At 68.0% G+C, this 226,566-nt stretch carries 205 protein-coding genes, 3 tRNA genes, 1 pseudogene and 2 riboswitches (1 of these 211 only partly in view); of the genes and pseudogenes, 62 read left to right on the top strand and 147 right to left on the bottom strand.

Translation table 11 applies throughout. The annotated features are described in order from the left end of the window. The 5 genes from argF to argC form a co-directional block, all read right to left on the bottom strand. A protein-coding gene (gene argF, locus AC1D1A_RS12325; protein WP_476947821.1) for an ornithine carbamoyltransferase crosses the window boundary here: on the bottom strand, positions 1-385 show its 5' portion. Its footprint begins 641 nt before the window's first position; the window shows 385 of its 1,026 coding nt (coding positions 1-385); its start codon is at positions 383-385; its stop codon lies off the left edge, out of view. Then, entirely contained in the window at positions 382-1,677 is a 1,296-nt protein-coding gene (locus AC1D1A_RS12320) for an acetylornithine transaminase (RefSeq protein WP_476947831.1), read from the bottom strand. Before AC1D1A_RS12320 ends, argF begins: the two co-directional genes overlap by 4 nt. A 92-nt stretch (positions 1,678-1,769) precedes the next feature. Beyond that, a complete protein-coding gene (gene argB, locus AC1D1A_RS12315; RefSeq protein WP_223917243.1) occupies positions 1,770-2,702 on the bottom strand; it encodes an acetylglutamate kinase in 933 nt (310 codons plus the stop codon). A 62-nt stretch (positions 2,703-2,764) separates the two neighbouring features. Continuing rightward, complete coding sequence (gene argJ / locus AC1D1A_RS12310; RefSeq protein ID WP_476849476.1) at positions 2,765-3,931, bottom strand: bifunctional glutamate N-acetyltransferase/amino-acid acetyltransferase ArgJ; 1,167 nt, start codon at positions 3,929-3,931, stop codon at positions 2,765-2,767. Further along, positions 3,928-4,971: an N-acetyl-gamma-glutamyl-phosphate reductase gene (argC, locus tag AC1D1A_RS12305; protein WP_476947820.1), complete on the bottom strand. Its 1,044-nt coding sequence runs from the start codon at positions 4,969-4,971 to the stop codon at positions 3,928-3,930. Before argC ends, argJ begins: the two co-directional genes overlap by 4 nt. Before the next feature lie 186 nt (positions 4,972-5,157). Between argC and AC1D1A_RS12300 the strand changes: the two genes are divergently transcribed. The 4 genes from AC1D1A_RS12300 to AC1D1A_RS12285 all read left to right on the top strand — a co-directional run bounded on the left by AC1D1A_RS12300 (position 5,158) and on the right by AC1D1A_RS12285 (position 12,911). After that, positions 5,158-6,261 (top strand): fatty acid desaturase family protein, encoded by a 1,104-nt coding sequence (locus tag AC1D1A_RS12300; protein WP_028277262.1) that lies wholly within the window; start codon positions 5,158-5,160, stop codon positions 6,259-6,261. Positions 6,262-6,425: 164 nt separating this feature from the next. Next, on the top strand, positions 6,426-7,391 hold the full coding sequence (locus tag AC1D1A_RS12295) for a quinone oxidoreductase family protein (protein ID WP_476859020.1): 966 nt from the start codon (positions 6,426-6,428) through the stop codon (positions 7,389-7,391). 113 nt (positions 7,392-7,504) lie between these two features. After that, positions 7,505-11,437, top strand: a complete 3,933-nt coding sequence (locus AC1D1A_RS12290) for a Pls/PosA family non-ribosomal peptide synthetase (protein ID WP_476947830.1) — start codon at positions 7,505-7,507, stop codon at positions 11,435-11,437. A 49-nt stretch (positions 11,438-11,486) separates the two neighbouring features. Further along, positions 11,487-12,911 carry a M1 family metallopeptidase gene (locus AC1D1A_RS12285; RefSeq protein ID WP_476947819.1) on the top strand — a complete coding sequence of 475 codons (1,425 nt, stop codon included), beginning with the start codon at positions 11,487-11,489 and terminating at the stop codon, positions 12,909-12,911. A 19-nt stretch (positions 12,912-12,930) separates the two neighbouring features. Here AC1D1A_RS12285 and AC1D1A_RS12280 read toward each other — a convergent pair whose 3' ends face one another. The 3 genes from AC1D1A_RS12280 to pheS are packed head-to-tail and all read right to left on the bottom strand — an operon-like array spanning position 12,931 to position 17,330. Next, on the bottom strand, positions 12,931-13,677 hold the full coding sequence (locus AC1D1A_RS12280) for a 4'-phosphopantetheinyl transferase family protein (protein WP_476947818.1): 747 nt from the start codon (positions 13,675-13,677) through the stop codon (positions 12,931-12,933). 45 nt (positions 13,678-13,722) lie between these two features. After that, on the bottom strand, positions 13,723-16,266 hold the full coding sequence (gene pheT, locus AC1D1A_RS12275) for a phenylalanine--tRNA ligase subunit beta (protein WP_476932167.1): 2,544 nt from the start codon (positions 16,264-16,266) through the stop codon (positions 13,723-13,725). Between the two features lie 2 nt (positions 16,267-16,268). Continuing rightward, positions 16,269-17,330: a phenylalanine--tRNA ligase subunit alpha gene (gene pheS, locus AC1D1A_RS12270; RefSeq protein WP_028277258.1), complete on the bottom strand. Its 1,062-nt coding sequence runs from the start codon at positions 17,328-17,330 to the stop codon at positions 16,269-16,271. Positions 17,331-17,583: 253 nt separating this feature from the next. Between pheS and AC1D1A_RS12265 the strand changes: the two genes are divergently transcribed. Then, positions 17,584-18,051 (top strand): hypothetical protein, encoded by a 468-nt coding sequence (locus AC1D1A_RS12265; RefSeq protein WP_476947817.1) that lies wholly within the window; start codon positions 17,584-17,586, stop codon positions 18,049-18,051. Between the two features lies 1 nt (position 18,052). After that, entirely contained in the window at positions 18,053-18,691 is a 639-nt protein-coding gene (locus AC1D1A_RS12260) for an SIMPL domain-containing protein (RefSeq protein ID WP_476947816.1), read from the top strand. Positions 18,692-18,772: 81 nt separating this feature from the next. On the opposite strand, the gene pcp is transcribed toward AC1D1A_RS12260, so the two are convergent. Both pcp and map read right to left on the bottom strand, forming a co-directional pair. After that, the gene (gene pcp / locus AC1D1A_RS12255) at positions 18,773-19,414 is read right to left on the bottom strand and encodes a pyroglutamyl-peptidase I (RefSeq protein ID WP_476859027.1); all 642 of its coding nucleotides are present in this window, start codon (positions 19,412-19,414) and stop codon (positions 18,773-18,775) included. 109 nt (positions 19,415-19,523) lie between these two features. Next, positions 19,524-20,306, bottom strand: coding sequence for a type I methionyl aminopeptidase (gene map / locus AC1D1A_RS12250; RefSeq protein WP_476872008.1), 783 nt, complete (start codon positions 20,304-20,306; stop codon positions 19,524-19,526). A 63-nt stretch (positions 20,307-20,369) separates the two neighbouring features. On the opposite strand from map, the gene AC1D1A_RS12245 reads away from it, so the two are divergent. Then, positions 20,370-20,672: a helix-turn-helix domain-containing protein gene (locus AC1D1A_RS12245; RefSeq protein WP_476872009.1), complete on the top strand. Its 303-nt coding sequence runs from the start codon at positions 20,370-20,372 to the stop codon at positions 20,670-20,672. 103 nt (positions 20,673-20,775) lie between these two features. Beyond that, positions 20,776-21,918 (top strand): annotated as a pseudogene (locus tag AC1D1A_RS12240) (Rv2578c family radical SAM protein). Positions 21,919-22,009: 91 nt separating this feature from the next. Here the strand turns inward: AC1D1A_RS12240 and AC1D1A_RS12235 are convergent. The 4 genes from AC1D1A_RS12235 to AC1D1A_RS12220 form a co-directional block, all read right to left on the bottom strand. Beyond that, on the bottom strand, positions 22,010-23,383 hold the full coding sequence (locus tag AC1D1A_RS12235) for an NAD(P)(+) transhydrogenase (Re/Si-specific) subunit beta (RefSeq protein WP_223917215.1): 1,374 nt from the start codon (positions 23,381-23,383) through the stop codon (positions 22,010-22,012). After that, positions 23,380-23,763, bottom strand: coding sequence for an NAD(P) transhydrogenase subunit alpha part 2 (locus AC1D1A_RS12230; protein ID WP_476856516.1), 384 nt, complete (start codon positions 23,761-23,763; stop codon positions 23,380-23,382). The genes AC1D1A_RS12235 and AC1D1A_RS12230 overlap by 4 nt, the downstream gene beginning before the upstream one ends. Continuing rightward, positions 23,763-24,905 carry a Re/Si-specific NAD(P)(+) transhydrogenase subunit alpha gene (locus AC1D1A_RS12225; RefSeq protein ID WP_476872011.1) on the bottom strand — a complete coding sequence of 381 codons (1,143 nt, stop codon included), beginning with the start codon at positions 24,903-24,905 and terminating at the stop codon, positions 23,763-23,765. Before AC1D1A_RS12225 ends, AC1D1A_RS12230 begins: the two co-directional genes overlap by 1 nt. Positions 24,906-24,993: 88 nt before the next feature. Further along, positions 24,994-25,458 (bottom strand): (deoxy)nucleoside triphosphate pyrophosphohydrolase, encoded by a 465-nt coding sequence (locus tag AC1D1A_RS12220; protein WP_476872012.1) that lies wholly within the window; start codon positions 25,456-25,458, stop codon positions 24,994-24,996. Between the two features lie 193 nt (positions 25,459-25,651). Between AC1D1A_RS12220 and AC1D1A_RS12215 the strand changes: the two genes are divergently transcribed. Beyond that, positions 25,652-26,860: an MFS transporter gene (locus AC1D1A_RS12215; RefSeq protein ID WP_223917209.1), complete on the top strand. Its 1,209-nt coding sequence runs from the start codon at positions 25,652-25,654 to the stop codon at positions 26,858-26,860. 228 nt (positions 26,861-27,088) lie between these two features. On the opposite strand, the gene AC1D1A_RS12210 is transcribed toward AC1D1A_RS12215, so the two are convergent. Further along, a complete protein-coding gene (locus tag AC1D1A_RS12210) occupies positions 27,089-28,009 on the bottom strand; it encodes a cation diffusion facilitator family transporter (protein WP_079551287.1) in 921 nt (306 codons plus the stop codon). A 230-nt stretch (positions 28,010-28,239) separates the two neighbouring features. Between AC1D1A_RS12210 and AC1D1A_RS12205 the strand changes: the two genes are divergently transcribed. Then, the gene (locus AC1D1A_RS12205; RefSeq protein ID WP_230010760.1) at positions 28,240-28,509 is read left to right on the top strand and encodes a GlsB/YeaQ/YmgE family stress response membrane protein; all 270 of its coding nucleotides are present in this window, start codon (positions 28,240-28,242) and stop codon (positions 28,507-28,509) included. 149 nt (positions 28,510-28,658) lie between these two features. On the opposite strand, the gene AC1D1A_RS12200 is transcribed toward AC1D1A_RS12205, so the two are convergent. The 4 genes from AC1D1A_RS12200 to infC form a co-directional block, all read right to left on the bottom strand. Next, the gene (locus tag AC1D1A_RS12200; protein WP_223917207.1) at positions 28,659-29,555 is read right to left on the bottom strand and encodes a TrmH family RNA methyltransferase; all 897 of its coding nucleotides are present in this window, start codon (positions 29,553-29,555) and stop codon (positions 28,659-28,661) included. 65 nt (positions 29,556-29,620) lie between these two features. After that, complete coding sequence (rplT, locus tag AC1D1A_RS12195; RefSeq protein ID WP_028277244.1) at positions 29,621-30,091, bottom strand: 50S ribosomal protein L20; 471 nt, start codon at positions 30,089-30,091, stop codon at positions 29,621-29,623. Positions 30,092-30,213: 122 nt separating this feature from the next. Beyond that, positions 30,214-30,408, bottom strand: coding sequence for a 50S ribosomal protein L35 (gene rpmI / locus AC1D1A_RS12190; protein ID WP_003798720.1), 195 nt, complete (start codon positions 30,406-30,408; stop codon positions 30,214-30,216). A gap of 115 nt (positions 30,409-30,523) precedes the next feature. After that, positions 30,524-31,639 carry a translation initiation factor IF-3 gene (infC, locus tag AC1D1A_RS12185; protein WP_476947815.1) on the bottom strand — a complete coding sequence of 372 codons (1,116 nt, stop codon included), beginning with the start codon at positions 31,637-31,639 and terminating at the stop codon, positions 30,524-30,526. A gap of 437 nt (positions 31,640-32,076) precedes the next feature. Here infC and AC1D1A_RS12180 point away from each other — a divergent pair, with 437 nt between their 5' ends. Continuing rightward, on the top strand, positions 32,077-32,463 hold the full coding sequence (locus AC1D1A_RS12180) for a DUF1844 domain-containing protein (protein WP_230010214.1): 387 nt from the start codon (positions 32,077-32,079) through the stop codon (positions 32,461-32,463). Between the two features lie 139 nt (positions 32,464-32,602). On the opposite strand, the gene AC1D1A_RS12175 is transcribed toward AC1D1A_RS12180, so the two are convergent. From AC1D1A_RS12175 to AC1D1A_RS12140, 8 genes are all read right to left on the bottom strand, one after another. Further along, on the bottom strand, positions 32,603-33,916 hold the full coding sequence (locus AC1D1A_RS12175; RefSeq protein WP_028277241.1) for an MFS transporter: 1,314 nt from the start codon (positions 33,914-33,916) through the stop codon (positions 32,603-32,605). 62 nt (positions 33,917-33,978) lie between these two features. Next, positions 33,979-34,920, bottom strand: a complete 942-nt coding sequence (locus AC1D1A_RS12170; protein WP_476859033.1) for an SseB family protein — start codon at positions 34,918-34,920, stop codon at positions 33,979-33,981. Positions 34,921-34,934: 14 nt separating this feature from the next. Beyond that, positions 34,935-35,681 (bottom strand): bifunctional 1-(5-phosphoribosyl)-5-((5-phosphoribosylamino)methylideneamino)imidazole-4-carboxamide isomerase/phosphoribosylanthranilate isomerase PriA, encoded by a 747-nt coding sequence (priA, locus tag AC1D1A_RS12165; RefSeq protein ID WP_079551296.1) that lies wholly within the window; start codon positions 35,679-35,681, stop codon positions 34,935-34,937. A gap of 41 nt (positions 35,682-35,722) precedes the next feature. Continuing rightward, positions 35,723-35,881 carry a hypothetical protein gene (locus tag AC1D1A_RS12160; protein ID WP_164468561.1) on the bottom strand — a complete coding sequence of 53 codons (159 nt, stop codon included), beginning with the start codon at positions 35,879-35,881 and terminating at the stop codon, positions 35,723-35,725. Then, entirely contained in the window at positions 35,882-36,631 is a 750-nt protein-coding gene (gene hisH, locus AC1D1A_RS12155) for an imidazole glycerol phosphate synthase subunit HisH (protein WP_476849458.1), read from the bottom strand. Then, a complete protein-coding gene (gene hisB / locus AC1D1A_RS12150) occupies positions 36,628-37,254 on the bottom strand; it encodes an imidazoleglycerol-phosphate dehydratase HisB (protein WP_476849457.1) in 627 nt (208 codons plus the stop codon). Before hisB ends, hisH begins: the two co-directional genes overlap by 4 nt. Before the next feature lie 71 nt (positions 37,255-37,325). Continuing rightward, the gene (locus tag AC1D1A_RS12145) at positions 37,326-38,444 is read right to left on the bottom strand and encodes a histidinol-phosphate transaminase (protein ID WP_476872015.1); all 1,119 of its coding nucleotides are present in this window, start codon (positions 38,442-38,444) and stop codon (positions 37,326-37,328) included. 68 nt (positions 38,445-38,512) lie between these two features. After that, positions 38,513-38,917: a LysM peptidoglycan-binding domain-containing protein gene (locus AC1D1A_RS12140; protein WP_374208258.1), complete on the bottom strand. Its 405-nt coding sequence runs from the start codon at positions 38,915-38,917 to the stop codon at positions 38,513-38,515. Between the two features lie 532 nt (positions 38,918-39,449). On the opposite strand from AC1D1A_RS12140, the gene lexA reads away from it, so the two are divergent. Further along, positions 39,450-40,199: a transcriptional repressor LexA gene (gene lexA / locus AC1D1A_RS12135; RefSeq protein ID WP_230008558.1), complete on the top strand. Its 750-nt coding sequence runs from the start codon at positions 39,450-39,452 to the stop codon at positions 40,197-40,199. A gap of 112 nt (positions 40,200-40,311) precedes the next feature. On the opposite strand, the gene AC1D1A_RS12130 is transcribed toward lexA, so the two are convergent. Next, entirely contained in the window at positions 40,312-42,447 is a 2,136-nt protein-coding gene (locus AC1D1A_RS12130) for an ATP-dependent DNA helicase (protein ID WP_476947814.1), read from the bottom strand. Next, the gene (gene hflX / locus AC1D1A_RS12125; RefSeq protein ID WP_223913986.1) at positions 42,440-44,038 is read right to left on the bottom strand and encodes a GTPase HflX; all 1,599 of its coding nucleotides are present in this window, start codon (positions 44,036-44,038) and stop codon (positions 42,440-42,442) included. The genes AC1D1A_RS12130 and hflX overlap by 8 nt, the downstream gene beginning before the upstream one ends. A gap of 572 nt (positions 44,039-44,610) precedes the next feature. Between hflX and AC1D1A_RS12120 the strand changes: the two genes are divergently transcribed. Beyond that, complete coding sequence (locus AC1D1A_RS12120) at positions 44,611-45,225, top strand: class I SAM-dependent methyltransferase (RefSeq protein ID WP_230008613.1); 615 nt, start codon at positions 44,611-44,613, stop codon at positions 45,223-45,225. Here the strand turns inward: AC1D1A_RS12120 and dapF are convergent. The 6 genes from dapF to AC1D1A_RS12090 form a co-directional block, all read right to left on the bottom strand. After that, entirely contained in the window at positions 45,206-46,159 is a 954-nt protein-coding gene (gene dapF / locus AC1D1A_RS12115) for a diaminopimelate epimerase (protein ID WP_028277231.1), read from the bottom strand. The genes AC1D1A_RS12120 and dapF overlap by 20 nt on opposite strands. Before the next feature lie 51 nt (positions 46,160-46,210). Beyond that, positions 46,211-47,116, bottom strand: coding sequence for a tRNA (adenosine(37)-N6)-dimethylallyltransferase MiaA (gene miaA / locus AC1D1A_RS12110; protein ID WP_230008615.1), 906 nt, complete (start codon positions 47,114-47,116; stop codon positions 46,211-46,213). Positions 47,117-47,285: 169 nt separating this feature from the next. Further along, entirely contained in the window at positions 47,286-48,920 is a 1,635-nt protein-coding gene (miaB, locus tag AC1D1A_RS12105) for a tRNA (N6-isopentenyl adenosine(37)-C2)-methylthiotransferase MiaB (RefSeq protein WP_476947813.1), read from the bottom strand. A gap of 67 nt (positions 48,921-48,987) precedes the next feature. After that, positions 48,988-49,623: a regulatory protein RecX gene (locus tag AC1D1A_RS12100; protein WP_476856425.1), complete on the bottom strand. Its 636-nt coding sequence runs from the start codon at positions 49,621-49,623 to the stop codon at positions 48,988-48,990. Continuing rightward, positions 49,610-50,662 carry a recombinase RecA gene (gene recA / locus AC1D1A_RS12095; protein ID WP_018774457.1) on the bottom strand — a complete coding sequence of 351 codons (1,053 nt, stop codon included), beginning with the start codon at positions 50,660-50,662 and terminating at the stop codon, positions 49,610-49,612. The genes AC1D1A_RS12100 and recA overlap by 14 nt, the downstream gene beginning before the upstream one ends. Before the next feature lie 222 nt (positions 50,663-50,884). Further along, complete coding sequence (locus AC1D1A_RS12090; RefSeq protein WP_223913990.1) at positions 50,885-51,121, bottom strand: DUF3046 domain-containing protein; 237 nt, start codon at positions 51,119-51,121, stop codon at positions 50,885-50,887. Between the two features lie 41 nt (positions 51,122-51,162). Here AC1D1A_RS12090 and AC1D1A_RS12085 point away from each other — a divergent pair, with 41 nt between their 5' ends. Next, positions 51,163-51,672, top strand: coding sequence for a MarR family winged helix-turn-helix transcriptional regulator (locus tag AC1D1A_RS12085; RefSeq protein WP_223913991.1), 510 nt, complete (start codon positions 51,163-51,165; stop codon positions 51,670-51,672). A 99-nt stretch (positions 51,673-51,771) separates the two neighbouring features. Here the strand turns inward: AC1D1A_RS12085 and AC1D1A_RS12080 are convergent, their stop codons facing one another. The 8 genes from AC1D1A_RS12080 to AC1D1A_RS12045 form a co-directional block, all read right to left on the bottom strand. Further along, a complete protein-coding gene (locus AC1D1A_RS12080) occupies positions 51,772-52,224 on the bottom strand; it encodes a helix-turn-helix domain-containing protein (protein ID WP_026538316.1) in 453 nt (150 codons plus the stop codon). Positions 52,225-52,363: 139 nt separating this feature from the next. Continuing rightward, the gene (locus AC1D1A_RS12075) at positions 52,364-52,906 is read right to left on the bottom strand and encodes a CinA family protein (protein ID WP_476856427.1); all 543 of its coding nucleotides are present in this window, start codon (positions 52,904-52,906) and stop codon (positions 52,364-52,366) included. After that, positions 52,903-53,541: a CDP-diacylglycerol--glycerol-3-phosphate 3-phosphatidyltransferase gene (gene pgsA, locus AC1D1A_RS12070; protein ID WP_079551323.1), complete on the bottom strand. Its 639-nt coding sequence runs from the start codon at positions 53,539-53,541 to the stop codon at positions 52,903-52,905. The genes AC1D1A_RS12075 and pgsA overlap by 4 nt, the downstream gene beginning before the upstream one ends. A gap of 21 nt (positions 53,542-53,562) precedes the next feature. Continuing rightward, positions 53,563-56,550, bottom strand: coding sequence for an FtsK/SpoIIIE family DNA translocase (locus AC1D1A_RS12065; protein ID WP_476947812.1), 2,988 nt, complete (start codon positions 56,548-56,550; stop codon positions 53,563-53,565). A 245-nt stretch (positions 56,551-56,795) separates the two neighbouring features. Continuing rightward, the gene (locus tag AC1D1A_RS12060) at positions 56,796-58,487 is read right to left on the bottom strand and encodes a ribonuclease J (RefSeq protein ID WP_028277222.1); all 1,692 of its coding nucleotides are present in this window, start codon (positions 58,485-58,487) and stop codon (positions 56,796-56,798) included. Between the two features lie 60 nt (positions 58,488-58,547). Then, a complete protein-coding gene (gene dapA / locus AC1D1A_RS12055) occupies positions 58,548-59,456 on the bottom strand; it encodes a 4-hydroxy-tetrahydrodipicolinate synthase (RefSeq protein ID WP_223913994.1) in 909 nt (302 codons plus the stop codon). A 103-nt stretch (positions 59,457-59,559) separates the two neighbouring features. Further along, positions 59,560-60,324 carry a carbon-nitrogen hydrolase family protein gene (locus tag AC1D1A_RS12050; RefSeq protein WP_476932179.1) on the bottom strand — a complete coding sequence of 255 codons (765 nt, stop codon included), beginning with the start codon at positions 60,322-60,324 and terminating at the stop codon, positions 59,560-59,562. 9 nt (positions 60,325-60,333) lie between these two features. Beyond that, positions 60,334-60,789, bottom strand: coding sequence for a hypothetical protein (locus AC1D1A_RS12045; RefSeq protein WP_230010794.1), 456 nt, complete (start codon positions 60,787-60,789; stop codon positions 60,334-60,336). Positions 60,790-60,904: 115 nt separating this feature from the next. On the opposite strand from AC1D1A_RS12045, the gene AC1D1A_RS12040 reads away from it, so the two are divergent. Next, positions 60,905-62,158, top strand: coding sequence for a heparan-alpha-glucosaminide N-acetyltransferase domain-containing protein (locus AC1D1A_RS12040; RefSeq protein ID WP_476947811.1), 1,254 nt, complete (start codon positions 60,905-60,907; stop codon positions 62,156-62,158). Positions 62,159-62,276: 118 nt separating this feature from the next. On the opposite strand, the gene AC1D1A_RS12035 is transcribed toward AC1D1A_RS12040, so the two are convergent. Both AC1D1A_RS12035 and dapB read right to left on the bottom strand, forming a co-directional pair. Then, entirely contained in the window at positions 62,277-62,759 is a 483-nt protein-coding gene (locus tag AC1D1A_RS12035) for a hypothetical protein (RefSeq protein ID WP_230012204.1), read from the bottom strand. A 5-nt stretch (positions 62,760-62,764) separates the two neighbouring features. After that, on the bottom strand, positions 62,765-63,523 hold the full coding sequence (gene dapB, locus AC1D1A_RS12030) for a 4-hydroxy-tetrahydrodipicolinate reductase (protein WP_476849447.1): 759 nt from the start codon (positions 63,521-63,523) through the stop codon (positions 62,765-62,767). Between the two features lie 205 nt (positions 63,524-63,728). Between dapB and AC1D1A_RS12025 the strand changes: the two genes are divergently transcribed. Next, positions 63,729-63,932 (top strand): helix-turn-helix domain-containing protein, encoded by a 204-nt coding sequence (locus tag AC1D1A_RS12025; protein WP_223914000.1) that lies wholly within the window; start codon positions 63,729-63,731, stop codon positions 63,930-63,932. Between the two features lie 9 nt (positions 63,933-63,941). Next, on the top strand, positions 63,942-64,400 hold the full coding sequence (locus tag AC1D1A_RS12020) for a Clp protease N-terminal domain-containing protein (protein ID WP_476947810.1): 459 nt from the start codon (positions 63,942-63,944) through the stop codon (positions 64,398-64,400). Positions 64,401-64,434: 34 nt separating this feature from the next. Here AC1D1A_RS12020 and AC1D1A_RS12015 read toward each other — a convergent pair whose 3' ends face one another. The 7 genes from AC1D1A_RS12015 to AC1D1A_RS11985 are packed head-to-tail and all read right to left on the bottom strand — an operon-like array spanning position 64,435 to position 71,089. Next, positions 64,435-64,956, bottom strand: a complete 522-nt coding sequence (locus tag AC1D1A_RS12015) for a molybdenum cofactor biosynthesis protein MoaE (RefSeq protein WP_476947809.1) — start codon at positions 64,954-64,956, stop codon at positions 64,435-64,437. Further along, positions 64,946-65,458, bottom strand: a complete 513-nt coding sequence (locus AC1D1A_RS12010; protein WP_476849444.1) for a MogA/MoaB family molybdenum cofactor biosynthesis protein — start codon at positions 65,456-65,458, stop codon at positions 64,946-64,948. The genes AC1D1A_RS12015 and AC1D1A_RS12010 overlap by 11 nt, the downstream gene beginning before the upstream one ends. Then, the gene (moaC, locus tag AC1D1A_RS12005; protein ID WP_476872026.1) at positions 65,455-66,012 is read right to left on the bottom strand and encodes a cyclic pyranopterin monophosphate synthase MoaC; all 558 of its coding nucleotides are present in this window, start codon (positions 66,010-66,012) and stop codon (positions 65,455-65,457) included. The genes AC1D1A_RS12010 and moaC overlap by 4 nt, the downstream gene beginning before the upstream one ends. Continuing rightward, positions 66,009-67,232, bottom strand: a complete 1,224-nt coding sequence (locus AC1D1A_RS12000) for a molybdopterin molybdotransferase MoeA (RefSeq protein WP_476872793.1) — start codon at positions 67,230-67,232, stop codon at positions 66,009-66,011. Before AC1D1A_RS12000 ends, moaC begins: the two co-directional genes overlap by 4 nt. Positions 67,233-67,258: 26 nt before the next feature. Next, a complete protein-coding gene (locus AC1D1A_RS11995) occupies positions 67,259-68,989 on the bottom strand; it encodes a molybdopterin-dependent oxidoreductase (protein ID WP_230008370.1) in 1,731 nt (576 codons plus the stop codon). After that, on the bottom strand, positions 68,977-70,359 hold the full coding sequence (locus AC1D1A_RS11990; RefSeq protein WP_476872029.1) for a sensor histidine kinase: 1,383 nt from the start codon (positions 70,357-70,359) through the stop codon (positions 68,977-68,979). Before AC1D1A_RS11990 ends, AC1D1A_RS11995 begins: the two co-directional genes overlap by 13 nt. Then, positions 70,346-71,089 carry a response regulator transcription factor gene (locus AC1D1A_RS11985; protein ID WP_476947808.1) on the bottom strand — a complete coding sequence of 248 codons (744 nt, stop codon included), beginning with the start codon at positions 71,087-71,089 and terminating at the stop codon, positions 70,346-70,348. Before AC1D1A_RS11985 ends, AC1D1A_RS11990 begins: the two co-directional genes overlap by 14 nt. A gap of 132 nt (positions 71,090-71,221) precedes the next feature. Between AC1D1A_RS11985 and moaA the strand changes: the two genes are divergently transcribed. The 3 genes from moaA (at position 71,222) to AC1D1A_RS11970 (ending at position 73,048) form a co-directional block, all read left to right on the top strand. Further along, a complete protein-coding gene (gene moaA, locus AC1D1A_RS11980; RefSeq protein ID WP_476947807.1) occupies positions 71,222-72,361 on the top strand; it encodes a GTP 3',8-cyclase MoaA in 1,140 nt (379 codons plus the stop codon). Positions 72,362-72,368: 7 nt separating this feature from the next. Further along, positions 72,369-72,635, top strand: a complete 267-nt coding sequence (locus tag AC1D1A_RS11975) for a MoaD/ThiS family protein (protein WP_476947806.1) — start codon at positions 72,369-72,371, stop codon at positions 72,633-72,635. Between the two features lie 131 nt (positions 72,636-72,766). After that, on the top strand, positions 72,767-73,048 hold the full coding sequence (locus AC1D1A_RS11970; protein WP_476947805.1) for a hypothetical protein: 282 nt from the start codon (positions 72,767-72,769) through the stop codon (positions 73,046-73,048). A 4-nt stretch (positions 73,049-73,052) separates the two neighbouring features. On the opposite strand, the gene AC1D1A_RS11965 is transcribed toward AC1D1A_RS11970, so the two are convergent. From AC1D1A_RS11965 to AC1D1A_RS11925, 9 genes are all read right to left on the bottom strand, one after another. Then, entirely contained in the window at positions 73,053-73,550 is a 498-nt protein-coding gene (locus AC1D1A_RS11965) for a DUF1579 domain-containing protein (RefSeq protein ID WP_476888296.1), read from the bottom strand. Between the two features lie 57 nt (positions 73,551-73,607). Further along, a complete protein-coding gene (locus AC1D1A_RS11960) occupies positions 73,608-74,957 on the bottom strand; it encodes a M16 family metallopeptidase (protein WP_476947804.1) in 1,350 nt (449 codons plus the stop codon). Between the two features lie 105 nt (positions 74,958-75,062). Then, complete coding sequence (locus AC1D1A_RS11955) at positions 75,063-77,330, bottom strand: polyribonucleotide nucleotidyltransferase (RefSeq protein WP_223914011.1); 2,268 nt, start codon at positions 77,328-77,330, stop codon at positions 75,063-75,065. 247 nt (positions 77,331-77,577) lie between these two features. Next, the gene (gene rpsO / locus AC1D1A_RS11950; protein ID WP_018774485.1) at positions 77,578-77,847 is read right to left on the bottom strand and encodes a 30S ribosomal protein S15; all 270 of its coding nucleotides are present in this window, start codon (positions 77,845-77,847) and stop codon (positions 77,578-77,580) included. A gap of 138 nt (positions 77,848-77,985) precedes the next feature. Next, positions 77,986-79,329 carry a kynureninase gene (gene kynU / locus AC1D1A_RS11945; RefSeq protein WP_476947829.1) on the bottom strand — a complete coding sequence of 448 codons (1,344 nt, stop codon included), beginning with the start codon at positions 79,327-79,329 and terminating at the stop codon, positions 77,986-77,988. A gap of 2 nt (positions 79,330-79,331) precedes the next feature. Continuing rightward, positions 79,332-80,186 (bottom strand): tryptophan 2,3-dioxygenase, encoded by an 855-nt coding sequence (kynA, locus tag AC1D1A_RS11940; RefSeq protein WP_476947803.1) that lies wholly within the window; start codon positions 80,184-80,186, stop codon positions 79,332-79,334. 96 nt (positions 80,187-80,282) lie between these two features. Then, positions 80,283-81,266 carry a bifunctional riboflavin kinase/FAD synthetase gene (locus AC1D1A_RS11935; protein ID WP_476947802.1) on the bottom strand — a complete coding sequence of 328 codons (984 nt, stop codon included), beginning with the start codon at positions 81,264-81,266 and terminating at the stop codon, positions 80,283-80,285. Positions 81,267-81,456: 190 nt separating this feature from the next. Beyond that, positions 81,457-81,840 (bottom strand): hypothetical protein, encoded by a 384-nt coding sequence (locus AC1D1A_RS11930; protein WP_476849435.1) that lies wholly within the window; start codon positions 81,838-81,840, stop codon positions 81,457-81,459. A gap of 132 nt (positions 81,841-81,972) precedes the next feature. Beyond that, positions 81,973-83,775 (bottom strand): DUF222 domain-containing protein, encoded by a 1,803-nt coding sequence (locus AC1D1A_RS11925; protein ID WP_476947801.1) that lies wholly within the window; start codon positions 83,773-83,775, stop codon positions 81,973-81,975. 185 nt (positions 83,776-83,960) lie between these two features. On the opposite strand from AC1D1A_RS11925, the gene AC1D1A_RS11920 reads away from it, so the two are divergent. Continuing rightward, on the top strand, positions 83,961-84,515 hold the full coding sequence (locus tag AC1D1A_RS11920) for an NUDIX domain-containing protein (protein ID WP_476947800.1): 555 nt from the start codon (positions 83,961-83,963) through the stop codon (positions 84,513-84,515). A 10-nt stretch (positions 84,516-84,525) separates the two neighbouring features. On the opposite strand, the gene AC1D1A_RS11915 is transcribed toward AC1D1A_RS11920, so the two are convergent. The 3 genes from AC1D1A_RS11915 to truB are packed head-to-tail and all read right to left on the bottom strand — an operon-like array spanning position 84,526 to position 86,403. Then, positions 84,526-85,050, bottom strand: a complete 525-nt coding sequence (locus AC1D1A_RS11915; RefSeq protein ID WP_476849432.1) for a hypothetical protein — start codon at positions 85,048-85,050, stop codon at positions 84,526-84,528. Position 85,051: 1 nt separating this feature from the next. Beyond that, positions 85,052-85,405: a hypothetical protein gene (locus AC1D1A_RS11910; protein WP_230012044.1), complete on the bottom strand. Its 354-nt coding sequence runs from the start codon at positions 85,403-85,405 to the stop codon at positions 85,052-85,054. Beyond that, positions 85,405-86,403, bottom strand: coding sequence for a tRNA pseudouridine(55) synthase TruB (gene truB, locus AC1D1A_RS11905; protein ID WP_476859049.1), 999 nt, complete (start codon positions 86,401-86,403; stop codon positions 85,405-85,407). Before truB ends, AC1D1A_RS11910 begins: the two co-directional genes overlap by 1 nt. Positions 86,404-86,487: 84 nt before the next feature. On the opposite strand from truB, the gene AC1D1A_RS11900 reads away from it, so the two are divergent. Both AC1D1A_RS11900 and AC1D1A_RS11895 read left to right on the top strand, forming a co-directional pair. Continuing rightward, positions 86,488-87,702 carry a pyridoxal phosphate-dependent aminotransferase gene (locus tag AC1D1A_RS11900; protein WP_476947799.1) on the top strand — a complete coding sequence of 405 codons (1,215 nt, stop codon included), beginning with the start codon at positions 86,488-86,490 and terminating at the stop codon, positions 87,700-87,702. Between the two features lie 88 nt (positions 87,703-87,790). After that, on the top strand, positions 87,791-88,000 hold the full coding sequence (locus AC1D1A_RS11895) for a hypothetical protein (protein ID WP_028278246.1): 210 nt from the start codon (positions 87,791-87,793) through the stop codon (positions 87,998-88,000). On the opposite strand, the gene trxA is transcribed toward AC1D1A_RS11895, so the two are convergent. The 6 genes from trxA to AC1D1A_RS11865 all read right to left on the bottom strand — a co-directional run bounded on the left by trxA (position 87,997) and on the right by AC1D1A_RS11865 (position 94,708). Next, positions 87,997-88,425 carry a thioredoxin gene (trxA, locus tag AC1D1A_RS11890; RefSeq protein ID WP_476947828.1) on the bottom strand — a complete coding sequence of 143 codons (429 nt, stop codon included), beginning with the start codon at positions 88,423-88,425 and terminating at the stop codon, positions 87,997-87,999. The genes AC1D1A_RS11895 and trxA overlap by 4 nt on opposite strands. Positions 88,426-88,643: 218 nt before the next feature. Then, complete coding sequence (gene rbfA / locus AC1D1A_RS11885; RefSeq protein WP_018774499.1) at positions 88,644-89,153, bottom strand: 30S ribosome-binding factor RbfA; 510 nt, start codon at positions 89,151-89,153, stop codon at positions 88,644-88,646. A 291-nt stretch (positions 89,154-89,444) separates the two neighbouring features. Continuing rightward, on the bottom strand, positions 89,445-92,357 hold the full coding sequence (gene infB, locus AC1D1A_RS11880) for a translation initiation factor IF-2 (RefSeq protein ID WP_223914021.1): 2,913 nt from the start codon (positions 92,355-92,357) through the stop codon (positions 89,445-89,447). A gap of 152 nt (positions 92,358-92,509) precedes the next feature. Next, entirely contained in the window at positions 92,510-92,965 is a 456-nt protein-coding gene (locus AC1D1A_RS11875) for a YlxR family protein (protein ID WP_476859050.1), read from the bottom strand. Between the two features lie 145 nt (positions 92,966-93,110). Further along, a complete protein-coding gene (nusA, locus tag AC1D1A_RS11870; protein ID WP_018774503.1) occupies positions 93,111-94,091 on the bottom strand; it encodes a transcription termination factor NusA in 981 nt (326 codons plus the stop codon). After that, the gene (locus tag AC1D1A_RS11865; RefSeq protein ID WP_028277119.1) at positions 94,091-94,708 is read right to left on the bottom strand and encodes a ribosome maturation factor RimP; all 618 of its coding nucleotides are present in this window, start codon (positions 94,706-94,708) and stop codon (positions 94,091-94,093) included. Before AC1D1A_RS11865 ends, nusA begins: the two co-directional genes overlap by 1 nt. 105 nt (positions 94,709-94,813) lie before the next feature. Here AC1D1A_RS11865 and AC1D1A_RS11860 point away from each other — a divergent pair, with 105 nt between their 5' ends. From AC1D1A_RS11860 to fdhF, 5 genes are all read left to right on the top strand, one after another. After that, positions 94,814-96,058 carry a DUF4439 domain-containing protein gene (locus AC1D1A_RS11860; protein ID WP_476947798.1) on the top strand — a complete coding sequence of 415 codons (1,245 nt, stop codon included), beginning with the start codon at positions 94,814-94,816 and terminating at the stop codon, positions 96,056-96,058. Between the two features lie 79 nt (positions 96,059-96,137). Then, entirely contained in the window at positions 96,138-96,866 is a 729-nt protein-coding gene (locus AC1D1A_RS11855; protein WP_223914023.1) for a VIT1/CCC1 transporter family protein, read from the top strand. Positions 96,867-96,944: 78 nt separating this feature from the next. Further along, the gene (locus AC1D1A_RS11850; protein ID WP_476947797.1) at positions 96,945-98,030 is read left to right on the top strand and encodes an aminoglycoside phosphotransferase family protein; all 1,086 of its coding nucleotides are present in this window, start codon (positions 96,945-96,947) and stop codon (positions 98,028-98,030) included. A gap of 84 nt (positions 98,031-98,114) precedes the next feature. Then, positions 98,115-99,815 carry an NAD(P)H-dependent oxidoreductase subunit E gene (locus AC1D1A_RS11845; protein WP_476947796.1) on the top strand — a complete coding sequence of 567 codons (1,701 nt, stop codon included), beginning with the start codon at positions 98,115-98,117 and terminating at the stop codon, positions 99,813-99,815. Then, positions 99,803-102,478, top strand: a complete 2,676-nt coding sequence (gene fdhF / locus AC1D1A_RS11840; protein WP_476947795.1) for a formate dehydrogenase subunit alpha — start codon at positions 99,803-99,805, stop codon at positions 102,476-102,478. Before AC1D1A_RS11845 ends, fdhF begins: the two co-directional genes overlap by 13 nt. Positions 102,479-102,495: 17 nt before the next feature. Here fdhF and AC1D1A_RS11835 read toward each other — a convergent pair whose 3' ends face one another. The 11 genes from AC1D1A_RS11835 to dxr form a co-directional block, all read right to left on the bottom strand. Then, positions 102,496-103,908 (bottom strand): pyridoxal phosphate-dependent decarboxylase family protein, encoded by a 1,413-nt coding sequence (locus tag AC1D1A_RS11835; protein ID WP_476856451.1) that lies wholly within the window; start codon positions 103,906-103,908, stop codon positions 102,496-102,498. A gap of 67 nt (positions 103,909-103,975) precedes the next feature. Next, a complete protein-coding gene (locus AC1D1A_RS11830; RefSeq protein WP_476947794.1) occupies positions 103,976-104,770 on the bottom strand; it encodes a sulfite exporter TauE/SafE family protein in 795 nt (264 codons plus the stop codon). 29 nt (positions 104,771-104,799) lie between these two features. Continuing rightward, on the bottom strand, positions 104,800-106,611 hold the full coding sequence (locus AC1D1A_RS11825; protein WP_476947793.1) for a proline--tRNA ligase: 1,812 nt from the start codon (positions 106,609-106,611) through the stop codon (positions 104,800-104,802). 456 nt (positions 106,612-107,067) lie between these two features. Continuing rightward, a complete protein-coding gene (locus AC1D1A_RS11820; protein WP_476947792.1) occupies positions 107,068-107,838 on the bottom strand; it encodes a hypothetical protein in 771 nt (256 codons plus the stop codon). 42 nt (positions 107,839-107,880) lie between these two features. Next, positions 107,881-108,768: a GNAT family N-acetyltransferase gene (locus AC1D1A_RS11815; RefSeq protein ID WP_476947827.1), complete on the bottom strand. Its 888-nt coding sequence runs from the start codon at positions 108,766-108,768 to the stop codon at positions 107,881-107,883. Continuing rightward, positions 108,731-109,897: a flavodoxin-dependent (E)-4-hydroxy-3-methylbut-2-enyl-diphosphate synthase gene (ispG, locus tag AC1D1A_RS11810; protein WP_028277109.1), complete on the bottom strand. Its 1,167-nt coding sequence runs from the start codon at positions 109,895-109,897 to the stop codon at positions 108,731-108,733. Before ispG ends, AC1D1A_RS11815 begins: the two co-directional genes overlap by 38 nt. Before the next feature lie 49 nt (positions 109,898-109,946). After that, positions 109,947-110,237: a YciI family protein gene (locus tag AC1D1A_RS11805; RefSeq protein WP_079551403.1), complete on the bottom strand. Its 291-nt coding sequence runs from the start codon at positions 110,235-110,237 to the stop codon at positions 109,947-109,949. Between the two features lie 58 nt (positions 110,238-110,295). Further along, the gene (locus tag AC1D1A_RS11800) at positions 110,296-110,802 is read right to left on the bottom strand and encodes a hypothetical protein (protein WP_476932456.1); all 507 of its coding nucleotides are present in this window, start codon (positions 110,800-110,802) and stop codon (positions 110,296-110,298) included. After that, positions 110,799-111,494 (bottom strand): MarR family transcriptional regulator, encoded by a 696-nt coding sequence (locus AC1D1A_RS11795; protein ID WP_476872777.1) that lies wholly within the window; start codon positions 111,492-111,494, stop codon positions 110,799-110,801. The genes AC1D1A_RS11800 and AC1D1A_RS11795 overlap by 4 nt, the downstream gene beginning before the upstream one ends. Before the next feature lie 119 nt (positions 111,495-111,613). After that, complete coding sequence (locus AC1D1A_RS11790) at positions 111,614-112,945, bottom strand: M50 family metallopeptidase (RefSeq protein ID WP_476887221.1); 1,332 nt, start codon at positions 112,943-112,945, stop codon at positions 111,614-111,616. Positions 112,946-112,963: 18 nt separating this feature from the next. After that, the gene (gene dxr, locus AC1D1A_RS11785; protein ID WP_476947791.1) at positions 112,964-114,148 is read right to left on the bottom strand and encodes a 1-deoxy-D-xylulose-5-phosphate reductoisomerase; all 1,185 of its coding nucleotides are present in this window, start codon (positions 114,146-114,148) and stop codon (positions 112,964-112,966) included. Positions 114,149-114,312: 164 nt separating this feature from the next. On the opposite strand from dxr, the gene AC1D1A_RS11780 reads away from it, so the two are divergent. Next, positions 114,313-115,827: a lipase maturation factor family protein gene (locus AC1D1A_RS11780; RefSeq protein WP_476856461.1), complete on the top strand. Its 1,515-nt coding sequence runs from the start codon at positions 114,313-114,315 to the stop codon at positions 115,825-115,827. Positions 115,828-115,957: 130 nt separating this feature from the next. Here AC1D1A_RS11780 and AC1D1A_RS11775 read toward each other — a convergent pair whose 3' ends face one another. From AC1D1A_RS11775 to AC1D1A_RS11765, 3 genes are read right to left on the bottom strand one after another with little or no spacing between them, the layout of a single operon-like run. Continuing rightward, positions 115,958-117,490, bottom strand: a complete 1,533-nt coding sequence (locus AC1D1A_RS11775) for a tripartite tricarboxylate transporter permease (RefSeq protein ID WP_476947790.1) — start codon at positions 117,488-117,490, stop codon at positions 115,958-115,960. Beyond that, positions 117,483-118,034 (bottom strand): tripartite tricarboxylate transporter TctB family protein, encoded by a 552-nt coding sequence (locus AC1D1A_RS11770; RefSeq protein ID WP_230009576.1) that lies wholly within the window; start codon positions 118,032-118,034, stop codon positions 117,483-117,485. Before AC1D1A_RS11770 ends, AC1D1A_RS11775 begins: the two co-directional genes overlap by 8 nt. Before the next feature lie 2 nt (positions 118,035-118,036). Beyond that, the gene (locus AC1D1A_RS11765; protein ID WP_476849412.1) at positions 118,037-119,083 is read right to left on the bottom strand and encodes a Bug family tripartite tricarboxylate transporter substrate binding protein; all 1,047 of its coding nucleotides are present in this window, start codon (positions 119,081-119,083) and stop codon (positions 118,037-118,039) included. A gap of 172 nt (positions 119,084-119,255) precedes the next feature. Here AC1D1A_RS11765 and AC1D1A_RS11760 point away from each other — a divergent pair, with 172 nt between their 5' ends. Then, positions 119,256-120,836 (top strand): ATP-binding protein, encoded by a 1,581-nt coding sequence (locus AC1D1A_RS11760; protein ID WP_476856463.1) that lies wholly within the window; start codon positions 119,256-119,258, stop codon positions 120,834-120,836. Further along, complete coding sequence (locus AC1D1A_RS11755) at positions 120,833-121,561, top strand: response regulator (RefSeq protein WP_476849410.1); 729 nt, start codon at positions 120,833-120,835, stop codon at positions 121,559-121,561. The genes AC1D1A_RS11760 and AC1D1A_RS11755 overlap by 4 nt, the downstream gene beginning before the upstream one ends. Before the next feature lie 776 nt (positions 121,562-122,337). Here AC1D1A_RS11755 and AC1D1A_RS11750 read toward each other — a convergent pair. The 7 genes from AC1D1A_RS11750 to AC1D1A_RS11720 form a co-directional block, all read right to left on the bottom strand. Further along, positions 122,338-123,180: an HpcH/HpaI aldolase/citrate lyase family protein gene (locus AC1D1A_RS11750; protein ID WP_079551424.1), complete on the bottom strand. Its 843-nt coding sequence runs from the start codon at positions 123,178-123,180 to the stop codon at positions 122,338-122,340. Further along, positions 123,177-123,749: a MaoC family dehydratase gene (locus AC1D1A_RS11745; protein WP_230007337.1), complete on the bottom strand. Its 573-nt coding sequence runs from the start codon at positions 123,747-123,749 to the stop codon at positions 123,177-123,179. Before AC1D1A_RS11745 ends, AC1D1A_RS11750 begins: the two co-directional genes overlap by 4 nt. Beyond that, a complete protein-coding gene (locus AC1D1A_RS11740; protein WP_223914040.1) occupies positions 123,746-124,507 on the bottom strand; it encodes a CoA transferase subunit B in 762 nt (253 codons plus the stop codon). Before AC1D1A_RS11740 ends, AC1D1A_RS11745 begins: the two co-directional genes overlap by 4 nt. 2 nt (positions 124,508-124,509) lie before the next feature. Next, positions 124,510-125,310, bottom strand: a complete 801-nt coding sequence (locus AC1D1A_RS11735) for a CoA transferase subunit A (RefSeq protein WP_476947789.1) — start codon at positions 125,308-125,310, stop codon at positions 124,510-124,512. Between the two features lie 19 nt (positions 125,311-125,329). Beyond that, positions 125,330-126,493, bottom strand: coding sequence for an acyl-CoA dehydrogenase family protein (locus AC1D1A_RS11730; RefSeq protein WP_223914042.1), 1,164 nt, complete (start codon positions 126,491-126,493; stop codon positions 125,330-125,332). A 104-nt stretch (positions 126,494-126,597) separates the two neighbouring features. Beyond that, positions 126,598-128,823, bottom strand: a complete 2,226-nt coding sequence (locus AC1D1A_RS11725) for an acetyl/propionyl/methylcrotonyl-CoA carboxylase subunit alpha (protein ID WP_476947788.1) — start codon at positions 128,821-128,823, stop codon at positions 126,598-126,600. Positions 128,824-128,830: 7 nt separating this feature from the next. Continuing rightward, positions 128,831-130,438, bottom strand: a complete 1,608-nt coding sequence (locus AC1D1A_RS11720; protein WP_476849404.1) for a carboxyl transferase domain-containing protein — start codon at positions 130,436-130,438, stop codon at positions 128,831-128,833. Between the two features lie 160 nt (positions 130,439-130,598). Here AC1D1A_RS11720 and AC1D1A_RS11715 point away from each other — a divergent pair, with 160 nt between their 5' ends. Further along, positions 130,599-131,270: an SACE_7040 family transcriptional regulator gene (locus AC1D1A_RS11715; RefSeq protein ID WP_476856469.1), complete on the top strand. Its 672-nt coding sequence runs from the start codon at positions 130,599-130,601 to the stop codon at positions 131,268-131,270. 236 nt (positions 131,271-131,506) lie between these two features. On the opposite strand, the gene AC1D1A_RS11710 is transcribed toward AC1D1A_RS11715, so the two are convergent. The 3 genes from AC1D1A_RS11710 to pdhA are packed head-to-tail and all read right to left on the bottom strand — an operon-like array spanning position 131,507 to position 135,110. Further along, positions 131,507-132,925: a dihydrolipoamide acetyltransferase family protein gene (locus tag AC1D1A_RS11710; protein WP_476947787.1), complete on the bottom strand. Its 1,419-nt coding sequence runs from the start codon at positions 132,923-132,925 to the stop codon at positions 131,507-131,509. Then, positions 132,922-133,932 carry an alpha-ketoacid dehydrogenase subunit beta gene (locus AC1D1A_RS11705; protein ID WP_476849401.1) on the bottom strand — a complete coding sequence of 337 codons (1,011 nt, stop codon included), beginning with the start codon at positions 133,930-133,932 and terminating at the stop codon, positions 132,922-132,924. Before AC1D1A_RS11705 ends, AC1D1A_RS11710 begins: the two co-directional genes overlap by 4 nt. After that, a complete protein-coding gene (gene pdhA / locus AC1D1A_RS11700; RefSeq protein ID WP_374706662.1) occupies positions 133,932-135,110 on the bottom strand; it encodes a pyruvate dehydrogenase (acetyl-transferring) E1 component subunit alpha in 1,179 nt (392 codons plus the stop codon). Before pdhA ends, AC1D1A_RS11705 begins: the two co-directional genes overlap by 1 nt. 195 nt (positions 135,111-135,305) lie before the next feature. Here pdhA and AC1D1A_RS11695 point away from each other — a divergent pair, with 195 nt between their 5' ends. Continuing rightward, positions 135,306-135,779 (top strand): Lrp/AsnC family transcriptional regulator, encoded by a 474-nt coding sequence (locus AC1D1A_RS11695; protein ID WP_026266622.1) that lies wholly within the window; start codon positions 135,306-135,308, stop codon positions 135,777-135,779. A 135-nt stretch (positions 135,780-135,914) separates the two neighbouring features. After that, positions 135,915-136,628: a hypothetical protein gene (locus AC1D1A_RS11690; RefSeq protein WP_476947786.1), complete on the top strand. Its 714-nt coding sequence runs from the start codon at positions 135,915-135,917 to the stop codon at positions 136,626-136,628. An 83-nt stretch (positions 136,629-136,711) separates the two neighbouring features. Here the strand turns inward: AC1D1A_RS11690 and AC1D1A_RS11685 are convergent, their stop codons facing one another. Together AC1D1A_RS11685 and AC1D1A_RS11680 are read right to left on the bottom strand one after the other, a co-directional pair. Continuing rightward, entirely contained in the window at positions 136,712-138,328 is a 1,617-nt protein-coding gene (locus tag AC1D1A_RS11685) for a solute symporter family protein (protein ID WP_026266623.1), read from the bottom strand. Then, positions 138,325-138,705: a DUF485 domain-containing protein gene (locus tag AC1D1A_RS11680; RefSeq protein WP_079551449.1), complete on the bottom strand. Its 381-nt coding sequence runs from the start codon at positions 138,703-138,705 to the stop codon at positions 138,325-138,327. The genes AC1D1A_RS11685 and AC1D1A_RS11680 overlap by 4 nt, the downstream gene beginning before the upstream one ends. Before the next feature lie 260 nt (positions 138,706-138,965). Between AC1D1A_RS11680 and AC1D1A_RS11675 the strand changes: the two genes are divergently transcribed. The 4 genes from AC1D1A_RS11675 to AC1D1A_RS11660 all read left to right on the top strand — a co-directional run bounded on the left by AC1D1A_RS11675 (position 138,966) and on the right by AC1D1A_RS11660 (position 142,921). After that, positions 138,966-140,183 (top strand): sensor histidine kinase, encoded by a 1,218-nt coding sequence (locus AC1D1A_RS11675; protein ID WP_476947785.1) that lies wholly within the window; start codon positions 138,966-138,968, stop codon positions 140,181-140,183. Between the two features lie 41 nt (positions 140,184-140,224). Continuing rightward, complete coding sequence (locus AC1D1A_RS11670; protein WP_476947784.1) at positions 140,225-140,944, top strand: LytR/AlgR family response regulator transcription factor; 720 nt, start codon at positions 140,225-140,227, stop codon at positions 140,942-140,944. Beyond that, positions 140,941-141,363, top strand: a complete 423-nt coding sequence (locus AC1D1A_RS11665; RefSeq protein WP_476947783.1) for a DUF485 domain-containing protein — start codon at positions 140,941-140,943, stop codon at positions 141,361-141,363. Before AC1D1A_RS11670 ends, AC1D1A_RS11665 begins: the two co-directional genes overlap by 4 nt. 91 nt (positions 141,364-141,454) lie before the next feature. Beyond that, entirely contained in the window at positions 141,455-142,921 is a 1,467-nt protein-coding gene (locus tag AC1D1A_RS11660; RefSeq protein WP_476887213.1) for a sodium/solute symporter, read from the top strand. A gap of 28 nt (positions 142,922-142,949) precedes the next feature. Here the strand turns inward: AC1D1A_RS11660 and AC1D1A_RS11655 are convergent, their stop codons facing one another. The 6 genes from AC1D1A_RS11655 to rpsB form a co-directional block, all read right to left on the bottom strand. Beyond that, entirely contained in the window at positions 142,950-143,576 is a 627-nt protein-coding gene (locus tag AC1D1A_RS11655) for a DivIVA domain-containing protein (RefSeq protein WP_476849395.1), read from the bottom strand. A 31-nt stretch (positions 143,577-143,607) separates the two neighbouring features. Beyond that, on the bottom strand, positions 143,608-144,528 hold the full coding sequence (locus AC1D1A_RS11650) for a phosphatidate cytidylyltransferase (protein WP_079551459.1): 921 nt from the start codon (positions 144,526-144,528) through the stop codon (positions 143,608-143,610). Further along, the gene (gene frr, locus AC1D1A_RS11645; protein WP_476947782.1) at positions 144,528-145,085 is read right to left on the bottom strand and encodes a ribosome recycling factor; all 558 of its coding nucleotides are present in this window, start codon (positions 145,083-145,085) and stop codon (positions 144,528-144,530) included. Before frr ends, AC1D1A_RS11650 begins: the two co-directional genes overlap by 1 nt. A 134-nt stretch (positions 145,086-145,219) precedes the next feature. Then, entirely contained in the window at positions 145,220-145,957 is a 738-nt protein-coding gene (gene pyrH / locus AC1D1A_RS11640) for a UMP kinase (RefSeq protein WP_018774549.1), read from the bottom strand. A gap of 174 nt (positions 145,958-146,131) precedes the next feature. After that, a complete protein-coding gene (tsf, locus tag AC1D1A_RS11635) occupies positions 146,132-146,968 on the bottom strand; it encodes a translation elongation factor Ts (RefSeq protein ID WP_026538253.1) in 837 nt (278 codons plus the stop codon). Between the two features lie 133 nt (positions 146,969-147,101). After that, positions 147,102-148,001, bottom strand: a complete 900-nt coding sequence (rpsB, locus tag AC1D1A_RS11630) for a 30S ribosomal protein S2 (RefSeq protein ID WP_476849393.1) — start codon at positions 147,999-148,001, stop codon at positions 147,102-147,104. 475 nt (positions 148,002-148,476) lie between these two features. On the opposite strand from rpsB, the gene AC1D1A_RS11625 reads away from it, so the two are divergent. Continuing rightward, positions 148,477-149,130, top strand: coding sequence for a M23 family metallopeptidase (locus AC1D1A_RS11625; RefSeq protein WP_476871566.1), 654 nt, complete (start codon positions 148,477-148,479; stop codon positions 149,128-149,130). A gap of 79 nt (positions 149,131-149,209) precedes the next feature. Here the strand turns inward: AC1D1A_RS11625 and AC1D1A_RS11620 are convergent, their stop codons facing one another. The 6 genes from AC1D1A_RS11620 to AC1D1A_RS11595 all read right to left on the bottom strand — a co-directional run bounded on the left by AC1D1A_RS11620 (position 149,210) and on the right by AC1D1A_RS11595 (position 154,642). Further along, positions 149,210-150,400, bottom strand: coding sequence for an acyl-CoA dehydrogenase family protein (locus AC1D1A_RS11620; RefSeq protein ID WP_476947781.1), 1,191 nt, complete (start codon positions 150,398-150,400; stop codon positions 149,210-149,212). Between the two features lie 212 nt (positions 150,401-150,612). Further along, positions 150,613-150,686 (bottom strand) — tRNA-Ile (locus tag AC1D1A_RS11615). Positions 150,687-150,880: 194 nt separating this feature from the next. Then, complete coding sequence (locus AC1D1A_RS11610; RefSeq protein WP_476887209.1) at positions 150,881-152,077, bottom strand: glycosyltransferase; 1,197 nt, start codon at positions 152,075-152,077, stop codon at positions 150,881-150,883. Positions 152,078-152,182: 105 nt separating this feature from the next. Then, positions 152,183-153,085, bottom strand: a complete 903-nt coding sequence (locus AC1D1A_RS11605; RefSeq protein ID WP_223914060.1) for a DMT family transporter — start codon at positions 153,083-153,085, stop codon at positions 152,183-152,185. Continuing rightward, the gene (locus AC1D1A_RS11600) at positions 153,085-153,708 is read right to left on the bottom strand and encodes a CDP-alcohol phosphatidyltransferase family protein (protein ID WP_476849388.1); all 624 of its coding nucleotides are present in this window, start codon (positions 153,706-153,708) and stop codon (positions 153,085-153,087) included. Before AC1D1A_RS11600 ends, AC1D1A_RS11605 begins: the two co-directional genes overlap by 1 nt. 55 nt (positions 153,709-153,763) lie before the next feature. Then, the gene (locus tag AC1D1A_RS11595) at positions 153,764-154,642 is read right to left on the bottom strand and encodes a phage holin family protein (protein ID WP_476849387.1); all 879 of its coding nucleotides are present in this window, start codon (positions 154,640-154,642) and stop codon (positions 153,764-153,766) included. Between the two features lie 184 nt (positions 154,643-154,826). Between AC1D1A_RS11595 and AC1D1A_RS11590 the strand changes: the two genes are divergently transcribed. After that, positions 154,827-156,050 (top strand): multidrug effflux MFS transporter, encoded by a 1,224-nt coding sequence (locus AC1D1A_RS11590; protein WP_028278281.1) that lies wholly within the window; start codon positions 154,827-154,829, stop codon positions 156,048-156,050. A gap of 665 nt (positions 156,051-156,715) precedes the next feature. After that, positions 156,716-157,123: a hypothetical protein gene (locus AC1D1A_RS11585; protein WP_223914063.1), complete on the top strand. Its 408-nt coding sequence runs from the start codon at positions 156,716-156,718 to the stop codon at positions 157,121-157,123. Between the two features lie 120 nt (positions 157,124-157,243). Here AC1D1A_RS11585 and AC1D1A_RS11580 read toward each other — a convergent pair. The 7 genes from AC1D1A_RS11580 to AC1D1A_RS11550 all read right to left on the bottom strand — a co-directional run bounded on the left by AC1D1A_RS11580 (position 157,244) and on the right by AC1D1A_RS11550 (position 165,051). Beyond that, positions 157,244-157,316, bottom strand: a tRNA-Asn gene (locus tag AC1D1A_RS11580). Between the two features lie 135 nt (positions 157,317-157,451). Further along, positions 157,452-157,524, bottom strand: a tRNA-Asn gene (locus AC1D1A_RS11575). 53 nt (positions 157,525-157,577) lie between these two features. Next, complete coding sequence (gene dnaG, locus AC1D1A_RS11570; protein ID WP_476871570.1) at positions 157,578-159,533, bottom strand: DNA primase; 1,956 nt, start codon at positions 159,531-159,533, stop codon at positions 157,578-157,580. A 52-nt stretch (positions 159,534-159,585) separates the two neighbouring features. Then, positions 159,586-160,884, bottom strand: a complete 1,299-nt coding sequence (locus tag AC1D1A_RS11565) for a deoxyguanosinetriphosphate triphosphohydrolase (RefSeq protein ID WP_230009400.1) — start codon at positions 160,882-160,884, stop codon at positions 159,586-159,588. Continuing rightward, on the bottom strand, positions 160,868-162,046 hold the full coding sequence (gene dusB / locus AC1D1A_RS11560; protein WP_018774562.1) for a tRNA dihydrouridine synthase DusB: 1,179 nt from the start codon (positions 162,044-162,046) through the stop codon (positions 160,868-160,870). The genes AC1D1A_RS11565 and dusB overlap by 17 nt, the downstream gene beginning before the upstream one ends. A gap of 101 nt (positions 162,047-162,147) precedes the next feature. Continuing rightward, positions 162,148-163,608, bottom strand: coding sequence for a YibE/F family protein (locus tag AC1D1A_RS11555; RefSeq protein ID WP_476872759.1), 1,461 nt, complete (start codon positions 163,606-163,608; stop codon positions 162,148-162,150). A gap of 69 nt (positions 163,609-163,677) precedes the next feature. Beyond that, positions 163,678-165,051, bottom strand: coding sequence for an FAD-binding oxidoreductase (locus AC1D1A_RS11550; protein WP_476947780.1), 1,374 nt, complete (start codon positions 165,049-165,051; stop codon positions 163,678-163,680). A 269-nt stretch (positions 165,052-165,320) separates the two neighbouring features. Here AC1D1A_RS11550 and AC1D1A_RS11545 point away from each other — a divergent pair, with 269 nt between their 5' ends. The 4 genes from AC1D1A_RS11545 to AC1D1A_RS11530 all read left to right on the top strand — a co-directional run bounded on the left by AC1D1A_RS11545 (position 165,321) and on the right by AC1D1A_RS11530 (position 169,312). Then, positions 165,321-166,085: an alpha/beta hydrolase gene (locus AC1D1A_RS11545; protein ID WP_476887235.1), complete on the top strand. Its 765-nt coding sequence runs from the start codon at positions 165,321-165,323 to the stop codon at positions 166,083-166,085. After that, the gene (locus AC1D1A_RS11540) at positions 166,085-166,897 is read left to right on the top strand and encodes a DUF1295 domain-containing protein (RefSeq protein WP_476947779.1); all 813 of its coding nucleotides are present in this window, start codon (positions 166,085-166,087) and stop codon (positions 166,895-166,897) included. Before AC1D1A_RS11545 ends, AC1D1A_RS11540 begins: the two co-directional genes overlap by 1 nt. Positions 166,898-166,943: 46 nt before the next feature. Beyond that, positions 166,944-167,801: a lysophospholipid acyltransferase family protein gene (locus tag AC1D1A_RS11535; protein WP_476947826.1), complete on the top strand. Its 858-nt coding sequence runs from the start codon at positions 166,944-166,946 to the stop codon at positions 167,799-167,801. A 71-nt stretch (positions 167,802-167,872) separates the two neighbouring features. Continuing rightward, positions 167,873-169,312: a short-chain fatty acid transporter gene (locus AC1D1A_RS11530; RefSeq protein ID WP_476932212.1), complete on the top strand. Its 1,440-nt coding sequence runs from the start codon at positions 167,873-167,875 to the stop codon at positions 169,310-169,312. 82 nt (positions 169,313-169,394) lie between these two features. On the opposite strand, the gene AC1D1A_RS11525 is transcribed toward AC1D1A_RS11530, so the two are convergent. From AC1D1A_RS11525 to AC1D1A_RS11515, 3 genes are all read right to left on the bottom strand, one after another. Continuing rightward, positions 169,395-170,402, bottom strand: coding sequence for a GNAT family N-acetyltransferase (locus AC1D1A_RS11525; RefSeq protein ID WP_476849380.1), 1,008 nt, complete (start codon positions 170,400-170,402; stop codon positions 169,395-169,397). Positions 170,403-170,404: 2 nt separating this feature from the next. Continuing rightward, positions 170,405-171,790: a glycine--tRNA ligase gene (locus tag AC1D1A_RS11520; RefSeq protein WP_028278290.1), complete on the bottom strand. Its 1,386-nt coding sequence runs from the start codon at positions 171,788-171,790 to the stop codon at positions 170,405-170,407. 122 nt (positions 171,791-171,912) lie between these two features. Next, the gene (locus AC1D1A_RS11515; protein WP_476947778.1) at positions 171,913-172,878 is read right to left on the bottom strand and encodes a DMT family transporter; all 966 of its coding nucleotides are present in this window, start codon (positions 172,876-172,878) and stop codon (positions 171,913-171,915) included. Between the two features lie 33 nt (positions 172,879-172,911). Between AC1D1A_RS11515 and AC1D1A_RS11510 the strand changes: the two genes are divergently transcribed. After that, on the top strand, positions 172,912-173,148 hold the full coding sequence (locus AC1D1A_RS11510; protein ID WP_018774572.1) for an RNA-binding S4 domain-containing protein: 237 nt from the start codon (positions 172,912-172,914) through the stop codon (positions 173,146-173,148). Positions 173,149-173,195: 47 nt separating this feature from the next. On the opposite strand, the gene AC1D1A_RS11505 is transcribed toward AC1D1A_RS11510, so the two are convergent. Next, positions 173,196-173,852, bottom strand: a complete 657-nt coding sequence (locus AC1D1A_RS11505; protein WP_476871577.1) for an alpha/beta hydrolase — start codon at positions 173,850-173,852, stop codon at positions 173,196-173,198. A 94-nt stretch (positions 173,853-173,946) separates the two neighbouring features. Here AC1D1A_RS11505 and AC1D1A_RS11500 point away from each other — a divergent pair, with 94 nt between their 5' ends. Together AC1D1A_RS11500 and AC1D1A_RS11495 are read left to right on the top strand one after the other, a co-directional pair. Then, the gene (locus AC1D1A_RS11500; RefSeq protein ID WP_476871597.1) at positions 173,947-174,819 is read left to right on the top strand and encodes an SGNH/GDSL hydrolase family protein; all 873 of its coding nucleotides are present in this window, start codon (positions 173,947-173,949) and stop codon (positions 174,817-174,819) included. 113 nt (positions 174,820-174,932) lie between these two features. Then, positions 174,933-175,547, top strand: a complete 615-nt coding sequence (locus tag AC1D1A_RS11495; RefSeq protein WP_476947825.1) for a hypothetical protein — start codon at positions 174,933-174,935, stop codon at positions 175,545-175,547. Here AC1D1A_RS11495 and AC1D1A_RS11490 read toward each other — a convergent pair. The 3 genes from AC1D1A_RS11490 to mmsB all read right to left on the bottom strand — a co-directional run bounded on the left by AC1D1A_RS11490 (position 175,544) and on the right by mmsB (position 178,686). Beyond that, positions 175,544-176,110 carry an isochorismatase family protein gene (locus AC1D1A_RS11490; RefSeq protein WP_476947777.1) on the bottom strand — a complete coding sequence of 189 codons (567 nt, stop codon included), beginning with the start codon at positions 176,108-176,110 and terminating at the stop codon, positions 175,544-175,546. The genes AC1D1A_RS11495 and AC1D1A_RS11490 overlap by 4 nt on opposite strands. A 135-nt stretch (positions 176,111-176,245) precedes the next feature. Beyond that, entirely contained in the window at positions 176,246-177,730 is a 1,485-nt protein-coding gene (locus AC1D1A_RS11485) for a CoA-acylating methylmalonate-semialdehyde dehydrogenase (RefSeq protein WP_476947776.1), read from the bottom strand. A 53-nt stretch (positions 177,731-177,783) separates the two neighbouring features. Then, positions 177,784-178,686: a 3-hydroxyisobutyrate dehydrogenase gene (mmsB, locus tag AC1D1A_RS11480; RefSeq protein WP_243179644.1), complete on the bottom strand. Its 903-nt coding sequence runs from the start codon at positions 178,684-178,686 to the stop codon at positions 177,784-177,786. A gap of 201 nt (positions 178,687-178,887) precedes the next feature. Between mmsB and AC1D1A_RS11475 the strand changes: the two genes are divergently transcribed. Continuing rightward, on the top strand, positions 178,888-179,787 hold the full coding sequence (locus AC1D1A_RS11475) for a LysR family transcriptional regulator (RefSeq protein WP_223914225.1): 900 nt from the start codon (positions 178,888-178,890) through the stop codon (positions 179,785-179,787). A 152-nt stretch (positions 179,788-179,939) separates the two neighbouring features. On the opposite strand, the gene AC1D1A_RS11470 is transcribed toward AC1D1A_RS11475, so the two are convergent. The 3 genes from AC1D1A_RS11470 to AC1D1A_RS11460 all read right to left on the bottom strand — a co-directional run bounded on the left by AC1D1A_RS11470 (position 179,940) and on the right by AC1D1A_RS11460 (position 184,254). Continuing rightward, positions 179,940-181,322 (bottom strand): MFS transporter, encoded by a 1,383-nt coding sequence (locus AC1D1A_RS11470; RefSeq protein ID WP_476856488.1) that lies wholly within the window; start codon positions 181,320-181,322, stop codon positions 179,940-179,942. A 166-nt stretch (positions 181,323-181,488) separates the two neighbouring features. Continuing rightward, positions 181,489-182,628 carry a homoserine O-acetyltransferase MetX gene (gene metX, locus AC1D1A_RS11465; RefSeq protein ID WP_476872751.1) on the bottom strand — a complete coding sequence of 380 codons (1,140 nt, stop codon included), beginning with the start codon at positions 182,626-182,628 and terminating at the stop codon, positions 181,489-181,491. A gap of 11 nt (positions 182,629-182,639) precedes the next feature. Beyond that, a riboswitch (SAM riboswitch) is annotated at positions 182,640-182,755 on the bottom strand. A gap of 182 nt (positions 182,756-182,937) precedes the next feature. Then, positions 182,938-184,254 carry a bifunctional o-acetylhomoserine/o-acetylserine sulfhydrylase gene (locus AC1D1A_RS11460; RefSeq protein WP_476947775.1) on the bottom strand — a complete coding sequence of 439 codons (1,317 nt, stop codon included), beginning with the start codon at positions 184,252-184,254 and terminating at the stop codon, positions 182,938-182,940. 61 nt (positions 184,255-184,315) lie between these two features. Further along, positions 184,316-184,431: riboswitch (SAM riboswitch) on the bottom strand. A 169-nt stretch (positions 184,432-184,600) separates the two neighbouring features. Here AC1D1A_RS11460 and AC1D1A_RS11455 point away from each other — a divergent pair. After that, positions 184,601-185,239 (top strand): VOC family protein, encoded by a 639-nt coding sequence (locus AC1D1A_RS11455; RefSeq protein WP_223914077.1) that lies wholly within the window; start codon positions 184,601-184,603, stop codon positions 185,237-185,239. 174 nt (positions 185,240-185,413) lie between these two features. Here AC1D1A_RS11455 and AC1D1A_RS11450 read toward each other — a convergent pair whose 3' ends face one another. Further along, positions 185,414-186,181 carry a CPBP family intramembrane glutamic endopeptidase gene (locus AC1D1A_RS11450; RefSeq protein ID WP_476872749.1) on the bottom strand — a complete coding sequence of 256 codons (768 nt, stop codon included), beginning with the start codon at positions 186,179-186,181 and terminating at the stop codon, positions 185,414-185,416. A 100-nt stretch (positions 186,182-186,281) separates the two neighbouring features. Here AC1D1A_RS11450 and AC1D1A_RS11445 point away from each other — a divergent pair, with 100 nt between their 5' ends. Further along, positions 186,282-186,962 (top strand): histidine phosphatase family protein, encoded by a 681-nt coding sequence (locus tag AC1D1A_RS11445; protein ID WP_028278302.1) that lies wholly within the window; start codon positions 186,282-186,284, stop codon positions 186,960-186,962. Positions 186,963-187,009: 47 nt separating this feature from the next. On the opposite strand, the gene AC1D1A_RS11440 is transcribed toward AC1D1A_RS11445, so the two are convergent. The 4 genes from AC1D1A_RS11440 to tdh form a co-directional block, all read right to left on the bottom strand. Beyond that, entirely contained in the window at positions 187,010-188,242 is a 1,233-nt protein-coding gene (locus AC1D1A_RS11440; protein ID WP_476872748.1) for an amidohydrolase family protein, read from the bottom strand. An 11-nt stretch (positions 188,243-188,253) separates the two neighbouring features. After that, the gene (locus tag AC1D1A_RS11435; RefSeq protein WP_476947774.1) at positions 188,254-189,426 is read right to left on the bottom strand and encodes an NAD(P)/FAD-dependent oxidoreductase; all 1,173 of its coding nucleotides are present in this window, start codon (positions 189,424-189,426) and stop codon (positions 188,254-188,256) included. A gap of 823 nt (positions 189,427-190,249) precedes the next feature. Then, on the bottom strand, positions 190,250-191,461 hold the full coding sequence (locus AC1D1A_RS11430) for a glycine C-acetyltransferase (RefSeq protein WP_243179652.1): 1,212 nt from the start codon (positions 191,459-191,461) through the stop codon (positions 190,250-190,252). Between the two features lie 97 nt (positions 191,462-191,558). Continuing rightward, positions 191,559-192,605, bottom strand: a complete 1,047-nt coding sequence (gene tdh / locus AC1D1A_RS11425; protein WP_223914081.1) for an L-threonine 3-dehydrogenase — start codon at positions 192,603-192,605, stop codon at positions 191,559-191,561. Positions 192,606-192,784: 179 nt separating this feature from the next. Here tdh and AC1D1A_RS11420 point away from each other — a divergent pair, with 179 nt between their 5' ends. Then, positions 192,785-193,693, top strand: coding sequence for a LysR family transcriptional regulator (locus AC1D1A_RS11420; protein ID WP_018774590.1), 909 nt, complete (start codon positions 192,785-192,787; stop codon positions 193,691-193,693). Positions 193,694-193,696: 3 nt separating this feature from the next. On the opposite strand, the gene gatB is transcribed toward AC1D1A_RS11420, so the two are convergent. The 4 genes from gatB to AC1D1A_RS11400 all read right to left on the bottom strand — a co-directional run bounded on the left by gatB (position 193,697) and on the right by AC1D1A_RS11400 (position 198,714). Beyond that, entirely contained in the window at positions 193,697-195,202 is a 1,506-nt protein-coding gene (gatB, locus tag AC1D1A_RS11415) for an Asp-tRNA(Asn)/Glu-tRNA(Gln) amidotransferase subunit GatB (RefSeq protein ID WP_476947773.1), read from the bottom strand. Then, positions 195,202-196,755 (bottom strand): Asp-tRNA(Asn)/Glu-tRNA(Gln) amidotransferase subunit GatA, encoded by a 1,554-nt coding sequence (gene gatA, locus AC1D1A_RS11410; RefSeq protein ID WP_476947772.1) that lies wholly within the window; start codon positions 196,753-196,755, stop codon positions 195,202-195,204. Before gatA ends, gatB begins: the two co-directional genes overlap by 1 nt. 4 nt (positions 196,756-196,759) lie before the next feature. Beyond that, complete coding sequence (gene gatC, locus AC1D1A_RS11405; protein ID WP_026537696.1) at positions 196,760-197,056, bottom strand: Asp-tRNA(Asn)/Glu-tRNA(Gln) amidotransferase subunit GatC; 297 nt, start codon at positions 197,054-197,056, stop codon at positions 196,760-196,762. Between the two features lie 176 nt (positions 197,057-197,232). After that, entirely contained in the window at positions 197,233-198,714 is a 1,482-nt protein-coding gene (locus tag AC1D1A_RS11400; protein WP_476871585.1) for a CitMHS family transporter, read from the bottom strand. Between the two features lie 169 nt (positions 198,715-198,883). On the opposite strand from AC1D1A_RS11400, the gene AC1D1A_RS11395 reads away from it, so the two are divergent. Both AC1D1A_RS11395 and AC1D1A_RS11390 read left to right on the top strand, forming a co-directional pair. Then, positions 198,884-200,638: a sensor histidine kinase gene (locus AC1D1A_RS11395; RefSeq protein WP_476947771.1), complete on the top strand. Its 1,755-nt coding sequence runs from the start codon at positions 198,884-198,886 to the stop codon at positions 200,636-200,638. After that, on the top strand, positions 200,631-201,302 hold the full coding sequence (locus AC1D1A_RS11390) for a response regulator (protein ID WP_476849361.1): 672 nt from the start codon (positions 200,631-200,633) through the stop codon (positions 201,300-201,302). The genes AC1D1A_RS11395 and AC1D1A_RS11390 overlap by 8 nt, the downstream gene beginning before the upstream one ends. A 28-nt stretch (positions 201,303-201,330) precedes the next feature. Here AC1D1A_RS11390 and AC1D1A_RS11385 read toward each other — a convergent pair whose 3' ends face one another. The 11 genes from AC1D1A_RS11385 to AC1D1A_RS11335 all read right to left on the bottom strand — a co-directional run bounded on the left by AC1D1A_RS11385 (position 201,331) and on the right by AC1D1A_RS11335 (position 213,542). Beyond that, positions 201,331-203,046, bottom strand: a complete 1,716-nt coding sequence (locus tag AC1D1A_RS11385) for a SulP family inorganic anion transporter (protein WP_476849360.1) — start codon at positions 203,044-203,046, stop codon at positions 201,331-201,333. Between the two features lie 82 nt (positions 203,047-203,128). Beyond that, positions 203,129-203,512 carry a RidA family protein gene (locus AC1D1A_RS11380; RefSeq protein ID WP_476849359.1) on the bottom strand — a complete coding sequence of 128 codons (384 nt, stop codon included), beginning with the start codon at positions 203,510-203,512 and terminating at the stop codon, positions 203,129-203,131. Between the two features lie 114 nt (positions 203,513-203,626). After that, on the bottom strand, positions 203,627-204,130 hold the full coding sequence (locus tag AC1D1A_RS11375; protein ID WP_028278313.1) for a GNAT family N-acetyltransferase: 504 nt from the start codon (positions 204,128-204,130) through the stop codon (positions 203,627-203,629). A 112-nt stretch (positions 204,131-204,242) separates the two neighbouring features. After that, complete coding sequence (locus AC1D1A_RS11370; protein WP_476849357.1) at positions 204,243-205,079, bottom strand: inositol monophosphatase family protein; 837 nt, start codon at positions 205,077-205,079, stop codon at positions 204,243-204,245. Continuing rightward, entirely contained in the window at positions 205,076-207,331 is a 2,256-nt protein-coding gene (ligA, locus tag AC1D1A_RS11365) for an NAD-dependent DNA ligase LigA (protein WP_476947770.1), read from the bottom strand. The genes AC1D1A_RS11370 and ligA overlap by 4 nt, the downstream gene beginning before the upstream one ends. Before the next feature lie 132 nt (positions 207,332-207,463). Next, positions 207,464-208,645, bottom strand: coding sequence for an MFS transporter (locus AC1D1A_RS11360; RefSeq protein ID WP_476947769.1), 1,182 nt, complete (start codon positions 208,643-208,645; stop codon positions 207,464-207,466). 53 nt (positions 208,646-208,698) lie between these two features. Continuing rightward, on the bottom strand, positions 208,699-209,487 hold the full coding sequence (locus AC1D1A_RS11355; RefSeq protein WP_476947768.1) for a PP2C family protein-serine/threonine phosphatase: 789 nt from the start codon (positions 209,485-209,487) through the stop codon (positions 208,699-208,701). A 154-nt stretch (positions 209,488-209,641) separates the two neighbouring features. Next, complete coding sequence (locus AC1D1A_RS11350) at positions 209,642-210,946, bottom strand: adenylate/guanylate cyclase domain-containing protein (protein ID WP_476947767.1); 1,305 nt, start codon at positions 210,944-210,946, stop codon at positions 209,642-209,644. Continuing rightward, positions 210,936-211,535, bottom strand: coding sequence for a PH domain-containing protein (locus AC1D1A_RS11345; RefSeq protein ID WP_476947766.1), 600 nt, complete (start codon positions 211,533-211,535; stop codon positions 210,936-210,938). Before AC1D1A_RS11345 ends, AC1D1A_RS11350 begins: the two co-directional genes overlap by 11 nt. Continuing rightward, entirely contained in the window at positions 211,528-212,466 is a 939-nt protein-coding gene (locus tag AC1D1A_RS11340; RefSeq protein ID WP_476887187.1) for a biotin--[acetyl-CoA-carboxylase] ligase, read from the bottom strand. The genes AC1D1A_RS11345 and AC1D1A_RS11340 overlap by 8 nt, the downstream gene beginning before the upstream one ends. Before the next feature lie 185 nt (positions 212,467-212,651). Further along, complete coding sequence (locus AC1D1A_RS11335) at positions 212,652-213,542, bottom strand: SDR family oxidoreductase (RefSeq protein WP_476947765.1); 891 nt, start codon at positions 213,540-213,542, stop codon at positions 212,652-212,654. A gap of 204 nt (positions 213,543-213,746) precedes the next feature. On the opposite strand from AC1D1A_RS11335, the gene AC1D1A_RS11330 reads away from it, so the two are divergent. The 5 genes from AC1D1A_RS11330 (at position 213,747) to AC1D1A_RS11310 (ending at position 221,265) form a co-directional block, all read left to right on the top strand. Next, the gene (locus tag AC1D1A_RS11330) at positions 213,747-215,330 is read left to right on the top strand and encodes an acyl-CoA carboxylase subunit beta (RefSeq protein WP_476947764.1); all 1,584 of its coding nucleotides are present in this window, start codon (positions 213,747-213,749) and stop codon (positions 215,328-215,330) included. 77 nt (positions 215,331-215,407) lie between these two features. Next, positions 215,408-215,641 (top strand): acyl-CoA carboxylase subunit epsilon, encoded by a 234-nt coding sequence (locus tag AC1D1A_RS11325; protein ID WP_459385969.1) that lies wholly within the window; start codon positions 215,408-215,410, stop codon positions 215,639-215,641. A 120-nt stretch (positions 215,642-215,761) separates the two neighbouring features. Then, positions 215,762-217,462, top strand: coding sequence for a DUF885 domain-containing protein (locus AC1D1A_RS11320; protein ID WP_476856506.1), 1,701 nt, complete (start codon positions 215,762-215,764; stop codon positions 217,460-217,462). Positions 217,463-218,005: 543 nt separating this feature from the next. Further along, positions 218,006-219,562, top strand: coding sequence for a glycoside hydrolase family 71 protein (locus tag AC1D1A_RS11315; protein ID WP_476856507.1), 1,557 nt, complete (start codon positions 218,006-218,008; stop codon positions 219,560-219,562). A gap of 257 nt (positions 219,563-219,819) precedes the next feature. Continuing rightward, positions 219,820-221,265: a dicarboxylate/amino acid:cation symporter gene (locus AC1D1A_RS11310; protein ID WP_223914098.1), complete on the top strand. Its 1,446-nt coding sequence runs from the start codon at positions 219,820-219,822 to the stop codon at positions 221,263-221,265. 115 nt (positions 221,266-221,380) lie between these two features. Here AC1D1A_RS11310 and AC1D1A_RS11305 read toward each other — a convergent pair whose 3' ends face one another. After that, on the bottom strand, positions 221,381-221,935 hold the full coding sequence (locus AC1D1A_RS11305; protein ID WP_230008431.1) for a Clp protease N-terminal domain-containing protein: 555 nt from the start codon (positions 221,933-221,935) through the stop codon (positions 221,381-221,383). A gap of 205 nt (positions 221,936-222,140) precedes the next feature. Here AC1D1A_RS11305 and AC1D1A_RS11300 point away from each other — a divergent pair, with 205 nt between their 5' ends. The 3 genes from AC1D1A_RS11300 to AC1D1A_RS11290 all read left to right on the top strand — a co-directional run bounded on the left by AC1D1A_RS11300 (position 222,141) and on the right by AC1D1A_RS11290 (position 225,863). Next, positions 222,141-222,539, top strand: coding sequence for a YbjQ family protein (locus tag AC1D1A_RS11300; protein WP_476947763.1), 399 nt, complete (start codon positions 222,141-222,143; stop codon positions 222,537-222,539). Between the two features lie 74 nt (positions 222,540-222,613). Next, entirely contained in the window at positions 222,614-223,315 is a 702-nt protein-coding gene (locus AC1D1A_RS11295; protein WP_476947762.1) for a TetR/AcrR family transcriptional regulator, read from the top strand. Position 223,316: 1 nt separating this feature from the next. Next, positions 223,317-225,863: an MMPL family transporter gene (locus tag AC1D1A_RS11290; protein ID WP_476947761.1), complete on the top strand. Its 2,547-nt coding sequence runs from the start codon at positions 223,317-223,319 to the stop codon at positions 225,861-225,863. A 99-nt stretch (positions 225,864-225,962) separates the two neighbouring features. Here the strand turns inward: AC1D1A_RS11290 and AC1D1A_RS11285 are convergent. After that, a partial coding sequence (locus tag AC1D1A_RS11285; RefSeq protein ID WP_476947760.1) for an HNH endonuclease occupies positions 225,963-226,566 on the bottom strand: 604 nt, incomplete at its 5' end.

Raw genomic sequence — 226,566 nt, 5'->3', positions numbered from 1 at the left:
GGGAGTTCTCGGCCATGGCGACGAGCCCGGCATGCGCGCCGGTGCGCCACACAATGGTGGAGACCATGCGTTCGAGCACCTTGGCAGTGTCCTCGACCGATTCTTTGTGCCCGATCTGCGCCTCGCCGGGGTTGATGATGAGCGCGTTACCGCCCATGTCCGCGATGCCGGTGGCGAAGGAGACCCTGGTCCGGGTGGAGGTCTTGTCGAAGATGACGGCCACCGTCCGGCGGCCGTTGCCGTCTGCGGCGAAGGGCTGCACGCTGTAGGGCGCGGCCTTCATCCGGACGGCGAGCTCGAGGACCTCGGCCTGCTCGGCCGGGCTGAGGTCCGTGTCCTTGAGGAAGTGGCGGGTGGGCACTGAGGCGGTCACGGCGGCGGTCACTTGGCGTCCTTTGCAGCGTTGGTCTTGGCGGTCTCGAGCAGTGCCGGCAGGGCGGCCAGGAAAAGGTCTGCCTGCTCGGTGGTCAGGATCAGCGGGGGCGCCAGCCGGATGGTGCGCGGGCCCGGGCTGTTGACGATGAACCCGGCGTCGAGGCCGGCGGCCACGACGCCCGGGGCGACGTCGGCGTCGAGGTCGAAGCCGATCAGCAGCCCCTCGCCGCGGACCTCGGTCACGCCGGCGATTCCGGCGAGGCCGGCGCGCAGATGCTCCCCCAGGTTCCGGACGTGGGCCAGGATGTCCTGGTTTTCCAGGACGTGCAGGGTGGCGAGGGCGGCGGCGGTGGCCACCGGGTTGCCGCCGAATGTCGTCCCGTGCTGGCCGGCGGTCAGCAGAGCAGACGTTTCCGGGCCGAACGTGACGAGCGCGCCGACCGGGAAGCCGCCGCCCAGGCCCTTGGCGAGGGTCACGGCGTCGGGCACGATCCCGGCGTCCTCGCTGGCCAGCCACTTGCCGGTGCGGCCGATACCGGTCTGGACCTCGTCGAGGATCAGCAGGGCGCCGGCCGCGCTCGTGGCCTCGCGGGCCGCTTTGAGGTAGCCGGCAGGCAGCGGCCGGACGCCGGCCTCGCCCTGGATCGGTTCGAGGAAGACGGCGGCCGTGGTCTCATCAATGGCGGCGCGGAGCGCCTCGATGTCACCGAACGGGACATGCACGACGCCGCCGGGCAGCGGCGCGAACGGCGCCCGGTACGCCTCTTTGGCGGTGAGCGCGAGGGCGCCCATGGTGCGCCCGTGGAAGGCGCCTTCGAGCGCGATGATCTTGGTGCGCGGCTGCGCTGTTTTATCCGCGACAGTATTCTCCGCGGCCGCGGACTGGCTGGCGCCACTGTTCCGGCGCGCCAGCTTGAAGGCCGCCTCGACGGCTTCGGTGCCGGAGTTGGCGAAGAACACCTTGGAGCCGGCCGGGGCCTTGGACAGTTCCAGCAGCTTCTCGGCCAGGGCGATCTGGGTGGGGCTCGTAAAGAAGTTCGAGACATGGCCCAGGGTGGCCAGCTGGCTGGAGATCACCGAGGTCACGAACGGGTGGGCGTGGCCGAGGGCGTTCACCGCGATGCCGCCGAGCAGGTCCAGGTATTCCTTGCCGTCGGCGTCCCACACGAGGCAGCCGGCGCCGCGGACCAGGACCCGCTGCGGGGTGCCGAAGACGCCCAGCAGCGAGGACGAGTAGCGGGACAGCCACTCGGCTCCGCTGCGGCTGGAAACGATTGTGGTTGCGGCGGTCTCCGCAGCGATGGGGGCCCCGCCCGCTCCGCGGTGCCCGACCACACCCGGCCCCCCATCGCTGCTGCGGCCTTCAGCGGAATGGCTCAGTTCAGTGCTGCTCACTATGCGTTCACTTCCTCGTCGGGGACGACCTGGGTGCCGATACCGGCGGTCGTAAAGGTTTCCAGCAGCATCGAGTGCGGCAGGCGGCCGTCCACGATGTGGGCGCGCTCGACGCCGTCGTCAATGGCTTTCAGGCACGCCGCCATCTTCGGGATCATGCCGGACTCAAGGCGCGGCAGCATCTCGCGCAGCTCCGACGCCGTCAGCGACGAAATGAGCGATGACCTGTCCGGCCAGTTGGCGTAGAGGCCTTCGACATCGGTCAGGATGACCAGCTTGGAGGCACCCAGGGCCGACGCCACCGCGGCCGCCGCCGTGTCCGCGTTCACATTAAGTACCTGACCGGTGGTGGATCCGTCGTCGTGGATTTCCGGGGCGACGGTGGAGATCACAGGAATCCGGCCGGCCGCGAGGATGTCCACAATCCCTTCCGGGTTCACCCCGACCACCTCGCCCACCAGGCCCAGGTCCACCTCTTCGCCGTCCACCACGGTGCCGGTGCGGACGGCGCGGAGCAGGCCGCCGTCTTCGCCGGACATCCCGACGGCGTACGGGCCGTGGGAGTTGATCAGGCCCACGAGTTCGCGTCCCACCTGGCCGGTGAGGACCATCCGGACCACGTCCATGGCCTCGGGCGTGGTGACACGCAGCCCGCCCTTGAATTCGGATTCGATCCCGAGCCGGCTGAGCATGGCGTTGATCTGCGGGCCGCCGCCATGCACCACCACGGGGTGGATGCCGACGTGGTGCAGGAACACGACGTCCTCGGCGAAGGCGCGGCGGAGCTCGTCGTTGACCATGGCATTGCCGCCGTACTTGATCACCATGGTGCTGCCGGCAAAGCGCTGGATCCAGGGCAGCGCCTCGATCAGCGTGGCGGCTTTGTCCCGGGCGTCGGACTGGGAGGTGGTCTCGCGGGTCTGGGTGTTCATGCTGTTCGTCCTCTGTTCGTCATCCCTACTGTTCATCCCTGCTGTTCATCCCTCCGGGGAGGTCAGCTGGAGTAGGCGCTGTTTTCGTGGACGTAGTCGTGGGTGAGGTCGTTGGTGAGGATCGTGGCCTCGGCTGCACCGGCCTGCAGGTCGATTTCGACCAGGACCTCGCGCGGTTCGAGGTCCACGAGGTTCCGGTCATCGCCGATGCTGCCGTTGCGGCAGATCTGCACACCGTTCATGGACACGTTCAGCTGGTCCGGTTCGAAGGCCGCGTCGGTGGTGCCGACGGCGGACAGCACGCGGCCCCAGTTGGGGTCCTTGCCGAAGATCGCGGTCTTGAACAGGTTGGAGCGGGCGACGGCGCGGCTGACGATTTCGGCGTCCCGCTCGCTCGCGGCGTTGAACGTCCGGATCGCGATGTCGTGGCTGGCGCCCTCGGCGTCGCCGATCAGTTTCCGGGCCAGCTCGGCGCAGACCTGGGTCAGGCCGGCGCCGAAGTCGGCGGCGGACGGCGCGGCACCGGAGGCGCCGGAGGCGAGCAGCACCACGGTGTCGTTGGTGGACATGCAGCCGTCCGAGTCCGCCCGGTCGAAGGTGAGCCGCGTGGCGTTGCGGAGTTCGGCGTCGAGCACGTCCGGCGGGACGTCGGCGTCCGTGGTGAGGACCACCAGCATGGTGGCCAGGCCCGGGGCCAGCATGCCGGCGCCCTTGGCCATGCCGCCGATGGTGAACTGCGTGCCGTCCGCGGCCGTGCCGGTGAAGACGGACTGCTTGGACACCGAATCCGTGGTCATGATCGCGGTGGCCGCCGCGGGGCCGCCGTCCGCGGCCAGAGCTGCGGTGGCGGAACCGATCCCGGCCAGGATTTTCTCCATGGGGAGCTGCTCGCCGATCAGTCCGGTGGAGCAGACCACGACGTCGGTGGCGGAGACGCCGAGGGCTTCGGCGGTCTTCTCCGCGGTGGTGTGCGTGTTCTGGAACCCCTGGGGCCCGGTGCAGGCGTTGGCCCCGCCGGAGTTGAGGATCACGGCATCCACGCGGCCGTCCTTGACCACTTCGCGTGACCAGTGCACGGGGGCCGCGGCGACGCGGTTGGACGTGAAGACCGCCGCGGCGGCTTTGGACGGGCCGTCGTTGACCACGAGGGCCACATCCGGCTTGCCGGAAGCCTTGAGCCCGGCCGTCACGCCGGCGGCGCGGAATCCCTGCGGTGCGGTGATGCTCACGGTGCGACTCCCTGGAGGTTGAGGCCGGCGGTTTCCGCCAGGCCGAGGGCTAGGTTCATGGACTGCACGGCCCCGCCGGCGGTCCCCTTGGTGAGGTTGTCGATGGCGCAGCACACGATCACGCGGCCGGTGTGCTCATCGAAGGCGAGCTGCATGACCGTGTGGTTAGATCCCTGGACCGATTTCGTGGAGGGCCACTGCCCCTCGGGGAGCAGGTGCACGAACGGTTCGTCGTCGTAGGCTTCGGCCCAGGCGGCACGCAGGTCTGCGGCAGTGACTCTGCGGCCTGGCTGCTGCCGCACCCTGGCGGTCGCCGTGGTGAGGATGCCGCGGCTCATCGGCGCCAGCGTGGGCGTGAAGGAGACGGTGACCGGGGCCCCCAGCGCTTTCGAGAGTCCCTGTTCGATCTCGGGGGTGTGCCGGTGTCCCCCGCCGACCCCGTAGGGGCTCATGGAGCCCATGACTTCGGCGCCGATCAGGTTGACCTTGGCAGCTTTGCCGGCCCCTGAGGTGCCGGAGGCGGAGACGATCACGACGTCGTCGCCCTCCAGCAGCTGGTTGCTGAAGCCGGGAGTGAGGGCCAGCAGGGCCGAGGTCGGGTAGCAGCCGGGGACGGCGATCCGGGTGGCGCCGCGGAGGGCATCGCGCTGGCCGGGCAGTTCCGGGAGGCCGTAGGGCCAGGTTCCGGCGTGGGCCGACCCGTAGAACTTCTCCCAGGCCGCCGGGTCCTCGAGGCGGTGGTCCGCGCCGGCGTCGATGACCAGGGTCCCGGCGGGCAGCTGCGCCGCGATCTCCGCGGATGCCCCGTGCGGAAGCGCCAGGAAAACGACGTCGTGCCCGGCCAGGTTATCCACGGTGGTGTCTTCGAGGATCCGGTCCGCGAGGCCATGGAGATGCGGCTGTAATTCCCCTAGTCTGGAACCGGCGTTGCTGTGGGCCGTGATGGCGCCGATGGTGACGTCGGGATGACCGGCGAGGAGCCGCAGGACCTCGCCGCCGGCATAGCCGCTAGCCCCGGAAACGGCAACAGAAATAGTCATAAGCACGACTATACAGCAAGAGTATGCATAGATGCCGATATTTATGCATCGATGGGCGCGTGTCCAAAGCTCCCGAACGGCGCCGCGGAAACCCGGGGGCGTATGCTTGGTAAAGGGTGATCCAGACCGTGCAGCTGCGAATGTCAGCTGCAGCGTTGCCCGTAACCGTGACGAGGCAAGCGCCCTATGACCGCCACTTCCACCCTTCCCGCCGAAACGCCGGCGCGGCCGCCATCGCGGGTCCGGCAGCCCAACGCCGTGGTCCTGAGCTATTCGGAACTCCTCAAGAGCGTGAAGACGGCCGGCCTCCTCGAACGGCGCGTCGGGTTCTACATCACGGTGTTCGCCAGCCTGGTGCTCCTGATGGCCGCCACCTGGTTCGGGTTCGCGCTGATCGGTGACAGCTGGTTCCAGCTCCTGATCGCCGCCGCCCTGGGCATCATCTGCACGCAGTTGAGTTTCCTGGCCCACGAGGCCGGGCACCGGCAGATCTTCGCGTCCCGCCGCGCCAACGACTGGGCAGCACGCCTGCTCGCCACCTCCGTGGCCGGGATCAGCTACTCCTGGTGGGAGCAGAAGCACGGCGCGCACCACAACCACCCGAACGTCATCTCCAAGGACCCGGACATCGCGCCCGGCCCCATCGCCTTCCACCCCGAAGCCGTAGCCGACCGCCAGGGACGCCTCGCGTTCCTGACCCGCAAGCAGGGCTGGTTCTTCTTCCCGCTCCTGTTCCTGGTGGGCCTGGGACTGCAGATCGATTCCGTGAAATTCATCGTCCGCCGGGCCAAGGTCACGCACCGCTGGGTCGAAATCCCGATCCTCGCGGTCCGGCTCAGCCTCCTGCCGGTCCTCGCGTTCACCTTCCTGCCGCTGGGCATGGCGTTCGCCTTCATCGGCGTCCAACTGGCCGTGTTCGGCTTCTACATGGGCGCGTCCTTCGCGCCGAACCACAAGGGCATGCCGGTGCTGCCGGCGGACAGCCGGGTGGACTTCTTCAGCCGCCAGGTCCTGACGTCCCGGAACATCTCGGGCGGCCGCTTCATGGACATCCTGCTCGGCGGCCTCAACCGCCAGGCCGAACACCACCTCTTCCCGGACATGGCCCGCCCGCAGCTGCACCAGGCCGCCAAGATCGTCCGCGAGTACTGCGCCAAGCACCAGGTCCCGTACACGGAAACCACGCTGATGCAGTCGTACGCCATCATTGTCCGCTACCTCAACGACGTCGGACTCGCCGCCGGCCGCCACTTCGAATGCCCGATGGCAACGGTAACCCGCCGCTACTAAAGGACGGACCGCGGGCGGCCGCGCAGGACCTGCCGCCTCCTGGCAACGTCCGCCCAAACATCACGTGACGGCTGGTTACGAAAGGCCCCTTCATGGTTACCCCCGGTGTCCCTAGGATGGACCCAGGGACCGGGACAGAATTCCCCGCCCGGAAAAGGAGCCACATGATGCACGCAATCGTCGCCCGCCAGGCCGGCGGCCCCGAGGTCCTCGAACTCGACAAGACAGCCCGGCCCGTTCCCGGGCCCGGCCAGCTGCTGGTCAAGGTCGCGGCCGCGGGCGTGAACTTCATTGACACCTACAAGCGCAGCGGCGTCTACAAGGTCAGCTACCCCTTCACGCCCGGCTCCGAGGCCGCGGGCACCGTGGAGGAGGTCGGCGACGCCGTCACCGGGTTTGCTCCCGGTGACCGGGTGGCCACGGCCGAGGGCGCTGACTGCTACGCCGGCTATGCACTCGTCGATGAGGACAAGGCCCTCCCGGTTCCCGACGGCCTGGATGATTTCACCGCCGCGGCGCTGCCGTTGCAGGGCGTGACGGCCCACTACCTAATCAACTCCACCTTCAAGGTCGAGTCCGGCCACACCGTGCTGCTCCACGCCGGCGCCGGCGGTGTGGGGCTCCTGATGATCCAGTTGCTCAAGGCCAGGGGCGCCAACGTCATCACCACCGTTTCGACAGACGCGAAAGAGCAGCTGGCCCGCGAAGCCGGCGCCGACAACGTGCTGCGCTACGACGGTTTGGCCGACCGGGTCCGGGATCTGACCAACGGCACCGGCGCGGATGTGGTGTACGACGGCGTCGGAAAAGACACTTTCGACGCCTCCCTGGCGTCCCTGCGCATCCGGGGCATGCTGGTCCTCTTCGGTGCAGCGTCCGGCCCGGTCCCGCCGTTCGACCCGCAGCGGCTCAACGCCGGCGGCTCGCTGTACCTCACGCGGCCCACCATGGGCCACTACCTGCGCGACGCCCGGGAACGCCGCTGGCGCTCCGACGAAGTCTTCGCCGCCGCTGCCGACGGCAGCCTCAAGGTCAGGATCGGCGCACGCTATCCTCTCGGCGAGGCAGCCCGTGCCCACGAGGACCTTGAACAGCGCCGCACCACCGGCAAAGTCATCCTCGTCCCCTAAGCTGCACGGTCCCCCAAGCCGTACGGCAACACCATCCGTTCATCTCCTGCAGGGACAATGCGCCAGTGACCGAGCAACGACTGACCCCCAGTGAAGCCCCCGACGCCGGTGCGGTGCAGAGTCTTCCCGCTCCCCGTCCCACCGTCCACGAGCCCCAGCTGCCGGGCGCCCTCTCCGCCCCGCCGGAGCGCACGCTGATAGACATCGTCCGGGATACTGCCGCCCGGTACCCGGACGCTTCGGCGCTCGACGACGGCCACCGTTCGCTCAGTTACGCCCAGCTCATGGACGAGGTCCGGGCCACCGCCCGGAAACTGCACCTCGCCGGGCTGGGTGCCGGCGACAAGATCGGCGTCCGGATCCCGTCGGGCACCAACGAACTCTACGTCTCGATCCTGGCGGTGCTGCTGGTCGGTGCGGCCTATGTCCCCGTAGACGCCGACGATCCCGACGAACGGGCCAGACTGGTCTTCGGGGAGGCGAGGGTGGCCGGCATCCTCCGCGCCGGCGGGAAGATCGTCACGGACAGCAACCGCCCCCGCCCGTTCCCCGACGCGAGGCCGCCGGGTCCCGACGACGACGCGTGGGTCATTTTCACCTCCGGCTCAACCGGCACCCCCAAGGGCGTCGCGGTCCGGCACCGCTCGGCCGCCGCGTTCGTGGACGCCGAGGCCCGCATCTTCCTGCAGGCCGATCCGGTGGGCCCGCAGGACCGGGTGCTGGCCGGCCTGTCCGTTGCCTTCGATGCCTCCTGCGAGGAAATGTGGCTCGCGTGGCGCCACGGCGCCTGCCTGGTTCCGGCACCCCGGGCACTGGTACGGACCGGCATGGACCTCGGCCCCTGGCTCATCAGCCACGGCATCACCGTGGTTTCCACTGTCCCCACACTGGCCGCTCTCTGGCCCGTGGAGTCGCTGGAAAGTGTCCGGCTGCTGATCTTCGGCGGGGAGGCGTGCCCGCCCGACCTTGCCGAACGGCTCGCCGTCGAAGGACGCGAAGTATGGAACACCTACGGGCCCACCGAGGCCACCGTGGTCGCGTGCGCCGCGCAGCTCGGCGCGCCCGGCCCCATCCGTATCGGCCTGCCGCTGGACGGCTGGGACCTCGCCGTCGTCGACGCCGATTCGCTGCCCGTCGCCGAAGGCGCGGTCGGCGAACTGATCATCGGCGGCGTCGGGCTGGCCCGGTACCTTGACCCGGTCAAGGACGCGGAAAAATATGCCCCCATGCCGTCCCTGGGCTGGCCGCGCGCCTACCGCTCCGGCGACCTCGTCAGGTACGAAGCAGAAGGCCTCATTTTCCAGGGCCGCGCCGATGAGCAGGTCAAGCTCGGCGGCCGCCGGATCGAGCTCGGCGAAATCGACGCCGCCCTGCAGTCCCTGCCGGATATCGCCGGCGCCGCCGCCGCCGTGCAGACCACCGCGGCCGGCAACCAGATCCTGGTCGGCTACCTCGCCGCCGTCGCCGGCCGGGACATCGACCTCGCGGCCGCCCGCGAACTGCTGGGCGAACGCCTGCCCGCGCCCCTCATTCCGCTGCTGACACTCGTCGATTCGCTGCCGACCAAGACCAGCGGCAAAGTGGACCGCCACGCCCTGCCCTGGCCGCTCAGTGGAACCGGAGCGGCGGAGGCCGAAGGTGCCCCGCTGAACCTGCCGGAGGACGCGCAGTGGATCGTGGAGCAGTGGAGCGCCGTGCTGGGAAGCCCGGTCACCAGCCTCGATGCCGACTTCTTCGCCTACGGCGGCGGCTCGCTGGCCGCCGCGCAGCTCGTGTCCGCCCTCCGCGTCCGCTATCCCACCATCACGGTGGCCGATATCTACGCGACACCCCGGGTGGGCGCCCTGGTGGACGAGGCCCGGCAGTCGCTGCCGGAGGGTGGTGCCGTCGCCGCCCAGGAGCGCACCGTCCGGCCCACCGCGCGGAAGTCACAGGCCTTCCAGACGCTCCTGGGCGTTCCCTTGCACATCCTGGTCGGCATGCGCTGGCTGACCTACCTGATGGCAGCCAACAACCTGCTGGCCGCCTTCGCCGGATTCAGCGCCGCGCCAACGATCTCATGGTGGTGGGTGGGAGCTTCCTGGCTGGTCTTCGTCAGTCCCGCCGGGCGGATGCTGCTCTCCGTCGCCGCCGCCCGCATCCTGCTGCGCAACGTGGTGCCTGGCACCTATCCCCGGTCCGGGCGGGTGCACCTCCGGCTCTGGCTCGCGGAACAGATCCAGGACCTGGCCGGCGCCATCAGCCTCGCCAGCGCGCCCTGGGTGCCCTACTACGCGAAAGCGCTCGGGGCGAAGATCGGCGAGAACGTCCAGCTGCACTCGCTGCCGCCCGTCACCGGGATGCTGACCCTCGGCACAGGGTCCAATATCGAGCCCGAAGTCGATCTGTCCGGCTGGTGGATCGACGGCGACCGTGTCCACATCGGCGCCATCCGGATTGGCCCCGGCGCAAGCGTGGGGGCCCGCAGCACGCTGATGCCGGGAGCCACGGTGGGTGCCGGGGCGCAAGTGGAGCCGGGTTCCGCTGTGATCGGCAAGGTCAAGGCGGGACAGCTCGTGGCCGGGTCGCCGGCCGAGCGCCGTGGCAAGGCCCGGCACTCGTGGCCGGACTCCCCGGACGAGCACCGGCTGATGGGCCGGTTGTGGTTCGCCGGTTTCGCCGCCGCCTCCGCCATGCTGGCGCTCATCCCCTACGTCTCCGCCGCCGTCGCGGGCTTGGTGATCTTCGCGTTCATCCAGGGCAGCTCCTCACTGCCCGCGGCCCTGCCCGGCATAGCGCTCTCGATCCCGCTGGCGGCGCTGGCATGGTTCCTGACCAACCTGCTGCTGATCCTGGCCACGACGAGGCTCCTCAGCGTCGGCCTCGCTGAAGGCTACTACCGGGTCCGGAGCCGGATCGGGTGGCAGGTCTGGGCGACCGAGCGGGTACTGGATCTGGCCCGGGATCTGCTGTTCCCGATCTACGCCAGCCTCTTTACGCCGGTCTGGCTGCGGCTTCTCGGTGCGAAGGTCGGCCGCAACGTGGAGGCCTCGACAGTGCTGCTGATCCCGCGCATGACCACCGTGGGCGAGGGCGCGTTCCTGGCCGACGACACGATGGTGGCGTCCTACGAACTCGACGGCGGCTGGATGCACATAGCACCGGCCAAGATCGGCAAGCGGTCTTTCCTGGGCAACTCGGGCATGACGGCGGCCGGGCGCAGCGTGCCCAAGAACTCCCTCGTGGCGGTGTTGTCCGCGACGCCGGCCAAGGCGAAGTCCGGCACATCGTGGCTCGGCAGCCCGCCGGTGCGGCTGCGGCGCACCGCCATCGCCTCGGACGACACGCGGACCTACCAGCCGCCCCGGAGGCTGAAGGTCGCGCGGGCCCTGTGGGAGCTGTGCCGGTTCGTCCCGGTCATGCTGACGGTCGTCATCGCCGTCGGTGTCATGCTCGCGTTCGACGCGATGGCGGCCCTGTTCAACTACGGAGTCGCCGCTCTCCTGAGCGGGGTGGTGATCCTGCTCGCCGGGGCCACGGCCGCGGGCAGCGCCGTCGTGGCCAAGTGGCTGCTGGTGGGCCGCATCCGCCCCGGCGAGCACCCGCTGTGGAGCTCCTTCATTTGGCGGAACGAGGTAGTGGACACGTTCATTGAGATGGTCAGCGCCCCGTGGTTCGCGCGCGCCGCCACGGGGACACCGGCACTGGTGTGGTGGCTGCGGGCACTCGGCGCGAAAATCGGTGCCGGGACCTGGTGCGAAAGCTACTGGCTGCCGGAGGCGGACCTCGTCACCCTCGGCAGGAATTCGACCGTCAACCGCGGGTGCGTGGTCCAGACCCATCTGTTCCATGACCGTGTCATGAGCATCGACACTGTTACGCTCGATGACGGAGCCACCATGGGCCCGCACGGCGTCATCCTGCCGCAGGCCAGGATCGGCAGCGGCGGCACGGTGGGGCCGGCGTCCCTCGTCATGCGGGGCGAAACCGTCCCTGCCGGGACGTACTGGATGGGCAATCCGGTCAGCCCCTGGGACGGGCCGGCACCGCCCGCAGGGCCCCGTTAGGCCCGGCGCCTGCGCACGTCAACCAGCACCACAACCGAAGGTCCGTCCATTGAGCACCAGCGCACCAAGCAGCAGCGGCGCCGCCGCCCGCGGGGACATCAGCGGCGAGATCAGCCGCGAAATCAGCCGGGCCACGAGCCCGGAAGCCGGCGCCCCGGACCCCTATATGCCCGGCCACGGGACCAATGCCTACCGCGTCACCCGGTATGAACTCGATCTGGACTACCGGGTCAGCAGCAACCGCCTTGCCGGGCACGCCGTCCTGCACGCCATCACGCAGCTCCCGACGTCGGCGATCGTCCTGGACCTGGCCGGCTTGCGGGCCACGAAGATCCAGCTCAACGGGCGAAGGGTACGCCGGTTCACGCAGCGGGCCGAGCAGCTCGTTGTCTACCCCGACAACCCGCTGCTCGCCACCGAGGCCTTCACGCTGGACATCCGCTATGAGGGCTACCCCGCGCCGCGCCGCGGTGTGTGGGGCGAAGTTGGCTGGGAAGAGCTCTCCGATGGGGTGCTGGTCGCCGGGCAGCCCAACGGGGCAGCCTCCTGGTTTCCGTGCAATGACCACCCGCGGGACAAAGCGACTTACCTCATCACCGTGACCACGGACGCGAACTACCGGGCCGTGTGCAACGGAGTGCTGCTCTCCCGTACCAGCAGGGCCAGCCGCGAGACCTGGGTCTTTGAGCAGGCCGAACCCATGGCCACCTACCTGGCCACGGTCCAGATCGGCCGCTACGAGCTCCTGACGCTCAATGCCGACCGGCCCTCAGGGCACGTTCCGCAGTATGTGGCCGTGCCGGCGTCGCTCCAGGCGGGCGCCCGGGCCGCCCTGGCCCGCCAGCCCGACATGATGCGGACCTTCACTAATTGCTTTGGGCCGTACCCGTTCCCGGAGTACACGGTGGTGGTCACCGACGACGTCCTGGAAATCCCGCTGGAAGCGCAGACACTGTCCATCCTGGGTCCCAACCATCTGCGGCAGGACTGGGAATCACAGCGGATGATCGCCCACGAACTCGCCCACCAGTGGTTCGGGAACTCCCTGACCACTGCGACCTGGAAGGACATCTGGCTGCACGAGGGCTTTGCCTGCTACGCGGAATGGATCTGGTCTGAAGAGGCCGGCATCATGTCGGCGGCTGCCCGCGCACGCGCCGCCTGGCGCAAGCTCGCCGCTGCCCCGCAGGACCTGATGGTGGGCGACCCCGGCCCCGAACTGATGTTTGACGACCGGGTCTACAAACGCGGCGCCCTGGCCCTGCACGCCCTGCGGGTACGCTGCGGCGATCTGGCGTTCTTCGCCCTGCTGCACGACTGGACGGACCGCTTCCGGCACGGCACCGTGACCACCGCCGACTTCATCGTCGCGGCCGCCCACACGACAGGCCTGGACGCAGAGGCCCTGTTGCACCCCTGGCTGTTCGCCGACGCCCTGCCGCCGCTCCCGCAGGCAACGCCGCCCAAGATCTGATCAGGGGCCGGAGCCCTGACTAGGGAAGGACCGCCAGGGCGACGGCTGCCACGAGGTCAGCGGGCAGGCCCGTCTCTGCCGGCGGCAGGTCCCGGAGCCCTGCGCGGCCGTTCACTGTTGGCGCCAGCACGTCCAGGGTGTCCGGGGCCGTCTGCAGCCCGGTGCCCAGCATTTTGAGCCAGGCCTCCTTGCGCGCCCACAGGCGCGCCCTGCCCTGCAGCAGCGCGATGCCGCCCAGCCCGGCGAGGTGCCGTTGTTCCGCCGGGGTCAACACGACGTCGTCGAACCCGTCGAAGTCCGCCCGGGCCGGATCCTCGACGTCGATGCCCAGGTGCTCGCCCGGGTCCGGGTCCACGACCCCGGCCAGAAGCGTCCAGCCGGCCGCACGGGACAGGCTCAGCAGCAGCGGCGCCGCCTGGCCCCGGAGCAGGTAGCCGGGCCGGCCGTGTGAGATGTCCGCGCCGGTGCCGCACCGTGGGCAGCTGTACCAGGCGGTGAGGTCCGACGCCGGAACGCCGAGCAGGCCGGCGGCGAACCGGCGCTGCGCGAGCCGCCCGTGCAGGAAGTCCTCCCGGGTCCGCGGGGTCATGGCCCTGGCCCGGACGAGTTCGGCCCCGTCCAGCAGGGAGCGGGAGTCGCGTTCCAGCTCCGGTTCCGGGTAAAGGGCTGGTGCCGCGTCCACGGTCGCCCCCAGGTCCCTGGGAACCCCGGGGTCGCCGGGAACGCGAAAGGGCGGGCAGGCACGCACAACAAGGTGTGATGCCATGACCCGCCCCTTTCAGAAACGTCTGCGCTGTGACCAGCGCAGTCCTCAGCGCTGCACCGCTCCGAATCGTTCGTGGGCGGCGGCCACGGCACCTTCACGGGCCTCCGAGGCCTCGTCCGCCGTCAGGGTGCGGTCGTCGGCGCGGAAGCGCAGGCTGAACGCCAGCGACTTCTTTCCTTCCTCGATGCCCTTGCCCGCGTAGACGTCGAACAACGCGACGTCCTCGAGCAGTTCGCCGGCGCCTTCACGCAGCGCAGCCAGCACCTCCCCGGCCGGGACGTCCTGCGCCACCACCAAGGCCACGTCCTGCGTGGCCACCGGGTACGTCGAGATGTGCCGGGCCACGATCACGTCGGCGGCTGCCTCGAAGAGGGCGTCGGCGTTCAGTTCCAGTGCCACGGACCGGGCCGGCATGTCGTGCGCCGCCAGCAGCTTCGGGTGCAGCTCGCCGGCGTAGCCCACCACTTCGCCGGTGCGCAGTTCAAGCTGCGCCGCCCGGCCCGGGTGGAAGGCCTGATGCCGGCCCTGCGTGACCAGGAGCTCGACGCCGAGCACGTCGCCGGCGATCCGGGCGATGTCCACCGCGTCCGCCCAGTCCCAGGCCCGCGGGGCGTGGCCCGGGGCAGCGGGAGAGTCGTGCCCCGTGAGCACGGCGGCGAGGTGCAGCGGCTGGTCCGGGACGCCGTCGTACAGGGCATCGAGCACGTCGTCGCCGGGCTTGACGCCGAGCGGCGGAATCGCGGAGGTGCCAAGCTTCTCGCCCGGCAGGAACACGAGCCCGGCCTCGAAAAGGGCGAGGTCGCGGAAGCCGCGGGAGTGGTTGCGCTTGGCAACCTCGATCAGGCCCGGCAGGACGGAGGTCCGCAGGAAGCCGTGCTCCTCGCTGATCGGGTTGGCCAGCTTGAGGGCCTTGCGCTCCGCACCTTCGGCGGGGACGCCAAAGGTGTCATTGGCGGCCTTCGAGACGAACGGATACGCCAGCACCTCGGTGAGTCCGGCGTCGGCGAGGGCCTGGATCAGGCGGCGGCGCTGCTGCTGGACGCGGGTCAGGCCACGGCCCGGGGGCGCCACAGGCAGGGTCGCCGGGATCTTGTCGTAGCCGACCAGCCGGGCGATTTCCTCGGTGAGGTCGTCCTTGGTCTCGAGGTCCTGGCGCCAGCTCGGGGCGGTCACCGTGTAGCCGTTGCCGGTCTTGGCAACGACGGCGCCGAGGTCCTCGAGCGAGGTCAGGATCTGTTCCTCGGTGAAGTCGATCCCGATCCGGGCTGCCGCGTACTCTGCCGGCAGTTCGATGGTGACGGCGTCCGGCGCGGTCCCGACGTCGGTCCCGGCCTCGTCGGCCGTTCCGCCGGCGAGTTCGACCAGCAGGTCCACCACACGCTGGGCGGCCACGTCGGCCACTTGCCAGTCCACGCCGCGTTCGAAGCGCTTGGACGCCTCGGAGGGCAGCTTGTGCCGGCGGCGGGCACGGGCGATCGAGACCTCGTCGAAGTGCGCGGCCTCGACCAGGACGTTCGTGGTGGTGTCCGAGACTTCGGTGTGGGCACCGCCCATGACACCGGCGATTCCGATGGGCCCGGATTCGTCCGTGATCAGCAGATCCTCGACGTCGAGCGTGCGCTCCTTGTCGTCCAGGGTGGTGATCTTCTCCCCCGCCGTGGCCCGCCGGACCACTATGTCGCCGGCCAGCTTGTCCAGGTCATAGCAGTGGTTCGGCTGCCCGAGCTCGAGCATGACGTAGTTGGAGATGTCCACCGGCAGGGAGATGGACCGGATGCCGGCGAGCCGGAGACGGGAGGTCATCCACGGCGGGGTAGGCCGGGTGGCATCGACACCGCGCACGGTGCGGGCCACGAAACGGTCGCAGCCGGGCTTGCCGTAGATGGGGGCGTCGTCGTTGAGCTTGACGCCGTAGCCGCCGGAGAGCGACTGCGGAACCTGGACCTTGGAGACCGGGTCCGTGAACACGGTGCCGGTGGCGTGCGCGTATTCACGGGCCGCACCGCGGATGGAGAAGCAGTAGCTGCGGTCAGGGGTGACGTTGATTTCGGCGGCCTGGTCGTAGAGGCCGAGCAGTTCCATCGCGTCGGTGCCCAGTTCCGGGTCTAGGCCGATCCGGGACAGCACCAGGATGCCGTCGTGGTCCTCCCCGATGCCGAGTTCGCGGACGGAGGCGATCATGCCGGCAGAGAGGTGCCCGTAGGTCTTGCGCGCGGAGATCCGGAAGTCGCCCGGCAGCACGGCGCCGGGGAGGGTGACCACCACCTTGTCGCCTTCCACGAAGTTGTGGGCGCCGCAGATGATGCCCTGCACGCCGGAGGGATCGATGCCGGCGCCGGTCAGGGTCTGCTCACTGCCCTCGGGGACGACCCGGACCTGGCACCAGTTGATGGTCTTGCCGTTGGACTGGGGTTCCTTGACGATGCTGAGCACCTGGCCCACCACGATCGGACCCTGGACGGAGTCCGTGGGCCGGTGGACTGCTTCTTCTTCGAGCCCGACCTTGACGAGCTCGGCCATGACGTCTTCGGCCGTCGCTTCGGCCGGTACCTGCGCGAATTCGCGCAGCCATGAAAGTGGGATACGCACTGTTAGATCTCCATCCCGAAGTGCTCGCTGAAACGTACGTCGCCTTCAATCATGTCGCGCATGTCGCCAACCTCGTTGCGGAACATGAGGGTGCGTTCGATGCCCATGCCGAAGGCAAAGCCTGAATAGATGTCCGGGTCTATCCCGGCCGCGCGCAGGACATTGGCGTTGACCATGCCGCAGCCGCCCCACTCGATCCAGCTGGGGCCGCCCTTGGCGCCCGGGTGCCAGATGTCCAGCTCCGCGGAGGGCTCGGTGAACGGGAAGTAGTTGGGCCGCAGCCGGATCTGGGCTTCCGCGCCGAACATCTGGCGTGCGAAGTGCTCCAGGGTGCCGCGGAGGTCCGCCATGCTCAGGTTCTTGTCGATGGCCAGGCCCTCGAACTGGTGGAACACGGGGGTGTGCGTCGCGTCGAGCTCGTCCGTGCGGAACACCTTGCCCGGGCACAGCACATAGATGGGCAGCTCCCGTTCCAGCATGGAGCGGACCTGCACCGGCGAGGTGTGCGTGCGCATGAGCAGGTGGGCCTCGGGCGGCTCGACGAAGAACGTGTCCTGCATGTCGCGGGCGGGGTGGTCCGGCTTGAAGTTCAGGGCATCGAAGTTAAACCATTCGGACTCGACCTCGGGACCTTCGGCGATTTCCCAACCCATGCCAACAAAGATGTCCGCCACGCGGTCCTGCAGCGTGGACAGCGGGTGGCGTGCACCGGCTGTGCGCCGGCGCGGCGCTGCCGTGACATCCACGGTCTCTTCGACGAGGATCCGCGCGTCGTTCTCGGCCTCGAGCGCGACCGTGCGGTCCGCGAGCGCCTTGTTGACCCGTCCCCTTGAGGCGCCCATGAGCTTGCCGGCGGCGGCCTTCTGGTCCTTGGGCAGCGCGCCGATCTCACGGTTGGCGAGGCTCAGGGCGGACTTCTCGCCCGTGTGGGCGAGGCGCACGGCCTTGAGTTCATCGAGGGTCGCGGCGGCGGCGATGGCGGCAACGGCCTGGTCTACGGCGGCGGTAATGGCGGCTTCATCCAGAGGATTCGGGACGGCTGCGTCCGGCAAAGTTTCAGTCATCTACTGTTCTTAGCTACGAGTCGGATCATGCCAACAGCGTGCGCCGGGCACAGGGCGCGGCGCAGGTTCTCGGCAAGGCTTGTGGTCACTGTCCCCAGTCTAGTAGACGGCCGTCGGCGGCATGGCACGGCCGCCCCGCACGTGACGCAGCGGTGCCGGCTGCGCCTGGGCACGCCAACGCCGGGATTCCACCGGCACGGGACATCCCGGCGGACCCCTGACTGCCGGGCACACCCCCGGCTACCATGGCCTCATGACGCCCGGACAACGGCTTCGCCAGATCGCCAACCTGCTCAACGGCTCCACCCTGCTGGGCCTGCTGCTGGCAGCCTGTGCGCGGACAACCGTCAGCTCCGGTCCGCGCGGATTGCTGATCGCTGGCCGCTACCGCTGGCGGCTGCCGTTTGCTGCGGCCTTCACCGTGGGCAACGTGATCCTCTTCCGCGCCGGACCGGAATCCGCCCGCGCCAATCCAGTGCTGCTGGGCCACGAAGAGCGCCACAGCACCCAATACGCCTGGTGCCTCGGGCTGCCCTTCCTTCCGCTGTACTTCATAGCCGCCGGCTGGTCCCTCTGGCGCACGGGCAACCCGGGCAGCGCCAACATCTTCGAGCGCCATGCCGGCCTGGAAGCGGGCGGCTACCCCCGGCCCGGCCTGCCCGGACCCATCCCACGCACGCACCGCAGAATGGGCACCGCCCCCGAACGTTACGAGGCCTGACATGACAGACAGCCCCCGAAGCATCTCCGTTGCAGGAACCGGCAGCGCCGAGGCGGTGCCGGACCTGCTGACCGTGTCGATCGGCGTTGAATGCCGCCGCGAGACCGTGGCCGAGGCCTACGGCGAGGCCGGAACGCGGTCGGCCGCCATCACGTCGGAGCTCCGGCAGCACGGCGTGGACAGCGCGGACTTATCCACCTCGGGGCTGAACGTCCGGGCCGAGCTGAACTGGCAGGATGGCCAGGGCCAGACCGTGACCGGCTATCTGGCCTCCAGCACGCTCACCGTCAGGATCCGCGAGTTGTCCGCGTCCTCGCAGATCCTTGCCGCGGCGGTTGCTGCCGGCGGCGACGCCGTCCGGCTGAACGGGCTGACCCTCGGCTTCGCCGACCCCTCGGCCGTGGAGGCCCGGGCCCGGGAGGCCGCCTGGCAGGACGCCCGCACCACCGCCGAGCATTACGCCGCCCTCGCAGGAACCGGGCTTGGCAGGGTCCTGTCCCTCACCCAGCACACCGGCTTCCAGGCGCCGATCCCCGTGGCGAAGATGCAACGGGAAGCGGCGGTGGCCTCACTCAACGTCGAGGCCGGTGAGTCGGGCGTCACCGCCACGATCGGCGTCGTCTGGGAACTGCTGGAATGATTGTCCAGTAATTGTTGGAGTAGTTGTCTCGCGTCGCCGACGGCGGCCGCCACCGCTTCGGGCGGCGGATGACCGGCTGGGCTAGTGGGTTGCGCCGGCAGCGAGCTTGAGATCCGCCGTCGTCGCCAGCGCAGTGCGCACGACGACGGCGAGCGCCGCCGCCATCTGGGCGGCCGGCAGCGAGGGGGCACTGCTTCCGGCCGGAAGCTGCGTGTCCTGGTAGGGGACGTGGACAAAGCCTCCCCTGGTGCCCGGGCGTAGCCGCAGGGCGTGCATGAGCGTGTAGAAGACGTGGTTGCAGACATAGGTCCCGGCACTTTGGGACACTTCGGCCGGGATCTGCTCTGCGGTCAACGCCGCGAGCGCCGCCTTGACGGGCAGCGACGTGAAATAGGCTGCCGGTCCGCCCGGGACTACGGGTTCGTCCACGGGCTGATTGCCGGCATTGTCCGGAATCCGGGCGTCGTCACAATTGATGGCCACCCGTTCCAGCGAGATGCGCGCCCTCCCGCCGGCCTGGCCGGCGCACAGCACAAGCTCCGGCGTGAAACGCTCGAGGGCCTCCGCCAGCACCTTGGCCGACTCGCCGAAGACGCATGGCAATTCCACCGCCTGGACATCCAGCCCTTCGGATTGGAGCAGCCGTGCCGCCGAACGGGCCGCTGCCCACGACGGATTGGCCGTATCGCCGCCAAATGGCTCGAACCCGGTCAGGAGAATCATCGCCCCAGCCTAACAACGCCCTTCCACTGCCCGGCAAGGCGCCACCCCCGCGGCACCCTTAACCCGGCCCCGTCCACACTTGGCCGCCAGGGCAGGTGTCGCTCCGGCCTCACGCGTCTGTCCGCGTCGGCAGGGTGAGGATTTCGGCCCCGTCGTTGGTGATGGCGATCGTGTGCTCACTGTGTGCAGTCCGGCAGCCGGTCGCACTTCGGAGCGTCCACCCGTCGGCGTCGGTGATGAGTTCAGCGGTGTCGGCCATGACCCATGGCTCCAGGGCGAGCAGCAGCCCGGGGCGCAGCTTGTAGCCACGGCCTGGCCGTCCGGTGTTGGGAATGTGCGGGTCCTGGTGCATGGTCGATCCGATGCCATGGCCCCCGAACTCGGTGTTGATCGGGTACCCCGCCTCGCCAAGGACTGAGCCGATGGCATGGGAGATGTCGCCGATCCTGGCTCCGGGCCGGGCAGCGGCTATCCCTGCGCTCAACGCGCGCTCGGTCGCGCTGATCATCGCGACGCCTTCCGGGGGCTTTGAGCCGCCCACGATGAAGCTGATGGCGGAGTCTGCTGCGACTCCCCGCTTGGAGACGGCGAGGTCGAGTGTCAGCAGGTCGCCATCGGCCAGCGTGTAGTCGCGTGGGAGTCCGTGGAGCACGGCGTCGTTGACGGCCGTGCAGATGTAGTGTCCGAACGGCCCGCGGCCGAAGGACGGCTCGTAGTCGACGTAACAGGACTGCGCACCAGCCTCGGCGATCATGGCCTGCGCCCATCGGTCGAGGTCCAGGAGGTTCGCGCCGACCGTGCTGCGGTTCTTCAGCGTCTGCAGGATGTCAGCGACAAGGGCGCCTGCTTCTTTGGCCCGGGCAAGTTCGGTGGGATTCAGGATCTCGATCATGCGGCGCCTTTCTCACGCGTCCAATAACTATACCGGTCATATTATCCCGGTATAATCGAAGCCATGGTCAGGTTGCCCCTCACATTCGCAGAGATCGAGCGCGGACAGCGCCTCGGCGCCCTGTTGCGCCGCGCCAGGGGGGGACGCTCGATGCTCGACATCGCGCTCGATGCACGCGTCTCACCGGAAACCCTCCGGAAGATCGAGACGGGCCGCGTAGCGACCCCCGCCTTCCCGACCATCGCCGCTATCGCCGGCGTCCTCGGACTCTCCCTCGATGCGGTGTGGGCCGAGGTCACCCAGACCAAACGCGCCACTGAACCAACCGGCCCTGATCACAACGCCCGTGAGCGGCTGGCTTCGTAAGCCTCGATCCCGCAGCTGCGCAGGCCGCCCCATGCTGCAACCGGCCGCCGCCTCGCCCGTCAGCATCCTTGACATTCAGTCGAACATATATTCGAATGTAGGCATGAGATGGGACGCACAAGCACTTGAGCGCGGCGATTCCCCGGCCGCCGCTTCGCCCACGGCTGCCCTGCTGCCCCTGGCCGGACTCGTGCGGACGGTTTCCACCCCGGAGTTTGCCGGGATCACCTTCCATGAGGTCACCGCCAAATCGGTGCTCAACAAGGTGGTCGCCGGTTCGCGGATGCCGTTCGACTGAACCGTCAACCCCTACCGCGGCTGCAGCCACGCCTGCGTCTACTGCTTCGCGCGCAAGAGCCACACCTATCTGGACTTCGACGCCGGACTGGACTTCGACAGCCAGGTGGTGGTCAAGATCAACGCCGCCGAGATCCTGCGCAAGGAGCTGGCCAAGCCCTCCTGGCGGCACGAGCACGTGGCCCTCGGCACCAACACTGACCCGTACCAGCGCGCCGAGGGCCGCTACCAGCTCATGCCCGGCATCATCGGTGCCCTCGCCGATTCCGGCACTCCCCTGTCCATCCTCACCAAGGGCACGCTCCTTGCCCGGGACATCCCGCTGCTGAAGCATGCCGCGGCCCAGGTGCCGGTGGGCGTGGGCATCTCGCTGGCCATGACCAACGAGCAGCTGTCGGAAGCCGTGGAACCGGGCACGCCTGGGCCACGTGCCCGGCTGAAGCTCATCTCCCGTCTGCGGGAAGCGGGCCTGCCCTGCGGCGTCATGGCCATGCCCATCCTGCCGTGGCTCTCCGACAGCGACGACGCCCTCGACTCCCTCTTCGGGGCCCTCGCGGCGGCCGGTGCCACAGGGGTCACGGCCGGTGCGCTGTACCTGAAGCCGGGCACCCGTGAATGGTTCATGCAGTGGATCGCCCGGGAACATCCGCACCTGGCGGGAAAGTACCGCCGCCTGTACGGCAGCGGGTCGTACGCATCCAAGGAATACCGCGCCTGGCTGGCAGGGCGGGTCCGGTATTTCAAGGACCTGCACGGCTTCTCCGGCTCGCAGGGCTTCAGCCACCGGGACCTGGACGGGGGCAGCGACCATGACAACGCCCGGGAGGAAGAAGCCCAGTACCCGGCCGGGAGCATCCCGGACACCGCGGGGCACGCAAACCCACGCCACGCCGGCGCCATCCGTTCCGGCACGGCCCGTTCCGACGCCGCCCAGCCCACACTGTTTTGAAGCCAGCTCCACCTCAAGCACACAGAGCCATGTGCTCCCCTGCGCAGTCAGCCGGAGCGGAAAATGCCCTGAGCCGCCGGGCGCAGGATGCCTAGAGCGCCTTGACTGCGCCGAGCACCCTGGCCAGCGAATCCTTGGCGTCCCCGAACAGGAGCGTCGTCTTGGGATCGTGCAGGAGCTCATTCTCGATGCCGGCAAACCCCGGGCGCATAGACCGCTTCAGGAACACGACCTGCTGGGCCTGCACCACTTCCAGGATCGGCATCCCGTAAATCGGCGAACCCGGCGAGGACTTGGCCGCCGGGTTGACGACGTCATTGGCCCCGACTACCAGAACGATGTCCGTGGTCGCGAATTCGGGATTGACTTCCGCGAGCTCCCGCAGTGACTCGTACGGCACGTTGGCCTCTGCCAGCAGCACGTTCATGTGGCCGGGCATGCGTCCCGCCACGGGATGGATGGCGAACACGACGTCCACTCCGCGGGCGCCCAGTGCCGTGGCAAGCTCCGCCACAGTGTGCTGGCCCTGGGCCACGGCGAGCCCATAACCGGGAACGATCACCACCCGCTGGGCGTAGCCGAGCTGGACGGCAATGTCCTCCGGGGACGAGGAACGCACTGGCCGGTCGCTCAGGGCGGTCGAACCCGCCGTCGAGCCGCCCTTGAACGCCCCGAACATGATTCCGCCGACTCCGCGCCCCATGGCCGAGGCCATGACCTTGGTCAGGATGGTGCCGCTCGCGCCCACGAGCGTCCCGGCGACCAGCAGCAGGACATTGCCCAGGACCACGCCGGACGCTGCCACCGCCAGCCCCGTGAAGGCATTCAGCAGGGAGATCACGATCGGCACGTCCGCCCCGCCCACGGGCAGCACCAGGAGCAGCCCTGCGGCGAGGCCCAGGCCCAGCAATGCGAGCGACCAGCCCAACGACCCGGTCAGGACCACCAGAGCTCCTGAGATGACCGCCCCCAGCAGGACGGCCCCCATCACCCAGGGCATCCCGGGAAACAGCAGCGGACGGGTGCTGATGAGCTCCTGCAGCTTGCCCACGGTCACTGCGGAGCCGGCGAAGGATACGGCGCCCACCAGCATGGTGAAGACCACGGCCAGGCGGACCCAGGGATCTTCCTGGTGGCCAAGTTCCAGTACGGCGACGAGCGCCGCGGCCCCGCCCCCGACGCCGTTGAAGAGCGCCACGAGTTGGGGCATCTGGGTCATCTGCACCCGGCGCGCCACGGGGAAGGCAATCGCGGAGCCCACGGCGATGGCCGCGAGGATGAGTGGAACATTTTCCAGCCGCGCGGAGAGGAAGACGGTGACGACGGCGAGCAGCGCCCCGGCCGCGCCGATGGCGTTGCCGCGGCGGGCAGTTCGTGGCGAGCTGAGGCCCTTGAGTGCCAGGATGAAGCAGACGGCGGCCACAAGGTAGAGCAGGGCTGTCCATTCGGGGCTCAGGAGGCTCATTTGGACTCCCCCGCCGCGTCGGCGGAGCTCCCCTCACCGGGGTGTCCTTCGCCCGCGGTTCCGCCAGCCTTGGCGGCGCCGCTTGGGGCGGGGATGCGTGTCCGTTTGTGGGCGCTGAACATCTCCAGCATCCGGTCCGTGACCACAAAGCCGCCCACCAGGTTGACGGTGGCCAGGACGACGGCCAGGAGCGCGACGCCGAGGACCCACGGGTCACTGGCCTGTCCGGCGACGATGATGGCGCCGACCAGGATGATGCCGTGGATGGCGTTGGCGCCGGACATGAGCGGTGTGTGCAGTTTGCTGGTGACCTTGGAGACGACTTCGAAGCCAACGAACACCGCGAGCACCACCACGGTCAGCAACGCGACGGGGCCCATCACGCCTCCCTTTCCAATGCTTCCGCGGTGGGGGCGTGCCGCACCGTGCCGCCGTGGGTCAGGCACGTTCCGGCGACCACATCGTCGTCGAAGTCCGGGGCCACCGAGCCGCAGTCGGTCATGAGCGCGAGGAAGTTGCTGACGTTCCGGGCGAAAAGCCGGGACGCGTCCGAGGGCATGGCGGATGCCGCGTCCTGCAAACCCACGAGCGTGACCGATCCGCCGTCGACCGGCACCTGCACGTCCTGACCGGCGATCACGCCTTCGACGTTGCCTCCGGACTCCGCGGCGAGGTCGACGACGACAGACCCTGCCCGCATGCCGGCCACCATGGCGGTGGTCACCAGCAAGGGAGCGGCCCGGCCGGGGATGGCCGCCGTCGTGATCAGGACGTCCGCCGCCGCGACATGCGGGGCCAGGAGGCTGCGCTGGCGTTGCGCCCGGTCCTCACCGAGGGCACGGGCGTAGCCTCCGGTTCCGTCTGCCGCCGCATCGATGTCCAGGTTGATGAACGTGCCGCCCATCGAGGCGACTTCCTCGGCGGAGGCGGCCCGGATGTCGTTGGCCGAGACCCGGGCGCCGAGCCGCTTTGCCGTGCCGATCGCCTGCAGCCCGGCGACGCCGGCCCCAAGGACGAGCACCCTCGCCGGCGGGATGGTACCGGCGGCGGTCATGTAGAGCGGGAAGAACCGCGGGTAGCGGACGGCGGCTTCCAGCACGGCGCGGTAGCCCGTGACCAGGGACTGGGAGCTGAGCGCATCCATGGACTGCGCCCGGGAGATCCGCGGAAGCAGCTCCAGGGCGAACGAGGTGATCCCGGCAGCGGCGAGTGTCCGGACGGTCGGCAGCTCCGAGGACGGCGATGCCAGCCCGATGGTGACGGTGCCGGGCCGCAGCCGGGCCGCGGCCTCCGGGGTGAGCGGGCGGACATGCAGCAGGACGTCCAGGGCCTCCAACGGGAGCTCGGAGATGACCGTCGCGCCGGCCTCCTTGAAGGCGGCGTCGGCGAAGCCTGCTTCGGTGCCGGCACCGCTCTCGACCAGGAGATGGAGCCCGAGCGCCGTCAGCTGCCGGGCCGTCTCCGGTGTGGCCGCGACGCGGCGTTCTCCGGCTCGCTGCTCTCGTCCGACACCGACCTGCACGGGCCACTCCTCTCGGTTGGGATCAGAGTAGGCACATGCCTGACCGTTTGGCGAGAGGCGGGCTCCCGAAGCGCGGCGGCGAGTCCGGTCAGCGGCCCAGGCCCGCTTCCACTCCGCGCGACCCGGTGGCCTGCACAGCCGCCAGGAGGGCCTCGACGATGGGGAGGTCCGCCGGGATCCACGGCAGGTCCAGGACCCCTGCCGGATTGCGGAGGTCGAGCCAGCGCAATTCGTCATGGTCCTCCAGCGGCCGGGGTTCTCCCTGCACGAGCTCCGCGAACCAGACCCTCATCGCCGCCTTCGCGTTGAGCGGCCAGCCCGCGGCGGTTTCCGCGGGCAGCTCCGCCCCGAGCCGCACCAGCACGCCCAGTTCTTCCCGGAGCTCGCGGTGCAGGGCGTCCTCGGCGGCCTCGCCTGGTTCGACTTTTCCGCCCGGGAACTCCCACATTCCGGCAAACTGCGGCGGCGCTGTGCGCCGGGCCACAAGGAGCATGCCCGGGTCGGCCAGGGAGTCCACTACTGCGCCGCCAACGACGCCTATGAGTCCAGTCACGCCCTCAAGTCTAAGGCGGGCGCAGGGTCCGGCGCCCGGAGGCCGGGGCGGGGCCGGGGCCGGTAGGGGACAATGGTGGAGGCGGCCGCCACGATACCTTCCGGAATATTCGGCGTCCCCTCCCGGTTCTTAAAAGCATATTTATCTGTCCGATCCATCCGGCCTCTCCCGGAAAATCTCTCCGAAAAGACGAATGACAACCACCACACACGCCCCGGCGCCGACCAAGTCCGGCACCCGTCACGTTGCCTTGGCAATCATTGCCCTCGCGATGGGCGGCTTTGGCATCGGCACCACGGAATTCACCATGATGGGCCTGCTCAAGGAGATCGAACAGGGCCTGAACATCAGCACGCCCGAGGCAGGTCACCTGATTTCGGCCTACGCCCTCGGCGTCGTGATTGGCGCGCCGGTGCTGGCCGCGGTCGGGGCCAAACTCCCGCGGAAGTATCTGGCCCTCGGGCTCATGCTTTTCTTCAGCATCGCCAACCTCAGTTCCTTCCTCGCCCCGGACTACGGCTCCATGCTGGTGTCCCGGTTCGCCGCGGGACTCCCCCACGGCGCCTTCTTCGGGGTTGCGGCCGTGATTGCCGCCTCCCTGGTGGCGCCGACCAAGCGGGGCTGGGCCATTTCGATGGTCATGGCCGGGCTGACGGTGTCCAACGTCATTGGCGTCCCCTTCGCCACCTGGCTGGGCCAGAGCTACGGGTGGCGGCTGCTGTTCCTGCTGGTGGGCCTGATCGGCATCATTACGCTGTTCATGCTGTGGAAGTTCGTCCCGTTTCAGAAACCGCACGCCGATGCCAGCTTCCGCAGGGAGCTCGGCGCGCTCAAGCGGCTGCAGGTGTGGCTTGCCATCCTGGTCGGCATCGTCGGCTTCGGCGGGTTCTTCGCGACCTACACCTACATTTCGCACACCATGACCTCCGTCGCCGGCCTCCCGGCGGCCTGGCTGCCGCTGGTCGTGGCCCTGTACGGCGTGGGCATGGTGGTGGGCAACATCGTTGGCGGCCGGATCGCCGACAAGTCCGTCATGGGCACGATTTACTGGGTCCTGCCCGGCACGGCGGTGGCACTCGTGGTTTATGCCGTGGGCGTCCACTGGGCCTGGTCCGCGCTGGTCATGGTGTTCGTCGTTGGCGCCGCCGGGTCCATGCTCGTTCCCGCCCTGCAGACCAGGCTGCTCGATGCGTCCCCTGATGCACCGTCGCTGGCCTCCTCGCTGAACCATGCTGCGCTCAACGTCGCCAACGCGCTCGGTGCCTTCCTGGGCGGCCTGGTGATCGCCTGGGGCTGGGGCTACGTCGCCCCCGCGCTCGTGGGCGCCGTCCTGGCCGTGCTGGGTCTCGGGGTCGCCGCCTTCAGCGGCGCAGTGGAACGCCGGCGGCCGCTGGCCTCCTAGCCACCCCGCCACCCGCCAGAACAGCCGCGGCCGAACAGGCGCGGCCGCGGTACCCCGCCAACGGCAGAGGAAGAGGCCGCGGCAGCAGGGTGCAGATGCTGTAAATAGAACAGCAGTCCTGTCCAGTGATGCACTGGGCAGGACTGCTGTTTTGTTGAGGGGCTGCCGTTCCATCTGGCGGCTGCCGTTCTCCCTATGGGCTTCTGTTCTCCCTGTGGGCTGGGCGGCTCAGGGGGCGCTGACGCGCTGCACATCCGGTTCCAGGTAGATGACCCGGGCAATCGGGACGGCTTCCCGGACCCGGACCTCCGCGTCATCAATCGCCTTCGCAATGTCCTGGCCCGAGTCCGAGCGGCCGATGCTGATCTTGGCCGCCACCAGCAGCTCCTCGGGGCCAAGGTGCATGGTCTTGAGGTGAATGATGCTGGTGCCGCCGGCCTCGATCGCGCTGCGGATCTTGGCGACGTCATCGCGGGTGGCCGACTCGCCCAGCAGCAGGGACTTGGTTTCCATGGCCAGCACCACGGCGATCGCCACGAGCAGCAGACCGATCATCGCGGTGCCGAGGGCGTCCCAGATGCCGTTCCCGGTCAGGAGCGTCAGGCCCACGCCGAAGAGCGCGAACACCAGGCCCACGAGGGCGCCGAAGTCCTCGAGCAGGATCACCGGGAGTTCCGGCTGCTTGGCGTTGCGGATGAACTTAACCCAGCTCTGCTTCCCACGCAGGGGGTTGGATTCGATGATCGCTGTCCGGAACGAGAAGGACTCGGCAATGATCGCGCCGATCAGGACGGCCAGCGGCACCCACCAGAAGTCACCTTCGATGGCGTGCGGGTGCTGGATTTTTCCCCAGGCCTCGTACAGTGCGAACAGGCCGCCGACGCTGAAAAGCACAATCGAAACGATGAAGGCGTAGATGTAACGCTCGCGGCCGTAGCCGAAGGGGTGCTCGGGGCTGGCTTCCCGCTTTGCGCGTTTGCCGCCGAGCAGGAGCAGCAGCTGGTTGCCGGAGTCTGCGAGGGAGTGAATCGCCTCGGCCAGCATGGACGAGGACAGCGTCAGAAAGTAGGCGACGAACTTCAAAACGGCGATGGTCAGGTTTGCGGCCAGCGCCGCGAGAATCGCCTTGGTACCGCCATTTGCAGCCACGTGAGCTTCTCCTTATGGGGTTCTTCCGGGGTGTATGCGAACACCGGAAGAACCCAGCGCCCACAAGGAATACCGTACCGGTTTCCGGGCCGGCGCCGAACCGCGGCGGGGACCAACGCTGCCACGTAACGATTGGGTAGTCCCCTGCTGACAAGCAATCCGCCCTATGTTAGCTTGAAGCCATATTCGGTATTCACAATTTGGATGCCGAAAAATATGTAGGAGGAGACATGGGCTTTCTTGGCTGGATCATTCTCGGACTCATAGTGGGTGCAATCGTCAAGGCACTCTTGCCCGGCAGGGTCGGTGGCGGCTGGGTTACCAGTCTCGTGCTCGGCGTCGTCGGCGCGATTGTTGGCGGCTGGATCGGGGACCTGCTGTTCGGCGGCGGCAAGATGGAATTCTGGAATCTCGGTTCCTGGCTCCTGGCCATCGTCGGTGGCCTCGCGGCCGCGTTCATCTACGGCGCCATCACAGGGCGCAACAAGACCACCACCTAATTCTTCAAGGCACTGGCCGCACACTTTGTGTGGGGGCGACAGTGACACTACGACGGCGGGGCTCACCATTCGGTGGGCCCCGCCGTTCGTTTGGCCTGCGTTTTTCGGACAGGAATTCCTGCCGGACCCGCTGGTTTCCTGCTGAGCGGCTAGGGGGTTTGCTGGGAGCGGGCGCTGGCGTACAGGCAGACAGTGGCTGCGGTGCCGAGGTTCAGGCTTTCCGCTTCCCCGTACACCGGCACGGCCACCCGGTGGTCGGCCAGCGCGATCTCGTCCTCGGACAGGCCTTGGGCCTCGTTGCCGAAGAGCCAGGCGGTCGGCTGTTCCAACGCGTACACCGATTCGGCGGCGGATGCCCCCAGGCGGCGGGCCGCGTTCTCGTCCTGGAGACGGTCCAGGTCCAGTTGTCCCTTGCCGTCCGCGGCCAGCACGCCGACGCCACGCTCCCGGCAGCGGGCCACGACTTCCTCGACCTCCGCGCCGAGGACAACGGGCAGATGGAACAGGGAACCCGCCGTCGACCGCACGGCCTTGGGGTTGTAGATGTCCACGCTCGAGCCGGTCAGGATGACGGCGTCGGCGCCGGCGGCGTCGGCCGCCCGCAACACGGTGCCTGCGTTGCCGGGGTCCCGGACCTGGCACAGGACGGCAATCAGCCGCGGGCCGGTGTCGAGCACGTGCTCAAGGCTCACGTCCAGGAAGCCGCAGACGGCAATGATGCCCTGTGGGGTGACGGTGTCCGCCATCGCAGCGATCACTTCGTCGGTTGCGAGGTGCGCGTGGGTTCCCTCGGCCAGCTGCTCCAGCTCCGGGTGGCGGTCCAGGCAGGCCTCGGTGGCGTACACCTCATAGACGATGCCGGGCTCCCCCGCGGCGATCCTCTTCCGGTGCAGGACCAAAGCCTCACGGACCGCCTGCGGGCCTTCGGCCAGGAACTCGCGACGCTTTAAACGGGCCGGGCGCCCGGCAAGCTGTGCCACCTTCCTCATCCGATCAGCTCGGGGGTTGGAGAGTGGAAAGTCTTGCGGGCGCCCGGTTTCGTTCATATAAGAACCTTAGTGGCTATTCCAGCCGGCTCTTGAACGAGACAGTCTTTCAACTGCGGGAGGAACTACTTTGCAGCCTCGTCGGCGGCCTTCTTGGCAGCAGGCTTCTTCGCGGGAGCCTTCTTGGCAGCCTTGGGAGCCGGGGCAGCCTCAGCCTGGACGGCCGGAGCGGACGTGTCGGCAGGCAGCGAGTCCTTGGCGACCTTGACCAGCGCGGCGAAGGCGTTGGCGTCGGAAACGGCCAGCTCGGCCAGCATACGGCGGTCAACCTCAACCTCAGCGGCCTTCAGGCCCTGGATCAGGCGGTTGTAGGTCAGGCCGTTGGCGCGGGATGCAGCGTTGATGCGCTGGATCCAAAGACGGCGGAAGTCGCCCTTCTTCTTCTTACGGTCACCATAGCTGTACACAAACGAGTGCAGCAGCTGCTCTTTTGCCTTGCGGTACAGGCGTGAACGCTGTCCGCGGTAACCCTTTGCGCGTTCGAGGATAACCCGGCGCTTCTTGTGGGCGTTAACCGCCCTCTTCACACGTGCCACGTGCGTACTCCTTAGAAAATTTCTGATCCCAAGCGTCTACTGCCGGAACGGTCCGGCTGGCCTGAGAAGCCTTTTTGGTAGTTGACTGCTGCCAGGTGGCGAACAGTCAGAGAACTTGGAACTTAGATGCCGAGCATCTTCCGGATGACCTTGGCGTCGCCCTTGAAGACGATCTTGTCGCCGGCAAGGCGACGGGTCAGCCGGGAGGACTTGTGCTCGAGGTAGTGGCGGCGGTTGGCCTGCTGGCGGCGCAGCTTGCCGGTACCGGTCAGCTTGAAGCGCTTCTTAGCACCGCTGTGGGTCTTCATCTTCGGCATGGGAACCGATCTCCTTACGTATCCGCAGAAAAGTCTGCAGCTCTTTCGTGCAGCCACCCCTGCGGGCGGCGTGCTGGTTGCCTGCTGCCGGACATTGCTGTCCGGCAGCCGTGAACTAGTTGGTCTTCTTGGTGCCAGGCTTGGCGGCTGCCCGGGGGGCGGCCGGCCGTGCGGCGGGCTTCGGCGCTGCGGGCCTGGGTACCGGCTTCGGAGCAGCAACCGGCTTCGGTGCTGCTGCCGGAGCGGCTGCCTTTTCCTCGGGAGCCTTCGCTGCTGCCGGGGCCGGAGCGGCCTTCGGAGCCGCGGGAGCCTTGGCTGCTGCCGGCTTCTCGGCCGCCTTCGGAGCCGCCGGAGCCTTCGCTGCTGCCGGCTTCTCGGCCGCCTTCGGAGCCGCCGGAGCCTTCGCTGCTGCCGGTTCCTCGGCTGCCTTCGGTGCGGCTTCCGCCGGCACGTCCTGGGCGGGGGCCTCGTCGGCCTTGGTCTCTTCGACCGGAGCCGCTTCAACCTTGGCTTCTTCAACCTTGGTCTCTTCGACCTTGGCTTCCTCGACCTTGGTCTCTTCAACCTTGGCTTCTTCGACGGGGGCCTCCGCTGCGGGTGCCTCCGGCGATACGACGTAGCCTTCCGGCAGGAGGTCCGACAGCGTCTGGGTCAGCGGGGCGTTGCCACCGGAGACATCGACGCGTCCCGAAGCCTTGGCTTCGTTCTCAGCCTTGGCTTCTGCGCGCTGCGTTGCGCGGCGGGCCTCCGCCTTGGCTTCGGCTTTGTTCTTCAGCGGGCCAACCACCATGACCATGTTGCGGCCATCGATGCGCGGGCTGGACTCCACCACACCAACTTCGGCGACGTCGTCGGCGAAGCGCTGGAGCAGGCGGATGCCCATCTCGGGGCGCTGCTGCTCGCGGCCGCGGAACTGGATCATGGCCTTGACCTTGTCGCCGGCACCGAGGAACCGGAGCGCGTGGCCGCGCTTCGTTTCGTAGTCGTGGGTGTCGATCTTCAGGCGGAAACGGATTTCCTTCAGGACCGTGTTGGTCTGGTTCTTCCGGGCCTCGCGTGCCTTGACAGCGGCTTCGTACTTGTACTTGCCGAAGTCCATCAGCTTGCACACCGGAGGCTTCGCCTGCGGTGCAACTTCAACGAGATCAAGATCGGACTCGGCAGCCAAACGCAGGGCATCCTCAATACGGACAATTCCTACTTGTTCGCCTGCAGGGCCGACCAGCCGCACCTCGGGGACGCGGATACGCTCATTGATTCTTGGCTCGCTAATGTTAAAGCTCCTGTGTTCGTGAGGGGTATTCCACCGGCAAAAAGAGAAGGCCCCCAATTGCCGGAGCAATCGAAGGCCTCGAGATCGGAACTGCCGCCCTCAAGGGGGCGGCATGCACTTCCTGCGGACCGGAGTCCGAGGTAGTGCCCGACCAGGTACCCGGCAACCTTGACTCCTGGACAGGAGGGGCTTCCCGAAGGAAGTTTCGCGGCTGACGCGGGTGGGAGAGAACTCCGCTTGCAAACTAAAGCCAACTCTACAGAAAGACACCCGTTCAACGCACGTATGCGTCGCCGGGCGCCAACTTCAGTGACAAGCACTGCCAGTCAGAACACTGCATTCTATAAAAGCTTGAGAATAACGACATTTAGTCGGTCTGTGACAAGCTTACCAGCATGAGCACTTCAGATAGTAATTCCCACGTCTTCGAGCCCGCGGCAGCCCAGGCGGACGTCTCGCAGCAGATCCGCGACATCTCGGAAGTCCCCTCCATCGAGGTCATCACCACGGCCGCCGTGCACCTGATGAGCGCCGCCGCGGTAAAGCTCGGCCTCGCCGCCGAGGAAAATGCCCAGGACCTCAAGGACCTGGACGAGGCCCGCAAGCTGATCACCGCCCTCGCCGGTCTGGTGACCGCAGCGGCGCCCGAAATCGGCTCACAGCACGCTGGACCGTTGCGCGACGGACTCCGTTCGCTTCAGCTGGCCTTCCGCGAAGAATCGATCATCCCGGACGCGCCGGGCAAGGGCCCGGGCGAGAAGTACACCGGCCCCGTCAACTAAGCACCCGTCAGCCAGGACAACGCCGGCGTGCGGACCACCCAGGTCCGCCCGCCGGCGTCGTTATTTTCCGTCCGCAGGATTTGCCGTTCACAAAGCCCGGGCGCGTGCCCGGAGTGGCGCAATGGCGGCAGGCCCGCGTTCAGACGCGGGCCAGGCGGCTGCGCCGGACCTGTTGCAGGGCCAGTCCCACCAGGCAGAGGGCCACGCCCGCCAACCCCACTGAGACGAAGCCGGCCGACGGGCCGATGAGGTCAATGAACAGCCCGGCAAGCGGCGCGCCCAGGGCCACTCCGCCGGTGAGCGATGACCCGTACCAGCCCATCGCCTCGCCACGCCGGCTTTCATCCACCAGTTCGGCCACCTTTTCCGAGGCCGCGGACAACACCGGCGCGCACAGCAGACCCGGCAGCAACGCGAGCAGGCTGAGCGTCCAGACGTCGGTCGCGAAGGCCATCGGGACCGTCAGCGCTGACATCCCCAGCAACAGGAGGATCGGGGAAACGGCCCGGTGCATGGCACCGTAGAGGACGCCGCCCACCACCGAGGCCGCGCACCAGAAGAGGAACACGATGCCGATTTCGGCCTGGTGGCCGCCGGTCTGGAGCGCCGCGACGATGCCGACGTCGGTGCCGCTGAGGACCATGCCGGCACCGGCGCCGACGGCAAACACGGCGGCTACGGCGGCGGTGAACCAGCTGAAGTTGTGGATGACCCTGTGGCGCAGGCCGGATCCCCGCCGGCGGCGCTCCTCGGCGGCGGCCGCCAGGGGTGCCAGTTCGGCTGCTGCCTCCTGCAGGTGGGCCGGCGCGGCGGCGACCACTGCGGCTTCCGCGCACTCCAGCTCCTGCGCCTCAAGCCCGGCGTCCGGGGAAGCACTCCGGGTGGGCGGGTTGAACCACATGAGGAAGAGCCCGGAGACGGATGTGGCCACTCCCACGACTGTCAGGCCCAGGACGGACTGGCCGCTGGTGGCGACGACGGCTCCGACGGCCGGGCCGATCATGAAGACCAGCTCGGTGGCGATGGCGTCGAGCGCAAAGGCAGTCCGGCGCTGTTCCCCGGGGGCCAGAACGCCCAGCGACTGCCGCACCACGCTGAAGATGGGCAGAGTCAGCAGGCCCCCGATGAAGACCAGGGGCAACAGGGCCTCGTAGGACACGTGCGGCACGATCGACCAGATCACGGCCTCGGAGACCACAGACGGAATCAGCGCCTTTCGCAGCCCCACGGTGTCGACCCGGCGTCCGCGCCAGGGCGCGCCGACGGCGATACCGATCGTCATCACGGCGGCGGCCGCTCCGGCGGCGGCGTAGCCCTGGCCGAGGGTCAGGACGATGTGCAGGGTCAGCAGGACGCCGGCCGCCGAGTGCGGTATGCGGGCGATCATGCCGACCAGCAGGAGGCGCCTGATGGGCCGGATGGCCAGCAGCTGACGGTAAAGCGCGAAATTCACGGACTATATCCTTCTGGTACTGCCCACGGCAGCACCGGGAGGTCCCCCCGTTGGGCCGTCAGCTATGGTGCTGCACGCTGCAGCTTGACCTCGATCGAATCAACCCGCTCGGCAAAGATTTCATTCCGGGCCCAGGCGTTATTGAGGCCGGCGACGATCGACTGCACGCCGGCGGCGTCGAGACCGTCTTCAAGGTAGAGGACCACACGGAGTTCCGGGCCGGCTCCCCCACCGGGGAGCCGCCTGCCATCGGCCGTGGCCGAGGCAACTCCACCCCCCGGATGAATTTCAACACGGCGGACCGCCGGAAAGCCAACCGCGCCTTCCCCGAGTGCACCCGCGAGATCGGGGTCGGCGTATGACGGCGTCCATGGCTGCTGCTGGGCGAGGGCCCAGACTGCCGGCCGGCGGACCACGAACGTCACTTCCGAGCCGGGATCGAGCACGAGCAGCTCCGCCCCTTCCGCGACCGCTGACAAGGCGGCCCGGGCCGCGTACACGGCGACCGGCCTGGCCTCCGGGTGCCACGCCGTCAGTGACGCTGCCGAGGTGAACACCGGCATGGCCGTCCGTCCGTCCGGCGCCTTGAGCGTCACCAGGGCCATGTCGGCCTGCTTGTCCGAGTGCAGCGGATCCCCGTTGGGCCCGGCCGCGGCCTCGCCCTCTTCGGCGAGCTGGGCGAGGATTGGCACGAACACCCGGGCGGTGGCCAGCGCGGCCACCACGGCCGCCTCGTCGCCAGTGCCCGCGGCGAGGTCGGACAAGGCCGCCAGATAGCCGGCGTCGGCGGTGCCGTCGTCGTCGTCGAAATTATGGATCTTGGCGTCATTGCCGGACAGGCTGCGCCCAGCCCAGGGTTGGCCGGCGGAGTCCGTGGCCCCGCCGGCGCCGGCAAGGGCCGCCGCGATATGCCCGGGCAGATGCCGGATGGGACCGGCCCCGGTCCCTGCCTGCACTGTCTCGTGGGGGTTATTGGGGTCGTGGGTGTCGTGGGAGTGCGTCATGGGCGCCTTCGCCGCTAGCGGCGGCCGGCGACGTCGAGGGCCTCGGGCAGGGTGAAGTTGCCGTTGTAGAGGGCCTTGCCGACGATGGCGCCTTCGACGCCGAGCGGCACCAGGGAGCGCAGGACCTTGAGATCCTCGAGGCTGGAAATGCCGCCGGAGGCGACCACCGGCTTGCCCGTTTTCTCGACCATCTGGCGCAGGAGTTCGACGTTGGGGCCCTGGAGCGTGCCGTCCTTGGTCACATCGGTCACGACGTACCGGGCGCAGCCGGCGTCCTCGAGGCGGCCGAGCACGTCCCAGAGGTCCCCGCCTTCCTTGGTCCAGCCCCGGCCGGCGAGGGTGGTGCCGCGGACATCCAGGCCGACGGCAATCTTGTCGCCGAAGCGCTCGATCACCCGGGCCGTCCATTCCGGGTTTTCCAGTGCCGCCGTGCCCAGGTTGACGCGTGCGACGCCGAGGTCGAGGGCCTTCTCAAGGGATTCGTCGTCGCGAAGGCCGCCGGAGAGCTCCACCTTGATATCGAGCCGGCCGACGACCTCGCGCAGGAGCTCGGCGTTGGAGCCGCGCCCGAACGCGGCGTCCAGGTCGACCAGATGCACCCACTCAGCCCCCTGCTGCTGCCAGTTGAGGGCGGCCTCCAGCGGGGTGCCGTAGCTCGTCTCGCTGCCGGCTTCGCCCTGTACGAGCCGGACGGCCTGTCCGTTGACGACGTCGACGGCGGGCAGGAGCTCGAGTACGGGCAGCGGGGTTTCGGTGGTCATCGTGGAGTCCTCAGCTTGGGGATGGGGGTGGGGAGGGGCGGTCAGGACGCCGGCAGGGTCAGGAGGTAGGCGGCCAGCAGTGACATGCCGGCGAGGATGTAGAAAACGATCTGCACCCAGAGCGGACTTTTCTGCTGGCGGAAGGAGATCCCGCCGCCAACCAGCAGGCCGGCCACGCCCATGAGCACCAGGGACCACATCTAGGCGGTCCCTTCCGGGGCTGCGGTACGGTCCGGGGCTGCGGGGCGCAGGCTTTGGACCCAGTTGCGCAGCAGCCGGGCGCCGGCGTCGCCGGACTTCTCCGGGTGGAACTGGGTGGCACACAGCGGGCCGTTTTCCACGGCCGCGATGAACGGGGCACCGTGGTCGGACCAGGTCACCAGCGGCGCAGCCATCCGCGGCTGGATGACGTCGAAGTCCCACTTCTGGACACCGTAGGAGTGCACGAAGTAGAAGCGCTCGTCCTCAACCCCGGCGAAGAGCCTGGACCCTTCGGGGACGGCGACGGTGTTCCAGCCCATGTGGGGCACGACGTCGGCAGGCAACAGTTCCACCTTGCCGGGCCACTCCCCCATGCCCTCGGCTTCGGTGCCGTGTTCGACGCCGGCCTCGAACAGCACTTGGAGCCCGACGCAGATGGCCAGCACGGGGCGGCCTCCGGCGACACGGCGGCCGATCATGCGGATGGCGTCAACGGCCTTGAGTTCGCGCATGACGGTTTCGAAGGCGCCGACACCGGGGACGACGAGGCCGTCGGCATTGAGGACATCCTCAGGCTTGGAGCTGAGGATGACTTCGGCGCCGGCCCGCTCCAGCGCGCGGACGGCGGACCGGACATTCCCGGAGCCGTAGTCCAGCACCGTAACTGTGGGCTTTCCCTGCGGGGAGACCGGCTTGGCCGCGGCGGCGGGGTCGATGATGGCCCCGTCGCGGAGCACCGGGCCGGTCACAAAGCACCCTTTGTCGACGGGATGCCCTCGACGCGGGGATCCGGCTCGACGGCTGCGCGCAGGGCACGGGCAAAGGCCTTGAACTGGGCCTCGACGATGTGGTGGGGGTCACGCCCGGCAGTGACGTTCATGTGCAGGCAGATCCCGGCGTGAAGGGTGATCGCCTCGAAGACGTGGCGGGTCAGGGAGCCCGTAAAGTGGCCGCCGATCAGGTGGTATTCCTGGCCTGCCGGCTCGCCGGCGTGGACCAGGTAGGGACGGCCGGAGACGTCCACGACAGCTTGCGCGAGGGCCTCATCGAGGGGAACGGTCGCCTCGCCAAAGCGGCGGATCCCGGCTTTGTTGCCCAGAGCGGTCCGCAGAACCTCGCCGAAAGTGATGGCCACGTCCTCGACAGTGTGGTGGACATCGATGTGGGTGTCGCCGGTGGCCTTGACGGTCATGTCGATCAAGGAGTGCTTGCTGAGGGCCGTCAGCATGTGGTCGTAGAACGGGACCGACGTGCTGATGTCTGAAACGCCGGTGCCGTCCAGGTTGATCTCGACCAGGACCGAGGACTCGCTGGTGGTCCGTTCCATGCGTGCGGTCCGGCCCTCGGCGGCGGTGGATCCGGTGGTGCTCATGTAGATGTGTCCTTTGGAAGAAGGCAGGGTGTTGGGCAATCTGGCGGGGACGATTGGGCTCCCCACCAAGTCTAGGCCTGCGGCTTTGCGGAGCCGGCCAGGATGAGTTCAAGTGCCTCCAGGAAGGCTGTGGTTTCTGTCTCAGTGCCGGCGGTGACGCGCAGGTGCCCCGGAATACCGACGTCGCGGATGAGGACACCGGCGTCCAGCATGCGCTGCCAAACCTCATGGGGGTTCTCGAGGCCGCCGAAGAACACGTAGTTGGAATCAGACGCGGCCGGGGTCAAGCCCAACCGCGTCAGTTCCGACACGATCCGGTCGCGCTGGCGCTTGATGTCCTCGACGTCCGCCATGAGCGCCTCCCGGTGGCGCAGGGCAGCCAGGGCCGCAGCCTGGGTGATGGCGGAGAGGTGGTACGGGAGACGCACCAGGCGCAGGGCATCCGCGACCTCCGGGGCCGCGGCCATGTAGCCGAGCCGCGCACCCGCGAGGGCGAAGGCCTTGCTCATGGTGCGCGAGACGATGAGCCGCTCCCGGCCAGGCAGCAGGGTGAGGGCACTGGGCGTGCCGTCGTGGGCGAACTCGTGATAGGCCTCGTCAACGATCACGATGGTCTGGCTGGCCTCGCCGGCCTCATAAACGGCCTCGACCACATCAAGGCCCAGCCCCGTGCCGGTCGGGTTGTTCGGGGAACAGAGGAAGACAATGTTGGGCTGAAGCTCGCGGACTTGCTGTGCCGCCGATTCCGCGCTGAGCCCATAGTCGGACGCGCGGACCCCGACGACGTACTCCGTATCCGTGCCGGAGGCCAGCAGCGGGTACATCGAATACGTGGGAGGGAACCCGAGGGCCGTCCGGCCAGGGCCTCCGAAGGCCTGGAGGATTTGCTGAAGGACTTCGTTGGAACCATTCGCGGCCCAGATGTTCTCCGCGTCCAGCCCATGGCCAAGGTATTCGGCGAGGGCTTCGCGCAATTCGGTGAATTCGCGGTCCGGATAGCGGTTCAGCCCGGCAGCGGCGGCGCTCACGGCTTCGGTAATCGCGGCGCGGACATCGGCCGGGACCCCATGGGTGTTCTCGTTGACGTTGAGCAGGATGGGGACGTCCAGCTGCGGCGCGCCATACGGACGCAGGCCACGCAGATTGGTTCGGAGGGGCAGTCGGTTGAGGCGCTCAAGCTGGTCAGTCACGTGACCAGTTTAAGTGGTAGCGGGACGGGCGCTGAAACTGTGACGCCCGCAACGGCACCCGGGGGTGGCTACTTGGACGGAACAAACAGTTGCTGGCCCGGCATCACACGCGCGGCGTCCAGATTGTTCAACTGCACGATATCGGCCACAACATCGCGGGGATCGCGCTCCGGGGCCACCGACCCGGCAATGGCCCAGAGGGACTCCCCCGGTTGGACTGTGACGGATACGGTCGGCGTCACCGAGAGCTGGTCTGCGGAATCTGCCGCTTTCGCGGGAGCGTTGAGGAATCCGCTGAAGGACAGGATGAACGCCGCCAGCAGAATCAGGGGGACGCCGAAAAAGACGAAGCGTCCGCGCCGGGTGAGCCGAAGCGGCGGCTGCTTGGTCCGGCCGCCGGAAACCGCGGCGGCGGCTCCTTGCTGCGCCCGCGACGGCGCGGAGCCGCGGCGCCTGGCGTTGAGCGGGTACACGTTGCCGTGACTGGAACCACTTTGGGCGAGGCCGCCTTGTCCGATGCTGCCGTGTCCGATGCTGCGGCGATCCGCTGCGCCACCCGGACCAACACCACGGTGGCGGGTCGTGACGCCCTGAATGTTAGTGCCGTCAAACGCGCTTGAAACTGACATGAACTGAGCCCTCCTGGACCATAAGTTGCCGCCCGGCGTACTCACGTACTCGCCGCCAACCGGCCGAACCTTCGAACATAGAACCGAACATTGCCTGCGAACCTAGATCGTCGGAATCGAACACATATTCGAATCTTACTTGTTCTGTTTTAGCACTTACTAACGAACGATGTCGAGACTCGCTAGAACAAATGTTTGAAAAAGGTCTGCGGCTGGCCTATTTTTGAGGGACAGGACAACCACTTTCGAACTCCCACTTTCGAACTACCAGTGGGAATTCATTCGTAGTTGATCAGCAGGGTCTGACATTTCAGGCCGGAAGTTCCCGGTGACAGCAGCCACGGCAGCCGGGCGGAACGGAAAGGCGTTGGCGAACATGGCAGCACAAGCCACCGGCGGCAGGGCCACCCCACGGAGCCCGCAGCCCGCCCGGGCCCCCAAGAGCCTCACCGTCCGGCAAAAGAAAATCCTGGAGACCATCCAGCGGTCCGTCACGGACAAGGGCTACCCGCCGTCCATGCGCGAAATCGGCGACACCGTCGGTCTCGCCAGCCTGTCGAGCGTGACCCACCAGCTCTCCCAACTGGAAAAGCTCGGCTACCTGCGGCGCGATCCGAAGCGGCCCCGGGCCATGGAAGTGCTCATGCCGCTGACCCTGGACGAGGGGGCCACACCGATATCTGGTATCGAGAAGTCCAGCCCCTTGCGGGCCGTCGGCGGCCTGTCGGTAACCGAGCTCGCCAGCGCCACTGACACGGCAATGGTGCCGTTCGTCGGACGCATCGCCGCCGGCGGGCCGATCCTCGCGGACCAGGTGGTGGAGGACGTCATGCCGCTGCCCCGCCAACTCGTGGGCCATGGCGAACTCTTCATGCTCAAGGTGGCCGGCGACTCGATGATCGACGCCGCCATCTGCGACGGCGACTGGGTGGTTGTCCGCCGCCAGGGTGATGCCGTGAACGGCGATATCGTTGCCGCCCTGCTGGACGACGAAGCCACGGTCAAGACCTTCCGCCAGCGGGACGGCCACACGTGGCTGTTGCCGCAAAACACCCAGTACGAGCCCATCCTGGGCGACCACGCCGTCATCATGGGCAAGGTCGTATCGGTACTGCGCTCCCTCTAAACTGCGCTCTCTCTAAACTGCGCTCCCCTTAGCCATCCGGGGCATGCTGCCAGTCCGGAGCGGCCACCCCGCGGCGGATTTCCGGCGCAGGGTGGCGGCCCCGGTTTGGGACTTAGGCTTTCGCGGAGTCTTTCGCCAGGCGCTTCAGGGCTGCCATGGCTATCGATGAATCGGTGGTGGGCCAGAACGGCGGCAGCGCGGCGCGCAGGAAGCCGCCGTAACGCTCCGTGGAGAGCCGCGAATCCAGCACTGCCACCACGCCCTTATCCGAGGTCGAGCGGATCAGCCGTCCGGCGCCCTGCGCGAGGCGGATGGCGGCGTGCGTGGCCGAGACGGCCATGAAGCCATTGCCGCCGGCCTGGGCCACGGCCCGCGAACGTGCCGTCATCAGCGGGTCGTCCGGCCGCGGGAAGGGAATCCGGTCGATGACCACCAGCCGGCAGGACACGCCAGGGACGTCGACGCCCTGCCAGAGGGACATGGTGCCGAACAAACACGTGTCAGGTTCGTCGGCAAACTGCCGCACGAGCGCCGTCATGGTCGACTCCCCCTGGCACAGGATGCTGAGGCCCAGCCGGGGCCGCATGGCCTCGGCTGCTTCCTCTGCGGCGCGCCGCGAGGAGAACAGGCACAGGGCGCCTCCGCCGGAGGCGCGGATCAGCTTCTCGAGTTCGTCCAGGGCCTCGGGGGACGTTCCGCGGCCGGGTTTGGGCAGGTGCCGGGCTACGTAGAGGATGCCCTGCTTCGGGTAGTCGAACGGGGAGCCGACGTCGACGCCGGTCCAGCTCGGGGCGCCGTTGCCAACCAGGCCCAGGCCGCCGGCGGCGGGTTCGAAGGCAGCGCCGATGGCCAGTGTGGCCGAGGTCAGGATGACGGTGTGGTCCGCGAACAGGCCCTCGCGCAACCGCCCTGCGACGCTCAGCGGGGCAACGTTGATCAACGCCGGCGCGCTCTCGTCCGGCTGGGAGTAGCCCTGCGCCGGGTCGAAGCTGCTGTTGCGGGAGAACCACACGACTTCGCGGTTTTCGCGCGCGGCCAGCAGGCGTTCACAGAGCTCCAGGATGACCATGAGGCGCGAGCGGGCCAGCTGCCGTCCGCCGTCCGCCGACACGGAGCTGTCCCCCTTGGAATCGGACAGGGCGGCGCGGCACGCGTCGCGCAGCTGGTCGATGCAGTCCAGCTGCTCGCTGTTCAGGCCGTTGGGCATCAGCCCGCTGGGGACGCCGTCGATGGCGAGCTCCAGGTGGGCGGCGGCATTGTTCAGCGCATCCACGGTGATGCCCGTGTGCTTCCGGGCCCCGGACGCGGCGGCGTGCACCATCGCCACGGAGAGCTGGCCCGAGACCGCGCCCGTGACGCGGTCCTGAAGTTCGTGTGCTTCGTCCACCACGACGACGTCGTACTCGGGCAGCACCGCCAGGCCTTCGAAGGCACTGACGGCGAGCATGGCGTGGTTGGTGACCACGACGTCGGCATCGGCGGCGTTCTGCCGTGCCAGTTCGCTGAAGCATTCGGCCGCGAGCGGGCATTTCTGCGCGCCGAGGCACTCCATGGAGGTGACCGAGACCTGGCGCCAGGCCCGGTCCGTGACGCCCGGCATGAGCTCGTCGCGATCCCCCGTCGCGGTCTCCTCGGCCCATTCGCGCAGCCGGACAACTTCCTTGCCCAGCTGGGAGGACGGCCCGCCAAGTGCGGCGGCGAAGTGCGGCACGGACGTGTCCTCGCCGAGGGAAAACAACTGTCCCTCGGAAGGTTCTTCGGACGGGAAGCCGCCCTCGAGTTTGTGCCGGCAGACGTAGTTGGACCGGCCCTTGACCAGGGCGACCTTGACGGGCCGCTCCAGGGCAGGGGTGATGGTCTTAAGCAGCCTGGGCAGGTCACGGCCCACAATCTGCGTTTGCAGTGCCAGGGTGGCGGTGGAGACCAGGGTGGGTTTGTTGCTGGTCAGCGAATGCGCGATCAGCGGAATCAGGTAGGCCAGCGACTTGCCGGTGCCGGTGCCGGCCTGGACCAGCAGGTGATCGCCGCTGTCTATCGCGCGCGCCACCTGCCGGGCCATTTCGTGCTGGCCATCGCGGCTCTGCCCGCCCATGCCGGACACGGCACGGTCGAGCAGCTTAACAACAAACTCCTCGCCGGCCGCGCCGGCAACCGAACCGGCGCCGGTGTCGGCGTCGGCCGGCCCAGCGTCGGCTGGTTCGGCGTCAGCTGGATCGGCGTCGGTCCTGGTCACCGCAGCCTCAGTCATTGCTGATGAAGGGATCCAGTTCGGCGGCGAGTCCTTCACGCACCATCACCACGGCACGGGTCCCGGTTTCCTCGTGGTCGAGGCTGAGGATCTCGGCGTCGCTCTCGTGGAGCTTGCTGATCAGATCCCCGCGGTTGTACGGGATGAGCAGTTCAAGCTTCACGCTGGGCCGCGGAATGCCGTCACTGATGGCCTTGAGCAGTTCCGGAATGCCTTCGCCGGTGCGGGCCGAGACCACCACGTGGCGCGGCTCGCGCTGCTTGAGCCGTTCGACCACGAACGGGTCAGCGGCGTCGGCCTTGTTCAGGACAATGATTTCCGGAACCTTGCGCGCGTCGACTTCGCTGAAGACCGTCCGGACAGCCGCGATCTGGCCTTCCGGATCCGGGTGCGAGACGTCCACGACATGCAGGATCAGGTCAGAGTCGGCGACCTCTTCCAGCGTGGAGCGGAATGCCTCCACGAGCTGGGTGGGCAGGGAACGGACAAAGCCCACGGTGTCGGCCAGGGTGTATCCCAGCCCGTCAGCGGTTTCGGCCTTGCGGACGGTGGGGTCCAGGGTGGCGAACAGGGCGTTTTCCACCAGCACCCCCGCGTCGGTCAGCCGGTTCAGCAGCGAGGACTTCCCGGCGTTGGTGTACCCGGCGATGGCGACAGAGGGCACGGCATTACGACGGCGGTTGGCGCGCTTCGTTTCCCGGGCAGGCTTCATGGCGGCGATTTCGCGCCGCAGCTTGGCCATCCGGGTGCGGATCCGGCGACGGTCCAGTTCGATCTTGGTCTCACCGGGACCACGCGAGCCCATGCCGGCACCGGCGCCGCCCACCTGGCCACCGGCCTGGCGGGACATCGATTCACCCCAGCCGCGCAGGCGCGGGAGCAGGTATTCGAGCTGGGCGAGCTCCACCTGCGCCTTGCCTTCACGGCTCTTGGCGTGCTGGGCGAAGATGTCCAGGATCAGCGCTGTACGGTCAATGACCTTGACCTTGACGATGTCCTCCAGCCCGCGCCGCTGGGACGGGGCCAATTCGGCGTCGACGACGACGGTGTCGGCGCCGGTGGACATCACGATGGCTTTCAGCTCCTGTGCCTTGCCGGAGCCGAGGAAAGTCCCGGGATCGGGCTTGGCACGCCGCTGGACGAGCCCGTCGAGGACCTCGGAGCCGGCCGTCTCAGCGAGGGCGGCAAGTTCACGCAGGGAGTTCTCCGCGTCCGCGAGGGTGCCCTCGGTCCAGAGGCCGGCCAGGACGACGCGCTCAAGGCGCAACTGCCGGTATTCGACCTCGGTGACGTCTTCGAGCTCGGTGGACAGGCCGGCCTTGCGGCGCAGTGCGTGCCGTTCCTCAAGGTCCTGCTGGTCGCCGTCGAAGTTGGTGTACACCTCGTCCAGGCGGGAGATGGCCTGCGCCTTGCCGAGCACCGACGTCGGGCTGCTGGTGCCAGCACCGGCGGCGGTGCCATGGCCGGTGCCGCCGCCGCGGCCTGGGGCGGGGGTGTCCTTGGAAAGGATCCGGTCGATTACAGCTTGAATCTCTTCAGGGCTCATGTCCTGGGCTGCTGAATCGGGTCCGGTGTTGGGGTGGCTGGTCATGGTCTCCTTTAAAGGTTCGGCTCTTTCAGAATAGTGCCGATTGTTGCTCTGTGGGGCGGTATTCGCGCTGGGCTGACGGCGGGGGGTCATGCGGGCCTCCTGGAATGCCCGCGGCAACGGTGCCGGGGCGGGGCTGGCTCCGTGCGGAGCGGCGGCTGGGGACGGTAGAGGCGGCTACGGCGCCTGGCTGCGGGGACACTGGCTGTGTGGGCGGTGCCGGTGCCGGTGCCGGTGCAAACACGTTGAGGTAGGTGCCTCCGCCACGCCGGGCCCGGGAGCGGGCCAGGGAGCACGGTGCTCGAAAACTGTGCCAGCAAAACACGGTGCCTGGGAAATGGTTGGATTCCAAGTGGTGCGGGCGCCCGCGGGTGAGAAAACTCACCCGTGCAATGGCGCACTCAGCGGAAGGCGTTTACCTGCGTCGCTACGGAGTCCCCCGGAGTACCTGTCAAGGACTGGATGGGACCCGTGCCGGCTACTTGGAGATCAGGATCATGTTTTGTAGCGTAGCAGACGCCGGCGCTCCCACCCGGTTTCCCATACGGGCTGGCCGCGAACTAATCTGGCCCATTATGGAGTCTGCACACTATTTCAGCGCCCAGCCGGCCGGGCCCTTTACCCGTAAGCCGCTCACCGTGGATCTTGCCGGTGAGACGCGCCGGCTGCAGACGTCCTCGGGGATCTTCAGCCCGGACGGGATCGACAAGGGAACGGCCGTGCTGCTGGCCGACGTCCCGGCGCCGTCGCCGCAGGGCAACCTGCTGGATATCGGCTGCGGCTGGGGACCGATCGCCCTGACCATGGCCCTGCGGGCACCGCACGCCCAGGTCTACGCGGTGGACGTGAACGAACGCTGCGTGACCCTGACCAATGAAAACGCCGGGCTGTTGGGGCTGCACAACGTATCCGCCAGCACGCCGGACGCCGTGGACCCCGACCTGCGCTTTGACACCATCTGGTCCAACCCGCCGATCAGGATCGGCAAGGATGAACTTCATGCCCTCCTTCGCCTGTGGATTCCCAGGCTGGCGCCGGGCGGATCGGCCTGGCTCGTGGTCCAGAAGAACCTCGGCTCGGACTCGCTGCAGCGCTGGCTCTCGGCGGAGCTCGACGCCAGCTTCAGCGTGACCCGGGAGAGCACGTCGAAGTCGTTCCGGATCCTTCGAATCAGGAAAGCGTCCCGCTAGCGACGATCACGGCCGGGCCGCTGAGTTCGACGTGTTCGTGCCCCTCCGGGCCCAGGAAGAATTTCACGCCGACGACGCCGCCGGGGACGTGGACGTTCCACGCGTCCGGTGCGCCCTGGCCGGCCCAGTGGCGAATCGCGACGGCGGCGGCGCAGGCGCCCGTGCCGCATGACTGGGTCTCCCCCACTCCGCGCTCGTGGACCCGCATGGTGATGGTGCCGGTGCCGTCGTGGACCAGTGGTTCGGAGGGCACAACGAATTCGACGTTGGTGCCGTGCGGCGGCGTCGGGTCCACCCGGGGAGCCGTGAACAGCTGCGTGGCCTCCAGTTCGGCTGTTTCGGCCAGGGCCACGACAGTGTGCGGGTTGCCCATGCTGACGGAGAGGGCGGGCCGTGCGACTTCGAGCCCGTCGGCGCTGACCAGCGAGTCCATGGCCCGCGCGGTCGCCTCGCCCGGGAAAATGAATTCCCAGGGGCCCATGTCCACGGCGTAGCCCGCAGCCGTCCGGACGATCGTCTTGGCACCGCCCCGGGTTCCAATGACGAGCGATTCGCCGGCCGGCAGGTCCACGAGGCCTTCGGCGATGAGGAAGTGCACAAAGACGCGGACTCCGTTTCCGCACATCTCAGAGAGCGAGCCGTCGCCGTTGCGGTAGTCCATGAACCACTCGGCATCGGGGTGCGCGGTCAGCAATTGCTGCCCCTCGGGCAGGAGCCGGGAAGGCACGGCCCGGATCAGGCCGTCGCCGCCGATGCCACGGTGCCGGTCACAGAGCGCCGCGACGTGCTCCGGGCTCAACTCGAGCGCGCCGTTGGGGTCTGCGATCAGGACAAAGTCGTTGCCCGTTCCGTGGCCTTTGGAAAACTTCAGGCCGCTCAGCGGGGCGGTATCGCCGGCAGTACGGTCAGCGGCTACGGCTTGGGATTCGTCCATGCTCCAAGGTTACCGTTCCGCCCCGACCGCTCCGGCACCGTGACCCAAGCGCTACGCCGGAGGCAGAACCGGCGTCGCCCGGCAGAGGCCGGCGGCCTCGGCCACGAGGTCAGGATCGTGCCAGCCCAGCCAGGTGACCCGGGGATCCGCACGGAACCAGGTCAGCTGGCGGCGCGCGAACTGCCGGGTGGCGATGATGGTTTCGTCCGCGGCCTGCTCCACGCTGGAGGCACCGTCGAGCACCCGGAGGAACTGCGCGTAGCCGAGGGCCCGCGGCGCGGTCCGGCCGCCGCGGAGCCCGGCTGCGTCCAGCCGGCGGACTTCGTCCAGGAGCCCCCGGTCCACCATCGCGTGGACCCGGTCGGCCAGGCGCTGCCGGAGCAGTTCCCGGTCCACCTCGAGTCCGATCTGGATGGCAGGCTGGAAGTATTGGCGGGCCGGCATGAAGGAGCTGAATGGCCGCCCGGTGAGCTCGAAGACTTCCAGGGCGCGGATGATCCTGCGCTCATCGCCGAGCCTGCCCGCGGAGACGGGGTCCACTGCCTCGAGCCGTCGCCGCAGGGGCGCGGGGCCCGCGGTAGCCAGTTCCGCCTCGAGCCGGCCGCGGATCTCCGGATCCGTGCCGGGGAATTCCAGGACGTCGAGGGCGGCGCGGACGTAGAGTCCGGAGCCGCCGGCCAGGATGGCGCGCTTACCCCGGCCGTGGATGTCGGCGATCAACGCCCGGGCCTGCTGCTGGAAGTCCGAGACGCTCGCTTCCTCGGTCACGTCCAGAATGTCCAGCAGGTGATGCGGCACACCGCGGCGCTCCGCCTCGGTGATCTTGGCGGTGCCGATATCCATGCCGCGGTAGAACTGCATCGAGTCGGCGTTGATGACTTCACCGTCGAGCTCAAGGGCGAGGGAGACTGCCAGGTCTGATTTGCCGGATCCCGTCGGCCCGACGACGGCGATCACCGGCGGCGCGGCCGGCCGTGCCCCCTGCGCCGCCGCATTTTGGGCAGCGTCCTTCTGGGCAGTGCCCTCGACCGCCAAGGCCTGGGCTGTGTCCTCGACCGCCGTGGCGCGGGCTGCTGGGTTCTGGACTGCTTCGTTCCGGGGAGCGCCCTGCGGGCCGGGCACGGCGCTAACGGCCGCGGACCGGGAGGCTGGGCATGCCCAGCGACACGCCGGAGGTGCCCGACGCGCTGGTCTTGCCCGCCGGGCTGGTTTTGCCTGCTGGGCCTGCGCCGCAGGAATCTGCCTGCGACCGGTCCCAGGCATCGCCGGCACGGGACCGGCGCAGGCTGTAGTCCTCGGCCGAGGCGGGGTCGGAGACGAGGTGGAACGCCGCCGCCTCTGTGATGGTGACAGTCACCAGATCGCCGGGCCGGGGCACTTCGGCTCCGGCGGGCACGGAGAAGTGCACCAGCCGCTGGTCCTGGGACCGGCCGGAGAGGCGGTGGGTTTCCCCAGCCTTACGGCCCGACTGGGCCGTCACCATGACCTCGACGCGGCGGCCAAGCTGCCGGGCGTTTTCCTCGGCGGCAATCCGGTCCTGCAGGGCCGTGAGGCGTTCGAAGCGTTCCTGGACCACGGCCTTGGGCAGCTGGTCCGGCAGGTCCGCGGCGGGCGTGCCCGGCCGCTTGGAGTACTGGAAGGTGAAGGCGGTGGCGAACCGGGACTTCGCCACGACGTCGAGGGTGGCCTGGAAGTCCTCCTCGGTCTCGCCGGGGAACCCGACGATGATGTCGGTGGAGATGGCGGCGTGCGGGATCTTCTCGCGGACCTTGTCCAGGATGCCGAGGAACTTGGTCGAGCGGTAGGACCGCTTCATGTCCTTGAGGACCTTGTCCGAGCCGGACTGCAGGGGCATGTGCAGCTGCGGCATGACGTTGGGCGTCTCGGCCATGGCGTCGATGACGTCGTCGGTAAAGGCGGCCGGGTGCGGGCTGGTGAACCGGACCCGCTCCAGGCCCGGGATGTCGCCGCACGCCCGCAGGAGCTTGGAGAACGCCTGCCGGTCGCCGAATTCGACGCCGTAGGAGTTCACGTTCTGGCCCAGCAGGGTTACCTCGATGGCACCGTCGTCCACGAGCGCCTGGATTTCGGCCAGGATCTCGCCGGGGCGGCGGTCCTTTTCCTTGCCCCGCAGGGCCGGGACGATGCAGAAGGTGCAGGTGTTGTTGCAGCCCACCGAGATCGATACCCAGCCCGAGTAGACGGAGTCCCGCTTGGTGGGGAGGGTGGAGGGAAAGACGTCCAGCGATTCGAGGATCTCCAGCTGGGCCTCATTGTTGTGGCGGGCCCGGTCCAGCAGCGCCGGCAGGGCACCGACATTGTGGGTGCCGAACACGGCATCCACCCACGGGGCTTTCTTGAGGATGGTCTCGCGGTCCTTTTGCGCGAGACAGCCGCCGACGGCGATCTGCATGCCCGGGTTGGCTGCCTTGACCGGGGCGAGGATGCCGAGGTTGCCGTACAGCTTGTTGTCGGCGTTTTCCCGGACCGCGCAGGTGTTGAAGACCACGACGTCGGCCAGCTCGCCGGCGGAGGGGACGTAGCCTGCGGCTTCCAGCATGCCGGCCATCCGCTCGGAATCGTGCACGTTCATCTGGCAGCCGAAAGTGCGCACCTGGTAGGTGCGGGGCTGGGCCGGGGCGGGACTTTCCGGTGCGGAAACGGGGTCCGCACTGAATGCCTGGGGCCCTGCTGGCTGCACCGCCGGTGGCGCTGTCGGAGAAGTCGTGCCGGCCGTTGGGGAGGGAATGGTAAAACTCACCTGTTAAGGGTAACGGGTAAGGGTAGTGGGCAGCGGCTGGGCCAGCGCAGACCCCGGCCCGGCGGTCCTAATCCCCGTCCCCCGCTTGGCCGGCGGCGGCATCGAGCACCTCACCCACCACCCGGAAGGCGAGCGACGGCTGGTATCCCTTGCGGGCCAGCATTGACGCGAGGCGGCGCGTAACTTTGTCGCGTTCGGCCCGGTCTTCGCCGCCGGTGAATCCCCGCAGCTTGCGCTCCACGAGCTCCCGGGCGGCCGTTTCCTCGTCGGCGTCGCTGAGCTGGTCCAGTGCACCGGCAGCGATCTCCGGGTCGATGCCCTTGTCCGCAAGTTCGCGCCGCAAGGCCCCTTTGGCGAGCTTGCGCGTCTGGGACCTGCTGCGGACCCACATGTCGGCGAACTCGGCGTCGTCAACCAGCCGCACTTCCTCGAAGCGGTCCAGCACGGCCTCCGCGACGTCCTCAGGGACGTTGCGCTCGGCCAGCTTGCGCGAGAGCTGCAGCCGGCTCTTGGGCGAATTCGTCAGCTGCCGCAGCACGATGGCACGCGCCACCGCCGCGGGGTCCGCGTCCCGGTCCTGCCCGGCCGGCGAATCCGCGCCATCGGTGCGGTCCGCCGGCTGATCCGGGCCGGCAAAGCCGGGGGCAGGATTCCGTGATGGAAATCCTGCCCCTTTGCGCCGCCGGCTGTTAGAAGCCGTCAACGGCCTTCAGCTTCGGAGATTCCTCGGTCTCAGCCGGGGCCTTGACGCCAACGCCGAGCTTTTCCTTGATCAGGCGCTCGAGTTCGGCCGCCAGCTCCGGGTTGTCGCGCAGGAAGCGGCGGGAGTTCTCCATGCCCTGGCCCAGCTGGTCGCCATCGTAGGTGAACCAGGAGCCCGACTTTTTGATCAGGCCGTGCTCGACACCCATGTCGATGATGCCGCCCTCACGGGAAATGCCCTGGCCGTAGATGATGTCGAACTCGGCGATCTTGAAGGGCGGGGCCATCTTGTTCTTGACGATTTTGGCCTTGGTGCGGTTGCCGACGGAATCGGCGCCCTCTTTCAGGGTCTGGATGCGGCGGACGTCGATGCGGATGGAGGCATAGAACTTCAGCGCCTTACCACCGGTGGTGGTTTCCGGGGAGCCGAAGAAGACACCGATCTTTTCACGCAGCTGGTTGATGAAGATGGCCGTGGTCTTCGTCTGGCTCAGGCGGCCGGTGATCTTACGCAGGGCCTGGCTCATCAGGCGGGCCTGCAGGCCCACGTGGCTGTCGCCCATGTCGCCTTCGATTTCCGCGCGGGGAACGAGGGCGGCCACGGAGTCGATGACTATGACGTCAAGGGAGCCGGATCCGATAAGCATGTCCATGATTTCCAGCGCCTGCTCGCCGGTGTCCGGCTGGGAGACCAGGAGCGCGTCGGTGTCGACGCCCAGCTTGGCGGCGTATTCCGGATCGAGGGCGTGCTCGGCGTCGATGAAGGCGGCAATGCCGCCCTGGCGCTGGGCATTGGCAACCGCGTGCAGCGCGACCGTGGTCTTACCGGATGATTCCGGACCGTAGATTTCCACGACGCGGCCGCGGGGCAGGCCGCCAATTCCCAGGGCGACGTCCAGTGCGATGGACCCGGTCGGGATGACTTCGATGGGCGCACGGACTTCATCGCCGAGGCGCATGACCGAGCCTTTGCCGAACTGCTTGTCAATCTGGGCAAGCGCTGCGTCGAGCGCCTTCTGGCGATCCGGGGCTGCGGCCATGATTCACACCTCTAATACTTTCTCGCTGTGGAGTGGCCGTGGAGGCCTTTGTCTGTCATCACTGACGCTACTGGCACCCTCCGACAAAGTTGTCGGGAGAACCACGTATGTGGAAAACGGTCTGAAAAAAAGCATATCGCTATCCGAACAGATATTCGAACAAGCGGACGGCGTGTCAGGCGTCAGCGGAGCTCGGCCGGCGTCAGCGCGACGACGCAGACGTCAGCGGGGCCCGGTGGTGTCACGGGGTTTGACGTCGCGGCCCAGGCGGCGTTCCGGCGGAACGTCCTGGACGTCGCACATGGCAAGCCACACCTGGCGCGGCGGAACGCCGGCGCTGAGCGCCTGGTCCGCGGTGCGGCCTCCGACCCCGGCCAGGACCAGCGAACTGCTCAGGACGCGGGAGTATCCCGCGCCGAACTCGTCGTCCATAAGCCGCCAAAAGTCACTGATTCGCACGAGTAAAGTCTCTCACGGCCGGGGACTCTAGAATGGTTGCCATGAGCAACCCAACTGAGTCCGCGGGCGATCCCGCTCCCGATACCGCCGGCGCGGACGCCGCCCTGGACGCCGTCGAGAACCAGCTGAGTCTGCTCTGGCGCCGGGGCCGGTCGATTTCCCACCAGCTCTCGCGCCAGGTCCACCCGGACATGGAACCCGCCGCCTACGGCCTGCTCAGCGTGATCCGCCAGCAGGGCCCCATCCGGCTGACCGACCTAGCCTCCTGCATCGGCGTCGGCAAGCCATCGGTGAGCCGGCAGATCGCCTTCCTCGAGGGCCTCGGGCTGGTGTCGAAGGAGGCTGACCCGCTGGACGGCCGGGCGCAGGCCATCCGGCTGACGTCCGAAGGCGAGGAAAGGATGCACCAGGTCCAGGACGCACGGCGTGAGGTGTTCCGGGAACGCCTGGCGGAATGGCCGGCCGAGGATCTGCAGGCTTTGGCCATGTACATGGCCAAGCTCAATGCCACCTACGAGCGCGACGGTTTCCCCCGGGACGAGCCCGCCTGACTCCCCCACTGGGAACCTTGGTCACCGAAACACGACAAAGGACCTCCGGCCTGGGCCGGAGGTCCTCTTTTGTGTCTTAGGTCTTAGGTGAGTGGCGGGCTAGCGCGCTCCGGAAAGGAGGCCCTTGGCCAGCTCGTCGGTGAGATCGGAGTTCAGTTCCCGGTCGAGGTCGCGGCCATAGCGCTGCGCGAACTCCTGGGGGACGGTGTCCGGAACCGCGACGCCCTCGGCGACCGCGACGCGGTCGCTGACTTCGCGGAGCATGCTCGAAAGCGGAACATCGAGGGCCGAGCAGATCGAGGAGAGCAACTCCGAGGAGGCTTCCTTCTGGCCGCGTTCCACTTCGCTCAGGTAGCCCAGGGAAACGCGGGCACTGTGCGAGACTTCGCGGAGCGTACGGCCCTGGCGCTGGCGGACATCGCGCAGGACATCACCGATTTCGTGACGTAGTACAACCATCTTGCGCTCCTTCTGTTCGCTCTTGGCCTGATCGGCGAGGCCCACATCCTTCCAGCGGACAACGCCGTTTACGGATACGGGCTGCTTTACCATCTGTATCGCCTTGCTCCTCGTACTGTCGAGTCCGCCGGTGGGGGCGGACTCTGCTGATGTTTTCATCCTAGGCGCCTCCCTCATTTGGAAGCGACACAATGTAACAACTATTCGGAATCAACTTTTGTTCCCGGCAACTTTACGCCCGGTAGCCTTCGGAAGATAGGGCCTCCAGCAGACGTTCCAGCGCGGCGCCGCAGGCAAGTGCGCGGATCTCGGCGCGGCTGCCGTCAAAGGAATAGGGGTACGACGTCGATCCTTCCGCCGTGGCGATGCCGACAAAGACCGTGCCCACCGCTTTGCCGTCGTGCGGTTCGGGACCGGCCACGCCGGTAGTGGACACGCCGATATCGGCGCCGCAGATGCGGCGCGCCCCGTCGGCCATGGCTGCGGCTACCTGGCCGTCCACGGAGCCGACGGCGTCGAGCAGCTCAGCGGGGACGCCGAGGACGTCGGACTTGACCCTGTTGGCATAGGACACCACGCCGCCCTGCAGCATCCCGGAGGCGCCGGGCGTGTCGGCCAGCACGGCGGTGACCATCCCGGCGGTGAGGGATTCGGCGGTGGCGGCGGTCAGGCCGCGGCCGAGGGCGCCGGTGACGGCCTGCTCCGCCAGGCGGTGCAGATTGGGATGCAGATTGGGGTGCAGGTTGGGGTGAGGAACGGGGTCCGGCTGGTTCATGGCTTGTTCTCCCTTGAACGTTGTTTCTCTGCCTTGATGCCGGCGGCCCGCAGTTTGAGCGCCTCAATGACGTATTCGCCGCCGGTCCACAGGGTGATGGCCAGGGCGGCCATCATCACGATGAACGCCACAACGCCCAGCCACGGGGCGAGGGATGCCAACGGAAGGACGTAGAGGAAGATGGCCGCCGTCTGCACCACCGTCTTGAGCTTGCCGCCGCGCGAGGCCGGGATAACGCCGTAGCGGATGACGAAGAAGCGCAGGGCGGTGATGCCCCACTCCCGGACCAGGATCAGGATGGTGACCCACCAGGGCAGTTCCTGGAGCAAGGAGAGCATGACCAGCGCGGAACCGATCAGGAGCTTGTCGGCGATCGGGTCGGCAATCTTGCCAAAGTCGGTGACGAGGCCGCGGGACCGGGCGATGTCGCCGTCGAGCTTGTCCGTGTAGATGGCCACCGCGAAAACGAAGGCGGCCGCCCAGCGCCAGACGCCGTTCTGGGCCTGCAGCCCCGGCGCGTCGAGGAGGAGGAACCAGACGAAGAACGGCACCAGCACTATCCGCAGCATCGTGAGGACATTCGGCAGGTTCCAGATCCGCGAGGCGGATCCGGCGTTGGCTTCGGCGCTATTCACCTTCCTAGGCTACCGTCTGCGCTACCGGCCGGTGAGCGACCAGGCGTCCTCTGAGCCGTCCTCGTCGCCGGAACCGCCGTCGGCGCCGTCGTGGTAGTCGATCGCCTGGGTGCGGTTCTCCAGGTCCGCCGCCACGAGGTCCTCGGCGTAACCGCCCTGGGCGATGTTCGCGTTGGCGTTATCGCTCAGCGCCGCGGTCTGCGAGTCGGCGGACACCGGGCCGTCCTGTCCCTTCATCGCGGCCAGCACTGCGGCGAGGTCATCGGGCTTGACCAGCACGTCGCGCGCCTTGGAACCTTCGGAGGGCCCCACCACTCCCCTGGACTCGAGCAGGTCCATGAGACGGCCGGCCTTCGCGAAGCCGACGCGGAGCTTGCGCTGGAGCATCGAGGTGGAGCCGAACTGGGTGGTGACCACGAGCTCGGTTGCCTGGAGCAGGACCTCGAGATCGTCCCCGATGTCGTCATCGATCTGCTTCTTCTGCGCCTCGGGCGCGACGTCGTCGCGGTAGACGGCCTTGAGCTGGCCCTTGACGTGCTCGACGACCTTGTGGATCTCGGACTCGGTGACCCAGGCACCCTGGACACGCATGGCCTTCGAGGCCCCCATCGGCAGGAACAAGGCATCGCCCTGGCCGATGAGTTTCTCGGCGCCCGGCTGGTCCAGGACCACCCGGGAGTCGGTGACAGAGGAGGTGGCGAAGGCCATGCGGGAGGGCACGTTCGCCTTGATCAGGCCGGTCACGACGTCGACCGACGGGCGCTGGGTGGCCAGGACCAGGTGGATGCCGGCCGCACGGGCCAGCTGCGTGATGCGGACAATCGAGTCTTCGACGTCGCGCGGGGCCACCATCATGAGGTCGGCGAGTTCGTCCACGATGACCAGCAGGTATGGGTACGGCTTGATGACGCGCTTGGAATCCACCGGCGGGTGGACCTTGCCGGCCCGGACAGCCTTGTTGAAGTCATCGATGTGCTTGAAGCCGTAATTCGCGAGGTCGTCATAGCGGGCATCCATTTCCCGGACCACCCACTGCAGGGCCTCGGCCGCCTTCTTCGGGTTGGTGATGATCGGGGTGATGAGGTGCGGGACCCCTTCGTAGGCGGTGAGTTCCACGCGCTTGGGGTCCACCATGACCATCCGGACCTCGTCCGGGGTGGCCCGCATCAGGATGGAGGTGATCATCGAGTTCACGAACGAGGACTTACCGGCGCCGGTGGCGCCGGCCACGAGCAGGTGCGGCATCTTGGCCAGGTTGGCCACGACGTACCCGCCCTCGACGTCCTTGCCGACCCCCATGACCATGGGGTGGTCGGTGCGGCGGGCGTTCTGGCTGCGGAGCACGTCGCCCAGAGACACAGTTTCGCGGTCCGTGTTGGGGATTTCGATGCCGATGGCCGACTTGCCCGGGATGGGGCTCAGGATGCGCACATCCGAGCTGGCCACGGCATAGGAAATGTTCTTGGACAGGGCGGTGACCCGTTCCACCTTGGTGCCCGGGGACAGTTCGATTTCGTAGCGGGTCACGGTGGGGCCGCGGCTGAAGCCGGTGACCTGCGCCTCCACGTTGAACTGGTTGAGGGTCTCGGTGAGCGAGGCGACAATCGCGTCGTTGGCCTCGGTGCGTTCCTTGGGGATGGAACCGGGTGTCAGCACGTCCGACGCCGGCAGGGTGTAGGTGACGTCGCCGGCCAGGGAAAGCTGCTCGGTGCGCTGCGGAATGGGGGTGGGCAGCGGTGCGGGCGCGACCGGGTTGGAGGGGACCTTGGCGGCCGCAGCGGCTGCATTGAGCGATCCCGCGGCCACCATCCCCGGAGTGACCAGCGGGATGGCCTCGGTGGCGTCGCCGCTGGACTCCGCCGCAGCGCCGGCGGATCCTGCCGTGCCGAGGCCCTGGGCGGCTTTGATCTTTTCGACGGCGATCTCGGCCTGGGTGGGACGGCGGACGCCGGGCGCTACATCGGGCGCGGCGTCGGCTGCGACGCCAGAGCGCCCCTTGCCCCTCGCGCCCTTGGCCGGAGGTGCGTCCGCTGCTTCATCATCTGCGATGAGGGCGCGTTCGAAGGCCTCGTCGCCGACGTAGCCTTCCAGACCGGACTCGTCGTCGTGGTCCTTGCCGAAGAGGCGCTTGCGCTTCTTCCTAGGCGGGGCCGGCGCGTCGTTCTCGTAAAGGTAGCTGCGGTCGTGGCGGTCGCCGCCGTCGTCGTCCTGCAGGTCGATGCCCATCAGGTGCTCGTAGGCGTCGCGCAGGCGGCCCGGGATCGCGCCGAAGGGCGTGGCGGTGACGATCAGCAGCGAGGTGAAGGCCAGCAGGCCGTAGACCGCGACGGGGACGGCGGTGTGCACGGCGGCGAGCGGGGCGGCGGCGAGGTAGCCGAGCATGCCGCCGGCCCGGCGCAGGCCGTCGAAGCCGTCGGCGACGGTCGGCTGGCCGCCAATAATGTGGGCCAGCCCGGAACCGGCGAACGTCATGATGAGGAAACCGATGCCGACCCGGTTGTTGCCGCGGCCGTCGTCGGGCTGGCGGAACAGGCGGAAGGCGCACACGAACAGCATGAGCGGCAGCAGCAGGGCCATCCAGCCGAACGTGCCGTTGACGATCGCAAACACGAGGTCAGGGAGCCAGCCCTGGAACCCCCACCACGCGAAGGTGGCAACGAAGACTCCCAGGGCCAGGTTGAACAGGGCGGCGCCGTCGCGGCGCTCCTCGGGGGCGAGGTCGCTGACGTCGTGGCCGACCCGCCGGATGCCGGCGCCGATCACGTGGGCGATGCCCAGCCAGGCACCGGCCAGCACCCTCACCACCCAGGGCTGGTGCGGCTCAGCAACGGCCGACTGCCGGGTCCGCGCGGTGGCTGTGTTTCTACCTGCGGTCCCACCTGCGGTGCCACCTGCGGCTCCCCGCGGCCGGGCGGATTTGGATGCGGCGGGACGGGACCCCCGGCCGGGAGAACTGCCTGATTTGCCGCTTGAGTTTCCTCTAGGCGCGGAAGAAGTACGAGTCGCCATACTCGCCACGGTACCGGATGCCGGACCGAAAACCCCGAATTTCCGGGCGTCCGGGATCATGTTGCCGCCACCACCAACGGGAACGGCCTCCCCCGCTTCCCGCGGCGCTCAGGCTGCGGGATGGCGGGGAAGGCCGTTGACCAGGCATGCGCCAGGTGCGAGTGAAGGACTTACGCCCGGTGAACCACCTGAGGCTTACGCCCGGTGAACCACCTGAGGCTTACGCCCGGTGAACCACCTGAGGCTTACGCCTCAAGGACCACCGGGATGATCATGGGCTTGCGGCGCAGCTTGCGGTTGACCCACGTGCCGACGACCCGGCGGACGACTTGCTGCAGCTGGTGCGTCGTGTGGTCCGTGCGGTTCAGCACGGCTTCTTCGAGGGCCTCATTGATCTTGGGGATGATCTCGTCGAAGACGGAATCGTCCTCGGCCACGCCGCGGGCGTGGATTTCCGGCCCGGAGACCACCTTGCCGGTGGCACGGTGGATGACCGTGATGATGGAGATGAAGCCCTCATCGCCGAGGGTCTGGCGGTCCTTGAGGTCTGCTTCGGTGACCTCGCCGACGCTGGAGCCGTCGACGTAGACGAAGCCAACCTCGACCTGGCCCACGATGTCGGCCTGGTGGTCGCGCAGGTCGATCACGCTGCCGTTGTCCGCGAGCAGGATGCTTTCCTCCGGCACGCCGGATTCGAGGGCGATCTTGCCGTTGGCGATGAGGTGGCGGGTTTCGCCGTGCACCGGCATGGCGTTGAGCGGCTCAAGGATGTTGTAGCAGTACAGCAGTTCGCCGGCGGCAGCGTGGCCGGAGACGTGCACCTTGGCGTTGCCCTTGTGGATGACGTCGGCGCCGAGCTTCAGCAGTCCGTTGATGATGCGGAAGACGGCGTTTTCGTTGCCCGGGATCAGGCTGGACGCAAGGATGACGGTATCGCCCTCGCCGACGACGACGCGGTGGTCGCCGTTGGCCATGCGGGACAGGGCGGCCATGGGCTCGCCCTGGGAGCCGGTGGACATCAGCACAACCCGGTTGTCCGGCAGGTTGTCGATGTTCTTGATGTCGACCAGGATCCCGGCCGGGACCTCCAGGTAGCCCAGTTTCGCGGCGATGGCCATGTTCCGGACCATGGAGCGGCCCACGAAGGCAACCTTGCGGTTGTGGTTGGCGGCGGCATCGAGAACCTGCTGGACGCGGTGCACGTGCGAGGAGAAGGAGGCGACGATGATGCGCTTGGAGGCCTGCCCGAACAGCCGGTCCAGGGTGGGTCCGATTTCCTTCTCGGCGGTGGTGAACCCCGGGACGTCGGCGTTGGTCGAATCCGACATGAACAGGTCCACGCCTTCTTCGCCCAGCTTGGCGAAGTGCCGGAGGTCGGTGATGCGGCCATCCAGCGGCAGCTGGTCCATCTTGAAGTCACCGGTGTGCAGGACGGTGCCGCCCGAGGTGCGGAGGAACACGGCCAGGGCGTCCGGGATGGAGTGGTTGACGGCGATGAACTCGCATTCGAAGGGCCCGTACTTCTCGACCTGGCCCTCGACGACGATCTTCGTGTTCGGCTTGATCCGGTGTTCCTGCAGCTTGGCCTCGATGAGGGCCAGTGTCAGCTGTGAACCGACGATGGGGATGTCGGCGCGCAGGCGCAGGAGGTAGGGGACGGCGCCGATGTGGTCTTCGTGACCGTGGGTCAGGACTACCGCGACGATGTCCTGGAGACGGTTCTCGATGTAGGAGAAGTCCGGCAGGATGAGGTCGACGCCGGGCTGGGTCTCCTCGGGGAAGAGGACGCCGCAGTCAACGATGAGGAGCTTGCCATCGATCTCGAAAACGGTCATGTTTCGACCGATTTCCCCGATTCCGCCGAGCGGTACGATCCGCAGGGTGTTCTTCGGGAGGCGGGGCGGCGTGACAAGGCCGGGAAGGGCGGTTTGGGTCATAGTGCACTACTTTCCAGGCTGAAGCCGGGCTGGTTCTTAACCATCAGGATTGGCTCCCGATCAGGAAAAGACCATCCCCGCTTCCGCCAAATCCTCGCGGATGGTTGCGATCTCGGCCTCGCCCGGCTCCACGAGGGGCAAACGGACAACCGAGTTGGGCAGGACTCCCTGCCACTTAAGAACCTGCTTGGCAGCGACAGCACCCTGAATGTGGGTCATCACTGCGCGGACCACGGGGTCCAGTTCGAAATGTAGGGTGCGGGCGGTAGCAAAATCGCCTGCAAGTGCGGCATCGATCAGCGCACGGAATTGCCGCGTCGCGACGTGCGCGGAGACGCTGACCAGCCCGACGGCACCGGCGGCCATCCACGGCAGCGTGAGGCCGTCGTCGCCGGAGTAGACATCAAGATCGGTGTTCGCCAGGACGCGCGTGAGGGCGTTGAAGTCGGCCTTGGCATCCTTGAGGGCGACGATCCTGGGGTGGTCGGCGAGCCGGATCATGGTCTCGGGCAGGATGGGCACGCCGGCGCGGCCGGGGATGTCGTAGACCATGACGGGGAGGTCGGCGGCGTCGGCCACGGCCTCGACGTGCGCCTGGATACCGGCCTGGCTGGGCTTGTTGTAATACGGCGTGACGATCAGCTGGCCGTGGGCTCCGGCCTTGGCGGCGCGCTTGGCCATCTCGATCGAGTGCGAGGTGTGGTTGGTCCCGGTTCCGGCGATGACCTTGGCGCGGTCGCCCACGGCCTCGACGATGACGCGGAAGAGCTTCTCTTTTTCGTCGTCCTCGAGCGTGGAGGTCTCACCCGTGGTGCCGGAGATCACGAGGGCGTCATTGCCGTCGTCGACGAGCTTGCTCGCCAGTTCCGCCGACTGCCGGTAGTCGACCTCACCGTCCGATGTGAAAGGCGTGACCATGGCAGTCACGAGGGTCCCGAACGTGTAAGAGCGAATATCAGAGTCAGCCATATGAAAAACGTTACCTTGTCTGCGGCATGTTAGGACAATGGCGGCGGTGTGACGAACGTCAAACTCGGCGGCCGTGCGTCACGTTTCGGCGGCCCGGCCGGACTCAGGGCCGCCGAAACCGCGCCAGCACACTGTATTGGAGACTCGCGGTCAGCACCTCGGTGCCGGAGCCGGCCGCCTGCCGGAGCGGGAGCCCGTCAGGACCCCAGAACCCGCTCAGGCCACACGAAGGGCCGAGCGGCGTGGCGCCCGCCAGGTTCGCCAGGACGGAGAACATCCGGTTGTCCATGGCCCGGGCGCCGAGATGCAGTGCCAGCCGGTGGTCTTCGCCGGCCGTGTAGAGGGCCGAGACGGCATAGATGTCCGCCCCGGTGTCCGCGGCCCATTCCGCATGGCCCGGGCGGGCTGCGTCGAAGCAGATCGCCAGAGCGACCTTCCAGCCGTCGATCTCCAGGACCGCGGGATTGCTGCCGGCCACGAAGAGATCCTGCTCCGGTCCGTGCAGGTGCGTTTTGAAGCTGGTCTCGATGGAGCCTGTCGGATGGACCGCGAGGGCGGCCAGCCGCGGCATACCGTCCGCGTCTTTGAACGCGGCACCGACGACGGCGGTTATTCCGGTGCGCCGGCAGATTTCCCGGATGCCGTCCAGCCGCCGGTCAGCCGCGCTCAGCCACTCCCCGGGTCCGTCCAGCAGGTCCAGCCGGTATCCCGTCAGCGAGAGTTCGGGAAAGATGACAAGCCGGGCTCCATGCGACTCGGCGTCTTCGATCAGCCGGATGTGCTCGGGCACGTTGGCGGCAACGCCACCATCCAGGGCCTGGTATTGGACGGCGGACAGCGTCAACGCGGTGATTGAGCCAGTGGTCACCCTCCCATCCTATGCACCCCGTCTTTCGCCGGAGGGAGCCGAAGGTGCCGAGCAGTAACGCCCGACGGCGGTTTCGCGAAGGGCCTCTGCCCAGGCGGCTAGACGCTGGGCCGCCCGCACGTAGTCGAACAATTCGGTTGGAGTGAGGGCGTCGAGGTCCGTCTCGGCCAGCCGCCGGGCCAGCTCAGCTCCCGGCGGCACCGCGGCCAGCGCCGCACCTTCCTTCCCCCACTGAACGTCCTCGGCCGGCTCCCCGGCGACCAAGCGCCGGAAGAGGAAGTCCACGACGCCCGGGCTCATGGCTTTGAGGACGCCGGCCGCCGGCTCGCCACCGTTCGTCCGTCCGCCAGGCGTCGCGCTGGTCCATTGCGGGCCCGACGGATCCGGGCCCGGAAATTGTCGGCTTGTGGATTCCCGGCCGGTGAATTCGGGCTTCAGGAAGGCTGGCTCTGGGGCGTCGTTCATGCGCCCATCGTATTCGAACATATATTCGAATACAAGGGATGCCCGGAGAAGGATCGGGGCTGCGGGCAGGCCGAAGATGAGACGGTCACCGGGCCGATCGTGAGACGATCAGATGATGACGGCGCGCGGAATGACTACGGCTTCCCGGACCGTCCGGGGCACTCCCCCCGGCGTCCGGCTGGCCGGTATCGACGCCGCGCGCGGCCTGGCCCTGCTGGCCATGATGGCCACCCACGTGCTGGCAACCTTTGAGCCGGACCCGCAGCTCACGCCCACCTGGATCGGCCTGGCGTTTTCCGGACGGGCAGCCGCGCTGTTCGCCGTGCTGGCCGGAGTCGGGCTCGCCTTGTCCACGGGGAAACAGCAGCCGCTTGAGGGCGCCGAACTGCGGGGTGCCCGCAGAGGCATCGCCTTGCGGGCGCTCGTGATCGGTGCCGTCGGGCTCTCCCTGGGCGGGCTGGAAGTCAACATCGCGATAATTCTGGTCCACTACGCCCTGCTGTTCCTGTGTGTGCTGCCCTTTGTCGGGCTTGGGCTGAAACGCCTGGCCGCACTCGCGGTCCTCTGGATACTGGCTGCCCCCGCCCTGGCCTACCTCCTGCGGCCGTGGCTGCTGTCCGCCGATCCGCCCCTGCGGCTGGGGCACAACCCAAGCTGGGAGGATCTGGCCACCCCGGCCAGGCTGCTGGGCGACCTCTTTCTCACGGGCTACTACCCTGTCCTGCAGTGGATCGCTTATCTCCTGATAGGGCTGGTGATCGGTCGGATGGCGCTGTGGAAAGCGGCCGTGCCGTTCCTGCTCGTTGCTGCCGGCACGGTGGTGGCCGTCATGTCCAAGTGGCTGGGGACGCTCATGCTGGAGGACTGGGGCGGCAGGCAGGCCCTTCAGGCGCACATCGGCGATCCCGCCTACCCGCTGGAGAGCCTGCTGCAGGTCAACCTGGCCGGCATCGACCAGTCAGGCTCAGTCTGGTGGCTGGCCACGAGTGCACCGCACTCCGGCACCACGCTGGATCTGTTGCACACCTCGGGGGCCGCTGCCGCCGTGATCGGCCTGTGCCTGCTGCTGGGCCGGCTGGGCGACTGGCTGGAACTGGATCTGCTGCTGCCGCTGCGCGGAGCCGGGGCCATGACGTTGAGCCTCTACACGGCTCACCTGTGCATCATGGCCGCCCTGCACGACCAGCCCTTGATGCCGGGCTGGACCGTGGAGGGTGTGTATTTCGCGCAGGCTGTCGGGATGCTGGTGGCCGGCGGAGTCTTCGCGGCCATGGCGTGGCGCGGGCCGCTGGAGTGGGCGACCCATGCGGCCAGCCAGGCGGGCCGGCACCAGCCGGCCCAAGTCCGCCGGCCTCGACGCGTGCGCTAAGTTCCGCCGCCGGGTCGTGCGCTAAGTTCCGCCGCCGGGTCGTGCGCTAAGTTCCGCCGCCGGATCCGGCGCTGAGTTCCGCAGCCCGGCCCCGCACGGCCCGGCAAACGGTGTCCGGCTAGTTCTTCTGCTCCCCGTCGCGGAACATCCGCACGGCGTCGCGCATTGAGGCGCGGGCGCGCTTGCGGTCTCCGGCAGCATCGTACGCACAGCTGAGCCGGAACCAGGAACGCCAGTCCTCGGGGGCAGCTTCGGCCTCGGCGCGGTACTTCTCAAATTCGGCGTCGGCGGCTTCGCGGATGATCCGGCCGGCGGGTGTGCGCGGCAGAGTGTCCTCCGGCAGGCCCCCCTCGGCTTCGAGGATCTTTGCCAACCGCTCAGTGCGGGCACCAAACAGCAGTTCCCGGATCAGGGCCCAGGCCCCGATGACCGGCAGCACCAGGTAGGCGACGCCGATCGCCTTCGCCACGAGGCTGGGGTCGGACATCAGGAGCACGGAACGTTGAAGGGATACCACCAGGTAGAACACGAGCAGCAGGGTGACGGCCCCCACCCAGATCTTGGTGCGGTTCGCTTTCAGGGCTGTCAAGGCAGCGGACATCTGACTCAGAGTCCCAGGTCCAGGTAGCCGTCGAGTCCCACGGTGAGACCGGGGTGAGCGGCGACGCTGCGGATCCCCAGCAGCACGCCGGGCATGAAGGACGCACGGTCGAAGGAGTCGTGGCGGATGGTCAGCTGCTCCCCCGGCCCGCCCAGCAGGACCTCCTGGTGCGCGACAAGACCGGCCAGCCGGACACTGTGGACCCGGATGCCGTCGACGTCGGTGCCGCGGGCACCGGCGAGTTCCGAGGTGGTGGCGTCCGGGCTGGACGGCACGCCAGCCTCGGAGCGCTCGGCCGAGATCAGCTGTGCCGTGCGCACGGCAGTGCCGGAGGGCGCGTCGACCTTGTCCGGGTGGTGCAGCTCAATAATTTCAACGGATTCGAAGTACTTGGACGCCTTGGCGGCGAAGGCGGAGGCCAGGACGGAGCCGAGGGCGAAGTTCGGGGCGATCAGGACGCCGACGCCGGGCCGGTTGGCGAGGAGTTCTTCCAGCCCCGCGAGCCGGCCGGCATCCCAGCCGGTGGTGCCGACCACGGCGTGCATGCCGTGCTCGACGGCGAAGCGAACGTTCGCCTCGGTGCTTTCGGGGACGGTCAGGTCCACCACGACCTGCGCGCCGGAGCTGACAAGGGAGTCGAGGGGGTCGTTGCGGCCAAGGGCCGCGACGAGCGTCAGGTCCGCGGCGGCGTCGATGGCCTTCACGGCCTCTGCGCCCATGCGCCCGCTGGCGCCCAGCACGGCGACGGAGAGTTGTTCGGTCATGCCATCAACCCTACCGCCGGGGCCGCTGCGTTCCGGAACCGGCGGCGCTTGGTTACAGGGCCGCCGCCGGGGGCGACAGCCTGACCGCCACGCGGCGTGAGCAACGTTCCGCAAGGCCCGGCCCGCCGGCTCGATGGGTCACACGCCGACCCAGGCCTGTCAGGCTGGATTGACGCCCTGCGCCTGTCAATCTAAACTGACAGGCATGGAGACCGATGACCTGTCCGCGCATATTCATTCACTCGATCCCGCCGTCGGTCTGCGGGCGGTCGGCGCCCTCCATCGCCTGGCAGAACAGGTCGAGGCAGCGCAGGTCAGAGCTGCCCGACAGCGGGGATGGACCTGGGAGCAGATCGGCGACGCCCTGGGCGTCTCGCGGCAGTCCGTCCACGCAAAATACCGAGAGTGAGATCAAGCCATGTTTGAACGATTTGCCGACGACACCCGAAAGATCGTTGGCTTCGCCATGGACGAGGCCCGCTGCAGCGGCGACAAGCGGCTGGGCACGGATCATCTGCTGTTGGGGGCGCTCCACGATCCTGGTCCCGCCGCCCTTCTGGATGTCACGCTCGATCAGGCACGGGCCGCGGCGGCGAGGCTTGACAGCACGGCACTCACATCAATCGGTATAGATGCCCACGGCTTTGAGCGCGTCCCCATGCCCAGCCGGGGGAAGAAGCCGCCCTTCAGCTCGGGCGCCCGGTCGGTAATGGAAGGCATGCTTCGGTACGCCATGGACCAGAAGTCACGACAAATCACCACCGCGAATCTGCTGCTGTCGCTGCTGGACTGCCAGGAACACGATCCGGCAGCCGTGCTGCTCAAGGAACTGGGGGTCGACCGGGCGGGGGTCCGGCGCAGGGTTATTTCCTCCTGATCCGGAGCCGGCTTCCTGCCGGTCACCACGGCGTCTACTCGCCGGCGCCGACCCACTCCACGGTGCCGTCGGCGAAAAACTGTTCCTTCCAGATCGGCACTTGGGCCTTGATCCGGTCGACGAGTTCTGCACATACGGCGAAGGCCTGGCCGCGGTGGGCCGCCGAGACGGCGCACACCAGGGCCGGATCGCCGATCTCCAGCATGCCGATCCTGTGGGCCGCCCAGATCCGCACCGGCTGCCGCTCGTCCCGGGTGGCGCCGGCGCCGCCGGCGGCGTCCTCCGGAGATCCGCCGGGCGCGGCATTCCCGGCCGGGACCGAGTGCTCCGCCACAAGCCCGGCGACGACGTCGGCCATCACCTGGTGCGCCGTCGGGTGGGCGCTGTAGCTGAGCCGGGAGACCTGCTTGCCGCCGTCGTGGTTGCGGACGACGCCGCTGAAGCTGACCACCGCTCCTGCCGTGTCCGACTCCACCGCCGCGATGGCCTGCTCCACCGAGATGGGTTCGGCGCTCAGCACGGCGTGCACGATTTCAAATCCGGTATCAGTGCCCATGGCTGCCTTCCAGTTGGTCGCAAAGGTGTCCAACGATGGGATCCAGCACGGCCAGGCCGTCCATCACACCCTTCGGGGATCCGGGCAGGTTCACGATGAACGTCTGTCCGGCTGCGCCCGCGTGGCCCCGGCTGAGCATGGCCATCGGAGTCTTGGCCGTTCCGGCGTTCCGGATGCCCTCCATGATGCCCGGGATTTCCCGGTCCAGCAGGGGCAGCGTCTGCTCCGGCGTTGCGTCGGTGGGGCTCAGCCCGGTGCCGCCGCTGGTGATGATGACGGCCGGCTGCTGGCTCAGCAGGGCCCTCAGCGCGGCCCCGACCGGCGCCCCGTCCGGCACCACCATGGCGGGAAACGGCTCGAAGCCGTGCTCGGTGAGCCAATCGATGATCACGGGGCCCGTGAGGTCCTCATAGACACCGGAGGCCGCCCGGGTAGAGGCGATCACGACACCGGCCTTGCGGCCCGTGGCTTCGCCATGGCGGTGGGGTTCGGGCATGTTCATAGGGTCCAGTCCCCGCTCTTGCCGCCGCTTTTGGCGAGCACCTTGATATCGGTCAGGACCGCGTGCTTGTCCACGGCCTTGATCATGTCGTACACGCTCAGTGCCGCGACCGTCGCCGCAGTCAGGGCTTCCATCTCGACCCCGGTGACGCCGCGTGTCTTGACCGTGGCGAAAATTGTCACGGCGTCGGCGTCGAGCTCAAAGTCGATGGTGACCTTGGCGATCGGCAGCGGGTGGCAGAGCGGGATCAGGTCCGGCGTCTTCTTGGCCGCCATGATCCCGGCGATGCGGGCCACGGCCAGGGCGTCGCCCTTCGGGAGCTCACCGCCGCCGAGGAGGGACAGGACCTCGGCCGTGCTGCGGACGGTCGCGGTGGCCGTGGCTTCCCGGGTGGACTGCGCCTTGTTGGACACATCCACCATCTGGGCCGTGCCGTCGTGGCGGAGGTGGGTCAGGCGGGTGTTGCCCACGGCTCTTTTGTCCGCTTCGCCGTTGCCCGCTTCGCCTTTGTCCGCCGGCGCGGCATCCGCTTCAGGGTTTTCTACATCATTCACAGGATCCATACTTCCACTTCGTCGCCCGCTGCGAGCGCCGCTGTTCCCTCTGGCACGTGGACGAGGGCGTTGGAACGGGCCAGGGCATGAACCAAGTGGGAGCCCGCGCCGCCCTCCAGCCTGACCGTGCCGTCCGGAGCCAGCGTGCCGCGCCGCACCTGGTGCTTGCCCGCCGGGGAGGTCAGCGGTTCGGCGAGGCGCGCGCGGACGGCAGGCCGGGGCGCCGGGGCGCCGAACAGTTCCGTGAGGACCGGGCGCAGGAACATTTCGAAGGACACCAGGCAGCTCACCGGGTTGCCCGGGAACCCCAGCACAGGGACGCCGTCGAAGCTGCCGATCCCCTGCGGGCCGCCCGGCTGCATCGCCACGGCGCCGAATTCGACGTCGTGTCCGGCCATTGCCTGCCGGACCACCTCGTAGGCACCTTTGCTGACGCCGCCGGTGGTGACGATCAGGTCCGCGGCGGGGGCGTGCCGGCGCAGCAACGCGGCGAGCTCATCCGGCTGGTCCGTGGAGACGCCGGTCCGTGTGACCTGGAGCCCGGCCTGGCGCATGGAGGACTCGAGCAGTGTGCCGTTGGAGTCGAAGATCTTGCCCGGTCCGAGCGGGCTGCCCGGTTCCACCACCTCGTCGCCGGTGGTGACCAGGAGGACCCGGAGGGAGGGACGGACGGGCACCTCCGTGTAGCCCATCGCCGCCAGCAGTCCCAGCTGGCCGGGGCCGAGGAAGGTCCCCGCGCTGAGGGCGAGCTCGCCGGAGCGGATGTCGCTGCCGGCGTCGCGCACGAACGTTCCGGCGGCGGCGGCCGGCAAGTGGACCGTGGCGGGCTCCCCCGGCACCGGGAAGGAATCGGGCACGGCCTGCTCGATGGGAACGACGGCGTCGGCCCCGGCCGGCATCATCGCGCCGGTCATGATCGGAGCGGCCGTGCCGGCGGCCAGTTCCGCCGGTGTGGCTCCGGCCGGGACGGGCGCGACGACACGCAGTTCCCTGCCGCCGTCGGGCACGTCGGCGCTGCGGATCGCGAAGCCGTCCATCTGCGAGTTGGCGAAGGGGGGAAGGTCCAGCGGCGCCAGGATGTCGGCGGCGAGCCCCCGGCCCAAGGCTTCGAGCAGCGGGAGCCGTTCCACCCGCCCCTCGGTGCGCAGGGGGGCCAGCAGGGCCCGCACCTTGTCCCGGTGTGCTTGAACGCTGACATGCCTTGTCTCGGTGCGGTGCATGCGTTTCCTGACCTCTGCTCGGCTCGCTAGGACTTCACGTCAACTCTAACCGTGTGGTAACCCGTGGCTCCGTTCGGCGCGACCGGTGCGGATTCCTCGGCCTGCGGCACGCCGTCGAGGGCTGTGGCCCGGACCTGGACCTCATATTGTCCCGGCTCCAGCGGCAAGGCCAGCTTCCACTGGTACCAGGTGTCCTTGGAGATGCCGGGGGCCAGCTCGGCCTGATGCCAGTCGCCGCGGTTGACCCGCAGCTCCACCTTGCCGATGCCCGTGTGCTGGGCCCACGCGACGCCGCCGAAGACAACCGTCCCGCCCTTCACGTTGGCCCCGTCGCGCGGCACGTCAATGCGGGACGATGTCTTGATGGGCCCGCGCTCGCTCCAGCCGCGGGGCGTCCAGTAGGCGACGTCGTCCGCGTACCGGGTCACTTTGAGCTCGGTGACCCACTTCGTGGCGGAGACGTAGCCGTACAGCCCGGGCACGATCATCCGGACGGGGAATCCATGTTCGAGCGGAAGCGGTTCCCCGTTCATGGCGACGGCCAGCAGCGCGTCGCGGTTGTCCGTGAGGGCCTCCAGCGGGGTCCCTGCCGTCCAGCCGTCCGTGCTCCGGGAGAGCACCATGTCCGCCCCGGGCTTGGGGCCGGCCATGTCGAGCAGTTCGCGCACCGGCCAGCCGAGCCAGCGGGCATTGCCGATCAGGTCCCCGCCGACCTCGTTGGAGACGCAGGCGATGGTCACGTGCCGTTCCGTCAGGGGTTTGGCCAAGAGGGTGGCGAAGTCGAGCTCGATCTCCCGTTCCACCAGGCCCGTGACTTTCAGCGTCCATTCCGCAGGATCCACCAGCGGGACGCGCAGGGCGGTGTCGATCCGGTAGAAATCCCTGTTCGGCGTCACGAGCGGGCCCAGTCCGTCCAGCCGGATCTCAGCGCCGGCCGGGATGGGCGGCGCGGGAGCGGCGGGCACCGGGAGGACCAGCTTGCTGCGCACGTCGCTGACGACGGCGGCCGCTCCCCTGAGGGTGGAGGCGAGCACACCGGCGACGGCGGCAACCGCGGCTGTCCCGCCCAGCGCCAGCAGGAACCGGCGCCGGGCGGGCCCGGCTTCGTTGGCTGTGGCATCTGCAGGCGCCACGGCAGGGGCGTCCTGCGGGGCCGGCTCAACCGGTGGTGTCTCCGGCGGGCCGGACGCCACCGCCGGTCGCCGGCCGGCATCGGGTTGCCACTCCAATAGTTTCCGGATGAGCCACCGCAACAGCGCGATCCCCACCAGTGCCACCAGCACCGGGACGGGGACGGCGTTGGCGGTCAGGTCGGCCCGGCTCAGCACGGCCACGAGCCCTACCGCGCCGAACACCGCGATGAGAATCACCCCGGCGAAACGGCGCCGCACTTCGAGGACTCCGGAGAGCGCCGCGAGCGCGGCGATGACCAGTGCCATGCCGCCCAGCAGTGCCGCCTTGTCCGCCGTGCCGAACAAGGAAATGGCCCACTCCTTGACGCCCGGCGGGACGGTGTCGATCACGGCCCCGCCGACGGCCGTCACCGGAGACACCGTGGGGCTCACCAGGCTGGCCGTGAGTTCACCGAGGACCACCGCCGTCCCCACGGCCACCAGTCCGGCCCCGGCGGCCCACAGGTCCCGGGACTGCCGCTGCCGGACTCCCGGTTCCGTATGCTGCTGTCCCCTGCCGGCGAGTGTGCCGCCGGTTTCCTTCCCCTGCCCGTCAAAGCCGACGCCGCTGCTCACTGTGCCCATCCCGTCCGGAGTTTTTCCTCTACCGCGTCGCGCGGAATCCTGTTGTGTGCTCCCTCGGCTGTTGCTGCCGGGGCTGCTGCTCCCCCGGCAGCAGGCTCCCCGGCAGAAGTGCCGTGGCTGCCACCCGGCTTCTGGCCGGCGGCTCCCTGGCCGGGGAGCAGCAGCGAGAACCGGCATCCGCCGTCGACGTTCTCCACGGTGACGGTGCCTTGATGGGCGCTGACGATTCCGGCGACAATGCTCAGGCCAAGGCCGGCGCCGCTGTAGCGCATGACGCCTGCCGGCTCATCCGGCCCGGGCGCCCGGAAGCCGTCGCCCGGGGCCGCGCCATCAGGGGCCATTCCGTCCAGTCCGTCGTCCGGGGCGGCCCAACGGCCGGTCTGCCGCCGCGCCGGGTCCTTCTGCCAGCCGGTTTCGAACACATGCGGGAGGTCCGCTTCCGCGATCCCGCCGCAGCCGTCGGTGACCGCGACGACGGCCCGGTCACCGTCCCGGCCGACTTCCACGGTGACCCGGGAGCCGGGTCTGCTGTGGACGATCGCGTTGAGCACGACGTTTCGGATGGCACGCCCCATCGAGGGGCCGTCGGCGAGGGCCAGGCTTTCCCGTTGGCCGCCGCCGTCGAGCGTAATGCCGTGCTGCTCCGCCAGCGCGGCGAGGTCGGCAATGGCGTCGCTGGCGAGGTCGTACAGGTCCAACGGCTCGGCCTTGAGCCGCATAGTTCCGGCATGGATCTTCGACAGTTCCAGGAGGTCGTTGACCATGCCGGCCATGAGGTCGGTCTGCGCGATGAGCTTGCGGTAGTAGGCGGGGACGTCCGCGGCCATCCCGTCTTCCAGGGCCTCGGTCATGGCGCGCATGCTCGCCAGCGGCGTCCGCAGGTCGTGGGAGATCCAGCTGACCAGTTCGCGGCGGGCGTTTTCGACGGCGGCCTCCCGCTGCCGGGAGGCCTCCAGCATCCGGCTGCTGGATTCGAGCTCGGCGGCGAGGGCGGCAAGTTCGTGGCTCATCACCGGGGACTGGATCCCGGGGCTCTCGCCGCGGCCGATGCTCCGGGCAGCCTCGACCAGCGCCTTGGCGTTCCCCGAGACCCTCGCTCCGAGCACGAGCGCGATCGAAACAGCCACGGCGGAAGCCACGGCCAGGACGTACCACATCACTTCGAGGTCCCGGGCCGAGATGAACATCGCGTTGAAGGCGCTGACCATTCCGGCCGTCAGGACCGCCACGGCGGCGAGCACCACCACACAGATCTGGACCGCGAACGAGGCCCGGCGCAGGGATTTCAGGATGAGCAGCGACGCGGCCCCGATCACGGCTCCCCAGGCCAGGGCCCAGCCGATGATGGTCAGGAGTTCAGAGGTCTGCATCGGCGGACTCCTCCTCATCGCTGGGGTCCAGCCGGTAACCCACGCCCCAGACCGTTTTCAGGACGGAGGGGCGGGTGGGGTCGTCCTCGATCTTCTCCCGCAGCCTCCGCACGTGCACCGTGACAGTGGACAGGTCCCCGTAGTCCCAGCCCCAGACGGCTTTCATGAGTTCCTCGCGGCTGAAGACCTGCCGGGGACGGCGGAGCATGAAGGCCAGAAGGTCGAACTCCCTGGCCGTCAGCGCCAGGGGCCTGCCATGGCGGGAGACGGTGCGTGCGGCCGGGTTGAGGTCGAAACCGCCCACTTCGACGGAGGGCTCCGGGCTGAATTCGGGAATGCTCCTGCGCAGGACCGAACGGACCCGCAGTACCAGCTCGCGGGGCGAGAATGGCTTGGTGACGTAGTCGTCAGCGCCGGCTTCAAGGCCGAGGATCCGGTCGTCTTCCGTTCCGAGGGCAGTGAGCATGATGACCGGGACACTGTGTGCGGCACGGAGCCGGCGGCAGACTTCCGCACCGTCCAGGCCCGGCAGCATGCGGTCCAGCAGGACGAGGTCCGGGCGGCGTTCGGCCGCAAGGCGCAGGGCCGTGAACCCGTCGGCGGCGAGGACCACCTGGTATCCCGCCTGGACGAGGTAGTCCCGGACCACTCCGGCGATGGTCGGTTCGTCCTCGACGAGGAGGATGCGCCGGTACTCCGTTGCGTCCGGGGCCGGCTGGGTCTTGTTCACGCTTCCAGCATAGGTTCGCGGCCACGGTCCGGGCAGGGCTCCGGACCCCCGCCGGACATCGTTCCCGAATCCGTAATATCCGTGCCGTCATGCGGCTGTGACGTGGGCCGCGAGGTGGCGTAGCCTGACTCTATGACAGTTCAACTGGGTATGCCCCAGCCCCGCGCGGCAGGCAGTCCCGGAGCGGGAGTGCCTGCTGCAGCCGCACTGTCCGGGCGTCCGGAGGGCCTGGTTGCAGGGCTCGTGGATCGCTACGGCCGCCGTGCCACGGACATGCGCCTCTCACTGACGGACAAGTGCAATCTGCGTTGCACCTATTGCATGCCGGCCGAGGGCCTGGAATGGCTGTCCAAGCAGGCGGTGATGTCCGCGGAGGAAATCGTCCGGATCGTGCGGATCGGCGTCGACATGCTCGGCGTGCGTGAACTGCGGCTGACCGGAGGCGAGCCCTTGGTGCGGGCGGACCTGCTGCAGATCATCGCCGCGCTCCGCCAGGCCCACCCCGACCTGCCAATCTCGATGACCACCAACGCCGTCGGCCTGGACAAGAAGGCCGCCGGACTCAAAGCCGCGGGACTGACCAGAATCAACGTCTCGCTGGACTCCCTGCATGAAGAAACCTTTACCAAGCTGACCCGCCGGCCCTTCCTGGACAGGGTCCTCGCCGGCGTCGACGCCGCCTGGGCCGCAGGCCTGGGCCCGGTCAAGCTCAACGCTGTACTCATGCGCGGCATCAACGACGCCGAGTCCCCGGCCCTCCTGACCTGGGCACTGGACCGCGGCTATGAACTGCGCTTCATCGAACAGATGCCGCTCGACGCGGACCACGGCTGGACCCGGCGGAACATGATCACCGCCGCGGAGATCCGGGAACTGCTCTCGGTCGATTACGTGCTCAGTTCCGACCCGCGGGACCGCGACGGCGCCCCGGCGGAACGGTTCGAAGTCCGGGCCCGGGTTCCCGGCACCGACCGGGCCACCGGCCCTCTGCTCGGCACTGTGGGCATCATCGCCTCCGTCACGGAGCCGTTCTGCTCGGACTGCCGCCGGACGCGCATCACCGCCGAGGGCAAGATCATGAGCTGCCTGTTCTCGCGCGAGGAAGTGGATCTGCTGGGGCTGCTGCGCGAGGGCGCCAGCGACGAACAGCTCGCCGAGCGCTGGCAGGATGCCATGTGGATCAAGCCCAAGGCCCACGGCATGGACCATGTGGGCCTCGACGCGCCCGACTTCGTCCAGCCGGACCGCAGCATGAGCGCCATCGGAGGCTGACTTTTTCGTGAATGTACGCTACTTCGCTGCCGCACGCGCTGCCGCCGGCGTGGATGAAGAACGCTACGACCTCGCCGACGGCGACACCCTCGCCTCGCTGCTCGAGGCGATCCTCGCCGTCGAGCGCCCCGAACCGCCGGCCGGTACGCCGCCGCTGGCCCGCATCCTGTCCCGCTCCAGCTTCCTGCTCAACGAAGTTGCCGTGCGGGACCATGCCGCGGCGCTCAAGCCGGCCGACATCGTCGACGTGCTGCCGCCCTTCGCCGGCGGGTAACCCGGGCACGCCCGGCTCCATAAAGCCGGTATGTCGGGTTCACAAAATCCGGGGTATCGCGTTTAGCTGGCCGGTTCTAGAGTGTGGAATATCCGCGGCGGCGGGCAACAAACACCAACGAGGAGGGCAGCATGTTCACCTTGCAGATCGAGCATAGGATCAAGGATTTCTCCATGTGGAAAGCGGCGTTCGACCGTGATCCGGTGAACCGCGCGGCGTCGGGCGTCACCGCGTACCGCGTCAACCAACCCGTGGACGACCCGCACTCTGTGGTCGTTGAGCTGGACTTCGAGCAGCGCGAGCAGGCGGAGGCCTTGTTGGCCAATCTTCAGGCGAAGGTCTGGAACTCCGCCGAGCCGGCGCCCGGCCTAGAGGGAACTCCGAAGACCCGGATCCTGCAGGCCGCCTCCTAAGACCTCACGCCGGTACGGCAGCGCCCTCAGCGACGCGGCGGCACACGGTGGTCATGAAGGGCGTGAAATCGCTCGCCCTGCCCAGGCGGAGTCCGGCGGCATGAGTCAGTTCGCCGTCATCCACCCGGAAGGTGTGCCGTGCGGTCCCGCGGTCACTTCGCCGTTCCACGGTCAAGGTGCCGCCTTCCATGCTGGCGCGCGCGGGTCCCTCGGGCGGCAACCCCAAGCTGTTGACGTGGTACCAGAAGGTCTCCGGATGGTCCGGGTCCGTCGTGAAGACACCGTGGCCTTCGGACCGGGTCCCGTCCGCATCCGTGTGCCGGTAGCTCTGGGTGACGGCAAGCCCGGCTGCTGCCCGGGAAAAGATAATCTCGGTGTCCGCGGTGCGCGCCGGACCCCACGCGGTTGCCTCCCAGTGCGTGGTCCCCGTCCAATGGCCCAGGAAAGCCTCAAGCGCCTCGCATGCACTGCCTGGCAGCGGCCGGTCCACAGTTTCTCCCATATGGAGTTCCTCCCGAGTGACCCCGCCACCATCATGGCGCCGCGCCAGTTGGAATGTCTAGGCCAGGAGTCCGAACGTCTCGGTTTCCTCGAACGGCCCGACCACCGTGACGGTCCGCGGGGCTGCCGCGAGCTCACGGGCGAGCTCCTGGACCTCCGCGGCTGTGACGGCCTTGATCTGGCGGAGGGTCTCATCGATGTCCTGGTACTCGCCGGACACCAGTTCCGCGCGGCCCAGCCGGGACATCCGGGAACCGGTGTCCTCCAGCGCCAGCACGATTCCGCCGCACAGCTGTCCCTCCGCCTTGCGCAGCTCCTCGTCTGAGATTCCGTCGGCAGCCAGCTTGTCCAGTTCGGCGCCCAGCAGATCAATGACCTGGCGGACCTTCGACGGGGTGCATCCGGCGTACATGCCGAAATAGCCGGCATCGGCGTAGGAGGAGGCGAAAGAGTAGGTCGAGTAGACGAGTCCGCGCTTTTCCCGGACCTCCTGGAAGAGGCGGGAGGACATGCCGCCGCCGAGAACGGCGTTGAGCACACTCATCACAAAGCGGCGGCCGTCGGTGGCGACCAGCGACGGGCAACCCATAATGATGTTGGCCTGCTCCACCTGCCTCTTGACCACATGCAGGCCGGCCGTGCCGGTGATCGATGCACGTTCGGTGGAGCGGCGCTGCACGGGGGCGGCCGCGGCCTCAAGGTTCCAGCCGGCGGAGTGCAGGGCATCCACCACGAGCCCGCAGACGACGTCGTGGTCCAGGCCGCCGGCCGCGGTGACCACGAGCTCGTCGGGACGGTAGTAGCGGCGGTAGTGGTCCCACACCGAGTCGCGTGCCACGGCCCGGATGGCTGCCGGCGTGCCGCCGATGGGGCGGCCCAGCGGGTGCGTTCCCAGCACGGCGGCCACGAAGTTCTCGTGCGCGACGTCGGTGGGATCGTCGCTGTCCATGGCGATTTCCTCGAGGATGACGTCCCGCTCCTGCTCCATCTCCTGCGGGTTCAGGACCGCGCCGGTGATCATGTCCGCGATGACGTCGATCGCCATGGGAAGGTCCGTGTCCAGCACGCGGGCGAAGTAGCAGGTGCTTTCCTTCGCGGTGGCCGCATTGGATTCCCCGCCGACCTCGTCGAAGGCCGAGGCGATCTCCAGCGCGGTGCGGCGCTTGGTGCCCTTGAAGAGCAGGTGCTCCAGGAAGTGCGTGGAACCGTGCTGGCCGGGAGCCTCGTCGCGGGAGCCGACGCCGACCCAGAAACCGATCGTGGCAGAGCGTTGGCCGGGCATCGCTTCGGTGAGGACGCGGACGCCGCCGGGCAGGACCGAGCGTCGCACCTCGGAGCCGCCGTCGGCGCCGTGGATCAGGGTGTCAGCGTGCTGGTTCTGCTCTAGCGGCAGGGGGACGACAGTCATCAAGGCCTTTCATTGAACACATGCCAAATCTGCCTGCCATCCTACCTTTAACAGCAGCGGGGCCGGTGGTTGATCCACCGGCCCCGCTTTTTGACTCAGGAGAGACTACTCTGCGGCGTCCGCGGAGACCTCGGCGTTGTCAGCGTTTTCCGTGTTTCCTGCATTTTCCGCGCCAGCCTCCTCAGCCACTACGGGCGAGAGGGACAGCTTTCCGCGATCGTCGATCTTGGTGATTTCCACCTGGATCTTCTGGCCCACGGAGACGACGTCGTCGACGTTGTCCACGCGCTTGCCGCCGGCGATCTTGCGCAGCTCGGAGATGTGCAGGAGGCCGTCCTTGCCCGGGGTCAGGGAAACGAAGGCGCCGAAGGTGGTGGTCTTGACGACCGTGCCCAGGTAGCGCTCACCGATTTCCGGGATCTGCGGGTTGGCGATGGCGTTGATCGCGGACCGTGCTGCGTCGGCAGACGGGCCGTTGGTGGCGCCAATGTAGACAGTTCCGTCGTCCTCGATCGAGATGTCGGCTCCGGTGTCTTCCTGGATCTGGTTGATCATCTTGCCCTTCGGGCCGATGACCTCGCCGATCTTGTCAACCGGGATCTTGACCGCGATGACGCGCGGCGCGAACTCGGAGAGCTCGTCCGGGGTGTCGATCGCGGAGTTCAGGACGTCCAGGATGTGCAGGCGGGCTTCGCGGGCCTGCTTCAGGGCGGCGGCCAGGACCGAGGCCGGGATGCCGTCGAGCTTCGTGTCCAGCTGGATGGCCGTGACGAACTCGGAAGTACCGGCAACCTTGAAGTCCATGTCACCGAAGGCATCTTCGGCGCCGAGGATATCGGTCAGGGCGGCGTAACGGGTCTGGCCGTCGACCTGGTCGGAGACCAGGCCCATGGCGATACCCGCAACAGCAGCCTTCAGCGGCACGCCTGCGTTCAGCAGGGACAGCGTGGAGGCGCAGACGGAACCCATAGACGTCGAACCGTTGGAGCTGAGAGCCTCAGACACCTGGCGGATGGCGTAGGGGAATTCCTCGCGGGACGGCAGCACCGGCATGATGGCGCGCTCTGCGAGGGCACCGTGGCCGATTTCGCGGCGCTTCGGGGAACCGACGCGGCCGGTCTCGCCGGTGGAGTACGGCGGGAAGTTGTAGTTGTGCATGTAGCGCTTGCGCGTCACGGGAGACAGCGAGTCGATCTGCTGTTCCATCTTGAGCATGTTCAGCGTGGTGACACCCATGATCTGGGTCTCGCCGCGTTCGAAGATGGCCGAGCCGTGGACGCGGGGCAGAACCTCAACCTCGGCGGTGAGCTGGCGGATGTCCGTCAGGCCGCGGCCGTCGATGCGGATCTGGTCCTTGAGGATACGCTGGCGCACAACCTGCTTGGTGACGGAGCGGAAGGCTGCGGACAGTTCCTTCTCGCGGCCTTCGAACTGGCCAGCCAGGGAAGAGGTGACCTCGTCCTTGAGCTCGTCGGACGCGGTGTCGCGTTCCTGCTTGTCGGCGATCTGGAAGACAGCGGCCAGCTTCTCGGCGGCAGCGGACTCCACAGCGGCGTAGACGTCGTCCTGGTAGTCCAGGAAGACCGGGAACTCGACGGTCGGCTTGGCGGCGCGGGCTGCCAGGTCGGACTGTGCTTCACAAAGGGCCTTGATGAACGGCTTGGCAGCCTCGAGGCCTTCGGAGACAACCTCTTCGGTCGGGGCGGTGGCGCCCTGTTCCTTGATGAGGTTCCAGGAGTTGTCGGTGGCTTCGGCTTCAACCATCATGATGGCGACGTCGTCACCGGCGATGCGGCCGGCGACGACCATGTTGAAGACGGCGTTCTCGAGCTGGGAGTGCTTCGGGAACGCAACCCACTGCGAGCCGTTCTCGTCGGCAACGAGGGCAACGCGGACGCCGCCGATCGGGCCGGAGAAGGGCAGGCCGGAAAGCTGGGTGGACATCGAGGACGCGTTGATCGCGACGACGTCGTAGAGCTCGTCCGGGTTGATGGACAGCACGGTGACGACGATCTGGACCTCGTTGCGCAGGCCCTTGACGAACGCGGGGCGCAGCGGGCGGTCCATGAGGCGGCAGGCCAGGATGGCTTCCGTGGAGGGACGGCCTTCGCGGCGGAAGAACGAGCCCGGGATGCGGCCGGCGGCGTACATACGCTCTTCGACGTCGACGGTCAGCGGGAAGAAGTCGAAACCTTCACGCGGGTGCTTGCCGGCGGTGGTTGCGGACAGCAGCGCGGTCTCTTCATCGATGTAGACCATCGCTGCGCCGGCTGCCTGCTTGGCAAGGCGGCCGGTTTCAAAGCGGATTACACGCTTGCCGAAGCGGCCATTGTCAATGATTGCTTCTGAGAACTGGATTTCGGGACCCTCCATAGAGAGTCACCTCCGTTTCTTGGTTCACGGAGCCCAGCCGCATCAACCCAGCCCAGCATCTGTCTACTGGCCTGCACTGCACCCGGTCATCGATCGAGACCCACGGGCCGGGCCTCATTCCTTGAGGCCGTTCCCGGGGATCACTACCGAGGACCGCGAATGCGTGATGCGGTTGATCCTCCTGTTTAGTTTTTTCCTGAAGAAGGCGGCCCTTTCCGGTCCGGAAGGGGCCGCCCCTTAAAACTGACTAGCGACGCAGGCCGAGGCGCTCGATGAGCTTACGGTAGCGGGTGATGTCAGTGTTCTTGAGGTAGGTGAGCATGCGCTTGCGACGACCAACCATGGCCAGCAGACCGCGCTGGGTGTGGTAATCGTGCTTGTGCTCCTTCATGTGCTCAGTGAGATCCTTGATCCGCTGAGTCAGGACTGCAACCTGGACCTCCGGCGAACCGGTGTCGCCCTCGGACGTTGCGAAATCCTTGATGATGGACTGCTTTACAGCGGCTTCAAGTGCCACAATAACTCCTAGAGATGTGCCGTGAGGCCCGAATCAGTAATTCACTGCCGGGGGTGCCGTCCCGGAATCCCCCGCCGAAGCCGGGCATTCCGTACACAACAGGAGCCAGCCGCCACGGACTGCAGCCGGATCCAACGTTCAGTTTAGTGGCACGTCCGCGGTCTTGTCGAAACCGCCGGGCGCGGCCGCCGACTCTGCCGGCGCGCCAGATGCCTGCGGCGGTTGCGGTTTTCCACTTTCCTGGGCTGCGAGCAGTTCGCGAATAGCGGCGACGCCCCGGTAAAGCTCCGCGAAGGATGTGCTGAGCGGCGACAGCCCGATCCTGATGCCCTGCGGGGCGCGGAAATCGGGAATCACGTCCTGGTCCCACAATGTGGCCGTCATTTCCCGGAAGGCCGGGTGGTCGATCGTCACGTGGCTGCCGCGCAGTTCCGCCGCCCGCGGGGTGGACAGCTGCACGCCGGCCGGCGCCAGCCAGGCGTCGTAAAGTTCGAGGGCATAAGCGGTCAGCACCCGTGACTTCTCCCGCAGTGACGCCATCCCCGCTTCCTCGATCAGGTCCAGGGTGCCGCGCATGGCGAGCATCCCGAAGATCGCCGGAGTGCCGCTAAGGAAGCCGCGGATGCCGGGGGCGGCCTCGTAGCCGGGACCCATTTCGAACGCGTCCTTGCGCCCCATCCAGCCCCAGATGGGCTGCTGCAGCCCGGCCAGGTGCCGTGCGTTGATGTAGGCGAACGCGGGCGAGCCCGGTCCCCCGTTCAGATATTTGTAGGTGCAGCCTGCCGCGAAGTCGACGTCGGCGTCGTCCAAAGCGATCTCCACAGACCCGGCGGAGTGGCAAAGGTCCCACACCACCAGGGCGCCGGCGTCGTGGATTGCCGCGGTGATGCCCGGCAGGTCCGCGAGGAAGCCGGAGCGGTAGGCGATCTGGCTCAGGACCACGACGGCGGTGGCCGGGCCGGTGGCGTCGCGCACCTGCTCGACGGTGACGCCGGAGGCCGGATCGGCGTCGATCCAGCGCAGGGTCAGGCCTTCTTCACGGGCGATTCCCTCCACCAGGTAGCGGTCGGTGGGGAAATTATCCGTGTCCAGGACGATCTCGGTCCGGGCCGGATCGGTGACGGCTGCCAGCGCGGCGCGGATGAGCTTGTACAGCACCACGGTGGTGGAATCGGCAATGATCGTCTGCCCCGGCGCCGCGCCGAGCACGGCGCGGCCGAGCTGGTCGCCGATCTTCTGGGGCAGTTCGAGCCATTCCTCGTCCCAGCCCCGGATCAGGCGGCCGCCCCAGCTGTCCTGGATGAAGCTGCTGATGTCGGTGACGGTCCGCTTGAGCGGACGGCCCAGGGAGTTGCCGTCAAGGTAGGACAGGTCCGTGTCCGTGCCGACGAAGTGGTCGCGGTAGCCGGCCAGCGGGTCCGCGGCGTCGAGGTCGAGGGCGCGCTGCCACAGGCTGTCCGGCGCGTCGGTGTTGGCGGACATGCTCACTGGCCGATCTCCGTCCGCACGGCGAAGAGCTCGGGGAAGAAGGTCAGTTCGAGGGCCTTCTGCAGGAACGCGGCGCCGCTGGATCCGCCGGTGCCGGCCTTCATGCCGATGGTCCGCTGGACGGTGCGCAGGTGGCGGAAACGCCACAGCTGGAAGTTGTCCTCAAGGTCCACAAGTTCCTCGCAGGCCTCGTATGCGCCCCAGTTGTCGGCGGCGTTCTCGTAGATGTACTTGAACACCGGGACCAGTTCGGGGCAGAACTCGTGGGCCTTGGTGACGTCGCGCTCCAGCACGGATGCCGGGACGTCAAAGCCCTGGCGCTTGAGATAGGCGAGGAAATCGTCGTAGATGCTGGGGGCTTCGAGCAGTTCGCGCAGCATCTCGTGGGCCTCGGGGTCCGATTCGAACACCGGAAGCATCTTGGCGTTCTTGTTGCCGAGGAGGAACTCCACCGCACGGTACTGGCTGGACTGGAATCCGGACGAGTTGCCGAGGAAGCCGCGGAACTGGGAGTACTCGGTGGGCGTCAGGGTGGCCAGCACGGACCATTGCTCGGTGAGTGTCTTCTGAATGTGCTTGACGCGGGCGATCGCCTTCAGGGCGGACCCGAGGTCGTCCGACCGCAGCCACGCGGCGGCGCTGCGAAGCTCGTGCAATACCAGCTTCAGCCACAGCTCCGTGGTCTGGTGCTGGATGATGAACAGCATCTCGTCGTGGTGTTCCGGGGTGCTGACCGGCTGCTGGGCGCTGAGCAGGGTGGGCAACTGCAGGTAGGACGCGTAGCTCATCCGCGCACTGAAATCCCGGACAATGTCCTGGTCCAGTTCCCTCGTGTTTTTCTCGATGGTCACGTGTCTTGCCTTCCTTGCCAAGTGGCTGTGAATCAGCGCGGCTCCAGTGAACCAGAACATTGTCAGCGCGGGGCCGACGCCGATCCGGCCCGGTTTTTAGCGGGCGAACAGGAGGTCGTGGGCCTGGACGACGTCCAGGCGCATCTGCTCCACCAAAGCTTCAGCCCCACGGTACGCCACCATGCCGCGGAGCCTGGCGACAAATTCCACCACAACTGTCTGGTCGTACAGATCGAAGTCGTCGGGAGACTCTTCCGGGCGGTCGATCACGTGGGCCTCGACCTGACGGCTCACGCCGTCGAACGTCGGGTTCGAGCCTACGGAGATGGCGGCGGGCCAGCGCATGCCTGCCTGGTCCACGAGCCAGCCGGCGTAGATGCCGTCCGCGGGGATGTACCCGGTGGCCGTCGAGGAGAGGTTCGCGGTGGGGAACCCGAGGTCGCGGCCGCGTGCGGCACCGTGCACCACCTCGCCGCGCATCCGGTGCGGCCTGCCGAGGACGGCAGCGGCGGTGGCGACGTCGCCCGCGCGCAGGGCCTCGCGCACCCACGTGGACGAACAGCGGCGGTCCGTGCCGTCGTCGTCGTGGATGGGAAAGCCCTCTGAGCCGAATTCGCTGATGACCAGCACCTCGAACCCGAGCTTCTTGCCCAGCTCCTGCATGGTGGCGAGGTCGCCGGAATTGCCGCGGCCAAACCGGGCGTCGTGGCCGATCACCACGTGGCTGGCCTTGAGGCTGTCGACCAGCACTGACGCGACGAATTCCTCGGGGGTGAGGCTGGCGAGCTCCATCGAGTACTTCATCACCAGCACGGCGTCGAGGCCGAGCTCTCCGAGGGCCACGAGCTTGTCCTCCAGCCCCATGATCAGTTCGGGAGCCGATTCCGGACGGTGTACCTGCGCGGGGTGTGGGTCGAAGGTGATGGCGACGGCGCGTGCGTGCTTCAACCGGGCGGTACGGATGAGCTGCGACAGCACCTGCTGGTGGCCGCGGTGCACGCCGTCGAAATTGCCGAACGTGACAACCGAAGGACCAAAGTCCGCCGGGACCTCGGACAGATCGTTCCAGATGTGGACCATCAACCTCGCCTTTTGCTGCCTGCCATGAACTGCTCCGGAGCGACCGTGCCGGCTCCGGAACTCTCTTAGATTACCCGCAATCCGGGCAACTCCCGGACGGTCCGCCGGGCTCCGGGGCATCCGCGTAAAGGCCCCGCCGGAGGGACCACGGTTAATCGGCGGCAGGGCGAAGGTGTGAGGCGGGCGCGCACTATCGCCCCAGCAAAAGCCGCCGCTCGCTGTCGCGCACCGTCTGTTTCCGCCAATTCCGCCAATGCAGCAGCACTGCGACGAGGATGAGGGGGACGTGGAGCCCGGGCAGGATATTCGCTAACCACCGCGGCAGGTAGATGTCCGTGACGGAGCCCGAGCCGTCTCCAAGACTTTTCGCGACGACGGTCAACGGGCATTGGAAGCCGGTGCCCGCAAAAATCAGCGATTCGCTGGCGACCACGACGGCGGCAGCCCTCGTCTTCCGGTCATTGCGGCCCGTGATGCCGGCGTACAGGACGTAGGCCATGCAGGCCTCAATCACGAGCCAGGCAAGGGTGTGGAGCGTCTTCACTGCCCGCAGCATCAGACTGCGCTGGTCCATGCCTCCACCCTAGGCCCGCCGTGGCGCGGAGGCTTGGGACTTTCGGCCCGGTGCAGGGAGCCCGGCGACGGAGGGCGCGGTTGCGGGGGTCCCACCGAGTCAGTCGAGGCGAGCGTCCGTCCAGGCACGGGGTCACTCCAGGCGGAAGTAGGTGTTCCGGCGGGGTGTCCGGGCGGGGTCGAGGTGGGGTGGCGGGATGAGCCAGGGGATGCCGGTGCGCATCTGGATGCTCCAGTGTTCCTTGTGGATCAGATGGTGGTGATGGGAGCAGAGCAGGGTGCCGTTGCCGGTTCCGGTGGTTCCGCCGCGGGACCAGTAGGTGATGTGGTGGGCCTCGCACCAGGGGGCGGGGATGGTGCATTGCGGGAAGGCGCAGCCCTGGTCCCGGGCCGTGATGGCCTTGCGGATGTGGGGCGGGAAGATGCGGGAGGCGCGGCCGATGTCCAGGACCTGGCCCTCGCCGCCGAGGACGACGGGGATGATGTCGGCGTCGCAGGCGAGCTTGCGGATGGTGCCTGCGGTGACGGGGCCGGTGAACAGCAGCGTCCCGGTGCCGTGCCTGGTTCCGGTGCCGTGCTGTGCGGTGTTGGCAGGGGCGCTTGCTTCGGCGGGAGTCGTCCCGAGCCTGGTGAGCAGGTCGCGGTAGTCGATGGTGGCCATGACCTGGGGCCGGAGCCCGCCCGCGGCGGGCAGCCCTCCGGTGGCGAGGGCTGCTTTGCACGCGCCGACCAGGCCGTCGAGCAGCTTCTGCGGCCGGGAGCGGAGGTCCAGGGACGGCAGCGACGGGTCCTTTTCGGCCGTGGCGGAATCGTCCGCCGCGCAGGGCGCATCCGCCGCCGCGGACCCGTCACCAGGTCCGGTGGTGGTGCCTTGGCCGGTGTCGGGGCCGGTGCGGGGGTTGGTGGCGGTGTTCATCACGGTGATCAGGTGTTCGAACTGGTCCGTGGTGGCGAAGATTTCCAGGTGTTGCAGGCCGTGCCGGGGTTTGCGGAGGAAGGCGCCCTGGAGCTGGCGGAGCAGTTCCTCGGAGGGTTCGGCGCCGTCCTGGTCCAGTGCCTCGGCCCAGCTGCGGCTGACCCGGGCCAGGAAGTCGGCGTCGTTCTCGGCCGCGGTGCGGGTCAGGGCGTGCTCCATCGCCGCGACCGCCTCGGGGAGGCAGCTGTGCCGGACCCGGTCCAGGGCGAGCGTGATGACGGTCGCGGCGCGGGAGGCGACCTCGCCGGACGCGACGGCGGCTCCGAGCTCCGGGTGCACGGGCGGGATGGGCCGGCCGGCGAGTCCCTGCCGGGGCAGCAGTTCGGCGGCCAGCGCCAGCCGGCGCTTGGCCTCGGCGGCGCTGATCCGCAGCCGCGCCCGCAAAAAATCTGTGGCGTTCCGGTAGCCGTCATCCGCCGCAGCAGACATCCCAATTTGCCCGGAAAAGTCACCGCGGGGGCCAGTTCCGGCCCCGGCATGCGTCCCGCCGACAGGTGCGCCGTGAGCCCCGGCGTCGGAAACGGCCTCAGCTCCCCCGCCGGCCCCTGCATCCATCCCGCCGTCGGATTCCTGTTTCCAGCCCGTGAGCCAGCCCGCCTGGGCCGCTTCCTCACCCCAGCCGTGTGCGGCCATCGCGGTGAACGCGGCTTGTTTGCGCGTCCGCTCTACCGCCGCCGCGGCAACGAGCTGGAAGTATTCGACCGTGCGGGACAGGTCCTCGACGTGGCCGGCAAAGTCCGCGGCCTCCCGCAAGCCAACCCAGGGGGTATCGACATCCGCAGCCGGGCTCGAAGCCCGCAGCGCCGCCAGCGCCGAGTCCACCGCCGCACCCGCGGCGCCCAGAGCGCCGCTGGCTGCGTCAGCCGCGCCGGGAACGGCGGCCAGGCGGGGATGCCGGGAGGACACAGCCGGGCCGGGCCACGGGGCCCGGTCCGGGATGAACTCTCCAATGGCTTCCATAACTAAACTCTGCCAGAGGGGTACGACAGACATAGCGGAAGCCATTCCTGCTGGCGCGCGACTCATATTGGGTGACTCCCGGCAGCGCACTTCAGAGCACCTGGAGCCCATAGGGCACGTCCGAGCACGTAACACTGCGTACGACCCCCGCCCTCCTACGGACCGGTGCGTGGCAAGCTGTAGGGATGGACAGCACAGCCGCTCCCCAAGTCGGGGAATCACCGTTCGCACCACTGCTGCCGGGCGATCCGCGCCGCCCGTTGGGTCCACGCGATCCGGGCGATGCCTGGGTCGAGGGCGACCGGGGGCGGTTCTGGGGTCGGTTCGGTTCCGCCGGGCTCCTGGTCCACGACCCCGCCAAGGGGGTCCTGCTCCAGCACCGCGCCTTGTGGAGCCATCAGGGCGGCACCTGGGGGCTCCCCGGCGGCGCCCTGCACCAAGGGGAAGAAGCCATCCACGGCGCGCTGCGGGAAGCACACGAGGAAGCGGCCGTGCCTCCGGGGAATCTCCAGGTCCTGTTTACGTCGGTGTTCGACGTCGGCTACTGGTCTTACACCACCGTGGTGGCCGTTGCCCTGCAGCCGTTCGAGGCCGCGATCAGTGATGCGGAAAGTATCGAACTGCAGTGGGTGGGGATTGACGGCGTCGGCGGCAAGGAACTGCACCCGGGCTTCGCCGCGGCCTGGCCGGGGCTGCGCAGCAGGCTCACTGAGGCCCGGCGCATCGCCGGCCGCCTGTAATCAGCCGGAGTCAGTGGTCCCGGGGCGCGGGCCGTCGGCGGTACAGCCAGATGAGTCCCAGGATCGGCAGCAGGAGCGGGATGAATCCGTAGCCGCGGCCAAACAGGGACCATACTGTCTCGTGCGGGAAGTTCACCGAGTCGAACACGCTGAGTGCTCCCACCACCAGAACGCCCACAAGCTCCACCAGGACTGCCGCCACCGAGACCTTGAACGCGGTGCGCCCCGGCTTCGCCAGAGACACGGTGGCCACGACGTAGACGGCGGCGGCGAACGCGGACAGCAGGTACGCCAGCGGCGCCTCGGAAAACTTGGTGAGAATCTGGTAGCCGGCCCGGGCCGTCGCCGAAATCGCGAAGATGGCATAGACAGCAATCAGCAGCCGTCCCGGCCCGGTGTTGCGGGTATCGGTCGTCGCCGGCGCAGTGTCGGCGGATCCAGCGTCCGCCGGCCCAGTGGTCCGGGACGCCGGCGCCGCCGGGTTTCCGGTGCCGTCGTGCGGGGAGTTTGCGCTCACGTTTTCTGCCTCTTCCATCTCAATACCAGATCTGGTTCATGCGCGCCGCCATCACCAGGGCGGTGACGCCGACGGCGGCCAGGACAAAGTTGCTCCAGCGGGTCCGCTCCAGGATGGACCAGTACACGGCCCCAATCGGGAGGATCAGCGCCGTCGCCAGATAGCCCCAGAACTCCCAAGCCTCCCCCGCGATCCGCTCGCCGCTGGCCACCCGGACAATCGAACCCCCCAGATAGACCAGGAGGGCAAGTTCGACGGCGGCCACCGACAGTATCGTCGTGTCGTTGGGCGCTTTCTTCAGGAGGCCCGCGACGACGCAGATGATGCTGGAGAGCAGGCCAACCACCAGAATGATGTAGAAATACGCGTCCACTACTGGCCGGCCAGCTTTTCTGTGGGCTGCTTATCTGTGGGCTGCTTATCTGTGGCCGGCTTGCCGTTGCCGGGCTTTTCGTTGCCGGGCTTTTCATTATCCGGCGCGAAGACGAGCACTGGTTTGGCGTAGCTTCCCGCATCGGCCAGGAGGGCCACGAGCGAACCGTCCGGCGCGAACGCCGCTGCCGGTTTGTCCGCGGTCGCTGCCTCCGGTGTGCCTGCCGCTGCTCCGGCTCCGATCCTGCGGCCGAAGGAAATCTCAGTGGTTTCCGCCTCGCTGAGTTCACGGTTCGGCATCAGCGCCCGGGCCGCGTCCGAGATTTCCAGGACGTCCAGCGTCTCGGCCAATTGTTCGAGCGTATGTGCCTGATCAAGGGTGTATGGACCCACTTGAGTCCTCCGCAGTGCAGTCAGGTGGCCGCCGACGCCGAGAGCATCGCCGAGGTCGCGGGCCAGGGCACGGATGTAGGTACCGGAGGAGCACTCCACGGTGACGTCCACGTCGAGTGACTCGCCGTCGTGGACGGGACGGGTCTCGTGGATCTCAAAGCGGTGGATCGTCACCGGCCGGGCTGCGAGTTTGACCTCTTCACCGGACCGGACCCGGGCGTAGGCGCGTTCGCCGTTGACCTTGATGGCGCTGACGCTGCTGGGAACCTGCTCGATTTCCCCGATCAGTGCCGCGACGCCGGCGCGGACGGCGTCTACGGTGACCCCGGCGGCGCTGCGGGTGGCGGTGACCTCGCCTTCGGCGTCGTCCGTCACGGTGGATTCACCGAGCCTGATGGTGGCGGTGTAGGTCTTGGACGTGCCCACGATGTAGGTCAGCAGCCGGGTGGCCTTGTTGATGCCCACCACCAGAACGCCGGTGGCCATCGGATCCAGTGTCCCGGCGTGGCCGACCTTTCGGGTACCGGCAATCCGCCGCATCCGTCCAACCACATCGTGGCTGGTCCAACCTTGCGGCTTGTCTACTATCACCAGTCCAGAAAGCACGCCTCCCAGTATATGCGGGCCGGCCCCGCCCCGACGCCCACAGTCCCGCCGCCACCGCGGACGCCGGGCGTTAGGATGGCAGACATGCCCGAGCTTGCCGCACATGTCCGCGACGTCCCGATTAACCAGATCCGCGAGATCACCGAAGCCGCCTGGGGAACGCCCGGTGCGATCGTGCTGAGTATCGGGGAGCCGGGCTTCGCAGTCCCCCGCCATGTCCTCGAGGCCGGCATGGCGTGCTTGGACCGGGACGAGACCAACTACACACCTAACGCCGGGATCCCCGCGCTGCGGGAGGCCTTCGCCGCCCGCTTCCGTGAACACAATGCGACGCCGGTCGGCGCGGAGCGCGTGTACGTGGTCGACGGCGCCCAGCAGGGCCTGCATTTCGCCATGAGCCTGTTGCTCTCCCCCGGGGATGAGATCCTCATCCCCAATCCCGGCTACCCCACCTTCGCGATGACGAGCAGCCTGCTGCACGCCGTTCCGGTCCGCTACCCGCTGTACCCGGAGCACGATTTCCAGCCACGGATCGAGGACATCGAGGCGCTCATCACGCCCCGAACCAAGGTGCTGATCCTGAATTCCCCGTCCAACCCGCTCGGCGCTGTCCTGGGCGAGGACCTGACCCGCCGGCTCGTGGAGCTGGCGAGGCGGCACGATCTGTGGGTCATCTCCGACGAATGCTACGAGGCGTTCACCTACGATGTCCCGCACGTCAGCCCGGCCCGCTTCGACAGTGACGTCCCGGGCGAAGCACGCGTGTTCACCTCGCTCACGCTCTCCAAAACCTACGGGCTGACGGGACTGCGGATAGGTGCGCTGATCTGCCCGCCGGGGCTGGAACAGAAGATGAACAACGTGATGGAGTCGATCGTGTCGTGCGTGGCCTCGCCGTCGCAGTACGCCGCGCTGGCAGCGCTGACCGGTCCGCAGGACTACGTCAGCCATGCCCATGCCCACTACCGGGCCAACCGCGACGCGGCCTCGGCGGTGCTGCGCGCCCACGGCATCCCCTACCTCGCGGCCCAAGGCGCGTTCTATTTGTGGGCGGACGTCTCGCATGCCAGTGGCGGGGATGTCCGGTCATGGACGCGCCGCTTCCTGGCGGACTCCGGGGTGGCCTTCGCCCCCGGCACGGCGTTCGGCTCGATCGGCGAGGGCTGGATCCGGATCGCGCTCTGCGGCAGCCAGGCCGATTTGGTGGAGGGCCTCGGGCGCATCCCTGCACGCGAGCGGGCAGCGGGGACCGACAGGTCCACCGGCCCTATCGCCGGGCCGGCCGGCGCCCTAGCCTGAGCTCACGGCGCTTCCAGGCTGGCCCACTGTCCTGGCGTCGGACCTGGCCCGACAGGGCGCCGTGGATTTCCAGCCGAGGGAGTACATCGTGTGGTGGCAAGACCTGCTGTGGGGTTTCTGGAATGGGCTGACGGCATGGATCGTCCTGATCGCCCATGTATTCGGGTTCTGGAGTGAATTCCCGTTCTATAACTCCGCCCGTGCGGGGAACTGGTACGACTTCGGCTACCTCCTGGGCATGGGATCTCCCGTGCTGGGCGGCGGGCTGGGAGCCCGAGGACGCTCAAGACGCCGCTAGGCGGACAGTGCGGCGTCGAGCCAGCTGCGAAGGGCGGCCGACGGCGGCGCACCGGCCTGGTGCGCTGCCACCGCGCCGTTCTTGATGACGAGCAGCGTCGGGATGGCCTGGATATCGAATCTCCGGGACAATCCCGGGGAGCTGTCGACGTCGACCTTCACCAGCTTGAACTTTCCAGCCCGCTCCACGGCCAGCTTGTCCAGCACCGGGCTGACCATTCGGCACGGCCCACACCACGCCGCCCAGAAATCGACGAGAACCGGAACGGTGGATTGCTCCGCGACAACCGGGAAGTCGGCGTCGGACGCCGGCACGATCCAGGCAAGGTCCCGGCCGCAGTTGCCGCAGCGCGGGTGCCCGGCAGCGGCCGCGGGAATCCGGTTGGTCTTCCCGCAGTGCGGGCATTTGGTCAGGCTGGACTCCACGGCACTCCGCCACCTTTGCGCATAACTGCGGTCCTTGATGCTTCTATATTCGTCAACCGTGGCCCGGCCGTCCACCTCCACGCCGCTCCCGGACAGACTCGAGGCGGTTTTCACCCGGATCCCGGGTCACCGGCAACGGCAGCTGGATCTTTCCGAACGGATACGACAGCAGGGGCCGGATCCGTTACCGGTTCCGGCCCCTGCTGTTGAAGGCATTCCTACTTGTTGCGGTCCTCATCGATTGCGTCGTTGTCGATGAGGTCCAGGTCCTCTTCGTCAAAGTCGTCCTCGTCGAGCTCCACGTCCTGCGGAGTGTCACTCTTGTAAGGATCGGCGTCGCCGGCGTGCTTGGCACTTTCGGCAAGCGCGGCCACCTCGGCGTCGCGCTTCTTCGCCGCCCGGAGCAGCTCCTCAAGGTTCGAGGCGTTGACGGGGATCTGGTCAGCCACGAACTCGAGCGTCGGAGTCAGCCGCACGGTGATGTTCCGCCCGACTTCCTGCCGCAGCACGCCCTTGGCCTTCTCCAGCCCCTTGGCGGCATCGGCCTGGGCCACTTCGTCACCGAACACGGTGTAGTAAACAGTTGCGTGCTGCAGGTCGTTGGTCACCCGCGAGTCGGTCACGGTGACGCCTTCCAGGCGGGGATCCTTCACCCTCCGGCCCAGCGCCTCAGCAACGACAACCTTAATCCGCTGCGCCAACTTGGCAGCCCGTGCGGGATCAGCCATTTCCACTCCTAAAAATTTGGATGTACGACGGCGCTGTAACGGCTGCCGTACACCAGTTGGGTTTTCATGCCACGCGCCTAAGGCGAGTCTACGACGGACTCCCGTTGGATTCTTCCGGCGGCCCTTTGGAGCCGTGGAGGGGGCCCGGGAGTGGCATCGGGCCTGCCGGAGCTGGGTGGCCGACGTCGTAAGACGTCGGCCACCCAGCGTAGGGGCGGGGCCCCTCTACGGCGGAAAAGTGCAGGGCCGCCGGAAAATCCAACGGCCCCGCACCTGTACTGCTAAACCAACCTAGACGCGCGGCTTCTCGCGCATCTCGAAGGTCTCGATGATGTCACCTTCGGTGATGTCGTTGAACGAGCCAAGACCGATACCACACTCGAAGTCCGTGCGGACCTCGGTTGCGTCGTCCTTGAAGCGCTTGAGCGTCTCAACGGTGAGGTTGTCACCGATGATCTTGCCGTCGCGGCTGATGCGGGCCTTGGCGTTGCGCCGGATAACACCGGAGCGGACGATCGAGCCTGCAATGTTGCCGAACTTGGAGGAACGGAACACTTCGCGGACCTCGGCGGTGCCAAGCTGGACCTCTTCGTACTCCGGCTTGAGCATGCCCTTGAGGGCTGCCTCGATGTCATCGATTGCTGCGTAGATGACGGAGTAGAAGCGCATGTCCACGCCTTCGCGGTCTGCCAGTTCGGCAACACGCTCGGCGGGCTTGACGTTGAAGCCGATGATGACGGCGCTGTCGACCGTTGCCAGGTTGACGTCGTTCTGCGTGATCGCACCGACACCGCGGTGGATGACGCGGAGCTGGACACCCTCGCCGACGTCGATCTTGAGCAGCGCGTCTTCGAGGGCTTCCACGGCACCGGACACGTCACCCTTGAGGATGAGGTTGAGGGTGTCGATCTTGCCATCGGCGACGGCCTGGTCGAAGTCTTCCAGGCTGATGCGCTTGCGGCGCTTGGCCAGGGCGGCGTTGCGGTCGGCAGCTTCACGCTTCTCGGCGATCTGGCGGGCGGTACGCTCGTCAGCGGTCACGAAGAAGGTGTCACCGGCGCGCGGGACGTTGGACAGACCCAGCACCTGCACGGGGCGGGACGGGCCGGCCTCGGTCAGGGCGCTGCCGTCGTCGTCGAACATCGCACGGACGCGGCCGTGGGCCGTGCCTGCCACGATGGTGTCGCCGACGTGCAGGGTACCGGACTGAACCAGGACGGTGGCCACGGAACCGCGGCCCTTGTCCAGGTTGGCTTCAATCGCGATACCGCGGGCGTCCTTGTTCGGGTTGGCGCGCATGTCCAGGGCAGCGTCTGCGGTGAGCAGAACGGCGCCGAGGAGCTCGTCGATGTTCAGGTTCTGGCGGGCGGAGACCTCCACGAACATGGTGTCGCCACCGTATTCTTCCGGAACCAGGCCGTACTCGGTCAGCTGGCCGCGGACCTTGTCCGGGTTGGCGCCTTCCTTGTCGATCTTGTTCACGGCCACGACGATCGGCACGTTGGCCGCCTGGGCGTGGTTGAGGGCTTCAACGGTCTGCGGCATGACGCCGTCGTCCGCTGCGACCACCAGGATGGCGATGTCGGTGACCTTCGCACCACGGGCACGCATGGCGGTGAACGCCTCGTGGCCCGGAGTATCGATGAAGGTGATTTTGCGATCGATGCCTTCGTGGGCGTGGGTGACCTGGTAGGCACCGATGTGCTGCGTGATACCGCCGTGCTCGCCCGCCATAACGTCGGACTTGCGGATGGCATCGAGCAGTCGGGTCTTACCGTGGTCAACGTGACCCATGACGGTGACAACCGGAGGACGTGCCTCGAGGTCTTCATCGCCTTCGGCTTCCAGTTCGGCGTCGAAGTCGATGTCGAAGGTGGAGAGCAGCTCGCGCTCCTCGTCCTCCGGGGACACAACCTGGAGCTTGTAGCCAAGCTCCTCGCCGAGCAGGGCGAAGGTCTCTTCATCCAGCGACTGCGTGGCCGTGGCCATTTCGCCGAGGTGGAAGAGGACCGTCACCAGTGCTGCCGGGTTTGCCTCGATCTTGTCGGCAAAGTCCGTGATGGACGAGCCACGGCGAAGCCGGACTACGGTGTTGCCGTCGCCGCGGGGTACGCTCACGCCACCCAGCGACGGAGCGCTCATCTGCTCCAGTTCCTGACGCTTGGCACGCTTCGACTTGCGCTGCTTGCCACGGCCTGCGCCGCCCTTACCGAAGGCGCCCTGGGTGCCGCCGCGACCGCGACCGCCCTTACCAAAGCCACCACCGGCCGGAGCGCCGCCACCGGCACCGGGAGCACCGGTACCCGGAGCGCCACCCGGACGGCCCGGACCACGGCCTCCGCCGCCGGGACGGCCGGCACCAGCGGGTGCGGGACGTTCGGTGCGGTTAGGCATCATGCCGGGAGTCGGGCGGTTGCCGCCGGCTCCTGCCGGACGACCGGCGCCGGGAGCGCCGGCCGGACGCGGGGCGCCGGGGCGGGGGCCGCCAGCGCCTGCTGCCGGACGGGGACCACCCGGACGGGGGCCGCCAGCGCCTGCTGCGGGGCGCGGACCACCGGGGCGTTCACCCTCGGTGCGGCTTCCGCCCGGACGGGGCATTCCCTGGGAAGGAGCGAACGGGTTGTTGCCCGGACGCGAGGGACGTTCGTTGTCGCCGCCGCGGCCGCGGGGCATGCCCTGGGACGTGGCGAACGGGTTGTTGCCGGGACGGGGACCGCCCGGACGCGGTGCAGAACCACCCTGGCGTGCCGGAGCAGCCGGGGTTTCGGCCTTAGGGGCCGGACGCGCGCCGGGCTTGACGCCCGTCGACGGAGCGGCCGGGGCCTGGGCAGCGGGGGCTGCCGGAGCCTGGGCGGCGGGGGCTGCCGGAGCGGCGGGCGCGGCGGCAGGTGCCGCAGCGGCCGGAGCCGGAGCTTCAGCCTTGGGTGCTGCAGCCGCCGGCGCTGCGGGCGCAGCGGGGCCGGGTGCAGGCGCCGGACGGGTCGCTGCCGGGCTGGCAGATGCCTGGGGGGCGGACGCCGGAGCTTCGGACTTCGAAGCTGCGGGGGCGTCGGGGTAAGCGTTGCGCAGTTTCCGCACAACGGGAGCCTCGATTGTTGACGAGGCGGAGCGAACGAATTCGCCCAGTTCCTGCAGTTTGGTTACTGCATCTTTGGAAGTAATACCGAGCTCTTTAGCAAGCTCATGTACGCGGACCTTGGCCACATTTCTCCTGTCTCGGTCCGCACCGAGCCAGGCACGAACCGTCTACTTCTTACTGCGGGCCTCCGCCGCGAATGCAGCTGAAAGGCCCATTGCAGAGCGCAACAAAGTTGTCATCGTTGCGCACTCATCGCTGGGAACTCATCGGGTTTCCATCAGTTTTCTGACCCGCTTTCAGGTTGGACGGTTGTTGCTGCGGCCACCGGGGTGCCCACGGCTTCCGTGCCGGCAGTGATCCGGCGTTCAACATCGGCCGTACCGGCTGCGCCGTTGAGGGCGCGGCCGAACGCTCGACGTTTGACCGCCAGTGCCAGGCACTTTTCGCTGGGGTGCAGCCATGCTCCCCGGCCAGCCATCCGGCGTCGTTCATCCACCACGACGGCGGACGAACCACCGGCGCCGGCGACGAGCCGGAGTAACTCCGACCGCGATCCTTTTTGTCGGCATCCGATACAGGTGCGCTGCGGCTGATTCCCGAGGTGTTGCACATGTGCCACGTTCGAGTATCTTCCTGCCAGTACAGCTGCTTGGTGAATCACCGCGTCCCGGGAATCCGGGAAAAACCCAGACGCGCCAAAGACACACGGATACCGGCCGTTAGGCGCGGTCATGTCTATTCTAGCCCCTCCGGCGCCCGGGTCCCGAACCCAGGCATGCCGGTCAGCTTGGAAATCACGGCTAACCCGTGAGAGCGCACACAGGCCGCGGGCCGCGATGGCGGCCCGCGGCCCGTGTTCGTGCGCTTGCGCGCTTGCGCTATTTGCCGGTGTTGACGGCGGCGTCGGAGACGATGTCGATTCGCCATCCCGTGAGTTTGGCGGCGAGACGGGCGTTCTGGCCCTCTTTGCCGATGGCGAGGGAGAGCTGGTAGTCGGGAACGACCACCCGGGCCGAACGCGTCGCCTCGTCGGTGATTGTGACCGAATTCACGCGCGACGGCGAGAGGGCGCTGGCGATGAAGGTCGCAGGATCGTCGTTGTAGTCAACGATGTCGATCTTCTCGTCGTTCAGTTCAGTCATGACCGCCCGGACACGCGAACCCATTTCACCGATGCAGGCGCCCTTGGCGTTCACGCCGGGGGTGTTTGCCTTCACGGCGATCTTGGTGCGGTGGCCGGCTTCGCGGGCAAGCGCCACGATCTCGACCGAACGGTCCGCGATCTCGGGAACTTCGAGTTCGAAGAGCTTCCGGACGAGCCCGGGGTGGGAGCGCGACAGCGTGATGGACGGGCCCTTGGTGCCGCGGTGGACGTCGATCACGAAAGCGCGCAGCCGGTTGCCGTGGATGTACTTCTCGCCGGGAACCTGCTCGGGCGGCGGCAGCAGTGCCTCCACCGTGCCCAGGTTCACCTGGATCATGTGCGGGTTGTTGCCCTGCTGGATGGTGCCGGCGACAAGCTCACCTTCACGGCCCTTGAACTGGCCCAGCACGTTGTCGTCCTCAGCGTCCCGGAGGCGCTGCAGAATGATCTGCCGTGCGGTGCTCGCCGCGATGCGTCCGAAGCCCGCGGGGGTGTCCTCGAACTCGCCGATCGGGGCGCCGTCGTCGTCGATCTCGGTGGCCCAGATGGTCACGTGGCCGCTCTTGCGGTCGAGCTCGGCCCGGGCCTTTTCGAAGGCGCCGGGGGTCTTGTGATAGGCCACGAGCAGTGCCTGCTCGATTGTGGGAATCAGGAGATCCAGCGGGATTTCACGCTCACGCTCCAGGAGTCTCAGTGCGCTCATGTCAATATCCATCAGGCCTCCTCAGAAGGTCCATTGTTTGCTTTTTCCAAGCCGGCCTCTTCGAGGTGGCTGAACTCTATCTCGACTTTTCCGCTGCGGATCCTGTCGAAAGGAAGCTTGACGGGTTCACCCTGTTTGGGCTTCATGCCCTTCTTGACGGCAATTTCCGGAACGAGGGTGACTCCCCCATCGTCGACGGACTGGACCCTGCCGGTGACGTTGTCGCCTTGGATCACGTTCACGTTGACCATCCGCCCGCGGGCGCGGTGCCAGTGCCGCTCCTCGGTCAGTGGACGGCCGACGCCGGGTGAAGAGACTTCGAGCTCATAGGGGCGCGCGTCCATGCTGGGGTCGTTGTCCAGGGTGTCCGAGAGGGTCTTGGAGATCTCGGCGATGACGTCGAGCCCGACGCCCCCGGTCTCCTCCTGCGGCAGGTCCACCACTACGTGGACCACCCGGTTGGCGCCGGCGACATGGATGGATACGTCCTCCAGGTACAGCCGGTTCGCCAGCACTGCGGGTTCCAGGAGTGCGTGAAGGCGCTCGGCCTCGACATTTTGAACGGTTGCGGCTTCAGCCTTCCCCGTCCCGGTCCGGTCTGTTGAAGTCGTGGCTTCTGCGTTGGTCATGATGCCGGCCGCCTCCCGCTAGATGATGTTGTGTGTACTAGCCTAGCGATTTTCCAGGCGGCGTGGTGCACGCAGTTCCGGGCCGGCATGACAACATGGTCTGTTGTGAAAGACGACACCAGGGAAAAGCGATGGCAGGATCACTTTCCCCGGTCGCTCCCCCGCTATGTGCTTTTGGTGTGCCTCGCCCTGGTGGTGGTGAGCCTGGGCGTGGTCCTGACGCCGGCCAGGCCGCCGGAGCCTGCGGCGCCGCCCTTTTCTGAGCAGGCGCGCGCCGCCGCACTGGCCGAAACCCGGCAACTGCTGGACGCCGGCAGCCAGCTTGGCACCGCGGCCCGGGCCGGTTCAAAAGACAGCCCGGCCGAGGGCGCGGATGGCCGTCCGGCCGCTGCCGGGAATGCCGCCATCGGGCGGACTGTGACCTTGCTGACACTCCAGGCGCAAGCGCTGCTGGCGCCGGGAGAAAGTCCTGCGGACCCGGCCGGCGCGGCTGCCGCCTCCGGCCGGGCAACGCCCCCGGCAGCGTCCTCCGCCGCTTCGACTCCGTCCGCTTCCGGAGAACCCGGCGCCGGGGCGTCCGCCGCACCTCTTCCGGCGACCGCAGCCGGGCTGGTGGCGGCCTTGGCAGACAGCGGCCGCCAGCGCCTCGCGGACGCTGCCAAGGTCGACGGCGGCATGGCACGGCTGTTGGCCGCCGTCGGCACCGCTCAGCTGCTGCAGGCGTCCGCCCTCGCCGCCGGCACCGGAACGGCGACGCCGGCAGCCGACGTAACCTCGCCGCAGGTGTCCGGCACCTGCCCGTCGCCGTCCGCGACGGCGCCCTCCACAGAGGGTCCGGCCGCAGCAGAACCGTCCACAGCAGCGCAGCCCGAAGGAGAGCCATCCGCGGCCGCGTCCAGCCTCGGCGGCGCCCTGGCGTCGGCTGCGCGGACCGAGGCGCAGACCATCTACGGCTACCAGGTGGCGCTGACCCGGCTCGGTGGCGACGCGGCGAAATCCGCGGCCGAGGAACTGGCCCATCATGACGCGCTCCTTGGCGCCGTGGAATCCCTGAGCCGGCTGCACTGTTCCGCGGTGCCACCACGTGAGGCGGGCTACGCGCTGGAGCCGTCCTTCCTGGCCTCCCCCGCCGCCGGCCTCGGCGACCTGGAAGCCGCCGCCCTGCCGGTCTATGGCGACCTCGTGGCGCTGAGTGAGGGCGGGACCCGGCAGTGGGCCATCGCTGCCCTGTTCGGGTCTGCGAAGCGGGCGGTGCAGTGGGGTGCGGATTCCGGCGCCCTGCCGGGCCTGGACAGGGCCTCGATGCCGACGCGGCCGGCGGGCGAAACGCCGTCGCAGCCCGCGGGCTGAACGCCGGAGCAAGCCTCGGCTTATTTTGGTAAGCCTTGGAATACTGGCATGCCCCGGCGCCGGGTGATTTGCTGTAGGCATGGAAACGACCGGCGCCGCAACCCAGCACGAGAACGAGCCGCACCACAATGACATCGCACACCGCCTCAATTGGCTCCGCGCGGGCGTCCTGGGGGCCAATGACGGCATCGTCTCCGTCGCAGCGATCGTCGTCGGCGTCGCCGGCGCCACCACCGACACCGGAGCAATCCTGCTCGCGGGCGCCGCGGGCGTGGTGGGCGGCGCTATCTCGATGGCGCTCGGGGAATATGTCTCCGTCAGCAGCCAGAAGGACAGCCAGCACGCCTTGATCGAAAAGGAGCGCCGGGAACTGGAGGAACAGCCGGAGGAAGAGCTCGAGGAGCTCGCGGCGATCTACCAGGGCAAGGGCCTCAGCCCCGCGACCGCACGGACGGTGGCCAAGGAACTGACGGCGCACGACGCGCTCGGCGCGCACCTCTCGGCCGAACTCCATATTGACGAGACCGACATCGTGAGCCCCTGGCACGCGGCGTTCGCTTCTGCCATCGCGTTCCTCGCCGGTGCAATCCTGCCCATGCTGGCCATCCTGCTGCCGCCGGAAAGCATCAGGATTCCGCTGACCTTCGTGGCCGTGCTCGTGGCGTTGGCCGCCACCGGCGCCGTGGGCGCGTGGATTGGCGGCGGCTCAAAGCTCAAAGCAGCGATCCGCGTGGTGATTGGCGGCGCCGTTGCGCTGGTGGCAACGTTCGCGATCGGCAACGCGCTCGGCGCGAGCGGCATCGTCTAAAGGCCCCCCCCGGTCCCAGAGGAACCATCCGAGGCCCGCCAACGCAGCGGCGACCCCTCCGGCCCTACGATAGGTCCCGTGAACGCGATCCCAGACGTCCCCATCCCGCCTGATCTTTCCCGCCGGTACGCCCGTACCCCTGCGGGACGCACCTGGCTGGCGGCACTTCCTGACCTGATCGGGCGATTCCTCGACCAGTGGGACCTGGAGCCGGATCTGGAACCGGGTGCCCTTCCCTGGAACGGGCACGGCGGCGTCGTCATTCCCGTGCGGCGCCGGGACGGGCAGGGGTCCCCGGGCAAGGGCGAGGCAGCCGTGCTGAAGCTGGCTTTTCCGCATGAGGAGGCCACCCGCGAACACCACGCCCTCGCCCTGTGGGGAGGTCACGGCGCCGTCAGGCTGCTGGCCGCCGACGCCGGTTCCTGCGCCCTGCTCCTGGAGCGCCTGGACGCCTGCCGCTCCCTCCTGGATGTCCCGCTGGACACGGCGGTGACCGCGTGGGGCGGCGTGGTCCGCCAGCTCAGCGTGGCCCCGGACGGCCGGCCGGAGTGGCTGGAAATCGACCACGTGGCGGCACGGGCCGAGCGGTGGAGCGATGAATTCCCGGAGGCGTGGGAACACCTCGGGCGGCCGTTCCCACGCTGGCTGCTCGAGGCGGCGCTGGAGGTCTGCCAGACCCGCGGCGCCGTCGGCCGGCGGTCCGGCAAAGACGTCCTGGTCCACGCGGACCTTCACTACCTGAACATCCTGGCGCGGCCCGGCGTCCCGGAGCCGGCAACCCGGAAGGAAACACCGCCGCCGGAGTACGCTGCGATTGATCCCCAGCCCATGATCGGGGAGGCGGAGTTCGCGGTGGCCCCGGTGCTGTGGAACAGGCTCCGGGAACTGCCGCAGCAGGATCCCGGACGGGCCCTGCTCGCGCGGTGCGGGGATTTCAGTGCCGCAGCCGGGCTCGACGCCGAGGCCGCCCGGCAGTGGAGCCTGGCGCGCGAGGTGGAGAACGCCCTCTGGTATGCCTCGCAGCGCCACTATGACGGCGATCTGGCCCGATCGCTGTGGGTGGCGAGCACGCTGGCGGGCCGGACGCTTCCCGGCCTGCCCGCCCCGCAGGAGCTGCCCGATCCGGGCCAGGACATGGCCCACTGGGCGGCGGACCAGCACTAGCCGCAGCCGGCTCCTTCAGCACTTGGCGATCCGGGGACTTTTGGCTCTTCCCCGACCGGGGGTGCCGGGGAGAAGGCTGGACACATGCACGAACCCCGTGGCGGGCGCTCAGCCGCCGAACCTGCCGGGCAGGAGGGTCGGGACAATGACGATCCTTTCCTCCGGTATGCCGCCCGCTTCGAGCGGCCCATCGTGGAGATCAAGAGTATGCTCCGCGGCTCCGTTACCTCCCCGGCCGAGATCGCCCGTGCGCTCGGCTTGCCCGCCGCAGCGGCCGAGGGACCGGCATCGTTTTTCGCCGACTTCTCCGCGCCGCACGGAACCCGGCACATCCGGGCATGCGGTGCAGCCGCCTGCTTCGCGGCGTCCGGCGGCAGGCACATGGCGGAAGTGGAAGCCGCGCTGGGAGTGGAGGCGGGGAGCCGAAGCGCGGACGGCGCCGTATCGCTCCAGGAAGTGCGCTGCCTGGGCTACTGCTTCGGCGGACCGGCAGCCCTCGACGGCGAGGACGCGTGTGCGGGGCCCGACCTGGCGGCCCAATTGCAGGGGTCGTCACCGCGGAAGGCGCCGCCCATCCCGGTGTCCTGTGACAGTGCGTACGCTGTGGTGACCGCCGGGCTGCTGGGAGCCTCGACGCCATGGTCGGCCTGGCCCGGCGTCGTCGCCGCAGGAACACCTGAAGATGTCCTCAGCCAGGTCGAATCCGCCCGTCTGAAGGGACGGGGCGGAGCCGGCTTCCGCGTCGCCGCCAAATGGCGGGCCGCACTGGAACACCCTTCACCGCGGGTGGTTGTGGCCAACGGTGATGAGGGCGACCCCGGTTCCTTTGCGGACCGCTTGCTCATGGAACAGGACCCGCACCGGGTGCTCGAAGGCCTCGCCCTGGCCTGCTTCGCTGTCCGCGCGGAAACCGGCGTCGTGTTTGTCCGCTCAGAGTATCCCCACGCCGTCGCCCGCCTGAAGGAAGCGCTGCTCGAGGCACGCGCTGCCGGGCACCTCGGCCCGGACGCGGGAGGCAGCGGATTCAGCCTGGAGATCCACGTAGCTGTTGGCGCGGGGTCGTATGTCTCCGGCGAGGAAACGGCCCTGTTGAACGGGCTCGAAGGCCTGCGCGGCGTCGTGCGGCCCCGCCCGCCGTTTCCCACCGCACGGGGGCTCCACGGACGGCCCACCGTAGTCAACAACGTGGAAACACTCAGTGCGGTGCCGTGGATAGTGCAGCACGGCGGAGCCGCATACGCCGCGATGGGGACCGCGGACGAGGCCGGCACGGTGGTCGCCTGCCTGTCCGAACGGTTTCTCCGGCCCGGCGCCTACGAGGTGGAGATCGGCACGCCGGTCCGGCGGATCGTGGAAGATCTCGGCGGCGGGCTTCGGGACGGGGCAGCGATGCGTGCACTGCAAATCGGCGGCCCCCTGGGCGGCTTCCTCGGCCCCGCCGACCTGGACGTGCCCCTGAGCGATGCCGCCCTCACCAGCCGGGGAGCGGCCCTCGGCCACGCAGGGATCGTCGCCTTCGATGACAGGCTTTCGGGCGAGCAGGTGCTGCGGAACCTGTGGGACTTTGCGGCGGCGGAGAGCTGCGGGCAGTGCTCGCCCTGCCGGGTGGGGACATGGCGCGGCCGGGCCCTGTCGGAGCGGCCTGACGGGCCGGATATCCGCCGGGAACGCGGCGAGGTGCTGCGCACGATGGCGGCGGGCAGCCTGTGCGCTTTCGGCCGCCGGGTGCCGTCCGCGGTGTTAAGCCTCGCCCGCGTCTACGGCCTGGACGGATGGCCGTCGTGAAACTCGTTGTCGACGGCCGACTGGTCGAGGTCGCGGCCGGAGCCACGCTGCTCGATGCTGTGCGGGCGGCCGGCCTGGCCCTCCCGACGTTGTGCCACGATGACCGGCTCACCACCGTGGCCTCGTGCCGTACGTGCCTGGTCGACATCACCGGCCGGGGCCCGGCCGCCGCCTGCAGCACCCCGGCGGAGGACGGATTGCGCGTCGCCGTCGAGGCGTCCCGGGCGTTGCGGCGGGATGCCCTGCGGGCCATCGTCGCGGGGCTGCCGACCCGGGCGCTGGACGTCCCGGCCGACCGCAGCGAACTGGCCCGGCAATGCGCCGACTACGGGGTGACTGCCCCGTCTGGTGCCGTCACGCCGCCGGAGCGCGGACTTGACCACTCCCACCCGTACGTCAAGCTTGACCGCGATCTCTGTATTGCCTGCGGGCGGTGTGTCCGCGCCTGCGCGGAGATCCAGGGCACGTTCGCCCTGACCCTCACGGGCCGCGGAGCCGGCACGGTGGTGGCGCCGGGCACCGGTGGTCCCTGGGCGGAGTCCGACTGTGTCTCGTGCGGGGCGTGCGTGGATACGTGTCCCACCGGCGCCCTGTCCGAGCCCGGGCTGCTCAACCTGCTGCCGATCGAACGGCAGACCCGGACCACCTGCGGGTATTGTGGCGTCGGCTGCACCCTGGAGGTCTCCACCCGTGACAACGTGATCATGACCGTCCGGCCCGCCGGTGAGGGCTCAGTGAATCGCGGCCACGCGTGTGTCAAGGGACGGTTCGCCCACGGGTTCCTGGGTTCAACAGACCGTCTGACAACCCCGCTGATCCGCAGGAACGGAACCCTGGCGCCCGCGTCGTGGGAGGCCGCAACGGGTTACGTGGCCGCCAGGCTTGCCGGGATCCGGGACGCGGACCCGGGCGGATTCGCCGTCATCTCCTCGGCCCGGGCCACCAACGAGGAGAACTATCTGGCCCAGAAATTCGCCCGGGCAGTCATGGGGACAAACAACGTGGACAACTGCGCCCGGCTCTGTCACGCCCCCTCGGCGGCCGGCCTGGCCGCCACGTTTGGTCTGGGCGGCGGCACGAATGCATTCGATGACCTCGACCGGTGCGACGTGATCCTCCTGGTTGGCGCGAATCCGACGGCGGCGCACCCCGTTGTCGGTTCACGGATCTTCCAGCGGGTCATGGACGGCGCCCGCCTGGTGGTGGTGGATCCCCGGCGCACGTTCCTCGCCCGGCACGCCGACGTCCACCTGCGGCCCCGGCCGGGAACCAACGTGGCCGTGTTCAACGGCCTGGCCCACGTCCTGGTCCGCGAGGGGCTCCTGGACTCCGCCTTCCTTGATACCCACACCAACGGCTATGACGAGCTGCTCGGGTTGCTCGAGGACTACCCGCCGGAACGCGTAGCCGAAATCTCCGGTGTCCCGGCGCACGACCTCGTGCGCGCCGCCGTGATGTACGGTCAGGCGCTGGTCCCGGCAATCTTCTACGGACTCGGCGTGACCGAACACCGGCACGGCACGGACGGTGTCCGGACCCTGTCCAACCTGGCACTCCTGCGCGGTGCCGTCGGGCCGGGTGCCGGCGGTGGGGTGAACCCGCTGCGCGGGCAAAACAACGTCCAGGGTGCGTCTGACATGGGGGCTCTGCCTGACCTGCTGCCCGGCTACCAGAAGGTCTTGGACCCGGCAGCGCGGACCCGCTGCGCCGAGGCCTGGCGGGCCGATGTGCCGTCGCGGCCAGGGCTTCGGATCCCGCAGATGTTCGCGGCCGCCCGGGACGGGGCGTTGCAGGCGCTGTGGGTGATCGGGGAGGACGTGCTCGCCACCGATCCTGACAGCGCTTCGGTGCGGGCGGCCCTGGCTGCCTGCCCGCTGGTGATCTGCAACGATCTGTTCCTCTCCCCCACGGCCGCCGCAGCGGACGTCGTCTTTCCCGTGGCCGCCTGGCTCGAGAAGGACGGCACGTTCGTCAACTTCGACCGGCGCTTCCAGCGGGTCAGGGCCGCCGTGGCGCCCCCGGCCGGCGTCCGCACAGACTTCGCGGTGCTGCACGCCGTCGCGGCCGGCATGGGGGCGGACCTTGGATGCCCCACACCGGAGGAGGCCATGGCGGAGTGCGCCAGCCTGGCGCCGCTGTTCGGCGGAATATCCCACGCACGCCTGGACCGCGACGGCCCGCTGCATTGGCCGTGCGGGTCCGCCGTTTCCCCCGGAACACCTCGGCTCTATCAGGACCGGTTCGCCACCCCGGACGGTCTGGCACACCTGGCCGCGCGGCCGTACCTGCCGCCGGGCGAGCAGTGCGACGCGGCCTATCCGTACCTGCTCGTCACCGGGCGCAGGGCGGAGCATTACAACTCCGGCAGCATGACCCGCCGGACCGACAACCTGGTCCTGCTCCCCGACGAAACGATCGACGTCGAGCCCGGGGACGCGGCGGCGCTGGGACTGAATGACGGCGATACTGTCCGGCTGGACAGCCGGCATGGAATGGCAGTCCTGCGGCTCAGGATCACGGACGATGTGGAACCCGGTCAGGTGTTCGCGGGCTTCCATTTCCCCGGCGCAACAGTCAACAGCCTCACCTCTGCCGTGGAGGACGAGGTAACGGGGTGCCCTGAATACAAGGTGACCGCGGTCCGCATCTCCGCGCACGCGTAACTCGCTAACCCCCGCAGTCAGCCCCGCACCGCCGCCAGCGCGTCGCGGACGGCGTCGACGGCGACTCTGACGTCGGCGTCGTCCGTGCTCCAGTTGCTCACCGAAATCCGCAGGATATCGCGGTCCTGCCAGCGTGACCCGGACATCCAGACCCGGCCATCAGCCATGACCCTCTCCGTCACGGCCCGGGTCACGGCGTCGTCGCCAAACGCCAGGGACACCTGGGTGTAGTCGACGTCGTTGAGCACCTCCACGCCGTCCAGCGCCCCGAGCTGCTCGGCCAACTGCGCGGCCCGCTGCACGAGCGTGCGGACCTGGCTGGCGACGCCGTCGCGGCCCAGGGATTTCAGCGCCGCCCACACCGGGACGCCCCGCGCGCGGCGGGAGAGCTCAGGCACGGACTCGAACGGGTCCCCGGCACCGTCCGCGGCCTGGATCAGGTAGCTGGTGTGCAGCCCCATCGCCGACCGCAGGGCCTGGGCGTCGCGCACGATCACGATCCCGCAGTCGTACGGGACGTTGAGGGTCTTGTGCGCATCCGTCCCCCACGAATCGGCCAGCCCGAGTCCCGCGGTCAGGGCGGACAACTCGGGCACGGCGGCCGCCCAGAGTCCGAAAGCCCCGTCCACGTGCACCCAGGCGCCGTGCGCCTTCGCGACGGCGATGGCCTCGGCGAAGGGGTCGAAGGCGCCCGAATGCAGGTTGCCGGCCTGCAGGCACACCAGGGCCGGGACCGGGCGGCCGTCCTCCCCCGCACGGAGCGCAAGGTCCAGGGCGCAATCCAGCTCGGCCGGGATGATGCGCCCCTGGCGGTCGGACGGCACCACGGTGGGACGTCCCAGCCCCAGGTATCGCAGGCCGAGGTCGATGGTGTCGTGCCGTTCCTGCCCCGCAAAGCAGCGGATCCGGGGCGCACCGGCGAGGCCGTCGCCGTCGAGGTCCCAGCCGGCGTCGGCCATGAGCCGCCAGCGGGCGGCGGCGAGGCCGGTGAAGTTGGCCATGGTGGCGCCGGTGGCGAAGCCGACGTCGGACTCCCCGGGCAGACCCAGCAGCTCAAGGATCCATTTGCCGGCGGCTTCCTCGATCGCGGCGGTGGCGGGCGTGGCGAAGCGCAGCCCCGCGTTTTGGTCCCAGGCGCTGAGCAGCCAGTCGGCCGCCAGCGCCGCCGGCAGCGTGCCGCCGATGACCCAGCCGAAGAACCGCCCGGACGGCATGGCCATCAGCCCGGGTTCGGCCTTGGCCGCAAGATAGTCCACCACTTCCGCCGCCGGCATGCCCTCTTTGGGCAGCGGTCCGCCGAAGTCGGCCGCCAGCTCGGCCGCCGTGACCTGCGGCCCGATTCGGCGTGTTCCCTGGCTCTCAAGCCACCGGCGTGCGTGTCCGGCCGCGGCCTCGAGGGCATCCCGGTAGCGTTCCTCACCTGCTGACATAGCTGCATGCTACGCCCGGGGCCAGCGGACCGGGAGTCCCGTGCGGGTTGCCGCGGAACCAGGCGGCTTAGGACAGGTTGTCCTGCCAGACGTCGGAACCGAGCTTGATGATCAGCGCGCCCACCACCACCAGGAACACGATCCGGATGAACTTGCTCCCCTGCCGGACCGCAGTCCGGGCACCGAGGTAGCCGCCGGCCATGTTCGCCAGGCCCAGCAGCAGCCCGAGCCCCCACAGCACGGCGCCGTGCGGAACAAAGAACAGCAGGGCGCCGGCGTTGGTGGCCACGTTCACGATCTTGGCCTTGGCGCTGGCCTCCAGGAAGGCGTAGCCCATGGCCGAGACGAGGGCGATGATCAGGAACGAACCGGTGCCGGGACCGATCAGGCCGTCGTAGAAGCCGATCACGCCGCCGATCAGGCAGGCCACCACGTAGTGCCGGTGCCCCTCGTGGCGCAGCTTGGTCAGCTCACCGATGCCGGGCTGGAAGGCGGTGAAGAGCGCGACGGCGATCAGCGCCAGCACGATGATCGGCTTGAACACGCTGGCCGGCAGGTTGGCGGCCAGCGCCGCACCGCCGTAGCTGCCCGCCAGCGCGATCGCTGCCATGGGCAGGGCGGTGCGCAGATCGGGCCGGACGCGGCGGTAGTACGTGGCCGCGCTGGTGCTGGTGCCGAAGATGGAGCCCATCTTGTTGGTCGCCAGCGCCTGGACCGGGCTGATGCCGGGCACCAGGAGCATCGCCGGGAGCTGGATGAGCCCGCCGCCGCCGACGACGGCGTCGACCCATCCGGCCGCCAGGCCGGCCACGACGATCAGGATGACAGTTCCGAGCTGGATCGATTCGAGTCCGGAGACCATTGCCTAGTGCGGCCCGGGGCGGCGCGGCATCAGCTGTTGCGCACGGCGTTGACCACGTAGTCAACAGCCTTGTCAACGGCTACATTCTCGGCACTGCCGCTGCGGCGGTCCTTGATCTCCACGACGCCGTCCACGAGTCCGCGCCCGACGGCGAGGATGGTGGGGACGCCGACGAGTTCGGCGTCGCCGAACTTCACGCCGGGGGAAACCTTGGGGCGGTCGTCATAGATGACGTCCAGGCCGGCAGCCTCGAGCTCCAGGGACAGTTTTTCGGCGGCGGCGAAGATCTCCTCGCCGCGGCCCACGGCCACAACGTGGACATCGGCGGGGGCGACGGCGCGCGGCCAGACCAGGCCCCGGTCGTCGTGGTTGGACTCTGCCAGGGCCGCCACGGCGCGGGTGACGCCGACGCCGTAGGAGCCCATGGTCACCACCACCTGCTTGCCGTTCTGGTCCAGGACTTTCAGGTCCAGGGCGGCGGCGTACTTCCGGCCCAGCTGGAAGATGTGGCCCATTTCGATGCCGCGGGCGGTTTCGAGGGGACCGGAACCGTCGGGCGCCTCGTCGCCGGCGCGCACCTCGGTGCACTCGATGACTCCGTCCCAGCCGAAGTCGCGTCCGGCGACGAGGCCGAAGACGTGCTTGCCGGCCTCGTTGGCGCCGGTAACCCAGGCAGAGCCGCTGACGACGCGGGGATCCACGAGGTAGAGCAGCTTTGCGGCGCCCTCGCTGCCCAGCAGCGGCGCGTCCAGGGACATGCCGGGGCCGAGGTAGCCCTTGACGATCAGGGGCTGCTTCTTGAGGTCGTCCTCATTGGCGGCTTCGAGCGTGATCTCGCCGGCAATCGGCAGGAAGGACCCGATGTTCGCCTCGACGCGCTTGAGGTCCACACCGCGGTCGCCGGGGAGGCCGATGACGACGATCTGGCGTTCGCCGGTGGGCAGCGTCACGGCGAGGACGACGTTCTTGAGCGTGTCGGCGGCGGTCCAGGGACCGCCGTCGGCCTCTGTGCGCGGAACCAGCACGTTGGCGGCGACGACGAGGGTCTCGATGGTGGGGGTGTCCGGGGTGTCCCGGACTTCGGCGGCCGGGGCGTTGCTGAAGTCGATGTCCGCGGGGACCACTGTGGTGACGGCCTCGACGTTGGCCGCGTAGCCGCCGGCCGAGCGCACGAAGGTGTCCTCACCGATCTCGGTGGGGTGCAGGAATTCCTCGCTCTTGGACCCGCCCATGGCCCCGGCGGTGGCGGCAACCGGAATCACTTCGAGGCCGAGACGCTCGAAGATCTTCAGGTACGCGCCGCGGTGGGCGGCGTAGCTGTCGTCCAGGCCGGCGTCGTCGACGTCGAAGGAGTAGGAGTCCTTCATGATGAATTCGCGGCCGCGCAGCAGGCCTGCGCGGGGACGCGCCTCGTCGCGGTACTTGTTCTGGATCTGGTAAATGCTCAGCGGCAGGTCCTTGTACGAGGAGTACAGGTCCTTGACCAGCAGGGTGAACATTTCCTCATGCGTGGGGGCCAGAAGGTAGTCGTTGCCCTTGCGGTCCTTGAGCCGGAAGATGCCCTCGCCGTATTCGGTCCAGCGGTTCGTGGCCTCGTAGGGTTCCTTGGGCAGCAGCGCCGGGAAGTGGACTTCCTGGGCTCCGATGGCGGTCATTTCCTCGCGGATGACCTGCTCCACTTTGCGCAGCACACTGAGCCCCAGCGGCAGCCAGGTGTAGATGCCGGGCGCGGCCCGCCGGATGTAGCCGGCGCGGACCAGGAGCCGGTGGCTGGCCACCTCGGCGTCGGCGGGATCTTCGCGCAGGGTGCGCAGGAACAGCTTGGAGAGTCGAAGGACCACAGGTGGGGTATCCGTTTCTGGGGAAGTGCGGGCAAAGCCTAAGAAAAGCATCTAGGTACTAATCTACCGTCCAGAGCGCACCGCTTTGCCGCGCCGGCCCCGCTGCGGCCCCGCTTCTCCTCCGCTTCTCCCCCGCTTCTGCCCCGCTTCTGCCCCGCTTCTGCGGAGCGCGGCGCATGGAAGAGCCACGCCATAACTGATGGAAGCCCCTGGCCGTTTTCCGGCTGGTCATCCCGTCATGGCGTGGCTCCGTGGCCCCAGCACCCCCAGATCTCAGGCTGCGAGCTACTTGGTGTCGTCTCCAGGCGTTGTCTTCCCCGGAAAATGCGTTGGGGAGTGTGCGCGCCTATGCGACACGGCTAGGTAGAACCTATGTGACATGCGGCCGGGAAGCAATAGTCTGCAACCGGATATTTTCGGCATGTCGTTGCGGATCCATGCGCGGCGGCAATCGGGCTACTTCCCGACGAGCGCGGCGGCCTGATCCAGTAATTTTCCGGCCCGGGAGATGGCGTCGGCCTCGCTGCCGCCACCTGCCGCGCTGACGGTGATGAGAACGCCGTCCTGGATCACCTGTCCGGTGATCGCAGATTGCTTCCGGCCACCCGGCAGTGCGGTGTCTGTCCGGTACGCGACGGTGCCCGGGGTTGAGCCGACTCCGGCCAGCTTGGTCAGTTTGAGGTCCACTTTGGTGCCATTGGTCGTGAATGAAAGGGCTGAGCACTTATTGAAGTCCTCGACCTGGGCGAGTCCCTTCTTGAGGAGCTTGGCGTCAGCCCGGAACGCCAGGGAGACACCCGTGGAAGCGCCCGTCCCGGCATCTTGGGCCACCCCCGCCGCGACCGCCGTGCCCTCGGTCGAGGCTGCCTGGCCACCAAGGGCCAGAGCCGCGCACTCCGCGGGTTCCACCGACATCGATGCCAGCAAGGACTTTGCCTGTTCGACCGACTTCTTGAGATCGGCAAGCGGCATCACGGTGAGCGGCTTGCCGTGCGCATCCTTCAACTGTGCCACGAGGGCCGTCAGTTCATCGCTCGTGTAAGCCTTGGCTTGCGTCTGGGTGGGAGTAGGCGTCGTGGCCGCGCTGGGAACCGTGGTTGCGGCCTGGGCTTGCGCACTCTTGGCTGTATCCGGCGAGCCGGTGGGCGTGCCACATGCGGCCAATCCCATGGCGCCCCAGGCGAGGAGCGCCGAGGCCCCGAAAATGCGCAGCACTGATGTCTTCATGTTTCCCCCAAAAAACTAGACCGGCCAGCCGGCATTTGCCCGCTAGAAGAGCACTGTAGCGAACGTGCCCACCTGGCGAAAGCCCACCCGATCGTAGGTGGCGCGTGCCTTGGCGTTGAACCCGTTGACGTACAGGCTGGTCACCGGCGCGAGGGTCTGGGCGAGGACGACGACGGCGGCCATGTAGCCCGCGCTCAGTCCCAGTCCGCGGAAGTCGGGATTCATCCAGACGCCCTGGACCTGGGTCACTTCCGGCGTGACGGCGCCGAGTTCGGCCTTGAAGACGACATCGCCGGCGGCGTTCACGTGCACGAGGGAATGGCCCTGGCGGATGAGGCTCTTGACGCGCCGGCTGTAATACTCCCTGCCGCCGAGGTAGGGCGAATAGCCCACTTCTTCCTCAAACATTGCGGCGCATGCGGRCAGGATCTTGTCGAAGTCAGCCAGCTGGCCAAAGCCGAGTGCGGGCTCGGGCCGGACGGCGGGCGGCCCCGCAATCGTCAGCAGGGGCTGGTGGTCCCGGACTTCGTGGGCCGTCTGGCCGAGCTGCTCCAGCGCCGCGTAGAGAGCCAGCACAGTTTCGGCGGGGCCAAAGATCGAGGCGTAGCGGCGCCCGCAGCGGTGCGCGGCCATCGCAATGAGGCCGGCGAGCTCGGGCGCCAGCTCGATCGGCACCAGGTTGGCACCGGCCCAGCAGGCACCGAGGAGGGTGCCGCCGTCGAACACGCCAAGAATGCTGGCGCCCCCGGCCGTGGGAGACGCCGTACCGGCGGTCTCCAGGTGCGAGAGGATGAAGACATTGGCGACGGCGTCCCGGTGCGCCAGCGCCAGCAGTTGTCCGGTGTCCGCGCCGCCCAGGACCCGGACGACGACGCCGGGAGCGGCGTCGTCCTTACGAGACGCTAACCACGGGGCTACCCTTGACAGCATCTTCGCCATCGGCGTCCCCCATCTCTTCTGCGATACGCATGGCTTCTTCGATCAGTGTCTCAACAATCTGATCCTCCGGGACAGTCTTGATGACCTCGCCCCTGACAAAGATCTGGCCCTTGCCGTTGCCGGAGGCAACGCCGAGATCGGCCTCGCGGGCCTCGCCGGGACCATTGACCACGCAGCCCATGACTGCCACGCGCAGTGGGACTTCCATGCCTTCCAGGCCAGCGGTGACCTGCTCGGCGAGCGTGTAGACGTCCACCTGGGCGCGGCCGCAGGACGGGCAGGAGACGATTTCCAGCTTGCGGGGGCGCAGGTTGAGCGACTGCAGGATCTGGTTGCCCACCTTGATTTCCTCGACCGGCGGGGCCGAGAGAGAGACGCGGATGGTGTCGCCGATCCCGCGGGAGAGCAGGGCACCAAACGCCGTGGCGGACTTGATGGTGCCCTGGAAGGCCGGTCCGGCCTCGGTGACGCCGAGGTGCAGGGGCCAGTCGCCCTTTTCGGCCAGCATCTCGTAGGCGGCAACCATGATGACCGGGTCGTTGTGCTTGACGGAGATCTTGAAGTCGTGGAAACCGTGCTCCTCGAAGAGCGACGCCTCCCAGACGGCGGATTCCACGAGGGCCTCCGGGGTGGCCTTGCCGTATTTCTTCATGATGCCCGGTTCCAGGGATCCGGCGTTGACGCCGATCCGGATGGAGGTGCCGTGGTCCTTGGCGGCGCGGGCGATCTCCTTAACCTGGTCATCGAACTTGCGGATGTTGCCCGGGTTCACGCGCACGGCGGCACAGCCGGCCTCGATCGCGGCGAAGACGTACTTCGGCTGGAAGTGGATGTCCGCGATCACCGGGATCTGGGACTTCTTGGCGATGATCGGCAGCGCCTCGGCGTCATCGGCCGACGGGCAGGCGACGCGCACGATGTCGCAGCCGGAGGCCGTGAGTTCCGCGATCTGCTGCAAGGTGGCGTTGATGTCGGTCGTCGGCGTCGTGGTCATGGACTGGACGCTGATGGGCGAATCGGAGCCGACGCCGACTGATCCCACCTTGATCTGGCGCGTCTTGCGGCGGGGGGCAAGAACGGGGGGCGGTGCTGACGGCATTCCCAGGCTGACCGAGGTCACATGGACTCCCTTTTAGAATTCGAAGTTGCGAAGGTGCGGGCGGGACGGGCTAGGCGTGCTCGGCCAGAAGACCGGTCAGCGGCGCCCACACGGTGGTGCGGGTGCCCGAGATGGCACCGGCGGCTGCGAAGGGGTCCTGCCGCAGAAGGTCATTCAAGGCCGCCTCATCGGCGGCCTTGAAGATGAGCAGCGCGCCTGCACCGTCGCCGTAGGGGCCGCTGGCCAGCAGGGCGCCTTCACGGGCAAGATCCGCGGTCCATTCGCGGTGTGCCGGGCGGCTGGCATCGCGGACCTCGGATGATTCGGCGTCGTACACGTACTCCACAGCAAAAACAGTCATATGGATACACTATCGCCCTGTTTGCCCGGTTCCCATCCGGAGGCTCCGGGGCACGCGGTCAGCCGAGGAAGAGGACCTTGGCCAGGGCGGCCACACCGGCTGCCCAGAGCATGGAGGTGAGGGTTCCGATGATGAACCGCTCGGCCGCCACCGGGGTGGCTTTCAACTCGGCAAACCGGCCGAGGCCCTTGATGGCCACGACGTAGGCGATGGCGACGGGCTGGCCGGCCAGGATCGCCAGGCACACGGCGAACCGTTCCAGGATGCCGATAATGGCACCGCCGCGCAGGATGCGCACGCTGCTGACGGTCTCGGCGGGCGGCGCGGCGGCCGCCACTGCCGGGGTAGGCGCTGCTCCGTCCTGCCCGGCCGGCTCCGGGGCCGCCTGAAGGTCGGGGTCTGTGGTGGAGTCGGCGGCGGGGTCCTCGGCCGCGTCCCCGACGGCGCCGCTTCCGGCGTCGGCCCGGTCATCAATGGTGCGGGCGAGGCGGAACACCCAGGCAGTGACCGGCCAGCCGACGAATCCTGCGGTGAGCAGGGCCAGCGTGATCCACAGGGCGTTCACTTCTCTCCTTCGGTGCTGTCGTGGGCGAGGGTCAGCAGCAGTTCTGCGGCCGGCCTCGCGGCCCATTCTTCCTGCCAGCCCGAGCGCAGGACTGCGCGGCTCACCGACTGCTCCGTGATTCCGAGTTTCTGTGCCGCTATTTTTTGGCTGCCGTGGGTTCCGTGGGTGTCTTGCCGCACCGAGCGCAGCACGTCCACCACCTTCCATTGCGCCGCGGTCCGGTCCTGGACCAGGCGGCCAATCAGTCGGAGCACCGCCTCCGCATTGGCGCAGGCCCTGGCCCCCTGGGATCCGCTGGCGCCGTCCGCGGCCGTGGCTGCTGCATTTGCATTTGCCCGCCGGCGGTCGCGGCCGGCAACCACGGCGAGGGGAACATGGGCGGCCGCCCCCTTGGCCCGGTCGACGGCGGACCGGGCCGCCACGAAGGCGGGACCGGAGCCTTCGCGCGGGCTGGCGGGCAGCGGCAGGTCCACCTCCCCCACTCCGATCCCGACATACCAGCGGCCGCTGCGCAGGGCGTGCAAGGCGATCTCCACCACCTCGTCGGCCCGTTCCACGACGCCCTGGACCTCGTCGCCCACCGAACGCTCAAAGCGCCCGGCGGTGGAGAGTGCGCTGAGCCCCTTCAGGAGGCCGGGGACCCGGTCGATGTCGCCCGTGCTGCCGCGCTGGTCGATTGTCATGACGTACATGACCCCAGCCTAGGGAGCTGATCGGGAATAATCAATCGTTTTCAACTGATTACTTAAAATCAGCCTAAATAGGCTTATGAATGATAGTCAGCGGAATTTGGCTGAAATGCCAGCCGGGCCTATCCGAAGAGGTTGACCGGCTTGACGATGTCGGCGTAGATCAGCAGCGCGCCCATGCCCATCAGCAGCACCGCCACCACATACGTCACCGGGAGCAGCTTGGCGATATCGAAGGCGCCGGGATCCGGGCGGCCGAACAGCTTGGCGATCTGGCGCCGGGCCCCCTCGTACAGCGCGCCCGCAATGTGGCCGCCGTCGAGCGGCAGCAGCGGAATGAGGTTGAAGACGGCCAATGCGAAGTTGAGTCCGGCCAGCAAGCCCACCAGGGCGGCGAAGCGGGACTGCAGCGGGACCTCCTCCATCGCGGCGACCTCGCCGGCCACGCGGCCCACGCCCACCACGCTGATGGGGCCGTTGGGGTCCCGGGGTTCCTCGCTGAAGGCTGCCTTGGCCACACCGGCCACGCGCTCCGGCAGGTTCACCACCACACCGGCGACCTGCTTGATGTTCTCCCCCGCCATCGGCAGCACGGCCGACGCCGGCTGCTGCACGAGTGCCGTCTGGGCGCCGATGCCCAGGAAACCGACGTCCTGGTATTGGAGGCTTCCGTCAGCGGCCTTGGCCTGGCGGCCGTCGGGACCGAGAACCGGGCGGGCGGAGAGCACGGGCGTGACGGTCGTCGAGACGGTGGCGCCGCCGCGCTCCACGGTGATGCTCACCTGCCGGCCCGCCGAGGCGCGGATCCAGCCGGTGAGTTCGTCCCACCCGGTGACGGCCTTGCCGTCGAAAGAGGTGATGGTGTCATTCGGCAACAGGCCCGCGGCCGCGGCCGGGGTGGGCTTGCAGTCGGCGGAGTCCGGGTCCACGGTCTCGCCGGCCTTGACCTGGCATTTGGAGACGTCCGCGATCGTGGTGGTCTGGCTGGCGGTGCCGAATCCCATCAGCAGCACCGCGGTCAGCACGACGCCGATCAGCAGGTTCATCGCGGGCCCGCCGAGCATGATGATGATCTTTTTCCAGACCGGCAGCCGGTAGAAGACCCGGGTTTCGTCGCCGGGGCCGATTTCCTCGTGGGCCAGGGAGCGGGCATCGGATGCCAGTGACTGGAACATTCCGGTGCTGGAGGTCCGGACGGTGCCGTCTTCCTTGTTCGGCGGGTACATCCCGATCATGGACACGTAGCCGCCCAGCGGGATGGCTTTGAGGCCGTACTCGGTTTCGCCCCTTTTCTTCGACCAGACGGTGGGTCCGAAACCGATCATGTATTTGGTCACGCGGACCTTGAAGAGCTTGGCCGGGAGCAGGTGCCCGACTTCATGCAGGGCAATGGACACGGCGATGCCGATCGCCACGAAGACGACACCGAGGACAAAGAGGAGGACGGGGCTCATACTGTGATCTGCTGCTTCCTAGACGCTTCTTACGGCTAAACGTTCGTGGGTGCGGGCGCGTGCCCATCTTTCAGCATCCAGTACGGACTCCACCGTCAGCCCGGAGGAGCCTGAGTGTTCGCTGAGGACGGCATCGATGGTATCCACAATGTCGGTGAACCGGATCTGCCCGGCGTGGAAGGCCATCACCGCTTCCTCGTTCGCGGCATTGAACACGGCCGGGAAGGTGCTGCCCTGCGTGGCGGCCGCCTTCGCGAGGTCGACGGCGGGGAACGCCACGGTGTCCAGCGGCTCGAACGTCCAGCTGGTGGCCTTGCCCCAGTCGCAGGCCCTGGCGGATCCGGGGACCCGGTCCGGCCAGCCGAGGCCGAGGGCGATGGGCAGGCGCATGTCCGGCGGCGAGGCTTGGGCGATCGTGGAGCCGTCGACGAACTGGACCATGGAATGCACCACAGACTGCGGGTGGACCACGACGTCGATCTTCTCCAGGGGGATGTCGAAGAGCAGGTGCGCCTCGATCACCTCCAGGCCCTTGTTGACGAGGCTGGCGGAGTTGGTGGTGACCATCAGGCCCATGTCCCACGTGGGGTGGGCGAGGGCGTCCTGCGGTGAGACGTCGTGCAGTTCGTCCCGGGTCTTGCCGCGGAACGGCCCGCCCGATGCCGTCAGGATCAGCCGGTCCACTTCCGCGGCGGAGCCGGAGCGCAGGCACTGGGCAATGGCCGAGTGCTCCGAATCCACGGGGACGATCTGCCCTTCGCGGGCCGCGGCCTTGACCAGGGCGCCGCCGACGATCAGGGACTCCTTGTTGGCCAGTGCCAGCGTTGCCCCGGAGGCGAGGGCGGCCAGGGTGGGGGCAAGTCCGATCGAGCCGGTGATGCCGTTGAGGACGACGTCGGCGGTGATTTCCGCGACCCGGGTGGAGGCGTCGGGGCCGGTGATGAGTTCGGGGCTGTACCCGATGAGTCCTGCCGCGCGGGCGGCGTCGTCGATCATGCGCCGGAGGGCGGAGGCATCACCGGAGGCGACACCGACAGCCTGGGCGCGGGTGTGGACGGCCTGCCGGGCCAGGAGTTCGAGGTTGCCGCCGCCGGCGCTGAGCGCGACGACCTCAAAAAGGTGCGGGGCGCCGTCGACGACGTCAATCGCCTGTGTGCCGATGGAACCGGTGGACCCGAGGAGGACGATTTTGCGCGGCTGCATGATTCAAGTATCCCGCACCGCGCCGGTGCGCCGCGTCCGCCTCGAGGTGGCACTTCACGGCAGCCGCGGCGTGCAGCAGTGCCGTGAAGTGCCAGCTCGACGCCGTCGGGTTGAGTCTTCCGCCGCTCGTTGACGCAGCAGGGCGGAGGCGTAACGTGGAAAACGTGGAGTGGACCGCGTGGTTCGACGCGCCGGAGTACGAGTTCGCCCGGCAGGTGCTGCAGCGCAGCACCGCCACCCTGTATTTCGTGGCCTTCCTCTCCTCGCTGAACCAGTTCCCGGCCCTCCTCGGCGAGCGCGGCCTGTTGCCGGTGCCGGCGTATCTCGAGGGCTTCAACCGTCTGGGCCGGCCCAGCCTGTTCCGCTGGCGCTACTCGGACCGGCTGCTGCGGACGGTGTGCTGGAGCGGCATGGCCATTGCCGCCACGCTCATCGCCGGGCTGCCGCAGCTCGGGCCGCCGTGGGTTCCGCTCATCGCGTTCCTGGCCCTGTGGCTGTTGTACATGTCGATCGTGAACGTGGGGCAGACGTTCTACGGCTTCGGCTGGGAAATGCTGCTGCTGGAGGCCGGGTTCACGGTGGCCTTCCTTGGCTCCGACCAGACTCCCCCGCCCCGGACCATCCTGATCCTGCTGGTCTGGCTGGTGTTCCGGCTGGAGTTCGGGGCAGGCCTGATCAAGATCCGGGGCGGCCAGGAATGGCGGGACCTGACGGCGCTGTACTACCACCACGAGACCCAGCCGATGCCGGGGCCGCTGAGCCGGCAGGCCCACCTGCTCCCCAAGGCCTGGCACCGGCTGGAGGTCCTGGGCAACCACTTCGCCCAACTGGTGGTGCCCTTCTTCCTCTTTGCCCCGCAGCCCCTGGCCAGCGCCGCCGCCGGAATCATCATCTTCACCCAGCTGTGGCTGGTGGCGAGCGGAAATTTCGCCTGGCTGAACTGGATGGCGATCATCCTGGCCTTCGCGGCGGTCAGCGATCCCGTGGCGCACGCCGTGATTCCGGCGATCCCGCTGGACTGGCATGCGGCGTCCCCGTCCGCAGGAACCGGAGCAGGAGCGGCGGTGGGCGCAGCCGGGGTGGGCAGCCAGGCGCCGGTTCCTTGGCTGGTGGTGGTCCTGGTGGCCACCGTGCTGCTGGTGGTGCTCAGCTACCGGCCCATCGAGAACCTCTTCTCCCACCACCAGTTGATGAACGCATCCTTCAACCGCTGGCAGCTGGTCAACACCTACGGCGCGTTCGGCACCGTCACGAAGCGGCGGATCGAGATCGTGGTGGAGGGAACCCTCGACGAGGACCCCGGGGACGACGCGGACTGGCGGGAGTACGGGTTCAAGGGCAAGCCCGGCGACGTCCGGCGCATCCCGCGCCAGTACGCCCCATACCACCTGCGGCTGGACTGGCTGATGTGGTTCCTGCCGCTGCGTACCGTGCACGAGGAGTGGTTCTACGCGTTCCTGGCCAAACTGCTGGCGGCGGACCGGCCCACGCTGCGGCTGCTGCGCGACGACCCGTTCGCCGGCGGACGGCCGCACTGGATACGTGCCACCAGCTACCTCTACCATTTCTCCACCCGGGCCGAGTTCCGTGCGACGGGCCAGCGCTGGATCCGGACCCCGCTGTATGTCGTCATCCCGCCGTCGCGGCTCCCGGCGCCGCGCCCGACGTCGGAGGCGTGAGGCCCGGCGCGGTGCGGCCCGGCGCGGTGCGGCCCCGGGCGGTGCGTTCCCATGGGCCCGTTTACCGCAAATGGCCGGAATGAGTGTCGTCATTCCGGCCATTTGCGGCAATTCAGTCCAACGCCCGCGCTTAGACGGACACCTCTTCCTTCGCCGGCGCAGCCTCCAACGTTGCCTGGCGGCGGCGCAGCCACCACGAGGCGGCGAAGATCAGTGCCATGGAGACGTACACCACCAGGGCGAACGGCGAGGCGAACAGGGCCGTGGGGTCGTTTTGCGAGAGCTGCAGCGAGCGCCGCAACTGCACCTCGAACATCGGCCCCAGGATCATCGCCACCACCATGGGCGCCACGGGATAGCCGTAGCGGCGCATGAAGTAGCCCAGGATGCCCACCATCAGCAGGATGCCGACGTCGCTCGGGGAGAAGTTCACCGAGAACGCGCCGAGGGCGGCGAAGACCAGGATGCCGGCGTAGAGGTAGGGCCGCGGGATCTGCAGGATCTTCACCCACAGGCCCACCAGGGGCAGGTTCAGCACCAGGAGCATGAGGTTGCCGACGTACAGCGACGCGATCAGGGTCCAGACAAGCGCGCCCTGGTTTTCGAACAGGAGCGGGCCGGGCTGGATCTGGTAGCGCTGGAACGCCGTGAGCATCATGGCCGCCGTCGCCGTCGTCGGGATTCCGAGGGTCAGCAACGGCACCAGGACACCGGCGGCCGCGGCGTTGTTGGCCGCTTCCGGTCCGGCGACGCCTTCGATCGCGCCTTTGCCGAACTGGGCCTTGTTGGCGCCCTTGGCCAGCTTCCGCTCGGCGGCGTAGGACAGGAACGTGGAGACGTCCGCGCCGCCGGCCGGGACGGTGCCGATCGGGAACCCGATGAAGGTTCCACGCAGCCACGGCTTCCAGGACCGCTTCCAGTCCTCCTTGGACAGCCAGGCGTTCTTGCCCTTGCTGACCGGGATCAGCTCCACCGGGCCGTGCCGCAGCTTCGATGCGACATAAAGCGCCTCGCCGAGGGCAAAGAGGCCCACGGCCACGAGGACCATGTCGACGCCGTCCACCAGGGTGGGGTTGTCGAACGTGAAGCGCTGCTGGGCCGTGCTGTCATCGATGCCGATCAGGCCGATGAACAGCCCGAGCGCCAGGGATGCCAGGCCGCGCAGGACGGAGGCGCCCAGCAGCGCACCGACGGTCAGGAAGGCCACCACCATGAGGGCCACGTAGTCCACGGGGCCGAGGCCGACGGCGAAGTCGGCCACGACGGGCGCCAGGAAGGTCAGCAGGACCGTGGCGATGGTGCCCGCGATGAAGGATCCGATCGCCGCCGTCGCCAGGGCTGCCGCTCCCCTGCCGGCCTTGGCCATCTTGTTTCCTTCGAGCGCCGTGACGATCGAGGAGGACTCGCCCGGCGTGTTCAGCAGGATGGAGGTGGTGGAACCGCCGTACATGCCGCCGTAGTAGATCCCGGCGAACACGATCAACGCAGCCGCGGGGTCCAGGGCATAGGTGATGGGCATGAGCAGGGCCACGGTCATGGCGGGGCCAATGCCGGGCAGCACGCCGACGGCGGTGCCGACGAAGACCCCGCCCAGGGCGTAGAGCAGGTAGACGGGCTGCAGCGCGGTGCTGAATCCTTCGAGCAGGAGCATGAAGCTATCCATGGAAGAACGGCACCCCCTCGAACAGCGGCCCTGGCGGCAGGGACACGCCGAGCAGGCCGCCGAAGACGTACTGCAGCACCAGCGCCAGGATCACGGACACGGCGATCGCCTTCCAGAGGGGTTTGGCGTCCAGGGACCAGGCGGCACCGCTGAAGAGCACGGCGGCGGCCACCGGCCAGCCGGCCGGCTCGATCAGGAAGATGTGCAGCACCACGAAACCCACCAGTTTGGCCAGGGCAACCCAGTCGGTCTTTGCGGTCACGTCCAGGTCTTCGCTGTCCTCGGCCTGCCCGACTTTGCCGCGGAGGACCTGCAGGACCACCCCGGCGCCGCACAGCACCAGCAAGCCGCACACGATGTAGGGGAAGGCACGCGGGCCGATGCCGGTCTCCGACGGCGGGATCGGAATGGATCCCGCCGTCGCCAGGCCCGCGACGCCCACGCTGACGAACACGAGGGCGAACAGGATCTCCCCGGTCGGCCGTTTGGCGGGCGCCGCAGGGGGCGCCGCGGCGGGTGCAGACGTTGATGCGAGGTCAGACACTGTTACTTGACCAGGCCGATCTGGGTCAGGGTGGTCTTGACCTTGGCGATGTCCTCGGTCAGGAAGGTCTTGAAGCCGTCACCGGCCAGGAACGCGTCGTCCCAGTTGTTCTTGGTCAGGGTGGACTTCCAGGCCTCTGACGCGTGCAGCTTGGTGACGACGTCGGTCAGCTTCGCTCGCTGGGCGTCGTCGATGGACCCGGGGGCCACCACGCCGCGCCAGTTGGTCAGCACGACGTCGATCCCCTGGTCCTTGAGCGGCTTGATCCCGGGAAGCGCCGGGGCCTCGGCCTTTCCGGAGACGGCGAGCGCCCGGACCTTGCCGGCCTTGACCTGTTCGGCATACTCGCCCACGCCGGAGATGCCGGCCTGGACCTTGTTGCCGAGCAGCGCCGCGATGGACTCGCCGCCGCCGGAGTAGCCGATGTAGTTCAGCTTGTCCGCCTCCACGCCCTGGGATTTCAGGATCTGCCCGGCCAGGATGTGGTCCGCGCCCCCGGCCGAGCCACCCGTGATGGCCACGCCCTTGCCGTTGGCCTTGATGTCCGCGACGAGGTCGGCGACCGACTGGTATTTCGACGACGCCGGCACCACGAGAACCAGCGGCTCTTCAGTGAGCCGCGCGATCGGGGTGGTGTCTTCGAGCCGGGTCTTGGCGCCATTGGTCTCGACCGCACCCACCATGACGTAGCCCATCACCATGAGGGTGTTGACGTCCTTCTCGGTGGCGAGCTTGGCGAGGCCGTTGGTCCCGCCGCCGCCGCCAATGTTGGTGACCTGGGCGGAGGAGACGAGCTTGTTGGTCTGCAGGTCCTGCTGCATGGCACGTCCGGTCTGGTCCCAGCCACCGCCGGGGTTGGCCGGGACGATGATGCTGAGCTTCTTGATCGGATCGGCGCCCGCGGACCCGCCGGCAGCGGTGCCGGTTCCGCTTCCCGCGCAGGCGGACATGGCCAGGACGACTCCGGCGGCGCCGGCAATGAGGGCGGCGCGACGTGTGTGGGTGGGACGCGTGAAAGCGGGCCGCGTGAAAAAGTTCTGGGAAGTCATGGTTTCTCCTAGGGCGAATGTGATGCACATCATTGGAATCACGTCACTGACCCTAGGAGCGCCCGCCGAACGGCAACAGCATTTGGCCGTAGAGGTAGTAGTGGTCATATTGGTCACGGCACCGGCCGTCTTTTTGGCGGGCGGGCTGCGCCCCCAATGGGAAACTTGTGACATGTTTCACAAGATTCCCCTTCGGTTCCAGCTGGTCGCATTGCAGCTGGGCATCGTGCTGGCTGTCCTCACGGTGGTGGGGGCCGTGACCATCCGGATGCAGGAACAACAGCTCCGTGACGCCTACAAGGGCCGACTGATCGGCGTCGCCGAAAGTGTTGCCCAGCTGCCCTCGGTCATCAACGCGTTCGGCACATCGTCGCCGGCCCAGACAATCCAGCCGATCGCGGAAGTCATCCGGCAGGCATCCAACGTCACCTATGTGGTGGTGACGGACCGGCACGGGGTCCGTCAGTCGCACCCCAATCCGGCGGAAATCGGCCGGCCGGTCTCCACCGATCCGTCCGTGCCGCTGTCCGGGGAGATCTACGTGGGTACCCAGACGGGCACGCTCGGTGAGTCCTGGCGGGTGAAGGTTCCCATCTTCGATGCGGCCGGCGCCGTGATCGGCTCCGCATCCGTGGGGGTGCTGGAGAGCACCCTGGCCGCCGACCTCCATGAGGACATGCCGCAGCTGTTCGGCTGGCTGCTCGGCGCGGCACTGCTAAGTTCGCTGGGCGCGATGTATGTCTCGAAACTGGTGTGGCGGCGGATCTACAAACTCGAGCCCGAGGACATCGCTGCCCTGCTGGAAACGCGCGACGCCATGCTCCACGGCCTGGGTGAAGGACTGGTGGCCGTGGACGCCGACGGCAGGGTCGCGCTGGTCAACGATGAGGCACGCCGCCTGCTCGCCCTGGCAGGGGACATCACCGGGACCCCTGCAGCGGCAAGCCTGGAACCGGCGGTCCTCCGCTTGCTCTCGGCCGGGTCCGCCACGGAGGAACTGGTGCTCTCGGGTGAACGGATCCTGCTGGGCAAGGTCAATGCGGCCACCGTCGACGGCCGCGAAGTCGGCAAGGTGCTGATCCTGCGCGACCGCACGGAGCTCCACACCGTCCTGCGCGACCGCGACGGCGCCGTGGACGTGACGCAGGCACTCCGCGCCCAGGCGCACGAATTTGCCAACAAACTGCACGTCATCTCCGGGCTGCTGGAGCTTGGAAAGCAGGACAAAGCCATCGAATACCTGGGCCGCAGCCACAACGACGCCGTCTTCGCGAACCGGCCGCTGGCGGCCGGAATCACCGATCACGGGGTCCAGGCGCTGCTGATCGCCAAGTCCACGGTATGCGCCGAGCGCGGCATCGAGATCATCGTCAGCCCGGATTCGCTGTGCTCGGTTGATGACTCGGGCGACGTCATCACGGTGCTGGGCAACCTGATCGACAACGCTGTGGACGCTGCGGGTTACGACAGCACTGTTGCCATCCGGCTGGGCGAGAGCGCCGACGGCGGGCGGACCATCGTGGTGGAGGACGACGGACCCGGCGTCCCGGTTCCTGAACGCGCTAAAGTGTTCGAGCCCGGCGTGACCAGCAAGGAGTCCGAGGGAATCAACAGCCGCGGGTTTGGGCTGGCCCTGGTCCAGCGGGTTGCCCTCCGGCGCGGAGGCCGGGCGGCAGTATCCTCATCGGCGTTGGGCGGAGCCTGCTTCTCGGTAGTGCTCAGAACAAAAGAGGCGGAACTACAAAACCAATGAACGCCATACGCACCCTCATCATTGACGATGACGTAGCAGTGGCCGGGATCCATCACGGGTTCCTGCTGGCACGCGGCGGCTTCGACGTCGTGGCCATGGCCCACACCGGGCAGCAGGGCATCGATCTGGCCGCGGAGCTGGGCCCGGAGCTGGTGTTGCTGGACATCCATCTGCCGGACATGTCCGGCCTGGACGTCCTGCAGCGGCTGCGCGCGCGCCGGCGGCCCGTGGATGTCCTCGTGATCACCGCGTCCCGGGAGCTTGACACGGTCCGCGGCGCGATGGCCGGCGGGGTGCTGCACTACCTGGTCAAGCCCTTCTCCTCGCAGGCACTGAACGAACGGCTCGACGAGTACGTCATGCTGCGGGACGATCTGGCCTCCGGCGCTTCCGGGCCGCTTGACCAGGCGAGCATCGACCGCCTGGTGGCGCCCTCCCGCCGGTCCGCGGTGGCGGAAACCCCGGCGGGTCAGCCCGCCCAGCCAGACCAGGCCGCCGTACGGCTGCCCAAGGGACTGTCGCGCCCCACCCTGGACGCGGTCATCGAGGCACTGAAGGCCAGTCCGGAGGACGTCTCCGCGGCCGGCCTGGCGCTGCAACTGGGCCTGTCCCGGGTCAGCGCCCGCCGCTACCTCGAGTACCTCGTGGTTCACGGCCATGCCCGGCTGACGCCCCGGTACGGAGCCGCGGGCCGGCCGGAGAACCGTTACCTCTGGCGCCGCTGAACATGTCCGGTTCTTGGAGTCAGCACTGAGCATGTCCAGTTCTTGAAGGCCGCACTGAGCAAGTCCAGTTCATGACGGCCACACTGAGCATGTCCAGTTCATTACGGCCACACTGAGCATGTCCAGTTCATGACGGCCACACTGAGCATGTCCAGTTCATGACGGCCACACGGGACACGTAGCACAAATGCGTGGCACGGGCCTGGGGTTGGGCGGCACAGGGCACCCATTTGACGCAGATGGCCGCAATAGGATCAGCCAATCCGGCCATCTGTGGCGAATCGACGAAGTCCAGCCCGGCAGAGTCCCACCTCGGCAGCCACGAAGTTGCCCGGCGCCAGCCCCGGGACGCCGGCAGCCGCCCAGGGACCCCTCGGCACAAGGCCCCGGAGAATGGGCGAGGATTCAGAGCCACAGGGCACCCATTTGACGCAGATGGCCGCAATACGATCAGCCAATCCGGCCATCTGTGACGAATCGACGAAGTCCAGCCCGGCAGAGTCCCACCTCGGCACCCACGAAGTTGCCCGGCGCCAGCCCCGGGACGCCGGCAGCCACCCAGGGACCCCTCGGCACAAGGCCCCGGAGAATGGTCGAGGATTCAGAGCCACAGGGCACCCAATTGACGCAGATGGCCGCAATACGATCAGCCAATCCGGCCATCTGTGGCGAATCGACGAGTTTCACACGGCAGAGCTTCACCCGGGCACACGTTGGTTGGCACACGCTGGTGGCACACGTTGGTTTGCACGTGTCGGTGGGCATCCGGCCCGCGGTCAGGACCCGACGCGGCCCGCGCGGCGCAGTGTGGACGCGGCGTGCTTGAGGATGGGCCCGTCGACCATCTTGCCCTTGAACTGGAAGACGCCCGAGCCTGCCGCGGAGGCGGCATCGAGCAACTCCGCGGCTGCCGAGACGTCGGCCTCCGAGGGTGCATAGGCTTCGCGGACCACGGCCACCTGGTCCGGATGGATGCAGGCCTTGGACGAGAATCCGGACGCCACCGCGTCACGTGATTCAAGTGCCAGTCCGGCCAGATCCGGGATGTTGACGTAGACGGCGTCGATCGCGTCCTTGCCGAAGGCGCCGGCGGCCAGCAGCACGCTGGAACGGGCGTGCAGCGCGACGGCCCGGTAGCTGCCGTCCTCCGCCCGGCTGGAGGTTCCGCCGAGCGATGCCAGCAGGTCCTCCGCACCCCACATCAGGGCCACCACGTTGGGCTCGGCGGCGATGGCGGCGGCGTTGAGGACGCCGGCGGCCGTCTCGCAGAGGGCAATCACGCTGTAGCCCTCGAGTTCCCTCAGCTGGGCAGCGCTCTCCGCCTTGGCCAGCATGATGTGCCGGTAGGGCGTGTGCTTGAGGCAGTGCAGGTCCTTCTCGAACTCGTCCGTGCCGGCCGGGTTGACCCGGACGATCGTGCGGGACGGATCCAGTTCCGGGACGTCGCCGGTGGCGCCAAGCTGGGCAAGGATGGCGCCGCGGGCCCGCTGCTTGTCGGCAGGGGCGACGGCGTCCTCAAGGTCCACGATCACGGTATCGGCGCGTTCCGCGGCTTTTTGGTACCGCTCGGGGCGGTCGGCGGGGCAGAACAGCAGGGCAGGGCCCATCAGGAAACTCATGTCTCTATTCTCCCCTTTTGCGCCGCTTCCAGCTCGGCAGCGGCGTGGGCCTCGCGTGTCCACATCAGGCAGCTGCGGGCGGCGAGCGCCACCACGTCCCCGTGCTGGTTCCGTCCGGTGTGCTGCATGGTCACGATGCCCTGCCCCGGGCGGGACGCGGACAGCCTCTTCCCGGTCACCACCGTCTCCGTGTACAGGGTGTCCCCGTGGTACAGCGGGTGCGGAAAAGACACATCCGTCAGGCCGAGCTGGGCGATGATGGTGCCCTGGGTCAGCTGCGGCACGGACTGGCCCACCACGGTGGCCAGGGTGAACATCGAATTCATCAGCCGCTGGCCGAACGGCTGCCCGGCGCTCCAGGCCGCGTCGAGGTGCAGGGCCTGGGTGTTCATGGTCATGGTGGTGAACAGGACGTTATCCGTCTCCGTGAGCGTCCGGCCCGGCCGGTGGGCGTAGACCACGCCCTCCTCCAGCTCATCGAAATAGAGGCCGCGCTGCTCGATCACCCGGGGGGTGCCGGTACCCGGGTGCGCGCCCGTGCCCGGTGAAGTCGTGCCTGCATCACTCATACGGTCAGTTCCTGGTCTTCCTCAAAGAGTTCGGCTCCGGTGGCCGCCACGACGTCCTCCACAGACACGTTCGGCGCCAGTTCGCGCAGCACCAGCCGGGACTTCCCGCCCTCGGTCACGACGTCGATCACGGCGAGGTCGGTGATGATCCGGTCCACGCAGCCCTTGCCGGTCAACGGCAGCGTGCAGGTTTCCACGATTTTCGGCTTGCCGTTGCGGTCCACGTGATCCATCATCACGATCACCTTCTTGGCCCCGAACACCAGGTCCATCGCGCCGCCCATGCCCTTGACCATCTTGCCCGGGATCATCCAGTTGGCGAGGTCGCCGTTGACGGCGACCTCCATCGCGCCGAGCACGGCCACGTCGACGTGCCCGCCCCGGATCATGCCGAAGGAGGCGGCGGAATCGAAGAACGCCGCGCCCTTGTTGACCGTGACGGTTTCCTTGCCGGCATTGATCAGGTCCGGGTCGACTTCATCCTCGGCCGGGTACGGCCCGACGCCCAGGATGCCGTTTTCCGAATGCAGCACCACCTCGACGCCGGCCGGAATGTAGTTGGGTATCAGCGTCGGCATGCCGATGCCGAGGTTGACGTACTGGCCGTTGTGCAGTTCCTGTGCCACGCGGGCCGCGAGTTCATTGCGGGTCCAGCCCTTGCCCTCAGTACCGGCGTCGTGTTCGACGGCGGAGCGCCGGTATTCGTGGCGCACGGCCTCGGGACGGGGCGGGGCCTCTGCGGCTTTGTTCGTTTCCACGGCTAGGCTCCTGCCTGCTCTGGCGACAGTTTTGGTGCGCCGGAGGCACCGGCGGCCACCGCAACCGTCCGCTTCTCAATGCGTTTCTCACCCTGTGGGGCGAGAACCACGCGCTGGACGAAGATCCCTGGGACGTGGACGTGCTCCGGGTCCAGCTCCCCCGGCTGCACGAGTTCCTCGACCTCGGCGATGGTGATCTTCCCTGCCATGGCGCACAGCGGGTTGAAGTTCATGGCCGTGGCGTGGAAGACGAGGTTGCCGTGGCGGTCACCCTTCCAGGCGTGCACGAGGCCGAAGTCGGGCGTCAGCGATTCCTCCAGCACGTAGTCGGCGCCGTGGAAGCTGCGGACTTCCTTGGGCGCGGAGGCAATCGCGACGTTGCCCTCGGCGTCGTACTTCTGCGGCAGCCCGCCGTCGGACACCTGGGTGCCGACGCCGGCCGGGGTGTAGAACGCCGGGATGCCCGCGCCGCCGGCGCGCAGCTTTTCGGCCAGCGTGCCCTGCGGGGTGAGGACCACCTCCAGCTCGCCGGAAAGGTATTGCCGGGCGAACTCCTTGTTCTCCCCCACGTAGGAGCTGATGGTGCGCCGGATCCGGCCGTCCTTGAGCAGGATCCCGAGGCCCCAGTCGTCGACGCCGCAGTTGTTGCTGACGGTTTCCAGGTCCGTGGCACCGCGCTCATGCAGGGCCTCGATCAGCGTCACGGGAATGCCGCACAGCCCGAACCCGCCGACGGCGAGGGAGGCGCCGTCGTGAATGTCCGCGACAGCCTCGGCGGCGCTGGCAACAACTTTGTTGATCATCGGTGATCCTTCCGGCCGGCTACAGTCCCAGTTCGCGGGCGATCAGCATCAGCTGGACCTCCGTGGTGCCCTCGCCGACTTCAAGGATCTTGGAGTCGCGGTAGTGGCGCGCCACGGTGAATTCGTTGATGAAGCCATAGCCGCCGAACACCTGGGTGGCGTCCCGCGCGTTGTCCATGGCTGCCTCGCCTGCGACCATCTTAGCGATGGCCGCCTGCGTCTTGAACGGCTTGCCGGCAAGCATCCGGGCGGCCGCGTCGTAGTAGGCCAGGCGGGCCGTGTGGGCGCGGGCTTCCATCCGGGCGATCTTAAATGCGATGGCCTGGTATTTGCCGATGTTCTGCCCGAACGCGCTGCGTTCCTTGGCGTATTTCACCGACTGGTCCACGCAGCCCTGGGCCGCGCCGACGGCCAGGGCCGCGATCGCGATCCGGCCTTCGTCCAGGATGGAGAGGAAGTTGGCGTAGCCGCGGCCCTGGGTGCCGAGCAGGTTCTCCTCGGGGACGTGGACGTTGTTGAACGTCAGCGGGTGGGTGTCCGAGGCGTTCCAGCCGACCTTGTTGTAGGCCTTTTCCGCTGTGAAGCCCGGAGTGTTGGTGGGCACCAGGATGGTGGAGATTTCCTTCTTGATGCTGCCGTCCGCGCGTTCCTCCTGGCCGGTCACCGCGGTGACGGTGACGAGCCTGGTGATGTCCGTGCCGGAGTTGGTGATGAACTCCTTGTTGCCGTTGATGACCCACTCACCACCGCCCAGCTTGGCGGTGGTCTTGGTGCCGCCGGCGTCCGAGCCGGCTTCCGGCTCGGTCAGGCCGAAGCCGGCGAGCGCCTTGCCGGAGGCCAGCAGCGGCAGCCATTCCTGCTTCTGCGCCTCATTCCCGAAGCGGTGGATCGGCATCGCACCGAGCGAGACGCCGGCCTCGAGGGTGATCGCGACAGACTGGTCCACCCGGCCGAGCTGTTCCAGGGCCAGGGCCAGGGCGAAGTAGTCCCCGCCCATGCCGCCGAACTCTTCCGGGAAGGGCAGGCCGAACAGGCCCATGTCCGCCATCTGGGAGACGACCTCGTAGGGGAAGCTGTGCTCTTCGTCGTGCTTGGCGGAGACCGGGGCCACCACTTCGTCGGCGAATTCGCGGACGGTGTCGCTAAGGATCTGGTAGTCCTCGCTGAGTTCAAAATCTGCCATGGGGTGACTCCTGTTTCTGAGGTACATCGGTGGTCTGTTGAAAGGTGTTGGGTGTGCCGGGGTTGGTGTGCCGTGGTGGAGGCGGTGGGATCAGTGCGGTTCGGTCATTCGGCCGCGCCCATCGCGATGACGGCTTCCTCGATCGTGTCCTCCGCTTTCGAGGGTTCAGTCGGAACAGAGGGGTGGATCGTTGCCACCACCTGATCGGCCTTGACGAGGTCGCCGGAGCCGACGCTGATGTGGACGGTTCCGTCCAGGGGCGCCACGAGCTGGTGCTCCATCTTCATGGCTTCCACCGAGAGCAGGACCTGGCCGGCCTCCACGGCGTCGCCGTTGCCGACGGACACCGACACCACGGTGCCGGGCATCGGCGAGCGCACCGCCGGGTCGGCGGCGCCTTCCTCGCGTTCGATCGCGGCCAGCACCCGGGCGAGCCGGGTCTCCCGGGTGAGCACCTCGAGCCGGCAGGACCAGCCCTCGTTGCCGAGGAACACTTCCGTTGGCATCGGGTTGCCGGGGCCAGGGGGGACGGGCCCGCGGTGGACAGGCGCCAGCGCGTAGCTGCGGGATTCGTCGCCCAGAGTCAACTCCGCGGTGCCTCGCTTGGTGGACCGAAATGATGCCGGGCGTCGCGGGCCGCCGTTGACTGCCACGGTCGCCGTCCCCCGCGCCAAGGAGCCGGATACCTGCACCGTGGCGATACCGCCGTCGGGGGTCCCCAGGCTGATCCGGCGCGGGGCAGCTGCACCGAGCCGCCACCCGTTACCGAGATGCCAGGGGCCTGTCCCGGCGTCCTGCGTTTCATGCTCGTGCATCGCAGCGGCGAAGACGGCAGCAGCGGCCACCTCGAAGTCGCCCGGGTGCCGGAAGGAGAACTCCGGCATTTTCCGTTCGATCAGGCCGGTGTCGAGCCGTCCGGCGCGGACGTCGGCGTCGTTGATCAGCAGCCGCAGGTATTCGACGTTGGTGTCGATGCCCAGCGCGGTATACCCGGCGAGCGCCTCATCGAGGGTGTCCAAAGCCTCAGCCCGGTCCTCGCCCCACGCGATGACCTTGGAAATCATCGGGTCGTAGCTGCTCGAGATTTGGAGGCCCTCCAGCAGGGCCGAGTCGACACGGACCTTGCCACTCGCGGTGTCCGGCAGTTCGTCCAGCAGCACGACCTGTCCGATGGACGGCAGGAAGTTCTTCTCTGGCACCTCAGCGTAGACGCGTGCCTCCACCGAGTGGCCGGTCAGCACGACGTCGGCCTGGGTCACCGTGAGTTCCTCGCCGGCGGCGATGCGCACCTGCCATTCGACGAGGTCAATGCCGGTGACCATCTCGGTGACGGGGTGTTCGACCTGCAGGCGGGTGTTCATCTCCATGAAGAAGAACTCGTCCGGGGCGGCGTCCGAGACCAGGAATTCCACGGTCCCGGCGCCGGAGTAGTGGACGCTGCGCGCGGCCTGGCAGGCGGCTTCGCCGATCCGGGCGCGGATCTCCGCCCCGTCGGGCAGGGATTCCAGCAGCGGGGACGGTGCTTCCTCGATGACCTTCTGGTGGCGGCGCTGCAGCGAGCACTCGCGCTCCCCGAGGTGGATGACGTTGCCGTGGTTGTCCGCCAGGATCTGGACCTCGATGTGCCGCGGGGTGAGCACGAGCCGTTCCAGGAACAAGGTGTCGTCGCCGAAAGCACTCGCGGCGACCCGGCGTGCGGTGGCCAGGGTGGCTTCCAGGTCCTCGGCGCGTTCGACGATGTGCATGCCCTTGCCGCCGCCGCCGGCGGAGGGCTTGATCAGCAACGGGAAGCCGACGCCGGCCGCGGCCTCGATCAGCTGCGCGTCGGTCATGCCGGGTTCAGCGATGCCCGGGACCACGGGGACGCCGTAGCCGGTGACGTGGTTCTTGGAGCGGATCTTGTCGCCCATGACGTTCAGGGATTCGACGCCGGGGCCGATGAACGTGATGCCGGCGGCTTCGAGGGCGCGGGCAAAGTCGACGTTCTCGCTCAGGAAGCCGTAGCCGGGGTGCACGGCCTCGGCGCCGGTGTCGCGGCAGGCCTGGATGATGGCCTCGATCTTGAGGTAGCTCTCGGTGGCCGCGGCGGGCCCGATCCGGACCGCCAAGTCGGCTTCCCGCACGTGCCGCGCGTCGGCGTCGGCGTCGGAATAGACGGCGACCGAACGGATGCCCAGGGCGCGCAGGGTCCGGATGACGCGGCAGGCGATTTCGCCGCGGTTGGCGACGAGCACGGTGCCGAACAGCGGGGTGCCGGTTGTGGGGGTGGCTGGAGGAGTGGCCACGGAAGGCGTGGTGGGCGAAGAGATGGTCGGCGAAGAAAGATTCATGGCTGGCTCACATCCGGAAGAGGCCGAAGGAAGTCTCCGGCAGCGGGGTGCGGGAGACGACGTCGAGCGCCAGTCCCAGGACGGTGCGGGTGTCCGCGGGGTCGATCACGCCGTCGTCCCAGAGGCGGGCGGTGGAGTAGTAAGGGCTGCCCTGGTCCTCGTACTGCTGCTTGATGGGGGCCTTGAAGGCTTCCTCGTCCGCGGCGGACCATTCCTCGCCGCGGGCCTCGTACTGGTCCCGCTTCACGGTGGCGAGCACGCTGGAGGCCTGGTTGCCGCCCATGACGGAGATCCGCGACGCCGGCCACATCCAGAGGAAGCGCGGGGAGTAGGCGCGTCCGCACATTGAGTAGTTGCCGGCGCCAAAGGACCCGCCGATCACGACCGTCAGCTTGGGGACCCTGGCGGTGGCGACGGCGGTGACCATCTTGGCGCCATTCTTGGCGATGCCGCCCTGCTCGTAGTCCTTGCCGACCATGAAGCCGGAGAGGTTCTGCAGGAAGATCAGCGGGATGCCACGCTGGTCGCACAGTTCGATGAAGTGCGCGCCCTTGAGCGAGGACTCGCTGAACAGCACGCCGTTGTTCGCCACGATGCCCACCGGGTGGCCGTGCAGCTTGGCGAAGCCCGTGACCAGGGTGGTGCCGTAGTTCTTCTTGAACTCATGGAACCGGCTGCCATCGACCAGCCGGGCGATGACCTCACGCACGTCGTACTGGGCGTTGACGTCCGTGGGCACGGCACCGTAGAGCTCATCCGGGTCGGCAACGGGCTCGACGACGGTGTCCACGTCCCAGACTGGCGCGGCAGGCTTCGGCAGGGTGGAGACGATGTCCCGGACGATCTGGAGGGCATGCTCATCGTTCTCGGCCAGGTGGTCCGTGACCCCGGAGATCTTCGAGTGCACGTCGCCTCCGCCGAGTTCCTCCGCCGTGACGATCTCGCCGATCGCGGCCTTCACCAGCGGCGGGCCGCCCAGGAAGATGGTGCCCTGGTTGCGGACAATCACGGTCTCGTCGCTCATCGCCGGAACGTAGGCGCCGCCGGCGGTGCAGGAGCCCATGACCGAGGCGATCTGCGGGATCTTCGCCGCGGACATCCTCGCCTGGTTGAAGAAGATCCGGCCGAAGTGTTCCTTGTCCGGGAAGACCTCGTCCTGCTTGGGCAGGAACGCCCCGCCGGAGTCCACGAGGTAGATGCAGGGCAGCCGGTTCTCCAGGGCGATTTCCTGCGCGCGGAGGTGCTTCTTCACCGTCATCGGATAATACGTGCCGCCTTTGACCGTGGCGTCGTTGGAAATGACCAGCACCTGGCGGCCGTGCACCAGCCCGATGCCGGCAATGACGCCGGCACCGGGCGAGTCGCCGTCGTACATGCCGTCCGCGGCCAGCGGGGCGATCTCCAGGAAGGGGCTGCCATCGTCGAGCAGCTGGTCAATGCGCTCGCGCGGCAGGAGCTTGCCGCGCGCCACGTGGCGTTCCCGGGACTTCGCGGGCCCGCCCAGCGCGGCGGTGGCGAGCCGTTCCCTCAGCTCGCCGGCCAGCCCCAGTTGGGCCTCCCGGTTCGCGGCGTAGGCGGTGCTCGTCGCATCCACCCGGCTGGCGATTGTCTCCATTGACTGTTTCCGTTCCCTGACCTGCGCGGACTTGCGCGCCGGAGCGGCAACTCAGGCCGCCCGACTATTTCGGTTAGTACCGCATAACTGAGATTTAGGTTAGTCTCTATTAACTGTGATGTCCAACACAGGGATCATTTTGTAAAGAGGGGATGCGCCGGTGACCGAGCCCAGCCAGACTGCCCAGCTTCCGTCAGCGCAGGCAGCCCCGCCCCAGGCAGCCTCAACCCAGCGCAGCCAGGCCAAGGCGAACAGACGGCAGGCCCTCCTGTCCGCCGCCGCTGCGCTCTTTGCCCTGGAGGGCTTCAACCGCGTTTCCCTGGAGGATCTCGGGGCCGCGGCCGGCGTCAGCGGACCGGCGGTCTACCGTCACTTCGCCGGCAAGCAGGCCGTCCTCGGCGCCCTGCTGCTCAGTGTCAGCCAGGACCTGCTCGACGGCGGCCGCAGGGTGGTGGCCGATTCCGACGGCGATCTGGCGGCGTTGGGCGGGCTGGTGGCCTTCCACGTCGACTTTGCGCTGAGCAACCCGGACGTCATCCGGGTCCAGGACCAGGACTTCAGCAACCTGGCCGGCGAGGACCAGGCCGAGGTCCGCACGCTTCAGCGCAACTATGTCGAACTCTGGGTGGACGTGCTGGCCGGACTGCACGAGGGCACGGAGGCCGCCGAACTGCGGATGCGCGCGCATGCCACGTTCGGGCTGATCAACTCGACCCCGCACTCGGTGCGCAGCCACGGGCGCCGGATCGGGGTCCGCCGCGCGAGGCCGCTGCTGGAAAGCATGGCGCTGGCCGCGCTCCTGGCACCGGCCCCCACCGAGCCGCTCGGCTAAGCAACTCCCCCGCCCCGGGCGCCCTCCCGGGTCCACGGGCCCACGTGCCCACCGCCCACGTGTCCACCCCAGAGGGACTTTGGCACGGACACGCCGTCAACGGGGCCGCCGCCGTCGAAATTGTCCTCCATGTGCCCCGGGACGGCGACAACCCCGCCCAATGTAGCCCGCACACCACGAAGCTGCCGGCTGCCCCTTCCTTTCTGACGGGGCAGCCGGCAGCTGTGTAGAGGGACCTAGACCATCGCGAGGACCATGCCCGGATCGGCCAGCATGGCGCCGAGGTCCTGGAGGAACCGCGAGCCCTGCTCTCCGTCGACCAGTCGGTGGTCGAAGGACAGGCTGAGCGTCATGACCTGGCGCAGCGCGACCTCGTCCTTGTACTCCCACGGCATCTTCCGGACCGCGCCGAGGGCCAGGATGGCTGCCTCGCCCGGATTCAGGATGGGCGTGCCGGCGTCAATGCCGAAGACGCCGATGTTCGTGATGGAGATCGTGCCGCCGGAGAGCGCCTCAGGGCTTGTCTTCCCGGCCCGGGCCGTGTCCGTCAGTTCCGTCAGGGCCGAGGAGAGATCCATGAGGGACATCCGGTCCGCGTCCTTGATGTTCGGAACCGTCAGCCCCCGCGGGGTCGCGGCCGCGATGCCCAGGTTCACGTAGTTGAACTGGACGATCTCCTGGTTGGCCTCGTCCCAGCGGGCGTTGAGGGTCGGGTGGTTGCGCAACGCAATCAGCACGGCCTTGGACACGAGCGTCAGCGGGGTGAGCTTGTATCCGGCGAACGCGCGACTGGCCTTGAGCCGTGCCAGCAGCTCCATCGTGGGCGTGACGTCGACGGTCAGGAACTCGGTGACGTGCGGCGCGGTGAAGGCACTGGCCACCATGGCGGCGGCCGTGAACTTCCGCACGCCCTTGATCGGCGTGCGGGTCTCGCGCTCGCCCGGGGCCTGGACAAGCCCTGCGGCCTGCGCCGTCGCACCGGCGGGCTCCTGGGCGGCCGCGGGCAGGGCCCCGCCGCCGACGAAGTTCTGCACATCGTCGCGGGTGATGAGCCCGCGCTCCCCGGTACCGGGCACGGCCTCGAGGTCGACGCCGAGATCCTTGGCCAGCTTGCGCACCGGAGGCGTGGACCGCGGGCGCTCCCCCGGCGCGGATGCCGCCGAGGTTTCGACCGGCTTGGATTCGGCCGGCGCAGAGACGGCCGGTTCAGCAGCACGTACGGGTGCCACCGGCTCGGCCGCGACGGCCGGAGGGGCCGCCGGGGCCGCGAAGGTGCGGGCGCGGCGGGCCGGACGGCCGGACGCTTCGAGGACGGCGCCATAGCCCACGAGGTTCGGCTCACGCTTGCCGTCTGCGGCCCCGTCCGCACCAACACCGCCGCCGGAACCGGCGGCGCCGTCGTCGCCCTCGATCTCGAAGGAGACGATCGGCTTCCCGACCTCAACAACGGTGCCGGGCTGTTCGTGCAGGGCCGCGACGACGCCGGCAAACGGCGAGGGCAGCTCGACGACGGCCTTGGCCGTCTCTACCTCGGCGATGATCTGGTTGAGGGTGACGGTGTCCCCTACCGCGACCTTCCAGGCGACGATTTCCGATTCCGTCAGTCCCTCGCCGAGGTCCGGGAGCCTGAATTCCTTGATCATGGTGGCGCTCATCCTTCCAGCCCGCTGAGGGAGTTGGGGCGGCCGAGGGCGCGGTCGACGCCGTCGAGAATCCTGTCAAGGCCCGGCAGGTGGTGCATTTCCAGCTTGGAGTAAGGGTAGGGAACATCGAAGCCGGTCACGCGGACGGGAGCGGCCTCGAGGTGGTAGAAGCAGCGCTCGGTGATGCTCGCGGCGACTTCGGCGCCGAGGCCGCCGGACTGGCTGGCCTCGTGCGTGATGACCAGACGGCCGGTCTTGCGGACCGAGGCCTCAAGTGTGGCGAAGTCCAGTGGTGCCAGCGAGCGCAGGTCGATGACCTCAACCGAGATGCCTTCGTCGGCGGCCGCCATGGCGGCGTCGCGGGCGGTTTTGACCAGGGGGCCGTAGGCCACGAGGGTGACGTCCGTGCCCTCGGTGACAACACGGGCCTTTTCCATGGACAGGGCGGAGCTCAGGTCGACGCTCTCGTCCACCTCGCCCTTGTCGTGGTAGCGCCGCTTGGGCTCGAAGTACAGGACGGGATCGTCGGAGGCGATGGCCTGCTGGATCATGGTGTAGGCGTCCTGGGGGTTGGACACGCTGATCACGCGCAGCCCCGAGGTGTGGGTGAAGTAGGCCTCGGGCGATTCCGAGTGGTGCTCCGGCGAGCCGATGCCGCCGCCGAACGGGACGCGGATGGTGATGGGCATCTTGACCGCGCCCTGGGTGCGGTAGTGCATCTTGGCGACCTGGCTGACGATCTGGTCGAACGCCGGGTAGATGAAACCGTCGAACTGGATCTCCACCACCGGACGGTACCCGCGGTATGCCAGGCCGACGGCGGTGCCCATGATGCCCGATTCGGCGAGCGGGGTGTCCACGACGCGGTGCTTGCCGAAGTCTTTCTGCAGCCCGTCGGTGACACGGAAGACACCGCCAAGGGCGCCGATGTCCTCGCCCATCAGGACCACCTTGGGATCGTTTTCGAGGGACTTGCGCAGGCCCGAATTGATGGCTCGGGCAAAGGTCATCTGCGTCATCAGCGTGCACCTTCTTCAGAAGCGGCTTCTGCGGGATCGCCGAAGGAAGCCAGGTAACGGGAGTAGTGCTCCTGCTGGCGGTCCAGCCAGGAGTTGGGCGTGCTGTACACGTGCTTGAAGATATCCAGCGGCTGCGGCTCGGGCATGTTGATGGTGCCGGCCCGGAGTTCCTTGGCCACTGCGTCAGCTTGCGCGGCGACGGCGGCCTCGAGGTCCGCGGTCAGCAGTCCCTTGCGCTCGAGCAGCGACTTCATCCGGCTGATCGGGTCCTTGGCGGCCCAGTCCTCGAGTTCGTTGGCATCCCGGTAGCGGGTGGGGTCGTCCGCCGTCGTGTGCGGGCCCATCCGGTAGGTCACCGCCTCGATGAAGGTGGGACCGCCGCCGCGCCGGGCACGGTCCAGGGCAATGCGGGTGGCTGCCATGACGGCGAGGACATCGTTGCCGTCGACCCGCATGCTGGGGATGCCGAAGCCTGAGGCGCGGTCCGCGAGCTGGATGTGCGACTGCAGCCGGACGGGTTCGGAAATGGCCCAGTGGTTGTTCTGGCAGATGAAGACGACGGGCGCCTGGAAGCTCGCGGCGAAGACCATGGCTTCGTTGACGTCGCCTTCGCTCGTGGCGCCGTCGCCGAAGTAGGCCACGGCGACACAGTCGGCGCCGTCGTTCTGGATGCCCATGGCGTAGCCCGTGGCGTGCAGGCTCTGCGCGCCGATGATGATCTGCTGGGTGGCAACGTTGACGGTGAACGGGTCCCAGCCGGCGGAGGCGTTGCCACGCCAGGCACGGACGAGGTCCTCCGGCTTCACTCCCCGGCAGTAGGCGACACCGTTGTCGCGGTAGCTGGGGAAGACAAAGTCGTCCTCGCGGAGGGCACGGGCCGAGCCGATCTGGGATGCTTCCTGGCCCAGCAGTGGCGGCCACAGTGCCAGTTCGCCCTGCCGCTGGAGGGCCGTGGCTTCAGCATCGATCCGGCGGATGACCACCATGTCCTCATAGAGCGCGCAGAGCTGCTCATCGCTGACGTCCTGGAGCCAGGGATCGAACTCGGGATGGCTGATGCGCTCGCCCGCCGGGGTGATGAGCTGGACGAGGTCGCCGCCCGTCCGCCTCATAGAATTTTCACTGTTTCCGGGGCCCCCGGCGGCAATGCCGCCCTTGCCCGCGTCGTCGGTAAACACTGTTGTCCGCACCTTCTGACGTCGTCTGACCGGAACTCGCAGGACTCGTGATCCCGCGGCGCGCCAGCCGCCCGGGCGCCGTTGCCCCGGATAATTGTGACCCTACTCACAATGCTCATCGGGTACAACCACCCGCAAAAATATTGAGCATTATGCCCTGTTTGGTGTCCGCCAACCGTGCTAATCTTGCGCATTATGCAAACCTTGGATGGCACTGACACCCGCCTGCTTTCGGCCATGGCGCGGGACCCCCGCCGGACCGTGGTTGCCCTCGCCCAGAAGCTCGGACTCTCGCGCAATACGGTGCAGGCCAGGATGGCCCAGCTGGAGAAGAAGCACGTGTTCCTCTCCTTCGAGCGGCGGATCAACCCGGTGTCCCTGGGGTACCCGCTGATGGCTTTCATCTCCGTCCACGTCCAGCAACAGAAACTCGGACCCCTCGCCGTCGAGCTCGCCGGGATTCCGGAAATCCTGGAGGGCTACGGCCTGACGGGCTCGGCCGATCTGCTCCTGCGGGTGGTGGCGCTCGACGCCGAGGACCTGTTCCGGATCAACGGCAAGATACTGGCCTGCGACGGCGTGGACCGGACCGATACCGCACTGGCGATGGGCGAGCTGATCCCGTTCCGGATCCAGCCCCTGCTGGAGCGCGGATCCGCCGATAACTGATCCGCTTTTCATCTGTGCCGTGGGCGGCCGCGGCGCTAGGCTGTGTCCGTTGGGTCCCCCTGAGTCCTTGGGTCCGCGCACGCGGCCCAGTGCAACAGGCAGTGGCTTGTCTGGACTGCCGGAAAGGCTTGAACCGTGAGCAGTCCCGAGGAACCACACCGCCCGGTACCGCCGCAGCCCGGGCATGAGCCTGCAGCCGGCCACCCGGCGCCCGGCCAGCCGCCCGTTCCGTACTACGCCCCGCCGCCCGGGCCACCCGCCGACGCCGCGGTGCCCAACTACGCGGCACCCAGCTACCCGCCACCGGCGACCGGCGCGGCACCCAGCTACCCGCCACCCGCCGACGGCGCACCTCCGTACTACGGCGGTCCGGGGCAGCCGCCGCCCTACTACGGCGGCGCCGCCCAGCCGCCCCCGAAAAAGAGCCGCAAGGCCCTGTGGATTGTCCTCGGGATCGTCGGCGGTGTGCTCCTGCTGGTAAGTGCCGGCGCCGTCGTCCTGCTCAACGTGGTGGGCGGAGCCACCAACCAGGCACGGGGCATCGCTGACGATTTCACGAAGCTGCTCATCGCCGGTGAGGTCAGCACCGCCTACGAGAAGTACCTGGATCCGGCCCTCATGCGGAAGATTTCGCCGGAGGAGTTCGCCGCGGGCGTGCAGAGCCTGGAGCTTGACGGCAGCTGTAAACCGAACTTTTCAAGCCTCAACGTCAGCTCCAACAACGGCTCCAACGCCGCCGACGTCGCCGGAACGATCGACTGCGACACGAAAAGTGTGGAGCTGGCCTACCGTTTCGAGGGGCACGACGAGCTGAAGATGGTGAACATTCGGCTGAGGCCTCAGCGCTGACCTCGAAAAACCCTGTCGAAGCGCCCATCCACAGAGAAGCTCCCGTGCTGCTGCACGGGAGCTTCTCTGCTGGTGCAGCCTTCCTAGTGGTTGGTAGCCTTTTCGGCGCCCACCCCGGTCAGGGAACGGACCTCCATTTCGGCCTGCTTTGTGGCGTCTTCCTTCCGCTTGTCCAGGACGGTGCCCAGCCAGCCCAGGAAGAACGCGAGCGGGATGGAGACGATGCCCGGGTTGCTTAGCGGGAAGATGGCGAAGTTGGCGCCGGGGATCATCGACGTCTTGGCCCCGGAAACCACCGGGGAGAGCGCAATCAGGATGATGGCCGCGGACAATCCGCCGTACATGCTCCACAGGGCTCCCTGGGTGGTGAACCGGCGCCAGAACAGCGAGTAGAGGATGGTCGGAAGGTTGGCGGAGGCAGCCACGGCGAAGGCGAGCGCCACGAGGAACGCGACATTTTGTCCGTTGGCGAAGATGCCGCCGGCGATGGCCAGCAGCCCGATCACCACCACGGTGCGGCGGGCAACCTTGACCTCGGTGGCGGCGTCGGCCTTCCCCTTGGCGATGACGCTGGCGTAGATGTCGTGGGCGAAGGATGCCGCCGCGGTGATCGTCAGGCCGGCGACGACGGCCAGGATGGTCGCGAAGGCCACCGCCGAGATGAAGCCCAGGAGCAGCGGACCGCCGAGGTGGAAGGCGAGCAGCGGCGCGGCCGAGTTGACGCCGCCCGGGGCTGCCTTGATGGTGTCGGCACCCACCAGCGCAGCCGCGCCGTAGCCCAGGACCAGGGTGAACAGGTAGAAGATGCCGATGAGCCAGATGGACCACACCACGGACTTTCGGGCTTCCTTTGCGGTCGGAACCGTGTAGAAGCGCATCAGCACGTGCGGCAGGGCTGCGGTGCCGAGCACCAGGGCCAGGCCGAGGGACAGGAAGTCGACCTTGGAGGTCTCCGTCTTGCCGTACTGCAGTCCCGGGTTGAGCAGGTTCGGGTTGCCCGAGGTTTCCACCGCGCCGCCCAGCAGATCCGAGAGGTTGAAGCCGTAGATCGCGAGGACCCAGAAGGTCATGACAGCGGCTCCGGCGATCAGGAGCATGGCCTTGATGATCTGCACCCAGGTGGTGCCCTTCATGCCGCCGATCAGGACGTACATGATCATCAGGGCGCCGACGACGATGATCACCAGGGCTTGTCCGCCCCAGTCACTGATGCCCAGGAGCAGCGAGATGAGGCTGCCGGCACCGGCCATCTGGGCCAGCAGGTAGAAGAAGCAGACGGCCAGCGTGGAGATGGCTGCCGCGATGCGCACGGGGCGCTGCTTGAGCCGGAAGGAGAGGACATCGGCCATGGTGAACTTGCCGGTGTTGCGGAGCAGCTCGGCGACGAGCAGCAAGGCGACGAGCCACGCCACGAGGAAGCCGATGGAATACATGAAGCCGTCGTAGCCGTTGATGGCGATGGCTCCGGTGATGCCCAGGAAGGACGCTGCGGAGAGGTAGTCGCCGGCGATGGCGGTGCCGTTCTGCGGGCCCGTGAAGGAACGTCCGGCCGCGTAGTAGTCGGCCGCCGTCTTGTTGTTGCGGCTGGCCCTGATCACAATGACCATGGTGATCGCGACGAAGAGGGCGAAGATGCCCATGTTCAGCAGGGTGGTGTCCTTGAGATCCGCGACATTGACCGCGGGAACCATGAGTGTCATTTTGCTGTCCCCCCAACCGGGTTGCCGTGCTTGTCGAATTCGTGCCCCTCGATTTCCTGGCGGATCTCGGAGGCAATGGGGTCCAGCTTGCGGTTCGAATAGCTGACGTACCAGCCGGTGATCGCGAACGTGGAGACAAACTGCAGCAGGCCCAGGATCAGGCCGACGTTGATGTTGCCCCAAAGCTTGATCGACATGAATCCGACCGCGTAGTCGGCCAGCAGGACATAGGCGAAGTACCAGAGCAGAAAGGCAATGGATAGCGGGAAGACAAAGCTGCGGTGACGGGTGCGCAGTTCCTGGAACTGCTCCGTCGACTGGACTTCCTTGAAGTCCACGGCCGCCGCAGCGTCCGTTTCTTGGGCGTCGTGACCCATCGGTTCCTCCTCATTGAGACTGGTGAGTCCACACCGGTTGCCGTGGTCTGCGCGGGACGCACCCTGCAACCCATCCTGCCGATGTGACTGCAATCACTGTGCACCGTGACGTGGGCTACCTACCACAGCCGGGGCAGCCTGCGTCGCTCAGCGGTCCCGGCGCTGCGCCAAACGGCGCCCGATACACCTGTTTCGCGGCCATCGTTGTCCGGGCACGTGCCAGAGCCGTCAGCCCCGGCACCGGCGGTAGGCTGGGCATCATGCCGGACTCTCCCCTGTTCACCGCCGCCGCCGTCGCGGTGATCGCCATGGCGATCACGGTGGTCGTCGCCGTCGGGCTCCAGGTCCTCCGCTCCTTCCGCGACCTCGGCACCGATGCCGAGCGCGCCACTTACACGACGCTCCACGCCGCGTCCCGGGCCGGCCAGTACCTGCGGACCGGCCTGAACCCTGCCGGTGCGGCCAAGGCCAGCAAACAGCTGCGCAGCATCCTGGGCTGCGATGCCCTCGCCATCACCGATACAACCGGCGTGCTCGCGTGGGACGGCGCCGCCGAGGAGCTCAAGCCTGCCCTGATGGGGCTCGCGTCAAAAGTGTTCGACGGCGGCCACCTCGCCGTCATTCCGGCGGGCGAACTCCAGCTCCTGGCCGCTGGCGTCGGCGGCATGACGCTGGCGCCGGAGGTGGAGCGCGCCGTCGTGATCGCCCCGATCAAAACCGGCACGCGTGTGGTGGGTGTGGTGGCCGCCTTCGCGCCGGCCGCCGGGGCGGGACTGGTCCGCGCCACCGGGGAGGTGGCTGACTGGGTGGCCACGCAGGTGGAACTGGCCGAGCTCGACGCCTCCCGCACGCTCCTGATGGAAGCCGAGGTCCGCGCCCTCCGCGCCCAGATCAGTCCGCACTTCATCTACAACTCGCTCAACGCGATCGCATCCTTCATCAACACGGATCCGGTCCGGGCGCGCGAGCTCGTGGTGGAGTTCGCCGATTTCACCCGCTACTCCTTCCGCCGCCACGGCGACTTCACCACCCTGGCCGAGGAACTGCGCTGCATCGACCGCTACCTGCTCCTGGAGCGGGCCCGGTTCGGGGACCGCGTCCAGGTCAGCCTGCGGATCGCTCCCGAGGTGCTCAGCACCGTGATCCCCTTCCTGAGCCTGCAGCCGCTCGTGGAAAACGCGGTCCGGCACGGGCTGGAGGCCAAGGAGGGCCCGGGCCACATCTCCATCACTGCGAATGACTCCGGTGCCTTCGCGGAAGTGACGATCGAGGACGACGGCGTGGGCATGGACCCCGACCAGCTGCGCGCTGTCCTTGCCGGGCACAGCGACGGCGACCACGTCGGGCTGCGCAACGTCGACGCCCGCCTGCGCCAGGTGTACGGCGACGACAACGGCCTCGTGATCGAGACCGCGCCCGGCGAAGGCACCCTGATCACGATGCGCGTCCCCAAGTCCCAGCCCCGGCACGATGCCTGATTCCGGTCGGGCAAGAATGCCTGCGGCAGTACGCTAGAGCCATGATTAACGTCCTCGTCGCCGACGACGAGCTCCCCGCCGTTGAGGAACTGGCCTTCCTGCTCGGCCGGGATGACCGGATCGGCGCCATCCACCGGGCTTCCTCGGGCGCCGAGGCCCTGCGTGCCCTCGAGGCCGAAGACGTCGACGCCGTGTTCCTCGACATCCACATGCCGGCGCTGTCCGGGCTGGACATTGCGCGGGCCATCTCCCGCAGCGCCCGCCCGCCCGCCGTCGTTTTCGTCACTGCCGACGAGGACTGCGCGCTGGAGGCCTTCGAGCTCGCGGCCGTGGACTACCTCCTCAAGCCCGTGCGGGCCGAAAGGCTGGCAAAGTCGATCGGACGCATCAGCGAACTGCTCAAGGATGGTGCCCCTGCACCCGAAATGATCACCGTGGACCTGGGCGGGACCACCAAAATGATCCGTCGCGAGGACGTGACCTACGTCCAGGCGCAGGGTGATTACGCCCGGCTGCACACCGCCGATGCCAGCTACCTCATCAGGGTTCCGCTGGCGGACCTCGAACAGCAGTGGGCCGACGCCGGATTCGTCCGCATCCACCGCTCCTACCTGATCGCGCTGGGCCACGTCAGCCACTTGAAGCTCGCCGCAGCGCGGCCCAGCGTCACCGTGGCTGGAGCTGAACTGCCTATCAGCCGCCGGCACCTGCCTGCTGTCCGGGAAAAGCTCGGCGCAACCCGTATCCGGCCGCAGGCATGACAAGGGTCCGGGTCACGGCGCCGCGCAACGTCACACCAAACAGCGCCACACCAAACGGCACCGCACCAAACAGCACCGCAGCAAACAGCGCCGCCCTGAACGGCGGGCGCTCCGCGGCAGCCTCCCGCGAAGCGGAGGAGGAGACCGACGCCGGGCAGTTGTTCGTCCGTTCGCTCATCCGGTCCCAGCTCCGGCTGGGCCTCGTGGTGGCCCTGGGATTCCTGCTGATCATGCTCGCCTTCCCGCTGATGCTGGGGCTGGTCCCCGGCCTGGCGGACTCCACGATTGCCGGCCTTCCCTTCGACTGGGTCCTGCTGGGGGCCGGGATCTATCCCGTGATCGGCCTCAGTGCCTGGCTGTACGTGCGGACCGCGGCCAGGAACGAGGCCCGCTACCGGGACCTCGCCGGCGACAAATGACCGAACAGGTGAGGACCCACGTGAACGGCCCGGCGGGCGGCCACGTACGGGGCCCGGTGGGCGGCCACCCACGCGGCCGGGTGAACGGCCGGTGAACCCCGTCGTCGGCGTCGCGGCGTTCGCCGCCGTCTCCCTCGCCACGGCTGTGATTGGTTTCTACGGGTTGCGGATCTCGCGCACCACCGGGGACTTCTACGTGGCGTCCCGGACGGTCAAGCCGTGGTGGAACGCCTCAGCAATCGGCGGGGAGTACCTCTCGGCCGCGAGCTTCCTGGGGGTCGCCGGGCTCATCCTGCTCTCCGGTACCGACGCCCTGTGGTATCCGGTGGGGTACACGGCCGGATACCTGATGCTGCTCTTGTTCGTCGCCGCTCCCCTGCGCCGCTCGGGCGCCTACACGATCCCTGACTTCACCGAGGCGCGCCTCGATTCGCGTGCCGTCCGCCGCGTCACAAGCCTGGTGGTGGTCCTGGTCGGCTGGCTCTACATCGTCCCGCAACTCCACGGCGCCGCCCTGGCCATCCGGATCACCACCGGGCTGCCGGCGTGGGTAGGCCCGGTGGCGGTGGTCGCCGTCGTCTGCATCACCGTGGTGGCGGGCGGGATGCGCTCCATCACGTTTGTCCAGGCGTTCCAGTACTGGCTGAAACTGACGGCGGTGGCGGTGCCCATCGTGTTCATGCTGCTGGTGCTGGGCGGCAACAGCTCCCCGGCGGAGGCAGCCCCCGCGGTGAATCCGACGGCGCTGGCACCCTCGGGCCCCTATCAGGTCATTTCGCTGCTCGTGGCCCTGCTCTTCGGAACCCTCGGCCTGCCGCACGTGCTGGTCCGGTTCTACACAAATCCGGACGGACAGTCGGCCCGCCGCACCACCCTGATTGTCCTGGGCCTGCTCTCGGTCTTCTATCTGTTCCCCACGGCCTACGGCATGATCGGCCGGGCCTACGCCCCCGACCTCGCCCAAAGCGGGCCGGCCGATGCCCTGGTCCTGCTGCTGCCTGGCCGCCTGGTGGGCGGGGCGGCCGGCGACCTGCTCTCTGCGCTGGTGGTGGCGGGGGCGTTTGGGGCGTTCCTGTCGACGACGTCGGGCCTGGTGGTCTCTCTGGCCGGCGTTATCAGCCAGGACGTGTTCGGCGGCAGCGTGCGGGGCTTCCGGCTGGCAGCGCTGATCTCGGCGCTGGTGCCTCTGGGAATCGCGTCGATGACCGAGTCGCTGGCACTGGCCGGCAGCGTGGGGCTCGTGTTTGCCTTTACCGCGTCCACGATCTGCCCTGTCCTGCTGCTGGGCATTTGGTGGCGGGGACTGACGGACGCCGGGGCAATCGCGGGCATGGCGACCGGCGGCGTGCTCTGCGGCAGTGCGATGGTGGCCGGCTCGGTGCTGGGTGCTGCGCAGACGCCGTCGTGGCTGGCGCAGCCGGCCGCGTGGACGGTACCGGCCGCGTTCGCCGTCACGATCCTGGTGTCGCGGGCCACGCGGGGCCGGGTGCCGCGGACAATGACACGGCTGATGACCCGGCTGCACACCCCGGAACGGCCGCTCGCGACGGAACGGTGACCCTGGCGGGGCTCCGGGCGGGGTGTGACTAGTCGATGGCCGCCATGAGCTCGACGGCGCGCTCCAGGAATGCGTCGACCTGGCTTTCCTCGTAGCCCTCCCGGCCCACGGCGGGACGGAACACGGCGCGCCGGACGTTGTCCACGCTCAGCGGCTGGTCCTCCTCGAGGTAGCCGATCAGCTCGTGGCAGAGGTCGTCGACGTCGGTGGTGTTGTAGCTGCGGGCCTTGGGCTTGGACGGGCGCCGGAAGCGTTGGCCGTCCGGGCGGTGCAGGCGGCCGCGCAGGACGCCCGCGAGCCGGCCGATTTCGCGCAGCCAGGCATCTTCGCCGCGTTCGGCAACGAGCTCATCGCGCTCACGCCGGGCGAGGGCGTCTTCGAGCCGGTCCAGCGCGGCGTCCACGCCGGCGGCGGCGTAGCCGCCCTTCACGGGATCGAAGGACACGACGCGGACGTCCGAGCTCTTGATGGCGCGGGAGGCCGAGGACGGAGCTTCGAATGACACCCGTGCGCGCTGCAGGAAATCGTCGACCTGCCTGGCGTTGTAGCCATACTGGTTCCGCTGCACGCGGTCAAAAGACGCAGGAATCTGCCGTTGAATGTCCACTGTTACTTTGTTCCTTTGATGCCGTTCGGCTGGTTTGCTCGGCACCATTCTAGGCGCCGGAAGTGCTGGTCCGGTGCTTCTAGGCGGCGGTGAGGGCCGAGAACAGGATGAACGCCACCGGCGAGGCGAAGACAATCGAGTCCAGCCGGTCCATGACGCCTCCGTGTCCGGGGAGGATGCTGCTCATGTCCTTGATGCCGAGCTCGCGCTTGACCATGGATTCGGCGAGGTCGCCGGCGGTGGCGGCTGCCACCATGCCCACGGCGAGCACGACGCCGAACCACCACGGTTCGCCCAGCACGAAGATCATGGCGAGCACGCCCACGACGACGGCCCCGGCGATCGAGCCGGCGAAGCCTTCCCAGGTCTTCTTGGGGCTGATCTTGGGGGCCATCGGATGCTTGCCCAGGGATGCGCCCACGAGGTAACCGAAGGTGTCGTTGGCCACCACCAAAAGCAGCAGGGTCGCGATTTCCCACGCACCCGCCGGAATCACCCCGTCAGGCCACAGGCCTACCGGCGTCTCGCCGTCGGCGGTGTGCAGCAGCAGCGCCGCAAAGCTGATCAGGAACGGCACCCAGGACAGGGTGAAGACCCCTGCGAAAATGCTCCGCGCCGAACCGGCGGCGCCCTCCAGGGTCCGCCACAACAGCACCGCCACGCTGCTGACGAGCATGGCGAAGAGCAGGCTTTCGAGGCCGCCGAAGTAGGCGGCGATCGGCATGGCGACCGTGCCGACCATCACCGGCACGATCGGCAGGCGGGTGCCTGCGGCCTCCAGCGCACGGAAGATCTCCCAGACGCCGAAGATCGCAAAGGTGGCGGTCACCAGGACGAAGCCCAGCGGAAGGAACAGCAGGCCGCCGAGGACGCACACCAGCATGCCAACGCCCACCACGGTAGCGGCGGGCAGGTTCCGGCCCGCTTTGGGCGTTGGGTTCTCGCGCTGCTTCCCCCGCCTCCGGGCGCGCGGCCCGGAGGCCTCCTGTGCCTGATTCATCAGACCTCGAGCAGCTCAGCTTCCTTGCGCTTGAGCAGCTCGTCGATCCCGTMCACGTGTGCCTTGGTCATGGCGTCGAGTTCCTTCTCACCGCGCGCGCCTTCGTCTTCGCCGGCGTCGCCGTCCTTGACGAGCTTGTCCAGCGTTTCCTTCGCTTTACGGCGGATGTTGCGGATGGACACCTTCGCGTCCTCACCCTTGGACTTGACGATCTTGACGTATTCCTTGCGCCGTTCGGACGTCAGCTCGGGAATGGTGATCCGGATGACGTTGCCGTCGTTGGACGGGTTGGCGCCGACCTCGGAGTCGCTGAGGGCACGTTCGATGTCGCGCAGGGCCGTCTTGTCGTACGGGGTGACGAGGATGGTGCGGGCATCCGGGACCGCGAAGGAGGCCAGCTGCTGCAGCGGCGTCGGCGTGCCGTAGTACTCGACGATGACCTTGTTGTACAGGCCAGGCGTCGCGCGGCCGGTCCGGATCGAGGCGAAGTCTTCCTTGGCTACCTCAACTGCCTTGTCCATCTTGTCCCCGGCTTCGAGCAAGGTTTCTTCGATCACGGTCTCTCCTCAGAAATTGGTGCGTCCCGGGGGCCGGGGCGCGGCACGTCTTCTTTGTGCGCCTGCCGTATTCCGCCGGGCGCTTTTGTCTTCCGCCTGGCGGCGGAAAGGTCCTGAAAACATCCTAGCCGCTGCTAGGGGGTGACGACGGTGCCCAGGTCTTCGCCCCGGATGGCGCGGGTGACGTTGCCCTCGCCTTCCATGCCGAAGACCACCATTGTGAGGTTGTTGTCCTTGCACATGGTCATCGCGGTCTGGTCCATCACGCGGATGTCGCGGCGGAGCGCGTCGTCGTAGCTGAGGCGGTGCAGTTTCTCCGCCGTCGGGTCCTTCTTCGGGTCGGCGGTGTAGACGCCGTCGACCCCGCTCTTGGCCATCAGGACGACGTCGGCGTGGACCTCCATGGCGCGCTGGGCGGCCACGGTGTCCGTGGAGAAGTACGGCAGGCCGGCGCCGGCGCCGAAGATGACAACCCGGCCCTTTTCCATGTGGCGGATGGCGCGGCGGGGGATGTAGGCCTCGGCAACCTGGCCCATGGTGATGGCGCTCTGCACGCGCGTTTCCACCCCGGCCTGCTCAAGGAAGTCCTGGAGCGCGAGGCAGTTCATGACGGTTCCGAGCATGCCCATGTAGTCGGCGCGGGAGCGGTCCATGCCGCTCTGGGACAGTTCGGCTCCGCGGAAGAAGTTGCCTCCGCCGACGACGATTGCGACCTCCACGTCGGGAACTGCTGCGGCGATCTGCTTGGCCACGCCGCGGACGGTATCCGGGTCGACGCCCAGTTTTCCACCGCCGAAGACCTCGCCGGAGAGCTTCAAGAGGACGCGGCGCCTGTTCTTCTTTGGCTGGGCTGAAGTGGTGACGGTTTCCATGGTGCCTTCCCGTTGGTGAACTCTGAGTTAGGTTATCGTGCTGGGCGCCCAAGGCGGCATTCCGGCCGTGACCGGAAACGGCGCCTCACGGGTGCATGCAAAAGGGGTGGCCACCGTGGTGACCACCCCCTTAGCGTGTCTGGCTAGTGCCTGACTGGTGTCTGGCCAGTCTGACTAGGAACCGACGCGGAAGCGCGTGAAGGCAGTTGCCTTGACGCCGGCTTCTTCGAGGACCTGTGCGACAGACTTCTTGGCATCCTTAGCGAATGCCTGGTCAACGAGGACCTCGCCCTTGTAGAAGCCGGTAACGCGGCCTTCGACGATCTTGGTCATCGCGGCTTCGGGCTTGCCCTCGGCCTTGGCCGTTTCCTCGGCGATGCGGCGCTCGGACTCGACGAGCTCGGCCGGAACGTCCTCACGGGTGAGATAGTTCGGAGCCATGGCGGCGACGTGAACGGCGACGTCGTGGGCTGCGGTGGCAGCCGCTTCGCCTTCGCCGTCAACAGCGAACAGCACGCCGACCTGGGCCGGGAGGTCCTTGGAGGTCTTGTGCAGGTAAGCGTCGACCGTGGCGCCCTCGATGCGGGAGATGCGGCGGACAACAACCTTCTCGCCCAGAACGGCGCCCTCTTCGATGACGACCTCGGACAGCGGCTTGCCGTCGACCTCGGTGGCGAGCAGGGTCTCGAGGTCGGCAGCGCCGGACTCGACGGCCACAGCCAGGACCTTGTCGGCCAGCTGGATGAACTTGTCAGCCTTCGCGACGAAGTCGGTCTCGCAGTTGACTTCGATCATCACGCCGACGCCGTTGGCGACCTTGGCGGCAACCAGGCCTTCGGCGGTGGAGCGGCCTTCGCGCTTGGTGGCGCCCTTCAGGCCCTTGATGCGGATGATTTCGATGGCCTTCTCGGCGTCACCGTTGGCTTCGTCAAGAGCCTTCTTGACATCCATCATGCCGGCGCCAGTGCGCTCGCGCAGAGCCTTGATATCAGCGGCAGTGTAGTTCGCCATGTGAACCCCTCTGTCTAGAAATTTATGTGGTGTACGGACCGACAGGACGGCTGCTCACCGAGTGAGCGGCCATCCTGTCGGTACCCCCTATGCAGCTGAGCGCATGTGGGGAGATCCAGATTTACTTGTCTGACTACTTGGCTTCGTCGGCGGCCGGTGCTTCTTCAGCAGCCGGTGCGTCCTCAGCGGCCGGAGCAGCTTCGGCGGCCGGTGCTTCGTCAGCAGCCGGTGCAGCCTCAGCGGCGGGCGCTGCAGCAGCTTCAGCCTTGTTGCCTTCGAGGAGCTCGCGCTCCCACTCGGCCAGCGGCTCTTCCGGAGCTTCCGTGGTGCCGGTGGCGCGCTGGTTACGGGCGATGAGGCCCTCAGCAACGGCGTCGGCGACAACGCGGGTCAGCAGGTTGACGGAGCGGATGGCGTCGTCGTTACCCGGGATCGGGAAGTCGACTTCGTCGGGATCGCAGTTGGTGTCCAGGATGGCCACAACCGGGATGTTCAGCTTCTTGGCCTCGTCGACAGCAAGGTGTTCCTTCTTGGTGTCGACGATCCACAGCGCGGACGGCGCCTTGGTCAGGTTGCGGATACCACCGAGGTTGGTTTCCAGCTTGGTGAGTTCGCGGCGAAGGAGCAGCAGTTCCTTCTTGGTGTAAGCCGAACCGGCGACGTCGTCGAAGTCGATCTCTTCGAGTTCCTTCATGCGCTGGATGCGCTTGGAGACCGTCTGGAAGTTGGTCAGCATACCGCCGAGCCAACGCTGGTTGACGTACGGCTGGCCAACGCGGGTGGCCTGCTCGGCGATGGATTCCTGCGCCTGCTTCTTGGTGCCGACGAAGAGAACGGTGCCGCCGTGTGCAACGGTGGCCTTCACGAACTCGTAGGCACGGTCGATGTAGGACAGCGACTGCTGCAGGTCAATGATGTAGATACCGTTGCGCTCCGTGAAGATGAAGCGCTTCATCTTCGGGTTCCAACGGCGGGTCTGGTGTCCAAAGTGGACGCCGCTGTCAAGCAGCTGGCGCATAGTTACGACGGGCATGCCGACGCTCCTTCCGGCAGGTCATTCATGAGAGAGCCCATGGCCCTCTTACCCTGCCAATAGTTGACGGTTGTTTAGCATTCGCCCGGGGCGGGCGTTGCTCCTGGCATCCACCGCGCTTCCCATCCGCGCCATATGGACATGCCATGTGGAACGGACCGCAGGAGGCGCAGTCCTCCGCATCAGAAGTTTCAGGCTTCTTTTGAGGAGGGCTGGATACGCGTAGTCAGCTGCTGCTCCCCCGCACCCCTGAATGAGGCGTGCCGGCTTCGGCAATCACGAATATCGCGACTTACAAGCGTGAGGGCACAGCAAACTGCTCCACCAAGTGTACTACAGCGACCCCGCCCAGGAGGACGGTTTTGCCACGGCAGCGGTGCGGGGTTCGGGGGCTTTGGCGGGGCCGGCGGGCACCTTATCCACATAGCCATGGCGGGAGATTCCGCCCGGGGTGCCGCCTTGGCAGGCTGGGGCCATGAAGCTCCCACTTGGCCTGCGTGCATTGCTCCTGGCAGCACAGCTCCTGGCGGCATTGTTCCTGGCCACGTTCCTGGCACCTCCCCCCATCACCGCCGACGCCGATGTCTCCGCCGCTGCCCATGTCTCCGCCGCCGACGCCGACGCTACAGACGCCGGCTACGCCGCCGCCCGGGCTGCGGTTTCCTCCGGCCGGGGCTCCCCGAGGGCGGGACCGGTCCCTGCGTCTGCCTGGAGCTGGCCGCTGAGCCCGCGGCCGGCGGTGCTCCGCGCCTTCGATCCCCCGGCCAAGCCGTGGCTCAGCGGTCACCGCGGCGTCGATCTTGAGGCGGCCTTCGATGACGCCCCGCTCAAGTCGCCCGCCGCCGGGACGGTGAGCTTTGTCGGGACGGTGGTGGACCGGCCGGTCATCACGATCGATCACGGCAACGGGCTGCGCAGCAGTTTCGAGCCGGTAGCGAGTTCACTGAGGGCAGGGTCCGCCGTGGCGGAGGGCGATGTCCTGGGGCAGGTGCAGACCGGCCACTGCGGCCCGGCCCCGCCCTGCCTCCACTGGGGCGTCCGCCGCGGCGAAGACTACGTCAACCCGCTGGCTTTCGTGATGGACCTTCGGCCGTCGGTTCTGCTCCCGCCCCTGAATCCGGGTCCGTGATGCAGCATTTGGCGCCGTCTTTGATGCGCGGATCGTCCATTGACGCCCGCGGGCAGCCGCGGCGACCGTTTGGCGCCCGTCAGACGATCGCTGAAATGCCCGTGATAGCCCGGCCGGTGACGAGGGTGTTGATTTCGTGCGTGCCCTCATAGGAGTAGATGGCTTCGGCGTCCGCAAAGACTTTGGCCATCTCGAAGTCCGTCACGATCCCGTTCCCGCCGAGGATACTCCGGCCCAGGGCCACGCTTTCGCGCATCCGCGCGGTGGTGAAGGCCTTGGCCAGCGCGGACTGCTCGTCCTTCGCCTCCCCCGCGTCCTCCAGCTGGGAAAGCCTCACCATCATGCCCATGGAGCTGACCGCATTGCCGAGGATCTGCACGAGCTGGTGCTGGATCAGCTGGAAGGAGGCAATCGGACGGCCGAACTGGCTGCGTTCCACGGCGTAGCGCCGGGCGACGTCGAAGGCCGCGAGCTGCTGGCCCACCGCTTGCCAGGCCACGGCCAGGCGGGTGACTTTCAGGACCTTGTTGGTGTCGCGGAAGCTGTTGGCGTTGGCGAGCTTGAAGAACTCCGGCACCACAACGTTGTCGAGCGTGATGTCAGCGTTCTGCACCGTGCGCAGCGAGATCTTGTTCTCGATTTTCACGGCACTGTATCCCTCGGTCCTGGTGTCCACGAGGAACCCTTTGACCTGGTTGTCGTCGACATCGCGGGCGTAGATGACCACCCAGTCGGAGAAAGTCGCGTTGCCGATCCAGCGCTTGGCTCCATTGAGGATCCAGTTATCGCCGTCGCGCCGTGCCGTGGTGCGCGTACCGCCGGCGACGTCGGAGCCGCCCAGGGGTTCGGTGAGGCCGAAGGCGCCGATCTTCTTGAGCGAGTAGATCTCGGGAAGCCACGCGTCCTGCTGCTCCTGGGAGGCAAGGGCTTCGATGGAGCCCGTGAAGAGCCCGTCGTGGACGCCCATGAACGTCGCGATCGACGTGTCGGCGCGGGTGGCCTCCGCGTGCAGGATGCCTGCGAAGAGGTTCGAGTAGCCCTGCCTCCGGACGGGGCTGACCAGGTCGATTTGGGCGAGCTTCGGGATCAACTCCATGGGGAACTCCGCGCGATTCCAGCAATCGACGGCGATCGGCCGGACTTCGCGGGTGAGGAACTCGCGGACTTCGGCCAGCCTGTCCTGCTCCTTGGCGCTGAGCAGCTGCTCGAACGCAAAGAAATCGCCATCGGCGTAGGGCAGGTTGTGGATGTCGATGGCAGCTTTGGACATGGTGTTCCTTCACTCGATCAGCGGGGACCAAAAGGGCGCGGGCTTCGCGCCGGCAATATGTTACTGATCAGTAACTTATCTCAGTGTCGGGACGCCTGCAAGTGCCGGCCCAACGAAGCCCGACAAAAAGGGAGCCGCGGCCGACGTCGGACGTCAGCCACGGCTCGCGTGGTTGCGGACCCCGGATGAGGGGGCCGCCGCAGAAATGAAAGTAGGGCTACTCGGACTTGAACCGAGGACCTTAGGATTATGAGTCCCGCGCTCTAACCAGCTGAGCTATAGCCCCCTGCGCCCGGAGCCAGACCTGGCCCGCGGGGGCCGGATTGGTTCCGGGCAAAAATACTCTAGCAATAGTAGACGCATCACACGTGCACGCCGCCACCGGCAGGCGGCCTGCCGGTGCTGACCCGGGTGCTCTTGGACTGGACGCCGTGGAACCTGCAGCGTTCGGAGGGGCTGCAGTTCTGCCAGGCGGTGTGCCTAGAGGACCAGGTCGTCGTAGCTCGCGCCCCGGTAGATGTCCTCAAACGTCTGCAGCGTGCGCGCGATACCGTGGCTTTCCACCATTTCGCGGCTGGTCTTGCCCATCGCATCACGCTCGTGGTCGGGCAGCGAGAACACGCGCGTCAGCTTGGCCGCGAGGTCATCGCTGTCGTTGGGGATAAAGAGATAGCCATTTTCCCCGTCGCGGACCAGGTGCGGCAGCGCCATGGCGTCGGCCAGCAGGACTGGCGTGGACGCCGACATCGCCTCCAGGGTCACGAGGGACTGAAGTTCTGCCGTGCCGGGCATGCAGAACACATCGGCCGTGATGTAGGCCGTGCGAAGTTCGGCGTCACTGGCCAGGCCGAGGAACCTCACCCTGTCCTTCAGTCCGAGCCGGGCGACCTGCGCCTCCAGGGCAGGGCGGACTTCTCCGCCGCCGACGATTTCGAGGTGGATGTCCAGTTCTTTGGGCGTCTTGGCGACGGCATCGATCAGGACGTCCACGTGCTTCTCCTCCGCCAGCCGGCCGGCGAAGAGGACCGTGGGGCTGGCGTGGCGTTCCACCGTCTCGCCGGGATGCAGCTCGTAGGCTGCGGCGTCGATGCCGTTGGAAAGGGGCAGGACCTGGCGGAGGAAGGCGTGCTGGTGCATGGCTTTGGCGGCAAGCGGCGTGGGTGTGGTCACGACGTCGGCTTGGCCCATGACCTTGCCCATGTCCCGCCAGGAGATCCGGCCCACAATGTCTTTGAACCACTGCGGGAACGGCAGGAAGGGGTTCAGGTTTTCGGGCATGAAGTGGTTCGTCGCCACCACCCGGATGCCGCGCTTCACGGCCTCGTACAGGACGTGCTCGCCGATCATGTAGTGGCTCTGGATGTGCACCACGTCCGGCTGAATGCGGTCGAACAACAGCCCGATTTCCTTCTTGATCTCCCAGGGGAAGGTGACCCGGAAGTACTCGTGCGTGGGCACCGAGTGGGAGCGCAGGCGGTGGACGGTAGCCTCGTCGCTGAACTCGCTGTAGCTCGGGCCCTTGCCCGGGCGGCACGCCAGGACGTGGACATCGTGACCCCGGGCTGTCATGCCCTTGGCGAGGCGGTAGCCGAACTGGGCGGCGCCGTTGACGTGGGGCGGGTACGTGTCAGCGGCAATCAGGATGGTCAGCGGTGGCTGGTTGTCGGACGTGGTCACGTGAGGAGCTCCTGGTGGTCGCTGTGCGGACAGCTGGATCAATGGCGGCCGGCTGGCAGTCGGCACAGGCGCGCCGGACCTGCAGCCGAAGTCTGGACTGACGCCCTAGGACCTGCCCGCTGCCTTCCGCGCGTCCTTCTTGCGCTTGGTGACTTCCGGGTGGTGCCTGGAGAGGGCTATGACTCCCACGATAGCAAGCAATGCGGCCGTCCCCATGGCAATAGCCGTCACGGGTTGGACATCCGGACGCAGTTCTCCCAGAATCACTATGCCAATCGCGATGCCCACGATGGGGTCGATCACCGTCAATCCGGCGATCACGAGGTCAGGCGGTCCGCTGGAGTAGGCGTTTTGGACAAACCACGATCCCAGAGCGCCTGCAGCAATAATCGCAACGACGCTGTACCACGGCACATTCAGCAGGAACTGCCCATTTGGATCGAGCAGATGCCTGCCAATGATGCGGGTCAGCACAGCAACGAAGCCGAACAGGACGCCGGCGCCGAGGATGTAGACGAAGGCGCTCATGCGGTGCCTGAACAGGACCGCGAGCGTGCCAAAGGCCGCAACCGCAATGGCCAGGAGCAGCACGATTGTCAGCTCGTCCTCGCTGCTGACGTTGTGATTCTCCTGCGTGGCGGTGACGGCCAGCAGCACGAACAGCGCTGAGCCGGTCACGCAGAGCGAGATGGCCACGACGGTTGCCCGGTTCATGCTCAGGCCCTGGTCCTTGGTGTTGACCACGGTGGTGATGACCAGGGCGATCGCGCCGATCGGCTGCACCACGGTCAAGGGCGCCATGACGAGGGCGATCGCGTTCATTCCCATCCCGGCGCACAGCAGAAGGAACCCGAATACCCAGCGCGGGTTACGCACGAGCCGCAGCAGGCCGTGGGTGCTCAGCGCCAGGCCGCCGGTATCGGCCTTGACCGCACTGCCCTGGCGCTGTGCCCCAAACGCCAGGCAGAAGGCGCCGAGGACCGCAAGCAAAACCGCAACCCAGACCATCAGCGGGAGCCGCCGTCGTTGGCGCGAAGCTGCCTGCCCTTGCCGATGATGGCCCAGACGTAGTTGTAGGCCGCGATCCAGTGCCCCACGAGCCCCAATCCCAGGAAGATCCACGCGACCGTGGCATAGACGTCCGCGGCGGGCACCGGAAGCTTGGAGAGCACCAGCAGCGGCGTGCCCACCAGCAGCAGGCCCGTCCGGATCTTTCCGATGCGGCTCACCGGCAGATCCGGGTGGCCGTGGAAATAGAACACTGACAGAGCCAGCAGGACCGCGTCCGGGACCAGCAGCGCGGCGAGATACCACCACTCGACGACGCCTGCGATCACGAGGGTCACGGCGACGGCGATCAGGGAGAGCCTGTCCGCGATCGGGTCCATGACCCGTCCGAGGTTGGACATCTGATTGAAGCGGCGGGCGATGTAGCCGTCCACCCAGTCGGTACTGGCCATGACGGCGAGCACGAGGGCACCGTAGCCGTACTTGTGCTCCGAGAGGACCAGCCAGATGAATAGCGGAACGCCGAGGAAGCGCACCACGGTCAGGACATTGGGAACCGTGAAGACCGCGTCGCGGTGGACGAGGGGCTGCCCGGGGCGGGCGCCGGCGCCGATGAATTTCATCGATTCCCCCTTTCCGTGGACGGCAACGGTTTGGCGTTTAGGTTCAGGGATCTGTCTAGCCCTTTATCAGCCTGCGCACCAGCACCGCGAGGGCGGCTCCAGAGGCGGCGAGCACAGCCAGGGGCTTCCAGCGCCGCTTGATCGTGTCGGCCAGGCCCTGGCCGTCAGCGGATGTGGCCGACCCCGCCGAGGATCGGGCTGAGGCGCGGAAGCCTGCGATCTTGTCGCTGAGCTGCTCCTTGCCGTCCTGGAGCCGGACCTGGGCGGCCGACAGAAGGGTTTGGGCCTGGGTCTTGACATCGAGTTCGCGGCCGAGGTCGTCGCGGACGCCGGTGAGGTGCGTGCGCCGCAGGTCCAGCCGGCGTCGGAGTTCAGCCTCTGTGGGCGGCGGCCCGAAGTCGGGCTTGGCGGCAGCCTTTGCTTCCTTTTCCGCCGTCGCCTTGGCGGCGGCGGCTTCCTTGGCGGCCTTCGCCGCTTTGTACTGCTCGGTGCTCGGATCCAGGATCCTGGCGTCGAAGGCGGAGCCTTCCTTGGCGATGCCGAGATCGTACTTGAGCCCCCGGATCGTCTCCTCGGGGACCAGTGGCATGAGCTTCTTGAACTTGTTCTGCCCGATGAGCGCCCCGATCGCGGCGATAATCAGGCAGACGGCGGAGACCAACAAGGCGGCGAGCCACGCGGGCATGATGGTGGCCAGTCCCATGATCGCTGCAATGAAGAGTCCGATCACCAGGAGTCCAACGAAGACAAGGGCGACGGCGAAGAAGGCACCGGCGACGCCGAGCTGGGTCCCCTTGCGTTTGATTTCGGCCTTGGCCAGGGCAATCTCGTCACTGAGTTGCCGGGGCGCCAGCTTGAAGATCATCTTCAGGGTTTGCGGCAGCGCGGAAATGCGCAACCCACCGCCTGTCCCGCCGCTGTGACGTCCGCTCATCGGTCCCGCCTAACTGGTGCCATCCGTCGATCCGCTCGCGCGGGCTTGCCGGGTCTGGACAGCTTCGCACAGACCCCGGTGTCAAAACTATCATTTAGGCTCTTGGGAGGCCTTTTCGGGCAAGGTGTGGCGCGCCCGCCCAGCCACCGGCCGGCCACCCCGGCGGGCCCTAGGATGGACCACTGTGAGCACACCCCACAATCCCGGTGATTCCCTGAGCCGCCGTCGTAAATTCCTCTACATCCTGACGCTCGGCGCTTTGACCGCCCTCGGGCCGTTCACGGTCGACCTCTACTTGCCCGCATTCCCGGCCCTGGAAGACAGCCTTGGCGTCTCCGCGGCCGCGGTGCAGCTGACGCTCACGGGGACGACCATCGGTTTCGCGCTGGGACAGCTGGTCGTGGGCCCGCTGAGCGACAAGTTCGGCCGGCGCCTGCCCCTGATCGTGGCGACAGCGGTCCACATCGCGGCGTCCCTGGGCGCAGCGCAGTCCACGGACATCGCCACGCTGGGTTTCTTCCGCGTCCTCATGGGTGTCGGGGCTGCAGGGGGCGGCGTGGTGGCCATGGCCATGGTCCGTGACCTGTTCAGCGGCTACGCGATGGTGCGGATGTTCGCGAGGATGGCCCTGGTCAACGGGCTGGCCCCGATCCTCGCCCCGGTCATCGGCTCCCAGCTGCTGTTGCTGATGCCCTGGCCCGGCATCTTCTTGTTCCTGGCCGCCTACGGGACCTGCGTCATCATCGCGGCCCTCTTCGTGATCCGGGAAACCCTGCCGCCGGAACTGCGCGGCAAAACCGGGATGACCATGGGCCAGCGTTACAAGGTGCTGTTCTCCGACCGGATCTTCGTAGGCCTGCTGCTGGTGGGCGGGATGAACTTCGCGGGCCTCTTCACCTACCTCTCCGCCTCGCCTTTCCTGTTCCAGAATGTCTACGGGTTCACGCCCCAGCAGTACGGCCTGCTCTTTGGTGTCAACTCGCTGGGCATCGTGGCAGGCGTGCAGACCAGTGCGCGGCTCATCAAGCGCGTCCCGCCGCAGTGGATCCTGGCTTGTTCCACGGCCTGGATGTTCGTCATGGCCGTCCTGATTGTCGTCTTCGACCAGCTGGGGTTCGGGCTGTGGGGCGTCCTGGTGCCGCTGTGGTTCTACATCCTGGGCGCCGGTTTCACCTTCCCCACCGTGCAGGTCCTGGCCCTGGCCAAACACGGAGCGCAGGCCGGAACCGCGGCTTCACTTCTCGGCGCGGCGACCTTCTTGATGGCGGGCCTGGTCTCGCCGGTGGTCGGCTGGCTCGGCGTCAGCTCCGCAACCCCGATGGGCGCCGTCCAGGCCGTCTGCATCCTTCTGGCGGCCGCTGCACTGTGGCTGGTTGTTCGGCCCAGCACGGTGCCACCGATCCAGTAGCCGGGCCCTCCCCCGGGGCACATGCCCATTCATCGCGGCCTCTCCCACGGGACATGCCCATTCTTCACGGCCTCCCCCACGGGACATGCCCATTCTTCACGGCCTCCCCCGCGGGACATGCCCATTCATCGCGGCCTCCCCCGCGGGAAATGCCCATTCTTGGCGCCCGGGGCTGGACATATTGGCACTATGTCCATCCGCCAGGACCACCACTGGACATGTCCCCAAGGGCATCCCGCCAGCACTGAGCATGTCCCCCGGACAGCCCCAGTACAGAGAACACCGTGGCCCGACCCTGTGCCTGTGGCGCTGCCCAGCCGTACTCTGCACCCCTGCACACTTGTGCCTGTGCCTGTGGCGCTGCCCAGCCGTACTCTGCACCCCTGCACACTTGTGCCTGTGCCTGTGGCGCTGCCCAGCCGTACTCTGCACCCCTGCACACTTGTGCCTGTGCCTGTGGCGCTGCCCAGCCACATCTTGCACCCCTGCACCCCTGCACCCCTGCAGCTCTTGTCCTCTGGCCCGTCGCTCCGCCAACATGGCCTGCACTCTGGCCTCTGCCCTATGGCCCCGCCCAGCCGCCCACGCATCGCTGTCCGTGGCCTGCAGCCCTTGCGCCCCGTCGCGCCCTGTTCGACGTCGGCGCCGGGCGATAAAGTTATTTCATGCCCGACAGGCAGGATCACCAGCCCCTTCCGGCCACTTGGCAGCGGTACGACGCCGGAATCCTGCCCCTGTGGTGGGATCGCTTGTGTGCTCAGACCAGTCCGCAGTCGGCGGCCCTGTTCGCCGCCGGCCTGTTCACCGAAGACCGCCGCCGCCCAATTGCCCAGTGGTACAACCCCGCATATGACTCCGCCCTCCTCGTGGCACCGGAGTCTTCCCCGGAGTGGCCGGTGCAACGGTTCGGCATCTTTTATGCGCCCCCGGGCGGCGGATTCACCCAGGTGCACTCGGCGCCGCATGAATGGCACCCGCGGGAACCTCGGAAGTCCCCCACGGAGCTGGAGGCCTTCCAGGCAGCGGTCGCCGAGGCCCAGCGCTTCCTTCAGGTGGAAATGTACTTCGTCTGAGCCCCTGAACTGCCCGCCAGTGCGTTCCCCGGCGGAAAGTCCTGGCCATTGACGGGGCAACAAAAAGAGGAAATAAAAAAGGTCCCGCGGCTGGTTTTCACCGGCCGCGGGACCTGTCCGCTCCTCCTGCTGGACTTGAACCAGCAACCCTTCGATTAACAGTCGAATGCTCTGCCAATTGAGCTAAGGAGGAATGAAGCAGGTACGACATTAGCAAAGGTTTTGCCGGTAGGGAAATCGGCCACGGGGCCAGCGCCTGCCAGTCGCGAAATACCCCCTCCGGGTATAAAAAAGTCCCCGTTCCGGAACCCGGAACGGGGACTGCGCGCTCCTCCTGCTGGACTTGAACCAGCAACCCTTCGATTAACAGTCGAATGCTCTGCCAATTGAGCTAAGGAGGAATGAAGCGGGTATAAGCCTAGCAAACACCAGCCCGGGAAACGAAATCGGCGGCTCAGGCGTCCGAGCGCAGGGACCGCCGCTGCATCTCAAGTTGCATGAGTTCGCGATTCAGCCGCTGGAATTCCTCAGGGTCGGCCGAGGCGTCCAGACGCTGCAGCTGGCCCATCTTCTCGGCCTTGACCCGGGTGATCTGGAGCTCGAACAAGCGGGCGAGGATGTCCTTGCAGTAGCGCAGGACGCCTTCGGGGGTGTTGGCCGGCAGGGGCACCACGGAGAGCTCGGACACGAGCGGGCGCAGGGGCTCGGGGACCTCCTGCAGCAGCTGCTCGACCCAGCGCACCGGATCCCCCGAAAACCCGAGTCCGGTGGCCCGGATGGCCTCGTGGATGGCGAGATAGGCGGGTGTGGAGAACCGCGCCTCCGAGAAGCGCTGCCACGTCTCGCCCTCGAGCATGCCGGGTTCCTGCAGTGCGACCTCGAGCGCCTGGCGCTCCATCGCGGCCACGGGGTCCCGGGGATCAGGGCGGTTGAAGGACGGGAGTACGGCCGACGGCGGCAAGGGGGCAACGCCGGGCGCGGTCCCGGCAAAGCCGCGGCCGGACCCTGCATACCCCTGCCCGCCGCCCTGCCCGTGACTCTGGGCCTGGCCGCCGCCCGGTGGAGCCGATGCAGCCTGTGCGGCGCGCTTGGTCGCCGCGCCGACGGCCCTGCTGACCTCCTCGACCGGCATCCCCAGCCAGCCGGCGAGCTCCCGGGCATAGGCCGGCCGGATTCCGGCGTCGCGAATCTGCGCCACCACGGGCGCGGATTCACGCAGGGCCGCGATCCGGCCCTCGACGGTGTCCAGATTGTGCCGCTTCAGGGTGGCCCGGATGGCGAATTCGAACAGCGGTCGGCGGCTCCCGATCAAGTCCCGGACGGCGGAATCGCCCTTGGACTGGCGGAGTTCGCAGGGGTCTGCGCCGTTGGGTTCGACCGCCACGAAGGTTTGTGCGACAAACCGCTGGTCCTCTTCGAAGGCGCGCAGTGCCGCCTTCTGGCCGGCGGCGTCGCCGTCGAACGTGAAGATGACCTCTCCCCCGCTGCCGTCGTCGGAAAGCAGCCGGCGGGCGATCTTGATGTGCTCGGTGCCGAAGGCGGTGCCGCACGTGGCTACCGCCGTCGGAATGCCGGCCAGGTGGCAGGCCATGACGTCGGTGTAGCCTTCCACCACCACGAGCTGGCGGTCCTTGGCGATGTTGCGCTTGGCGAGGTCGATCCCGTAGAGGACCTGGGACTTCTTGTAGAGCGCGGTTTCGGGGGTGTTCAGGTACTTCGGGCCCTGATCGTCCTCATAGAGCTTGCGGGCGCCGAAGCCGATGGTGTCACCGGCGATGTCCCGGATGGGCCAGATCAGCCGGCCGCGGAAGCGGTCATAGATTCCCCGGCCGCCTTCGGAGAACATGCCGGTCAGCTTGAGTTCCGGGTCCGTGTAGCCGCGGCCGCGGAGGTGCTTGAGGAGCGAGTCCCAGCCCTGCGGCGCGTAGCCCACGCCGAACTGTTCGGCCGCCGCACGGTCGAAGCCGCGCCCGTAGAGGAAGTTGCGGCCCTCAGCGGCGCCGGGGGTGAGCAGCTGGGCACGGAAGAACTCGTCGGCCACCTTGTGCGCGTCCAGCAGCCGCTGGCGCCGGCCGATGTCCTCCCGGTTGGGCCCGGAGCCGCCGTCCTCGTAGTGGAGCTCGAAGCCGATCCGGTGGGCCAGCTTCTCCACGGCCTCGTGGAAGGAGATGTGGTCCAGCTTTTGGACGAAGGAGATGACGTCGCCGTCCTCGCCGCAGCCAAAGCAGTGGTACCGGCCAACCTGGGGTCGAACGGTGAAAGATGGAGAACGCTCGTCGTGGAAGGGGCACAGACCCTTGTAGGACCCGAGCCCGGCTCCCTTGAGCGTCACGTAACCGTCGACGACTTCCTTGATGTCGGTGCGCTGGCGTACTTCATCGATGTCTTCGCGTTTGATCAGGCCGGCCACATTGCCATCCTAGTCCCCGGGTACGACGCCGACGGGCCGGCCATGGGGGCCCTCACCACAGCGACGGCAGGCTGCCCACGAGACGCTCGTACATGGCCAGCGCCGAGCCGTCCGTCAACGACGCGACCTGGTCGATGACGACACGCAGCCGCGCGGCGTCGTCGCCCGCGTCGAGCCAGTCGGCGGCGAACATCGGTTCCAGATGGCGGTCCCCCGTGGCGCTGAGCGCGGTGACGAGGGCATGCAGGACCTCACGCTGACGCTCGTAGATGGGCTGCCGGTGTTCGGTGGTCATCACGAAGGTGGTGGCCAGGCCCTTCATGACCGCGATTTCCATCACGGTTTCATCCGGAACGATCAGCTCCGCGTTGTAGCGGGTCAGGTTTTCCGGACCGTAGACCGTGCGGGTGGCCTCCAGCGCGCTCTGGCAGAAGCGGCCGATGAGCTGGCTGGTCATGTCCTTGAGCGCCGCCATGGCTTTGCGGCTGCCGTCGGCCTCGCGCACCCAGACATCCGTGGCCTCCAGCCGGGCCAGGGCGGCGTCGATCGCGGCGGGATCGTTGTGCGGCAGGTACCACTGCTTGGCGTAGCCGACGACGCGGGCGCGGTGGTCCGGGTTGTCCATCCAGCGCAGCTGGAAATGCCCTGCCACGATCGCGTCCTCGACGTCGTGCACCGAGTAGGAGATATCGTCCGCCAGGTCCATGACCTGCGCTTCGAGGCAGGACCGGCGTTCCGGGGCGCCGTCGCGGATCCAGTCGAAGATGGGGAGGTCGTCCTCGTAGGCACCGAACTTGCTGGTCCGCTCCCCGTGGATGACCGGGGCGTTTACCGCGGACCACGGGTATTTGGCGGCGGCATCGAGACTGGCCCGGGTCAGGTTCAAGCCGGCCGGCCGGCCGTCGGCGGCGAGGACCTTTGGCTCCAGCCGGGTCAGCAGCCGCAGCGTCTGGGCGTTGCCTTCGAAGCCGCCGATCCCGTGCGCCACCTCGTTGAGGGCGGCTTCGCCATTGTGGCCGAAAGGCGGGTGGCCGAGGTCGTGGCTGAGGCATGCGGTGTCCACGACGTCGGGGTCACAGCCCAGCGCACGGCCCAGTTCGCGGCCCACCTGGGCAACTTCGAGGCTGTGCGTGAGCCGGGTCCGGACGAAGTCGTCGGTATCCGGGGCCACCACCTGGGTCTTCGCGCCGAGCCGGCGCAGCGCCGAGGAGTGCAGGACCCTTGCACGGTCACGCTCGAAGTCCGAGCGGTAGGTGCTCTTGGGCGGCTCCTCGACCCAGCGGGCCCAGTCGCGGGAGGTATACCCGTCCAGGACGGGCGCGGTGGTCCGGGTCTCAGCCACCGGAGACATCCAGTTCGGCGAAGGAAATATCGCGGGTCTGGGCGTCATCCAGCGTCCGGTTCAGCAGCCAGTCCTTTGGCAGGGCCGGTTTTTTGGGCGAACCAGCGCGGCCGCGCGGACCCTCGGCGTCGCCTCCGGGATACGGCGAGTCGAGGTCCAGCTGGTCCAGGGTACCGCGCAGCACCTCCAGGCTGGTGACGAGCGCCAGCTTGGTCCGCAGTTCGCTGCCGACCACGTAGCCCTTGAAGTACCAGGCAATGTGCTTGCGGATTTCGCGCAGGGCTTTGCCCTCGTCCCCGAACGTTTCGACCATGAGCTCAGCGTGCCGGTACACGCTCTCGGCAACCTGGCGCAGGTCCGGCCGGTGCCGCTGGTCGCTGCCTTCGAACGCGGCCATGAGGTCGCCGAACAACCAGGGCCTGCCCTGGCAGCCACGGCCGACGACGACGCCGTCCACACCCGTTTCGCGGACCATCCGGACCGCGTCCTCCGCGGACCAGATATCTCCGTTGCCGAGAACGGGAATGTCCGGCAGGGCTTCGCGCAGCCGGGCGATGGCGGACCAGTCGGCCTGGCCGGAATAGAACTGGGCGGCCGTGCGGCCATGAAGGGCGACGGCTGCGACGCCGGAATCGCGGGCAATCCGGCCAGCATCGAGGTAGGTCAGGTGGTCCTCGTCGATGCCCTTGCGCATCTTGATGGTCAACGGGACATTGCCCTTGGAGGCTTCCTTCACCGCGGTCTGGACGATGGAGGTGAAGAGGTCGATCTTCCACGGCAAGGCCGATCCGCCGCCGCGCCGGGTGACCTTGGGCACGGGGCAGCCGAAGTTGAGGTCGATGTGGTCCGCCCGGTCCTCCTCCACCAGCATCCGGACGGCCTGGCCGACGGTGACGGGGTCCACGCCGTACAGCTGGACGGAACGGACTTTTTCGTCGTCGTCGTGCGAAATGATGCGCAGCGACTCCGGCGTGCGCTCGACGAGGGCGCGCGAGGTGACCATCTCCGCCACGTACAGGCCGCCGCCGTATTCACGGCACAGTCTGCGGAAGGCGGAGTTGGTGATGCCCGCCATGGGAGCCAGGATCACGGGGGTGTCCACCGTGATCGGGCCCAGCTTCAGGGGCGGGAGTTCCAGCTTGGGGGCGGGAGGGGTTGCTACAACAGTCACCCGACCATTGTCTCAAAGACGGGCAAATCGGCCCGGTCCCGCTCCGGCTATGTGGAAATCTTCCCGATCTGGCGGCGTTCGGGGTGCCTGCAGATTCCTCGTCAGCCCCGCAGTGCGGCCCGCCGCCCGCGGCGCGTGGCAGCACCGGCGCCGTCGGACCCGCCCGGGTCGGACCCGCCCCAATCCGGGGCGGCCCCATCCGGCGCGATCCGGTCCGACGCGGGCCCTACCGGCCTGCCCCGATCCGACGGAGTCCGTTCCGACGCGGGCCCTGCCACCGCACCACCCCTGATGCCGGTGGCCTTGACCACCAGCACGGCGATGAGGGTGGTGACCGGCACGGCCAGGACGAGGCCCACGGAGCCGACGAGGGTGCGGATGACTTCCTCGGAGAGTTCGGCGCTGGTCAGGGCGTCCCCGAGCGGCCGCTCGTAGAGCATGACCAGGATCAGCACCGGCAGGGCCGCGCCGGCGTAGGCAAACGCGATGGTGTAGACGGTGGAGGCGATGTGGTCCCGGCCGATCCGCATGGCGGACGTGAAGAGCTGCCGGGCGCTGGTTTCGGGGGCGAGTTCCCACAGTTCCCAGACGGCCGAGGACTGCGTGATGGTGACGTCGTTGAGCACGCCCAGCCCGGAAATGATCAGTCCGCACAGGATGATGCCGGAGATTGAGATGTTGTCCGAGATGTTGGTCAGGGTGGCAGCGTCGTGGCTGCCCACACCGGCGAGGTTGGCGGCGTCGGTGGCCCAGGCCGCCAGCAGCGCCGTAATAGCGAGGCCGAACATCGTCCCGAGCAGCGCCGTCGACGTGCGGGCGGAGAAGCCGTGGGCGAAGTAGAGCACCCCGATCATGATCACCGTGGATCCCACGAGAGCCAGCAGCAGCGGCGGCTTGCCCTCGACCAGCCCGGGCAGCATGAACGAGACAAGCACAACGTACGCGCCGACAAGCCCGATCAGGGCCCGCAGTCCGCGCCAGCGCGCCACGGCGATCACCACGACGGCGTAGAGCACGGCCAGGAAGATGATGGGCAGGGTCCGGACAAAGTCGACGAAGACATAGGCCGGCGCGCCCTGGCCCTCGGCGTCCTGCACCTTCGAGAGGTTCAGGTAGCGGATCCCGTCCCCGGGCTTCACGCCGTGGGACTTCGCGACGTCAGGGTTGATGACCACTTTCACCGGGTTGCCGCCCTTGTCCGGCTCAGTGTAGGCGAACGTGCATTGAGAGCCCTCGTTCGGCGGCTGCGGCGCGGCGCCGGAACCGGAGGTGCCCTGCTGGGCGGCGTCACCGCCGGCCTGGATATCCGAACAGCTGCCGACGACGACCCGCTGGATCTTGCCGGTGTCAAACGTCACCCCCGGGGCCGCCGCGTACGGGCTGGCCAGCGTGATGCCTTCCTTGCTTCCCGACGGCCACATGAAGGCCATGGCCGCCAGGGTCAGCAGCGTCAGCGGGATCAGGATGGCAGCCAGGATCCAGTTGGCCTTCTTCCGCGCAGCCAACATTTGAGGCGTCGGCTCCGGATGTTCGTTGTGGGAGTGCGAGTGTCCGGCGCCCATCAGCAGTTCAACCTCATGCCGAAAACTTTACGGCGTGGGCGGTTCCGCTCAGGACCGATGACGCCGCGCTTACACCGGCGCGATGTTCTGGTTGACGTGGAAGAGGTTCTGCGGATCGTATTTGGCTTTGACCTCCCTCAGCCGCTTGTAGTTCTCCCCGTAGTTCTCCGCAACCCTGGGCAGGTCATCGCCATCCATGAAGTTGATGTAGCCGCCGGGGGCAGAATAGGGCCGCAGCGCGGCCGCGTAGTCCCTCACCCACGCGATGTTTGCCTCGTTTTCCGCGGGGTCCATCCACTGCGCCGCGATCACGGGCGAAAACTTCACGTTCCGGTTGGCGAACGCCGTGTCCGTCGCGCCCACCCGCTGGACCGCACCATCGATGGGGTAGATGTGTACCGCGGTCTGCACGCTGGGGACCTTGCTGCCGTGTTCGATGTGCGCCGCGATGGCACCGTCGTTCAGTTCCGCCAGAAAATCCGCTTTCCAGTAGGCCTGCATGCCAGGGGGCTGCAGCGGGTCGAAAGCCGAGTTCAAGGCGGGGTACGGCATTGATCCCACCATGGATCCCGCCGCCGGCGCGGCGTCCAGGAACGGCTGCCAGCGTGCCGGACCTTCCGCCGGATCACCGGTCCACATGCCGACGATGACGCACACCGGTTTGCCATGCCATTCCTCGGGCAGGAACGGAACAGGAGGACCCTGGTGGAAGCCCAGGAACGCGCCAAACTCTTCAGGGGCGGTAGCCATGTAGTCCCGGTAAAACCGCGCCACCGTCTCGGCATGCTCGATGGGGTAAATGATGATGCCGGCGTGGACCATGTCCACGGGGTGCATCCGGTACTCGAACGACGTCACGACGCCGAAGTTCCCGCCGCCGCCGCGCAACGCCCAGAACAGGTCCTCGTTCTCGCTTTCGCTGGCGGTAAGGAATTTTCCCTCGGCCGTGACGACGTCGGCAGAGAGGAGGTTGTCGCAGCTGAGGCCATACTTGCGGCTCAGGTATCCAATGCCGCCGCCGAGGGTCAACCCGGCGATTCCGGTCGAGCCGACAATGCCGCCGGGAGTTGCCAGCCCGAAGGCATGGGTCGCGTGGTTGAAGTCGGCCCACGTCGCACCCGGCTCCGCGCGCGCCGTCGCGGCTGCCGGATTAACCCGGACGCCGGTCATGTTGGAGAAATCGATGACCAGGGCGTCATCCCACGTGCCAAAGCCCGGGGCACTGTGTCCTCCACCGCGGACAGCCAGGTCCAGGGAGTTGTCCCGGGCGAAGTTGACGCAGGAGATGACATCGGCCACCTGGGATACCTGAGCCACCGCTGCCGGCCTCTTATCGATCATGCCGTTGAAGACTGCCCGTGCCGCGTCGTAGCCGGCGTCACCGGGCGTGATGATCTGCCCGCGGACTTGCCCGCGCAGGCTATCGAACTGTGTTCCGTTCATTTTGTATACCGTCGATTTCGTCGTGAGATTCGACCGGACGGTTCTCTGCGCTCCCAGCCGGCGTGGCGCCCGGAGGTTTACCTGCTCATGCCTACTCTTCCCGCATTTCCCCGTCAAGGGCGCCAGCAAATGCACGCATGCCGGCCGCACCCATCACCGGGGGCGCCGGCTCCGAATCCACACTAGGGACCACCGGCCTTGACGGGACCGGGCCGCAACCTATGGTTGGTAATTGACGGACGAAGGACCGGAAGGACACATACGTGGCAATGCGCAAACTCGACGACCGCGAGCCGGAGGCGGGCCGTTCCGGGCCCGCCGCCAAAGCCGTGCTGACCATCGCCGAAGCCGCCGGGGAGACCCGCGGAGTCGTGTTGATCCTGCACGGCGGGCGGGCCGACAGTTTTGACGCAGTCCGCGGCCGGCACCTGAGTCCGGCCCGGATGGTGCCCTTCGCCCGGGCGCTGCACAGGCAGGGCGGCCCGCACGGGCTGGCCGCGTGGACCCTGCGCAACCGCTACCGCGGCTGGAACGGGGAGGACATGTCCCCCGTTCACGATGCCCGCTGGGCGCTCGCCCGGATCAGCCAGGAACATCCCGGCGTGCCGGTGTACCTGCTGGGCCACTCCATGGGCGGTCTCACGGCGCTGTGCGTGGCCGACGACCCGCAGGTCGAAGCCGTCGTCGCGCTCGCGCCGTGGGTGAACCACAAGACTTCGGTCCAGCCTGTCGCGGGCCGCCGCGTCCTGATCGTCCACGGGACCGAGGACCGCTGGACCAGCCCGGCGAACTCACTGGACTACGCCCGGCGCGCCGAGGGCGTCGCCGCGTCCGTTGACTACGTCTCGCTCAAGGAAGCCGGCCATTTCATGATCCGCCGGCTGGCACTGTGGAACGTGCTTGCGAACGGTTTCGTCCTGGACGCTTTCGGCGAGGCAACGGAGGCCGATGTTTCCGGCGCCAGGGACGCATTGCGCAGCGCCCTGGGCGGAGCCCCGCCGGCGGCCGGAACGCGTATGCCGGTGGTGTTGTGATGCCGCCGTTCCCGCTCGATGCCTTCCTTGGAAGCCTGCCCTGGGTCATCGCGGGACTCGTGGTGCTGCTCGGAGTGACTTTCGCGGTTGCCGTGCGGCAGAACCGGCACTCCGTCATCGACACCGTCTGGGGTCTGGGCTTCGTGGTGGTGGCCGGCATCTCCTGGGTGCTTTCGGCCGGATACGGCGACGCCGGCAGGCGGCTGCTGCTGCTAGCCCTGGTCGCCGTGTGGGGCATCCGCCTCGCCGTCCACATCGGGGCACGCGCACGCGGCGGCCACGAGGACCCGCGCTACGTGGACATGCTCGCCGGAGCGCCCGGATCACGCCACGTCTATGCCCTGCGGCGGGTCTACCTGCCCCAGGGGCTGGTGATGTTCTTCGTCTCGCTCACTATCCAGGTCGGCATGTTCGCCACGGGAAGCCTGGGCTGGCTGGCGTTCGCCGGCGTCCTGCTCTGGATCCTTGGCTTCGTGTTCGAGACGGTCGGCGACTGGCAGCTGACGCAGTTTAAGGCCGATCCCGCCAGGCGCGGCACCGTCCTCAACACCGGACTGTGGCGCTACACCCGCCACCCCAACTATTTCGGCGACGCCGCCGTCTGGGCAGGGCTGTTCCTGGTGGCGGCCGATTCCTGGCCGGGTGTCCTGACCGCCCTCTCCCCCGCCCTGATGATCTGGACGCTCGCCGGCAAGACCGGGAAGCCGCTGACGGAAAAGGCAATGTCCGCGCGTCCCGGGTACAAGGAATACATCGACTCCACCTCCGGCTTCCTGCCCTGGCCGCCCCGGCGGCGGGTGGGCGGACACTGACGTGCGCGGCCCGGCAGGTGCCCGGCACGGGCTGGGCTGGCGGCCCGTGAAGTGGCGGCCGGAGCCCAGCGACCGGTTCTACCGTTTCATTGTCCGCACCGGGCTGGCGCTGCGCTGGCTGTTCCGGATCCGCGTCCTCGTCACGGGGCGGGAGCACCTGCCCCAGCCCGGGCCGCCCAATCCCTCAACCCGCGGCGCATCAACCCGCCTCCCGTCCCGCCCGGTGGTGCCCGGCCAGGGCGCCGTGGTCGCGATCACGCACTTCGGATACCTCGACTTTGCCTTTGCCGAGATGCTGCTGTGGTGGCACAACCGGGCCCAGCTGCGTTTCCTCATCACGCAGGGCGCCGCCGACCACTGGTTTGCCGGCCCCGCGGTCAGCGCCGCCGGGCATGTGGTGGTCGGGTACGGATCGGGAGCACACGCCTACGACGCCGCCGTCGCCCGGCTTAGGGAGGGCGAATACGTCGCCGTCCTGCCCGAGGCCGGCGTGAGCCGAAGCTTCACGGTGCGCGAATGCAAGACCGGTGCGGTGCGGATGGCCGCCGAGGCCGGCGTGCCGATCATCCCGGTCTCCATCTGGGGCGCCCACCGGCTGATGACCCGCCACCATGCCTTCTCGCCGCGGCGCGCCTGGCGCGCCCCGGTCCGCATCCACGTCGGCGAGCCGATCCTTCCGGGCTCGCTCCCGGACCCGTCCGACGACGCCCGGACCGCCACGGCGCGCCTGGCCAAGACCCTGCAGGACGGGATCGACGCCGGCATCGCCGACTTCCCCCTGCAACCGGCCCCCGGGGCCTGGTGGATGCCGGCCGGTCTCGGCGGCGGCGCCCCGACTGAGGAGGAAAGACGCCGGCTCGACGAGGCCGACGGCCCCCGGCGCGCAGGTGCCAAGCGCCGATAAGCCCTACTTCCGCCATCGTCTTGACTAAACTCCATGGGGTACAAAAAAGCACTCAATGGAGAGGGACACCTGTGGCAAGCACAGTCGTGACCAAGAGCGGAACCGAAGAACGCGGTCTCGCACGGATAGCCCAACGAATGGCGGCGTGGACGGAGCGGTGGTTCCCGGACGCCTACATCTTCGCCCTCGCCGGCGTCGTCATCATCGCGGTGGCCGCACTCGCCATCGGCGCCACGCCCCAGGCAATCGCCGACTCGTTCGGCAACGGCTTCTGGGACCTGACGGCCTTTACCCTGCAGATGGCCATGGTGGTCCTCACCGGCTACGTCGTGGCCACCTCCCCGCCCGTGGCGGGACTGATCAACAGGCTGGCGCTCGTGCCGTCAACGGCGCGGACCGCGGTGAGCTTCGTGGCCGTGCTCGCCATGTCCGTGTCCTTCCTCAACTGGGGGCTCAGCCTGATCTTCGGCGGGCTGCTGGCCCGCGCGATTGCCCGCCGCAAGGACCTGACGGTGGATTACCGTGCCTTGGGCGCGGCGGCGTTCATGGGCCTCGGCGCCGTCTGGGCCCTGGGGCTGTCCTCCTCTGCCGCGCAGCTGCAGGCCACGGCCGCTTCGCTGCCGCCGGCGCTGCTGAAGATCACGGGCATCCTGGACTTCGGCACCACGATCTTTACCTGGCAGTCGCTGCTGACGCTGGCCATCCTGATGGCCCTGACCACCGTGATTGCGCACTTCTCCGCACCCCAGGGCGGCTCGATCCGCACCGCAGAGGACCTGGGTGTGGACCTGGACGACGAGCCGGCCGAGTCCGCGCCGCGTTCCCGGCCGGGCGAATGGCTCGAATACAGCCGGGTCCTGCCGATCCTGGCGGGCGTCCTCACGCTCGGCTGGCTCGCCTCGCAGTTCCTCACCAAGCCGTTCCTCAGCGTGGTCAGCAGCCTCAACGGCTACCTGCTGGTGTTCCTCATCCTGGGCCTGGTCCTGCACGGGACGCCGCGGAACTTCCTGCAGGCCGTGACGAAGGCCGTCCCGGCCACCGCGGGCATCCTCGTGCAGTTCCCGCTGTATGCGGCGATGGCGGCCATCCTGACCAAGGCCACGGGAACCGGTGGCATGAGCCTCTCCACCCACCTCGCGGCGTTCTTCTCGGACATCGGCAGCGGCGGCGGCTTCGCCGTCGTCATTGCCCTGTACACGGCTGTACTCGGCATCCTGGTCCCCTCCGGAGGCGGAAAATGGCTGGTGGAGGCGCCCTACGTGATGCAGTCGGCCACCGATGTGCAGATGAACCTCGGCTGGACCGTGCAGATCTACAACATCGCCGAGGCGCTGCCGAACCTGGTCAACCCGTTCTTCATGCTGCCGCTGCTCGCGGTGCTGCGGCTGCGCGCCCGGGACCTGGTGGGCTTCACCTTCCTGCAGTTCGTCTTCCACCTGCCGGTGGTCCTGCTGCTCGTCTGGCTGCTGGGCATGACCTTCGACTTCGTGCCGCCGGTGATGCCCAAATAGCTGCTTTAAGGCAAACTGACCCGCAGCCGTGGCCGTTATCAAGCTTTATACGGCTACAGCTGCGGGTCAGTCGGGTTAAGGCCTAGGCCGGGTCGGAGACGACGAGCGTTTCCGAGCCCTGGACATGGGCCTTGCCGCTCTCGAGCAGCGGTTCGACGACGGTGCGCAGGGCGGTCATTGCGTCGTCCAGTTCGAGCATCACCGGGTGCTGGTAAGCGATCAGGGCCAACAGGTCCCGGACAGCGGCCTTGGCCTCGTCCGCGCCAAGCTTGGGCTCGTGGCCGAGGAACACCTCAGTTGGCTCAGTGGTCGAGGCCGCGCCGGCATCGGCGCCGCCGTCGGCTCCCGGAATTCCCTGGGCGTAGCTGACGGCGAACCCCTCCAGCCGGCCCTTGCGGCTGGCCGCGATGCCGTGTCCGAAGGCACTGGCCTTGGGCGCCCGCAGCACAATCGCTCCGTGGGCGCCGCTGAGGTCATCCAGGAACAGGCGCTGCACCGCGGCGACGCTCAGCTCCCCCGGGCTGTCCCAGCCGTGCACGGCGGTGTAGTAGCGTCCCACGACGTCGCTGAGCTCCACCGAGCCCGTGGCCAGGTCTTCGACCTGGTCGGTGGCCGCGGACTCCGAACCGTCGCCGAACACCGGCAGCTTGAGCGGAGCCGGGTCAACGACGACGAGGCGGGAACGCTGGATCGGGGCCAGGCCCGCGGCCTCGGCAAACGCCGCACCGGGGGTGCCCGGCTCCACTTTGCAGCGCAGTCTGGACACGCCCGACGGCGCCTGGGCGGCCTCGTGCCGCAGCATGGTCAGCAGTGTGGACCCGAGGCCGGCGCGGCGGTGGTCCCGGGCGACCTCGACATACGCCCAGAGCCGTTCAGGGTGCAGCGAAGCCTCGTGGACCACGGCGGCCGCCACCGGAATGGCGACACCGTCCACAACGTCCTCGGCCACGATGCAGCGGCGCCACGGGGAATTGCCCGAGGGCGACAGCGTCCCGCGGAACTGTCCGGCCTGGACGGTCTCAGGGCCGCCCCAGATTTCCAGCAGCGCGAGGTCGTCGCCTTCCCGCCATTCCCGGTATGCGATGGCCATGATCAGGCGCCAATCAGCCGTGCGGCCAGGTAACCCTCCACCTTGTCCAGGGAGACGCGTTCCTGGCTCATGGTGTCGCGTTCGCGGATGGTGACGGCCTGGTCCTCGAGCGTGTCGAAGTCCACGGTGATGCAGAACGGGGTGCCGATCTCGTCCTGGCGGCGGTAGCGGCGGCCGATGGCGCCGGCGTCGTCGAACTCGATGTTCCAGCTCTTGCGCAGCTGCGCTGCGAGGTCCTTGGCCTTCGGGGACAGGTCCTCGTTGCGGCTCAGCGGCAGCACGGCCGCCTTCACCGGCGCCAGGCGCGGATCGAGCTTGAGCACCGTGCGGATGTCCACCCCGCCCTTGGCGTTGGGGGCCTCGTCCTCGGTGTAGGCATCGATCATGAAGGCCATGAACGAACGGGTGAGGCCGGCCGCGGGCTCGATCACATACGGGGTGTAGCGTTCGTTGGTGGCCTGGTTGAAGTAGCTCAGGTCCGCGCCGGAGGCCTTGGCGTGGGTGGAGAGGTCAAAGTCGGTGCGGTTGGCGATGCCCTCGAGCTCGCCCCACTCCGAGCCCTGGAATCCGAAACGGTATTCGATGTCCGTGGTGCCCTTGGAGTAGTGGCTGAGCTTGTCCAGCGGGTGCTCGAAGAAGCGCAGGTTCTCTTCGCGGATGCCCAGGCCCGTGTACCAGGACATGCGTTCCTTCATCCAGTACTCGTGCCACTGCTCGTCGGTGCCGGGCTCGACGAAGAATTCCATCTCCATCTGCTCGAACTCGCGGGTGCGGAAGATGAAGTTTCCGGGCGTGATCTCGTTGCGGAAGGACTTGCCGATCTGGCCGATGCCGAAGGGCGGCTTCTTCCGCGAGGTGGTCAGGACGTTGGAAAAGTTCACGAAGATGCCCTGGGCCGTTTCGGGCCGCAGGTAGTGCAGGCCTTCTTCGCTGGCGACGGGGCCAAGGTAGGTCTTGAGCAGCCCGGAGAATTCATGCGGCTCAGTCCACTGGCCGCGGGTGCCGCAGTTGGCGCAGGCGATGTCCTTGAGGCCGTTCTCGGCGGGACGGCCCTTCTTCTCCTCGTACTCTTCCTCGAGGTGGTCCGCGCGGTAACGCTTGTGGCAGGACAGGCACTCCACCAGCGGGTCGGAGAACACATCGACGTGGCCGGAGGCCTCCCACACCTGACGGGGCAGGATGACGGAGGAATCCAGGCCTACGACGTCGTCGCGGCCGCGGACCACGGACTGCCACCACTGGCGCTTGATGTTTTCCTTGAGCTCGGCGCCGAGCGGGCCGTAGTCCCACGCAGAACGGGAGCCACCATAGATTTCACCGGCCTGGAAAACGAATCCCCGGCGCTTGGCGAGGGAAATGATCTGGTCGAGGACGGATTTTGCTGCCATGGGAACTCCAATTTTCTACAGGGCCGCTGGGTGCGGTCCGTGGTGTTGGCCCCGGGACGCCGGCTGGTTGCCGGCCGGGACGATACGAACAATGCAATGCAAACTCCAAGCCTACCGGCCCGCTACCGCTTCAGCGCGCCCTTGGGCCAGGGCAGGGTGGCCAGGACGATGGCGCCGAGCGTCAGGATGGTGCCAAGGACCGTCGGGAGGGCGATCACCGTTCCGGGCACCGGCAATATGAGGTCCAGGCCGAGGGACCCCAGAAGCTGGCCGGCGATCATGCCGAGGCCGGTGACCAGCACGCCCAGGCTGCGGACCAGGAGGGCGCCGATGCCGATGAAGATGCAGCCGAGCGGGCCGCCAAGGTAGTACCACCACTGCGCCGGAAGGGGGTTGCCGGCCCCGGCCACGGCGAGTTTGATCAGCCATGCCACCCACAGCAGGGCCGCTCCGGCGATGAAGTTCACGAGTGTCGCGGCGATGGGGGTGCCGTAGTGCACGGTGGCTGTGCCGTTCATGGCCTGCTGGAAACTCATCAGGAACCCGGCCAGGAGCGGAAGCATCACTGGAACCAGCAACTGCAGCCCGGATTCCCCGGCGCTGAACCTGGGCGACACCGCCCAGGCGACGGCGGCGACGGTGAGCACACTGCCGAGCACCCGGATGCCGGTAATGGGCCTCTTCCCCGCCGGTCCGATCCCCATCCGGTCCACCAGCAGGCCGCTGAGGGTCTGCCCCGTCACGGCGGCCACCGTGAAGAGGGCAACGCCGAGCAGTCCCACGGTGAAGGACTGGGCGAAGACGAAGAGGGCACCGATGCAGCCGGCCAGGACGTAGTACGGCGGAAACTGCCGTTCGCGCACGGCCGGGAGGATCCGCGCCAGCCCTGCCCGGCCCCGGGGCAAGGCCAGGGAAATGACCGTCATGACCAGCAGTCCGGTGCTGAAGCTGACGACGGCGGCACCGATTCCGTCCCCCAGCGCCACCCCGAGGGCGCCGTTGATCCGGCCCTGGATCGGGATGAACAGTCCCGTCGCGACGGCCATGGGCAGGCCGACGATCAGCGGAAGACGGCGGTGATGGGTCATAGGTGCCACCTTAGGTCAGGCATTATTGCTTGTATGAGCAATCCGGAATTCGAAGACATCACTATCCGCGACAGCATGATCCGGCTGGGCCAGCTGCTGAAACTTGCGAATCTGGTCGAGGACGGAGTGGAGGCCGCGGAACTGATCAAGAACGGGCTGGTGAAGGTCAACGGCGAAATCGACGAGCGCCGCGGCCGCCAACTGCACGACGGCGACACCGTAACCGTGAACGGCCGGACCGTGCGGATCAGCGCGCCCCCGGCCGCCTAGCCGCCCGTCCCGGCGTCGCTTCCCGGCGCACAACTTCCCCGGCGCGCCTACTTCTTGGCGTTGAGCACCACGTGCGTGAGGAACTCCGAGACGTGGCCGATCTCCTGCTGGTTGATGCCGTGCCACATGCCCGTGTAGAGGACCTTGGTGAGCAACACGTGCTTGCGCACCCAGCCGACGGTGTAGTCGATCTTGTCCTCGGTGATCACGGGGTCCTGCTGGTCCCGCCCCCAGAACAGCGGCACAGTGCCGTCCAGTTCGCCGTCGCGGAAGCTGGGGTCATCTCCGGCATCGACGACAAAACCTGACAGCCCGACGACGGCGGCAAAGTCCGCCGGCCGCTGCCGCAGCAGCGTGGTGGCCATGGCCATGCCCATCGAGAACCCCAACAGCGTCACCGACGGGTGGTTGGCTTTGACGCCGTCGAGCCAGTCCTGAACGTAGCCTGCGGCGACCTTGACGGCGTCGAGCGAGTAGTCAATGGACCCTGTCAGCGGGAACCAGGTGAAGCCCGGTCCCATGGCGATCGGGGCGCGCAACGAGGCCACCGCGAATTCCTGCGGCAGCATCCCGGCCAGGCTGAGCAGATCCTGTTCGTTGGCTCCGTAGCCGTGCAACAGGACAAGAAGCGGCTTGCCGGCCCGTTCCTGCTCCGGCTGGGACCATTGGACGACAGGGGCGGGGAAGGCGTCAGCGTGAGTCATGGAACTATTCTTACAGTTACCCGGCGGTAACAAATTACGGTGGCGCAGCTAAACGGGAACAGTGCAGGATAAGGGGGTGAGCAAAACCGATCCCATGGAAAATTCACCGGGCACCCCAGCCGAGACCACCGTTGACACCGTCACCCACCCGTGGACCCGGTATGTGGCGATGGGCGACTCATTCACGGAGGGCATCGGCGACCCGGAACCGGCCAGTCCGGGCGGCCATCGGGGCTGGGCGGACCGCGTGGCCGAGGAACTCAGCCGTGGGCACAACGACTTCGCCTACGCGAACCTGGCCGTCCGCGGCCGGCTCCTGCAGCAGATCGTGGACCAGCAAATGGCTCACTGCCTGTCCCTCAAACCGGACCTCATCACGCTCTCCGCAGGCGGAAACGACCTCATCCGCCCGGGCGGCGATCCGGACGTGCTGGCCGAAAAGCTGGATTCGGTGGTGCAGATACTGAGCCTGGGCGGCGCCACCGTCGTCCTGTTCAACGGCCCGGATACCGGCTCCACGGTGCTGGGCCGGATCCGCAGCAAGGTGGCCATTTACAACGAGAACCTGCGCACGATCGCCGCGCGCCACGACGCCGTGATCGCGGACATGTGGTCGCTGCGCCAGCTCAATGACCCGCAGATGTGGAATGTCGACCGGCTGCATTTCTCACCGCTGGGCCACCACACGATCGCGGCCATGGTGCTGGACTCGCTGAACGTCGAGCACACGCTCCAGCCCCTCTCCCCCAAACCGCTGCCGCAGCGCAGTTGGCGCGAGGCGCGCAGCGGGGACCTGGTGTGGGCCAGGGAGTATTTTGTCCCCTGGGTGGTCCGCCGGCTGCGGCACCGCTCCTCCGGCGACGGCATGACGGCCAAGCGGCCGCTGGCCGGCCCGGTGTTCGGTCCCGGCGTTCCGCTTGGTTCCGGAGAGGGCCCGCCCGGCGCCGAGGACGCTGTCCGGTCCTGAGGCTTCGGGCCTGAGCCTGCGGGGCATAAGCTGGAGGGACACTTCTCCGGCCCTACAGATGAGCCCGCAGATGAGAAGGCCCAGCAGCTGAAAGGCCCAGTACCGTGAGCAGTATGTTCTTCTGGATCATCGTGTTGTCCTTCCTGGTTCCCGTGGCGATGCGCCTCTACCGCAGGTCTGCCCGCGGCCGGAACCAGGGCACTCCGGGACAGTTCGGCCGGTTCCCGGGCAGCCAGAACAACCCCGGCCAGGGCAACCAGCCGCGTGATGGTTACACCCAGCAGGACTACTTCGGCGGCTTTGGCCAGCTGGGCGGCCCGAAGCAGTCGGGTCCGGCCAACGAGCCGTATCCCAACCCGCAATACCCCAGCCCGGAGTACCCCAGCGCGGAGTACCCGAACCCGCAGAACCCCAGTCCCCGGTTTCCGGACCAGCCGTTCCCGAACCAGCCGTACCCCGGCCAGCAGTACCCGAACCCGGTCGGCTACCAGTCCCCCGTCCCCTACGAGGACAGCCCCGAGTACCTGAACAACCCGCCGCAACCGCAGCGGCACGAACCGGCGCCGGGCGCGGGACAGGCGCAGGCGCCGCAGTCTCCGCCGCCGCCGCCGTCGGCCGGGCAGGGCTACCGGGCCCGCAAGCTGGCCGAGCTCGACCAGCAGTACACCGACGGCAAGCTGTCCATGGAGGACTACATGGCCCAGCGCGCGGAAATCATGAAGGGCTAGGACCCTGCTGGGCCGGTGAACTCGACGTCGGCCGCGTTGACGGTTCCCGCCGTCCGCCCCGGCGCCTTGTGGTACTGCCAGTACAGATTGGTGTGCGCGACCACCAGAGCCGGCGGCGGGGCGCCGTACTCGGTCAGGTCCTCGGTGGTGTGGGCGTCGGCGACCAGCGTGACGTCGTAGCCGCGGGTGATCGCGCCGTGCAGGGTCGAGCGGATGCACTCGTCGGTCTGCGCACCGGCCAGGAAGAAGCGCCCGATGCCGCGCCCGGCCAGCACGGATTCGAGGTCGGTGGCCTCGAAGGCGTCGCTGTACTCCTTGGCCACGAGCGGCTCCGAACTGCGGCGCGCGAGCTCCGGCACGTACTGCCACCCGTCGCTGCCGCGCGGGAGTTCCTCACCGCTGTGCTGCACCCAGACGACGTCCACCCCGGCGTCGCGGGCCTTGTCCACGAGCGCGGCGATTGTTGCGACGACGTCGTCGCGGCGGTATGCCTCGGCGACGACGCCGATCTGCATATCGACGACGAGCAATGCCGTGTTGGGACGGTTGAAGAGCGTGGTCACAATGCCTCCTGCATTCCCGGTGTCTGCCCACTCTAATCCCGAGGCAGCAAACAACGCGGGGTCACTTGCGGCCCATGATCCGGTGCCGGATGGGCGATAAGTGACCCCGCGTTGCTTTTGTTGAGGGTTGCGGCGTCAGTCGACCTGGGGGAAGCCGAGGTCGATCACCGAGGTGGACGGGTCCGGCCAGCGGGTGGTGACCACCTTGCCGCGGGTGTAGAAGCGGATGCTTTCCGGGCCGTACATGTGGGTGTCGCCGAACAGCGAATTCTTCCAGCCGCCGAAGGAGAAGGTGCCCACCGGCACCGGGATGGGCACGTTGACGCCCACCATGCCGGCCTCGACGTCGAACTCGAACTGGCGGGCGGCGCCGCCGTCGCGGGTGAAGATGGCCACGCCGTTGCCGAACTCGTTGTCGTTGACCAGCTTCACGGCGTCGGCGTAGGTCTCGACGCGGACCACGGAGAGTACGGGCCCGAAGATCTCGTCGTCGTAGACCTTCATTCCGGGCTTGACGTGGTCGATCAGGCTGACGCCGATGAAGAAGCCGTTGGAGTCGAATTCGTGTTCGCGGCCGTCCACCACCACGGTGGCGCCCTCGTGGGCCGCGCCGGCAACGTAGGAGGCCACCTTGTCGCGGTGCTCGGCCGTGATGAGCGGACCCATCTGGGAGGCCGGGTCCGTGCCCGGGCCGATCGTGAGGGCAGCCATGCGGGTGCTGATCGCCTCCACGAGGTCGTCGGCGATGCTGCCGACCGCGACGAGGACGCTGACTGCCATGCAGCGCTCCCCGGCGGAGCCGTAGGCGGCCGAGACGGCGGCGTCCGCGGCCATGTTGAGGTCGGCGTCCGGCAGGACCACCATGTGGTTCTTCGCCCCGCCCAGGGCCTGGACGCGCTTGCCGTGATCGGCGGCGCGCTTGTAGATGGACTGCGCGATCGGCGTCGAGCCGACAAAGCTGATGGCCTTGACCGCCGGGTGTTCCAGCAGGACATCCACGGCTTCCTTGTCCCCGTGGACCACGTTGAGCACCCCTGCCGGCAGGCCGGCCTCGGCGAAGACGCCGGCGATGAAGATGGCGGAGGACGGGTCCTTTTCACTCGGCTTGAGCAGCACGGTGTTCCCGCAGGCCAGGGCGCTGCCGATCATCCACAGCGGCACCATGGCGGGGAAGTTGAACGGCGTGATGCAGGCGACGACGCCGACCGGCTGGCGGACCGAGTGGACATCGACGCCGCCGGAGACCTGCTCGGAGCGTTCGCCTTTGAGCATGTGGGAGAGCCCGGTGGCGAATTCGATGTTCTCCAGGCCGCGGGTGATTTCACCTTCCGCGTCCGAGAGGACCTTGCCGTGCTCGCTGGTGAGCAGGGCCGCGAGTTCGGGCCGGCGCTGCATGAGCAGTTCACGGACCTTGAAGAAGATGGCGGTGCGCCTGGCCAGGCTCGTGGCGCGCCAGCCGGGCAGGGCGGCGCGGGCGGCCTCGATGGCCTCCTCGACGCGGGCGGCGGAGGCCAGGGCGACCTCTTTCTCCTGCTCGCCGGTGGCCGGGTTGAACACGGGGCCGAAGCGCTCGGCGTCGGAGATCAGGGCGCCGTTGATGAAGTGCGGGATGCGTTCCATGGGTGGGTCTCTTTCGTGAGGGGCAGGGCCGTGAAGGGCAGGGCCGTGGGGGGCTAGTTGGCGGACTCGAGGGTGCCGTCGACGAGCTTGACGATCATCGAGCAGTCCTGGCCGGACTGGCCGGAGTCGATGAGGCGCTGGAAAAGCTGCTGGACGTGCTCGCCGAGTTCCAGCGGGGTGCCGGTGTCCCGCGCGGCGCTGATGGCCAGGCCGATGTCCTTGTTGGCCAGTTCGGTGGTGAATGTCGGGGCGAAGTCGTTGTTGGACGCGGCGGTCGGCACGACGCCGGCCACGGGGTACCAGGTGCGCAGCGCCCAGCTGTCGCCGGAGGAGACCGACGCGATGTCCCAGAAGACCTGCTTGTCCAAGCCGAGCCGCTCGGCCAGGACCGCGCCCTCGGCGGTGGAGGCGAGGTTGATGAAGAGCATGAGGTTGTTGCAGATCTTCGCGGCCTGGCCGGTGGTGGCGCCGCCGGTGGGGATGATGTTCGCGGCCATGGGGCGGATGTATTCGGTGGCGTCGGCGACGGCGCCGGCCTCGCCGCCGATCATGAACGTCAGCGTGGCGGCCTTCGCGCCGCTCATGCCGCCGGAGACGGGTGCGTCGACGAAGCGGAAGCCGGCGGCAGCGGCGGCGTCGTGCAGGGCCTGCGCGGAGGCGATGTCAATGGTGGAGGAATCCACCAGGAGGGTCCGGGTGTCCGCGTGGGCAAGGACGCCGTCCTGGCCGAGGTACACGGCGCGGGCGTGCTCACCTTTGGGGAGCATGGTGAAGACGACGTCGGCGCCGGCGACGGCCTCGGCGATGCTGCCGGCGGCCTTGACTCCCCCGGCCTCGGCGGCGGCAACGGCTGCGCTGTTGAGGTCGAAGCCACGGACTTCGTGTCCGGCGTTTGAGAGGTTGACGGACATGGATCCGCCCATGTTTCCGAGTCCGATCCAGGCGATGACTGCCATGGCTTAAGCTCCTTTGCTTGATGTGCTGCCGGGCGCCTCGACGCGCTCCGGCGTGAAAGCCGAAACTCCGGCGCCCCGGTGTCCACCATCACACCCTGTTAGAGTGCAATCAAGGTAAAAAATCACAGATGCCATGTGCACAGATGCACAATCATGGCTCTGGCTCCGCCACACTCGCTGCAAAGGGGGACAATAGTGGACTTGCGCCGGCTACCGAGCCCCGACGACCTGCTGATCCTGCTGACCGTGGCACGCCTGGGCCGGTTCAACGCCGTGGCCGAGACGCTCGGCACCACCCACACCACCATTTCCCGCCGCGTCCTGGCCCTCGACAAACAGCTCGGCGGCCGGACGCTCGAACGCAGCCCGCACGGCTGGGAGCTGACCGAGCTCGGCAGCCAGGCGGTCGCGGCGGCGGAAGCTATCGAGGGCACTCTCGGTGCCCTCTCCAGCAGCATTGCCCGCTCCGGCGACGTGGTCTCCGGCCTGGTCCGGATCAGCACCCCGGACGGCTTCGGCGCCGAATTCCTGGCACCGGCCCTCGTGCGGCTGCAGCGGGCGAATCCGCTGCTCAACGTCGAACTGCTCAGCGCCACCCGCAAGGTGAGCCAAAACCGCTCCGGCGTGGACCTGGAAGTGGTGGTGGGCAACATGGACACCACCACCGCCCGCGCGATCTTCCTGAGCAACTATTTCCTCAGGCTGTACGCCAGTCCCGGCTATGCGCAGGAGCACGGGCTTCCGGCAACGCTCGACGACGTCCGGCAACACGGCTTTGTCTCCTACGTGGAATCGGCGCTCCAGGTCGCCGAGCTGGGCCACCGTTCAACGCAGCTGCCGGTGCCGCGGTCCAGCTTCCAGGCCACAAGCGTCTTCGCCCAGCTGGAGGCCGTCCGGCGGGGCGCCGGGATAGGCCTGCTCCCCAATTTCCTCGTGGCGGGCCGGCCGGAATTTCTGCCCGTCCTGCCGGACGACTTCCAGCGCCAGCTGCCCATCTGGGCTGTGGCCCGGCCCGAGGCGCTGCGTTCGGCCCCGGTCCGTGCCGTGCTGGAGGCGATTCGCGGCGAAATCCGGGAGCGGCAGGATGTGCTGTCCGCCTGAGGCGCCAGCGCAGCCGGACTGGTGCCTGCGGCGTTAGCCTGCCGCGTTAACCTGCGGCGTTAGCCTGCCGAGTTAACGCAGACTGCCCGGGTCCGCGCGGTGCGCGGATCCGGGCAGTCTGCCCCCACCGGGTCTGGTGAGGCCGGTGAGGATTACCGCTTGCTGGCGGCGAGGAGGTCGGCGGTGCCACGGGCGTCGGCGGCGTCGACGTCGCGGAGAGAAATGCCGCGGGTTTCCTTCAGGAAGAACACCGCAACCAAAGTGACCACACAGGCGCCGAGGAGGTAGATGGCGACCGGGACCGAGGACTTGTACTGGCTCAGGAGCGCGACGGCGATGATCGGAGCCAGCGAACCGGCCACAATCGAGGTGACCTGGTAGCCCAGCGAGACACCGGAGTAGCGCATCCGGGTCGGGAACATTTCGGCCATGAGCGCCGGCTGGCCGGCGTACATCAGGGAGTGGAACAGCAGGCCGATGGTGATCGCAGCGAGGATGATGAAGTCGTTCTTGGTATCCATCATCGGGAAGGCGAAGAAGCCCCACGTGCCGCCGAGGATGGCGCCGGCCATGTAGACGGGCTTGCGGCCGACGTTGTCCGAGAGCCTGCCGACCATCGGAATCACGGCGAAGTGGACGAGGTGCGCCACGAGCAGCAGCAGCAGGATCCGCGAGGTGTCCGTCTGGACGACGACCTTCAGGTACGTGATCGAGAACGTGACCACGAGGTAGTAGAGGATGTTCTCGGCGAAGCGCAGGCCCATCGCGGTGAAGACGCCGCGCGGGTAGCGGCGGAATACTTCGGCCACGCCGTAGCCCTTGTTCTCAACCTCGACTTCCTTTTGGGCCTCCAGGAAGATGGGGGCGTCCTGGACCTTGGTGCGGATGTAGTAGCCGACCAGCACGATCACGGCGGAGAGCCAGAAGGCGACGCGCCAGCCCCAGCTGAGGAAGTCGGCGGAGGACAGCACGGAGGACAGCGTGAACAGCACGGCGGTGGCGAGCAGGTTGCCGAGCGGAACGGCAGACTGGGGCCAGCTGGCCCAGAACCCGCGGGACTTGCTGGGGCTGTGCTCGGCGACGAGGAGGACGGCGCCGCCCCATTCGCCGCCGACGGCGAAGCCCTGGGCGAAGCGCAGGAAGACCAGCAGCGCCGGGGCCCAGTAGCCGATCTGCGCGAAGGTGGGCAGGCAGCCCATCAGGAAGGTGGAAACGCCCACCAGGAGGATGCTGACCTGGAGCAGCTGCTTGCGGCCGAACTTGTCGCCGAAGTGGCCGAAGACGATGCCGCCGATCGGGCGGGCGACGAATCCGACGGCGTAGGTCAGGAACGCGGCGATAATGCCGTCGAGTTCCGTGCCCGAATTGGGGAAGAACGTCTTGCCGAAGACCAGCGTGGCGGCGGAGGCGTAGAGGAAGAATTCATACCACTCCACCACCGTGCCGGCCATGGAGGCCGTTACTACCTTCTTCAGTCCGGACGTTTTGACGTCCGGCTCGTCTGCGCGCGTTGTCGCGGCGTTTTCCGTGCTCATGTGAACTCCTTCGGTGTCGCCTTCGACACCCTGCGGACCATTGGACTGAGGACGCCCGTGATGTAGGGCACATGGCGTCATTCCCCATGAGTATGGACGCTCCCGCCCTGAGCCTCAACGGCCATTAGTGCAGAGCGCATCTGCAAAAATGCACAAGCGGGCCGGCCTAGTGGCCGAAGAAGGTCCCCCGGAGCTGCCCGCTGAGCTGGCCGATTTCGGTCAGGAAGCCGTCGTGGCCGATCGGCGCTTCAATGATGTGCAGTTCCGGGCCGCCCGGCAGGGCCTCTGCCAGTTGACGGGACTGGGCCGGGAAATACAGGCGGTCCGAGTCCACGGCCGCCACCAGGAATTCGGCGGTGGCCGGAGCCAGTGCCTCCCCGAGGCTTCCGCGCCCCCGGCACACATCGTGGCTCATGAGGGCTTCGGTGATCGCGATGTAGCTGTTCGCGTCGAAACGCCGGGCCAGTTTGCTGCCCTGGTGGTCCAGGTAGCTTTCCACCTGGTAGCGCCCGCGTCCGGCCAGCGATCCGGCTTCCAGGGGCGTCTCGGACTCCTGGGCGTTGCGGCCAAACCGGCCGTCCAGTTCGGCCGCTGAGCGGTAGGTGATGTGCGCGATGCGCCGGGCGAGGGCGAGCCCTGCTTCGGGTTCCGGGCCGCCGTAGTAGTCCCCGCCCTTGAAGTGGGGGTCCTGGCGGATGGCCAGCGTCTGGGCCTGCGCGAAGGCAATCTGTTCGGCGGTGCTGCTGGCGCCGACGGAAATCACGGCGCAGCGCCGGACCCGGCCGGGAAACGTGACGGCCCATTCAAGGGCGCGCGCGCCGCCGAGCGAGCCGCCCAGCACCGCGTACCAGCTGCCGATGCCCAGGGCATCGGCCAGCCGCGCCTCGGCAGCTGCGGTGTCCCGCAGGGTGACCAGCGGGAACCGCGATCCCCAGGGGCGCCCGTCGGGGGCCGGGGTGGAAGGTCCGGTGGATCCGTAGCAGCCGCCCAGGATGTTGATCGAAACGACGAAATACTTGTCCGTGTCCACGGGAGCCCCGGGTCCGGCGAGCTGTTCCCACCAGCCGGGCTCCCCGCTCTCGCCGCGGGTCACGTGTGTGTCGCCGGTCAGGGCGTGTTCAATGAGCACGGCGTTGGAGGCGTCCGCGTTCAGGGTCCCCCACGTCTCGTAGGCGAGCACCACATCCGGCAACGGAGTCCCGGATTCGAGCTGCAGATCACCGATCCTGACGAACTGGACGGTCCCGTCAGGGGTCCGGGATGGTTTGGTTTCGGGAACACCCGTGCGGGTGACGGCAATCGTCATGTGAGGACCTATCTTGGCGCTTGCCCGCCGTCAGCTGACCGGCAGGCCAGGTCTTCACCCGGGGCACCCCGCCGCAAAAGGAGGGTTGCCGGCCAGCAAGCCGGGGCTGTCGCTGGCACTCATGACCTGGTACGAGTCTACGAAACGGGGTGCGGAAATGACGAAGATTATGACTTCCATGTGACAGCCGGACCAGTCAGCACCGCAGACTCCCCACCTTGACAGCCGTGACCGGCGGGTCGCCCCGGAGTGCCGGCGATTCCCGGTGTCATGCCCGCAAAGGTGGGGAAATTCGGCGTGAGCTTCGGCCTAGGCGGACTTGGCCGCGCGGAATCCGGCGTCAAGGTCCGCGAGGATGTCGTCGATGTGCTCCAGTCCCACCGAAAGCCGCACCAGCCCGGGGTTCACCCCGGCGATCACTTGCTGTTCGGGCGAGAGCTGGCTGTGGGTGGTCGACGCCGGATGGATCACCAGCGACCGGACATCGCCGATGTTCGCGACGTGCGAGTGCAGTTCGAGGGCATCGACGAACCGCTTGCCGGCCTCCGCTCCCCCTGCAATGTTGAACGCCACGACGGCGCCGGTCCCCTTGGGCCCGTACTTGCGGCCGCGCTCGTACCAGAGGCTGGACGGCAGCCCGGCGTAGGCGACTGATTCGACGTCGTCCCGCCCCTCCAGCCAGTGCGCCACCTTCGTGGCGTTGGCCACGTGGCGCTCGACGCGCAGGCTCAGCGTTTCGATGCCCTGGGCGATGAGGAAGGCGTTGAACGGGGACACCGCGGAGCCGAGGTCGCGCAGGAGCTGGACCCGGGCCTTGAGGATGTAGGAGAGGTTCGCGCCCAGCGCGCCGTCGGCTCCGAGGTCGCGGGCGTAGACCAGGCCGTTGTAGGTGGGGTCCGGGGTGTTGAAGCCGGGGAACCGCTCCGGGTCCTTCCCAAAGTCGAAGTTGCCGGAGTCCACGATCACGCCGGCGATCGCGGCGCCGTGCCCGCCGAGGTACTTGGTGGCGGAATGGACCACGATGTCCGCGCCCCACTCGATCGGCCGGATCAGGTAGGGGGTGGAGAGCGTGTTGTCGACCACCAGCGGCACGCCGGCCTCGTGCGCCACGCGGGAGACGCCCTCGATGTCCAGGACGTCCTGGCGGGGGTTGGAGACCACTTCGCCGAAGAACAGCTTGGTGTTGGGCTGGACGGCATCCCGCCACTGGTCCAGGTTGTCCGGGTCCGCCACGAAGGTCACGGAGATGCCGAACTTCTTCAGCGTGTGCGCGAGCAGGTTGTAGGTTCCGCCATAGAGGCTCGGGCTGGCCACCACATGGTCCCCGGCCTCGGCGATATTGAGGATGGCGAACGTCTCGGCGGCCTGGCCGGAGCTGAGCAGCAGCGCCGCGAGACCGCCTTCCAGGCTGGCGACGCGCTGTTCGACGGCGTCCTGGGTCGGGTTGCCGATCCGGGTGTAGATGGGCGCGAGCTCGGCGAGCGCAAAGCGGTTCGCGGCGCTTTCGGCGCTGGGGAACACGAACGACGTCGTCTGGTAGATGGGCAGGGAACGCGCGCCGGTGGCGCTGTCCGGCTCCTGGCCGGCGTGGATCTGGCGGGTTTCAAAGGACCAGGCGTTGGACATTGGTGCTCCTCGAGTCACTGGGCACAGCACCGGCCTGGGCTTTCGGCCCGAACCGGAACAGGCGCCGCGCTTGCCCTCCGGCGGGCGCCGGACGGCCAGGTCTTCACCCGGGGCACCCCACCGCGATACGAGGGTTGCCGGCCAGCAAGCCGGGGCTGTGCGCTGGCACTCATGACCTGACTTCAGTGTAGGAATGGCGGCGGAGCCCTGGATAGCTTTGTGACGAAGATGAAGACGGCCGCCGTGACGGAGCATCCGGGGCGCCGCGTTCCGCGCCCCAGGACGTCCCATGACGGTTAGGGGAGCCTAAGCTGAGAGGTCCATCACAAAGTGCCAAGATGATGGCATGCGCATGGATCACGTCTCTTACGCCTGTGAACACGATGGCTTGGCAGCCACCACTGAACGTATTGCGTCTGCCCTCGGCGTTGAAGCCGTGAAGGGTGGAGTGCACCCCCGTTTCGGGACACGCAACATGATTATCCCGCTCGCGGGACACAAGTACCTGGAAGTCGTGGAGGTCCTGAACCACCCGGCCTCCGACAAGGCCCCGTTCGGCCAGGCCGTCCGGGCACGCTCCGAGGCCGGCGGCGGCTGGATGGGCTGGTGCGTCGAGGTTGACGACCTGGCCCCGTTCGAGGAGCGGCTCGGCCGCGCCGCCGTCAACGGCAACCGGAAGTTTCCCGACGGCCGCGAATTGGTCTGGAAGCAGATCGGCATCCTGGGGCTCATCGCCGACCCCCAGGTGCCATACATGCTCAAGTGGGAGGGCGACCCGGAGTTGCACCCGTCCAACGCCTACGCGAGCGATGTCAAGATGTCCGCACTGACCATTGCCGGTTCGGCCGAGCGCGTCACGGAGTGGCTGGGCGAACCGGTTGAAAAGCCGCTCGAAGACGTCGCCGTGAACTGGATCGCGCCGCACGGTACTCCCGGCATCCTCTCTGTCACCTTCGAGACCGCCTCCGGAGCGGTCACGATCTAACGCTCCACCCGCCCCACGCTTCGGCCGCCATCTCTTAGGTGCCAACGATGTCACCTAGGAGACGGCGGCCGAGATCATTTAAGGCCTGCTCCTAAAAGCAACGCGAGGCCACTTCGCGCCCGTCCGGGGGCTCCGGATGGGCCCGAAGGGACCCCGCCTTGCTTTGCGGGGAACTCAGCCCAGGCCCACGGCCTTGCCGAACAGGCTGAACCCCACGAACGCCACAGTGTCCAGGATGGCGTGGGCGATCACCAGCGGCATCACCCGTTTGGTCCGGATGTAGAACAGCGCGAAGACGACGCCCATCACCGCGTTGCCGATGAACGGCCCGAACCCCTGGTACAGGTGATAGCTGCCGCGGAGCAGGGCGCTGGCGGCGATGGCCGCCGGCACGCTCCAGCCCAGTTTCCCGAGCCGGTCCAGCAGGTACGCCACCACAATCACTTCCTCGACCACCGCGTGCCGGATCGCGGACAGGACCAGCACCGGCACGGTCCACCAGTACGCGTCCAGGGCACTGGGGATGATCGCCGTGGTGATCCCCAGCGCCCGGCCGGCGGCGTAGAGCCCCAGGGACGGAATGCCGATGAGCGCGGCGAGTCCGAGACCCTGCAGGAGGTCCTTGCCGGGCCGGGCGAAGTCGAAGCCGATCCTTCGGAACGCCGAGGTTCCGCGCTCACCGGCCGGCCAGTGCTCGGTGAGGAAATAGATCACGAGGGCCACCGGGACCAGGGCGAAGATGATGTCCAGCAACTGGTAGGTGAGGTCGAAGTATTCGCGTGCGCTCTGTGAGCGATTCAGGGTGGATGTCCCCTGGGCCAGCGGCGCCGTGGTCATCTTGTCCAGCAACTGCACCAGGGAGTAGATCGCGGACTGCCCCAGCGACAACCCCAGGACAATCAACACTTCGAACCGCAGCCGACGGCGGGAGGGAACCAACATGGTTCTATCTTGCCTGCACTTGCCGATAGTTTGCTGGTGCCCGCGGGGTGCCGGCCGCGCCGGCACCCCCGGCTTTTTGGGAGCCCTATGCTAGGGGATTATGAGTGCGCCCCGGAAAATCATCATGATCCGGCACGGCCAGTCTGCCGCCAATGCCGACACCTCGATCTACAACCGTGTTCCGGACTACCGGATCCCGTTGACCGCGCTGGGCCTGGAGCAGGCCACCGCGGCCGGGGAGGAGGTCCGGCGCCAGCTGGACGGCCGCCCCGTGTGCGTCTACGTCTCCCCTTACCTGCGCGCCTACCAGACCCTCGAGGCGCTGAATCTCGGCCCGCTCGTGGAGCGGGTGATCGAGGAACCGCGCCTGCGCGAACAGGACTGGGCCAACTTTCAGATCGCCGGCGACATCGAGGACCAGAAGGAGCTCCGCAACGCCTACGGGCACTTCTTCTACCGCTTCCGCGAGGGCGAGTCCGGTTCCGATGTGTATGACAGGATTTCTTCCTTCATGGAAACCCTGCACCGGCACTGGTCCCGGCCCGGCTATGCCCCGAACGCGCTGTTTGTGACGCACGGATTGACCATGCGGCTGTTCTGCATGCGCTGGTTCCACTGGTCGGTGGAATATTTCGAGTCCCTGAATAACCCCGAGAACGCCGAGGTCCGCACCCTGCTGCGCACTTCGCACGGCAAGTACGAGCTCGACAAGCCCTTCACGCAGTGGGAGAAGAGGCGCGTGGACGAGACCGTCCTCGACGCACCGCCCATGATGTTCTAGGGCGGCCCGTCCGGAGCCGGAGCCAGCCAGGTCAGCGGACCGGCCCGCTAACGGACCGGCTGCGCCACACCGGCGCGCCACACCGCGTGCGTCAGGGGGATGCCTGGCCGGTAGGCCAGATGCGTGGCGGAAGGCGCGTTGAGCAGGTGCAGGTCCGCGCGGTGTCCGACGGCGATCGAGCCCACCGCGCGTTCGCCGTCGGCGTCGTTCCCGGACTCCCGGCCCAGGGCCAGCGCGCCGCCGTAGGTCGCGGCGCGCACCGCCTCGTGGACGCTGAGCCGCATCTGCAGCACGGCGGTGGTGACGCAGAACGCCATGGAGCTGGTGTAGGACGTGCCGGGGTTGCAGTTGGAGGCCAGCGCCAGCTGCACACCGGCGTCGAGCAGTTCACGGCCGGGGGCCAGCGGCTGCCGGGTGGAGAGATCGCAGGCCGGCAGGCACGTGGCGACCGTGCCGCGCTGCCCGGATCCGGGCGTGCCGCTGCCGCCGGCGGCGTCCCAGCCGGACCAGCTGCCGGCAAGGGCATCGACATCCGCGGCCGAAAGGTAGTTCACGTGGTCCACGCTCGCGGCGCCGACTTCCACCGCCAGCCGGACGCCGGGGCCCTCGCCGAGCTGGTTGCCGTGGACGCGCAGCCCCAGCCCGGCGGCCTTGCAGGCCAGGAGCACCCGGCGGGACTGGTCCTCGTTGAACGCGCCCTGCTCGCAAAAGACGTCGGCCCAGCGGACGTAGGGCCGGACTGCGGTGAGCATCGGCCCGCAGACCAGCTCCGTGTATTCCTCCGCGTCCATCCCGGCGGGCACAAGGTGCGCCCCCAGGTAAGTGACCTCGTCCGCCACGGTGGAGGCGATGCGGGCGCTGCGGGCCTCGTTCTCGAGGTCCAGGCCGTAGCCGGTTTTGGTCTCCAGGTAGGTGGTGCCCTGCGACACGGCCTCCGCGACGCGGCCCATCGCCAGCCGGGTCAGGTCGAAGTCGCTCGTGCTCCGGGTGGCGCCGGTGGTGACGGCGATCCCGCCGGCACTGTAACTCTCCCCCGCCATCCGGGCCTCGAACTCGGCAGTGCGGTCCCCCGCGAAGATCAGGTGCGTGTGCGAGTCGACCCAGCCCGGGAGGAGCGCCCTGCCACCGGCATCCACCCGTTCGTCCGCGGCCGGGGCGTCGGCCGCGGGCCCGAGCCAGGAAATCCGCTCCCCCTCGATTACCACCGCCGCGTCGCGGAGGACGCGGTGTTCCGCGTCCTGGGTCATCAGTTCGGCGATATTGGTGATGAGGGTACTCATGGATCCATTCTTCAGCGCCGGATGGACCAGCGGGTCGCGGCCAGCGCCTCCGCTGTCCGGGATGCCGGACTGGCCTCGGTGGACGGGGGCACAGCCGGGGTCAGGGCCGGGGGCACAGCCGGGGTCAGGGCCGGGGCCAGGGCCGGGGCGGTGCCCTGGCCGGCGAGGATCAGCCCGGCGGCCAGTTCCGCGACGCCGGATGAGGTCTGGAATCCGTACCCGCCCTGGCCGGCGAGCCAGAAGAATCCGGTGGCCTCGGCGTCGAACCCCACCACCGGGACGCCGTCGGCCGCCTCCGTCCGCAGCCCCGTCCAGGCCGTGCGGACGTTCCGGATCCCGAGCGTCGTGACCTCGTTGAGCCGGGCGATGACCCGTTCGATGTCGCCGGGATAGGGCCGGGCGTCCTCGGGTCCGCTCGGCACGTGTTCGGCGGGCGAGATCAGGACCTGGCCGTTGTCCGGCCGGAAGTAGAAGCTGTCATCGGCCGCCGCCACCATCGGGCTGGCTTCCGGGAGGGGATTCTCGACGTCGACGATCGCCGCGGTGCGCCGGTACGGCTGCAGGCCGAGCTTCTCGACGCCGCTGAGGACGGCGAGCTCGTCGGCCCAGGCACCGGCGGCATTGACCACGACGGCGGACTGGAAGCCTTCCTGCCCGGCGCCCAGTTCCCAGCCGGTGCCCAGCCGCTGGGCGGAATGGACCCTGGCGCCGGTAATGATGTCCACGCCGCCGGCCACGGCGAGCCGCCGGTGGTCCTCGAGCAGCACAGGGGCGTTGCAGGCGAAGGACCCGGTGTCCAGCCCGGCGGCGCTGAACGAATCCGGGACCAGGGCCGGGCACAGATCCAGTGCCTCGGCGTGGGTGATCCGCTGCATGTGTCCGCTTGCCTCCGCCCGGACGGTGGCGTCGTCCCCGATCAGCATGAAGCTGCGCGGGGTGAGCACCGGTTCCGGACGTTCGGCGTCCTGGGCCGCGATGAGGTCGAGCGTCCGGACGGTGAGCTCCTGGACCACAGGCGGTCCGTAGCTGGGAATCAGTTGCCGGGCTGAGCGGGCCGAGGTGTGGTAGGCCAGGGTCTGCTCGGCTTCGATCAGGGCCACGCTGCAGTGCCCGGCCAAGGCGGAAGCAAGGGACAGGCCGGCGATCCCGCCGCCGACAATTACGACATCGTAATGAGCTGACATGATCCCATCCTTGCAGATCGTCGGGTCAGGTGATCACGTCCCGGTATCCGGCGTTTGCCGCAACCTGCGCCCGAGCGAGCAACGTCAATCGGGTCCCACAGTCATCACCTGCGCCGTTGTTGGGTCCCAGGGCGTTGAAATCCAGTGGCTCACGGTGTTCTCGGCACATGCCGTCTCCACGATTCCGAGTTTGGTGGCAACCTTCTTGGAATCCCGGTTGCTTGGATAAATTGTGCACACCGCCCCGGGACATGCCCTTCCATGGTCCGCACGACTGGACATGTCCCCCGTTGCGGCGTGCAGGCGCGGGACATGCCCCTCGTGGTCATGGCCGTTGGACATGTCCCCCGTTGCCCCGGGCCGGCCCGGGACATGCCCCTCGTTGGTCGTGGCCGTTGGACATGGTGGCATTATGTCCAGTCCTCGCTGCCGGAGCTGGACATGTCCCCCGTTGCGGCGTACCGGCCCGGGACATGCCGCTAGTTGGTCGTGGCCATTGGACAGAGTGGCATTATGTCCAGTCCTCGCTGCCGGAGCTGGACATGTCCCCCGTTGCCGCGTGCAGGCCCGGGACAGGCACTTCCCTGGTCCGCGCGCCTGGACATGTCCCCCGTTGCGGCGTACCGGCCCGGGACATGCCCCTCGTTGGTCGTGGCCATTGGACAGAGTGGCATTATGTCCAGTCCTCGCCGCCGGAGCTGGACATGTCCCCCGGCAAGCCAGAGGAGGATGCCGGGATGAACGGGCAAGGCCGGGGCAAGGCCGGGCAGGGTGGGGCCGGACCCGTGCTGAAAGCGGGGGCCCGGCCCGGCGATCAGGCGCTCTAGGCTGCTGCCACTGCTGCGCGGCTGCGCACGAACGCCTGGACGCAGGCCTCAACGTCGTCGGCGCTGTGTGCGGCCGAAAGCTGGACGCGGATCCGGGCGGCGCCCTTGGGCACCACCGGGTAGCTGAACGCCGTGACGAAGACACCGTTGTGGAGCATGGCATCGGCCACCTTGGCGGCCATGACGGCGTCGCCGAACATCACCGGGACAATGGCGTGCTCGCCGGGGAGCAGGTCGAAGCCTTCCTCGCTCATGCGGTTCCGGAAGAGCTCCGCGTTGGCGAAGAGCTTGCCGCGCAGTTCGCCGGAGTTTTCCACGAGGTCCAGGGCCTTGAGCGTGGCCGCGACGATCGCCGGGGCCAGCGAGTTGGAGAACAGGTAGGGGCGGGCCTTCTGGCGGAGCATCGCCACCACCTCACCGCGGCCCGAGACATAGCCGCCGGAGGCGCCGCCGAGGGCCTTGCCGAACGTGCCGGTGTAGATGTCCACGCGGTCCGAGACGCCGGCGTGTTCCGGCGTGCCGGCACCGGTGGCTCCCATGAAGCCCACCGCGTGTGAATCGTCCACCATGACCAGGGCGTCGTACTTGTCGGCGAGGTCGCAGATCGCTTCGAGCGGGGCCAGGAAGCCGTCCATCGAGAAGACGCCGTCCGTGACGATGATCTTGCGGCGGGCCGGGTTCTCCTGCGTGGTGGCCTCGATCAGCTTCGATTCGAGGTCCGCCATGTCCTGGTTGGCGTAGCGGAAGCGCTGGGCCTTGCAGAGCCGGATGCCGTCAATGATGGACGCGTGGTTCAGGGCGTCCGAGATGACGGCGTCTTCCGGGCCGAAGAGGGACTCGAACACGCCGCCGTTGGCGTCGAAGCAGCTGGAGAACAGGATGGTGTCCTCGGTGCCGAGGAACGCCGAGACACGCTTTTCCAGTGCCAGGTGCAGGTCCTGGGTGCCGCAGATGAAGCGCACGCTGGCCATGCCGAAGCCGCGCTCGTCCATGGCCGTCTTCGCCGCGGCGATGATGTCCGGGTGGTCGGCGAGGCCCAGGTAGTTGTTGGCGCAGAAGTTCAGCACGTCGGCGCCGGACTCGCCGATCTGCCCGGCCTTGATGCGGTTGGCCTGCGGCGAGTCGATGTGCCGCTCGGTCTTGAACAGACCGGCGCTGCGGATCTCATCGAGTTCGTGCTGCAGCTGGTCCTTGATGGCTGAATACATGGGTTGGCTCCTCGGCTGGTTGGATGCGGGGGCGGAATACTGTGCGTGGAAGGCGGTGTCCGGCAGGGGCCCGGAAGCGCGCGGTCAGGAAAGGGGCCTAGAAAACGGTCCAGTCGAGGACCACCTTGCCGCCGACGCCGGCGCGGGCCACCTCGAAACCCTTTTCCCAGTCGGTGGCCGGCAGCGTGTCCGTGACCACGGCCGAGATGTTTGCGTGCAGGGCAGGGTTGGAGGAGAGCATGGCGCTCATCGCGTACCAGGTCTCGAACATTTCGCGGCCGTAGATGCCCTTCATGGTCAGCATGTGCGTGACCACCTTGCCCCAGTTGATGTCGATGGACTGGCTGGGCAGTCCCAGCATCGCGATCCGGCCGCCGTGGTTCATGTTGTCGATCATCTCAGGCAGCGCGGTGGGGTGTCCCGACATTTCCATGCCGATGTCGAAGCCTTCGCGCATGCCGAGTTCGCGCTGGGCGTCCTTGACCCGCATTTTCGAGACGTCGATCGCGAGGTCGACGCCGAGCCTGCGGGCCAGTTCCAGCCGGGGCGCGGAGACGTCGGTGATCGCGATCTTGCGGGCGCCCGCGTGCCGGGCGACGGCGATCGCCATCAGGCCGATGGGTCCGGCGCCGGTGATCAGCACGTCCTCGCCGACCAGCGGGAAGCTCAGGGCGGTGTGAACGGCGTTGCCGAAGGGGTCGAAGATGGCGCCGAGTTCCGGGGTGACGGAGGGGTCCTGGTGGACCCAGACGTTGGTCTCGGGGATCACCACGTACTCGGCGAAGGCGCCGTCGCGCTGGACGCCGACGCTGACGGTGTTGATGCACATCTGCCGGCGGCCGGCGCGGCAGTTGCGGCAGATTCCGCAGACGATGTGGCCTTCGCCGGAGACCCGGTCCCCCACCTTGACGTCCAGGACGTCCTCGCCGGTCTCCACGACCTCGCCGTAGAACTCGTGGCCGGCGATCAGGGGGGCGTTGATGATGCCCTGCGCCCAGGCGTCCCAGGCCTGGATGTGCAGGTCCGTGCCGCAGATGCCGGTGGTCATGACGCGGATCTTGACGTCCCCGGGGCCGGTCTCCGGCTCGGGACGGTCGACGAGCTCGAATCCTGCGTGGGCGCCGGCTTTGTAGAGAGCCTTCATGGGCCTTCCTAACTGTGCTTTTGGGGTCCTGCTCCGCGCGTTCTGTTCCGCGTGTTCTGTTCCGCATGCGGGGCGGGCGTGTGGGTCAACTCACCCATTAGACCCACCAGAAAGCATTAGCACAACCGAATTCTTCTCAATCGACGAATTAGCAATTGCTGTTGCATAGAATGGCTGGCATGGAAATCCACCAGCTGGAGATGTTGCGCGAACTCGGAGCACTGGGCAGCGTCAAGGCCGTCGCCGAAACCCTCCTGGTGACGCCGTCGGCCGTGTCCCAGCAGCTGGCCGCACTGCAGAAGACCGTGGAGGTGCCGCTGACCCGCAAGGAGGGCCGGAACCTGGTGCTCACGGAGGCCGGGCAGGTGCTGGCGGACGCCGGGGCCGCGGTGGTCAGCGCGATGGCGGATGCGAAGATGGCGATCGGCGCCTACCACGGCTCGCCGGTGGCGCCGGTGACGCTCAGCGGTTTCCACAGCGCCGGGCAGGCATTGTTCGCGCCGCTGGCCCGGCTGCTGGACGGCCCGGGCCAGCCGCGGATCCTGCTCTCCGACGAGGACGTCGCCCAGCAGGATTTCCCGGCCCTGACGGCGCGCTACGACCTGGTCCTGGCGCACCGGATGGACCACAGCCCGCGTTGGCCCGAGGAACGCGTCGCGGTGATCCCGCTCGCGCATGAGCCGCTGGACGTGGCGCTGCCGGCCGGGCACCGGCTGGCCGGCCAGCGGGCGGTGACGGCGGACGACGTCGTGGGCGAACCGTGGGTGACGAGCCGCGCCGGCTACTCCCCCGCCGACGTGCTTTCCGCCGTCGCGGCGGTCTCCAGCCGTGAGCTGAACATCGTGCACCGCATCAACGACTACTCGACCGTGGCGGCGCTCGTGGCGGCCGGCGGCGTGATCGGCCTGCTGCCGCGGCACACCGCGCGGCCTGTGCTGAACCCGGACATTGTGCTGCGGCCGCTGGAGGGCATCAGCACCCGGCGCCGGATCGACGTCCTGGCCCGGCCGGAGAACCTTAAACGCACATCGGTCATGATGGTCTGCGAAGCACTGCAGACCATCATGACCGATTTAGTGGGCGGCTAGGGGCTAGCCCTCGACGCCGAGGCGCTGGAGGATCAGCTCGCGCACGCGGCCGGCGTCGGCCTGCCCGCGGGTGGCCTTCATGACCCCGCCGACGATCGCGCCGATCGCCTGGACCTTGCCGCCGCGGATCTTGTCCGCGACGCCGGGCTGCGCGGCGAGGGCCGCGTCGATCGCTTCGAGCAGCGGGCCGTCGTCGGAGACCACGGCGAGGCCGCGCTTCTCGACGATTTCCGCCGGGGTGCCTTCGCCGGCGAGCACGCCGTCCAGGACCTCGGAGGCCATCTTGTTGTTGATCTTGCCGTCCTCAACCATCTTGTTCAGTTCCACGATGGTGGCCGGGTTGACGCCCAGCTGGCCGGGATCGACGTCGGCGTTCTTGGCGCGGCCGACGATCTCGCCCATCCACCATTTGCGGGCCACGGTGGCGGTGGCGCCGGCTGCGATGGTTTCCTCGATCTCGTCCATGACGCCGGCGTTGACGACGTCGCGGAACTCCAGGTCCGAGTAGCCCCAGTCGGCCTGCAGCCGCTTGCGGCGCGCGGCCGGCGGCTCGGGCAGGGTGGCCCGGAGCTCCTCGACCCATTCGCGGGACGCGGTGATCGGGACCAGGTCAGGTTCCGGGAAGTAGCGGTAGTCGTCGGCGTCGGACTTGGCCCGGCCCGACGTCGTGGTCCGCGTGTCCTCGTGCCAGTGGCGGGTTTCCTGGATGACCGGCTCGCCGGAGTCCAGCACGGCGGCGTGCCGCTGGATCTCGTAGCGGACCGCGTGTTCGACGGCGCGCAGCGAGTTGACGTTCTTGGTCTCCGAACGGATGCCGAAACGTTCGCGGCCGTGCGGGCGCAGCGAGACGTTGGCGTCGCAGCGGACGTTGCCGCGCTCCATCTTCGCGTCCGAAACCCCGAGGTTCTTGACGATCTCGCGGACGGCGGCCACGTAGGCCTTGGCGAGTTCGGGGGCGCGGCTGCCGGCGCCCTCGATCGGCTTGGTGACGATCTCGACCAGCGGCACACCGGAACGGTTGTAGTCCACCAGGGAGTAGTCCGCGCCCTGGATGCGGCCGGTGGCGCCGCCCATGTGGGTCAGCTTGCCGGCGTCCTCCTCCATGTGCGCGCGTTCAATCTCGACGCGGAACACGGTGCCGTCGGACAGCTCGATGTCAAGGTAGCCGTCGTAAGCGATGGGCTCGTCGTACTGGGAGGTCTGGAAGTTCTTCGGGGTGTCCGGGTAGAAGTAGTTCTTCCGGGCGAAGCGGCAGGTCTCGGCGATCTTGCAGTTCAGCGCCAGGCCGATCTTGATCGAGGACTCGATCGCGGTCTTGTTCACCACCGGCAGCACGCCGGGCATGCCGAGGTCCACCTCGTTGACGTTGGTGTTCGGCTCATCGCCGAAGACGTTCGGCGCGGAGGAGAACATCTTGGTCTTGGTGTTGAGCTCCACGTGGACCTCGAACCCAAGGACGGGATCGTACTTGTCCATCGCCTCTTCGAAGCTGAGGGTTGCGTCAGTCATTAGTGTGAGCCTCCGTGGCTTGAAACGGCAGAATCAGTGAGCGAGGGGGCCTTTTCCAGCAGCGGGCCGCCCCACTGCGCCTCGAGCAGGGATTCCAGGACCGCGCCGACGCGGTACAGGCGGGCATCCTGGCGGGCCGGGGCCAGGAGCTGGATGCCCACGGGCAGTCCGTCCTCGTCGGCCAGGCCGCCGGGCAGGGACAGGCCGGGGACGCCTGCCATGTTCGCCGGGATGGTGGCGACGTCGTTGAGGTACATCGCCAGCGGGTCGTTGAGCTTCTCGCCGAGCTTGAACGCCGTGGTCGGCGCCGTCGGGGAAATCAGCACGTCGGCCTTTTCGAAGGCGGCGTCGAAGTCGCGCTGGATCAGGGTGCGCACCTTCTGGGCCGAGCCGTAGTAGGCGTCGTAGTAGCCGGCGCTCAGGGCGTAGGTGCCCAGGATGATGCGGCGCTTGACCTCGTCGCCGAAGCCGGCGGCGCGGGTGGCGCCCATGACCCGCTCGATGGTCATGGGACCGTCCTTGGGCAGGACCCGCAGGCCGTAGCGGACGCCGTCGAACTTGGCCAGGTTGGAGGACGCCTCGGACGGCATGATCAGGTAGTAGGCGCCCAGGGCGTACTTGAAGTTGGGGCAGGAGACCTCGACGATCTCGGCGCCCGCGCCCTTGAGCAGCTCGAGGGATTCGTTGAAGCGGTTCTCGACGCCGGCCTGGTAGCCCTCGCCGTGGAGCTCCTTGATGATGCCGATCTTCATGCCCTCGACGTTGCCGGTCCGGGCCGCGGCCACGAGGTCCTCGAGCGGGTCCGGCAGCGAGGTGGAGTCGCGCGGATCGTGCCCGCCAATCACCTGGTGCAGCAGGGCCGAGTCGAGAACCGTGCGCGAGACCGGGCCGATCTGGTCCAGCGAGGAGGCCATGGCGATGGCGCCGTAGCGGGAGACGCCGCCGTAGGTGGGCTTGACGCCGACCGTGCCGGTGACGGCGCCGGGCTGGCGGATGGAACCGCCGGTGTCCGTGCCGAGGGCCAGCGGGGCTTCGAAGGCCGCGACGGCGGCAGCGGAGCCGCCGCCGGAACCGCCGGGGATGCGGTCCAGGTCCCACGGGTTGTGCGTGGGCCCGTAGGCGGAGTGCTCGGTGGAGGAGCCCATCGCGAATTCGTCGAGGTTCGTCTTGCCCAGGATCGGCATCTTGGCGGCGCGCAGGCGCTCGACGACGGTGGCGTCGTAGGGGCTGTGCCAGCCTTCGAGGATCTTCGAGCCGGCCGTGGTGGGCTGCCCGATCGTGACGATGAGGTCCTTGACGGCGATCGGGACGCCCGCGAGGACGTGGAGCTCTTCGGCGGCGGCACCGCCGGCGGCGCGGATCGCATCCACTTCGGCGGCGACGGCGAGCGCCTCGTCGGTGTTGACGTGGAGGAAGGCGTGGACTTTGCCGTCGACGGCGGCGATGCGGTCCAGGTAGGCCTGGGTGACCTCGACGGCGGTGATCTCGCGGGCGGCCAGCTTCTCGGCGAGCGCAGCGGCGGAGAGGCGGATCAGTTCGTTGTTCTCAGTCATGGTCTTAGTCCTCATCCAGGATTGCCGGGACCTTGAAACGGCCTTCGTACGCGTCGGGGGCACCGGAGAGGGATTGCTCGGCCGTAAACGTGTGGCCCACGACGTCCTCGCGGAACACATTGGTCAGCGGAATCGGGTGGGACGTGGCCGGGACGTCATCACCGGCGGCTTCACTGACGGACTTCACTGAATCCACGATGACGGCGAGTTCGCCGGCCATCCTGTCCAGCTCTTCAGCACTCATCTCGATGTGCGCGAGTTGCGCGAGATGCGCGACGTCGTCGCGGTTGATCGCAGCCATGGATCTCCCCTGCAAGGTATGGATAATTTTCCGTCCCAGTCTACGTGGGTTGGACGGTGGTTACTGTCCGCCGCCTGGAACGACGACCACAAACAACGCGGGGTCACTTACGGTCCATCCGGAGGTCCCGAATGGGCCGTAAGTGACCCCGCGTTGGTTGGTGTTGTTGGGAGTGGTTAGCCGATGCCGATGGCTCCGGTGAGCACTCCGACGCCGAGCATCACCAGGGAGATCACGGCCGTGCGCCACAGGACCTTCTTGTGGTGGTCGCCCAGGTCCACCTTGGCGAGGGAGACCAGGAGCAGGATGGCCGGGACCAGGGGGCTCTGGAGGTGGAAGGGCTGGCCGGTGATGGAAGCGCGGGCCATGTCGGCGGCGCTGACGCCGTAGTGGGCCGCCGTTTCGCTCAGGACCGGCAGGACGCCGAAGTAGAAGGCGTCGTTGCTCATGAAGAACGTCATCGGGATGCTCAGGACGCCGGTGATCACGGCCATCAGCGGACCCATGTCCGACGGGATGATCTGGACCAGCCATTCCGACATGGCCTTGACCATGCCCGTGCCGTTGAGGACGCCGGTCAGGACCGAGGCGGCCATGACCATGCTGACGACGGCGACGATCGAGGGAGCGTGCGCGATCAGCTGGGCGCTCTGGTCCTTGACCTTGGGGAAGTTGACCAGCAGGGCGATGGCGGAGCCGACCATGAAGACGAACGGAAGCGGAATGACGTTGGCGACGAGCGTCACCATGACCGCGACCGTGAGGCCGAGGTTGAACCAGAACAGCTTGGGACGGAGGGTCTTGCGGTTGGGGTCCAGGGCGGTGTCGGCCATGGCGGAGTCGCGGTCGTCAACGAGGGAATCGGCGCGCTCCAGCACTGCAACGGACGATCCTTCCGGGGAGAGCCCGGCGGGCGAGGCGCCGGGGCCCTTGCGGCCGCGGCGGATTCCGGTACCGCCGGCCGCGCTGCCGCCGGCTGCGCCGTCTGCGTCGCCGTCGAAGGCTGCGGCTGTATCCGGGACACCCCAGATCTCGGGGGCGACGGCGCGGAGGCGGTTGCGTTCCTGCAGGCCGAGCAGCCAGGAGAAGACCAGCACGACGATGAGCCCGGCGATGAGGGACGGGACCATGGGCACGAAGACATCATTGACGTCGAGCTTCAGCGCGGAGGCGGCGCGGGCGGTCGGGCCGCCCCAGGGCAGGATGTTCATGGTGCCGTTGGCCAGGCCGGCCACGCAGGTCAGGACCACGGGGCTCATCTTCAGCCGCAGGTAGACCGGCAGCATCGCCGCGGTGGTGAGGATGAAGGTGGTGGAGCCGTCACCGTCGAGGGAGACCGCTGCCGCGAGGATGGCCGTGCCCAGGACCACCTTGGCGGGGTCGTTGCCGAGCTTGCGCAGGATGAACCGGACCAGGGGGTCAAAGAGCCCGACGTCGATCATCAGCCCGAAGTAGATGATCGCGAACATCAGCAGCGCGGCGGTGGAGGTCATGGATTTCATGGAGTCCATGACCATCGGGCCGATCCCGAGGCCCGCGCCGGCGAAAAGCCCGAAGACTGTGGGAACAATGATGAGCGCCAGCACCGGCGTCAACTTCTTCGTCATGATCAGCACCATGAATACCGCGATCATGGCGAATCCTAGTAATACCAGCACGGCCGGCTCCTTCTTCGTTGAATGACACCACTCCGGTGTGATGCGCACTACAGACGTTAGAGTGGCGCCCGTCACGACTGGGCCTTTGGCTCAATTGATTGGCATACTGCTTATTGGATGCATTTTGCGCATTTTGCTCACGTCCGTACCAACCCCAGGCAGGAGCCCGATGAAGCGCCGCACAGCTCTGCCGGCCCTGCGCTTTTCGACCCAGACACTGCTGCTGCAGCTCGGCGTCGTGGCGCTGGTGGTGCTGCTGAGCAGCGCCGTCCACGCCTGGCTGAGCTATGACCGGCTGGGCCGCGAGGCGGAGAACCAGGCGCTGACCCTGGCCCGGACGGTGGCCTCTGACCCCTCAGTGCGGGCAGAGGTCCAGTCCATCAGCGCTCTTCCCGCCGCTCCCCCGGCCGCCGAGTTGTTGGCCGGTCCGTTGATGGCTGCCGCGGAGGGTGCCCGCACCCGCACCGGGGCCCTGTTCGTGGTCATTACGGACGAGACCGGCATCCGGCTGGCGCACCCCGACGCGGAGCGGCTGGGCGAAAAGGTCAGTACCGACCCCTCGGACGCCCTCGCGGGCCGGGAGGTCACCACGCGGAACACGGGCACGCTGGGCCCGTCCGCCGGCGCCAAGGTCCCGGTGTATGCCCCGGACTCGACGGCGGTGGTGGGCGAGGTGAGCGTGGGCTACTCCACCGAGACGATCAGCCAAAGCCTGGCCCGGGACATCATCCCCATCGCCGTCACGGCCGCCGGCGCGCTGCTGGCCGGCGTGCTCGCCTCCTTCCTGCTGCGGCGGCGGCTCCAGCGGCTGACCCTCGGGCTCGAACCCGAGGAGATCAGCACCCTCGTGCACGACCAGGTGGCCGTGTTGCAGGGCGTCGACGACGGCGTGATCGGCGTTTCGGCCGACGGCAGGGTCAGCGTTTTCAACGCCGCCGCCCAGCGGCTGCTCGGTGTCCCGGACCTCGCGGGCACGGCCTGGGCCGCCGCACCGGTCCCGGAGCAGCTCAAGGCCCTGACCCGGGCCGATGCGGCCGAGGGCGAGGCGGTGGAACTCGTGGCCGGCGGCCAGGTGCTGGTGGTGAGCGCCCGCAAGGCCCTGCACGGCCGCGAGGACCTTGGCTGGGTGGTGATGCTGCGGGACCGGACCGAGCTGCAGCAGCTGACCCGCCAGCTGGACGCCGTCGGCACGATGTCCGCGGCATTGCGGGCGCAGCGCCACGAGTTTGCCAACCAGCTGCACACGATCGCCGGGTTCATGAGCATCGGGGAGCCCCAGCAGGCCCAGGACTATCTCGCCAAACTGGCCGGCACCGGGCCGCTGGCATTCCCGGTGGACCAGGCCGAGCTGCTCCAGGACCCCTACCTGCAGGCCTTCCTCGGTGCCAAGGGCGTCGAGGCGGACGAGCGCGGCGTGAGCCTCCGCCTCGGCCCGGAATCCTTGGTCCGCGGCCGCGTCACCGAACCCCAGGACGTCACCACCGTCCTGGGGAACCTGATCGACAACGCCGTGAACGCCGCCGTCGCCGGTTCCGCGGCCGAGCGCTGGGTGGAAGTCGAAGTGCTGGACGAACCGGGCATCAACGGAGGCACCGGCACACTCCACATTGTGGTGGCCGATTCCGGCGACGGCCTGGGCGGCGGAATGACAGCCGCCGAGACCGAGGGGGTCTTCGCGGAGGGCTACACGACCTCGGTCCGGCCCGCGCGCCCTGGCGGAGGGCAGGGCCTGGGGCTGGCGCTGTCCCGGCAGCTCGCGCGCCGCCGCGGCGGAGACGTGCGGGTGCTCGAGGCCGGCTCCCCCGGCGGCCCGGGCGCCGTTTTCGTGGCCACGCTGCCGGGAACCACCGAACCGGGGCCAACGCTGCCGGGAAATACCGAACCTGGAATCACTGAAGCAAACCGGGAGGACAACGATGTCTGAGGATTTCAGGGTGCTGATTGTCGACGATGATTTCCACGTCGCCAAGCTGCATGCCGCCTATGTGGATTCGGTGGCCGGCTTCCTGGCGCTGCCGCCGGCCGGCTCGGCGTCCCAGGCGCTGCAGGCCATCCACAGCCTCCGCCCGGACCTGGTGCTGCTGGACGTCTACCTGCCGGACGCCTCCGGCCTGGACCTGCTGCACCAACTGGACGTCGACACCGTGATCCTCAGCGCGGCCTCGGACACGGCCTCGCTGCGCCTCGCGTTCCGCCGCGGGGCACTGGGCTACCTGCTCAAGCCCTTCACAGCCGAATCTCTTTCACAGCAGCTGCGCTCCTATGCACGCTACCGCCGGATCCTGGCCCAGCCGGGCTCCGTCAGCCAGGAGACGGTGGAGCGCGCCAAGCGCGCCCTGATCCCGGGCGACGTCGTCGCCTCGGCACGTCCCCGCTCCGCCACCGAGGCCGCGGTGCTGGAATCCCTGGTGCCGGGCGAGCAGTATTCGGCCGCCGACGTCGCCGCCCGGGTCGGCGTGTCCCGGGCCACCGCCCAGCGGTATCTGTCCGCGCTGGCGGACGACGGCGCCGTCGACATCCAGCTGCGCTACGGCACCACCGGGCGGCCCGAGCACCGTTACGGAATCCCCGCCCCGGCCGCCCGCTAGGCGCCGCGACACAAGCAGCGAAGCCAACCTAGGCGCCGTCGGGCTCCTTCTGTGCCGCCGCCTGCTCCGCCTGCACGGCCCTGTGGATGTTGCCGTGGATCATGTCCACCCCGATGCGCTCGATCACGCCGTCGCGCTCCAGGACCGCCCGGACCGCGGGCTTCAGCCGGGTCAGGCGCAGGTTGACCCCGGCCTCCCGGGCGAGGATGACGATGTCCGCCACCTTTGCCGCCCCCTGCGAGTCGACGAAGTTGATCCCGCCGCAGTCGAGCACGATCCCGGTGAGCCCCGGCGTCGACTGGATGACGTCGCGCAGGCGGTCCTCCAGTGCATCGGCCGTGGCGAAAAACAGGCCGCCGTCGAACCGGATCACGGCAATGCCGGGAACTTTCTCGTCGCCGGGATGCTCACCGGCATCGCGGAAGACCTGGGTACCGGGCTCGCGGCCCAGGTCGGGCATCTCCGGATGGGTCGCCACCCGGACGAGCCAGATGAGCGAGAGTCCGATTCCAATGACGACGCCCGCCAGCACGCCGAAGATGAGGGTCCCGATGATCGCCGCGACCGCAATCCAGAAGTCGAACTTCTGCACGCGGGCCAGCCGCCGCAGCTCGGGCACGTTCATCATGCCCATGACGACGGCCTCGATAATCAGCGCCGCCAAAACCGGTTTGGGGAGGATCGAGAACAGCGGCGCCAGGAAGAGCAGCGTGAGCAGCACGGTGATGCCCGAGGTGAGGGAGGCCAGTCCGGTCTTCGCCCCCGAGTGGTCGTTCAGCGAGCTCGCGGACAGGCTCGTCGAGACGGGCATCCCCTTGAAGAGACCCGAGGCGATGTTGGCCATTGACTGGGCAATGGATTCCTGGTTGATGTCGATCTGGTAGCGGTGTTTGGCAGCGAACGCCCTCGCATCCCCGGCGGTCTGGGAGAAACCGATCAGGACCAGCGCCACCGCCGCGAGCGCCACGGTGCCGACGTGGTCCCACATGAGCTGACCGTCCGGGACCTGCAGCGAGGGCAGCCCGCTGGGTACGTCGCCTACCAGGGCCACGCCTTTGGCCCCGAGACCGAAGAGCGCCTCCGCCGCCAGTCCGCCCACCACCAGGACCAGGGCGCCGGGGACTTGGGGAGCGATGGCTTTCAGCCCGAAGACGACAGCCAGCGCGATGACCCCCACCACCACGGTGGTCGGCTGCGCCTCGCCCAGGGTGCCCAGCCAGGACCACAGCTCCTGGAGCGGGTTGGAGCCGGTGACCTCGGTCCCGGTGAGTTTGGGGAGCTCGCCGATCACGACGTCGATCGCCGCGCCGAAAAGGAAGCCGGTGACCACGGCCTTCGAGAGGAACTGCGCGATCCAGCCCATCTTGAAGACGGCAAGAATCAGGAACAGGATCCCGGAGGCGAGGGTGATTCCGGCAACGAACGAGGCGATATCCTGCTCGCCGGTGATGCCTGCCGCGAGCACGGCGCTCGCGGCCACCGCCGCCAGGCCCGAGCTCGGGCCCATCGAGATCTGCCGGCACGTGCCGAAGATCGCGTACACGATGGCGCCGGCGGCCGCGGCATACAGCCCGTTCTGCAGCGGAATCCCGGCGATGCCTGCGTACCCGAGGTTCTTCGGAACGATCAGGGCCGCGACGGTGACCCCGGCAATCAGATCGCCGCGCAGCCACGAGCGGTCATAGGAGCGGAACTGGCCGATGAGGGGGATCCTGGCGGGCCCCTGCCCGGGTGCCTTGGTCATGCGCTCTTCTTACTCCAAGTCCGGCGGTTCCGCCAGAGTCCCCCCGGCCCCCGCAACGCCCCGGGCAAGCGTCGCTTTGGCCCTAGGCGGCGCTCTTTTGGGCGACGAGTTCGATCTCGACGAGCATCTTGGGATCCAGGAACGGCAGCACGTGAACGAGGGAGAGCGTGGGGCGGATGTCGCCGAAGACCTCGCCGTGGGCCCGGCCGGCCTCTTCCCACTGGCTGATGTCCGTCAGGTACAGCTTGGACTGCACCACGTCCTCGAAGCCGAAGCCGGCGTCGGCCAGCACGGCGCCGAGCTTCTGCAGGATGTAGCTGGTCTGGGTATAGAAGTCTTCGCCCACGATTCCGTCCTCGCCGCTGGCGGCGGTCGCGGAGATGTAGAGGGTGTTGTCCACCTGGACAGCCCGGGAATAGCCGAGGGTCTGTTCCCAGGTGGAGCCGGTACCGAAGGTCTTGCGCATGGTGGGCCTTTCGCAGTTGCCGCAGGGATCGGCACAACTGTAGGGCGCCGGACGGCCGGGCCGCCAAACCGGGTTGATTTGTGTCGGCGGACCTGCGCGGGGCCACCGCCCCGGCTAGAGTTCCTGGCGGTAAACGAGCAGTTTGATGTCCGTGCCCGGCACGAGCCAGTCGCGCTCCGGCGCCCGGACGAAGCCGGTCTTCAGGTAAAGGCCGTGGGCGCTTTCCCAGCTCTCGCCCGTGGTGAGGGCCACGGCGTGGATACCGGGAAGGGCCCTGGCGTGCTCGATGATGGCCTGGACCATGGCCTTGCCGGCACCGCTGCGCTGCACGGAGGGGTCCACCACGAGCATCCTGAACTCGAGCTCGTCGCTGAAGGCGATGTCCGCGTAGGGCTCGCCGGCGACCGCCAGCGTCACGGAGCCGAGGATCCGGCCCTCACGCTCGGCGACCCAAACCGTCGCGGCCGCCGCGCGCTGCCCGACGTTCTGGATCTGCTGCATGTAGGGGTGGTCGGCGCTCTCAAAGTAGCCTGCCGCCAGGTAGGCGTCCCGGGTGATGCGCGCTATGGCGTCGAAGTCGGCCGGAACGGCGGGGCGAATGAGGATCTGCGAAGGCACCTGTCAATGGTACGGGCGCCCGGCCCGGGCAGTGCCCGGAAAGGCCGTTTCCGTGACTGAACTATCACTCAGGCGCATCTGACAGGCGTAGAGCCGGCCCGGCGGGACGACGTTAGAGCGGGAACTTGCCGGAGAGTTCCAGCGGACCGGCGCACGTCCATGCGGCCAGGCGCTCGTCGTCGGAGGGGCCGCCGGCCAGGGGGCTGGTGAGCCGCGGCCGGCGCACCCAGCAGCCTGCCTCCTCGGCGATCAGGGCCCCGGCGGCGAAGTCGTGTTCGTTGAGCCCGCGCTCACCGTAGGCGTCGTGCGTGCCGTCCGCCACGAGGCACAGGTCCAGCGCCGCGGACCCGAGCCGGCGCATGTCGGCGAAGCCGTCCATCAGGCTGCCGAGGCCTGCGGCCTGTTCCGCCCGCACGCCGGGATCGTAGTTGAAGCCCGTGGCCAGGATCTGGCCGGTCCGTCCGGGGACCGGGCCGAACAGGGCGGTCACCTGGCCCTGTTCCTGGAGCCAGGCGCCCTCGCCGCGGGACGCGTAGTAGGTGCGTCCTAGCGCCGGTGCGCTGACGACGCCGGCCAGCCAGACGCCGTCGGCGTCGGCCACCGCCACGGAGGTGGCGTAGTAGACGATGTTGCGGATGAAATTGGTGGTGCCATCGAGCGGGTCGATGGACCAGCGGTAGCCGCTGGGCTCCGCCGGCAGGACGGTGCCGCCCTCCTCGCCCGTGATGATGTCCCACGGCCGGGCGGCGGTGATGACGTCCCGGACGGCGGCTTCGGCGGCGAGGTCGAAGGCGGTCACCCAGTCTCCTGAGTCGCCCTTGTTGCTGACGTCCAGGGCCGCAGTCTTCCGGGTGGCCAGGACGGCGGCCCCCGCCGCGGCGGCCGATTTGGCCAGTTCGAGCAGCCCCGGAACGCCAGGTGCGGGAGGACCCGCGGAGTGGGAACTCATTCGCCGGCCGGCCCGTTCGCCAGCAGGGCACGGAAGCCGTCCTCATCCAGGACCGGGACGCCAAGCTGTTCGGCCTTGTCCAGTTTGGTGCCGGCGTTCTCGCCCGCCACCACGTAGCTGGTGTTCTTCGACACCGATCCGGCCGCCTTGCCGCCGCGGATCAGGATGGCTTCCTTGGCCTCATCGCGGCTGAAGCCCTCGAGGCTCCCGGTCACCACCACGGTCAGCCCCTCCAGCGTCCTGGGCGTCGACTCGTCGCGTTCGTCCGCCATCCGGACGCCGGCGTCCGCCCAGCGGTCCACGATGTCGCGGTGCCAGTCCTCGGCGAACCATTCAGTCAGCGCCTGGGCGATGACCGGGCCCACGCCGTCCACGTGGGCGAGCTCCTCCTCGGAGGCCTGCCGGATGGCGTCCATGCTGCCGAACGCGGTGGCGAGGGCGCGCGAGGCCCGCGGGCCGACGTGCCGGATGGACAAAGCCACCAGGATCCGCCACAGCGGCTGGGATTTCGCTTTTTCCAGCTCCCGGAAGAGCTTGTCCGTCGTGGCCGTGGGCTTGGACGGGGTCTTGGTGGTGGCTTTGGTGAAGAAGTAGGGCACCAGCTCGAATTCCCCTGTGCCGGCGCCCTTGGAGCGCTTCTCCCGGCGGACACGGACGTCCGCGAGCTGCTCCGGAGTGAGGTCGAACAATGTCGCCTCGGTGGTCAGCGGCGGCTCCGCGGGCTCGGCCGGCTGGGTCAGTGCGATGGCGGCTTCCCAACCGAGGGCCTCGATGTCGAAGGCGCCGCGGCCGGCAAGGTGGAAGACGCGTTCGCGCAGCTGCGCCGGGCAGGACCGGGAGTTGGGGCAGCGGATGTCCACATCCCCTTCCTTCCCGGGGGCCAACGGCGTGCCGCACGCGGGGCATTCGGTGGGCATGATGAAGTCGCGGACGGGAGGGTCCTGCTGGTCCCGCAGCGCCAGCACCGGGCCCACAATTTCCGGTATCACGTCTCCGGCCTTGCGCAGCACCACAATGTCGCCGATCTTCACGCCCTTAGCCTTGACCACTTCCTGGTTGTGCAGGGTGGCCATTTCCACGGTGGAGCCGGCAACCTTGACCGGTTCCATCACGCCGTACGGGGTGACCCGGCCGGTGCGGCCGACGTTGACGGCGATGTCGAGCAGCTTGGTATGGACCTCTTCGGGCGGGTACTTGTAGGCCACTGCCCAGCGCGGCACCCGGGTGGTGTAGCCCAGGGCCCGCTGGGTGGCGAAGTCGTCCACCTTGATCACAATGCCGTCGATCTCGTGGGTGAGGCTGTGCCGCTTGTCGCCGTAGCGCTTGATGAATTCCAGGACGTCGGACAGCCCGGCCAGGACCTCGAAATACGGGCTCGTCGGCAGTCCCCACTCGGCCAGCTTGCGGTACGTCTCGGACTGGCTGGCGGTGTCGAGACCCTCGCGGGCGCCGATGCCGTGGACATACATCCGCAGCGGCCGCTTGGCGGTTTCCGCGGGGTCCTTCTGCCGCAGCGAACCCGCGGCGGCGTTGCGCGGGTTGGCCAGCGGCGCCTTGCCGGCCTCGATCAGGGCTTCGTTGAATTCCGCGAAGGCCTGCGACGGGATGAAGACTTCGCCGCGGACTTCCACCTCCGCCGGGAAGCCGGTGCCGCTGAGCTGCTGCGGGATTTCCTTGATGGTCAGGACGTTGTGCGTGATGTCCTCGCCGGTGGTGCCGTCCCCGCGGGTTGCGGCCCGGACCAGGGCGCCGTCGCGGTAGAGCAGGTTGACGGCCAGGCCGTCGATCTTCAGTTCGGTGAGCCACGACGGCGGGTTCCCGCCGTTGCCGAGCTTGGCGACCCCCGCCTCGGCCTTGACCATCCAGGCCTCCAGCTCCTCGAGCGAGAAGACATCCTCCAGGCTGTACATGCGCTGCAAATGCTGCACGGCGGCAAACGCCGCTGACACCTCGCCGCCGACTTCCTGCGTGGGCGAATCGTTGGCCACTAGTTCCGGATGCATGGCTTCGAGCGTTTCCAGCCGACGGTAGAGCTCGTCGAACTCGGCGTCGGAGATGATCGGCGCGTCCTGCTGGTAGTACGCAAAGCGGTGCTTGCGGACCTGCTCCACCAGGCCTTCATACTCCGCGCGGATGTCCCCGGACGGGACCTGCCCGTCGGGGCCCTGAGGGTCCGTGACGGGCCCGGGGGCTGCTTCGGCTGCTTCTTCAGTCCCTGCTGCGGTCTCTGCTGCGGTCTTCCCTGTGCTCACAGACCTATCCTGCCCTAGATCCCCGACATTGTCCGGTCCAGGGTCCGGTCTGGGGTCCGGTCCGGCCACAGATCGAACAGGTGAACACCTCGCCCGGCCCGGGGACGAATTCTGCGCCGGTGGAGAGCCGTGCTAGCCGCTGTTGACGGCGGCCAGATCGGCGGCCGGGCGGTCGCGAACGCCCAGTTTCGTGAGCGCGAGTGGGCCAAGGACGGTTCCGCTGAGGATGATGCCCGCGAAGATCAGGCATGAGAGCTGCCACGATCCACCGTCGTATAGCAGACCCGCCAGCAGCGACCCGGCTGCTGCCCCGAGCATCTCGGAGTTGGTCAGCAGGCTCATGCCGCGGCCCACGCGGTGCCGGTTGACCTCAGCTACGACTGCCCGCTGGATCGGCAGCAAGATCGCCCATGAGGCACTCGTGAGTACCCAGAGCGCGGCGATCACGAGCGGGCTGGGCGTGAACGCGAGGCCGGCCGCAGTCAGTGCCGACGCGACGGACGCGAGGACGTATCCCGTACGCCGGCCCCGCCGTTCAACGAACCGGTGCAGCGCTCGTGGCATAACCGTAAGCACGATGCCGCCCGGCAGGTAGATGAGTGCAATCTGGTAGACCTCCAGCTCAAGCGCCTTCTGCAGGTGAAGCAGCAGGAGCAGCGACACACCGGCCTCGGCGACTGCGGTCATCAGCGCGATCAGCAGCAGCGGGGCGAGGCGCCTGCCTTCGCCCCGGAACCCGTCCAACGGCTCCTCCTGCGGTGGCGCCAGGAACTTTGGCACGCGGAGCAGCAGGACCGCCGCGATAATACAGGCAACGGCGAGGGTCCCGAAGACCCCGCTGAAGCCGGTCAGAGGCAGCAGGACCATCGCTGGAATCCAGAAGAACCACGATCCGAGTGCTTCGGAGGACAGCAGCCCGGCCAGCGAGCCAGAGTCGCGATCGAGGAACTCGGCCGCGATTGCCCGGACCGCAATCCAAAAGAACGCGCCGCCGATACCGCCAACAATTGCAGCGGCGAAGGCGAGCGGCAGCGACGTCGCGACGGCGTAGCCGACGCAACTCACCGCGTAGAGCACGGCTCCTGCCGCACCCGCTGTCGTTCGCACCCGGGTGTCCACCAGCCAGCCGGAAATCGGACGTGCGATCACCGAGACGACGAGCTCGACGGCGACGAGGGCTCCGATCGCTCTTGGCCCGATGCCGAGTTCAATGCCGCCCCAGAGCGGGATCAGGAAGTCCATTATTTCCGCGGACCCTCCAATCAGGGTTGCGGCAGTGCCCGCTGCTTTCCTTCGATCCGGCTTAGTCCCCATGCCCGCGATCCTAAGGGACGAACCGCGAATTCGGTCTGACGCTGACCGCGAGGTCAGGCTGGCTCGTCCACGTTTGCAGTCCGGGCGTCGACCACGATCGCCGTGATGTTGTCCCGGCCGCCGCTGCGCAAGGCCGCCTGGATCAGTTCGTCCACGGCCGCCTGGGGGTCGGCCTCGGCCGCGAGGATGCCGGCGATCTTCTCATCGCTGAGTTCGCCGTTGAGGCCGTCGGAGCAGACCAGCATCCGGTCGCCGTCTTCAAGGGGAACCAGCCAGAAGTCGGCCTCGGAGTCATCCCCGGTTCCCAGCGCCCGTGTCACCACGTGCCTGCGGGGGTACACGGCGGCCTCGGCCTCGGTGATCTGGCCGGCGTCGAGGAGTTCCTGGACTTCGGAATGGTCCACGCTGATCTGTGCGAGCTGGCCGTGGCTGTACCGGTACGTGCGGGAGTCCCCGATGTTGAGGACAAGCCAGTACGGAACGTCCTGTTGTTCCACCACCACGACGCCGGACAGGGTGGTTCCGGCACGCGATCCGGTGGCGTGACGGATGCCCGCATCGGCCATGAGCAGGTACTCCTGCAGGATGTCCGCCGTCGCATCCCGGCTGCCGGTCTTGGACTGTGGCAGCTCGGCCAAGGTGCGCACGCAGATGCCGCTGGCAACTTCGCCGGCCTCGTGCCCGCCCATGCCATCCGCCACGGCGAAGACGGGGTCCGCGGCAATGAAGGAGTCCTCGTTCGCCTCGCGGCGCAGTCCCCGGTCCGTGCCGTACCCGCAGCGCAGTAGCGGTCCCTGTTTTCCGTCCGAGGGCGGGATGGGGGCGTCTGGCGATGGGTTCATGGCGGTCCTCAATACAGTGGTGCGCGGCTTCACTGGTGCGCGGGGGTTGACGGCGTTCACAACCCGGCCGGATCGCAACTGCCGGTCCGACTATTGCATACGCGCCGCTCAGCTGAGAAGCCCGCCACGGCCTGCCGCCGGGCTGATCCGGCGTTCAGTCCAGGATCAGGCCCCGGCCGCTGCCGGGCTGCAGCTGCACCGGGTGGATTTCACCGAACCCGCGGACGTCCTCGGCCGGCCGGGGCACCAGGACGAAGCGTTCGTCCTGCTCCAGCGCGGCCGCGGTCATCGAATCCACCAGCACGGTTCCAGGGTCCGCGAGAGCCGTCAGGCGGGCGGCGAGGTTGACGGTGGGTCCGTAGATGTCGCCGAGGCGGGAGAGGATGCGGCCCCAGACCATGGCCACGCGGGCCTGGGGCAGGATCTCGTCGTCGGTGAAGGCGCGGGACAGGGCCAGGGAAATCTCGGCGCCGGCCGCCGGAGTCTCGGCAATGTACAGGACCTCGTCGCCGACGGTCTTGACCAGCCGGCCGCCGCCGACCGAGATGATTTCGGCGCACTTGTTCTCGAAGCGCTGCACCAGCTGGGCGAGCGTCTTCTCGTTCATCCGGCGGGACAGGCTGGTGTACGAGACAAGGTCGGCGAAGCCGACCGCCCGGGCCAACGGCAGGGGCGCATCGTCCTCGTCGCCTTCGCGGCCCTCTTCGCTGGACTGCAGCCCGGCTTCGGCCCGGACGGCCAGGCGCTGCACACCGGCGTTGAGCTGGCGGCGCCAGGAGTAGGCGAGCATCTCCTCGAGGGGGTCGATCAGGTTCGGCAACTCGCTGACGAGCCGCTTGCGGGCGACGGCGTCAGTCACGCCATGTTCCTGGACCATGTCCTCCACGAGGGCCTCGATCTGCCACACCACCATCCGGTCGGTCATCTGGCCGATGGCCCGGGTGATGGAGATTGCCGCTTCCTCGGTGAGCTTGCCGTCGCGCACCAGGTCCACGATGGTGGACAGGGCGGCCTGGTCACGCTCGGTGAAGGCGACATCTTCATCCCCGAGGTTGGGAAAACCCAGGGCGCGCCAAAGTTTCCGGGCAGAGAGCAGCGAGAGCCCCGCACCGGCGGCGACTTCACGACGCCGAAGCTTGCGTTCTCCGCCCAGCAGCCGCGCTTCCAGGGCCTTGGCGGCGAGCCGTTCAGCGGACATCGTGCCGGTGGGCGGGGCCACGGGTTCAGGTTCGGCAGGTTCTTCGGGCTCGACTTCGTCGGGTTCGGCGGGTTCGTTGGGCTCGACTTCGTCGGGTTCGAGTTCGGGTTCGGCGGCGGGTTCGATGAGCGCGCCGGCTTGGGCGCCGAAGGCGGTCCCGGCGTCGCTGTCGGCGGCAGCCGAACCGGAGGCGTCCTCGGGCTCCCGGGGCAAATCCGGGGCAGCGAGATCGATGTCCTGGTGGACGTTCTCAGCGTTCATCTCTTCCACCTTCTCTCGTCTCCCACGGCCAGGCCTCGCCCGGGTTGTCGGTCATGCCATCGGCGCCGGACGCCTCGCCCTGCGGGAGGTCGTCGATGGCGTCCAGCAGGAAATTACGGAATGTCGCGACCTCCGGGACATCGGGGACCACCGTTCCAAGGGGGTACCCGGTCTCCAAGGATATATTCCCGGAGTGCAATAGGCGCTGCAACAAGGATTGCTCAATGGCCACATGCCGGACGGCGGCGAGGGGTATCTGTTCATCGCGCCGCCGTAACATGCCGTATCGGGCAACTATGCGCTGGCTGGTGAGGATGTAGCGGGTGGCATGCCACGCGATGACCCGCGGGAGACAATAGCCCAGCAGCACCCACGCCGCCAACGCCAGGCACACGGCGAGGAGCCAGGGCGTCCACTCTTTCGGGACGAGGGGGACGAGCCGCGCCGGACCGCCCTTGACAACCCAGGCGCAGGCGTACGCGGCCAAGGCCGGAACAACAATGAACATCAGCGCCGGGACAATGAGCATCCTGGGCTGGGGCCGGGTCACCACAATCACTTGCTCTCCCGGCAGGAGCACTCTACGCATAGCCGCTTTCTGCTCCGCCGCTGCCGGTGCCCTGGCCGCCGGTCCCGGCCGGGTTCCACGGCCTCAGGTGCACGACGTCGCCGGCGGTCACCACATGTTCATGGCCCGCGGCATCGACCACCAGGAGTGAGCCGTATTCGTCCAGGCGCGTGGCGTGGCCAATGATCTCGTGGTCGCCCGGGAGTTGGGCCCGGACCTGCTTGCCGAGGGTTGAGAGGAGGTGCTCCACGCGTTTGTGCAGCGACGGGCCACCGGCCATGCCGGCGGTGGGGTCGCCGTCGGCGTTGCAGAAACTCCGGTACAGGGTGGCGAAGCGGGACAGGTAGCTCTTCAGGAGCTCCGTCCGGTCCACTGTGTCGGGATTCTCCAGCAGCACGGAGGTGGCGGTGGGAACCGGGAGTTCGGGCTCCGTCAGCGTGACGTTCAGGCCGGCGCCGAGGATGACCGGCGGCGCGCCGCCGGCGCCGAGCGGGCCGAGCTGGGCCAGGATGCCGGCGATTTTCCGGCCCCGGACCAGGACGTCGTTGGGCCATTTGAGTTCCGCCGGAAGGCCTGCCGTTTCCGTCAGGGCCTCACGCAGGGCGAGGGCGGCCAGGAGGGAGAGCCAGGAGTACCTGTGGGTCGGCAGCGGCCGGCCGGCCGCGTTGACTGGCAGGAGCACCAGGGAGACGGAGACCGAACTGCGGGCCGGCGCCTCCCACCGGCGGTCGAGCCGGCCGCGCGCGTCGCTCTGGTACTCGGCGGTCAGCACTGACAGGTCCGGCCACGCGCCGGGTTCCTCGGTCACCCCGCGGAGGAGATCGGCGTTGGTGGAGCCGGTGGACTCAAGCACCGTCAGGCGCGGAATTCCGTTCGCGGACAGGAACGCCTCATCGCTGAGGGCACTCAGGTCCAGGGGCGGACGGTCCGGGGTTTCCTGCGCGGTTTCCATCCTTGAATCCTACCGAGGAAAGCGCACCGGGGCCCCGGCCGTCTGCCTCACATGCCTCCGCCGAAACTCCCCACCTTTGGCCGGGGTGTCCGGCGTGTCGGCTGGACACACCGCTGATTCCGGCGCCCGGACGCCAAATGAGGGGAAATTCCGCGGGGCAGACGGCCGCAAAACACCCAGCAAGTTCAGAGGAAGATGTCCGGGACCAGCAGGGCCTCCGGCGCGCCGAGGCTGTACGGGCTGAAGTCCGTCACCCCTGCCGCCGCGAGAACCTGTTCATCGGTGTAGAAGTTACCGCTCCGGCTGCCGTGGGCGGGGACAGCGTTGCCGCCGGTCAGCACGGCGTGGGCGGCGTCGGCCATGATTTCGGGGCTGCGGGCGCCCTTGACGATCATGTCGCCGCCGGGCATGTTGCGGATCGCCGCGGTGTCGATCAAGGTGCACGGCCAGAGCGAGTTCACACTGACGCCGTCGGCCTTGAGCTCCTCGGCCAGCCCCAGCGTGGTCAGGCTCATGCCGTACTTGGCCATGGTGTAGGCCAGGTGCAGGCCGGCCCACTTCGGATCCAGGTTCAGGGGCGGGGAGAGCGTGAGGATGTGCCCTGCATCGGATGCCCGCAGCGCCGGCAGTGCCATCTTCGAGAGCAGGAAGGTGCCACGGACGTTGATGTCCTGCATGAGGTCGTAGCGCTTCATGTCCACGTCGTCGGTCGAGGAGAGGTCGATCGCCGAAGCATTGTTGATGACGACGTCGATCCCGCCAAAGCGGTCCACAGCGGCGCCGACAGCCCCGGCGACGTCGGCGTCGTTGCGCACGTCGCCGACCAGCGGCAACGCTTGGCCGCCGGCGGCCTCGATCTGTTCTGCCGCGGTATACACGGTGCCCTCGAGCCTGGCGTGCGGCTGGCCGGTCTTGGCCATCAGGACGATATTGGCGCCGTCCCGGGCTGCGCGGAGCGCGATGGCCAGGCCGATGCCGCGGCTGCCCCCCGAGATGAGGACAGTGCGGCCATGAAGGGAACCGGCGGCCTGGTACGGCCCTGTGGCGGTGCCCGAAGCATCGTTGCTTGAAGTCATGCCCACACTCTAGCCGACCAATGTTACTGGCGGGTAACAAAGTGGTGAGGGAGCTTCGCGGCGGGAAAATTGTAGGTTCCCTACAGCGGCACCGGCCAATACCGTCACTAGACTTGCCAGCAGAGCCCTGCTTTTGTGGATTCCAGCCAAAGGACCCCACGCGACGGGCGCCGTACAACCTTGCGACAGAGCCGGAGAAACTTGATGAGCCACGATCTGACCACGACTGCGGGAAAGATTGCAGATTTCCGCGACCGCCAGGCCCGTGCCGAACAGCCCTCCGGCCCGGAAGCGATCGCCAAGCAGCACGCGCGCGGCAAGAACACCGCCCGCGAGCGCATCGACCTGTTGCTGGACGCCGGCTCCTTCGTCGAATTCGATGCGCTGGCCGTGCACCGCTCCACCGCCTTCGGCATGGAGAAGAAGAAGCCCCTCGGCGACGGCCTCGTCTCCGGCTACGGCACGGTGGACGGCCGCCCGGTCGCGGTCTACAGCCAGGATTTCTCCGTCTACGGTGGCTCGCTGAGCCAGGTCAACGGCGAAAAGATCGTCAAGGTCCAGGAGTTCGCGCTGCGCAACGGCTGCCCCGTGGTGGGCATCCTCGACGGCGGCGGTGCCCGCATCCAGGAGGGTGTCGCCTCCCTGGCGATGTTCGCGGACATCTTCCGCAACAACGTCCACGCCTCCGGCGTCGTCCCGCAGATCTCGCTGATCATGGGCCCCTCCGCCGGCGGCGCGGCCTACTCCCCCGCCCTGACCGACTATGTGGTCATGGTGGACAAGACCTCGCACATGTTCATCACCGGCCCGGACGTCATCAAGACCGTCACCGGCGAAAACGTGGACATGGAAACCCTCGGCGGCGCCCGGCAGCACAACGCCAACACCGGCACCTCGACTTATCTGGCCTCCGACGAGGCCGACGCCGTCGAGTTCGTCCGCGAACTGCTCGACTTCCTGCCCTCCAACAACCTCGCCGAGGCACCGGTGCTGGAGCACCAGCAGGAACTGGAGGTCGACGACGACGACCTCGCCCTGGATGCGCTGATCCCGGACTCGGCCAACCAGCCGTACGACATGCGCAAGGTCATCGAGCAAATTGTCGACGACGCCCACTTCCTCGAGATGCAGTCCCTCTATGCCCCGAACGTGATCATCGGCTACGGCCGGGTCGAGGGCCACACGGTTGGCATCGTGGCCAACCAGCCCATGCAGTTCGCCGGCACCCTGGACATTGCGGCCTCGGAAAAGGCCGCCCGCTTCGTCCGGCACTGCGATGCCTTCAACATCCCCATCATCACGCTCGTGGACGTGCCGGGCTTCCTGCCGGGCAAGGACCAGGAGTTCCAGGGCATCATCCGCCGCGGCGCCAAGCTGCTCTACGCGTATGCCGAGGCCACCGTGCCCAAGCTGACCGTGATCACCCGCAAGGCCTACGGCGGGGCCTACATCGTGATGGGCTCCAAGAAGCTCGGCGCGGACCTCAACCTGGCCTGGCCCACCGCCCAGATCGGCGTCATGGGCGCCCAGGGTGCCGTGAACATCCTGTACCGCCGCGAACTCGCCGCGGTGGCCGAGGACGGCGGCGACGTCGAGGCCAAGCGCGCCGAGGTGATCCGCCAGTACGAGGAAGAGCTGCTCAACCCCTACCAGGCCGCCCAGCTCGGCTACGTGGACGCCGTCATCGCACCGTCCGAGACCCGGATGCAGATCATCAAGGGCCTGCGCGCCCTCCGGGACAAGCGGGCAGCCCTGCCCGCCAAGAAGCACGGGAACATCCCGCTGTGAGCCCCATCCGCCCCCTAACCTCGCAAGTCCCCACCGGCTCCCAGCCTTCGCAAGCTCAGGCCGGGTCCCTCGCCGGCGTGGGCCCACGGCCAGAAGGACCCGCCGACAGCCTCGACTCGCCGCTTCTCTCAGTCGTGAAGGGCGAACCGACGCCGGAGGAGCTGGCGGCGCTGACCGCCGTCGTGCTGTCCCTGGGGCAGACCCAGCAGGCGGCACCGGAAAGCCCCGGCGTCCGGCACTGGGTCCGCCGGCAGCAGCTTCGGCTGGCGCCGAGGCCCGGTCCGCAGGCCTGGCGCCGCAGCCTGGGCTGAGCCGACGCGGTCCAGCGTCCAGGCAAGGCCTGCCCGCAGCCGAAATCTGCACGGGAGAGTTGCGCGCGAAAAAGTTCAGTGACTCTTTCATAACCGCGGCGGCCGGGCTAGTCTCGTCGGGTGACTACCGAAATCATCGCCTCAGACAACACTGCCCCCGCGCGCCAGCAGACGGCCATTGACGCCGTCGCCGACGCCTACACGGACACCCTGATCCGGCTTAACCCGAGCTTCGCCACCGAACTCGGCCTGCCCGGGCACGAGACGGAGTACCAGGACTTCTCCCCCGCCGGCCACGAGGAATTCGCGGCCGCCGCCCGCGAGGCACTTGCGGCGCTGGACGGGCTGGAGCCGGTTGACGACGTCGACGCCGTCACCCTCGATGCCATGCGCGAGCGGTTGGGCCTGCAGCTGGAAATCCACGAATCGGGCTGGGCCACGGCCGATCTGAACAACATCGCCTCCCCGTCCCAGGACATCCGCGCGATCTTTGACCTCATGCCGACGGATACCGCCGGGCAGTGGGAGCACATCGCGGGTCGGGCCCACAATGTCACCGCCGCCATCGACGGCTACATCGAGTCGCTGCGTTCGGCGATGCAGGACGGCAAAGTGGCCGCGGCCCGCCAGGTTTCGATCGTGATCGAGCAGGCCACCAAGCACGCCGCGGACGACGGCTTCTTCGCCAAGCTCGCCGCCGGCGCCAAGACCGCGGACGGCCCGCTCCCGGCGGAACTGCAGTCCCGGCTCGACGCCGGCGCGGCAGCTGCCCGGGTGGCGTACTCCCGGCTCGCAGGTTTCCTCGAGTCCGAGCTCCTGCCCGTCGCCCCGGCCAAGGACGCTGTGGGCCGCGCCCGCTACGCCCTGGCCTCCCGGGACTTCCTCGGCGCCACCGTGGACCTGGAGGAGACCTACGCTTGGGGTGTCCAGGAACTCGACCGCCTCATCGCCGAACAGGAACGGGTGGCTGGCGAAATCCGGCCCGGCGCCACGGTGGAGGAAGCCAAAGAGATCCTCAACAACGATCCCGCCCGCCAGCTCAAGGGCACCGACGCCCTCCAGGCCTGGATGCAGGAACTGTCCGACAAAGCCGTCGCGGAGCTCGCCGGCGTCCACTTCGAGATCCCGGACGTCATGAAAACGCTGGAGTGCCGGATCGCGCCCACCGATGAAGGCGGCATCTACTACACGGGACCCTCGGAGGACTTCAGCCGCCCGGGCCGCATGTGGTGGTCCGTGCCGGCCGGTGAAGACACCTTCACCACGTGGGCCGAAACCACCACCGTGTACCACGAGGGCGTGCCCGGCCACCACCTCCAGGTCGCCACCGCCACCTACCGCCGGGAGCTGCTGAACAAGTGGCGCCGCAGCGTGTGCTGGACCTCGGGCCATGGCGAAGGCTGGGCACTCTACGCGGAGAAGCTCATGCAGGAGCTCGGCTACCTCAATGATCCCGGCGACCACATGGGCATGCTGGACATGCAGCGCATGCGTGCGGCCCGCGTGGTGTTCGACATCGGCGTGCACCTGGAACTCGAAGTCCCCGAGCGCTGGGGCAGCGGCATCTGGACCTCCGAGAAGGGCTTTGACTTCCTCCGCGCCAACCTGCCGATCAGCGAGGGGCAGCTGAAGTTCGAGTTCACCCGCTACCTGGGCTGGCCGGGACAGGCCCCGTCCTACAAGGTGGGCCAGCGGCTCTGGGAGCAGATCCGGGAAGAGCTGGAATCCCGCCCCGGCTTCGACCTCAAGGCCTTCCACACGAAGGCCCTGAACATCGGCTCGGTGGGCCTGGACACCCTCAAGCGCGCGCTCCTGGGGTAAGCCGGGTTCCGTGGGCTGACCTGCACGGACAGTGGGCAGACGGCCGGTTGGGGCGACTATTCGCGGGGCGAAGTCGCCGCAGCCGGCCGTCCGTCTGTCCCGGGCAAATGGACCTTGGCCCAATAGTCGACTAGTCTCTGGGGGACACATTTTCTGGGCTTTTGAACGCCCGGGTCGGCGGCTGGGGCTGCGACTCAAGTGTCCGGTGTACCTTTGCCCTCCGGCAGGGCGCCGGTCATGCAAGTACCTCCGCAACTGCGGCATGGTCTTGCTGACTGTCAGTATGCGCGCGTCGTCCCCGCAGCAATTACGCGGGACAACGCCTATGAACCAGGCGCATGCATAGAGGTACCAGCACCTTGGTCTCCGGTGCGAGCTATTGACAATAGAATCCCGCGTGAACGAATAGCGCCAGCATCCCGGCGCTCCGCGAAGGAGCGCAGAGGAAAAGCCAGGCGCTGAGCTTCTGCCGGAACCTCGCTGAGGCATCCTGCAGCGGCTGACGATTGCCGGGCATACACAAGACCCCATATTGGAGCCCCTATGAGGAATATCGCCTCATTCCTAAGTCCACCGACCAATGACGCCGCGAAAGCGCGGACGCGGATCCGGAAGCGCACAGCGGCATCCGTGGTTGCGACGGCCGTCGTCGTGGCTGCGGCCACGCTTAGCGCCCCGGCACCCCTGAACGCCGCGACGCCGACTGCCACGCCCACCGCTACGACAACGGCGTGCAATCCGCTGCCCTTCAACCTCCCGGCGCCCGCGAACCGGCACACCTCGGTGAAGAAGGCGTGGGCCTACTACTTCCCGCCGTTCCCGCTCGCAGTCGACAGCCCCGACGCCACCCGCGACGTCTACCCGCGCTGGATGGACACCCACAACTCCGCCAACGGCGCGTACGACCTCCGGGACCGTCCGGCTGCTCCCCAGCGTGCAACCCAGACCACCTGGCGGCAGGCCGATTTCGAGAAGGAGGTCCGGCAGGCAGTCGGAGCGGGCCTGGACGGATTCATCTGGGAATACAACAGCTCCACCGATATCCGCTGGCAGCAGCTGCCGGCCATGCTCGCCGCCGCCAAGGCGGTTGACCCAGGCTTCAAGATCATGCTCAGCCCGGACTTCAACACGGCCGCCGGCTCCACCTCTGACAGCGTTTACAACAACGTCATGAAGGTGAAGGACGACCCGTCCATCTACCGGAACAATGCCGGCATCGTGCTCGCCCCGTTCTTCCCGGAACGCAAGACTCCCTCGTGGTGGGACGGGCTCCGGAGCCGCCTCGCCTCCTCCGGCGTCAAATCCAACCTCGTACCCATCTTCATTTCGTGGGGCGGAGGAACCCAAAAGACGGACTGGAACAATTCGGTGTCCGGGTATTCGCAATGGGGCACCCGCACCGCCAGCGGCGTTCCGACCCTCGCCAAGGAAAGCGCTGAAGCCCACCGCCGCGGCAAGACCTACATGCAGCCGGTGGCGTTCGAGGATTCACGGTCCTACGACGGGCGGTACTGGGAATCATCCAACAGCTCCACCCTGCGCGATTCCCTGGCCTCGGCGGTCACCAGCAACGCCGACTCCATTGCGCTCATCGCCTGGAACGACTACACCGAGTCCTGGGTGGCACCTTCCAAGGACCGCGGCTATGCCGTGCTGGACATGGCTGCCTACTACATTTCCTGGTTCAAGAACGGGGTCAAGCCCGCGATCACCCAGGATGCCTTGTACTGGAGCCACCGCTCGCACCCCACGAACGCTCCGTATTCGATGACCCCCATCGGTCGCAACGGCAAACCCACGCCGATGTACATCCCGAACGGTGACGCGGCGAAGAACGAAGTCGAACTCGTGGCCGTGCTGAAGACCCCGGGGCGTCTGACCATCACCCAGGGCAGCAACGTCAAGACCATGGACGCCCCGGCCGGACTGACCTCCTTCAAGGTTCCGCTCGTGGCCGGGACCACGCCGTCCTTCAAGCTCGCACGTAGCGGGGCGACGGTCCAGACAGTCACCAGCAACACCCCGGTGCGCTCCTCCGTGGCGTACCAGGACATGATTTACCACGCAGGCGGCGGCGTCGCAGGCACCTGCGCACGCTAGGCCCTCCCTGCCCGGGATGGCAGTTCGCGGCAGTGTGTCTCCAGAGCACTGCCGCGAACCGTCATCTCGCGCCTCACCGGGCGGCCCGGGCCGCCCGGCGACGAGACAATCACCACACCGCTTGCCGGAATAACTTCACAAAAGCCCCTGCCGGCGCGGCAAGCCCGGGCATTCCGCGGCGCGGGGCCACCCGTGGCGCCGTAACATTTCTCAACATCCGTTCGTCATGCTATTGGCAACGGTCCTAGCGTGTTCCGGTGACCACTCAGACAAGCACCCCCGCACCCGCTGGAAAGACCGGGTTCCAGCTGCCCAAATGGGCCGGCTCGTTCGGCTTCCAGATCATTGCCGCCCTGATCGTCGGCCTGGGCCTTGGCCTGCTGGCCAAGTACACCGGCAGCACCAAGGCCAACCCCAACGCCCTCGGCACCACGCTGCAGACCATCGGCTCGAGCTACGTCTCGCTGCTGCAGACCGCCGTGGTCCCCCTGATCTTCACCGCCGTCGTCAGCTCAATTTCCAACCTGCGCGCCGTTTCCAACGCGGCCCGGCTGGCTTGGAACACGCTGCTCTGGTTCGCGATCACCTCGCTAATCGCCGTGCTGATCGGCATCGGCCTGGGCGTGCTGCTGCAGCCCGGCGCCGGAACCGGCATCAGCCAGGAAGCGAAGTACGCCGGCAAGTCCGGTGACTGGTGGGCCTTCCTGACCGGGCTGTTCCCGAAGAACTTCCTGGGCCTCGGCGCGACCACCACCGTCACTGACGGCGTCGCCACCACCGCCGTGAGCTTCAACGTCCTCCAGATCCTGGTAATCGCGATCGCCGTCGGCATCGCCGCGCTGAAAGTGGGCAAGGCGGCCGAGCCGTTCCTGGCCCTGAACGCCTCCGCCCTCGCCGTCATCCAGAAGGTCCTCTGGTGGATCATCCGGATCGCGCCGCTGGGCACGATCGGCCTGATCGGCAACGCCGTGGCCGTCTACGGCTGGGACACCATCGGCTCGCTCGGCAAGTTCACCGTGGCGATCTACATCGGCCTGGCGCTCGTGCTGTTCGTGGTCTACCCCGTGCTGATCCGCAGCCACGGACTGTCCATCAAGCAGTACTACTCCGGCGTGTGGCCGGCCGTGCAGCTGGCCTTCGTCTCCCGCTCCTCGATCGGCACCCTGCCGCTGACCCAGCGCGTGACCGAACGAAGCCTGGGTGTCCCCCGCGCCTACGCCTCCTTCGCCGTGCCGCTCGGCGCGACCACCAAGATGGACGGCTGCGCGGCGATCTACCCGGCCGTGGCGGCGATTTTCGTGGCCCAGTTCTTCGGCATCCAGCTCGACTTCACCCAGTACCTGCTGATCGCACTGGTGTCCGTGCTCGGCTCTGCCGCGACCGCCGGCACTACGGGCGCCGTCGTGATGCTGACGCTGACGCTCTCCACGCTGGGACTGCCGCTGGCCGGCGTCGGCCTGCTGCTGGCCATCGACCCGATCCTGGACATGGGACGCACCGCCGTCAACGTGGCCGGGCAGGCATTGATCCCGGCGATCGTGGCCAAGCGCCAGGGCATCCTGGACGAAACGCTGTACAACGCGCCGCGGAACGGCGATCCGTTTAGCGACGACGTCGATGGCACCGCGGCCGTCGACCCCTCCGCCGCCGCCACTCCCGCGGCAGGACGGGACGAGCGGGAACTGGCTGACGCCAGGGCGTAACAACAGAACGAGTGTTCACCAGAGAAGTCCCCGGGAATCCCCGGGGACTTCTCTGGTTTTCCGGCTTCTTTACCGGCTTCGGCTTTAATCGGCCTCGGCCCGAGTCCGCCCGGACCTAGTGTCCGCCGATCACACCCTTTTCGGCGGCCTTGGTGACTGCGTCCGCTTCTGCCTGGGTCAGGGTGCCGTCCTTGACGGCCTGGTCCAGCCGGGGCTTCAGTGCCGCGGCGTGATTGGCCTGTTCCGCGGTACGCAATTCCTCCAGGGCAGCGGTGACCTTGGCTTCATCGATGCCGAGCGACTTCGCCAGGGACGCGGCCAGGGCCTTCTCCATTGCGGCGCGGTCCGGCTTCTGCCCTGGGGCCGGCGGGGTGGCCGGCCTGTTGGCTTCGCGGAAAGTCTTCAGGGCGTCGGTGACCTTCGCCTCGTCGACGCCGAGCTTGGCGGCGAGTTCTTTGGCGCGGGAGCCGAACTCCGCACCGCCGTGGCCGCGATGTCCACCGCGCATGCCGTAGCCGTCGGCGAAGTTGTTCCCGGGAGCACTCGAGCTGGGTGTCGGGGCGGGCGTCGGCGTCGTGGTGGCGGAGGCCATCCCGGCGACTCCGAGCCCTGCGCCCAGTGCCACGGCCGCCGCCCCGAGGCCGAGCGCGATTTTCGTTGTGCGTGACATCTGCTGTCTCCTGGATCTGCCGCGCGGTGACGGCGCTTGAAGCTGATGGTTCGTCCGGGGAAGGCTGCTCCACGAGCATCTCCAGTCTGCACCTGCCCCAGCAGAGATAGCTGTTTCCCAGCTTTCACTTTCCTGTGAATCCGGCAGGGACGCCCAGAGGGCAAAAAGAGGGCACAATGGCGGCAAAGGTGGATAGGCTCTGGGCATGCTGATCGTCACTTCGAATGACATCCCGGGCCACCGGATCGACGCCGTCTTCGGCGAAGTCATGGGCCTGACCGTCCGCTCCCGGGACATCACGGTCCAGCTCATGGCGGGCTTCCGTTCCCTGGGCGGCGGCGAGGTGCTGGAAATGACGAGGGCCCTCTACGACAGCCGGCAGGATGTCATGGCCCGGATGGTGGCCGAGGCCGAGCAGCGCGGCGCGAACGCCATCGTTGCCATGCGCTTCGATACATCGGCGATCGGGCAGAACTGGACGGAGATCTGCGCTTACGGCACAGCCGTTTTTGCCATGCCGCTCTCGCAGAATGAGCCCGGGGCAACGGGCCAGTCGATCTACCTGACCAATTCCGGCGACGCGGCAGCCCAGCTCAAGCCTTGAGCGCCGATCCTGCCAGCCCCACCGCCCCTGGAAAATACTTGCCCAGAGTGCAAACATGCACGTAGTGTAAGCGCGTGTCCCCATCGCCCTCCCCCTCCGCCGCCCACGCCGCCGCATCCGGCGACCTCGGTGTCCCCTCGCGCCGCGAACTGAACAAGGCCGCTACCCGGCAGGCCATCACGGACGCCGCCATGGACCTGCTCCGCACGCGGGGACCCGGAAACTTCACGGTGGAGGACATCGCCGACGCCGCCGGGATCTCCCGGCGCACGTTCTTCAACTACTTCGGCAGCACCGAGGCGGCGCTCGCCTCGGTGACGTTCGGCTTCCTGGACACGGCACTTCAGCAGTTCCGGCTCCGCCCGGCAGGCGAGCCCATCCTGGAATCGGCCCGCGCAGCCCTCGTTGAACTGGCCGATCCCATGACCGTCGCACCGGTGGCCGAGCTCTACAGCCTGGGCCAGACCAACCCCCAGCTCAGCCGCTCCGAGCTGGAAGCCTGGGACCACTGCACCGAACAGATCATCGACGCCGCCCGCGAACGTTTTGCGCTGGCGGCGGCCGGCGACGTCGACGAGCTCTACCTCCGCGCCCTCGCCGGCTCTGTCATCTCGTGCGGAAAAGCCGCCATGGATGTCTGGTTTGCCCGCTGCGGCGGCGACCTGGCCCCCGAGTCCCTGTCCGTCCTGCGCCAGCTCCTGATCGATTCCATGGGCCTCCTCGGCTCCGGATTCGCGTCCCACTCCCCCGCCACCCCTTCCCCAGATCGGCACTGACATGGCCCTGTTGCTCTACCGTCTCGGCAAGTTCTCCTACCGCCACCGCTGGCTCGTCATCTCCCTCTGGCTCGCCGTCCTGGTGGCCGTCGGCGGCGCGGCTGCGGCCTTCCACGGCACCATGTCCAACAACTTCCAGATCCCCGGCACTGAAACCCAGCAGATGGCGGACAAGCTGAAGCAGGAGCTGCCCAAGTCCTCCGGCGGCTCGGCCGGCATCGTCTTCGAGTCGCAGAACGGCCCGTTCACGCAGGCCGGCAAGGACGCGGTCTCGGCTGCGCTGACCAAGCTGAAAGCCCTCCCCGATGTTCAGGGCACCGTGGACCCGTTCGCCACCCAGGCCCAGCTGGACAAGGCCGTCACGGATCTTGCCGCCGGCGAGCAGCAGGCATCCGCAGGACAGGCGCAGCTGGACGCGTCGGCCGCCCGACTGGCCGCCGGCAAGGCCCAGCTGGCCGCCGCCGAGCAGCAGATGACCGCGGCCGGCATGTCCGCCGAGGCCATCGACGCCCAGCTTGGCCAGCAGAAGGCTGCCCTCGCCGCGGGCCAGGAGAAGCTCGACGCCGGGACCAAGGAACTCGAGGCCGGCGCGGCCAAGCTCGCCCTGGCCAAACGCCAGTTGGAGGCCTCGCAGGGCATGCGGTTCGTATCCGAGGACGGCACTGCGGCAATCGCCCAGGTCCAGTTCAAGACCTCGATCAACGGGCTGGCCCCCGCCGTGCGCCAGCAGGTCCAGGACGTCGCCCACGAAGTCTCCTCCGCCGGCGTGACCGCCCTGGCCAGCAAGGAAATCACGGAGGACGTTTCGGAGCTGTTCGGCATCTCGGAGATCCTCGGCATCGCCATCGCGGCGCTGGTGCTCATCGTCATGCTGGGAACCCTGATCGCCGCCGGGCTCCCCCTGCTGATGGCCCTGGTCGGTGTGGCGGTGGGCGTCGGCGGCACCTTTGCCCTCAGCGGCGCCGTCGACATGAGTTCCATCTCCCCGATGTTGGCGCTTATGCTGGGCCTCGCCGTCGGCATCGACTACTCCCTGTTCATCGTCAATCGTCACCGCGGCCAGCTCCTGGCCGGCATGGACGGCGAGGAATCCGTCGCCCTCGCCACCGGCACCTCGGGCAACGCGGTGCTGTTCGCGGGCCTGACCGTCATCATCGCCCTCGCGGCCCTCGTGATCCCGGGCCTTCCCTTCCTGGCCGTGATGGGCCTGTCCGCCGCCGCAACGGTGGCAGTCGCCGTCGTTGTCGCCCTGACCCTCACCCCCGCCGTGCTGTCCCTGATCGGGCCCCGGCTCATCTCCCGCCGGGTCTGGGCCAAGGCGGAAAAGCACAACGCCGCCCCCGGCCACGAGAGCGCGGACCGTGCCCGCGACGAACGCCGCAGCAAACAGGGCTGGGGCGGACTCGTCACCCGGCACCCGGTCCTGGCACTGCTGGCCGGTGTCCTGCTGTTGGGCATCGTGGCGCTGCCGGCCAGCCAGTTGCGGCTCGCGCTGCCCGACGGCGGGTCCGAGCCTGTGGAGTCGCAGGCGTTCAAGGCCTATGACGTCACCGGCCGCAGCTTCGGCGAAGGCATGACTGGGCCGATCGTGGTGGTGGGCGACTTCCCGGCCGGCCTGAGCGCGGAGGAAGCCACAGCCAAGCAGCTCGACGTCGCCGACATCCTCCGCGGCACTGGCAACGTCACCGCCGCCATTCCTGTGGCGCTGAGCGAGGACCGCCGCACCGCGGTGTTCCAGGTCATCCCGCGGGAAGGCCCGGCCAGCGCGAGCACTGTCCAGGTGGTCTCCGAGCTGCGCGCCGAAAAGGACCGCATCAAGGATTCCACCGGGGTCAGCATCGGCCTCACGGGCCAGACCGCCGGCAACGTCGACGTCTCCGCGAAACTCGGCGATGCCCTGCCCCCGTACCTGGCCATCGTCGTCGGGCTGTCCCTGATCCTGCTGTTGCTCGTGTTCCGCTCCATCGTGGTGCCTCTGCTGGCCACGGGCGGTTTCCTGCTCTCGCTCGCGGCCGCCTTCGGAGCCGTCGTCGCGGTCTACCAGTGGGGCTGGCTGGGAACGGTGTTCGGCGTCGAAAACCCGGGCGCCGTGCTGAGCTTCCTGCCAATCATCCTGATCGGCGTGCTGTTCGGGCTGGCCATGGACTACCAGGTGTTCATCACCTCGGGCATGCGTGAGTCCTTCATGCACGGGGAATCGGCCCGGCATGCGGTCCGCACCGGCTTCAGCCATGCCGCGTCCGTAGTCACCGCCGCCGCCATCATCATGGTCAGCGTGTTCGCCGGCTTCATCTTCTCGCACCTGAACATGGTCCGGCCGCTTGGCTTCGCGATGGCCTTCGGTGTCCTGGTGGACGCGTTTGTGGTCCGCATGACGATCGTTCCGGCCGTGATGTACCTTCTCGGCGACAAGGCGTGGTGGCTGCCCCGCTGGCTGGACCGGATCCTGCCGGACGTCGATGTCGAGGGCTCCAAGCTCCGGCCCGCGGCTTCAGCCTCAGCTTCGGCCGACAGCGAGCCCGAGCCGGAGGAGATCGGCGCGCGCTAAAGCCCGACGAGTTGCCCTAAAGCCGCCCGCTGATCATTCTGATCGGCGGGCGGCTTTTTTGTGCGTGCAAGCCTGGACAGCTTGAGATCCGTTCGACGCTCAAGCCGCCAGTGAGCCTGAGGGCCGCATACGCTTGAGCGTCTTCGCGCGATGGCGCTCGTCGCGGCGCTGGCGGCGGGAATACGCGCTCACTTCGCCGGCAGGCGATCCGGGCAGGGGTGGCGCGGTGGAGTGGTAGGTGTGGCCGGTGGGGGTGGTGAGTTCGATGGTGTGCCTCGCGCCGATGCTCGAGGCGGATCCGGGTGCGGCTTCGGGGCTGGGGCGTGCTTTCCAGCCGGGGGTTTCTTTGGTGTGGTTGCAGGCTTCGCAGAGGCCGGCGGCGTTGTCCGTGGTGGTCGGGCCGCCGGTGTGCCAGGGAATGATGTGGTCCAGGTGGCGGATGGGCGCGTCGCAGTAGGGGGTGCGGCAGGTGTCGTCGCGGGCCTGGATGAAGCGGCGGTGCCCGGGTGGGAAGAGCCGGGCGCGGGAGTCCATCCCCACGAGCTCCCCGCTCCCGGGGTGGGTGTAGAGCCGCCGGAGCCAGAGGTTGAACGCGGGGTCATCGCCGCTCCCTCCGGTGCCACCCGGTCCAGGGCGACCACTGTGCCCCGGACCGCCGGACTGGCCGTCACCGTTTCTGTCCGTGTTTCTGTCCCCGTGTTTG

Source organism: Arthrobacter sp. P1_B9 (assembly GCF_056406495.1).
The sequence above is the reverse complement of the archived record's forward strand: the minus strand, read 5'-3'. Positions and strand labels throughout refer to the sequence as shown.

Bases quoted from the DNA above. Each gene is read 5' to 3' on its own strand.
- argB (WP_223917243.1), bottom strand. From the start codon at position 2,702: ATGAACACCCAGACCCGCGAGACCACCTCCCAGTCCGACGCCCGGGAC.
- argC (WP_476947820.1), bottom strand. From the start codon at position 4,971: ATGACTATTTCTGTTGCCGTTTCCGGGGCTAGCGGCTATGCCGGCGGC.
- AC1D1A_RS12300 (WP_028277262.1), top strand. From the start codon at position 5,158: ATGACCGCCACTTCCACCCTTCCCGCCGAAACGCCGGCGCGGCCGCCA.
- AC1D1A_RS12295 (WP_476859020.1), top strand. From the start codon at position 6,426: ATGATGCACGCAATCGTCGCCCGCCAGGCCGGCGGCCCCGAGGTCCTC.
- AC1D1A_RS12280 (WP_476947818.1), bottom strand. From the start codon at position 13,677: ATGGCATCACACCTTGTTGTGCGTGCCTGCCCGCCCTTTCGCGTTCCC.
- pheS (WP_028277258.1), bottom strand. From the start codon at position 17,330: ATGACTGAAACTTTGCCGGACGCAGCCGTCCCGAATCCTCTGGATGAA.
- AC1D1A_RS12265 (WP_476947817.1), top strand. From the start codon at position 17,584: ATGACGCCCGGACAACGGCTTCGCCAGATCGCCAACCTGCTCAACGGC.
- AC1D1A_RS12260 (WP_476947816.1), top strand. From the start codon at position 18,053: ATGACAGACAGCCCCCGAAGCATCTCCGTTGCAGGAACCGGCAGCGCC.
- pcp (WP_476859027.1), bottom strand. From the start codon at position 19,414: ATGATTCTCCTGACCGGGTTCGAGCCATTTGGCGGCGATACGGCCAAT.
- map (WP_476872008.1), bottom strand. From the start codon at position 20,306: ATGATCGAGATCCTGAATCCCACCGAACTTGCCCGGGCCAAAGAAGCA.
- AC1D1A_RS12245 (WP_476872009.1), top strand. From the start codon at position 20,370: ATGGTCAGGTTGCCCCTCACATTCGCAGAGATCGAGCGCGGACAGCGC.
- AC1D1A_RS12235 (WP_223917215.1), bottom strand. From the start codon at position 23,383: ATGAGCCTCCTGAGCCCCGAATGGACAGCCCTGCTCTACCTTGTGGCC.
- AC1D1A_RS12230 (WP_476856516.1), bottom strand. From the start codon at position 23,763: ATGGGCCCCGTCGCGTTGCTGACCGTGGTGGTGCTCGCGGTGTTCGTT.
- AC1D1A_RS12215 (WP_223917209.1), top strand. From the start codon at position 25,652: ATGACAACCACCACACACGCCCCGGCGCCGACCAAGTCCGGCACCCGT.
- AC1D1A_RS12205 (WP_230010760.1), top strand. From the start codon at position 28,240: ATGGGCTTTCTTGGCTGGATCATTCTCGGACTCATAGTGGGTGCAATC.
- AC1D1A_RS12200 (WP_223917207.1), bottom strand. From the start codon at position 29,555: ATGAACGAAACCGGGCGCCCGCAAGACTTTCCACTCTCCAACCCCCGA.
- rpmI (WP_003798720.1), bottom strand. From the start codon at position 30,408: ATGCCGAAGATGAAGACCCACAGCGGTGCTAAGAAGCGCTTCAAGCTG.
- AC1D1A_RS12180 (WP_230010214.1), top strand. From the start codon at position 32,077: ATGAGCACTTCAGATAGTAATTCCCACGTCTTCGAGCCCGCGGCAGCC.
- AC1D1A_RS12170 (WP_476859033.1), bottom strand. From the start codon at position 34,920: ATGACGCACTCCCACGACACCCACGACCCCAATAACCCCCACGAGACA.
- priA (WP_079551296.1), bottom strand. From the start codon at position 35,681: ATGACCACCGAAACCCCGCTGCCCGTACTCGAGCTCCTGCCCGCCGTC.
- AC1D1A_RS12160 (WP_164468561.1), bottom strand. From the start codon at position 35,881: ATGTGGTCCCTGGTGCTCATGGGCGTGGCCGGCCTGCTGGTTGGCGGC.
- hisB (WP_476849457.1), bottom strand. From the start codon at position 37,254: ATGAGCACCACCGGATCCACCGCCGCCGAGGGCCGGACCGCACGCATG.
- lexA (WP_230008558.1), top strand. From the start codon at position 39,450: ATGGCAGCACAAGCCACCGGCGGCAGGGCCACCCCACGGAGCCCGCAG.
- AC1D1A_RS12130 (WP_476947814.1), bottom strand. From the start codon at position 42,447: ATGACTGAGGCTGCGGTGACCAGGACCGACGCCGATCCAGCTGACGCC.
- hflX (WP_223913986.1), bottom strand. From the start codon at position 44,038: ATGACCAGCCACCCCAACACCGGACCCGATTCAGCAGCCCAGGACATG.
- AC1D1A_RS12120 (WP_230008613.1), top strand. From the start codon at position 44,611: ATGGAGTCTGCACACTATTTCAGCGCCCAGCCGGCCGGGCCCTTTACC.
- dapF (WP_028277231.1), bottom strand. From the start codon at position 46,159: ATGGACGAATCCCAAGCCGTAGCCGCTGACCGTACTGCCGGCGATACC.
- recA (WP_018774457.1), bottom strand. From the start codon at position 50,662: ATGGCCGCAGCCCCGGATCGCCAGAAGGCGCTCGACGCAGCGCTTGCC.
- AC1D1A_RS12085 (WP_223913991.1), top strand. From the start codon at position 51,163: ATGAGCAACCCAACTGAGTCCGCGGGCGATCCCGCTCCCGATACCGCC.
- AC1D1A_RS12080 (WP_026538316.1), bottom strand. From the start codon at position 52,224: ATGGTAAAGCAGCCCGTATCCGTAAACGGCGTTGTCCGCTGGAAGGAT.
- AC1D1A_RS12075 (WP_476856427.1), bottom strand. From the start codon at position 52,906: ATGAACCAGCCGGACCCCGTTCCTCACCCCAACCTGCACCCCAATCTG.
- AC1D1A_RS12065 (WP_476947812.1), bottom strand. From the start codon at position 56,550: ATGGCGACTCGTACTTCTTCCGCGCCTAGAGGAAACTCAAGCGGCAAA.
- AC1D1A_RS12060 (WP_028277222.1), bottom strand. From the start codon at position 58,487: ATGACCCAAACCGCCCTTCCCGGCCTTGTCACGCCGCCCCGCCTCCCG.
- dapA (WP_223913994.1), bottom strand. From the start codon at position 59,456: ATGGCTGACTCTGATATTCGCTCTTACACGTTCGGGACCCTCGTGACT.
- AC1D1A_RS12045 (WP_230010794.1), bottom strand. From the start codon at position 60,789: ATGAACGACGCCCCAGAGCCAGCCTTCCTGAAGCCCGAATTCACCGGC.
- AC1D1A_RS12040 (WP_476947811.1), top strand. From the start codon at position 60,905: ATGACGGCGCGCGGAATGACTACGGCTTCCCGGACCGTCCGGGGCACT.
- AC1D1A_RS12035 (WP_230012204.1), bottom strand. From the start codon at position 62,759: ATGTCCGCTGCCTTGACAGCCCTGAAAGCGAACCGCACCAAGATCTGG.
- dapB (WP_476849447.1), bottom strand. From the start codon at position 63,523: ATGACCGAACAACTCTCCGTCGCCGTGCTGGGCGCCAGCGGGCGCATG.
- AC1D1A_RS12025 (WP_223914000.1), top strand. From the start codon at position 63,729: ATGGAGACCGATGACCTGTCCGCGCATATTCATTCACTCGATCCCGCC.
- AC1D1A_RS12020 (WP_476947810.1), top strand. From the start codon at position 63,942: ATGTTTGAACGATTTGCCGACGACACCCGAAAGATCGTTGGCTTCGCC.
- AC1D1A_RS12015 (WP_476947809.1), bottom strand. From the start codon at position 64,956: ATGGGCACTGATACCGGATTTGAAATCGTGCACGCCGTGCTGAGCGCC.
- AC1D1A_RS12010 (WP_476849444.1), bottom strand. From the start codon at position 65,458: ATGAACATGCCCGAACCCCACCGCCATGGCGAAGCCACGGGCCGCAAG.
- AC1D1A_RS12000 (WP_476872793.1), bottom strand. From the start codon at position 67,232: ATGCACCGCACCGAGACAAGGCATGTCAGCGTTCAAGCACACCGGGAC.
- AC1D1A_RS11995 (WP_230008370.1), bottom strand. From the start codon at position 68,989: ATGGGCACAGTGAGCAGCGGCGTCGGCTTTGACGGGCAGGGGAAGGAA.
- AC1D1A_RS11990 (WP_476872029.1), bottom strand. From the start codon at position 70,359: ATGCAGACCTCTGAACTCCTGACCATCATCGGCTGGGCCCTGGCCTGG.
- moaA (WP_476947807.1), top strand. From the start codon at position 71,222: ATGACAGTTCAACTGGGTATGCCCCAGCCCCGCGCGGCAGGCAGTCCC.
- AC1D1A_RS11970 (WP_476947805.1), top strand. From the start codon at position 72,767: ATGTTCACCTTGCAGATCGAGCATAGGATCAAGGATTTCTCCATGTGG.
- AC1D1A_RS11965 (WP_476888296.1), bottom strand. From the start codon at position 73,550: ATGGGAGAAACTGTGGACCGGCCGCTGCCAGGCAGTGCATGCGAGGCG.
- AC1D1A_RS11960 (WP_476947804.1), bottom strand. From the start codon at position 74,957: ATGACTGTCGTCCCCCTGCCGCTAGAGCAGAACCAGCACGCTGACACC.
- AC1D1A_RS11955 (WP_223914011.1), bottom strand. From the start codon at position 77,330: ATGGAGGGTCCCGAAATCCAGTTCTCAGAAGCAATCATTGACAATGGC.
- kynU (WP_476947829.1), bottom strand. From the start codon at position 79,329: ATGTCCGCCAACACCGACGCGCCGGACAGCCTGTGGCAGCGCGCCCTC.
- AC1D1A_RS11935 (WP_476947802.1), bottom strand. From the start codon at position 81,266: ATGGTCCACATCTGGAACGATCTGTCCGAGGTCCCGGCGGACTTTGGT.
- AC1D1A_RS11930 (WP_476849435.1), bottom strand. From the start codon at position 81,840: ATGGACCAGCGCAGTCTGATGCTGCGGGCAGTGAAGACGCTCCACACC.
- AC1D1A_RS11925 (WP_476947801.1), bottom strand. From the start codon at position 83,775: ATGGAAGCCATTGGAGAGTTCATCCCGGACCGGGCCCCGTGGCCCGGC.
- AC1D1A_RS11920 (WP_476947800.1), top strand. From the start codon at position 83,961: ATGGACAGCACAGCCGCTCCCCAAGTCGGGGAATCACCGTTCGCACCA.
- AC1D1A_RS11915 (WP_476849432.1), bottom strand. From the start codon at position 85,050: ATGGAAGAGGCAGAAAACGTGAGCGCAAACTCCCCGCACGACGGCACC.
- AC1D1A_RS11900 (WP_476947799.1), top strand. From the start codon at position 86,488: ATGCCCGAGCTTGCCGCACATGTCCGCGACGTCCCGATTAACCAGATC.
- rbfA (WP_018774499.1), bottom strand. From the start codon at position 89,153: ATGGCTGATCCCGCACGGGCTGCCAAGTTGGCGCAGCGGATTAAGGTT.
- AC1D1A_RS11875 (WP_476859050.1), bottom strand. From the start codon at position 92,965: ATGACCGCGCCTAACGGCCGGTATCCGTGTGTCTTTGGCGCGTCTGGG.
- nusA (WP_018774503.1), bottom strand. From the start codon at position 94,091: ATGGATATTGACATGAGCGCACTGAGACTCCTGGAGCGTGAGCGTGAA.
- AC1D1A_RS11865 (WP_028277119.1), bottom strand. From the start codon at position 94,708: ATGACCAACGCAGAAGCCACGACTTCAACAGACCGGACCGGGACGGGG.
- AC1D1A_RS11855 (WP_223914023.1), top strand. From the start codon at position 96,138: ATGGAAACGACCGGCGCCGCAACCCAGCACGAGAACGAGCCGCACCAC.
- AC1D1A_RS11845 (WP_476947796.1), top strand. From the start codon at position 98,115: ATGCACGAACCCCGTGGCGGGCGCTCAGCCGCCGAACCTGCCGGGCAG.
- fdhF (WP_476947795.1), top strand. From the start codon at position 99,803: ATGGCCGTCGTGAAACTCGTTGTCGACGGCCGACTGGTCGAGGTCGCG.
- AC1D1A_RS11835 (WP_476856451.1), bottom strand. From the start codon at position 103,908: ATGTCAGCAGGTGAGGAACGCTACCGGGATGCCCTCGAGGCCGCGGCC.
- AC1D1A_RS11830 (WP_476947794.1), bottom strand. From the start codon at position 104,770: ATGGTCTCCGGACTCGAATCGATCCAGCTCGGAACTGTCATCCTGATC.
- AC1D1A_RS11820 (WP_476947792.1), bottom strand. From the start codon at position 107,838: ATGAAGACATCAGTGCTGCGCATTTTCGGGGCCTCGGCGCTCCTCGCC.
- AC1D1A_RS11805 (WP_079551403.1), bottom strand. From the start codon at position 110,237: ATGACTGTTTTTGCTGTGGAGTACGTGTACGACGCCGAATCATCCGAG.
- AC1D1A_RS11795 (WP_476872777.1), bottom strand. From the start codon at position 111,494: ATGTACGTCATGACAATCGACCAGCGCGGCAGCACGGGCGACATCGAC.
- AC1D1A_RS11790 (WP_476887221.1), bottom strand. From the start codon at position 112,945: ATGAGCCCCGTCCTCCTCTTTGTCCTCGGTGTCGTCTTCGTGGCGATC.
- dxr (WP_476947791.1), bottom strand. From the start codon at position 114,148: ATGCAGCCGCGCAAAATCGTCCTCCTCGGGTCCACCGGTTCCATCGGC.
- AC1D1A_RS11775 (WP_476947790.1), bottom strand. From the start codon at position 117,490: ATGGATAGCTTCATGCTCCTGCTCGAAGGATTCAGCACCGCGCTGCAG.
- AC1D1A_RS11765 (WP_476849412.1), bottom strand. From the start codon at position 119,083: ATGACTTCCCAGAACTTTTTCACGCGGCCCGCTTTCACGCGTCCCACC.
- AC1D1A_RS11760 (WP_476856463.1), top strand. From the start codon at position 119,256: ATGTTTCACAAGATTCCCCTTCGGTTCCAGCTGGTCGCATTGCAGCTG.
- AC1D1A_RS11755 (WP_476849410.1), top strand. From the start codon at position 120,833: ATGAACGCCATACGCACCCTCATCATTGACGATGACGTAGCAGTGGCC.
- AC1D1A_RS11750 (WP_079551424.1), bottom strand. From the start codon at position 123,180: ATGAGTTTCCTGATGGGCCCTGCCCTGCTGTTCTGCCCCGCCGACCGC.
- AC1D1A_RS11745 (WP_230007337.1), bottom strand. From the start codon at position 123,749: ATGAGTGATGCAGGCACGACTTCACCGGGCACGGGCGCGCACCCGGGT.
- AC1D1A_RS11735 (WP_476947789.1), bottom strand. From the start codon at position 125,310: ATGATCAACAAAGTTGTTGCCAGCGCCGCCGAGGCTGTCGCGGACATT.
- AC1D1A_RS11730 (WP_223914042.1), bottom strand. From the start codon at position 126,493: ATGGCAGATTTTGAACTCAGCGAGGACTACCAGATCCTTAGCGACACC.
- AC1D1A_RS11725 (WP_476947788.1), bottom strand. From the start codon at position 128,823: ATGAATCTTTCTTCGCCGACCATCTCTTCGCCCACCACGCCTTCCGTG.
- AC1D1A_RS11720 (WP_476849404.1), bottom strand. From the start codon at position 130,438: ATGGAGACAATCGCCAGCCGGGTGGATGCGACGAGCACCGCCTACGCC.
- AC1D1A_RS11710 (WP_476947787.1), bottom strand. From the start codon at position 132,925: ATGAGCGCCACCATGATCAAGGAATTCAGGCTCCCGGACCTCGGCGAG.
- AC1D1A_RS11705 (WP_476849401.1), bottom strand. From the start codon at position 133,932: ATGACGCAGATGACCTTTGCCCGAGCCATCAATTCGGGCCTGCGCAAG.
- AC1D1A_RS11695 (WP_026266622.1), top strand. From the start codon at position 135,306: ATGCAAACCTTGGATGGCACTGACACCCGCCTGCTTTCGGCCATGGCG.
- AC1D1A_RS11685 (WP_026266623.1), bottom strand. From the start codon at position 138,328: ATGACACTCATGGTTCCCGCGGTCAATGTCGCGGATCTCAAGGACACC.
- AC1D1A_RS11680 (WP_079551449.1), bottom strand. From the start codon at position 138,705: ATGGGTCACGACGCCCAAGAAACGGACGCTGCGGCGGCCGTGGACTTC.
- AC1D1A_RS11675 (WP_476947785.1), top strand. From the start codon at position 138,966: ATGCCGGACTCTCCCCTGTTCACCGCCGCCGCCGTCGCGGTGATCGCC.
- AC1D1A_RS11670 (WP_476947784.1), top strand. From the start codon at position 140,225: ATGATTAACGTCCTCGTCGCCGACGACGAGCTCCCCGCCGTTGAGGAA.
- AC1D1A_RS11665 (WP_476947783.1), top strand. From the start codon at position 140,941: ATGACAAGGGTCCGGGTCACGGCGCCGCGCAACGTCACACCAAACAGC.
- AC1D1A_RS11655 (WP_476849395.1), bottom strand. From the start codon at position 143,576: ATGGTGCCGAGCAAACCAGCCGAACGGCATCAAAGGAACAAAGTAACA.
- AC1D1A_RS11650 (WP_079551459.1), bottom strand. From the start codon at position 144,528: ATGAATCAGGCACAGGAGGCCTCCGGGCCGCGCGCCCGGAGGCGGGGG.
- pyrH (WP_018774549.1), bottom strand. From the start codon at position 145,957: ATGGAAACCGTCACCACTTCAGCCCAGCCAAAGAAGAACAGGCGCCGC.
- tsf (WP_026538253.1), bottom strand. From the start codon at position 146,968: ATGGCGAACTACACTGCCGCTGATATCAAGGCTCTGCGCGAGCGCACT.
- rpsB (WP_476849393.1), bottom strand. From the start codon at position 148,001: ATGCCCGTCGTAACTATGCGCCAGCTGCTTGACAGCGGCGTCCACTTT.
- AC1D1A_RS11625 (WP_476871566.1), top strand. From the start codon at position 148,477: ATGAAGCTCCCACTTGGCCTGCGTGCATTGCTCCTGGCAGCACAGCTC.
- AC1D1A_RS11620 (WP_476947781.1), bottom strand. From the start codon at position 150,400: ATGTCCAAAGCTGCCATCGACATCCACAACCTGCCCTACGCCGATGGC.
- AC1D1A_RS11605 (WP_223914060.1), bottom strand. From the start codon at position 153,085: ATGGTCTGGGTTGCGGTTTTGCTTGCGGTCCTCGGCGCCTTCTGCCTG.
- AC1D1A_RS11600 (WP_476849388.1), bottom strand. From the start codon at position 153,708: ATGAAATTCATCGGCGCCGGCGCCCGCCCCGGGCAGCCCCTCGTCCAC.
- AC1D1A_RS11595 (WP_476849387.1), bottom strand. From the start codon at position 154,642: ATGAGCGGACGTCACAGCGGCGGGACAGGCGGTGGGTTGCGCATTTCC.
- AC1D1A_RS11585 (WP_223914063.1), top strand. From the start codon at position 156,716: ATGCCCGACAGGCAGGATCACCAGCCCCTTCCGGCCACTTGGCAGCGG.
- AC1D1A_RS11565 (WP_230009400.1), bottom strand. From the start codon at position 160,884: ATGTCTCCGGTGGCTGAGACCCGGACCACCGCGCCCGTCCTGGACGGG.
- AC1D1A_RS11555 (WP_476872759.1), bottom strand. From the start codon at position 163,608: ATGGGCGCCGGACACTCGCACTCCCACAACGAACATCCGGAGCCGACG.
- AC1D1A_RS11550 (WP_476947780.1), bottom strand. From the start codon at position 165,051: ATGAACGGAACACAGTTCGATAGCCTGCGCGGGCAAGTCCGCGGGCAG.
- AC1D1A_RS11545 (WP_476887235.1), top strand. From the start codon at position 165,321: ATGCGCAAACTCGACGACCGCGAGCCGGAGGCGGGCCGTTCCGGGCCC.
- AC1D1A_RS11540 (WP_476947779.1), top strand. From the start codon at position 166,085: ATGCCGCCGTTCCCGCTCGATGCCTTCCTTGGAAGCCTGCCCTGGGTC.
- AC1D1A_RS11525 (WP_476849380.1), bottom strand. From the start codon at position 170,402: ATGGCCATCGCATACCGGGAATGGCGGGAAGGCGACGACCTCGCGCTG.
- AC1D1A_RS11520 (WP_028278290.1), bottom strand. From the start codon at position 171,790: ATGGCAGCAAAATCCGTCCTCGACCAGATCATTTCCCTCGCCAAGCGC.
- AC1D1A_RS11515 (WP_476947778.1), bottom strand. From the start codon at position 172,878: ATGACCCATCACCGCCGTCTTCCGCTGATCGTCGGCCTGCCCATGGCC.
- AC1D1A_RS11510 (WP_018774572.1), top strand. From the start codon at position 172,912: ATGAGCAATCCGGAATTCGAAGACATCACTATCCGCGACAGCATGATC.
- AC1D1A_RS11505 (WP_476871577.1), bottom strand. From the start codon at position 173,852: ATGACTCACGCTGACGCCTTCCCCGCCCCTGTCGTCCAATGGTCCCAG.
- AC1D1A_RS11500 (WP_476871597.1), top strand. From the start codon at position 173,947: ATGGAAAATTCACCGGGCACCCCAGCCGAGACCACCGTTGACACCGTC.
- AC1D1A_RS11495 (WP_476947825.1), top strand. From the start codon at position 174,933: ATGTTCTTCTGGATCATCGTGTTGTCCTTCCTGGTTCCCGTGGCGATG.
- AC1D1A_RS11485 (WP_476947776.1), bottom strand. From the start codon at position 177,730: ATGGAACGCATCCCGCACTTCATCAACGGCGCCCTGATCTCCGACGCC.
- mmsB (WP_243179644.1), bottom strand. From the start codon at position 178,686: ATGGCAGTCATCGCCTGGATCGGACTCGGAAACATGGGCGGATCCATG.
- AC1D1A_RS11470 (WP_476856488.1), bottom strand. From the start codon at position 181,322: ATGAGCACGGAAAACGCCGCGACAACGCGCGCAGACGAGCCGGACGTC.
- metX (WP_476872751.1), bottom strand. From the start codon at position 182,628: ATGACGATTGCCGTCACCCGCACGGGTGTTCCCGAAACCAAACCATCC.
- AC1D1A_RS11460 (WP_476947775.1), bottom strand. From the start codon at position 184,254: ATGTCCAACGCCTGGTCCTTTGAAACCCGCCAGATCCACGCCGGCCAG.
- AC1D1A_RS11455 (WP_223914077.1), top strand. From the start codon at position 184,601: ATGCGCATGGATCACGTCTCTTACGCCTGTGAACACGATGGCTTGGCA.
- AC1D1A_RS11450 (WP_476872749.1), bottom strand. From the start codon at position 186,181: ATGTTGGTTCCCTCCCGCCGTCGGCTGCGGTTCGAAGTGTTGATTGTC.
- AC1D1A_RS11445 (WP_028278302.1), top strand. From the start codon at position 186,282: ATGAGTGCGCCCCGGAAAATCATCATGATCCGGCACGGCCAGTCTGCC.
- AC1D1A_RS11440 (WP_476872748.1), bottom strand. From the start codon at position 188,242: ATGAGTACCCTCATCACCAATATCGCCGAACTGATGACCCAGGACGCG.
- AC1D1A_RS11435 (WP_476947774.1), bottom strand. From the start codon at position 189,426: ATGTCAGCTCATTACGATGTCGTAATTGTCGGCGGCGGGATCGCCGGC.
- AC1D1A_RS11430 (WP_243179652.1), bottom strand. From the start codon at position 191,461: ATGTATTCAGCCATCAAGGACCAGCTGCAGCACGAACTCGATGAGATC.
- tdh (WP_223914081.1), bottom strand. From the start codon at position 192,605: ATGAAGGCTCTCTACAAAGCCGGCGCCCACGCAGGATTCGAGCTCGTC.
- AC1D1A_RS11420 (WP_018774590.1), top strand. From the start codon at position 192,785: ATGGAAATCCACCAGCTGGAGATGTTGCGCGAACTCGGAGCACTGGGC.
- gatB (WP_476947773.1), bottom strand. From the start codon at position 195,202: ATGACTGACGCAACCCTCAGCTTCGAAGAGGCGATGGACAAGTACGAT.
- gatA (WP_476947772.1), bottom strand. From the start codon at position 196,755: ATGACTGAGAACAACGAACTGATCCGCCTCTCCGCCGCTGCGCTCGCC.
- gatC (WP_026537696.1), bottom strand. From the start codon at position 197,056: ATGGCTGCGATCAACCGCGACGACGTCGCGCATCTCGCGCAACTCGCG.
- AC1D1A_RS11395 (WP_476947771.1), top strand. From the start codon at position 198,884: ATGAAGCGCCGCACAGCTCTGCCGGCCCTGCGCTTTTCGACCCAGACA.
- AC1D1A_RS11390 (WP_476849361.1), top strand. From the start codon at position 200,631: ATGTCTGAGGATTTCAGGGTGCTGATTGTCGACGATGATTTCCACGTC.
- AC1D1A_RS11385 (WP_476849360.1), bottom strand. From the start codon at position 203,046: ATGACCAAGGCACCCGGGCAGGGGCCCGCCAGGATCCCCCTCATCGGC.
- AC1D1A_RS11380 (WP_476849359.1), bottom strand. From the start codon at position 203,512: ATGCGCAAGACCTTCGGTACCGGCTCCACCTGGGAACAGACCCTCGGC.
- AC1D1A_RS11370 (WP_476849357.1), bottom strand. From the start codon at position 205,079: ATGAGTTCCCACTCCGCGGGTCCTCCCGCACCTGGCGTTCCGGGGCTG.
- AC1D1A_RS11360 (WP_476947769.1), bottom strand. From the start codon at position 208,645: ATGGGGACTAAGCCGGATCGAAGGAAAGCAGCGGGCACTGCCGCAACC.
- AC1D1A_RS11355 (WP_476947768.1), bottom strand. From the start codon at position 209,487: ATGAACCCATCGCCAGACGCCCCCATCCCGCCCTCGGACGGAAAACAG.
- AC1D1A_RS11350 (WP_476947767.1), bottom strand. From the start codon at position 210,946: ATGAACGCTGAGAACGTCCACCAGGACATCGATCTCGCTGCCCCGGAT.
- AC1D1A_RS11345 (WP_476947766.1), bottom strand. From the start codon at position 211,535: ATGCGTAGAGTGCTCCTGCCGGGAGAGCAAGTGATTGTGGTGACCCGG.
- AC1D1A_RS11340 (WP_476887187.1), bottom strand. From the start codon at position 212,466: ATGGAAACCGCGCAGGAAACCCCGGACCGTCCGCCCCTGGACCTGAGT.
- AC1D1A_RS11335 (WP_476947765.1), bottom strand. From the start codon at position 213,542: ATGACTTCAAGCAACGATGCTTCGGGCACCGCCACAGGGCCGTACCAG.
- AC1D1A_RS11330 (WP_476947764.1), top strand. From the start codon at position 213,747: ATGAGCCACGATCTGACCACGACTGCGGGAAAGATTGCAGATTTCCGC.
- AC1D1A_RS11315 (WP_476856507.1), top strand. From the start codon at position 218,006: ATGAGGAATATCGCCTCATTCCTAAGTCCACCGACCAATGACGCCGCG.
- AC1D1A_RS11305 (WP_230008431.1), bottom strand. From the start codon at position 221,935: ATGTCACGCACAACGAAAATCGCGCTCGGCCTCGGGGCGGCGGCCGTG.
- AC1D1A_RS11300 (WP_476947763.1), top strand. From the start codon at position 222,141: ATGCTGATCGTCACTTCGAATGACATCCCGGGCCACCGGATCGACGCC.
- AC1D1A_RS11290 (WP_476947761.1), top strand. From the start codon at position 223,317: ATGGCCCTGTTGCTCTACCGTCTCGGCAAGTTCTCCTACCGCCACCGC.